Annotated in this window: 227 protein-coding genes and 3 tRNA genes (2 of these 230 only partly in view); 123 read left to right on the forward strand and 107 right to left on the reverse strand. The window is 54.0% G+C overall.

The features are described 5' to 3' along the window. From BVC71_RS03840 to BVC71_RS03855, 4 genes are all read left to right on the forward strand, one after another. Positions 1–848, forward strand: the end of a protein-coding gene (locus BVC71_RS03840; RefSeq protein WP_086450282.1) for a sarcosine oxidase subunit alpha family protein. It extends 2116 nt beyond the left edge of the window; only the last 848 of its 2964 coding nucleotides appear in the window; the start codon falls outside the window, past its left edge; it ends in the stop codon at positions 846–848. Then, positions 841–1404, forward strand: a complete 564-nt coding sequence (locus tag BVC71_RS03845) for a sarcosine oxidase subunit gamma (protein WP_086450283.1) — start codon at positions 841–843, stop codon at positions 1402–1404. Before BVC71_RS03840 ends, BVC71_RS03845 begins: the two co-directional genes overlap by 8 nt. A gap of 168 nt (positions 1405–1572) precedes the next feature. Next, positions 1573–2607: a glycosyltransferase family 2 protein gene (locus tag BVC71_RS03850; protein WP_086450284.1), complete on the forward strand. Its 1035-nt coding sequence runs from the start codon at positions 1573–1575 to the stop codon at positions 2605–2607. Between the two features lie 3 nt (positions 2608–2610). Then, entirely contained in the window at positions 2611–3627 is a 1017-nt protein-coding gene (locus BVC71_RS03855) for a glycosyltransferase family 2 protein (protein ID WP_086450285.1), read from the forward strand. On the opposite strand, the gene BVC71_RS03860 is transcribed toward BVC71_RS03855, so the two are convergent. The 3 genes from BVC71_RS03860 to BVC71_RS03870 are packed head-to-tail and all read right to left on the reverse strand — an operon-like array spanning position 3612 to position 6817. After that, on the reverse strand, positions 3612–4418 hold the full coding sequence (locus BVC71_RS03860) for a hypothetical protein (RefSeq protein WP_086450286.1): 807 nt from the start codon (positions 4416–4418) through the stop codon (positions 3612–3614). The two genes, BVC71_RS03855 and BVC71_RS03860, sit on opposite strands and share 16 nt — an antisense overlap. Then, complete coding sequence (locus tag BVC71_RS03865) at positions 4415–5410, reverse strand: glycosyltransferase family 2 protein (protein WP_086450287.1); 996 nt, start codon at positions 5408–5410, stop codon at positions 4415–4417. The genes BVC71_RS03860 and BVC71_RS03865 overlap by 4 nt, the downstream gene beginning before the upstream one ends. Positions 5411–5419: 9 nt before the next feature. Beyond that, entirely contained in the window at positions 5420–6817 is a 1398-nt protein-coding gene (locus tag BVC71_RS03870) for a glycosyltransferase family 2 protein (RefSeq protein WP_240516768.1), read from the reverse strand. Positions 6818–6988: 171 nt separating this feature from the next. Between BVC71_RS03870 and BVC71_RS03875 the strand changes: the two genes are divergently transcribed. The 3 genes from BVC71_RS03875 to rarD all read left to right on the forward strand — a co-directional run bounded on the left by BVC71_RS03875 (position 6989) and on the right by rarD (position 10516). Next, complete coding sequence (locus tag BVC71_RS03875) at positions 6989–7588, forward strand: superoxide dismutase (RefSeq protein ID WP_086450672.1); 600 nt, start codon at positions 6989–6991, stop codon at positions 7586–7588. Between the two features lie 122 nt (positions 7589–7710). Then, a complete protein-coding gene (locus tag BVC71_RS03880) occupies positions 7711–9534 on the forward strand; it encodes a methyl-accepting chemotaxis protein (RefSeq protein ID WP_086450289.1) in 1824 nt (607 codons plus the stop codon). A gap of 76 nt (positions 9535–9610) precedes the next feature. Next, positions 9611–10516: an EamA family transporter RarD gene (gene rarD / locus BVC71_RS03885; RefSeq protein WP_086450290.1), complete on the forward strand. Its 906-nt coding sequence runs from the start codon at positions 9611–9613 to the stop codon at positions 10514–10516. On the opposite strand, the gene BVC71_RS03890 is transcribed toward rarD, so the two are convergent. Continuing rightward, on the reverse strand, positions 10453–10998 hold the full coding sequence (locus tag BVC71_RS03890; protein WP_086450291.1) for an LOG family protein: 546 nt from the start codon (positions 10996–10998) through the stop codon (positions 10453–10455). The two genes, rarD and BVC71_RS03890, sit on opposite strands and share 64 nt — an antisense overlap. Positions 10999–11112: 114 nt before the next feature. Here BVC71_RS03890 and BVC71_RS03895 point away from each other — a divergent pair, with 114 nt between their 5' ends. After that, positions 11113–12495 carry a LysM peptidoglycan-binding domain-containing protein gene (locus tag BVC71_RS03895; protein ID WP_165767720.1) on the forward strand — a complete coding sequence of 461 codons (1383 nt, stop codon included), beginning with the start codon at positions 11113–11115 and terminating at the stop codon, positions 12493–12495. Positions 12496–12555: 60 nt separating this feature from the next. After that, the gene (locus tag BVC71_RS03900) at positions 12556–14376 is read left to right on the forward strand and encodes an ABCB family ABC transporter ATP-binding protein/permease (RefSeq protein ID WP_086450293.1); all 1821 of its coding nucleotides are present in this window, start codon (positions 12556–12558) and stop codon (positions 14374–14376) included. 1 nt (position 14377) lies between these two features. On the opposite strand, the gene BVC71_RS03905 is transcribed toward BVC71_RS03900, so the two are convergent. The 4 genes from BVC71_RS03905 to BVC71_RS03920 all read right to left on the reverse strand — a co-directional run bounded on the left by BVC71_RS03905 (position 14378) and on the right by BVC71_RS03920 (position 20500). After that, positions 14378–14782, reverse strand: coding sequence for a thioredoxin family protein (locus tag BVC71_RS03905; protein ID WP_240516769.1), 405 nt, complete (start codon positions 14780–14782; stop codon positions 14378–14380). Positions 14783–14797: 15 nt separating this feature from the next. Then, the gene (locus tag BVC71_RS03910; protein WP_086450294.1) at positions 14798–15508 is read right to left on the reverse strand and encodes a cytochrome c biogenesis CcdA family protein; all 711 of its coding nucleotides are present in this window, start codon (positions 15506–15508) and stop codon (positions 14798–14800) included. A gap of 124 nt (positions 15509–15632) precedes the next feature. Next, positions 15633–19277, reverse strand: a complete 3645-nt coding sequence (locus tag BVC71_RS03915) for an efflux RND transporter permease subunit (protein WP_086450295.1) — start codon at positions 19275–19277, stop codon at positions 15633–15635. Further along, positions 19274–20500, reverse strand: coding sequence for an efflux RND transporter periplasmic adaptor subunit (locus BVC71_RS03920; RefSeq protein ID WP_086450296.1), 1227 nt, complete (start codon positions 20498–20500; stop codon positions 19274–19276). The genes BVC71_RS03915 and BVC71_RS03920 overlap by 4 nt, the downstream gene beginning before the upstream one ends. A gap of 231 nt (positions 20501–20731) precedes the next feature. Between BVC71_RS03920 and BVC71_RS03925 the strand changes: the two genes are divergently transcribed. The 3 genes from BVC71_RS03925 to der are packed head-to-tail and all read left to right on the forward strand — an operon-like array spanning position 20732 to position 24221. Beyond that, complete coding sequence (locus tag BVC71_RS03925) at positions 20732–21370, forward strand: hypothetical protein (RefSeq protein WP_086450297.1); 639 nt, start codon at positions 20732–20734, stop codon at positions 21368–21370. A gap of 22 nt (positions 21371–21392) precedes the next feature. After that, positions 21393–22700 (forward strand): PQQ-like beta-propeller repeat protein, encoded by a 1308-nt coding sequence (locus BVC71_RS03930; protein ID WP_240516770.1) that lies wholly within the window; start codon positions 21393–21395, stop codon positions 22698–22700. A 48-nt stretch (positions 22701–22748) separates the two neighbouring features. After that, positions 22749–24221 carry a ribosome biogenesis GTPase Der gene (gene der, locus BVC71_RS03935; protein ID WP_086450298.1) on the forward strand — a complete coding sequence of 491 codons (1473 nt, stop codon included), beginning with the start codon at positions 22749–22751 and terminating at the stop codon, positions 24219–24221. On the opposite strand, the gene BVC71_RS03940 is transcribed toward der, so the two are convergent. Both BVC71_RS03940 and serS read right to left on the reverse strand, forming a co-directional pair. Further along, positions 24199–24900, reverse strand: coding sequence for a tryptophan-rich sensory protein (locus tag BVC71_RS03940; protein WP_086450299.1), 702 nt, complete (start codon positions 24898–24900; stop codon positions 24199–24201). The two genes, der and BVC71_RS03940, sit on opposite strands and share 23 nt — an antisense overlap. A 121-nt stretch (positions 24901–25021) precedes the next feature. Next, positions 25022–26314: a serine--tRNA ligase gene (gene serS / locus BVC71_RS03945; protein WP_086450300.1), complete on the reverse strand. Its 1293-nt coding sequence runs from the start codon at positions 26312–26314 to the stop codon at positions 25022–25024. Positions 26315–26529: 215 nt separating this feature from the next. On the opposite strand from serS, the gene BVC71_RS03950 reads away from it, so the two are divergent. Continuing rightward, entirely contained in the window at positions 26530–28407 is a 1878-nt protein-coding gene (locus tag BVC71_RS03950; RefSeq protein WP_086450301.1) for a PhoX family protein, read from the forward strand. Positions 28408–28467: 60 nt separating this feature from the next. Here BVC71_RS03950 and BVC71_RS03955 read toward each other — a convergent pair whose 3' ends face one another. Further along, positions 28468–30000, reverse strand: a complete 1533-nt coding sequence (locus tag BVC71_RS03955; protein ID WP_086450302.1) for a pentapeptide repeat-containing protein — start codon at positions 29998–30000, stop codon at positions 28468–28470. Between the two features lie 171 nt (positions 30001–30171). Between BVC71_RS03955 and yajC the strand changes: the two genes are divergently transcribed. From yajC to BVC71_RS04000, 9 genes are read left to right on the forward strand one after another with little or no spacing between them, the layout of a single operon-like run. Further along, positions 30172–30450: a preprotein translocase subunit YajC gene (gene yajC, locus BVC71_RS03960; protein WP_086450303.1), complete on the forward strand. Its 279-nt coding sequence runs from the start codon at positions 30172–30174 to the stop codon at positions 30448–30450. Positions 30451–30465: 15 nt separating this feature from the next. Beyond that, positions 30466–32127 (forward strand): protein translocase subunit SecD, encoded by a 1662-nt coding sequence (secD, locus tag BVC71_RS03965; protein WP_086450304.1) that lies wholly within the window; start codon positions 30466–30468, stop codon positions 32125–32127. A gap of 4 nt (positions 32128–32131) precedes the next feature. Then, positions 32132–33100 carry a protein translocase subunit SecF gene (gene secF / locus BVC71_RS03970; RefSeq protein ID WP_086450305.1) on the forward strand — a complete coding sequence of 323 codons (969 nt, stop codon included), beginning with the start codon at positions 32132–32134 and terminating at the stop codon, positions 33098–33100. A gap of 45 nt (positions 33101–33145) precedes the next feature. Then, positions 33146–33499, forward strand: a complete 354-nt coding sequence (locus BVC71_RS03975; protein WP_086450306.1) for an Mth938-like domain-containing protein — start codon at positions 33146–33148, stop codon at positions 33497–33499. Then, positions 33499–34113 (forward strand): heme ABC exporter ATP-binding protein CcmA, encoded by a 615-nt coding sequence (gene ccmA / locus BVC71_RS03980; protein WP_086450307.1) that lies wholly within the window; start codon positions 33499–33501, stop codon positions 34111–34113. Before BVC71_RS03975 ends, ccmA begins: the two co-directional genes overlap by 1 nt. Beyond that, on the forward strand, positions 34110–34766 hold the full coding sequence (ccmB, locus tag BVC71_RS03985; protein ID WP_086450308.1) for a heme exporter protein CcmB: 657 nt from the start codon (positions 34110–34112) through the stop codon (positions 34764–34766). The genes ccmA and ccmB overlap by 4 nt, the downstream gene beginning before the upstream one ends. A 24-nt stretch (positions 34767–34790) precedes the next feature. Further along, positions 34791–35522, forward strand: coding sequence for a heme ABC transporter permease (locus BVC71_RS03990; RefSeq protein WP_086450309.1), 732 nt, complete (start codon positions 34791–34793; stop codon positions 35520–35522). Continuing rightward, positions 35519–35665 carry a heme exporter protein CcmD gene (gene ccmD / locus BVC71_RS03995; protein ID WP_086450310.1) on the forward strand — a complete coding sequence of 49 codons (147 nt, stop codon included), beginning with the start codon at positions 35519–35521 and terminating at the stop codon, positions 35663–35665. Before BVC71_RS03990 ends, ccmD begins: the two co-directional genes overlap by 4 nt. Continuing rightward, positions 35658–36197, forward strand: a complete 540-nt coding sequence (locus tag BVC71_RS04000; RefSeq protein ID WP_086450311.1) for a DsbE family thiol:disulfide interchange protein — start codon at positions 35658–35660, stop codon at positions 36195–36197. Before ccmD ends, BVC71_RS04000 begins: the two co-directional genes overlap by 8 nt. On the opposite strand, the gene BVC71_RS04005 is transcribed toward BVC71_RS04000, so the two are convergent. After that, positions 36194–36658 carry a DUF7684 family protein gene (locus BVC71_RS04005; protein WP_086450312.1) on the reverse strand — a complete coding sequence of 155 codons (465 nt, stop codon included), beginning with the start codon at positions 36656–36658 and terminating at the stop codon, positions 36194–36196. The two genes, BVC71_RS04000 and BVC71_RS04005, sit on opposite strands and share 4 nt — an antisense overlap. A 191-nt stretch (positions 36659–36849) precedes the next feature. Between BVC71_RS04005 and BVC71_RS04010 the strand changes: the two genes are divergently transcribed. Then, entirely contained in the window at positions 36850–37938 is a 1089-nt protein-coding gene (locus tag BVC71_RS04010) for a Hint domain-containing protein (protein ID WP_086450313.1), read from the forward strand. Positions 37939–37975: 37 nt separating this feature from the next. Here the strand turns inward: BVC71_RS04010 and acnA are convergent, their stop codons facing one another. Beyond that, the gene (gene acnA / locus BVC71_RS04015) at positions 37976–40729 is read right to left on the reverse strand and encodes an aconitate hydratase AcnA (protein WP_086450314.1); all 2754 of its coding nucleotides are present in this window, start codon (positions 40727–40729) and stop codon (positions 37976–37978) included. Positions 40730–40928: 199 nt separating this feature from the next. Here acnA and BVC71_RS04020 point away from each other — a divergent pair, with 199 nt between their 5' ends. Continuing rightward, on the forward strand, positions 40929–41630 hold the full coding sequence (locus tag BVC71_RS04020; RefSeq protein WP_086450315.1) for a DUF1223 domain-containing protein: 702 nt from the start codon (positions 40929–40931) through the stop codon (positions 41628–41630). Here BVC71_RS04020 and BVC71_RS04025 read toward each other — a convergent pair. The 3 genes from BVC71_RS04025 to BVC71_RS04035 all read right to left on the reverse strand — a co-directional run bounded on the left by BVC71_RS04025 (position 41627) and on the right by BVC71_RS04035 (position 44174). Further along, positions 41627–42514, reverse strand: coding sequence for a lysophospholipid acyltransferase family protein (locus BVC71_RS04025; protein ID WP_086450316.1), 888 nt, complete (start codon positions 42512–42514; stop codon positions 41627–41629). The two genes, BVC71_RS04020 and BVC71_RS04025, sit on opposite strands and share 4 nt — an antisense overlap. Before the next feature lie 65 nt (positions 42515–42579). Continuing rightward, positions 42580–43611 (reverse strand): FliG C-terminal domain-containing protein, encoded by a 1032-nt coding sequence (locus BVC71_RS04030; RefSeq protein ID WP_086450317.1) that lies wholly within the window; start codon positions 43609–43611, stop codon positions 42580–42582. A 74-nt stretch (positions 43612–43685) separates the two neighbouring features. After that, entirely contained in the window at positions 43686–44174 is a 489-nt protein-coding gene (locus tag BVC71_RS04035; RefSeq protein WP_086450318.1) for an autoinducer binding domain-containing protein, read from the reverse strand. Positions 44175–44297: 123 nt separating this feature from the next. Between BVC71_RS04035 and BVC71_RS04040 the strand changes: the two genes are divergently transcribed. Continuing rightward, entirely contained in the window at positions 44298–44921 is a 624-nt protein-coding gene (locus BVC71_RS04040) for a helix-turn-helix transcriptional regulator (protein WP_086450675.1), read from the forward strand. 45 nt (positions 44922–44966) lie between these two features. Here BVC71_RS04040 and purB read toward each other — a convergent pair whose 3' ends face one another. Continuing rightward, entirely contained in the window at positions 44967–46271 is a 1305-nt protein-coding gene (gene purB / locus BVC71_RS04045) for an adenylosuccinate lyase (RefSeq protein ID WP_086450319.1), read from the reverse strand. Between the two features lie 90 nt (positions 46272–46361). Here purB and BVC71_RS04050 point away from each other — a divergent pair, with 90 nt between their 5' ends. After that, positions 46362–47105, forward strand: a complete 744-nt coding sequence (locus BVC71_RS04050; RefSeq protein ID WP_240516771.1) for a heme-dependent oxidative N-demethylase family protein — start codon at positions 46362–46364, stop codon at positions 47103–47105. 390 nt (positions 47106–47495) lie between these two features. On the opposite strand, the gene glnA is transcribed toward BVC71_RS04050, so the two are convergent. Beyond that, positions 47496–48914, reverse strand: coding sequence for a type I glutamate--ammonia ligase (glnA, locus tag BVC71_RS04060; protein WP_086450322.1), 1419 nt, complete (start codon positions 48912–48914; stop codon positions 47496–47498). A 38-nt stretch (positions 48915–48952) separates the two neighbouring features. Continuing rightward, positions 48953–49291: a P-II family nitrogen regulator gene (locus tag BVC71_RS04065; RefSeq protein ID WP_086450323.1), complete on the reverse strand. Its 339-nt coding sequence runs from the start codon at positions 49289–49291 to the stop codon at positions 48953–48955. A 152-nt stretch (positions 49292–49443) separates the two neighbouring features. On the opposite strand from BVC71_RS04065, the gene BVC71_RS04070 reads away from it, so the two are divergent. Further along, positions 49444–51003, forward strand: coding sequence for an NAD(P)H-hydrate dehydratase (locus BVC71_RS04070; RefSeq protein WP_240516772.1), 1560 nt, complete (start codon positions 49444–49446; stop codon positions 51001–51003). Positions 51004–51042: 39 nt separating this feature from the next. Here the strand turns inward: BVC71_RS04070 and BVC71_RS04075 are convergent, their stop codons facing one another. Further along, on the reverse strand, positions 51043–51507 hold the full coding sequence (locus BVC71_RS04075) for a Hint domain-containing protein (protein ID WP_086450324.1): 465 nt from the start codon (positions 51505–51507) through the stop codon (positions 51043–51045). A 189-nt stretch (positions 51508–51696) separates the two neighbouring features. Here BVC71_RS04075 and BVC71_RS04080 point away from each other — a divergent pair. The 5 genes from BVC71_RS04080 (at position 51697) to BVC71_RS04100 (ending at position 55690) form a co-directional block, all read left to right on the forward strand. After that, positions 51697–51781, forward strand: a tRNA-Leu gene (locus tag BVC71_RS04080). 164 nt (positions 51782–51945) lie between these two features. Continuing rightward, on the forward strand, positions 51946–52875 hold the full coding sequence (locus BVC71_RS04085; protein ID WP_086450325.1) for a pirin family protein: 930 nt from the start codon (positions 51946–51948) through the stop codon (positions 52873–52875). Positions 52876–53006: 131 nt separating this feature from the next. Further along, positions 53007–54332, forward strand: a complete 1326-nt coding sequence (gene tig / locus BVC71_RS04090; RefSeq protein WP_086450326.1) for a trigger factor — start codon at positions 53007–53009, stop codon at positions 54330–54332. A 197-nt stretch (positions 54333–54529) separates the two neighbouring features. Then, positions 54530–55003, forward strand: coding sequence for a hypothetical protein (locus BVC71_RS04095; protein WP_086450327.1), 474 nt, complete (start codon positions 54530–54532; stop codon positions 55001–55003). Between the two features lie 210 nt (positions 55004–55213). Beyond that, entirely contained in the window at positions 55214–55690 is a 477-nt protein-coding gene (locus BVC71_RS04100) for a hypothetical protein (RefSeq protein WP_240516773.1), read from the forward strand. A 62-nt stretch (positions 55691–55752) separates the two neighbouring features. On the opposite strand, the gene rplI is transcribed toward BVC71_RS04100, so the two are convergent. From rplI to rpsF, 3 genes are read right to left on the reverse strand one after another with little or no spacing between them, the layout of a single operon-like run. Beyond that, on the reverse strand, positions 55753–56331 hold the full coding sequence (rplI, locus tag BVC71_RS04105; protein ID WP_086450328.1) for a 50S ribosomal protein L9: 579 nt from the start codon (positions 56329–56331) through the stop codon (positions 55753–55755). Between the two features lie 12 nt (positions 56332–56343). After that, a complete protein-coding gene (gene rpsR / locus BVC71_RS04110; RefSeq protein ID WP_045996359.1) occupies positions 56344–56571 on the reverse strand; it encodes a 30S ribosomal protein S18 in 228 nt (75 codons plus the stop codon). A gap of 25 nt (positions 56572–56596) precedes the next feature. Beyond that, positions 56597–56950 (reverse strand): 30S ribosomal protein S6, encoded by a 354-nt coding sequence (gene rpsF, locus BVC71_RS04115; protein WP_086450329.1) that lies wholly within the window; start codon positions 56948–56950, stop codon positions 56597–56599. 270 nt (positions 56951–57220) lie between these two features. Here rpsF and BVC71_RS04120 point away from each other — a divergent pair, with 270 nt between their 5' ends. The 5 genes from BVC71_RS04120 (at position 57221) to BVC71_RS04140 (ending at position 60681) form a co-directional block, all read left to right on the forward strand. After that, complete coding sequence (locus BVC71_RS04120; RefSeq protein ID WP_133064488.1) at positions 57221–57808, forward strand: hypothetical protein; 588 nt, start codon at positions 57221–57223, stop codon at positions 57806–57808. A gap of 87 nt (positions 57809–57895) precedes the next feature. Continuing rightward, positions 57896–58834, forward strand: coding sequence for an ACP S-malonyltransferase (fabD, locus tag BVC71_RS04125; protein ID WP_086450331.1), 939 nt, complete (start codon positions 57896–57898; stop codon positions 58832–58834). Between the two features lie 15 nt (positions 58835–58849). Then, a complete protein-coding gene (gene fabG / locus BVC71_RS04130; RefSeq protein ID WP_086450332.1) occupies positions 58850–59587 on the forward strand; it encodes a 3-oxoacyl-[acyl-carrier-protein] reductase in 738 nt (245 codons plus the stop codon). Between the two features lie 111 nt (positions 59588–59698). Beyond that, the gene (locus tag BVC71_RS04135) at positions 59699–60289 is read left to right on the forward strand and encodes a TetR/AcrR family transcriptional regulator (protein WP_086450333.1); all 591 of its coding nucleotides are present in this window, start codon (positions 59699–59701) and stop codon (positions 60287–60289) included. A gap of 158 nt (positions 60290–60447) precedes the next feature. Then, positions 60448–60681 carry an acyl carrier protein gene (locus BVC71_RS04140; protein WP_086450334.1) on the forward strand — a complete coding sequence of 78 codons (234 nt, stop codon included), beginning with the start codon at positions 60448–60450 and terminating at the stop codon, positions 60679–60681. A gap of 67 nt (positions 60682–60748) precedes the next feature. Here BVC71_RS04140 and BVC71_RS15520 read toward each other — a convergent pair whose 3' ends face one another. Beyond that, positions 60749–61081: a PilZ domain-containing protein gene (locus tag BVC71_RS15520; protein ID WP_240516794.1), complete on the reverse strand. Its 333-nt coding sequence runs from the start codon at positions 61079–61081 to the stop codon at positions 60749–60751. On the opposite strand from BVC71_RS15520, the gene BVC71_RS15525 reads away from it, so the two are divergent. The 5 genes from BVC71_RS15525 (at position 60962) to BVC71_RS04160 (ending at position 65842) form a co-directional block, all read left to right on the forward strand. Beyond that, positions 60962–61270, forward strand: coding sequence for a hypothetical protein (locus tag BVC71_RS15525; RefSeq protein ID WP_240516796.1), 309 nt, complete (start codon positions 60962–60964; stop codon positions 61268–61270). The two genes, BVC71_RS15520 and BVC71_RS15525, sit on opposite strands and share 120 nt — an antisense overlap. A gap of 402 nt (positions 61271–61672) precedes the next feature. Beyond that, positions 61673–62932 (forward strand): beta-ketoacyl-ACP synthase II, encoded by a 1260-nt coding sequence (gene fabF, locus BVC71_RS04150; protein WP_086450336.1) that lies wholly within the window; start codon positions 61673–61675, stop codon positions 62930–62932. Then, the gene (gene mltG, locus BVC71_RS04155; protein WP_086450337.1) at positions 62933–64090 is read left to right on the forward strand and encodes an endolytic transglycosylase MltG; all 1158 of its coding nucleotides are present in this window, start codon (positions 62933–62935) and stop codon (positions 64088–64090) included. A gap of 140 nt (positions 64091–64230) precedes the next feature. Beyond that, a complete protein-coding gene (locus BVC71_RS15320; protein WP_133064489.1) occupies positions 64231–64560 on the forward strand; it encodes a hypothetical protein in 330 nt (109 codons plus the stop codon). Beyond that, on the forward strand, positions 64466–65842 hold the full coding sequence (locus tag BVC71_RS04160; protein WP_086450338.1) for a DNA-packaging protein: 1377 nt from the start codon (positions 64466–64468) through the stop codon (positions 65840–65842). The genes BVC71_RS15320 and BVC71_RS04160 overlap by 95 nt, the downstream gene beginning before the upstream one ends. On the opposite strand, the gene BVC71_RS04165 is transcribed toward BVC71_RS04160, so the two are convergent. Further along, entirely contained in the window at positions 65839–67323 is a 1485-nt protein-coding gene (locus tag BVC71_RS04165; RefSeq protein WP_086450339.1) for an amidohydrolase family protein, read from the reverse strand. The two genes, BVC71_RS04160 and BVC71_RS04165, sit on opposite strands and share 4 nt — an antisense overlap. Before the next feature lie 182 nt (positions 67324–67505). Here BVC71_RS04165 and BVC71_RS04170 point away from each other — a divergent pair, with 182 nt between their 5' ends. The 17 genes from BVC71_RS04170 (at position 67506) to cysE (ending at position 80712) form a co-directional block, all read left to right on the forward strand. After that, a complete protein-coding gene (locus BVC71_RS04170; RefSeq protein ID WP_086450340.1) occupies positions 67506–68684 on the forward strand; it encodes a phage portal protein in 1179 nt (392 codons plus the stop codon). Continuing rightward, entirely contained in the window at positions 68674–68868 is a 195-nt protein-coding gene (locus BVC71_RS04175; RefSeq protein ID WP_086450341.1) for a hypothetical protein, read from the forward strand. The genes BVC71_RS04170 and BVC71_RS04175 overlap by 11 nt, the downstream gene beginning before the upstream one ends. Beyond that, the gene (locus BVC71_RS04180) at positions 68865–69413 is read left to right on the forward strand and encodes an HK97 family phage prohead protease (protein WP_086450342.1); all 549 of its coding nucleotides are present in this window, start codon (positions 68865–68867) and stop codon (positions 69411–69413) included. Before BVC71_RS04175 ends, BVC71_RS04180 begins: the two co-directional genes overlap by 4 nt. Before the next feature lie 24 nt (positions 69414–69437). Next, complete coding sequence (locus tag BVC71_RS04185; protein ID WP_086450343.1) at positions 69438–70619, forward strand: phage major capsid protein; 1182 nt, start codon at positions 69438–69440, stop codon at positions 70617–70619. Between the two features lie 147 nt (positions 70620–70766). Continuing rightward, positions 70767–71357 carry a head-tail connector protein gene (locus BVC71_RS04190; protein ID WP_086450344.1) on the forward strand — a complete coding sequence of 197 codons (591 nt, stop codon included), beginning with the start codon at positions 70767–70769 and terminating at the stop codon, positions 71355–71357. Next, on the forward strand, positions 71354–71692 hold the full coding sequence (locus BVC71_RS04195; RefSeq protein WP_086450345.1) for a head-tail adaptor protein: 339 nt from the start codon (positions 71354–71356) through the stop codon (positions 71690–71692). Before BVC71_RS04190 ends, BVC71_RS04195 begins: the two co-directional genes overlap by 4 nt. Next, the gene (locus BVC71_RS04200; RefSeq protein ID WP_086450346.1) at positions 71689–72099 is read left to right on the forward strand and encodes a DUF3168 domain-containing protein; all 411 of its coding nucleotides are present in this window, start codon (positions 71689–71691) and stop codon (positions 72097–72099) included. The genes BVC71_RS04195 and BVC71_RS04200 overlap by 4 nt, the downstream gene beginning before the upstream one ends. A 24-nt stretch (positions 72100–72123) precedes the next feature. Beyond that, the gene (locus BVC71_RS04205) at positions 72124–72537 is read left to right on the forward strand and encodes a phage major tail protein, TP901-1 family (protein ID WP_086450347.1); all 414 of its coding nucleotides are present in this window, start codon (positions 72124–72126) and stop codon (positions 72535–72537) included. After that, positions 72537–72851 (forward strand): gene transfer agent family protein, encoded by a 315-nt coding sequence (locus tag BVC71_RS04210; protein ID WP_086450348.1) that lies wholly within the window; start codon positions 72537–72539, stop codon positions 72849–72851. Before BVC71_RS04205 ends, BVC71_RS04210 begins: the two co-directional genes overlap by 1 nt. 1 nt (position 72852) lies before the next feature. Next, positions 72853–73038, forward strand: a complete 186-nt coding sequence (locus BVC71_RS04215) for a phage tail assembly chaperone (RefSeq protein WP_086450349.1) — start codon at positions 72853–72855, stop codon at positions 73036–73038. Between the two features lies 1 nt (position 73039). Further along, entirely contained in the window at positions 73040–73699 is a 660-nt protein-coding gene (locus BVC71_RS04220) for a phage tail tape measure protein (RefSeq protein ID WP_086450350.1), read from the forward strand. Between the two features lie 9 nt (positions 73700–73708). After that, positions 73709–74341: a DUF2460 domain-containing protein gene (locus tag BVC71_RS04225; RefSeq protein WP_086450351.1), complete on the forward strand. Its 633-nt coding sequence runs from the start codon at positions 73709–73711 to the stop codon at positions 74339–74341. Continuing rightward, the gene (locus BVC71_RS04230) at positions 74338–75213 is read left to right on the forward strand and encodes a DUF2163 domain-containing protein (protein WP_086450352.1); all 876 of its coding nucleotides are present in this window, start codon (positions 74338–74340) and stop codon (positions 75211–75213) included. Before BVC71_RS04225 ends, BVC71_RS04230 begins: the two co-directional genes overlap by 4 nt. Beyond that, positions 75210–75644 (forward strand): NlpC/P60 family protein, encoded by a 435-nt coding sequence (locus BVC71_RS04235; RefSeq protein WP_086450353.1) that lies wholly within the window; start codon positions 75210–75212, stop codon positions 75642–75644. Before BVC71_RS04230 ends, BVC71_RS04235 begins: the two co-directional genes overlap by 4 nt. Then, positions 75644–79522 carry a baseplate multidomain protein megatron gene (locus tag BVC71_RS04240; RefSeq protein WP_086450354.1) on the forward strand — a complete coding sequence of 1293 codons (3879 nt, stop codon included), beginning with the start codon at positions 75644–75646 and terminating at the stop codon, positions 79520–79522. The genes BVC71_RS04235 and BVC71_RS04240 overlap by 1 nt, the downstream gene beginning before the upstream one ends. After that, entirely contained in the window at positions 79522–79797 is a 276-nt protein-coding gene (locus BVC71_RS15670; protein ID WP_476738574.1) for a DUF7742 family protein, read from the forward strand. Before BVC71_RS04240 ends, BVC71_RS15670 begins: the two co-directional genes overlap by 1 nt. 96 nt (positions 79798–79893) lie before the next feature. After that, a complete protein-coding gene (gene cysE, locus BVC71_RS04245) occupies positions 79894–80712 on the forward strand; it encodes a serine O-acetyltransferase (protein WP_086450355.1) in 819 nt (272 codons plus the stop codon). On the opposite strand, the gene BVC71_RS04250 is transcribed toward cysE, so the two are convergent. After that, a complete protein-coding gene (locus BVC71_RS04250; protein ID WP_086450678.1) occupies positions 80709–81050 on the reverse strand; it encodes a carboxymuconolactone decarboxylase family protein in 342 nt (113 codons plus the stop codon). The genes cysE and BVC71_RS04250 overlap by 4 nt on opposite strands. Before the next feature lie 146 nt (positions 81051–81196). Here BVC71_RS04250 and BVC71_RS04255 point away from each other — a divergent pair, with 146 nt between their 5' ends. After that, positions 81197–81703: a GNAT family N-acetyltransferase gene (locus BVC71_RS04255; protein ID WP_086450356.1), complete on the forward strand. Its 507-nt coding sequence runs from the start codon at positions 81197–81199 to the stop codon at positions 81701–81703. A 31-nt stretch (positions 81704–81734) separates the two neighbouring features. Here the strand turns inward: BVC71_RS04255 and BVC71_RS04260 are convergent, their stop codons facing one another. After that, positions 81735–82163 carry an organic hydroperoxide resistance protein gene (locus BVC71_RS04260; RefSeq protein ID WP_086450357.1) on the reverse strand — a complete coding sequence of 143 codons (429 nt, stop codon included), beginning with the start codon at positions 82161–82163 and terminating at the stop codon, positions 81735–81737. 118 nt (positions 82164–82281) lie between these two features. On the opposite strand from BVC71_RS04260, the gene BVC71_RS04265 reads away from it, so the two are divergent. Further along, entirely contained in the window at positions 82282–82704 is a 423-nt protein-coding gene (locus BVC71_RS04265; RefSeq protein ID WP_086450358.1) for a MarR family winged helix-turn-helix transcriptional regulator, read from the forward strand. A 28-nt stretch (positions 82705–82732) separates the two neighbouring features. Here BVC71_RS04265 and BVC71_RS04270 read toward each other — a convergent pair whose 3' ends face one another. Then, the gene (locus tag BVC71_RS04270) at positions 82733–83239 is read right to left on the reverse strand and encodes a DUF4405 domain-containing protein (protein ID WP_086450359.1); all 507 of its coding nucleotides are present in this window, start codon (positions 83237–83239) and stop codon (positions 82733–82735) included. A gap of 151 nt (positions 83240–83390) precedes the next feature. Between BVC71_RS04270 and BVC71_RS04275 the strand changes: the two genes are divergently transcribed. Further along, on the forward strand, positions 83391–83930 hold the full coding sequence (locus BVC71_RS04275; RefSeq protein WP_086450360.1) for a lysozyme inhibitor LprI family protein: 540 nt from the start codon (positions 83391–83393) through the stop codon (positions 83928–83930). A gap of 55 nt (positions 83931–83985) precedes the next feature. On the opposite strand, the gene BVC71_RS04280 is transcribed toward BVC71_RS04275, so the two are convergent. From BVC71_RS04280 to BVC71_RS04305, 6 genes are all read right to left on the reverse strand, one after another. After that, positions 83986–85296: a pyruvate dehydrogenase complex dihydrolipoamide acetyltransferase gene (locus BVC71_RS04280; RefSeq protein ID WP_086450361.1), complete on the reverse strand. Its 1311-nt coding sequence runs from the start codon at positions 85294–85296 to the stop codon at positions 83986–83988. 12 nt (positions 85297–85308) lie between these two features. Beyond that, positions 85309–86673 (reverse strand): pyruvate dehydrogenase complex E1 component subunit beta, encoded by a 1365-nt coding sequence (locus tag BVC71_RS04285; RefSeq protein ID WP_086450362.1) that lies wholly within the window; start codon positions 86671–86673, stop codon positions 85309–85311. Between the two features lie 17 nt (positions 86674–86690). Further along, complete coding sequence (gene pdhA / locus BVC71_RS04290; protein WP_086450363.1) at positions 86691–87698, reverse strand: pyruvate dehydrogenase (acetyl-transferring) E1 component subunit alpha; 1008 nt, start codon at positions 87696–87698, stop codon at positions 86691–86693. Between the two features lie 214 nt (positions 87699–87912). Next, a complete protein-coding gene (locus BVC71_RS04295; RefSeq protein WP_086450364.1) occupies positions 87913–88215 on the reverse strand; it encodes an FtsB family cell division protein in 303 nt (100 codons plus the stop codon). Positions 88216–88322: 107 nt separating this feature from the next. Then, the gene (locus tag BVC71_RS04300) at positions 88323–89210 is read right to left on the reverse strand and encodes a fructose bisphosphate aldolase (protein WP_086450365.1); all 888 of its coding nucleotides are present in this window, start codon (positions 89208–89210) and stop codon (positions 88323–88325) included. A 147-nt stretch (positions 89211–89357) separates the two neighbouring features. After that, positions 89358–90533 (reverse strand): phosphoglycerate kinase, encoded by a 1176-nt coding sequence (locus BVC71_RS04305; protein ID WP_086450366.1) that lies wholly within the window; start codon positions 90531–90533, stop codon positions 89358–89360. A 128-nt stretch (positions 90534–90661) separates the two neighbouring features. Here BVC71_RS04305 and BVC71_RS04310 point away from each other — a divergent pair, with 128 nt between their 5' ends. Further along, a complete protein-coding gene (locus tag BVC71_RS04310) occupies positions 90662–91171 on the forward strand; it encodes a peptidylprolyl isomerase (RefSeq protein WP_086450367.1) in 510 nt (169 codons plus the stop codon). Beyond that, positions 91164–91712: a peptidylprolyl isomerase gene (locus BVC71_RS04315; protein WP_086450368.1), complete on the forward strand. Its 549-nt coding sequence runs from the start codon at positions 91164–91166 to the stop codon at positions 91710–91712. The genes BVC71_RS04310 and BVC71_RS04315 overlap by 8 nt, the downstream gene beginning before the upstream one ends. A 76-nt stretch (positions 91713–91788) precedes the next feature. On the opposite strand, the gene BVC71_RS04320 is transcribed toward BVC71_RS04315, so the two are convergent. Genes BVC71_RS04320 through BVC71_RS04330 form a run of 3 tightly spaced genes read right to left on the reverse strand, consistent with a single transcriptional unit; the run spans position 91789 to position 94562 of the window. Then, positions 91789–93165 (reverse strand): protein adenylyltransferase SelO, encoded by a 1377-nt coding sequence (locus tag BVC71_RS04320; RefSeq protein ID WP_086450369.1) that lies wholly within the window; start codon positions 93163–93165, stop codon positions 91789–91791. A 9-nt stretch (positions 93166–93174) separates the two neighbouring features. Next, complete coding sequence (locus BVC71_RS04325; protein ID WP_086450370.1) at positions 93175–93624, reverse strand: GNAT family N-acetyltransferase; 450 nt, start codon at positions 93622–93624, stop codon at positions 93175–93177. Then, positions 93621–94562, reverse strand: a complete 942-nt coding sequence (locus tag BVC71_RS04330; RefSeq protein WP_086450371.1) for a nucleoside hydrolase — start codon at positions 94560–94562, stop codon at positions 93621–93623. The genes BVC71_RS04325 and BVC71_RS04330 overlap by 4 nt, the downstream gene beginning before the upstream one ends. A gap of 226 nt (positions 94563–94788) precedes the next feature. On the opposite strand from BVC71_RS04330, the gene BVC71_RS04335 reads away from it, so the two are divergent. The 4 genes from BVC71_RS04335 to BVC71_RS04350 are packed head-to-tail and all read left to right on the forward strand — an operon-like array spanning position 94789 to position 98634. Further along, positions 94789–95595, forward strand: coding sequence for an ABC transporter ATP-binding protein (locus BVC71_RS04335; RefSeq protein WP_086450372.1), 807 nt, complete (start codon positions 94789–94791; stop codon positions 95593–95595). Between the two features lie 3 nt (positions 95596–95598). Next, complete coding sequence (locus BVC71_RS04340) at positions 95599–96594, forward strand: FecCD family ABC transporter permease (RefSeq protein ID WP_086450373.1); 996 nt, start codon at positions 95599–95601, stop codon at positions 96592–96594. Beyond that, on the forward strand, positions 96591–97637 hold the full coding sequence (locus tag BVC71_RS04345) for a FecCD family ABC transporter permease (protein WP_086450374.1): 1047 nt from the start codon (positions 96591–96593) through the stop codon (positions 97635–97637). Before BVC71_RS04340 ends, BVC71_RS04345 begins: the two co-directional genes overlap by 4 nt. A gap of 19 nt (positions 97638–97656) precedes the next feature. Continuing rightward, a complete protein-coding gene (locus tag BVC71_RS04350; RefSeq protein ID WP_086450375.1) occupies positions 97657–98634 on the forward strand; it encodes an ABC transporter substrate-binding protein in 978 nt (325 codons plus the stop codon). 57 nt (positions 98635–98691) lie between these two features. On the opposite strand, the gene ilvN is transcribed toward BVC71_RS04350, so the two are convergent. Together ilvN and BVC71_RS04360 are read right to left on the reverse strand one after the other, a co-directional pair. After that, a complete protein-coding gene (gene ilvN / locus BVC71_RS04355) occupies positions 98692–99255 on the reverse strand; it encodes an acetolactate synthase small subunit (protein ID WP_086450376.1) in 564 nt (187 codons plus the stop codon). 12 nt (positions 99256–99267) lie between these two features. Further along, the gene (locus tag BVC71_RS04360; RefSeq protein ID WP_086450679.1) at positions 99268–101010 is read right to left on the reverse strand and encodes an acetolactate synthase 3 large subunit; all 1743 of its coding nucleotides are present in this window, start codon (positions 101008–101010) and stop codon (positions 99268–99270) included. A gap of 484 nt (positions 101011–101494) precedes the next feature. On the opposite strand from BVC71_RS04360, the gene BVC71_RS04365 reads away from it, so the two are divergent. Continuing rightward, positions 101495–103366: a calcium-binding protein gene (locus BVC71_RS04365; RefSeq protein WP_086450377.1), complete on the forward strand. Its 1872-nt coding sequence runs from the start codon at positions 101495–101497 to the stop codon at positions 103364–103366. Between the two features lie 50 nt (positions 103367–103416). On the opposite strand, the gene BVC71_RS04370 is transcribed toward BVC71_RS04365, so the two are convergent. The 3 genes from BVC71_RS04370 to BVC71_RS04380 form a co-directional block, all read right to left on the reverse strand. Further along, positions 103417–104244: an arginyltransferase gene (locus BVC71_RS04370; RefSeq protein WP_086450378.1), complete on the reverse strand. Its 828-nt coding sequence runs from the start codon at positions 104242–104244 to the stop codon at positions 103417–103419. A 78-nt stretch (positions 104245–104322) separates the two neighbouring features. Continuing rightward, positions 104323–104772 carry an RDD family protein gene (locus tag BVC71_RS04375; protein ID WP_086450379.1) on the reverse strand — a complete coding sequence of 150 codons (450 nt, stop codon included), beginning with the start codon at positions 104770–104772 and terminating at the stop codon, positions 104323–104325. A 56-nt stretch (positions 104773–104828) separates the two neighbouring features. Continuing rightward, positions 104829–105254, reverse strand: a complete 426-nt coding sequence (locus BVC71_RS04380) for a DUF2852 domain-containing protein (RefSeq protein WP_086450680.1) — start codon at positions 105252–105254, stop codon at positions 104829–104831. Between the two features lie 182 nt (positions 105255–105436). On the opposite strand from BVC71_RS04380, the gene BVC71_RS04385 reads away from it, so the two are divergent. Both BVC71_RS04385 and BVC71_RS04390 read left to right on the forward strand, forming a co-directional pair. After that, positions 105437–108214, forward strand: a complete 2778-nt coding sequence (locus BVC71_RS04385) for a [protein-PII] uridylyltransferase family protein (protein ID WP_086450681.1) — start codon at positions 105437–105439, stop codon at positions 108212–108214. After that, on the forward strand, positions 108207–108479 hold the full coding sequence (locus tag BVC71_RS04390; RefSeq protein WP_086450380.1) for a hypothetical protein: 273 nt from the start codon (positions 108207–108209) through the stop codon (positions 108477–108479). The genes BVC71_RS04385 and BVC71_RS04390 overlap by 8 nt, the downstream gene beginning before the upstream one ends. On the opposite strand, the gene BVC71_RS04395 is transcribed toward BVC71_RS04390, so the two are convergent. Genes BVC71_RS04395 through BVC71_RS04405 form a run of 3 tightly spaced genes read right to left on the reverse strand, consistent with a single transcriptional unit; the run spans position 108476 to position 110834 of the window. Continuing rightward, positions 108476–109015, reverse strand: a complete 540-nt coding sequence (locus BVC71_RS04395) for an RSP_2648 family PIN domain-containing protein (RefSeq protein ID WP_086450381.1) — start codon at positions 109013–109015, stop codon at positions 108476–108478. The genes BVC71_RS04390 and BVC71_RS04395 overlap by 4 nt on opposite strands. Further along, on the reverse strand, positions 109012–110208 hold the full coding sequence (locus tag BVC71_RS04400; RefSeq protein WP_086450682.1) for an RSP_2647 family RNA methyltransferase: 1197 nt from the start codon (positions 110206–110208) through the stop codon (positions 109012–109014). Before BVC71_RS04400 ends, BVC71_RS04395 begins: the two co-directional genes overlap by 4 nt. Positions 110209–110249: 41 nt before the next feature. Then, a complete protein-coding gene (locus BVC71_RS04405; RefSeq protein ID WP_086450382.1) occupies positions 110250–110834 on the reverse strand; it encodes a DUF6778 family protein in 585 nt (194 codons plus the stop codon). A gap of 224 nt (positions 110835–111058) precedes the next feature. Here BVC71_RS04405 and edd point away from each other — a divergent pair, with 224 nt between their 5' ends. After that, positions 111059–112864 (forward strand): phosphogluconate dehydratase, encoded by a 1806-nt coding sequence (gene edd / locus BVC71_RS04410; protein WP_086450383.1) that lies wholly within the window; start codon positions 111059–111061, stop codon positions 112862–112864. Between the two features lie 42 nt (positions 112865–112906). Next, a complete protein-coding gene (gene eda / locus BVC71_RS04415) occupies positions 112907–113548 on the forward strand; it encodes a bifunctional 4-hydroxy-2-oxoglutarate aldolase/2-dehydro-3-deoxy-phosphogluconate aldolase (RefSeq protein ID WP_086450384.1) in 642 nt (213 codons plus the stop codon). Between the two features lie 122 nt (positions 113549–113670). Here the strand turns inward: eda and BVC71_RS04420 are convergent, their stop codons facing one another. The 7 genes from BVC71_RS04420 to BVC71_RS04450 form a co-directional block, all read right to left on the reverse strand. After that, positions 113671–114351 carry a M48 family metallopeptidase gene (locus BVC71_RS04420; protein WP_086450385.1) on the reverse strand — a complete coding sequence of 227 codons (681 nt, stop codon included), beginning with the start codon at positions 114349–114351 and terminating at the stop codon, positions 113671–113673. Between the two features lie 37 nt (positions 114352–114388). Then, complete coding sequence (locus BVC71_RS04425; protein WP_086450386.1) at positions 114389–114991, reverse strand: DedA family protein; 603 nt, start codon at positions 114989–114991, stop codon at positions 114389–114391. Then, positions 114984–115319, reverse strand: a complete 336-nt coding sequence (locus tag BVC71_RS04430; protein WP_086450387.1) for a hypothetical protein — start codon at positions 115317–115319, stop codon at positions 114984–114986. The genes BVC71_RS04425 and BVC71_RS04430 overlap by 8 nt, the downstream gene beginning before the upstream one ends. Next, positions 115316–116503, reverse strand: coding sequence for a vWA domain-containing protein (locus tag BVC71_RS04435; protein ID WP_086450388.1), 1188 nt, complete (start codon positions 116501–116503; stop codon positions 115316–115318). Before BVC71_RS04435 ends, BVC71_RS04430 begins: the two co-directional genes overlap by 4 nt. 3 nt (positions 116504–116506) lie before the next feature. Beyond that, entirely contained in the window at positions 116507–116680 is a 174-nt protein-coding gene (locus tag BVC71_RS15430; protein ID WP_086450389.1) for a hypothetical protein, read from the reverse strand. Positions 116681–116692: 12 nt separating this feature from the next. Then, positions 116693–118042, reverse strand: coding sequence for a DUF2927 domain-containing protein (locus BVC71_RS04445; RefSeq protein ID WP_086450390.1), 1350 nt, complete (start codon positions 118040–118042; stop codon positions 116693–116695). Positions 118043–118421: 379 nt separating this feature from the next. Further along, the gene (locus BVC71_RS04450) at positions 118422–119261 is read right to left on the reverse strand and encodes an AAA family ATPase (protein ID WP_086450391.1); all 840 of its coding nucleotides are present in this window, start codon (positions 119259–119261) and stop codon (positions 118422–118424) included. 190 nt (positions 119262–119451) lie between these two features. Here BVC71_RS04450 and dksA point away from each other — a divergent pair, with 190 nt between their 5' ends. Beyond that, positions 119452–119874 carry an RNA polymerase-binding protein DksA gene (gene dksA, locus BVC71_RS04455; RefSeq protein ID WP_086450392.1) on the forward strand — a complete coding sequence of 141 codons (423 nt, stop codon included), beginning with the start codon at positions 119452–119454 and terminating at the stop codon, positions 119872–119874. 3 nt (positions 119875–119877) lie between these two features. After that, the gene (locus BVC71_RS04460) at positions 119878–121032 is read left to right on the forward strand and encodes an FAD-dependent monooxygenase (RefSeq protein ID WP_086450393.1); all 1155 of its coding nucleotides are present in this window, start codon (positions 119878–119880) and stop codon (positions 121030–121032) included. On the opposite strand, the gene xth is transcribed toward BVC71_RS04460, so the two are convergent. Next, a complete protein-coding gene (xth, locus tag BVC71_RS04465) occupies positions 121029–121811 on the reverse strand; it encodes an exodeoxyribonuclease III (protein ID WP_086450394.1) in 783 nt (260 codons plus the stop codon). The two genes, BVC71_RS04460 and xth, sit on opposite strands and share 4 nt — an antisense overlap. Before the next feature lie 78 nt (positions 121812–121889). Next, positions 121890–122213, reverse strand: coding sequence for a HesB/IscA family protein (locus BVC71_RS04470; protein ID WP_086450683.1), 324 nt, complete (start codon positions 122211–122213; stop codon positions 121890–121892). 77 nt (positions 122214–122290) lie between these two features. Here BVC71_RS04470 and BVC71_RS04475 point away from each other — a divergent pair, with 77 nt between their 5' ends. Both BVC71_RS04475 and BVC71_RS04480 read left to right on the forward strand, forming a co-directional pair. After that, entirely contained in the window at positions 122291–123466 is a 1176-nt protein-coding gene (locus BVC71_RS04475; RefSeq protein WP_086450395.1) for a deoxyguanosinetriphosphate triphosphohydrolase, read from the forward strand. Next, the gene (locus BVC71_RS04480; protein ID WP_086450396.1) at positions 123456–125315 is read left to right on the forward strand and encodes a cation:proton antiporter; all 1860 of its coding nucleotides are present in this window, start codon (positions 123456–123458) and stop codon (positions 125313–125315) included. The genes BVC71_RS04475 and BVC71_RS04480 overlap by 11 nt, the downstream gene beginning before the upstream one ends. Here BVC71_RS04480 and BVC71_RS04485 read toward each other — a convergent pair. Next, positions 125292–126377: a hypothetical protein gene (locus BVC71_RS04485; RefSeq protein ID WP_133064491.1), complete on the reverse strand. Its 1086-nt coding sequence runs from the start codon at positions 126375–126377 to the stop codon at positions 125292–125294. The genes BVC71_RS04480 and BVC71_RS04485 overlap by 24 nt on opposite strands. 119 nt (positions 126378–126496) lie before the next feature. Here BVC71_RS04485 and argS point away from each other — a divergent pair, with 119 nt between their 5' ends. The 6 genes from argS (at position 126497) to BVC71_RS04515 (ending at position 132006) form a co-directional block, all read left to right on the forward strand. Continuing rightward, complete coding sequence (argS, locus tag BVC71_RS04490; protein WP_086450398.1) at positions 126497–128239, forward strand: arginine--tRNA ligase; 1743 nt, start codon at positions 126497–126499, stop codon at positions 128237–128239. Positions 128240–128314: 75 nt separating this feature from the next. After that, positions 128315–129334, forward strand: a complete 1020-nt coding sequence (locus tag BVC71_RS04495; protein WP_086450399.1) for an SPOR domain-containing protein — start codon at positions 128315–128317, stop codon at positions 129332–129334. Then, positions 129335–130318: a glycoside hydrolase family 3 N-terminal domain-containing protein gene (locus BVC71_RS04500; protein ID WP_086450400.1), complete on the forward strand. Its 984-nt coding sequence runs from the start codon at positions 129335–129337 to the stop codon at positions 130316–130318. Between the two features lie 8 nt (positions 130319–130326). After that, entirely contained in the window at positions 130327–131127 is an 801-nt protein-coding gene (locus BVC71_RS04505) for a segregation and condensation protein A (protein WP_086450401.1), read from the forward strand. Continuing rightward, the gene (gene scpB, locus BVC71_RS04510; protein ID WP_086450402.1) at positions 131120–131806 is read left to right on the forward strand and encodes an SMC-Scp complex subunit ScpB; all 687 of its coding nucleotides are present in this window, start codon (positions 131120–131122) and stop codon (positions 131804–131806) included. The genes BVC71_RS04505 and scpB overlap by 8 nt, the downstream gene beginning before the upstream one ends. A 2-nt stretch (positions 131807–131808) precedes the next feature. Further along, the gene (locus BVC71_RS04515; protein WP_086450403.1) at positions 131809–132006 is read left to right on the forward strand and encodes a hypothetical protein; all 198 of its coding nucleotides are present in this window, start codon (positions 131809–131811) and stop codon (positions 132004–132006) included. Positions 132007–132062: 56 nt separating this feature from the next. Here BVC71_RS04515 and BVC71_RS04520 read toward each other — a convergent pair whose 3' ends face one another. The 8 genes from BVC71_RS04520 to BVC71_RS04555 form a co-directional block, all read right to left on the reverse strand. Continuing rightward, complete coding sequence (locus BVC71_RS04520; protein ID WP_086450404.1) at positions 132063–133139, reverse strand: 2'-deoxycytidine 5'-triphosphate deaminase; 1077 nt, start codon at positions 133137–133139, stop codon at positions 132063–132065. Between the two features lie 53 nt (positions 133140–133192). Next, positions 133193–133269, reverse strand: a tRNA-Pro gene (locus BVC71_RS04525). A 91-nt stretch (positions 133270–133360) separates the two neighbouring features. Next, complete coding sequence (locus tag BVC71_RS04530; RefSeq protein ID WP_086450405.1) at positions 133361–133951, reverse strand: MerR family transcriptional regulator; 591 nt, start codon at positions 133949–133951, stop codon at positions 133361–133363. A 4-nt stretch (positions 133952–133955) separates the two neighbouring features. Continuing rightward, entirely contained in the window at positions 133956–134258 is a 303-nt protein-coding gene (ihfA, locus tag BVC71_RS04535; RefSeq protein ID WP_086450406.1) for an integration host factor subunit alpha, read from the reverse strand. A gap of 84 nt (positions 134259–134342) precedes the next feature. Then, the gene (locus BVC71_RS04540; protein ID WP_086450407.1) at positions 134343–135314 is read right to left on the reverse strand and encodes a beta-ketoacyl-ACP synthase III; all 972 of its coding nucleotides are present in this window, start codon (positions 135312–135314) and stop codon (positions 134343–134345) included. A 14-nt stretch (positions 135315–135328) separates the two neighbouring features. Further along, positions 135329–136426, reverse strand: a complete 1098-nt coding sequence (gene plsX / locus BVC71_RS04545) for a phosphate acyltransferase PlsX (protein ID WP_086450408.1) — start codon at positions 136424–136426, stop codon at positions 135329–135331. Between the two features lie 34 nt (positions 136427–136460). After that, positions 136461–136667 (reverse strand): 50S ribosomal protein L32, encoded by a 207-nt coding sequence (gene rpmF / locus BVC71_RS04550; RefSeq protein ID WP_086450409.1) that lies wholly within the window; start codon positions 136665–136667, stop codon positions 136461–136463. 160 nt (positions 136668–136827) lie between these two features. Next, positions 136828–137385, reverse strand: a complete 558-nt coding sequence (locus BVC71_RS04555; RefSeq protein WP_086450410.1) for a YceD family protein — start codon at positions 137383–137385, stop codon at positions 136828–136830. An 81-nt stretch (positions 137386–137466) separates the two neighbouring features. Between BVC71_RS04555 and BVC71_RS04560 the strand changes: the two genes are divergently transcribed. The 3 genes from BVC71_RS04560 (at position 137467) to BVC71_RS04570 (ending at position 140609) form a co-directional block, all read left to right on the forward strand. After that, positions 137467–137940: an outer membrane protein assembly factor BamE gene (locus BVC71_RS04560; RefSeq protein WP_086450411.1), complete on the forward strand. Its 474-nt coding sequence runs from the start codon at positions 137467–137469 to the stop codon at positions 137938–137940. A 68-nt stretch (positions 137941–138008) separates the two neighbouring features. Continuing rightward, positions 138009–138761, forward strand: coding sequence for a GNAT family N-acetyltransferase (locus BVC71_RS04565; protein ID WP_086450684.1), 753 nt, complete (start codon positions 138009–138011; stop codon positions 138759–138761). A 39-nt stretch (positions 138762–138800) separates the two neighbouring features. Next, on the forward strand, positions 138801–140609 hold the full coding sequence (locus BVC71_RS04570; protein ID WP_086450412.1) for an ABC-F family ATP-binding cassette domain-containing protein: 1809 nt from the start codon (positions 138801–138803) through the stop codon (positions 140607–140609). A 50-nt stretch (positions 140610–140659) separates the two neighbouring features. Here the strand turns inward: BVC71_RS04570 and BVC71_RS15325 are convergent, their stop codons facing one another. The 3 genes from BVC71_RS15325 to mazG all read right to left on the reverse strand — a co-directional run bounded on the left by BVC71_RS15325 (position 140660) and on the right by mazG (position 142940). Continuing rightward, complete coding sequence (locus BVC71_RS15325) at positions 140660–140911, reverse strand: hypothetical protein (protein ID WP_133064492.1); 252 nt, start codon at positions 140909–140911, stop codon at positions 140660–140662. 105 nt (positions 140912–141016) lie between these two features. After that, entirely contained in the window at positions 141017–142015 is a 999-nt protein-coding gene (locus BVC71_RS04575; RefSeq protein ID WP_086450413.1) for a Fe(3+) ABC transporter substrate-binding protein, read from the reverse strand. 91 nt (positions 142016–142106) lie between these two features. Beyond that, on the reverse strand, positions 142107–142940 hold the full coding sequence (gene mazG, locus BVC71_RS04580; protein ID WP_086450414.1) for a nucleoside triphosphate pyrophosphohydrolase: 834 nt from the start codon (positions 142938–142940) through the stop codon (positions 142107–142109). 66 nt (positions 142941–143006) lie between these two features. Between mazG and BVC71_RS04585 the strand changes: the two genes are divergently transcribed. The 7 genes from BVC71_RS04585 (at position 143007) to BVC71_RS04615 (ending at position 148958) form a co-directional block, all read left to right on the forward strand. Then, positions 143007–144170, forward strand: a complete 1164-nt coding sequence (locus tag BVC71_RS04585; RefSeq protein ID WP_086450415.1) for a M20 aminoacylase family protein — start codon at positions 143007–143009, stop codon at positions 144168–144170. Positions 144171–144227: 57 nt separating this feature from the next. Continuing rightward, on the forward strand, positions 144228–145190 hold the full coding sequence (gene speB / locus BVC71_RS04590; RefSeq protein ID WP_086450685.1) for an agmatinase: 963 nt from the start codon (positions 144228–144230) through the stop codon (positions 145188–145190). After that, positions 145187–145609: a DUF1499 domain-containing protein gene (locus tag BVC71_RS04595; protein WP_086450416.1), complete on the forward strand. Its 423-nt coding sequence runs from the start codon at positions 145187–145189 to the stop codon at positions 145607–145609. The genes speB and BVC71_RS04595 overlap by 4 nt, the downstream gene beginning before the upstream one ends. 38 nt (positions 145610–145647) lie before the next feature. Further along, a complete protein-coding gene (gene prfA / locus BVC71_RS04600; RefSeq protein ID WP_086450417.1) occupies positions 145648–146703 on the forward strand; it encodes a peptide chain release factor 1 in 1056 nt (351 codons plus the stop codon). Further along, complete coding sequence (gene prmC / locus BVC71_RS04605; RefSeq protein ID WP_086450418.1) at positions 146700–147536, forward strand: peptide chain release factor N(5)-glutamine methyltransferase; 837 nt, start codon at positions 146700–146702, stop codon at positions 147534–147536. The genes prfA and prmC overlap by 4 nt, the downstream gene beginning before the upstream one ends. A 201-nt stretch (positions 147537–147737) precedes the next feature. Continuing rightward, positions 147738–148307: a DUF4167 domain-containing protein gene (locus BVC71_RS04610; RefSeq protein ID WP_086450419.1), complete on the forward strand. Its 570-nt coding sequence runs from the start codon at positions 147738–147740 to the stop codon at positions 148305–148307. 48 nt (positions 148308–148355) lie between these two features. Next, on the forward strand, positions 148356–148958 hold the full coding sequence (locus tag BVC71_RS04615; protein ID WP_205905951.1) for a DNA-3-methyladenine glycosylase I: 603 nt from the start codon (positions 148356–148358) through the stop codon (positions 148956–148958). Here BVC71_RS04615 and rsmA read toward each other — a convergent pair. From rsmA to lptF, 6 genes are read right to left on the reverse strand one after another with little or no spacing between them, the layout of a single operon-like run. Beyond that, the gene (gene rsmA, locus BVC71_RS04620; RefSeq protein WP_086450420.1) at positions 148955–149794 is read right to left on the reverse strand and encodes a 16S rRNA (adenine(1518)-N(6)/adenine(1519)-N(6))-dimethyltransferase RsmA; all 840 of its coding nucleotides are present in this window, start codon (positions 149792–149794) and stop codon (positions 148955–148957) included. The genes BVC71_RS04615 and rsmA overlap by 4 nt on opposite strands. Positions 149795–149825: 31 nt before the next feature. Further along, positions 149826–150791, reverse strand: a complete 966-nt coding sequence (gene pdxA, locus BVC71_RS04625) for a 4-hydroxythreonine-4-phosphate dehydrogenase PdxA (protein ID WP_086450421.1) — start codon at positions 150789–150791, stop codon at positions 149826–149828. Further along, positions 150788–151984, reverse strand: coding sequence for a peptidylprolyl isomerase (locus BVC71_RS04630; protein ID WP_086450422.1), 1197 nt, complete (start codon positions 151982–151984; stop codon positions 150788–150790). The genes pdxA and BVC71_RS04630 overlap by 4 nt, the downstream gene beginning before the upstream one ends. A 10-nt stretch (positions 151985–151994) precedes the next feature. Next, the gene (locus tag BVC71_RS04635) at positions 151995–154085 is read right to left on the reverse strand and encodes an LPS-assembly protein LptD (protein WP_086450423.1); all 2091 of its coding nucleotides are present in this window, start codon (positions 154083–154085) and stop codon (positions 151995–151997) included. Further along, on the reverse strand, positions 154085–155179 hold the full coding sequence (gene lptG / locus BVC71_RS04640) for an LPS export ABC transporter permease LptG (protein WP_086450424.1): 1095 nt from the start codon (positions 155177–155179) through the stop codon (positions 154085–154087). The genes BVC71_RS04635 and lptG overlap by 1 nt, the downstream gene beginning before the upstream one ends. Next, positions 155176–156303 carry an LPS export ABC transporter permease LptF gene (gene lptF, locus BVC71_RS04645; protein WP_086450425.1) on the reverse strand — a complete coding sequence of 376 codons (1128 nt, stop codon included), beginning with the start codon at positions 156301–156303 and terminating at the stop codon, positions 155176–155178. Before lptF ends, lptG begins: the two co-directional genes overlap by 4 nt. Positions 156304–156438: 135 nt before the next feature. Between lptF and BVC71_RS04650 the strand changes: the two genes are divergently transcribed. From BVC71_RS04650 to BVC71_RS15590, 3 genes are read left to right on the forward strand one after another with little or no spacing between them, the layout of a single operon-like run. Further along, entirely contained in the window at positions 156439–157905 is a 1467-nt protein-coding gene (locus tag BVC71_RS04650; protein ID WP_086450687.1) for a leucyl aminopeptidase, read from the forward strand. Positions 157906–157907: 2 nt separating this feature from the next. After that, complete coding sequence (locus BVC71_RS04655) at positions 157908–158369, forward strand: DNA polymerase III subunit chi (protein ID WP_086450426.1); 462 nt, start codon at positions 157908–157910, stop codon at positions 158367–158369. A gap of 23 nt (positions 158370–158392) precedes the next feature. Continuing rightward, a complete protein-coding gene (locus tag BVC71_RS15590; protein ID WP_133064493.1) occupies positions 158393–158848 on the forward strand; it encodes a GFA family protein in 456 nt (151 codons plus the stop codon). Here BVC71_RS15590 and BVC71_RS04665 read toward each other — a convergent pair whose 3' ends face one another. The 3 genes from BVC71_RS04665 to BVC71_RS04675 are packed head-to-tail and all read right to left on the reverse strand — an operon-like array spanning position 158849 to position 161954. Then, entirely contained in the window at positions 158849–159427 is a 579-nt protein-coding gene (locus tag BVC71_RS04665; RefSeq protein ID WP_086450428.1) for a retropepsin-like aspartic protease family protein, read from the reverse strand. Positions 159428–159443: 16 nt separating this feature from the next. Next, on the reverse strand, positions 159444–160064 hold the full coding sequence (locus BVC71_RS04670) for a MarC family protein (RefSeq protein ID WP_086450429.1): 621 nt from the start codon (positions 160062–160064) through the stop codon (positions 159444–159446). 36 nt (positions 160065–160100) lie between these two features. Next, positions 160101–161954 (reverse strand): ABC-F family ATP-binding cassette domain-containing protein, encoded by a 1854-nt coding sequence (locus BVC71_RS04675; protein ID WP_086450430.1) that lies wholly within the window; start codon positions 161952–161954, stop codon positions 160101–160103. A gap of 123 nt (positions 161955–162077) precedes the next feature. On the opposite strand from BVC71_RS04675, the gene ndk reads away from it, so the two are divergent. Then, positions 162078–162500, forward strand: a complete 423-nt coding sequence (ndk, locus tag BVC71_RS04680) for a nucleoside-diphosphate kinase (protein ID WP_086450431.1) — start codon at positions 162078–162080, stop codon at positions 162498–162500. Between the two features lie 74 nt (positions 162501–162574). Here ndk and BVC71_RS04685 read toward each other — a convergent pair whose 3' ends face one another. Together BVC71_RS04685 and BVC71_RS04690 are read right to left on the reverse strand one after the other, a co-directional pair. Further along, on the reverse strand, positions 162575–162889 hold the full coding sequence (locus BVC71_RS04685; RefSeq protein WP_086450432.1) for a TfoX/Sxy family protein: 315 nt from the start codon (positions 162887–162889) through the stop codon (positions 162575–162577). Then, positions 162886–165315, reverse strand: coding sequence for a hybrid sensor histidine kinase/response regulator (locus BVC71_RS04690; protein WP_165767721.1), 2430 nt, complete (start codon positions 165313–165315; stop codon positions 162886–162888). Before BVC71_RS04690 ends, BVC71_RS04685 begins: the two co-directional genes overlap by 4 nt. Positions 165316–166001: 686 nt before the next feature. Here BVC71_RS04690 and urtA point away from each other — a divergent pair. From urtA to urtE, 5 genes are all read left to right on the forward strand, one after another. Continuing rightward, positions 166002–167288 carry an urea ABC transporter substrate-binding protein gene (gene urtA / locus BVC71_RS04695; protein WP_086450434.1) on the forward strand — a complete coding sequence of 429 codons (1287 nt, stop codon included), beginning with the start codon at positions 166002–166004 and terminating at the stop codon, positions 167286–167288. A gap of 72 nt (positions 167289–167360) precedes the next feature. Next, positions 167361–169283 (forward strand): urea ABC transporter permease subunit UrtB, encoded by a 1923-nt coding sequence (gene urtB, locus BVC71_RS04700; RefSeq protein WP_086450435.1) that lies wholly within the window; start codon positions 167361–167363, stop codon positions 169281–169283. Between the two features lie 3 nt (positions 169284–169286). Next, positions 169287–170465, forward strand: coding sequence for an urea ABC transporter permease subunit UrtC (urtC, locus tag BVC71_RS04705; protein ID WP_086450436.1), 1179 nt, complete (start codon positions 169287–169289; stop codon positions 170463–170465). After that, complete coding sequence (gene urtD / locus BVC71_RS04710) at positions 170462–171202, forward strand: urea ABC transporter ATP-binding protein UrtD (RefSeq protein ID WP_086450437.1); 741 nt, start codon at positions 170462–170464, stop codon at positions 171200–171202. The genes urtC and urtD overlap by 4 nt, the downstream gene beginning before the upstream one ends. Positions 171203–171204: 2 nt before the next feature. Then, positions 171205–171900, forward strand: coding sequence for an urea ABC transporter ATP-binding subunit UrtE (gene urtE, locus BVC71_RS04715; RefSeq protein WP_086450438.1), 696 nt, complete (start codon positions 171205–171207; stop codon positions 171898–171900). On the opposite strand, the gene BVC71_RS04720 is transcribed toward urtE, so the two are convergent. From BVC71_RS04720 to guaA, 8 genes are all read right to left on the reverse strand, one after another. Then, positions 171897–172514, reverse strand: a complete 618-nt coding sequence (locus tag BVC71_RS04720; RefSeq protein WP_086450439.1) for a TetR/AcrR family transcriptional regulator — start codon at positions 172512–172514, stop codon at positions 171897–171899. The genes urtE and BVC71_RS04720 overlap by 4 nt on opposite strands. Further along, positions 172507–173376 (reverse strand): polyphosphate kinase 2, encoded by an 870-nt coding sequence (gene ppk2, locus BVC71_RS04725; RefSeq protein WP_086450440.1) that lies wholly within the window; start codon positions 173374–173376, stop codon positions 172507–172509. The genes BVC71_RS04720 and ppk2 overlap by 8 nt, the downstream gene beginning before the upstream one ends. Positions 173377–173421: 45 nt before the next feature. Continuing rightward, positions 173422–174375 (reverse strand): alpha/beta fold hydrolase, encoded by a 954-nt coding sequence (locus BVC71_RS04730; RefSeq protein ID WP_086450441.1) that lies wholly within the window; start codon positions 174373–174375, stop codon positions 173422–173424. Next, complete coding sequence (locus tag BVC71_RS04735) at positions 174359–175282, reverse strand: homoserine O-succinyltransferase (RefSeq protein ID WP_086450442.1); 924 nt, start codon at positions 175280–175282, stop codon at positions 174359–174361. Before BVC71_RS04735 ends, BVC71_RS04730 begins: the two co-directional genes overlap by 17 nt. Positions 175283–175326: 44 nt before the next feature. Further along, positions 175327–176190 (reverse strand): ATPase, encoded by an 864-nt coding sequence (locus BVC71_RS04740; protein WP_086450443.1) that lies wholly within the window; start codon positions 176188–176190, stop codon positions 175327–175329. 21 nt (positions 176191–176211) lie between these two features. After that, positions 176212–177126: a DMT family transporter gene (locus BVC71_RS04745; protein WP_086450444.1), complete on the reverse strand. Its 915-nt coding sequence runs from the start codon at positions 177124–177126 to the stop codon at positions 176212–176214. A gap of 89 nt (positions 177127–177215) precedes the next feature. Then, positions 177216–178292 (reverse strand): outer membrane protein transport protein, encoded by a 1077-nt coding sequence (locus BVC71_RS04750; protein ID WP_165767722.1) that lies wholly within the window; start codon positions 178290–178292, stop codon positions 177216–177218. A 249-nt stretch (positions 178293–178541) separates the two neighbouring features. Continuing rightward, complete coding sequence (gene guaA, locus BVC71_RS04755; protein ID WP_086450688.1) at positions 178542–180101, reverse strand: glutamine-hydrolyzing GMP synthase; 1560 nt, start codon at positions 180099–180101, stop codon at positions 178542–178544. 193 nt (positions 180102–180294) lie between these two features. Here guaA and BVC71_RS04760 point away from each other — a divergent pair, with 193 nt between their 5' ends. Further along, the gene (locus tag BVC71_RS04760) at positions 180295–181845 is read left to right on the forward strand and encodes a trimethylamine methyltransferase family protein (RefSeq protein WP_086450446.1); all 1551 of its coding nucleotides are present in this window, start codon (positions 180295–180297) and stop codon (positions 181843–181845) included. Positions 181846–181862: 17 nt separating this feature from the next. Here the strand turns inward: BVC71_RS04760 and BVC71_RS04765 are convergent, their stop codons facing one another. Next, positions 181863–182162 (reverse strand): DUF6477 family protein, encoded by a 300-nt coding sequence (locus BVC71_RS04765; RefSeq protein WP_086450447.1) that lies wholly within the window; start codon positions 182160–182162, stop codon positions 181863–181865. Between the two features lie 226 nt (positions 182163–182388). On the opposite strand from BVC71_RS04765, the gene BVC71_RS04770 reads away from it, so the two are divergent. Then, positions 182389–183513 (forward strand): DUF6456 domain-containing protein, encoded by a 1125-nt coding sequence (locus tag BVC71_RS04770; protein WP_086450689.1) that lies wholly within the window; start codon positions 182389–182391, stop codon positions 183511–183513. 51 nt (positions 183514–183564) lie between these two features. Here the strand turns inward: BVC71_RS04770 and BVC71_RS04775 are convergent, their stop codons facing one another. The 3 genes from BVC71_RS04775 to BVC71_RS04785 form a co-directional block, all read right to left on the reverse strand. After that, positions 183565–184113 (reverse strand): peroxiredoxin, encoded by a 549-nt coding sequence (locus BVC71_RS04775; RefSeq protein ID WP_086450448.1) that lies wholly within the window; start codon positions 184111–184113, stop codon positions 183565–183567. Between the two features lie 193 nt (positions 184114–184306). Continuing rightward, a complete protein-coding gene (locus BVC71_RS04780) occupies positions 184307–185113 on the reverse strand; it encodes an MHYT domain-containing protein (RefSeq protein ID WP_086450449.1) in 807 nt (268 codons plus the stop codon). Then, positions 185106–186293: a methyl-accepting chemotaxis protein gene (locus tag BVC71_RS04785; protein WP_086450450.1), complete on the reverse strand. Its 1188-nt coding sequence runs from the start codon at positions 186291–186293 to the stop codon at positions 185106–185108. Before BVC71_RS04785 ends, BVC71_RS04780 begins: the two co-directional genes overlap by 8 nt. A gap of 165 nt (positions 186294–186458) precedes the next feature. Between BVC71_RS04785 and lipA the strand changes: the two genes are divergently transcribed. Then, positions 186459–187412 carry a lipoyl synthase gene (lipA, locus tag BVC71_RS04790; protein WP_086450451.1) on the forward strand — a complete coding sequence of 318 codons (954 nt, stop codon included), beginning with the start codon at positions 186459–186461 and terminating at the stop codon, positions 187410–187412. An 83-nt stretch (positions 187413–187495) separates the two neighbouring features. On the opposite strand, the gene hpt is transcribed toward lipA, so the two are convergent. After that, positions 187496–188038: a hypoxanthine phosphoribosyltransferase gene (hpt, locus tag BVC71_RS04795; RefSeq protein WP_086450452.1), complete on the reverse strand. Its 543-nt coding sequence runs from the start codon at positions 188036–188038 to the stop codon at positions 187496–187498. Between the two features lie 153 nt (positions 188039–188191). Here hpt and BVC71_RS04800 point away from each other — a divergent pair, with 153 nt between their 5' ends. After that, the gene (locus tag BVC71_RS04800) at positions 188192–188635 is read left to right on the forward strand and encodes a type II toxin-antitoxin system RatA family toxin (RefSeq protein WP_086450453.1); all 444 of its coding nucleotides are present in this window, start codon (positions 188192–188194) and stop codon (positions 188633–188635) included. A gap of 52 nt (positions 188636–188687) precedes the next feature. Here BVC71_RS04800 and BVC71_RS04805 read toward each other — a convergent pair whose 3' ends face one another. From BVC71_RS04805 to BVC71_RS04820, 4 genes are all read right to left on the reverse strand, one after another. Then, positions 188688–189848 carry an ammonium transporter gene (locus BVC71_RS04805; protein WP_086450454.1) on the reverse strand — a complete coding sequence of 387 codons (1161 nt, stop codon included), beginning with the start codon at positions 189846–189848 and terminating at the stop codon, positions 188688–188690. A gap of 154 nt (positions 189849–190002) precedes the next feature. Next, positions 190003–190482 (reverse strand): CinA family protein, encoded by a 480-nt coding sequence (locus BVC71_RS04810; protein ID WP_086450455.1) that lies wholly within the window; start codon positions 190480–190482, stop codon positions 190003–190005. Next, positions 190482–190979 (reverse strand): phosphatidylglycerophosphatase A family protein, encoded by a 498-nt coding sequence (locus tag BVC71_RS04815; protein WP_086450456.1) that lies wholly within the window; start codon positions 190977–190979, stop codon positions 190482–190484. Before BVC71_RS04815 ends, BVC71_RS04810 begins: the two co-directional genes overlap by 1 nt. Next, on the reverse strand, positions 190976–192097 hold the full coding sequence (locus BVC71_RS04820; RefSeq protein WP_086450457.1) for a bifunctional 2-C-methyl-D-erythritol 4-phosphate cytidylyltransferase/2-C-methyl-D-erythritol 2,4-cyclodiphosphate synthase: 1122 nt from the start codon (positions 192095–192097) through the stop codon (positions 190976–190978). Before BVC71_RS04820 ends, BVC71_RS04815 begins: the two co-directional genes overlap by 4 nt. Positions 192098–192279: 182 nt before the next feature. Between BVC71_RS04820 and dusB the strand changes: the two genes are divergently transcribed. The 5 genes from dusB to ntrX all read left to right on the forward strand — a co-directional run bounded on the left by dusB (position 192280) and on the right by ntrX (position 199474). After that, on the forward strand, positions 192280–193287 hold the full coding sequence (gene dusB, locus BVC71_RS04825) for a tRNA dihydrouridine synthase DusB (protein WP_086450458.1): 1008 nt from the start codon (positions 192280–192282) through the stop codon (positions 193285–193287). Beyond that, positions 193284–194366 (forward strand): two-component system sensor histidine kinase NtrB, encoded by a 1083-nt coding sequence (locus BVC71_RS04830; protein WP_086450459.1) that lies wholly within the window; start codon positions 193284–193286, stop codon positions 194364–194366. The genes dusB and BVC71_RS04830 overlap by 4 nt, the downstream gene beginning before the upstream one ends. Then, positions 194366–195730, forward strand: coding sequence for a response regulator (locus tag BVC71_RS04835; protein WP_086450460.1), 1365 nt, complete (start codon positions 194366–194368; stop codon positions 195728–195730). The genes BVC71_RS04830 and BVC71_RS04835 overlap by 1 nt, the downstream gene beginning before the upstream one ends. A 92-nt stretch (positions 195731–195822) precedes the next feature. Beyond that, a complete protein-coding gene (locus BVC71_RS04840; RefSeq protein WP_240516776.1) occupies positions 195823–198069 on the forward strand; it encodes a sensor histidine kinase NtrY-like in 2247 nt (748 codons plus the stop codon). Positions 198070–198076: 7 nt separating this feature from the next. Then, positions 198077–199474, forward strand: a complete 1398-nt coding sequence (gene ntrX / locus BVC71_RS04845) for a nitrogen assimilation response regulator NtrX (RefSeq protein WP_086450461.1) — start codon at positions 198077–198079, stop codon at positions 199472–199474. Here the strand turns inward: ntrX and BVC71_RS04850 are convergent. Further along, on the reverse strand, positions 199471–200106 hold the full coding sequence (locus BVC71_RS04850; RefSeq protein ID WP_086450462.1) for a TetR/AcrR family transcriptional regulator: 636 nt from the start codon (positions 200104–200106) through the stop codon (positions 199471–199473). The genes ntrX and BVC71_RS04850 overlap by 4 nt on opposite strands. Before the next feature lie 164 nt (positions 200107–200270). Here BVC71_RS04850 and trkA point away from each other — a divergent pair, with 164 nt between their 5' ends. The 4 genes from trkA to hflX all read left to right on the forward strand — a co-directional run bounded on the left by trkA (position 200271) and on the right by hflX (position 204785). Beyond that, positions 200271–201647 carry a Trk system potassium transporter TrkA gene (gene trkA / locus BVC71_RS04855; RefSeq protein ID WP_086450463.1) on the forward strand — a complete coding sequence of 459 codons (1377 nt, stop codon included), beginning with the start codon at positions 200271–200273 and terminating at the stop codon, positions 201645–201647. After that, the gene (locus tag BVC71_RS04860; protein WP_086450464.1) at positions 201647–203167 is read left to right on the forward strand and encodes a TrkH family potassium uptake protein; all 1521 of its coding nucleotides are present in this window, start codon (positions 201647–201649) and stop codon (positions 203165–203167) included. The genes trkA and BVC71_RS04860 overlap by 1 nt, the downstream gene beginning before the upstream one ends. Positions 203168–203273: 106 nt before the next feature. Beyond that, positions 203274–203507: an RNA chaperone Hfq gene (gene hfq, locus BVC71_RS04865; RefSeq protein ID WP_086450465.1), complete on the forward strand. Its 234-nt coding sequence runs from the start codon at positions 203274–203276 to the stop codon at positions 203505–203507. Continuing rightward, the gene (gene hflX, locus BVC71_RS04870) at positions 203508–204785 is read left to right on the forward strand and encodes a GTPase HflX (RefSeq protein ID WP_240516777.1); all 1278 of its coding nucleotides are present in this window, start codon (positions 203508–203510) and stop codon (positions 204783–204785) included. It abuts the gene before it with no gap. A gap of 29 nt (positions 204786–204814) precedes the next feature. Here hflX and BVC71_RS04875 read toward each other — a convergent pair whose 3' ends face one another. Together BVC71_RS04875 and BVC71_RS04880 are read right to left on the reverse strand one after the other, a co-directional pair. Then, on the reverse strand, positions 204815–205288 hold the full coding sequence (locus BVC71_RS04875; RefSeq protein ID WP_086450467.1) for a disulfide bond formation protein B: 474 nt from the start codon (positions 205286–205288) through the stop codon (positions 204815–204817). Further along, positions 205285–205863, reverse strand: coding sequence for a YqaA family protein (locus BVC71_RS04880; RefSeq protein WP_086450468.1), 579 nt, complete (start codon positions 205861–205863; stop codon positions 205285–205287). Before BVC71_RS04880 ends, BVC71_RS04875 begins: the two co-directional genes overlap by 4 nt. Before the next feature lie 112 nt (positions 205864–205975). Here BVC71_RS04880 and BVC71_RS04885 point away from each other — a divergent pair. Then, positions 205976–206060: transfer RNA gene (locus BVC71_RS04885), tRNA-Leu, on the forward strand. 663 nt (positions 206061–206723) lie between these two features. After that, on the forward strand, positions 206724–212243 hold the full coding sequence (locus BVC71_RS15535) for an Ig-like domain-containing protein (protein ID WP_106408217.1): 5520 nt from the start codon (positions 206724–206726) through the stop codon (positions 212241–212243). Positions 212244–212280: 37 nt separating this feature from the next. On the opposite strand, the gene BVC71_RS04900 is transcribed toward BVC71_RS15535, so the two are convergent. Continuing rightward, on the reverse strand, positions 212281–212859 hold the full coding sequence (locus BVC71_RS04900; protein WP_086450471.1) for a nucleotidyltransferase family protein: 579 nt from the start codon (positions 212857–212859) through the stop codon (positions 212281–212283). A gap of 131 nt (positions 212860–212990) precedes the next feature. Here BVC71_RS04900 and BVC71_RS04905 point away from each other — a divergent pair, with 131 nt between their 5' ends. Next, positions 212991–214160, forward strand: a complete 1170-nt coding sequence (locus BVC71_RS04905) for a DUF2254 domain-containing protein (protein WP_086450472.1) — start codon at positions 212991–212993, stop codon at positions 214158–214160. Here the strand turns inward: BVC71_RS04905 and BVC71_RS04910 are convergent. Further along, the gene (locus BVC71_RS04910; RefSeq protein WP_086450473.1) at positions 214157–214711 is read right to left on the reverse strand and encodes a lipid-binding SYLF domain-containing protein; all 555 of its coding nucleotides are present in this window, start codon (positions 214709–214711) and stop codon (positions 214157–214159) included. The two genes, BVC71_RS04905 and BVC71_RS04910, sit on opposite strands and share 4 nt — an antisense overlap. Positions 214712–214806: 95 nt before the next feature. Beyond that, a complete protein-coding gene (hemB, locus tag BVC71_RS04915; RefSeq protein ID WP_086450474.1) occupies positions 214807–215805 on the reverse strand; it encodes a porphobilinogen synthase in 999 nt (332 codons plus the stop codon). Between the two features lie 115 nt (positions 215806–215920). Between hemB and BVC71_RS04920 the strand changes: the two genes are divergently transcribed. Beyond that, positions 215921–216445, forward strand: coding sequence for a component of SufBCD complex (locus BVC71_RS04920; protein ID WP_086450691.1), 525 nt, complete (start codon positions 215921–215923; stop codon positions 216443–216445). Positions 216446–216479: 34 nt separating this feature from the next. Beyond that, entirely contained in the window at positions 216480–219926 is a 3447-nt protein-coding gene (mfd, locus tag BVC71_RS04925) for a transcription-repair coupling factor (protein WP_086450475.1), read from the forward strand. Here the strand turns inward: mfd and BVC71_RS04930 are convergent, their stop codons facing one another. Then, positions 219927–221132, reverse strand: coding sequence for an MFS transporter (locus tag BVC71_RS04930; RefSeq protein WP_086450476.1), 1206 nt, complete (start codon positions 221130–221132; stop codon positions 219927–219929). It abuts the gene before it with no gap. Positions 221133–221136: 4 nt separating this feature from the next. Continuing rightward, positions 221137–221796: a DsbA family oxidoreductase gene (locus BVC71_RS04935; protein ID WP_086450477.1), complete on the reverse strand. Its 660-nt coding sequence runs from the start codon at positions 221794–221796 to the stop codon at positions 221137–221139. 117 nt (positions 221797–221913) lie between these two features. On the opposite strand from BVC71_RS04935, the gene BVC71_RS04940 reads away from it, so the two are divergent. Continuing rightward, complete coding sequence (locus BVC71_RS04940) at positions 221914–222537, forward strand: helix-turn-helix domain-containing protein (protein ID WP_086450478.1); 624 nt, start codon at positions 221914–221916, stop codon at positions 222535–222537. 26 nt (positions 222538–222563) lie between these two features. On the opposite strand, the gene BVC71_RS04945 is transcribed toward BVC71_RS04940, so the two are convergent. Then, entirely contained in the window at positions 222564–222680 is a 117-nt protein-coding gene (locus BVC71_RS04945) for an entericidin EcnA/B family protein (RefSeq protein WP_086450479.1), read from the reverse strand. Beyond that, a complete protein-coding gene (locus BVC71_RS04950) occupies positions 222670–224487 on the reverse strand; it encodes an extracellular solute-binding protein (protein ID WP_420845595.1) in 1818 nt (605 codons plus the stop codon). Before BVC71_RS04950 ends, BVC71_RS04945 begins: the two co-directional genes overlap by 11 nt. A 344-nt stretch (positions 224488–224831) precedes the next feature. Between BVC71_RS04950 and BVC71_RS04955 the strand changes: the two genes are divergently transcribed. Beyond that, entirely contained in the window at positions 224832–225605 is a 774-nt protein-coding gene (locus tag BVC71_RS04955; protein ID WP_086450480.1) for a 3-hydroxybutyrate dehydrogenase, read from the forward strand. A 111-nt stretch (positions 225606–225716) separates the two neighbouring features. Continuing rightward, the gene (locus BVC71_RS04960) at positions 225717–226751 is read left to right on the forward strand and encodes a patatin-like phospholipase family protein (RefSeq protein WP_086450481.1); all 1035 of its coding nucleotides are present in this window, start codon (positions 225717–225719) and stop codon (positions 226749–226751) included. On the opposite strand, the gene BVC71_RS04965 is transcribed toward BVC71_RS04960, so the two are convergent. The 3 genes from BVC71_RS04965 to BVC71_RS04975 form a co-directional block, all read right to left on the reverse strand. Continuing rightward, positions 226748–227482 carry a DUF502 domain-containing protein gene (locus BVC71_RS04965; protein ID WP_086450693.1) on the reverse strand — a complete coding sequence of 245 codons (735 nt, stop codon included), beginning with the start codon at positions 227480–227482 and terminating at the stop codon, positions 226748–226750. The genes BVC71_RS04960 and BVC71_RS04965 overlap by 4 nt on opposite strands. 79 nt (positions 227483–227561) lie before the next feature. Then, positions 227562–228485, reverse strand: a complete 924-nt coding sequence (locus BVC71_RS04970) for a pseudouridine-5'-phosphate glycosidase (RefSeq protein ID WP_086450482.1) — start codon at positions 228483–228485, stop codon at positions 227562–227564. Continuing rightward, on the reverse strand, positions 228482–228835 hold the 3' portion of the coding sequence (locus tag BVC71_RS04975; RefSeq protein WP_086450694.1) for a PfkB family carbohydrate kinase. It continues 540 nt past the right edge of the window; the window shows 354 of its 894 coding nt (coding positions 541–894); its start codon lies off the right edge, out of view — the gene reads right to left on this strand; it ends in the stop codon at positions 228482–228484. Before BVC71_RS04975 ends, BVC71_RS04970 begins: the two co-directional genes overlap by 4 nt.

The following is a 228835-nucleotide window of genomic DNA, read 5'->3' on the forward strand; positions in this document are numbered from 1 at the left end:
GTTTGGACGAAGACACTTGGCTATGCCACACCACCACGGGCGGTGCTGCGCATACCCACGACTGGATGGAAGACTGGCTTCAGTGCGAATGGTGGGACTGGAAAGTCTACACCGCGAACGTCACCGAACAATACGCTCAGGTCGCCATCGCGGGCCCCAAAGCACGCCAAGTGCTGGAAAAACTGGGCGGCATGGACGTGTCCAAAGACGCGATCGGGTTCATGGAGTTCAAAGACGGCACCTTGGGCGGCTTTGACGCGCGTGTGCACCGTATTTCGTTCTCTGGCGAACTATCGTTCGAGGTGGCCGTTCCTGCGTCCCAAGGCGCTGCATTCTGGGATGCTTTGCTAGAGGCGGGCGCGGAATTCGGCGTGATGCCATACGGCACCGAAGCGATGCACATCATGCGGGCCGAAAAAGGGTTCATCATGATCGGCGACGAAACCGATGGTACGATCATCCCGCAGGACCTGAACCTGCACTGGGCATTGTCCAAGAAAAAGGACGACTATCTGGGCAAACGCGCGCAGGAAAGGTCGTTCATGGCATCGCCTGACCGCTGGAAACTGGTTGGCGTTGAAACGCTGGACGGCTCCGTGATCGAAGACGGCGCCTATGTTCCTGCACCGGGCAACAACCCGAACGGTCAGCGCAATGTTCAGGGCCGTGTGACATCGACCTATTATTCGCCGACCCTGAAACGCGGTATCGCGATGGCCTTGGTCAAAAACGGGCCAGACCGCATGGGCGAAGTGATCGAGTTCAACAAAGAAGACGGCACCATGGTCAAAGCCAAGATCGTCGATCCGGTGTTCTACGACAAAGACGGAGAAAAGCAGAATGTCTAACGCTGTAAGCGCTCTGAACGGCCAAGAGGCCAAAGGCGACGTCACTGTCCGCGAACTGGGCCTAACGGGGATGATTACCCTGCGTGGCGATTTCGAAGATGAAAACTTTGGTGCGGCTCTGTCCCAGATCACTGGGGCAGGGGTGCCAGATGTGCGCCATTTCGTGCAGGCGGGTGATTTCACTGTTCTGTGGATGTCGCCTGACGAACTGCTGGTGATCCTGCCGTATGAAAAGGCAGCGGAAACGGTCGCGGCCTTTGATGCGGCGCTAAAGGGCACGCATTTTCTGGCTGTGAACGTATCGGACGCACGTGCGCTGATTTCGATTTCGGGTGATTTTGCCAACGAAGTGTTGGCAAAACTATCGCCCGTCGATATGTCCGCCGATCGGTTCACTGCTGGCATGGTGCGTCGCACCCGTTTGGCCCAAGTCGCCGCCGCGTTTTGGATGCTACCTGACGGGTCGTATAACCTGATGTGTTTCCGTTCCGTGGCGGATTACGCTTTTGGCCTTCTTTCCACATCTGCGAAAGCAGGTAAGGTCGGCGCGATCTAAAAAGTAAAGTAAAAATTCTACAAAACGCCCTGTGACATGACTGCCGCAGGGCGTTTTTGTATTTTGACTGTCAATTGATCGACACGAAAATGCGAGGTAATTCTAAACTAATAAGAAAGTTGGGACGTATCTTGCAGTGCGTACTCAGCACTGAGGTAGAGTATTACAATGCGGATCACGTCCGTCACGCCTATGAAAAACGAGGCCCCATTCCTGTTGGAGTGGGTTGCATACCATCGTTTGATTGGTGTGAACGATATTGTCGTCTTTACCAACGATTGCAGCGACGGCACCGACCGAATGTTGGAACGTCTGGATGAACTTGGCGAATTGCGCCATTTCGCGAACCCATCTTTTCTGATCAAGGGTGCGAAACACCATCTGACTGCGATCCGCTATTTCAATAAATTGATGCGTCCATCACGTTCGGATTGGGTTGTCAGCTTTGACGCCGATGAATTTATGTGCGTGAACGTGGGCGAAGGGCGCATGTCAGACCTATTCGCAGCGAAACCAGACGCTAACGTTTGGTCGTTGTCGCAGCTGAATTTTGGTCACGGCGGCATTACGGACTACAGTGATGATCTGGTCACCGATCAGTTCCGATACTGCTGGCGCGATGGAGCGCCGTATCACGCCGATGCAAACCGGCGCGGTGCCAAAACGTTGACCCATAAATCCTCTGAACCCGTTGAATGGCACAACCATTCGCCTGTGTTCCACGAAGACAAGCTTCGGTTTGCGCGTGTTCACAACGGGTCGGGCGAACGTCTGCGCCATCTGGATTTGCGCAAAGACGTCAAACATTTGGATTATCCGTACTACGGGTACGGCATGGTCCAGCTAAACCATTATGCTCTGCGATCTATTGATAGCTATTTGCTCAAGGTCAGCCGCGGCAACGCCAACCATGCCCAAGCGAACTACGGTCTTCCGTATTGGCGCCGTTATGACCGCAACGACCAATACGACGACAAAATCCTGCGCTGGACGGATCGTATTGCAGAAAAACGCGCTGAGTATCTAAGGGATCCAGAATTGCGCGACCTGCATGAAGCCGCCGTTGCAAACGCACAGGATCAAATTGCAGCAGCAAAGCAGACGCCAGAAGGGCAGGCGCTTATGAAACGCCTGACGCGTTATGTCACCAATAATCCAGGTGTGATGCTGGACGATGGTGATCACCTGCGGACCGCAGGGTAATAGATGCGCATTACGTCCGTCACCACAATGAAGGACGAAGCCCCATTTATTTTGGAATGGGTCGCTTATCACCGTCTAATTGGCCTGAACGATATTTTGGTGTTTTCGAATGATTGTTCGGATGGCACCGATGACATGTTGGATCGTTTGGACGATCTGGGGCTGATCCGCCATTACCCAAACCCGTCGATGTTTACCGGAAACCCCAAACATCATCTGCAAGTCGTGCGGTATATCAACACGTTTTCGCGGCTGCGCAGATCAGATTGGGTGACCAGTTTCGATGCGGATGAATTTATCTGCATCAACACAGGTGCGGGCAAAGTCGAAGATTTGTTCAACGACATGCCCGATACCGATGTGTGGTCGATGTCGCAGCTTAATTTTGGTCACGGTGGGGTGTCTGAATATACCGATGCACTGATGGGTGAACAGTTTCATTACTGTTGGGATTATCACTCCAATTTCTTTACCCGTCAAAACAAACGCGGCACGAAATCAATGACGCGCATGGCGGCAAAACCGGTCGAAATACGGAACCATTCATGTGTGTTTGATCCGGCAGCGCAAAACAATCTGATTATGCGAAACGGCAGCGGAGCCCACATCAAAGACGTTGATTTGTCGCGCGATGTCAAAAGCCTGCTGCACCCGGATTATGGTTTTGATCTGGTCCAGCTAAATCATTATCCGCTGCGGTCCATCGACAGTTTTTTGCTGAAACGTATGCGCGGCAATGCGAACCACGACAACGCGGACTATGGCATCAAATATTGGCGCAAGTACGATTTTAATGTTGTGCGGAACGACAGTATCGCCCGCTGGATTCCTGATGTGCGCGCAATGCGGGATGATTTGCTAAAAGATCCGGTATTGGGTCCGTTGCATCGCAGCGCGGTTGAAAATGCCCAAAACCGCATCGCAGGGCTGAAACAGAACGAACACGTTCAGGGGTTAATGGCGGCGATCAATCGGTATGTTCGCCGCAATCCAGGGATTTTGGCTCAGGCAGCGGGGTAAATTTCCGATGCGGGGCGGCATTCGTCGACCCAGTCATTATTTTCCGCGTAACCCAGCGTAATCAGCGCTTGACCGAATTCCCGAACGTAAATTTCAGCAACCTCGCGCGGCAGTTTGGTTTTCCACTGCGCTGGTTTGCCTGATTTTACGTGTTGTTTGACGTTGGCTGCGCGGTCTTCAGATTTGGCCGCACCGCCGAAAAGGCTGTGATCCCAATAATATTTGACCACACCATCAATATCGAACCCTTCGACGCCCATCTGTTCCAACGCGCCACGGAAAATCGAACAGTCGGTGTCGTTGACCACGTCTTCGAATTTCAGATCGACGACATGGCGATGTCCGTATGGCCAGACCAGCATTTCCAGTACGGTTTCACGGTGTTTATTTTCCATTTCAAACAGCATTTGATCCACCGTGGTCGGTAGGCTGTTGATATGTTCCTGATAGGTCTTGCCGCCCAGATCATCGCGTGGGACCCGCAGGAATTTTTCATTCCCCAAAGGCGCGGTCAGGTGGTAGCGCGCACCTGAAATCAAAATATCGCGCGGGTCACGGATGATGTGCAAAAACCGAGCCTGCGACGCATCAAAGAACGGAATTGGAAACAGCGAATTCCAATGAACAACCAACGCAGGTCCAGAGGCGGGCAGGGTGGACAGCTGTTTGCCGTTGTAGCCGCGCACAATGGGGATGTCGTTGTCGGACGCGTATTTGTGGAACGTGCGACGCATCCAGACGGTCCCCGTTTTGTGATGCGTGCCGACACATAAAAAACGGGGCGCGGTCATTTATCTTTCTCATTTTGTGGGAATTTTCCGGTGTCCACAAATTCACGATATTCGGGGACCTCTAGCTGGTAATTCAGGACCAGACGGGACGCATGGATACACGCGCGGTGCAACGCTGCTAGATCGGCATCTTGTAGCCAATCGTCCATGATCGCGCGAATTTGGGCGGTTTGAATGCTGGCATCTTCGTTCGCATTCAGATCGTATTTGCCCCAATAATCGGTATCGATACGATCCTTATTCTTGGAATTGGCGGTGCCACGTAGCCGTTTCAGCAGAAAATCTTCTCGGCTTTTGATCGCATAGTGATTTACTTGCGCGTAATCGTAGCCCAGCGTGTCTTTGCCAAACCGCCAGCCGCCTTTTAACACTTTGTGCGGCATGTCTTTGCCCGATGCATTGACCCATTTGATCTGGCCTTCGGGCATGTCTTCCCATTTGTGCAGCTTGGGGCGGTGGACGCCGAAATAGTCAAACTTTTGTGGACGGAATAGAGTTTTGAACCCCCAGACCAGTCCGTTTTCTGGTTCATCAAATGTTGATCCGCGCGTGAAACGTTCGGTCACTAACCGGTTGGGATCAAATTCTTTTTCGTCGCATGATCCCATCAGGCGCCAAGGGATCGAAATAGCATCCGCATCACCGCACGCGTCATGCAAAGCGGACAGAGTATGATCCCCGACTTTGACGTTCACAAATTCATCGGCATCAACGATCAGGGCCCAATCGTGTTCGCGTACCCATTCGGTACGGTTGGCACGGCTATAGGCGGACCGCTGCGGGTCCATCCGCGGGCCTTGGGGGTTATCGTGGTGTCGGATGACACCCATTTGATCCAGACGGTTCAGCATTAGATTGGTGCCGTCTGTGCAGTCATTGGAAAACAGTAGAAAACTATCGACCCCGATCGATTTATGATACGCCAGCCATTCCAGCAGGTATGGCCCTTCGTTTTTCATCGTCGAGATAAGGACGGTGCTTTGGTGTGCCATCTTTCGCTTTCAATTCTCGGGGGTAGGGGCGTCTTTTGGGGTGCTATCGTCAGACTGATCCGCTTTGGCGGCTGATGCCTTCATACGCGCTACGGATTGCTTTAGCAGCGGTACTCCTAATTGCGCGCCTTCTGGCCCTTCCATGAACGGATTGTCATCCAGCGTCATGGCTTTTTCTGTTTTTGCTTCGCGTTTTTCGGCGGTTTCGGTGTCTTCTTTCACCGGCTCGCCTGCGCCGGCTGCCTGTTTCAGGGCAGCCCGGGTTTCGCCTTTTTTCGCGGTTTGGGTCTGGGCGATCATTTTGGCGATCGTCTTGTCTGGCACGCCTTGGGCTTGCAGTTCTTTGACCTTTTCCTGCCAGACCTTTGGAAGGTGCTGAATGAACAGAACTTCATCCAGCTTGTCCAACGGAACTTCGGATGCCTTTTTCAGTTCATCGACCCATTTTTCATATTCGCCAGACGAATGCAGAACCTTTACGCGGTTGGCGTGGAATTCCAGCGCCTTGTCCTGCAATTCACGCATGATGGGATCCTCGAGGATGCGTTCCATCTTTTTCTTTACGCCGCGCAGATGCCGGTGAACGTTTGTCACCTCTAGTTCGTTGCGATCGAATAGCGCGAAATAAGCTTCGTTATATTTGTCGGGCTTGTTGTTCACGTTGCCGCGCACGCGGCGCAGTAGATACGCCTCATAGGATTTTACAGCGTAGTGGTTCAATTCAACCAATTTGTAGCCAAGTGTAGGTTTGGTCGATCGCCAGCCCGATAGCGAAAATTCATCGGGCATCCGTTCGCCCGATCCGTTCACCCAAACCTGATCGTACAGCATTTTTGCACGGTCCGGTTTTTGTTTGGCGTTTTTCACGTGGGGACGGTGAATGCCCAATTTTACATTCGGGTAAGGACGGAACAGAGTTTTCACGCCCCATCCTTTTTTGAATTTGTCTGGCGCGGCTTGGGTGTACATTTCGGACACCAATCCAGGGTTCCAATCAGTAATCCCGCTGGACCCAAAGAAACGCCATGTGATGGCCATGGCTTGAGCTTCTTCTGGGATACGTTCGACCAGATCAGAAATGCGTCCCTTGCCGCATTTGATGGACAGGAATTCATCCGCGTCCATGGTCAAAATCCATTCGCTGTCCATCACCTCTTCGTTTTGGGTGGCCAGCGCCAGCGCGTTCGGCTGGGGTTTTTTACCTTCGGGAACGTCGTTGCGGAAATGTTTGCACCAACCCAGTTCCTGTAACCGGATCAACATATCGTCGGTGCCGTCGCCGCAGTTGTTGGTGTAAACGCAAATGTTATCGAAACCGATGTGATTGTGGAACGCCACCCATTCAACCAAGGAATGGCCTTCGTCCTTCATCATCGAAAGAATTGTATATTTATGTTTCGGAGCCATAGCTGCCTGTTAATTACCTGCCTGTGTGGCGTCGTTACGCCATATGTTTACGCTGCAGCATAGCGAACACAGGCCATAAGTCTACCGGTGGCAGCAAATTGGGGTTGACGTTCGGGCTACATGCGCTTTGTTACAACACAACAAAAACAAACGAACAAAAGGAATTTTCAAATGGCTTTTGAACTCCCTGATCTGCCGTACGCACATGACGCTCTGGCTGCCAAAGGCATGTCGGCAGAGACCATGGAATACCACCATGACATCCACCACAAAGCCTACGTCGACAACGGCAACAAACTGATCGCCGGCACCGAGTGGGAAGGCAAAACGATGGAAGAGATCATCGTTGGCACCTACGACAAATCGGCAGTTGCGCAAAACGGCATCTTCAACAACATCTCTCAGCTGTGGAACCACAACCAGTTCTGGGAAATGATGGGTCCAGACGGCAACGCAATGCCAACTGAACTGGAAAAGGCGCTGGTTGAATCCTTCGGTTCGGTTGACGAATTCAAATCGCAATTCTCGGCTGCTGGTGCAGGCCAGTTCGGTTCGGGCTGGGCGTGGCTGGTCAAAGACACCGACGGCGCACTGAAAGTCACCAAAACCGAAAACGGTGTGAACCCACTGTGCTTTGGTCAAACTGCGCTGCTGGGCTGTGACGTTTGGGAACACTCGTACTACATCGACTTCCGCAACAAACGCCCTGCATACCTGACCAACTTCTTGGACAACCTGGTAAACTGGGAAAACGTTGCAGGCCGCATGTAATTTGCGCGACAGCGATTAACGTTAGGGCCGTCCGTCTGGGCGGCCCTTTTTCTTTTCACGCTAAAGTTTCGCAGGGTTTCGCCGTTGCAGGGACCGACAGTCAACATGACACAGGCGGGCCAATGCGTCGATTTTTACGTGGTATTATCCTTAACTACTCTGCTCTTGCGGTGTTTTTGTTAGTGGGCGGCGTCCCGCTAATTTTGGCGGCGGTTTATGCTGGTATGTTCGCATTGGATCGCACCAATGACCTAGAGCGTGTTCACAATTTGGGCGATGCATACGAGGTATCTTCGATCTCGGTCAATTTGATCCATGAATTGCAGGTCGAACGCGGCATGTCTGCCACCTATCTTGCCTCAGGCGGGACCGAGTTCTCATCCCGACTGGACGGACAGCGCGCCAAAGTGGACGCATTGCGCGCAGACTTTGAATTGGCGCTGTCCGCGATCCATTCTGACAGTCCATTCCGTTCCGCATTTGAACAATCGAACGACCTGATGGCCCTGCTGGACAAAGAACGGGGTATTATCTCGGAGTCATCGGCAACAGTGTCCGAGGCTGTCAGTGTTTACACGGATATCATCGAACAACTTATCCACCAGATCGACATGACTGCGGTGGATGATTTTTCCAGCCTTGTTCATGCAACCGTCGCATTTTTGCGTGCCAAAGATAGCATGGGTTTGGAACGCGCGGCTGCGGCGCGCATCGCAACGCTTGGTGAGCTGACTGACGCGGATATGCGTCGCCTTGTAACCTTGGCAACGGTGCAGGACATGTATTTTGCGGATTTCGTGCGCTATGATGATGACCTGCTTCAATCTGCATACGACCGTGTCGATAAAGCCTTTGAAACGGTGAAGGTGCTGCGACTACGCGAACGCATTTTATCGGGTGACGTCGAAAATTTGCGCCCCGTGTCTGTGTTTGCCGACTACACCAGCCGTATCAATTTGTTGCACCGGATCGAATTGGAATTGGTCGACAGCTTGCAAACTTCGGTTAGTGCAAAGCTGGTTGAAACGCGCGGGTCGTTGTTCCGTATTTTGACCCTATTTGTCGTCACTCTGATTTTCTGTGGCATCATGGTGTGGGGACTAGGCCGTATCAAAGCGGGTATTCTGTCGGAAATTGTGTCGGCATCGAAACGTATGATTGATGGTGATCTGGATGCGAAATTGCCCAAAGCTGGGCGCAACCAGCTGTCGGATGTGATCCGCACGATTGCCATTTTCCGTGATCGCACCCGCGAAGCGCAGGCCGCTATGCAGGCTGTTTTGGATAAAGAAGCCGAAGCCTTGGCATCTCTGCGGGAAGCCACCGAAAAAGGCAACGAACGGTCCGCGCGCATCGCCCAAGATCTGGAACGCACGGCACAATCCACTGAACAGTTGGCCCAATCGGTTCAAAACGCTGTCGCCAACACTGACATGGCAAATGGCTTTGCGGGTGAAATGCGCGTCAAAGCAAATGAAGGCACCAAAGTCGTCAACGACGCAATTGAGGCGATGGGCCGTATCCGCAATGCGTCTGATAAAATCACGTCGATCATCAAAATCATTGATGAAATCGCATTCCAGACAAACCTTCTGGCTTTGAACGCACGGGTCGAAGCAGCGCGTGCGGGGCACGTGGGTCGCGGCTTTGCCGTGGTCGCAACCGAAGTTCAGCAGCTGGCCGCACGTTCCGCCCGAGCCGCTGGAGATGTATCGACACTGATCGAAGAGGCCGCTCGCGAAGTGCAAACAGGTGTGAAAATTGTTGAGGCAAGCGGGGATACTTTGGCCGAGATTTCGTTCGGCGCGAACGAGATCGCGCAGCTGATTGAAACGGTCACCGACATGTCGCGGCAACAGTCCGAAGCCTTGGATGAAATAAACCAAGCGACGAACCGTCTGGACGAAGAAATGCGGACACTGTCATCAGGCAGATCCGCGGCTTGATCAAAGCGTTTATGTGGGGTTGTATGCGCCCCGCATACATGTTCTGTAATCGGTAGGTCTATTAAAGGCGCACCCAATGACAGAGCAAAGAAAAGGGCTTTTGGCTCTGGTCACGGCCACCGTGATCTGGGGCCTTTCGTCGCTTTATTACGCGCAATTCAGGCACATGCCCCCGATCGAGGTTTTGTGCTATCGGTCGTTGTGGTCGCTTCTGTTTTTCGGCGCTATTTTGTTGTTTCAGGGGCGGATCGGACAGCTGTGGCAGTCTGTGAATACGATCCCCAAACTGGGCATTGTTGCCACCGCGGCCCTGCTGATTGCCGCCAATTGGTTCGGTTTTATCTTTGCCATCAAATTCGGCTACGCCGTCGAAGCATCGCTGGGCTATTACATTTTCCCCATCGTCGCGGTTCTGTTGGGCCGCGTGTTTCTGGGCGAACGATTGTCGATTTGGCAATTATGTGCGGTCGGGCTCGCAACGGCGGCGGTTATTATCCTAACCGCTGGATTGGGCGTCCCGCCGTGGATTGCACTGGGATTGGCGGGCACGTTCGGGATTTACGGATTGATCAAGAAACGGATCACCCTTGGGCCCGTTCTATCGGTCACGGCCGAAGTGTTAGTGCTGGCACCCTTCGTGGTGTTTTATCTGGTCATCTGGGGCGCACGGGACCTGACACTATGGACCCATGTTTTGCTATTCGGGTCTGGCCCGCTGACAGGTGTGACGCTGGTGCTATTCGCCTATGGTAGCCGCCGCGTCGCGCTGTCGACGGTCGGGATCATGCAATACATCAACCCGACCTTACAATTCATCGTGGCGACCACGGTATTCCTAGAACCATTCACGGTCTGGCATCAAATCGCATTTGCGTTGATCTGGACCGGTGTTGGTATCTATTGCGTGGCCGCGATCCGTCAGGACAGATCAGCGCGCAAAGCCGCCTCAAGGGAGGCGACGTTAGGCACGGTTGTTACATAGTCCAGCACGTCTTGGTCGGCGAACCCTTCGGTCACCACATGCGATATTAATCCGACCAGTGGCTGCCAATATCCGTCAACGTCCAGCAAATAGATCGGTTTGCTGTGCAGGCCCAATTGGCGCCATGTCAGAACTTCGAAAAATTCATCTAGCGATCCGCCACCACCTGGCAATACAACAATTGCATCGGCGTTCATGAACAACACTTTTTTACGTTCATGCATCGTTTCGGTGATGACAAAACTGTCCAGATCGCGTTTTCCAACTTCGCGTTCAAACAGGTGAACAGGGATAACGCCAAAGGTTTTGCCGCCCTTAGATTGGGCCGTGCGCGCCACCGTGCCCATCAGGCCCACATCACCTGCGCCGTAAACCAGTCGCCAATCGTTTCGTGCCAACATTTCGCCGGTATCTACCGCTGACTGTTCGTATGACGGGCGCAGACCCGACCGTGACCCGCAATACACGCATACTGATTTCATACCTTCGGATGCCTTTTATCGATGAACATATCTTTGACCCTGCATAATCGCGTTGCTATGGTCCGACAACAATTGATGCTGCATAGCGGCAAAACGCTGCGAAAAGGGGACACCGTGGCGAAACTATTAGGAATGAATGCGACTGCTGTTGTCGTCGGTGCTGGCGTGGCTGGCCTGGCCGTTTTAGGTGTTTTGATCGCCAATCCACCTGCGCCAACCGAAGACGTCGTAACCGAAGACGCCGTAACCGAGGTTGCCGAAGTTGAGCAGGCCGAAGAAGCTGCAGTTCAGCAGTCAGAGCCAGAACCTGAAACGGTCGCGCCCGAAGAAACCCAGCGTCCAGCGCCGCAGTTTGACACGGTTCGTATCGAACCAGATGGCACAGCAGTGATCGCAGGGCGGTTTGAGGGCGGCGGCGAAGTCGCGATTTTGCTGGATGGCGACGTGATCGAAACGGTCACGGCTGGCCCCGATGGCGCATTCGCGGGGTTCTTTACACTGCCCGACGCCGCAGACACACGGATTTTGACATTGTTGGGCGCTCCGGATGGCGACGCGGTTAGTGCAGCTGAAACAGTGATCGTATCACCGACCGTTACGCCATCCGACGACGACACCGATGTTGCGATGGCCGAGGAAACCGATGCGCCAACCGAGGCAGAAACTGTTATTGCCCAAGTCGAAGTAGACGAACAGCCCGCCGAAATGGCCGCAATCGAACAGACCGACACTGTGCAAATTGATGTGGTCGAACAGGAACAGCCAGAACAGGCCACCGATTTGGCCGCGCAGATTACAGATGATGCTGCCGAAACCGTCGTGGAAACCGCCGAGGCCGTCGTTGACATGGTTGCGTCCGCTATGGACGAAAGCGATGAACCGGTGGTTGTTGAAACCACCCCTGCGCCAGAAGTCGAAGTCGCAGAGGAGGCGGCCGAACCGCAGCAGCCTCAGATCCTGATGGCAAATGAGGACGGCATTCGCGTCATCCAACCCGCGGACACAGCGCCAGAGGTCATGTCGGTCGTGTCGTTGGACACCATTTCCTATGATCCTGCAGGCGATGTTGCTTTGGCGGGACGCGCGACATTCCCCGGATCGGTGCAAATCTACCTGGACAACAGCCCGGTTAAATCGACCCCAATCGCCCCAACAGGCGATTGGTCGATCACTTTGCCGAATATCGAAACGGGTGTTTATACCCTGCGGGTTGATGAAATCGCCGAAGACGGCACCGTTCGTAGCCGCATTGAAACACCGTTCAAACGCGAAGAACCTGAAATTGTCGCCGAAAGCATGGAAACCGAAGTGACCGAGGAAACACGGATTACTTCGCGGACCGTCCAGCCGGGCAACACGTTGTGGGCGATTGCGCGTGAAACCTATGGCGACGGGTTCCTGTATGTCTATGTGTTCGATGCCAACCGCGACGATATTCGCGATCCGGACCTGATTTATCCGGGTCAGGTATTTGTTTTGCCGGAAATTGACGGCTGATCTCTGGTCATTGGGGCGGGCGGCGCCTAGGTTCTGATTGCTAGCCAAGAAAGAACCTGAATGCGCCCGCTACCAAAATCTGACGCCAATCTAAATGGCGACAAAATCGAAGGCATGAATGTCCTTCGCAAAGTGTTTCCCTATCTTTGGCCCGCCGATAAGGCGTGGGTGAAACGGCGCGTTGTGATCGCGCTGTCTGTTTTGGTGCTTTCCAAACTGGCTTCGGCAGGGGTGCCGCTGATCTATAAACGCATCGTCGACATCATGAGCGGCACAGCGGATGCCGCTGAAATGCTGGCGATCGGTGCGGTGGGCCTGACGGTCGCCTACGGCATGGCCCGTTTGATGAACGTAGGGTTCCAACAGTTGCGCGATGCGGTCTTTGCGCCTGTTGGTCAACGCGCGCTGCGTCAGTTGGCAATTGAAACCTTCACGCACATACATCGCCTTTCGATGCGGTATCACATCACACGCAAAACCGGCGGGCTAAGCCGGATTATCGAACGGGGTGTCAAAGGCGTGGATTTCCTGCTGCGGTTCTTGCTGTTCAGCATCGGCCCGCTTGTTCTGGAACTGTTGATGATCGCCGTCATTTTGTATTTCGCGCTGGACGCTTGGTATTTGGCGGTTGTGGTGATCACCATCGCAATTTACGTCCAGTTCACGTTCAAAGTGACCGAATGGCGCGTACGCATCCGCAAAAAAATGAACGAACAGGATACCGACGCCAACCAAAAGGCTGTCGATAGTCTACTGAATTTCGAAACCGTTAAATATTTCGGCGCAGAGGAATGGGAAGCCAACCGTTACGACCGCGCGATGGAGCAATACGAAAAGGCGGCGTTGCAGACGTCTTATTCCTTGGCATTCCTGAATTTCGGACAAAGCCTGATTATCACCAGCGGTCTGATTGCCGTGATGGTGATGGCTGCGATTGGCGTTGAAAACGGGACGCTGACGGTGGGCGATTTCGTAATGGTGAACGCCTATATGATCCAGATCACCATGCCTTTGAATTTCCTAGGCTCGGTCTATCGGGAAATTCGTCAGGCGATGATCGATATGGCGGAAATGTTCAATTTGTTAGAGCAACCGTCAGAAGTATCCGATAAATCGGGCGCAAATGTTCTAAATGTGCAGGGTGGCGCCGTGCGGTTTGATAACGTTCGTTTTGGATATGACAGTGAACGGGAAATCCTCAAGGGCGTCACATTGGATGTCCCTGCGGGGCAGACTGTGGCGATAGTCGGGTCTTCGGGGTCGGGTAAATCCACCATCGGTCGATTGCTGTTCAGGTTCTACGACGTGACGGGCGGGTCTGTTTCCATTGATGGCCAAGACGTCCGCGACGTGACCCAAGATAGCTTGCACAAATCCATCGGCGTCGTGCCGCAGGACACCGTTCTGTTCAATGACACCATTGGTTACAACATTGCCTATGGTCGCCCTGACGCATCCCGCGACGATGTGATCGCCGCCGCCAAAGCCGCCCGTATCCATGATTTCGTAAAGTCACTGCCTGATGGATACGACACCCAAGTCGGTGAACGCGGGTTGAAACTGTCGGGGGGCGAAAAACAACGGGTTGGGATCGCGCGGACCATTTTGAAAAACCCGCCGATCCTATTGCTGGACGAGGCGACCTCGGCTTTGGATACGGAAACCGAACGTAGCATTCAGGCGCAGTTGGCGGCGATGGGGCAGGGACGGACGGTGATCACGATTGCGCACCGTCTTTCTACCATTGCGGATGCCGACCGCATTGTTGTTCTAGAGAAAGGCCAGATCGTCGAAGAAGGTCGCCACGACGACCTGCTAGACCAAAACGGGCGCTATGCGCGTCTATGGGCCCAGCAAGCCGCCGAGGATAACGCAGCCTAGATTATTCTACGCCCATATCGATCAGGTCGAAAATCTGGTCGCGATCTGTGATCGCGACCAGACGGCCAATTTCCGTCCGTCCGTCGAATAGAACCAGCGTCGAACGGCGCGGGATGTTGATCGATTTGGTGAAATCATCGTTGCCATATTCATCCCAATCGACGTTCACGAATTTGATCTGTTCCATCAGCGACGGATCTTCGGTCAGGATGGCATCAATCTGGCGTTCCTGCACCTTACAGGTGCCGCACCATGTTGCCTTGAAATCTACGAAAACAGTGTCGCCTGCATCCAGCATGGCCTGAACGTCATCGGTGGACACCCATGGGCGTTCGATATTCTGGGCAAAGGCTGGTAGGGCGGTCATCGCCAAAGCAGCAGCGAATAGGGCGCGTCTAGTGAACATTGGGTTTCCTTTCGTTCAGAGTTTGACCGAAAGCGAGAGAAGCCAGTCCGGCATTATCTCGATCAGCCATATTTCGGCGTATTTGTGTGCTTGGGTCAGGATCATCAGACCCACGAGGATCGAAATGATGCCAAACACCCGCAGCGCCGTGGTTGCATTACGTTGTAGTGTGGTTTTGCGGCGGCGGATCACTTCTTGGCCGCCGTACGACAGGGCAAGGAATACGCTGCCGATGCCCAGACCGTAGGCCAGCATGATTGCTGCTGGGACCAAATAGGCATCGCCCGTTGATGCCAAGGCCACAGCCGCGCCCATTGTTGGACCAATGCAGGGGCTCCATGTGATGCCCAATGCGCCGCCAGCTGCGAAATTGGCAGTGGGTGAACCAGACAGGCGCATGGCCAATTCGTTGGCATTTCCCGCAACGCCTGACAGCATTTTAAAGGGCGAATAACGGGCGGGGATTAGGATCAGCGCGCCAAACACGATCAGGAAAATGGCACCCACATTTGCGATTTGGGTTTCATTGATGCCCAGTCGGCGACCCGCAACGGCCAATATAAACCCGACCAGCGCGGTCGATAATGCTAGACCCGCAGCCAGATACACGGGCGCGCGGCGGCTGTCTTGCATCGCCGAGGCTCCGATAATCGGTAGCAGCGGCAGAACGCATGGGTTCAGCAAAGTGAGCAGGCCCGCAACATAGCCAAGCACGATTTGTAACATGAGTCCTCCCAAACCCTTTGCTTGATACTAGGCAGCAATGAACGATCTGGGAAATCACGAATAAGAGCGGTGATTGTAGCATTTGCATGGAAAAAAGGGGCCCAGCAGGGGCCCCTTTGGATCGTTATTCCGCCGCGCGCACCGCAGTGGGCGCGTCAGGGATTGGTGCAGGTTCGGAATCTACCCATATGATTTCGGGCGATTTTACCTTTTTTGCGGCGCGTTTTAGCGCGCGGTCTTTGGCTGCGCGGCTGCCGCCCAATTGGTTCTGGATCCAATGCGCATAGGTGCCCGCCCAGACGCGCAGCGCTAACATCGCGGGGGTAAATACCAGCGTCAGAACCGTGGCGATGCCCAGCCCGAACACAACCGCCGTCGCTAACTGTTTCCACCAGAGTGCAGTTGGGCTGTCGATCGAATAGCCGCCGTTCATGAAATCAAGGCTAAGCCCAAACATCATAGGTGCAAGCCCCGCCATCGTTGTAATTGTGGTCAATAGAACTGGGCGAATGCGATCTTCGGCGGTACGAATAATAGCCTCTTTGCGGGGCATATAGGTGGTGTATTCCTGATAGGTGTCGATCAGAACAATGTTGTTGTTCACCACGATACCCGCCAGTGCGACAATGCCTGTTCCCGTCATGATGATAGAAAACGCCTGATCCATGACCAGCATGCCGATCAAAACGCCCGTGGTGGACAAAATGACCGCCAGCAGCACCAGAACCGAATTGTAAAAACTGTTGAACTGCGCCAGCAGGATGATGAACATCAACATCAAAGCAGCCGAAAACGCCTGCGCCAGAAATGCGCCGCTTTCCTCTTGGTCGGCCATGTCACCGCCCCATTCAAAACTGACGCCCGCAGGCAGGTTTCCGGGGGTGTTTAACCAGTCTTCAATCACAGCGATGCGTTCGTTGCCGTTGACGACCTCGCGTTTCAGATCACCGTTTTCAATATCGGCTAATTGGTCCTCTGTCAGGTCAGCCTCGGCGACGATGATGAAATCGTCGGTTTCAGTGTTGGTGAGTTTGACAAACCCGTCAGCAACGCCCGCTTTGACGTTAAAATACCGTTTCTGGTCGATCCGGTCGATCTGCGCCAATTGGGGAACGGGCGTGCGTGTGATGAAATTCGACAGGGGCACCAAACCTGCGGTGGTGCGGACCTTTAGGCTGTCCAACGTCGATAGAACCCGGTCTTGTTCAGGCAGGCGGACGCGGATTTCGACCTCTTCATCGGAGCTGTCGACGCGCATCGTATCCAGCAAAATGCCGCGCGTGACCAATTGAACCATCGCACCAACAGTTGCGACATCGGCGCCGTATCGGCCTGCTTTTTCGACGTCTACGTTAATTTCCCAATCAATACCGGGCAGGGGGCGGCTGTCTTCGATCGCGGTGAGCGCTGGCATCGCATCAAAATAGGCCCGCACATCCGCGGTCGCAGCCAGCAATTCGTCCCAATCTTCGCCGATCACGCGCAAGGCAACGGGTTTTGTCGCTGCGGGGCCCATGGCCAATTCTAGCGTTTCGGACCGAATACCGGGGATGGCGTTCAGGCGATTTTGTAGGTTGTTCATGACAACGTTGCCGTCCAGATCGGCAACCGACAGTCCGTTTGCGCGGGCATAGGCGGCACGATCATCCCACGGGATTAATTCGATTTGTAGCTGTCCGATGGCGTCGCGCGGGCTTTCTGCGCCAGCAGTGTTCGAATTCAACCCGCCTTCACCTGCAAAGGCGAACACCGTTTGGATGCCGGGGGTTGTCAGAGCAACAGCTTCGGCTTGCGCGACAAGGTGGTCTTTTTCCTCAAGGCTTAGGTTACCACGGGCCTGTACGTAAACAATCGACTGCTCCGGTTCGGTTTCAGTGAAAAATTCAACGCCGTTGTTGTTTGCGCCAAAATAGCTAAACGTTGAGGCGACGAAAAACAGGATCAATCCAACAGTCACCAAAGGCATAATCGGGTTGCCAGCAACAAACCAAATGACCCAGCCAAAGGGGGACCGTTGATAGCCCGCTTTGACCGATTTGGGCTTGCGGATAATTTTTGCTGCGCCGACCGTGATTGACAATGCAACAGCACCGATCAGGAACATGGCAAACCCAGGTAGAGCATCAATGGCGTTCGCGGTTTGAACATCGTTGCCAGACAGATATCCAGGGTTCAGGGCCAACATGGCGCCAGTGTAGGCGATCATGGCAGCGGGCAAGACCAGTAGCGCACGCACCACCCACGGTAATCTTGCGCGCAAGACGTCCGACGCGCCGCTAAAACTGCGGCTCGTGCGTCCCAAAACGCCGCCCATGACGGGCATGTAGATAAGTGCCACGACCAAAGATGCAGACAAAACGAATATCAGTGTGACAGGCAGCATACCCATGAACTGGCCGGGTACGCCGGGCCAGAACAGCATAGGTAAAAACGCGCATAGCGTTGTCGCGGTGGAGGAGATGACGGGCCAGAACATACGCTTTGCGGCGTCGGTATAGGCGTTCATCGGGCCTGCACCTTCGGCGATGCGTTTATCCGCATATTCAACGACAACAATCGCACCATCGACCAACATCCCAACGGCAAGGATCAGACCGAACATCACGATGTTTGAAATCGTAACGCCCATTATGCCCAGCAAAAGGAACGCCAGCAAAAACGATGTCGGGATAGAGAAACCAACCAGCAGCGCGGACCGAGTGCCAAGCGACGCAAGCACCACAATCATCACCAGCGCAATGGCCGTAAGAACCGACCCTTCTAGCTGCGACACCATAGATGCGACTGTGCGGCTTTGGTCGTTAGAGGTGCCGACATTCACGGCAACTTGCAATTCTTCGGGCCAATTGGCGGCGTTTGCTTCGACCGTGGCGCGGACCAGTGCGGCGGTGTCAATCAGGTTGTAGCCACGCGCCTTAACCACCTGCAAAGCCACGGTTTTCACGCCGTTAAAACGGGCGGTGCTTTCTCGGTCTTCAAACGTAAGGCGGATGGTTGCCAGATCGCCCAGCGTAATCACGCGGTCGCCATTGGTTTTGACGGGCAGGTCGTAGATATCCTGCACCTCGTCAAACGAGGACGGGATTTTCACCGAAAATGACCCCTGCGCGGTTTCAACCTCGCCGGCAGCGATCAGCATGTTGTTGTTGACCACCACGTTGATCAATTCGCCTGCGGTCACGTTATATGCCTCTAGCCGCAGGGGATCGATTTCAACCTCGACCATTTCGTCGCGCTGGCCTGTTAGATTGGCGGATAAAACCGCATCAATCGCCTCAAGCTCGTCCTGTAGGTCTTTGGCAACGTTGATTAATGTGCGCTCTGGCACGTCACCGGTCAGGTTGACAATGATGATCGGAAATTCAGAGAAATTGATTTCGTTGATCGAATATTGGTCTGCGCCTTCGGGAAACGATCCTTGGGCGGAATTCATGGCGTCGCGGGCATCAGCCATGATTTTTGTTTTGTCCCAACCGAATTCAAATTCCAGCGACACACCAGCGTAGCCTTCGGATGCGACCGACGTCATGGTTTTCAGACCATCCAAATCGGCCAATTCGGTTTCCATGGGTTCGACCAGCAGGCTTTCTGCGTCAGCGGCAGAGATGCCGGGGAAGGGGACGGAAATGAACAGTGCGGGGATTTCGATGTCTGGTTCGCCTTCTTTCGGAAGGCTGACATAGGCAATCGCCCCCGCCACAATGGACAGAACGATAAAGGATATGACCATACGGGCCCGATTTGCGGCCCAATCAATCATGCCTGTCATTCTGTGGCCTCCGTGTAGAAGGGCGCGACCTTGACGCCGGCGACCACATATTCTTGGCCAATTGTGATAATGTCAGCTTCGGCTGGTAGGCCCGATACCCAAACGCCGTCTACTGTGTCTCGCAACAGATCGACTGCGGCGAATTGCACAACATGATCGGCGTCAATCAAACGCAGGCCCAATTCGCCATCGTCATTCAGTGTGAGCGCAGACTGCGGCACCAAATGTGCCATGCGTCCATCCGTTCCGATAATGATTTCAGCAGTTTGTCCATCACGAATAGCTAGATCCGTGTTCGCGACCTCGACCTCTGTTTGGAAGGTGCGGGTGGTTTCGTCCGCGGCGCGGGATAGAAACGTCACCCGTCCCATGACTTCGCCGCCCGAGGCAAGACGCGCGGCAGCAGGCGCGCCAACGGTCACTTTGTTCACATCCAGTTCTGGAACAAAGGCGACCAATTTAATGGGGTCCAATTGGATCACAGTGGCGCAGTCCCCGCCCATCGATAGGAACGAGCCCAATTCGGCTGTGTCGGTTTCCAGAATCCCCGCAAATGGCGCGGTGATTGTCACGCGCGATAGTTCCCGTTCGGCAGCGGCCAAAGCAGCTTCGGCGCTGGTAACGGCGGCTTCGGCGCTTGATAGACCGCCACGTGCTGATTCCAGACCTGCTTGGGCGGCTTCATATGCTGCTTCGGCGCCGACCAATCGGGTTTCGGTGGCGTATCCGTCTTGGCGCAGGGCGCGGGCGGCGTTCAGGTTCACCTCTGCTTCGCGCAGGCTGGCTTGGGCCTGAACCAGCGCGGCGGCGGCTTGGGGTTGTCCTGCTTGGGCTTGGGTCAGGCGCGCGCGCGCTTCGGCAACGGATGCCTCGCGCGTGCCGACATCGATTTGGCATAGGGTATCGCCCGCGTTCACAAACGCACCTTTGCGCAATGGTTCGCTGGATACTTGCCCAGATGTTTCGGCGCGGACCACAACGGCGCGTGCAGCTTCTGTTCGGCCGCGCAGGATAACGGCGCTTTCGATTTCGCGTTCCTGGCTACGCTCTACAACGACACGGATCAAAGTTTCGTCAACGGCCTGATCCGTTGCATCGGCAATCGGTGCGTCAGGTGCAGGTGTGTCGCTGCCCGCCACGGCCATCAGGCGGTCACGTTCAAACACCAAGAAATATAGAAACGCCGAAACGATGATTGCTGTTGCAAGCGGCATAATGCGCATTTTGGTTGGCCTTTCGTGACGCGGTGCTACTGAAACGTGCCGCGTTCTCAGTTTAGTTATCGGCGGTAAATACACCGATTTAAGCGAATATACGTTAAACTATTTCGTTTAGATTAAAATAATGCGGCATGCCGCGCTCCTCCCGACGTCAATCGACGCCCAATTCCGTTGGCATTCTATTCATGTTTTGGGTAAGACAAAGCAAAGATTACGACAAAACCGAGAATAAACATGAGCAACAACGAAAGTTTCATCGACGAGGTGAACGACGAAGTCCGCCGCGACCAGCTGTTCGGATACATCCGTAAATATGGTTGGATTGCTGCACTGGCTGTTGTCGGTTTGGTCGGCGCAACTGCATATGTGGAATTCCGTGCCTCCCAACAGGGAGCCGCCGCAGAAGCCAAAGGCGATGCAATTTTTGCGGCGCTAGAGGAAAACGAATGGGCGCAGCGACAAGAGGCATTGGCCCAATTGCCGCAGGATGTTGTCGAATTGATGCTGACAGGCGTTGCGGCGACAGAGAACGGCGATAATGACGCCGCGATCGCCGCATATACCGCGCTGGCAGGGTTAGAGGACGCTCGCCCGATCTATCGCGAGCTGGGACGTTTCAAAGCGCTGGTTTTGCAATCGGCTGACGAATCCCCCGAAGACCGCATTGCGAATTTCGAAACGCTCGCCGTTCCGGGCGCGCCATTCGCAATGTTGGCGCGTGAACAGATCGCAGTTGCACAGGCGCAGATGGGCGACGTGGACGCAGCGATTGAAACGCTACAGGCGATTTCCGCCGACGCGACAGCCAGCCAGGGGTTGCGCAATCGCATTGGACAATTGATTGTGGCGCTTGGCGGTCAGGCCGCAGAATAATTACACGGTCGGAGTGCAGGCAGTGACATTCAAAACGATTATGGGCACCGGATGCGCTCTGGCTATGTTGGCGGCATGTGGTCAACGTGACGTGATTTTGCCAGGCGAACGTCTGGATATCCGTGACGGCATGGCGACCCAGCAGGTCGAAACCGCGAATATTGCGGCCCCGATTTCATTAGGTGCGCAGGTCGCGAACGCCGATTGGACGCATCGTGGCGGATCGGCCACCCACAACATGCCTCACCTAGCCTTATCGGAAACGCCGACCTTGGCTTTTGCTGCGAGCATCGGGCAGGGGGACAGCCGCCGTAACCGCATCACAGCCGATCCAATCGTCGTGGACGGTGTGGTCTACACGGTCGATGCGGCACTGAATCTAGCCGCTACAGCGACAAATGGCGCTGCGCTTTGGTCGGTGTCATTGATGCCAGCGGGCGAACGAACCGAGCTATCTGGCGCTGCACTGGCCTATGGTGGCGGTATGATCTTTGCGACCACCGCGTTTGGCGAACTTATCGCGCTGTCGCCTGCGAATGGCGGTGTGATCTGGCGTCAGGATCTGGGCGCATCTGGCGCATCTGCACCGACCTATCAGGGCGGTGTTGTCTATGTCGTTGGCCAAGATAACCGCGCTTGGGCGATCGACGCTGAAGATGGCACAATCCGCTACACAAAGAATAGCAATCCTGTCGCCGCTCAATACGGCTATGGGCCGGGCGTCGCGGTAACCAGCGAATATGCAATCTTTCCGTTCTCATCAGGTCAATTGGTCGGCGCATTCAAAAACGGCGGCATGACCCGTTGGACCGACAGCGTTGGCGGTGAACGTCTGGGGTATGCCCTGAACGCGTTGGATGGCATCACCGCAGGTCCTGTGGTTGATGGTTCGACCGTATATTATGGCAACTCCACCGGAATGATCGTGGCGTTGAACCTGTCGGACGGAACACGCCGCTGGTCCGCACAAGAAGGTGCCGTGAACACGGTCTATCCTGTGGGCGGTTCTGTGTTTGCAGTCAATGACATCAATGAATTGGTGCGGATCGATGCCCGCACGGGTGATGTGGTTTGGGCCGTGCAAATGCCTGACCTGATCGAACGCCGTATGGGTAAATCCCGCGCCGCGGTTGCGCACTATGGCCCCGTTGTTGCGGGTGGGCACGTGATTGTGGCGTCGTCTGATGGCGCATTGCGATTGTTTGACCCTGTGTCGGGCGCGCTGGCCCGTCAAATCGAATTGCCCTCTGGGGCGGCGTCTGCTCCTGTTGTAGCGGGCGGAGTTTTATACGTTGTGAACAAAGACGGGCAATTGTTGGCTTTTCGTTGATCAATAATTGGTGTATCGCCCCGATCTTGATCTGAAAGGGCTCTGGCCATGACATTCACACTTGCGATCGTTGGTCGCCCGAACGTGGGCAAATCAACGTTGTTTAACCGCCTTGTCGGTAAAAAACTGGCTTTGGTCGATGACCAGCCGGGCGTGACGCGCGACCTGCGCGAAGGTGACGCGCGTTTGGGCGACCTACGCTTTACCGTCATCGATTCCGCCGGTTTGGAAGAAGCGACCGATAATTCGTTGCAGGGGCGCATGCGCCGCCTGACCGAGCGCGCGGTTGAAATGGCCGATGTTTGTCTGTTCTTGGTCGACGCCCGCGCGGGTATCACACCATCAGACGAAGTGTTCGCCGATATCCTGCGAAAGAAAAACGCCAACGTCATTCTGGCCGCGAACAAGGCCGAAGGCCGCGCAGGCGAAGGCGGTGTGCTAGAGGCTTATAGCCTAGGTCTGGGCGATCCGATCCGTCTGTCCGCCGAACACGGCGAAGGTCTGGACGAATTGTATCACACGCTGATTCCGATTTCGGAACAGTTCGCCGAACGCGCCGCCCAAGATATGCCAGACGTAGATGTGGACATCGAAGACTGGGATGATTTCGAAGAAGGCGACGAACCACCCATCCCAATGCCGACCGACGCAAAACCGCTTCAGATCGCGGTAGTTGGGCGTCCGAACGCGGGTAAATCGACGCTGATCAACAAAATTATTGGCGAAGAGCGTCTGCTGACCGGCCCAGAGGCTGGCATCACTCGCGACGCGATTTCGGTGAAAACCGAATGGGACGGCGTGCCGATGCGTATCTTTGATACCGCTGGTATGCGCAAGAAAGCCAAGGTTCAGGAAAAGCTGGAAAAGCTGTCGGTCTCTGACGGTTTGCGCGCTGCGAAATTCGCCGAAGTTCTGGTGGTTTTGCTGGACGTGGAAATTCCGTTTGAACAGCAGGATCTACGCATCGCCGATTTGGCCGAACGCGAAGGCCGCGCCGTTGTTGTTGCCGTAAACAAATGGGACCTAGAGGACGAAAAGCAGGAAAAGCTAAAAGACCTGCGCGAAAAATTCGAACGACTGCTGCCTCAGTTGCGCGGGGCGCCCATGGTCACGGTTTCTGCGAAAACGGGCAAAGGTTTGGATCGTTTGAACGCGGCGATCATGAAAGCCTACGAGGTGTGGAACCGCCGCGTGTCGACATCCGCGTTGAACCGTTGGCTGGTTGGTATGCTGGAACAACACCCACCGCCCGCACCGCAGGGCAAGCGTATTAAAATGCGTTACATGACGCAGGTGAAAACCCGTCCGCCGCAGTTCGTGGTGATGACGTCCCACCCAGATAAGGTGCCTGATAGTTATAACCGCTATCTAATCAACGGCTTGCGGGCTGACTTTGATATGCCAGGGACGCCGATCCGTTTGTTCCTTCGTGATCAGGGTGAAAAGAACCCATATAAGAACAAGAAGAAAAAACAGACCGGTCGTTTGCACAAACACCTTAAGCAAAATCGCGGCGAATAATCACTGCGGCGATTGCCAGAATACCGATCACAGACAGCACTGACATCACCAGATTGTCGGTGCTGTTTTGCATTATGACCCCGACCAATGCCCAGATGACCGCCGCGCCATAGGCAATGCCCGATGGCGGCATCAGTTTGATCGCGATGGCAGCGATCATGGCGATGATCAGGAACAGGATCGATGCGGCCTGATAGGACATGATGTCATAGCCCGCGATCATGATGGCAAACGACACGCAGGACGCCGCCGTGAGCCAGCCTGCATATAGCCCGACAGGCACCTTGAGCCACCAGCGGTCTTTGAATGGGCTGCGCAATAGGGCAAGGATCGCAAGGCCCGCCATGATGACGATGATCACAGTCGCCCAGATCACGGTTGCGTTTGCAATTGCCAGCCACAGCGTGCCTAGGGCAAGGCTTAGCGCTAGTGGCCCGCGTGTGATCTGCCATGCGCCGTCATAGCGCCGCTTGATCAGGCCATAGACCGCTGACAGCACCAGCCAGCTATAGATCAGGCCCCAAATGCTGAACGCGTATCCAGCGGGTTGGATAGGGGGCTGATCCATGAACACGGGGATTTGGTCGGCCTCGTATCCTGTGAACGGCGCGGTGACCAAAGGGGCCAAAACAAAGGTCGCGGTGAATAGGGCGGTTATATAGGGTAATAGGCGTTGCATCGGAAAACTGTTTGCTAAGTTGCGTTACCGCAAAGATAGAGCAGGTTTCAGCAATTTCCCGATTTTAAAACGAAAAAAGCGGACGCATGGCGCCCGCTTTGATTTTCGTTTTTGTGCGGCCTTAGGCCAATGTGCCGTCGGCGGTCAGCGTTGTTTTGCCGCCCAGATATGGGTGCAGCGCGTCGGGCAGAGTGACCGATCCATCCGCGTTCTGACCGTTTTCCAGAACTGCGATCAGGGTACGGCCTACAGCCAGACCCGAACCGTTCAGGGTATGAACGAACTGTGGTTTGCCGCCTTCGGTCGGTTTGAAACGCGCGTTCATGCGGCGGGCCTGATAATCGCCTGCGGTCGAAACCGACGAAATCTCGCGGTATTTGTCCTGACCGGGCAACCATACCTCTAGGTCGTGGGTGCGTTTCATGCCTGCGCCCATATCGCCTGCGCATAGTTTCATGGTGCGATATGGCAGGTTCAGCGCCTCTAGGATCGCTTCGGCCTGACGGGTCATGCGGGCGTGTTCTGCCTCGGATTCGTCGGGGTGAACGATCGACACCATTTCGACCTTTTCAAACTGGTGCTGACGAAGCATGCCCGACGTATCGCGGCCTGCGGAACCTGCTTCGGAACGGAAACATTGGGTGTGCGCGGCATAGCGCATCGGCAGCGCGGATTCATCAACCACATCGCCGTTCACAAGGTTGGTCAGCGTGACCTCTGCCGTTGGGATCAGCCACCAGCCGTTGGTCGTTTGATAGCTGTCTTCGCCGAATTTCGGCAGCTGGCCTGTGCCGTACATCATGTCCTCTAGGACCATGACGGGGGTGATGGCTTCGGTCAGGCCGTGGTTGTCGACGTGGAAATCCAGCATGAATTGCGCCAGCGCACGGTGGATACGCGCAACGCCGCCTTTCAGCACAACAAAACGGCTGCCCGACAGTTTCGCGCCCGCCTCAAAGTCCATGCCGCCCTGAACGGACGCCAATTCGAAATGTTCAACAGGTTTGAAATCGAAGGTGCGCGGGGTGCCCCACTGGCCGATTTCAACGTTGTCGTCTTCGGATGCGCCTTCGGGGACGTCATCGTACAGCATGTTCGGAATGGTCAGCAAAAGGTTCGTCAGTTCGACGTCCTTTTGTTTGGCCTCTTCGTTCATGGCTGCGATTTCAGCCTTTTTTTCGGCGACCAAGGCGCGCAGACGCTGGAATTCTTCTTCGTCACCGCGGCCTTTGGCAGCGCCGACTTCTTTGGACGCTTTGTTCTGTTCGGCGGTCGCTGTTTCAGCGGCGTGGATCAGCGCGCGGCGCGCTTCGTCCAGTGCCAGAACCTCTGACGACATCGGGGACGCTCCACGACGCGACAGCGCTGCGTCAAATGCGGCTGGGTTTTCGCGGATGAATCGGATGTCATGCATGGGTTCGTCCTCTTGTTTAATGACGCTGCGCTTATGGCATGTGAAATTTCAAAACTAAAGAGCCAAGGCAACGCAGTGGCACCGTTCAATATCGGGTGTCACTTTTAATAATTTCGTTACCTAGGTTTCGCAGGACTGTCACGGAACCCGCCTATCAGCGCGGCCATGCACCACTGGGTGCACAAAATTTCCAGCTGCAATGAATAGGCCAGAAAATGACCGATATTAAAGATGTAGATCTGTCTTGGGACGATTTTGACGAACTGCGCGACCCGCGCCCTGACGCCAACGAATTTGACGCTGTTGTCGATCGCGCCATTTCGCGCCGTGGGTTTCTGGGCGGCGTTCTGGCATTCGGTTCTGGCGCTGCTGTTATGGGGTCGGTCATGGGATCGGCGACATCCGCAAACGCACAGGCGGCTGCATTCAAATTCGCGCCGATCGGCATCGCGACCGACCACGACATCCACGTGCCAGAAGGCTATCAGTGGAAAACGCTGGTCCGCTGGGGCGACGCGCTGTTTTCCGAAGCGAACGGCGCTTATGACGCAGAAAACGGCGTGTCGGCCGATATGTCGGACAAAGTGTTCGGCGAAAACACCGACGGGATGGAACTGTTTGAGGTGGACGGCAAACAGCTGATCGCTGTGAACTCTGAATACGTGAACCCAAAAATCAACCTGCCAGCCGACGCCGAAGGCACCCCGCGCTCTGCGGACGAAGTCACCCTGCTGAAAAACCTGCAAGGCGTGACCGTGATGGAAGTTGCTGATAACGGCAACGGTTACGAGGTCGTCATCGACAGCCCATACAACCGCCGCATCACCCATGACACTCCGATGACCATGGACGGCCCTGTAGCTGGCACCGATCTGGTTAAAACCAACGCTGACCCTGCGGGCATGTCGCCTGTGGGCACCATGAACAACTGTGGTTCGGGCAAAACCCTGTGGGGCACGTATCTGACCTGCGAAGAAAACTTTAACGGTTATTTCGGTGCAACAGGGGCAGAGCCCGTCGGCGCAGGCTACACCCGTTACGGTATCGGCGGCGAAGGCCGCTATGCCTACGAAAAATTCGATGCGCGTTTCGATCTGACGGCCGAACCGAACGAACCGCACCGCCACGGCTGGATCACTGAAATCGATCCTGCTGATCCGACCTCGACCCCTGTGAAACATTCGGCGCTGGGTCGTTTCAAACACGAAAATGCGGAAATGGTTCAGGCCGCTGATGGCCGCGTTGTTGTCTACATGGGCGATGATGAACGCGGCGAATTCATCTATAAATATGTGTCCAACGGCATCTACACGGACGGCGGTTCGACCGAAGGCTTGCTGTCTGACGGCCAACTGTATGTTGCGAAATTCAACGACGATCAAACGGGCGAATGGTTGGCTCTGACGCCGGAAACCACGGGCATGTCGGCAGAGGAAATTCTGGTCTTCGCACGTATGGCTGGTTCCGCTGTTGGCGCGACCACGATGGACCGTCCTGAATGGGTGGCCTGCAACCCGCTAAAGGTCGAGGCATATTGTGCCCTGACCAATAACAAAAACCGCGGCGTGAAACCTAACGCTGGCGGCGACGACACCCCAGCCGTGGGTCCAAACCCGCGCGAGACGAACAACTACGGCCAGATCGTGCGCTGGACCCCAGCGAACGAAGACCACGGGTCTACCGAATTCACTTGGGACCTGTACGTGATGGCGGGCAACCCGACCGTTTACGACAACGCCTATGCAGGGTCGGACAACGTGAACGCGGGCAACATGTTCAACTCGCCCGACGGTATGGCATTCGACAGCGAAGGCATGCTGTGGATCCAGACCGATGGTGACGATAGCAACGAAGGCGAATTCGAAGGCCAAGGCAACAACCAGATGCTGGTTGGCAACCCAGAGACCGGCGAAATCGCGCGTTTCATGACCGTTCCAAACGGGGCAGAGGTCACAGGCCTGTGCTGGTCTGCGGATCGCAAGGTTGCCTTTGTCGGCGTTCAGCACCCAGGCGGTAGCTGGCCCGACAACACCGGCAAACCGCGCAGCGCAGTTGTCGCCGTCTGGCGCAAAGACGGCGCAACCGTCGGCTAAGGCCGTAGGTCACAGAACAAACGAAGGGGCCGCACCTGCGGCCCCTTTGGTTTTTGCGGATTATTTTAAATTGCGGACGTCTTCGGGCAAATATTTGAGGACGTCCGGATGATTTTCCGCAACCCAATCGCGCCATGATCTGTTGAATTCATACACGGCGAGGATTTCTTTGGGCCAATGTTCGGGCCAAGGGGAGCAGTTATTGGTACCATCTCCAAATGCCACTTTTCGATACGAAGTGAGTTTCTGTAGCTGGCTTGGTTCCATTTTATTCATACAGGCGCCTCTAAGCGATGTGCGCCATAAGTCGGTTGTCTTGTCTATTTCGGTTCTTCTGAATGTTACTCCGTCTAAAATTGCCAACCTGAGATCGGCACCTCGCAAGTCCGAGAAGCTTAAGTTTGCCCCTTGCAACTCTGCATTTTGTAAATCAGTAAAACGAAAGTCGGCTGCAAAAAGTTCAGACCGTTTCAAGTGTGCACCTCGCAAATCAGCGCCCCGCAACCTAGCTTCTGTTAGATTTGCTTCATTGAGTTTTGCCCCTACAAGAATTGCTCCGATCAATTTTGCATCATCCAAATTGGCCTTAATTAGACTTGTCGCTGAAAGATCGGCCTCTTGCAGCGCCGCATTCGCTAGTGAAGCTCCGATTAGTTCGGATGAACTAAAGTTAACGCCCTGCATTTGAGCGTGCTCGAAATTGCCAAAGCTGAAGTCTAGGCCGCTTAAGTCCATCCCCTGTAGGTTGGCGCCGCGCAAATTTATTGCTGTTTTTCTTAGTGCTTTACCCACATGTTTTTGAATTAAACCAATTGTTTGTGTTGCTTTCTGAATATCTGATCGCTTGGGTGTCAGATTTAGCGCCCAATCCTCCAGCTCATTCGCCGACGCATTTTCGGGCGTTGGTTCGGCGGGTACATCGGGGATTTTGTCACCGACCTGAACGGTGTGTTCGCGCACATAAAGCGACAGCATCGCGGCGATGCGGCTGGCTTCCTCTGGGCGTTCTTTAATCAGACCGAATAGACGATCAATCGCGGTGGCGCGGGTTACCAGATCGGGTTCGCGGGTCGTTAGAACTTTTCGTTCGTCACCTTCGCCGATGACCTCAGTCACTTCGCGCCACGCGGCCAGGTTTTGGGACGCATCATTCAGTTTGTCGTTGAATAGGCGTTCATCTGTTAGGTCGTTTTGTTTTGCCGAATGTTGAATGCGGATCAGCGTAAATGGAAAGGCGACAACAGCACCCAATGTCGCTGCCATTGCCGCGAACGTTGTAAGGACCCCACGAAGCGCCAACTGATCTTCGTTAGTAATCGGTTTCATGTTTTGCAGTGCTTCGTAGATCGTCCACAGTAATCCGACGACCGACGCGAACAGCATCAAAGACCAAATGATCGCGCCCAACACAAAAAACGCGATTGGCAGCTTTGCCAGTCCCAATTCTTTTTGCAGAATCAGCGGATCGCGTTTCGCATCAGGCGTCGGCATGATCCGATAAATCGCAAAACTGCCCGCGATGATGGTTAGCACAACGATGGGCAGCCAGTCGGAATAGCTGACGGGCGGAAAATGGAACGTAAATTCAGGCATTCAAAAGTCTTTCACACGCAAAACGTGCGTGGACTAAAGCGGATCGCCTGCCTTTGCGCAAGGATGTGAACAGAACGCCTCTGCCTGCGGTTGCCAATCTTTCATGGGCGGAATAACGTGCCGCGACTTTGCGGGGTGGGCCCGCATAACCCATAAACGAAGGAGCGCCCGATGGAGGCCATTCAAGGTATCGTCCCCTTTATCCTGATCTTCGGGATTATGTATTTCCTGCTGATCCGTCCTCAGCAGAAAAAGGTAAAAGAACATCAGGAAATGGTGGCTGCGCTGCGCCGTGGCGATCAGGTTGTCACCCAAGGCGGCGTCATCGGTAAAGTGTCGAAAGTCAAAGACGACAACGAAGTCGAAGTCGAAATCGCGGCTGGCGTTTCGGTCCGCGTTGTGCGTTCGACCATCACTCAGGTAGTGAACAAAACCGAACCAGCAAAGTAAGGTAAGGCCCCGGATATGCTCCAGATTTCGCGATTCCGACAGGTTTTGATCCTACTGGTCCTCATGGCCGGGGTTATCTTTACACTGCCGAATTTTTTCTACGGTCGGGTTGAACAGCACAATGATGCTGTGGCCCTGATCGACAGTGGGATTTCCACTGAACAGGCTGAAGCGGATGTTGCGCTTTGGCCTTCGTTTTTGCCTAGCAACCTTGTGAATTTGGGGCTGGACCTGCGCGGCGGTGCCCATCTGCTGGCCGAGGTTCGCGTCGAAGAGGTATACGCCACCACCATCGATGCCATGTGGCCCGAGGTGCGTGACGTACTGGCCGCTGAACGCGATACCGTCGGGTTCATCACCCGTGAAGATTCCGAGCCGGGTGTTTTGCGCGTCCGTATCAGCGAAGCCGCTGGCATTGAACGTGCGGTTGAATTGGTGCGCGGTCTGTCCGAACCTGTTGTGACGCTGACCGGTGCAGGTGCATCGACGTTAAAGGTCACATCGCAAGGCAATGAAATCACAGTTGAATTGTCGGATGCGGAAAAACTGGCAAGCGATGATCGCACCGTTAAACAGGCGTTGGAAATCATTCGCCGCCGTATTGACGCCGCAGGTACACGCGAACCCAGCATTCAGCGTCAGGGCGACAGCCGCATCCTGATCCAAGTGCCCGGCGCCAAATCCGCCGAGGAACTACAGGGCTGGATCGGCACCACGGCGCAGTTGAATTTCCATCCTGTGGTTGGCCGCACAACCGATGCGACCCAAAGCCCAGGTGTGGGCAATTTCTTGGCGCCTTCTGTCGAAGAAGACGGCGTCTATTACGTGCTGGAACGCAACGCGGTTGTTTCGGGCGAAGAATTGGTTGATGCGCAGCCCAGCTTTGACCAGAACGGCCAGCCTGCTGTGTCGTTCCGTTTCAACCCTGCGGGTGCACGTAAATTCGGCACCTACACGTCCGAAAACGTGGGCGCGCCATTCGCTATCGTCCTAGATAACGAAGTCATCAGCGCCCCGACCATTCGTCAAGCGATCACGGGCGGTTCGGGTATTATCTCGGGGTCGTTCACCATCGAAGAATCCACAAATCTGGCGGTTCTGCTGCGTGCGGGCGCTTTGCCTGCGGGTCTGGATTTCCTAGAAAAACGGACCATCGGGCCAGAGCTGGGCGCGGACAGCGTTCAGGCCGGTAAAATGGCGGCGATTGTTGGTTTCGCGCTGATCATGGTGTTCATGGGGCTAACCTATGGCCTGTTCGGTTGGATCGCGAATGTCGCATTGGTGTTGAACGTCTGCCTGATCATGGGCGCACTGTCGATCCTGGGTGCGACGCTGACGCTGCCGGGTATCGCGGGTATCGTTTTGACCATGGGAATGGCGGTTGACGCTAATGTTCTGGTTTACGAACGCATCCGCGAAGAACTGAAAACTGCCAAAGGTCCAGCGCGCGCGATCGAACTGGGTTATGAACGCGCGATGTCCGCGATTGTAGATGCGAACATCACCACGATCCTAACGGCTGCGATTTTGTGGTTCGTGGGTTCCGGCCCCGTGCGCGGTTTCGCGACCACGCTGGGTATCGGCATTGTCACCTCGGTCTTTACGGCGTTGTTCGTGACCCGTCTGTTCATCGTCTGGTGGTTCCAACGCCGCCGTCCAAAATCCATCGAGGTGTGATCCAATGCGGCTACGTTTAATTCCAGACAACACCAACTTTAACTTCTTCCGCTTTGCGCCTGCTACGTTCGGTGCATCGGTCGTGTTGGTCATCGCGTCGGTGATCGCGTTCTTTTTGTTCGGACTGAATTTCGGCATCGATTTCCGCGGTGGCACAACGATCCGTACGGATTCCACCAATGAAATCGTCGTGTCGGATTACCGCGCTGCGATTGAACCATTGGGGCTGGGCGATATCGTCGTGACCGAGGTGTTCGATCCAACCTTTGACGCCGATCAGCACGTTGCGATGATCCGCATTCAGGCTCAAGAGGGCCAAGAAAGCATCGCCGAAGACACCGTTGAAAACGTTCGCGCTGCGCTGCTTGCGATTGATCCAGCGGTCACCTTTGCCTCTGTTGAATCGGTCGGCCCAAAGGTATCGGGCGAATTGATTCAGAAAGCGGTCTATGCGGTTCTGGCCGCGCTGGTCGTGATCGTTCTGTACATCTGGCTGCGTTTCGAATGGCAGTTTGCTGTGGGTGCCGTTGTGGCGCTGATCCACGACGTTGCGTTGACGATTGGTCTGTGGGCCGTGTTCCAGATCAAATTCGATCTGGCGACGATTGCAGCGCTGTTGACCATCGTGGGCTATTCGATCAACGACACCGTGGTTGTGTTCGACCGTGCGCGTGAAAACTTGATTAAATTCAAAAACACGCCGCTTGTGGACGTCCTGAATATGTCGGCCAACGAAACCCTTAGCCGTACGATCATGACCTCGGGCACCACACTGCTCGCGCTCATCGCTCTGCTGGTTCTGGGCGGCGATGTGATCCGGTCATTTGTGTTCGCTATCACGTGGGGTATCATCGTTGGTACGTATTCTTCGATCTATGTGGCGAAAAACATCGTATTGATGTTGGGTGTCAAACGTGACTGGTCCAAGGAAAAGAAACCCACTGGAAACCAGTTCATGGACATGGATACGTAATTTTCAGGGGCCGTTCGCGGCCCTTGACCATCTAGAGGATTAGCAATGCGCCTGAACGAAGTCGTCTTTACCGATGCAAAGCCTGTCGACGGCTACGGCCCCGGTTTTTTCCGTATCGGAGGAGAAGTGTTCAAAGGCCCGTTGGTTGTAACCTCGACCGGAGTGGCGTCTTGGGGTGGTTTTGACGACGCGGATGCGCTGATCGCGATGAAAGACAAAACCGACGTCGTATTCATCGGCACTGGCGAAAACATCGCGTATATCCCAGCCGAATTGCGCACCGCATTGGAAACGGCGGGCGTTGCGTTTGAAACGATGGCGTCACCGGCCGCCTGCCGTACCTTTAACGTTCTTCTGTCCGAAGGTCGCCGCGTTGCGCTGGCGATCCTGCCTATCTGATGCTGCGCGTTGATAACCTGACCTGCGCACGCGGTGGACGCCCTGTTTTGTCGAACGTGTCGTTCGATGTGCCAGACGGGCAGGCGTTGATCCTGCGCGGGGCGAACGGGATCGGCAAAACGACTTTGCTACGCACATTGGCAGGCCTGCAGCCCGCGCTATCGGGCGACATTCAGGTGGATGAAGAGGACACTGCCTATGCCAGCCATGCCGACGGGATCAAGGCGCAGTTGACCGTTGCCGAAAATCTGGCCTTTTGGGCGGATATTTACGGCACCGACGTGCCCGAAACCGTCTACACGGATTTCGATCTGGCGGACCTGCGCGAACGGTTTGCGGGCACATTATCGGCGGGCCAAAAACGCCGTTTGGGTCTGGGCCGTTTGGGCGTGATCAAACGCAAAGTGCTATTTTTGGATGAACCGACCGTGTCGCTGGATCGGTTTTCGGTGAAATTATTTGCGAACTTTATCCAGAACCGTCATTTGGCGAACGGTGGTATTGCCGTGATCGCAACCCATATCGATCTGGGCCTGACGGCGCGCGAATTGGATCTGGAACCCTATCGCGCTGCCATCGACGATCTGGGATCCAGCGACGAGGCGTTCCTGTGATCGCGCTGTTCATTCGCGACCTGCGTTTGGCCGTGCGGGCAGGGGGCGGGTTCGGGCTCGGCCTTGCGTTTTTCCTGATCGTTGTCGTTCTGGTCCCGTTTGGCGTTGGCCCTGACCGCGCCGTTCTCGAACCCATTGCGCCTGGCATTTTGTGGGTCGCGGCGTTGCTGTCGTGTCTGTTGTCGCTGGACCGTATTTTCGCGCTGGATTTCGAAGACGGATCGCTTGCGCTGCTGGCCACGTCGCCGCTGCCGTTAGAAGGCGCAGTGCTGGCCAAAACTGTGGCGCATTGGGTAACGACTGGTTTACCGCTGACACTGGCTGCGCCTGCCTTGGGTATCCTTTTGCACATGAAACCAGAGGCTTATGGCTATTTGTTCGCGTCGCTTTTGCTGGGTACACCTGCATTGTCGATGATCGGAACATTCGGCGCGGCGCTGACCGTTGGCCTGCGACGTGGTGGCCTATTGCTGTCGCTGCTTGTGCTACCTTTATATGTTCCGACGCTGATTTTCGGTGCCGAAGCCGTCCGCCGCGGCGCCGAAGCAATGGCCGTACAAACGCCGTTTGTTATGCTGGCGGGGATCACGGCGGGGGCATTCGCCCTTTTGCCTATTGCGGCCGCAGCCGCCTTGCGCGTTAACCTGCGCTAGGGCCGACCGAAGAAAGAGGAACCGATGTCGATTTGGGAATACGCAAATCCAAAGAAATTCATGGCCACGACGACTCCGATTGCGCCTTGGGCGCTGTATGGATCGTTGGCTTTGATCACTGTCGGCCTGTGCTGGGGGCTATTTCTAACGCCCGAAGCGATCAATTTTGGCCATTCGGTGAAAATCCTGTTTGTACACGTACCATCGGCCCTGATGGCGATTAACGCATGGCTGATGATGATGGTCGCATCCATCATCTGGATCGTGCGCCGCCACCACGTATCGGCATTGGCCGCGAAGTCAGCGGCGCCGATTGGCATGGTGATGACCGTGATCGCGCTGGCAACGGGGGCCATCTGGGGCCAGCCAACTTGGGGCACATGGTGGGCATGGGAGCCGCGCCTGACATCGTTTCTGATCCTGTTTTTGTTCTATCTGGGCTACATCGCGCTGTGGTCCGCGATCGAAGATAACGACACCGCTGCCGATCTGACGTCTGTTCTGTGTATCGTCGGATCGCTGTTCGCGCTGTTGTCGCGCTATGCCGTGCGGTTCTGGGGCAATGGTTTGCATCAGGATTCAACCTTTTCGGCGGACAAAGAAACGCACATTGACCCGTCGTTCTGGTGGCCTTCGGTCATTTCGATGGGGGGCTTTGTCCTGCTCTTTGTGGCCTTGGTTTTGATCCGCACAAACACTCAAATCCGCCTGCGCCGCGCAGATGCGCTCGAGGCTCGCAATCGGAGACAGTCATGATTGATTTCGGAAAACACACATTCCACGTTTGGGCCAGCTATGGCGTGACCATCACGCTGCTGGTCGGGCTAGTTGTCATTTCCCTGCGCCAAAGCACCAAAGCAAAGGCGCGACTGGCAGAGATTGAGGGTAAAAATGGCTAAGTTTCCGAAACTTGCACTGATCCCGCCGATCGCCTTTGCGGGCGTTGCTGCGTTGTTTTTGGGCGGTATGTTCTGGGGCAGTGATGACGATATGCCATCGACGATGATTGGCCGTGACGCGCCTGTTTTGCCCGCGCAATCCGTGCCGGGGACCGAATTGGCGACCGTTGAAACGCTGACAACCGGCGAAATCACCATCGTGAATTTCTGGGCCAGCTGGTGTCCGCCGTGCCGCGCCGAACACCCCGTTTTGCATGATCTGGCCGAACAGGGATACCGCATTGTCGGCGTTAATTTCCGCGATACCGAAACGGCATCCGCTGAGTACCTAGAGGAACTGGGAAACCCGTTTGTCGCGACAGGATTTGACCGTTCGGGACGGGTCGCGATTGACTGGGGCGTCACTGCGCCGCCAGAGACGTTCATTATAGATGGGGATGGCAAAGTGCTGTTCCGGTTCATTGGCCCATTGGTAGGGTCGGACTATGAACAGCGATTTTTACCCGCCTTGGAAAACGCACTGGCCGATTAACAGGCCAGTCGCGCCATCGCGCCAAATTCAGCCGCAGACCGGTACGCCATAGCCTGTAGATTGTGCTGGTAGGCGGGCGTGCCGATTTCCAGAACGATCAGCAACGATAGCTCTTCCGCTTCGGTCGTGCCCATATGCGCGGTCGCGAAATCGAATACGTCGTCGATCGGGCGCATGGATTGACAGCTGACCACGATGTCGGGGAAATATTCGGCGCGTTCTTCGGTCATGATGGCCAATGCGTTTGCTGCATTGATATCATTTTCCCAATCTTCGCTGTCTTCGCCCCAGATATTTGCCTGCACACAGGCACCAGTTGCCATGCGTTCAGCCAATCCGCGACGCCAAAAGGCCGAGGTTTCTTCGTGGGCGATGACGACCACGGCATAGGCCCGTTCGCTAGGTAATGGCGGGTAAGCGTCGTCTGCCGAAAGGCGCATATGTGCGAATTGAATATCCATACCCCAAAGTCGCTTTGGCCTGTGGATTCGGCAAACCAGATTCGGGGGGAATCCTGTGGATAGAGTCACTTAGCCTAGGCATAAGTCTGTGGATAAATTGTGCAGGAATTTTTTGCCGCTGTTTTGTCACTCTCCCTAAAAGCGATCACCGCGCTGCCGTTACACAACATAACGAGTAGTTTGGTGTAAAAATGGCAGACGTTCAAAGCTGGGGATGGTTTGATTATTCTGGCACATGGCCAGGGTTTAATATTCTATCCGGTAACAATTTGGATCATCGCGGCGACGGTTTATCCGTTGATCCGTCCGGCTATGTTGAGATCACACTTAACGACTGGAATAACGACGGTCTGATATATGACGCCGATATTGATGGTGGTCCGATCAACGGCGGAGAAACCGTTACCGGCCCGTCAATGACACTGACCCCGCACGAAGTCGCGCTCTATACCGGTTCCACCATTGTTCACAACGGCACGACCTATACGGTGAACATGGAAGTCACGCTGTTTACCAATGGTATGTACGGCGTGCGTTTGTTGGATAATGAAATCCCAGAGGGCCATTATTCAGGCGTGACCAGCATCACCTTGGGCACGTGGAACGAGGTCGAATATTCTGGCATCCATGTCTCTGCCGTTGATCAGATGTTTGTCTGTTATGTGGCTGGCACCGAAATCGAAACCACGCGCGGCTATGTGCCTGTCGAACAGATCAAGGTGGGTGATTTCGTCGAAACGCTGGACCACGGCCCCCAACAGGTGCGCTGGATCGGATCACAGTTTGCCATCGGCACCGGTAAAAACGCGCCCATCCGGATCGAAGCTGGGCTGTTTGATAACGATGTGCCGGTCTACGTGTCGCCCAATCACCGCATTTTGCTACACGGTGAAATGGTTGATATGCTGTTCGCCGCGGACGAAGTTTTCGCACCCGCCAAACATTTGGTCAACGGGACGACCATTCGGTCTGAACCGCGCGCGTTGGTGCAGTATTGCCATTTCGCGTTAGACCAACACGAAGTCATTATGGCTGATGGGATGCTTAGCGAAAGCTTGCTGCCGGGGCCGGAATCCCTGCGTTTGATACGACCTGCGGACCGTGATGCATTGTTTGATGCATTGCCGCAGTTGCATGCGGGATGGGACGCCTATGGGCCGTCCGCGCGGATGTGTTTGACCAAACGTGAATGTGAATTGCTGCGGTGGGCGAATGATCGCGAACGTCAGTTCGAAAAACTGGATAGCCCCGTAATCGGGCGCAGTTTCGAACACCAATAAAATAAAAGCCCCGCCAAATAGGCGGGGCTTTGTTGTTTTAGGCTTTTGCCAGATTGCGCAGCACGTAGTGCAGAACGCCGCCATTTTCGATGTATTCGATTTCGGGCGCTGTATCGATCCGGCACTTGATGTCGATCGTTTTGGTGGTGCCATCACCATAGGTGATATCGGCCTGAACTGTTTGCAGCGGTTTCACACTGTCCAGCCCCATGATCGTCACGGTTTCATCACCCGTCAGGTTCAGGGTTTTGCGTGTGTCGCCGCCCGTAAATTCAAACGGGATAACGCCCATGCCAACCAGATTGGATCGGTGAATACGTTCAAACGATTCCGCGATCACGGCCTTTACACCCAGCAATGCGGTGCCTTTGGCCGCCCAGTCACGAGACGATCCCGCGCCGTATTGTTCACCGCCGAATACGACCAGCGGGGTGCCTTGTTCCTGATAGGCCATCGATGCGTCAAACACCGAAGTCTGTTCGCCATCGGGGCCTTTGGTATAGCCGCCTTCGACGCCGTCCAGCATTTCGTTTTTGATCCGAATGTTGGCAAAGGTGCCGCGCATCATGATTTCGTGGTTACCGCGGCGCGATCCGTAGGAATTGAATTCGCGCGGCGCTACCTGACGTTCGATCAGATACTGACCCGCAGGCGTGGATTGCGCGAATGACCCCGCTGGCGAAATGTGGTCTGTCGTGACCATGTCGCCCAGCATCAGCAGAACCTTTGCGCCTTCGATATTTTCGATGGATCCTTTTTCTGCGGACATGCCTTGGAAATAGGGTGGGTTCTGAATGTAGGTCGAGGTCGGAGGCCAGTCATAGGTTTCGCCGCCCGAGACTTCGACCGCTTGCCATTTTTCATCGCCTTTGAAAACATCCGCGTATTTTTCAACGAACGCTTCGCGAGTGACGACCTTGTCCACCAGTTCGGCGATTTCGGCGTCGGTGGGCCAGATGTCTTTCAGGAAGACGTCTTTGCCGTCTTTGTCCTGAGCGATCGGATCATTTGACAGATCGATGTTCATGTCGCCCGCGATGGCGTAGGCCACGACCAGCGGTGGGGATGCCAGATAGTTCGCGCGCACGTCAGGGGAAATGCGACCTTCAAAGTTGCGGTTGCCCGACAGAACGGACGTTGCGATCAGATCGCCGTCCGCGATCGCCTTGGACAATTCAGGCGCGATCGGGCCAGAGTTACCGATACAGGTCGTACAGCCATAGCCAACAAGGTTGAAACCCAGCGCGTCCAGATCGTCCTGCAGGCCAGCCGCGTTCAGATATTCGGTCACAACCTGCGATCCTGGTGCCAGCGATGTTTTGACCCAAGGTTTGCGGGTCAGGCCCAGTTCGTTTGCCTTGCGCGCCACCAGACCCGCGCCGATCATCACATAGGGGTTGGATGTGTTGGTACAGGATGTGATCGACGCAATCACGACCGACCCGTCGCGCAGTTCGTAATCGGCGCCCTCGACGGGGTGCGATTTACGTGGGTCTTTTTCCTCGACTGGGGTCGGAGCGGGGGCTTCGGCCTCCATCGCTTCGGCAGCCATGGAAGTGTCGATGCCGCGATATTCGTTGACGACGTTCATAAACGCATCCGATGCGTTCGACAGTTTGACGTAATCCTGCGGACGTTTCGGACCCGAGATCGCAGGCACGATGGTGCCCATGTCCAATTCCAGGGTCGACGAATAGATCGGCGCATAGTCCGCACCGCGCCAGAAACCGTTTTCTTTTGCGTAAGCTTCGACCAACGCGATGCGATCTTTGTCGCGGCCAGTCTGTTCCATGTAGTGCAGGGTTTCAGCGTCGATAGGGAAGAAACCACAGGTCGCGCCGTATTCAGGTGCCATGTTGGCGATCGTCGCACGTTGCGCCAGTGGCAGATTGTCCAAACCATCGCCGTAGAATTCGACGAATTTGCCAACAACGCCGTGGGCGCGCAGCATTTCAACGACTTTCAGAACCAAATCGGTGCCAGAGGTGCCTTCGACCATCGCGCCAGTCAGTTTGAAACCGACGACTTCGGGGATCAGCATGGAGATCGGTTGGCCGAGCATTGCGGCCTCTGCCTCGATCCCGCCAACGCCCCAGCCCAGAACGGCCATGCCGTTGACCATGGTTGTGTGGCTGTCTGTGCCGACCAATGTATCAGGATAGGCAACCATATCGCCGTTTTGGTCCGTATCCGACCAAACGGTTTGCGCCAGATATTCAACGTTCACCTGGTGACAAATGCCTGTGCCCGGCGGCACAACGCGGAAATTCTGGAACGCGGTCTGTCCCCACTTCAGGAACTGATAGCGTTCCATGTTGCGTTCGTATTCGCGGTCCACGTTCATCTGGAACGCACGTGGGTTGCCGAATTCGTCGATCATGACCGAATGGTCAATCACCAGATCAACGGGCACCAGCGGGTTAATTTTTTCTGGATTGCCGCCCAAGGCTTTGATCCCGTCGCGCATCGCGGCAAGGTCAACAACAGCAGGCACGCCAGTGAAATCCTGCATCAACACGCGGGCAGGGCGGTACGCGATTTCGCGCGGGTTATTACCACCGTTTTTCGCCCAATCGCCGAAGGCGCGGATGTCGTCCACCGACACCGAAAAACCGTCGTCTTCGAACCGCAAAAGGTTTTCCAAAACAACCTTTAGCGATGCAGGTAACTTAGTGAAATCACCCAAGCCAGCCTCTTGGGCAGCGGGAATGGAATAATAGGCAATTGATTTGTCGCCAACCGTCAATGTGCGGCGGGTTTTGGCGGTATCTTGGCCAACCTGAATAGGCATTTGATACGTCCTTTTGTTTTTGGCAAATAGCTATGACTAAAAACTAGTGTGGATACAGGCCATTACAATAGCTTAATTATGCAATGTATGCGATTGTATACCGTAATTTTGCAGTTTCATGTCAAACACTCGCAATTCGTTGATTGGAGTGTGCGCAAGGTTTCGTCTAGTGTTCATAAAGCAACTTTAGGTGGGATAAATGATGCGGAACCTTGTATCGGCAATGTTGATGACAGCGGCTGTAGCGACGCCAGCCATAGCCCAAGACACATCGCCGGTAGTGGTTGAATTATTTACCTCTCAGGGATGTTCGTCCTGTCCACCCGCCGATGAAATTCTGGCTGATTTGGCAGAACGTGATGATGTGATCGCGTTGGCATTACACGTCGATTATTGGGATTACATCGGTTGGAAAGACGAATTCGCCGACCCAATGTTCACGGAAAGGCAGAAAGCATACGCGATACAGGCGGGTGCGCGGTCTATCTACACACCTCAGTTTGTCGTGGGCGGTGTGAACCACGTCGTCGGGGCAGAGGCGATGCAGCTGGCCGATCAGATCCGCGACACTGCTAACATGCAAGGCGGTGCAGAGCTAACGATCAGCCGTTCTGGCGACACGCTACGGGTCCAAGCCGTATCCGCGCAAAGCTTTGCCAAGGCGCTGGATGTTGTTGTGGTGTCCTATGTGGCAAATGCCAATGTCGACATCGAAAGCGGTGAAAACGCAGGTAAAACAGTCGAATACCACAACATCGTACAAAGCTGGGACGATGTTGCGGATTGGTCAGCCCAATCGCCTTTGGACATTTCGATGACCGTTGATACGGACAACCCGATTGTCGTCTTGCTGCAGGAACAAGGGCCCGGCGTGATCGTTGCAGCGGCGCAAGCGGATTAGGAAAAGTCTTTCCATCGGCGATGGACCCAGAACCATTGTTCGGGGTTGTCAGATATCCGTTTTTCCAATCGCCGCGTGAGCTCGGTCATCATGGTTTCGGGATCGCTATGTTCAATGGGCGTTTCAACCACAACCTTGAACGATAGGCCGTCTGTTTGCCTAATTCCGAAATAGGGTACCAACAAGGCCTTTGATCGCAGTGCGATGCTGGCCGCAGAAGTGGCTGTGCGTGCAGGTTTGCCTAGAAAATCAATCATAACGCCATCGCGTACAGCGACATCAAACAGCAATGTGCCCATGCCGCCGGATCGTAAATGACGGGCGAAACCGCCTGTGCCGCGGCGCCCTTGGGCGAAGACGGGCCCAGACATTTCAGTCATTGTTTTCGCATAGTGTTCGTTGAAATAGGCGTTTTTCATCGGGCGATATAGTCCGCCGATAGAGTAGCCCATTTTCGTCAACACTTGGCGTGGCGCTTCGTGGTTACCGAAGTGACCAGTTACGAACAGGACGGGCCGATTTTCAGCATGTGCCTGTTTTACAGCGTCTAAACCATCACCGATAATTTCGGCATCAGACAGATGATCGCCAAATTGCGCGCCCGAATAATTTTCAATGAGCGTTCGGCCTGTGTTGTTTAAAACACCCGCTGCGATCGCCCGTTTGGTATTCATATCCAAAGACGGATCAATCATGGACAGGTTCTGCAAAACCCGTTTTCTGTAACCCGCGATCGGTCCGATGAAATGTTGGGTCAGCGCGCCCATTAGGCGAACGCGGCGCGCGTATGGCAGCAAAGACAACCCAGCGATGATCCCCCGCAACACTCTGTCGGTGATCCAATCAGCCGGAGAACGGCGGCCTTTGTTCTTTTTCTTCGCCATGCGCGATCCTGTTGTTTGGCATTCAGATAATCGGCTGCGCGCCAAAGGACAAGTTTTTGAACAGATTACGCGCCGTCTGTTGCTGCTGCGCGGATAAGGGCAATGTCGCCGTTTGATGCCAGATCGCTGACCATGGAAATGAATTTCGCTTGTGCCTGCTCTCCCTCTGTGGCGGATGGGGCAGGGGCGGCCTCAATGTCCTCTTTCATCTGTTCGGACAAACGTTTTGACAGGTTGGATAATAAATAAGCAGCGGCATCGGTTGTTGGTCCGGCGATTGATAAGGCGCACGCAAGGGCGGGAATTGTAATGTCGCGTGGCACGTCCCGCATGATTGTTGGCACATCTGGCGGGGCGATGCGGCTGGGAATATCTGCAAACGTGAATATGGACTGACGAACCTCTTGCGTGAATGCAGGGTCGTCTTTGTGTAAGTCATCTAACAAACTTTCACGCAGCTGGCTTTGTGATGCTGTTAGAATAGCGCCTAGGCGTTTGGGTGGCGTGTCGCCAAACACAGGATCAGATGTGCGTTGGTATGATTCGTTTATGGTTGTCCCAATTATTCCTAGAACCGGTGCCGATACGGCATTTGTGCGGGACATCGCATAGGTGATCCGTCGAGCATGTTCACCTGGTATTTGGCCTAAAATTTCTGCCGCCTTATCAACTGGTAGCTGACTCAGGATAATGGACGCGACTTCGATCCCTTCGGTCTGCAAGATCTGTCGCAATGTCGCTGTTGGCAGCGCGCGCACTGCACCCCACGGGTCGGTTCCTGAAATTTCATCCTTTAGCTTTGCCTGAACTTTTTCAGACAATGTTCCGCTGATTTGTGCAAAGGCGTCCGATAACCCGTCGGGTCCGGACATACCTGTTTGTTCAACGGCGTCCAAAAATTCGCGGATCACGCAATCAATGGTCATCGTGTCGATCTGACCAATCAATCCCATTTCGCGCGTTAAAGCGATTTGCGCATCGTCCGACAACTCTGCCAGATCAGGACTGATCCCGTTGTCATGCAAAAACTGAAGTATCACCGCCGCTTTTTGTCTACGGGGCAATGGTTTAGGGGTCAGAGTTTGTCCGTCGGCCATCACAGGTCATCATTTGTCAGTACCGTTAAAGGATACAAACCTGTGGTAAACTAAATCCTAATTTTGCTGCCCCATTAGGGTGTCGTCAGCATCACCGACAGTGATTTTAAATCGGATCGGATGTCGATGCTGAGCGGTTTGGACGGATCGGTCAAGTCATGCATCTTTTGTGTACATGCCAACAAGGTTTCGATTTCGTCGTCCGTAAATTCGCGGTCATCCCGGGCGAAAAAACCCATCGACTGGACGTCTTTTGGCTGAATGCTGGTGACGCACCCATAGGCCAAACCATATTCAGCTGCCTGAGGCATCACGTTCTGAGGGTCGGGAAGGTCCATCTCAGACCAACGCGCCGCGCCGCGGTTTTGGAATGCCCAATGAACAGTCGGATCAGAGACAACCATGCCTTTTTCGACATATTTGGCTGTCCAATCTGTCCTGTAGGTTTGCAGCATGATCGAAGGTGCGGTATACACAACATGCAACCCCAAGGCGAACCCTGACGTACATAGCGATTTCGCTGTAGTGAGGGTCGATTTGATCTGGGATTTGGTCGTCGTCATGAGGCTGTGTGTGGTGAAATGGTTCTTTAGTTCTTATCGGCGTACATCTGAGTACGGTTCTCTATGACCTATTCTACGTTCGTCTGCAAACAAAGTACTGAAAAGTCTGTAAAGGGCGGCGCTATGAGTTTTGTTTTCGCATCTACCGGCGACTATGCACAAGAAATTAATAAAGTCGCGCCGCTGGGTCACCATATTGCGTTGCGTGTAGGTTTCGCTTTCCCGTTAGAGGAAATCAACGCCTTGCCGCGCAAATGGCTGCAGCACTACGCAGCGAACCGCATGGTCGTGCAGGATCCTGTCTTTCGGTGGGCTTACGCAAAAACAGGCACAGTGCGTTGGTCTGAGTTGGAACAGTTCGATCCATTTGGTGTGATCGCACAGGCCAAAGATTTCGGGTTGAATTATGGTGTGTCGGTTGCCTGCATTGATGAGGGCGGGCAGGGCGTGCGGTCGTTTGGATCGTTCTTGCGCGGTGATCGCGAATTTACAGATGATGAAATGGCGATGCTGCTGGACCGTGTTCAGCGTCTACACCGTCGCTGTATGCCGCCCAGCAATATCACCTTTGCCGAAACCGAAGCCTTGTCCATGATTGGCGAAGGCATGCGGCTGAAGCAGATTGCGCATGAATTGGGCGTGACCGAAGGTGCGGTCAAACAGCGGCTAAAGAATGCGAAATCGAAATTGGGCGCTAATACATCAGCCCAAGCTGCATCGCTCGCGCGGGCGTATGGCCTGATCTAAACGTTTCCAGATATGAAAAAGGGGCCCGAAGGCCCCTGTTCCGAATTATTCGCCAAACACACGTTTGAAGATCGTGTCGACGTGTTTGGTGTGGTATTCCATGTCGAATTTTTCGTTGATGCCGTCTTCGCCCAGTGCGGCGACAACTTCGGCGTCAGCCAGTAGAAGTTCGCGGAAATCAACGCGGTCTTCCCAAACTTTCAGCGCGTTACGCTGCACCATGGAATAAGCGTCTTCGCGCGATACGCCTGCTTGGGTCAGGGCCAGTAGAACGCGCTGCGACATAACCAGACCTGGGAATTTGTTCATGTTGTCCAGCATGTTCTGTGGGAACACCAACATCTTGTCGATAACGCCGGTCAAACGGTTCAGAGCAAAGTCCAAAGTGATGGTCGCATCTGGGCCAATGCCGCGTTCAACGGACGAATGTGAAATATCACGTTCATGCCACAGGGCAACGTTTTCCATCGCTGGGATCACGGTCATACGCACCAGACGAGCCAGACCGGTCAGGTTTTCGGTCAGAACTGGGTTCTTTTTGTGCGGCATCGCGGACGAGCCTTTTTGACCCATCGAGAAGAACTCAGCGCCTTCCAGAACTTCGGTACGCTGCATGTGGCGGATTTCGATAGCAACGTTTTCGATCGACGATGCGATCACGCCCAGCACGGCAAAGAACATCGCGTGACGGTCGCGCGGGATAACCTGAGTCGAAATCGGCTCTGGTTTCAGACCCAGCTGTTCGCAAACGTGTTCTTCGACCGCTGGATCAATGTTCGCGAATGTACCAACCGCGCCCGAAATTGCGCCAGTTGCGATTTCTTCACGTGCATGTTTCAGGCGAGCCAAGTTGCGGTCCATTTCCGCGTAGAAACGCGCAAAGGTGAGGCCCATGGTGGTTGGCTCTGCGTGGATGCCGTGGGAACGACCAACGCGAACAGTGTTTTTGTGTTCTACCGCACGCTTTTTCAGCGCGGCCAGCAGGGCTTCCATGTCCTTGATCAGGATGTCGGATGCGCGGACCAGCTGAACGTTCAGGCAGGTGTCCAGAACGTCGGAGGATGTCATGCCTTGGTGAACGAACCGAGCCTCTTCGGAACCAACGTGTTCAGCAAGGTGCGTCAAGAACGCGATAACGTCGTGTTTTGTGACGGCTTCGATTTCGTCGATGCGTGCAACGTCGAATTCTACGTCTTTGGCTTTCCAAACTGCGTCAGCGTTTTCTTGTGGGATCACGCCCAGCTTGGCTTGTGCGTCACAGGCGTGCGCCTCGATTTCGTACCAGATTTTGAATTTGGTAGCAGGTTCCCAAATGGCAACCATGTCGGGGCGGGCATAACGGGGGATCATTGGCAGCGACCTTTATGTCTGGAATGGTTGGGTGGGTATTACTGCGCATGACCCTTGGTCACAAGACCATGACTGGTCAAAGCCCGCTGATTGACCCAACAATATGACATGATTCTGCAATCTATGATCCCCGTCGACCAAAGAGAGGCCGCAACAGCCCGCTTGCCCGCCATGAAACCTGTTCAGGGATCGTGGATCACGATTGATGACGCCTATTCCGCGCAAATGGCCGAAAAAGCCAGATTGATGACCCAGAACCGTCAGGCCGTGTGCCGAATGACGGTAGGAGCAGAGCCAGCCGTTGGAGAATTGCTGGATTATGTTCTAGAGGAAATAGCTGGGTTATCCGGGTTTGAACGCGATGGAGATCGAATAACCCGACCTGACGGGATGCAAATCGACATTCTTCGCGATGATCCGTTTTTGTCGCTAAGCCAGTTGGTCACCGAAGATCTGTGTGTTTTGGAAAAACGCGGCGACGAACATGTACTGACCGCAGCGCTGTTGTGTTTTCCAGCGGCTTGGACGCTTGCTGAAAAAATTGGACGGCCTCTGACACGTATCCATGTGCCTGTAGCGCCATATAACGAAAATATTGCGCGCCGTGTGCAGCGTTTATTTGATGGTATCCAGCCAAATAAGCCGATTTGGCGTGCCAATCTGCATACTTATGAAGAGCCGGATCTTTTCCACGTGCGCGGCGAAAATGATCCAAGGCCGTATAAGAACATAGATGCGCATTACGAACGGAGCGAACGGCAGACTGTATTGCGCCTGCCCAATTCGGGTGCCGTTCTATTTGCGATACACACCTGTGTTGTCGCGTTACCCTAGTTTGGCGACAGTAGCGAATTGATACGTGAAAGCGCGGAGCTAAGGCGTTTGTTGTCCTTTTCGCATGATTGGGGCTGTGCAAGCTCCAAACGAGTCAAATCTGCAGGCTTTTGACGCGCCGATACCGGTCTGTGATCTGTGTCGGGTTTGGCGAACGACTTGAAATTTTCAAACATAACGATGTCCTGCTAACTGGTTACATTTTCTCGGTTACGGAACGAATGAGGCTGAAATTAGGCGTAAATCGTTTGAAAACAGGCGACTGTAAGAAAGGTGACAGTTGCGGTGTCGCCGATTTTACCCATCGTATTTCTATGTCGGCAATTTGAATGTCCCCAAAATGCAAAAGGGCGCCAAGATGGCGCCCTTTCGTTTGATATTCGTTGGGAATTAGCAGCTGTAGTACAGCTTGTATTCCACTGGGTGAGGAGTGTGCTCGTACGAGTAAACTTCTTCCCATTTCAGGTCCATGTAGCCTTCCAGCTGACCTTTGGTGAACACGCCACCTTCCAGCAAGAAGTCCATGTCTGCTTCCAAAGCTTCCAGAGCTTCGCGCAGCGAACCACAAACGGTTGGGATCTCTGCCAGTTCTTCTGGTGGCAGATCGTACAGGTCTTTGTCCGACGATGCGCCTGGATCGATCTTGTTTTTGATGCCGTCTAGGCCAGCCATCATCAGTGCAGCGAAGCACAGGTATGGGTTTGCCGATGGATCCGGGAAACGAGCTTCGACGCGTTTTGCCTTTGGCGATTCAGCCCAAGGAATACGTACACAACCCGAACGGTTACGTGCCGAGTAAGCGCGCAGAACTGGAGCTTCGAAGCCTGGGATCAGACGCTTGTACGAGTTGGTCGATGGGTTGGTGATCGCGTTCAGCGCTTTCGCGTGCTTCAGGATACCACCGATGAAGTACAGAGCTTCTTGGGACAGGTCAGCGTATTTGTCGCCTGCGAACAGAGGCTTGCCGTCTTTCCAGATCGACATGTTCACGTGCATACCGGTGCCGTTGTCGCCTGCGATTGGCTTTGGCATGAAGGTAGCCGACTTGCCGTAGGACTGTGCAACGTTGTGGATGACGTATTTGTATTTCTGGATTTCGTCAGCCTGGTGGGTCAGGGTGCCGAAAATCAGGCCCAGTTCGTGCTGGCACGAAGCAACTTCGTGGTGGTGCTTGTCAACTTTCATGCCCATACGAGCCATGGTCGACAGCATTTCGCCACGCATGTCTTGTGCGTCGTCGATTGGGTTTACTGGGAAGTAACCACCTTTGACACCTGGGCGGTGACCGGTGTTGCCGATGCCGTCCGACGAACGGAAATCGGTGTCGGTGTTCCAAGCGCCGTCGATTGCGTCAACTTGGTACGATACTTTATTCATCGAAACCGAGTAACGAACGTCGTCGAAGATGAAGAATTCAGCTTCTGGACCGAAGTATGCTGCGTCACCGATACCCGACGATTTCAGGTATGCTTCAGCGCGGTTTGCGGTCTGACGTGGGCAGCGGTCGTACGACTCGCCGGTGTCTGGCTCTACAACGTCACAGTGTACGCACAGAGTTTTCTCTGCGTAGAATGGGTCGATGTATGCGGACGACGCATCAGGGATCAGTTTCATGTCGGACTGATCGATCGATTTCCAGCCAGCGATCGACGAGCCGTCGAACATGAAGCCTTCTTCGAAGAAATCTTCGTCTACTTCGGTGTGACGCAGGGTCACGTGCTGCAGTTTACCGCGCGGGTCGGTGAAGCGAACGTCGACGTACTGAACGTCTTCGTCAGCCATTAGCTTAAGAACTTCTTGAATGTTCATCCTTGATTTCCTCTTGGACTTTTGAAGTGTGCCGGAGATTACAGTGCGTCGTCGTCGCGTTCGCCGGTACGGATGCGGATCGCTTGTTCAACAGGCGAAACGAAAATTTTGCCGTCGCCGATTTTATCGGTCTTGGCAGCGCCGATGATCGCTTCAATTGCGCCATCGACCTGATCATCAGCCAAAACGACCGTGATCATGACTTTAGGAAGGAAGTCCACAACGTATTCTGCACCGCGATACAGTTCGGTGTGGCCTTTTTGACGGCCAAAGCCTTTGACTTCGATGACCGACAGGCCCTGAACGCCAGCTTCTTGCAAAGCCTCTTTGACTTCGTCGAGCTTGAACGGCTTGATGATCGCTTCGATCTTTTTCATGGGCGCGACTCCCTCCGCATTAGTGTGTCTGGGGCGTCAGACCATGTCTGCAAAGCAACCACAATCGGGTAGTCTGACGAATGACGTTTGTTACAGTGTGATTCCATATTCGCTGATTAAAAAATGTGCAACATGTCTATTAGGTGGGCGATTTGAAAACTTTTTATGCAAATTGCGGGGATGAAATTTTAACCGCTGCACAAATGCGCGCCGCAGAGCAGCATGAGATCACCGCGGGCCGTCAATCAGGTGCCGATTTGATGGAACGTGCGGGGCGGGGCGTTGTCGATGAAATTTTCAAAAAATGGCCAAAACTTGCGTTATCTAGTGGTACTGCAATTGTCGTTTGCGGTCCTGGGAACAACGGTGGTGATGGGCTCGTCATCGCGCGTCTTTTGCACGATCGCGGCTGGGACGTCACGGTGTTTTTTTATGGGGATTCGGGTCGGTTGCCGCCCGATGCCCGCTTAAATTATGATCGCTGGCTGAAATACGGCAACGTGCGTCCCTTTGCTGAATTAAAGGACTTTCTGACAACAATCGGTGATCACAATCATCCCGATTTGTGGATTGACGCTGTTTTTGGCACGGGGCTAACGCGACCAATCGGTGGTGAGTTGGCTGTGGGGTTATCTGCGCTGTCGAATTGGTCCAGTGATCTTGTGTCATCCCATGGTGGCTATGTCGTTGCCGTGGAGATGCCAAGCGGTCTGAATTCGGACACTGGCGACATGATGATCGACAGGTCATCAGGTGATGACGGCTCTGGTTGGTACTGCGATTTGGCAGTCACGTTTCATGCTCCAAAACGGTGTCATTTTGTTGGCCAAGGGCCGGATCTGATCGACGATTTGGCGGTTGTGGATTTGGGCATTCGTACCAACGATTTTGATGCAGTCAGGCTTGTCAGGCCACGGGCCAAAACAAACATGACAACAGCAGGTCACAAATATACGCGTGGACATGTACTGGTTCTAGGCGGACCACGTCATAGCACGGGTGCGGCGCGTCTGGCGGCGCGGGCGGCTTTGCGGTCGGGCGCTGGTTTGGTGACCATAGCGGCGCCGCGTGATGCGCTTGATATTTACGCTTGCCATGAAACTGAGGTCATGTTGCGCCCAATGGATTCCGCGCAGGAATTGCAGGACATGTTGCAAGATGCCAGATTTGATTGTCTTTGTTTGGGGCCAGCCTTGGGCGTTGAAACAGCGGTGGCGTTAATGCCGACCGTTTTGGATGCTGATCGTTACACTGTGATCGATGCGGATGCGATCACGGCGCTATCGCGATCTACCGATCTCATTGGGCAGCTGCATGCGAAATGCGTGCTGACACCGCATAGTGGTGAATTTGCACGTCTGTGCCCTGACCTTGTTTCTGAGCCAAAGATTGATGCCGCAGAGGCCGCAGCGCAGCGGTTTGGTTGCACGGTTCTATTAAAAGGACGAGATACGGTCATCGCGGATCCGCATTTTGGCACGCAGCTTTGCGCAAGCGTCTATGAGGATGCAGCGCCATGGCTGGGCACGGCTGGGGCAGGCGATGTGCTGGCAGGTATGATCGCTGGCATGCGTGACCCCGCGCAGGCCGCTTGGGTTCATGCGCAGGCCGCACGAAATTTCGGTGTTGGGCTCATCGCTTCTGATTTGCCAGATACCATTCCTGCGGTGCTACAGTCGTTGTGGGCTGAAACCGAAACGCCGCCCCGATAGGGACGGCGTTTCATAAAACAGTCGCGCTCTGCGCGGCGATTAAACAGCAGCGGTCGCGATTTCCAAACCGTCGGCGTAAACGATGTGCTGCTTGTCAAAGATCAGTTCGAACATGACACGTTCTACTTCGTTCAGTTCGGCGATGTATTCGCCGTCTGCCAGACGGTGTGCTGGGACCAGCGCGGTGTCGACGCCATAGATAGCTTGTGCACGCCAGTCGCGGATGTGGATCAGCGCGTCACGGGCAACGATGGTATCGCAGTCTGGGCGCGTGTTGCCTAGTGTACCTGCTTTCACACGGTAGGCAGGGGCGCTTACCGTATACGCTTTGATTTCGCGTAGGACCGCCATACCAGCGTCACGCGTAATCACACGGTCGCCCTCGGCCATGGTTTCCACGGGCAATTGACCATCCATTGTCAGGATCGTTGTGCCAGCCAACAGGCCAGATAGGGGGCGCGCGCCGACGGAATCCGCCGGGCGAAGTAATGTCTCTAGGTGCATGGCGGTTTCCGCTCTTTGCTATGTATTCTGCCTCAATACGGGCAGTTTAAGCATTAAGTTGCGGTTTGCACCCGAAAATCTACGGGGGCTGCCTGAAAGAGCTGGAAACCTAGACTTTTGGACACAGTCGAAAAAAGTTGATTTTTGCTCTCGCACTTCCTGAAAAGCTTCGTTATATCGACCGCCAATGCGGGTGTGGCGAAATTGGTAGACGCACCAGATTTAGGTTCTGGCGCCGCGAGGCGTGGGGGTTCAAGTCCCTCCACCCGCACCACAAATACCAGTGTTACCAACTGGTTATTGCGAAACGGGCGTGACTTTGGTCGCGCCCGTTTGCGTTTGAAGCCCTTTAATTTAAGGCGTTTGCACAGCCTATGTGCGTTGATTTTCGTCCGTCTGATGTCAGTTTACCAATCAAAGACACCAGAAAGGCTGAACATGAGCTGGAATCCCGCAGTTGCACACGACGCAGGTTTGATTGCACCAGAATCAATTGAAACTGTGATTGTTCCACGGTCCCGCGATATCGGGGGATTCGAAGTTCGACGCGCGTTGCCTGTGATCGGTCGCCGCACCGTTGGGCCTTTTGTGTTTTTCGATCAGGCGGGACCAGCAGAGTTCGTTACAGGCGAAGGTATCGATGTGCGCCCGCATCCTCACATCGGATTGGGAACGGTCACATATCTATATCGCGGCGAGTTTCAGCACCGCGACAGTCTGGGCAGCGATCAATTGATCCTACCCGGTGAAGTGAATTGGATGGTGTCAGGTCGCGCTGTGACCCATTCAGAGCGGACCAGCGAGGAAACCCGCAAAAACCCGCATTCATTGTTAGGCATTCAAACTTGGGTCGCTTTGCCCAAGGGGGCAGAGGATTCGGCAGCCAGTTTTGAACACCACGGCAAAGATGCGTTGCCCGTCCTAAATGCCGAAGGAATTACAGCGCGAGTGATCATGGGGCGTGCTTGGGGCCAAGTGTCACCCGTTTCCACATTTACGGACATGTTCTACGTCGATGCGGCGGTGGCGCCTCACCATCAGATGCCATTGCCCGACGATCACGAAGACCGCGGTATCTACATATTAGAAGGATCGATCGATGTGGCGGGTGAAACCTATGATGCCGGCCGCATGTTGGTATTCCGCCCTGGCGATCGGATCAGTGTCAGGGCAGGGGTGTCTGGTGCGCGTCTTTTGCTGCTGGGCGGTGCGACTCTGGATGAGCCGCGCCACATGTGGTGGAATTTCGTGTCTTCATCCAAAGAAAAGATCGAAGAAGCCAAAGAACATTGGCGGGCCGAACGGTGGGGCGAAGGCATTTTTGACCTGCCCACTGGGGACGAAAATGAATGGATTCCGCTTCCTTAGGCAAAATGACCCCGTATAGCGGTAAAACTAGCCCTTTTTCGCCTTGCCACGAAAGGCCGCCCCACATAGAAGTGCGTCTGATTTATAGGCCGCCGCGCGCGGTCCAACGACACAAATAAAGGACGCATAGGATGCAGGTCACCGAGACTCTGAACGAAGGCCTAAAGCGCGGCTACACCATCACTGTAACCGCAGCAGAGCTGGACGAGAAAGTAAACCAGAAGCTGGTCGAAGCGCAGCCCGACATCGAGATGAAGGGTTTCCGCAAAGGCAAAGTGCCAATGGCGATGCTGAAGAAACAGTTCGGCCCACGCGTTCTGGGTGAATCGATGCAAGAAGCCATCGACGGCGCAATGAACGACCACCTGAAAGAATCGGGTGACCGTCCTGCTGCGCAGCCTGAAATGAAAATGACCAACGAAGACTGGAAAGAAGGCGACGACGTTGTTGTCGAAGTTTCCTACGAACGTCTTCCTGATGTTCCAGAAGTCGATTTCAAAGACATCAAACTAGAGCGTCTGGTTGTCAAAGCTGACGACGCATCGGTTACCGAAGCACTGGAAAACCTGGCAAAAACCGCTCAGTCGTTCGAAGACAAAGACGGCGCTGCAGAAAACGGCGACCAAGTTGTCATGGACTTCGTTGGTAAAGTTGACGGCGAAGCATTCGAAGGTGGCACCGCTGCTGACTACCCACTGGTTCTGGGCTCGAACTCGTTCATCCCAGGTTTCGAAGACGGTCTGGTTGGCGTGAAAGCCGGCGAAGAAAAAGACGTCGACGTGAAATTCCCAGAGGAATACGGCGCAGAGAACCTGGCTGGTAAAGACGCTGTTTTCACCTGCACCATCAAAGCGGTCAAAGCACCTGCTGACGCTGCAATCGATGATGAGCTGGCGAAAAAATTCGGCGCAGAAGATCTGGAAGGTCTGAAAGGCCAAATCGCAGAGCGTCTGCAAGAAGAATACAAAGGCGCAGCACGCGCAGTTGCAAAACGCAGCCTGCTGGACGCGCTGGACGGCAAAGTTGAATTCGACCTGCCAGAATCGCTGGTCGCTCAGGAAGCTTCGCAAATCGCGCACCAGCTGTGGCACGAAGAGAACCCAGACGTTCAAGACCACAACCACGGCGAAATCGAAGCAACCGACGAGCACAAAGCTCTGGCTGCACGCCGCGTAAAACTGGGCCTGTTCCTGGCTGACATCGGTCAAAAAGCTGAAGTTTCGGTTTCCGACGCAGAGCTGACCCAGGCTGTTATGAACCAAGCACGCCAGTACCCAGGTCAAGAGCGTCAGTTCTTTGAATTCGTTCAGCAGAACGCGCAGTTCCGCCAGCAGCTGCAGGCGCCGATCTTTGAAGACAAAGTTGTCGATCACATCTTTGACGTTGCAGACGTGACCGAAAAAGAAGTGTCCAAAGACGAGCTGACCGCAGCTGTTGAGGCACTGGAAGACGAATAAGTTAGATTCGTTTCCAATCGTTTGAAAGGCGTCCCTTAGGGGGCGCCTTTTTCATTTTGGAAAACCTATTGGGTTAACTAGTTGACTGATGGGTCAAAAACTAAGGTTTGTTCTAGGTCAAACCGTCATGTTTTTCTTTAGATTATCATCCTGAGAAATTACCCTGTGGTCAGGGACGGAGATTTTTGGAGAAAGATATGAAGTATTTGATTAGCGCAGCCTTTGGTTTGTTCGCGTTGGGTACAGCGGCGCAGGCCTGTCCAGACTATTCGCAATGGGGTGACAGCTATAGTTTAACTGGTTCGCAGATGCGTAAGGGTGTTTACCTGAACGTGGTTGCAGGCGGTGAAAACTACATCGGGAATTGTCGTAATGTGACGCCGCAGACCGATATCGGTGCGGGATACTTTACGACAGCTCCTGATTTCACGCTGGAAATTTCTGGAATGTCTGGACTAGCGTTGGAAGTTGCGGTGGTCAGCGATTGTGATAGCGCCCTGTTGATCAATACGGCGTCGGGTACGTGGTACTACGACGATGATGATAACGGAAACTACGATCCTCGTATCGTTCTGACACGTCCGGCTGATGGTTATCTGGATGTTTGGATCGGTACCTATGACGGCGATTATTGCGACGCACAGTTGCAGTTGGAAACTTTCCGCCGCTAGTTTTCATTTTACGTCTAGAAAAGCCCCGCGAATGCGGGGTTTTTTTGTTTGTTACACCTCAGTTGCTTGGCCGCCCGACCGTCGTTTGTTTCCTGAATTGGCAACTATCACCCGAAAACACCGTAAATACTAGAGCAAGTGGTCGTCGCGATCTTCCCCGCGATCGACATACCTGCCTTTGCACAATGAATATTAGTAGGGGAATTAAAGGTGAAAAACGTATTTGCGGTGGTTGGAGTTGTTTGGTTGATGGGAACGGCGGCGCAAGCCTGTCCCGATTACAATTTGTCTCCGGGGGAGAGCTATCGTGCGTCGGGGGCCGACCTTTATCAGCAGCGTTTCTTTGATGTGATTGCTGGAGGTCAAAACTATATCTGGAATTGTCCGAACGTACGCCCAGGCACAGACACCGGTGCTGGTTTTTTTCCGTCGGCGCCTGACTTTTCGTTCGATTTGGCGAAAATGGGTCGATACGAGCTAGTGATTTCCGTGGTGTCAGAGTGTGACGCGGCTTTGTTGATCAATACCGCATCTGCGAATTGGTACTATGATGACGACGACAACGGAAATTTGGATCCGCGGATCGTGCTAACCCGACCTAATGATGGCCGCATTGATATGTGGATCGGCACCTATGACGGTGAATATTGCAACGCGCGTTTAGAGTTAGAAACGTTTGATCGTTAAGCCCGCCAACAAAAAAAGCCCCGCAAATGCGGGGCTTTTCTAATTCCGAAAGAGGGTAACGATTATTCGTCGCCGTCTTCGTCCGCAGCTGCGCCGACTTCGTCGAACAGTTCTGCGATTTCGTTTTCAGCTTCAGCTTCTGCTTCAGCAGCCAGTTCCTGGATCGATTTACCCGACGCTTGCAGTTCTGCCTCTTCGGTCGAACGTGCAACGTTGATGGTGATCGAAACGGTGACTTCTGGGTGCAGAACAACGTTTACGTCGTGCAGACCCAGGTCTTTAATTGGGCCGTTCAGCACAACCTGTTTCTTGTCGACCGAGAAACCGCCTTCGGATGCTACGTCAGCGATGTCACGAGGAGTGACGGAGCCGTACAGAGCGCCCGAATCCGAAGCGGAACGAATCACGATGAACTGTTCGCCGTTCAGACGATCGCCCAGTGCTTCTGCTTCTTTTTTGGTTTCCAGGTTGCGAGCTTCCAGTTGAGCTTTGTCAGCGTCGAACTTTGCTTTGTTAGCTTCGTTCGCGCGTAGAGCTTTGCCCTGAGGCAGAAGGAAGTTACGTGCGTAGCCGTCTTTAACAGCAACGATGTCGCCCATTTGGCCCAGTTTGGCCACGCGTTCCAGCAGGATTACGTCCATTGGATTTGCTCCTTACTTAACAGCGTATGGCAGCAGAGCCAGGAAACGAGCGCGTTTGATGGCTTGAGCCAGTTTGCGCTGGTTTTTGGCGCCTACAGCAGTGATGCGGGCAGGTACGATTTTGCCGCGCTCAGAGATGTAGCGCTGCAGAAGACGTGTGTCTTTGTAGTCGATTTTCGGAGCGTTTTCGCCCTCGAATGGGTCCGACTTACGACGACGGAAAAATGGTTTGGTAGCCATGACTTAGTGTCCTTTCAAGATCGGATTAGCGGCGTTCACGGCGACCTTCACGGTCGTCACGTTTCTGCATCTGAACCGATGGGCCTTCTTGGTGTTCGTCGACTTTGATGGTCAGAACACGCATGACGTCGTCATGCAGGCGCATCAGGCGTTCCATTTCCTGAACAGCCGACGAAGGTGCGTCGGTGCGCAAGAAAGCGTAGTGGCCTTTGCGGTTCTTGTTGATCTTGTAGGCCATAGTCTTGACGCCCCAGTATTCGCTCTCAACGACTTTGCCGCCGTTGTCAGCCAATACGGTGCCGAAGTGTTCGACTAGGCTTTCTGCCTGCGCGTTGGACAAGTCCTGACGCGAGATAAAGACATGCTCGTATAGTGGCATGTGCACTCCTGTTTTTCAGCGCATTTCATAGGGCGGGTTTTCTTTCCGCTCCCACCCACGAGAGACTGCGCAGTTCATACGATCTGCGGAAAGATGGGGCCTTATACGCGGTTAAGCGTCAAACACAAGACTCTGTTTGGGCTGGCCTATGGTATCTGAGAAATGGTTACCGCAAAGGTTGCGCGCAAATGCCCGAACTTCGTCTGGCGTGTGCCTGTTTTCTGCCATTTTTACCGATTTACCTATGGTTGCAGGACAGAGGTGGATAACATGACCGCAGCCTATTCAAGTGATCATTTTTCAATCGACGCTGACTTTATCAGTCGGTTCAGCCGTTTAGAGGGGACAAACGTGCGCGAAACGCATTGGGGATACGTGATTAAAGGAACCGAAGCCGAACATTTGCGTGTCCGGCTGGCTCAGGTTGCTTCGTGTTTTTTGGGCGGCGCCTTTCTGATTTCGGCAGTGGCGCTGTGGATGTTTCCGTCCCGCGCTCTGTCGGCAGGTTTCGAACTGCATTTGGCGCTGACTTGTGTGTTTCTGGCGATTGGTTTCTTCCTAGTTCGCTACGGCACACGCGGAACCATGGTCGAAATCGAGGTCGACCTGAACGCAAAAGAATTGCGCGAAGTCGTTCGCAACCGCGCAGGGCGGCCGTCGTTATTAGGTAAATGGGCCTTTGATAGTTTTGGCGGGTTGTTCATTGATCGCAGCAAATTGTCATCGGGCGAGGCGGCGTTGATGTTGCGCTATCGCGACACAGCAACTGTGGTCGAGGTCGCAAGTGGCCCCTTAGCGCGGATCGAAAATCTGCGTGACCGTTTGGGCCGCGATGTTTTTGCGTCGCAACTACGGTGATCCAAACCGCCCAATGCCCCGTGTTCCTTGTGATTGACGCCCAGTCACGCTAATGCAGGTCCAAACAGGACCAAAGGGGCATTCTAGATGCGTGCATTCGTTTTTCCGGGGCAGGGCGCTCAGACCATCGGTATGGGCAAGGCGCTGGCAGAGGCATATCCAGCCGCTCAGGCTATTTTCGATGAAGTTGACGACGCGTTGGGCGAAAAGCTGTCTGCGCTGATCTGGGAAGGCGACATCGAAACGCTGACCCTTACCGCAAACGCGCAGCCTGCGCTGATGGCGACGTCGCTGGCGGCTATGCGCGCGCTAGAGGCTGAAGGCGTTGCAATTACCGCAGCCGATTTCGTAGCGGGCCATTCGCTAGGTGAATATTCGGCACTGGCTGCGGCTGGTGCCTTGTCTGTTGCGGATACCGCACGTCTGCTCCGCATTCGTGGCAATGCAATGCAATCGGCCGTGCCTGTCGGTGTTGGTGCAATGGCCGCTTTGTTGGGGCTGGATTTCGAAACCGCCAAAGCTGTTGCTGATGAGGCTGCCCAAGGCCAGATCTGTCAGGCGGCGAACGACAATGACCCAAGCCAGGTTGTGGTATCCGGTCACAAAGAAGCCGTAGAGCGCGCGCTGACCATCGCCAAAGAAAAAGGCGCAAAGCGCGCGCTGTTGCTGCCGGTATCCGCACCATTCCATTGCGCATTGATGCAGCCCGCCGCAGACGCAATGGCCGAAGCTTTGGATGACGTGACCATCAACGAACCAGCCGTTCCAGTTGTTGCAAACGTCCGCGCGTCGGCTGTGACTGATCCTGCGTTGATCCGTTCGCTGCTGGTTGAACAGGTCACCGGTTCTGTCCGTTGGCGCGAAAGCGTTCTGTGGATGGGTGAGCAGGGCGTGACCGAAGCGTGGGAAATCGGTGCAGGCAAAGCGCTGTCTGGCATGATCAAACGCATCAACAAAGCAATCGCGCCAACCGCTGTTGGCACCCCTTATGATGTCGCCGCCGCTGTTGCCGCGCTGAACAACTAAGAAATAGGTATTAATATGTTTGATCTAACTGGAAAGAACGCTCTTGTTACTGGCGCGTCCGGCGGCATCGGTGCGGAAATCGCCAAAGCGTTGCACGCGGCTGGCGCGACCGTTGGTCTGTCGGGCACTCGCGTTGAGCCGCTAGAGGCGCTGGCTGCTGAACTGGGCGAACGCGCGCATGTTCTGCCATGTAACCTAAGCGACGCTGCGGCCGTTGACGCGCTGCCAAAACAAGCAGCAGAAGCGATGGGTTCGGTTGATATTCTGATCAACAACGCTGGCATCACCCGCGACCAAATTTTCATGCGCATGTCGGATGATGAATGGGCTTCGGTTCTAGAGGTTAACCTGACCTCGACCATGCGTCTGTGCAAAGGCGTCATTCGCGGCATGATGAAATCCCGTTGGGGCCGTATCGTGAACATTTCGTCCATCGTTGGTGCAACAGGTAACCCGGGTCAGGCAAACTATGCCGCGTCCAAAGCGGGCATGATCGGCATGTCGAAATCCATCGCATACGAGGTCGCCAGCCGCGGTATCACCGTGAACTGCGTGGCACCTGGTTTCATTGCGACCGCGATGACTGACAAACTGAACGACGATCAAAAAGAAACCATCAACAAACAGATCCCTGCTGCACGCATGGGTACGCCAGCGGAAATCGCAGCTGCTGTATTGTACCTGGCAAGCCAAGAGGCTGGTTACACCACAGGCGCGACGATCCACGTCAATGGCGGGATGGCGATGCTGTAAGGCACGGATTATCCGTTCGGATAGTTTTTTTATGCGAATTTGCTCTTAGGGGTGGCTTTTGGCCGCCCCTTTTTATTAGAATAAAATCAATAAAAATAGACGGGGCATCTTATGGGGCGTAAGGCAGGATTTACGGACGAACAGGTGTTTGTGTGGCTGGCAGATCATCTGGCACAGGCACCGGGCGTGACCGTACAACAAGTATCTAAAGGCACAGGCGTTTCGGTCGGGTCGCTATATCACCGCTATGGTTCGATGGAGGGACTGCTGGCGGAAAGCTGGTTGTGGGCACACGGAAAATATCGCGAACTTATTGACGGCGCATTCGAACATACTGGCGTGCGGGGTGCGGTGCGGGCATCGTTGCGTGGTTTGGTGTTGGCGGGGGAATGCCGTTCGGCTGCAAACCTGTTGTTTGCAGTGCCTGAACGTTATTTGGTTCGCGGCGGAATCGAACAGGCGATTTCTACCCGAATCCAAAAAGAAAAAACGGCCTTCAACAATTTGATTTCCGCTTTTGCCAAGCGTGAAGAGTTTGATGCAGAAACGATTGAATTGGCGGTCATTCAGATGCCAAAGGCGATTTTGCAGAAATATCTACCCTTTGAGGAAATTCCCGAGGCGGTTTCGTTCTATATTAAAAAGACCTGCCGCATGATCGTGACGAACCCGATTAACGTTACAGAGCCAGAGCCTGCGTGAAAGCGTTTGCCTTGGCGTCAATCTCTGCTATAGGCGCATGGAGTTTTCCGGATGACCCCTTATATAGGGTCGGTCGGAATTGTCCCCACGGGGGCAGTTAAACCGCCCTCCGGGGCAATTAAAGTAGGGCAAAAGCCCATTGAACGTGAGGACTTGAAATGAGCGACGTTGCAGATCGTGTTCGCAAAATCGTAGTTGAGCACCTGGGTGTTGAAGAAGAAAAAGTAACCGAGAACGCTTCGTTCATCGATGACCTGGGCGCAGACAGCCTGGACACCGTTGAGCTGGTAATGGCGTTCGAAGAAGAATTCGGCATCGAAATCCCAGACGACGCTGCTGAAACCATCCAGACTTTCGGCGACGCTGTAAAATTCATCTCCGAAGCTCAGTAATTTTACTGACGCATCGTAGAGAGGCGGGCGGCATCCTTTTGGGTGCCGCTTTTCTTTTGGTTGGCGCCTAGTTGAAAAACGCAGGCACCAAAGTGGCCAGATCAGATTTTGACAAAGGCCTGCCGAATTTCAGACCGCAATAATGTGCATTGGCCCACATTTTTTGGGCAGAGATGGCGCCAGTTTCCAGATGAACGGACATCGGGCGGTCTATCGCATTCGGGCCAGAATGAAATTTCACCTTTGCCCCTTCGCGGCTGATGTCGAAAAGGGTCGCGTCATGCTTGTCATCATCGATTTGGACAATTGTTTTGATATGGCAGGCATAGCGCTGCGCACGCCTTGTTTTGCGCGTGGCAAAAAACGCAAATATCGAAATGCCGAAAGTAGCGGCGAATATGGCGCCGATGATGCTGGTTATAATTTGGACCGGTTGAATAGATGCGGGCGTTTGTTGATTTTCGGGGGTTGCCGGCGGCGTCGTAAGGCATGGTTCGCCCAAAATACGCAAGATCGAGGTCGCCCTAGTCAGAATTGGCTCGGCTCGCGCCGCACGGGTCTGCGCGCCGATAGTATTGCCTATTCGTAGATCAAAAATGCTGTTTTTGGTTTCCGCTGCCGCGTGGATGATTGTGCTTAGTTGATCGGCAGTAGAGTAGGACCGCAACGCGTTGTGAACGGTCGCGCTATCTAGTTTGATATGGGTTGTCCGCAGAAAAAATACCGCCTCGATCGGTGGTGGGCTGGTTTCTGAAATCTGGATGTGAGCGCCAAATACCCGATCCAAATCTGCTACTAGATTGCAATCAATCGCGGCAAACGTGCGAAAAGGCAGAAAAAAGAGGAAAACATAGCTGAAAATACGCGACATATTGTGGATGTAGCCTATGAATCCCAATGGATAGTAAACGGTCTGCCGTGGTTTGACTTGCCCATTAGGGGGCGAACAGGCTATTGGGGGCCAAGAGAATTCAAGAGCTGAGGGCAGAAAATGCGCCGTGTCGTAGTAACAGGATTGGGTCTAGTCACACCATTGGCTGACGGGGTCGAAGAAACTTGGACCCGTCTGCTGGACGGACAATCGGGCGCAGGGCCCATCACGCAGTTTGATCCAGAGGGTCTGGCAACCACTTATGCGTGCGAAGTAAAGCGCGGTGATGGTACTAACGGCACCTTTGATGCCGCAAAATACATGGCACCAAAAGAACAGCGCAAAGTGGATGATTTCATTTTGTTCGGTGTCGCAGCTGCACAGCAAGCGGTTGAAGATTCCGGCTGGGTTCCTGAAACCGAAGAGCAGAAAAACCGCACTGGTGTTCTGATTGGTTCGGGTATCGGTGGTCTTAAATCCATCGCTGATACTGCCGTGATGATCGAAGAAAAAGGCCCGCGCCGCGTATCGCCATTCTTTATTCCCGGTGCGCTGATCAACCTGATCTCTGGTCAGGTTTCGATTAAATATGATTTCAAAGGTCCGAACCATTCGGTCGTGACCGCATGTTCAACCGGTGCGCACGCGATTGGTGATGCGGCCCGTCTGATCAAATACGGCGCAGCAGACGTTATGGTTGCTGGTGGCGCAGAGGCAGCGATTTGTAAAATCGGTATCGCTGGTTTTAACGCGTGTAAGGCGCTGTCCACCAAAGGCGCAGAAGATCCGAAATCGGCATCGCGTCCGTATGATGCGGACCGTGATGGGTTCGTTATGGGCGAAGGCGCTGGTATCGTAGTTCTGGAAGATTACGAACACGCCAGAGCGCGCGGTGCGAAAATCTACGCCGAGGTTCTGGGTTACGGTATGTCGGGCGATGCATATCACATCACCGCACCTTCCGAGGACGGCGAAGGCGCAGGCCGCTGCATGGAAGCAGCCCTGAAAGACGCAGGTATCGAACCATCGGCGATTGATTACATCAACGCGCATGGCACATCGACCATGGCCGATACCATCGAACTGGGCGCGGTTGAACGTTTGCTGGGCGACAGCGCAAGCAAGGTGACAATGTCGTCGACTAAATCGATGACTGGTCACCTATTGGGTGCTGCTGGTGCAATCGAGGGTATCTTTGCGATCCTAGCGATCCGCGATCAGGTTGCGCCTCCGACCATCAACTTGGACAACCCAGCGGTTGAAACCAAAGTTGATTTGGCACCGAACAAAAAAGTCGAACGTGAAATCAATGTCGCTTTGTCGAACTCGTTCGGTTTCGGCGGCACCAACGCAAGCGTGATTTTCGGGAAAGTCAGCTAAATGTGGAAGGCCATCGCGTCGAATGCACTGACGCTGTTTATCGTGATCTTGTTCCTACTGGGTGGTGTCATCCTGTGGGGCAAGGATCAGTATGTCGCCGAAGGTCCGTTAGAGCAGGGTGTCTGTTTCAAGGTTGAAAGCGGCACAGTGTTTCGGCGCGTGGCCCCGCAGTTAGAAGAAATCGACGCCATTGCGAACCTGACGGTGTTCAATATCGGTGTGAAATATTCGGGTCTGGAAAGCCAGCTGAAGGCGGGCAGTTTCCTGCTAACGCCTGGTATGTCGATGGATGAAATTGCGCACGAATTGACCCGTTCGGGCCAAAGCTCTTGCGGATCGGAAATTGTGTACCGTGTTGGCGTTAATGCGGCGACAGCCGAATTGCGCGCTACAAATCCAGAAACGGGCGCATACGAAGAACTGGCTCAGTTCGATCTGGGCGCTGCCGATGTGCCATCTGTTTTTGTGGATGCTGCTGCGGATGATGACACGGAATTCCGCGTGGTGATCGCAGAAGGTGTCACCAGCTGGCAGGTTCTAAACAGCCTGTCGTCGATTGGCGTGCTGGAACATGATGTCGACACTGTCCCCGCCGAAGGGAGCCTTGCGCCGAATAGCTATTATTTCGCACCGGGCGATAGTGTTAGCGAATTGATCAATGAAATGGTCACAGCGCAGGCAGCGATTTTGGCCGAGGCATGGGAAGGTCGTGACGATGACCTGCCATTTGATACGCCTGAAGAAGCGCTAATCCTTGCGTCCATTGTTGAAAAGGAAACTGGCATCGCGGGTGAACGTCCGCAGGTTGCCAGCGTTTTTGTCAATCGTTTGCGTCAAGGTATGCGCCTGCAAACAGACCCCACAGTGATCTATGGCATCACCAACGGTGAAGGTGTGTTAGGGCGCGGCATTCGCCGCAGCGAATTGGATCGTGCGACGCCATACAACACCTATCAAATCGACGGCTTGCCACCGACCCCGATCGCGAACCCAGGGCGCGATGCGATCTTTGCCGCCGTTAATCCAGACGAAACGGATTACATTTTCTTTGTGGCGAAAACGCTGAATGCCTCTGACGGTCACGCTTTTGCTGTGACATTGGCCGAACACAATCGAAACGTGGCGAATTTGCGCGCGTTAGAGGCCGCGGCGCAATAACGCGCGGTGCGTTAAGGCGATAATGATCAAGACAGGCGTAGGGTGATCCTACGCTAGAGACGCGAAAGGCGGTCCATAGCGGGCCGCCTTTTTCGTTGCTCACCCATGTGGCGGAGATACCCAAAACAGGCATCAGAACCATGACGGGACAAAACACACAGCAACATACCGCAGCCCAAGCCAAAGTAGATGATTTGAGGCAGGTCTATCAAAGCGCGGGCAGGGTGTTGCACGGACTGATTATTCGCGCCGAAGAGGGCGACGCGGATTCAGCAAAGAAACTGACCAACCAAATTGGAGTGCTGACAGAGCTGTTCGCGCGATTGCGCAAAGCCGAGGACGCATTCGAGGATAAATTCGGAGAAGGAACTCGGGATGGAGACATCGATTTCGACGCCGTTCGACTGTCGATCGGGCGCAGACTTGATCGCATCCGGCACAGCCGAACAACAGGCGGCATTTTTGGATGAACTGTCAGACGATGAAATCTATGCGCTGCCATATTTGTTCGATTTTTGGGCGATGGATCATCAGTTGCCGCCCAAGGGTGATTGGCGCACGTGGGTGATTATGGGAGGGCGCGGCGCGGGGAAAACCCGCGCTGGTGCCGAATGGGTTAGGTCAATGGTCGAAGGTGCGCGCCCTCGTGACAAGGGGCGCGCGAACCGAGTGGCGATTGTTGGCGAAACCTTTGATCAGGCACGCGAAGTGATGGTGTTTGGCGATAGTGGGATTATGGCCTGTTCACCGCCCGATCGGCGACCGACATGGGTATCGGGGCGAAAAATGTTGGTCTGGCCGAATGGTGCGACCGCGCAGGTTTTTTCTGCATTCGATCCCGAATCCTTGCGCGGCCCACAGTTTGACGCGGTGTGGGCAGATGAAATCGCGAAATGGAAACGCGGCGCCGAAACGTGGGATATGATCCAATTCGGGCTAAGGCTGGGTGATGATCCGCGTGCTTGCGTGACAACAACGCCGCGCAATGCGGATGTGCTGAAATCCCTGTTAGAGCGAGAAAGCACGGTGATGACCCATGCGCCTACTCACGCCAATCGCGCAAATCTGGCGGCTGGTTTCCTAGAGGAAGTCGAGCGTCGATACGCGGGCACGCGGCTAGGGCGGCAAGAGTTGGACGGAGTTCTGTTGACCGACGTCGAAGGTGCGTTGTGGCGGTCGGTCGATCTGCAATCGGCTCAGGTGGATCAGCTGCCGTCGTTGGATCGCATCGTTGTCGCAGTTGATCCGCCCGTGACGGGCCACAAAGGGTCGGATGACTGCGGGATTATCGTGGCTGGTGTGAAAATGGACGGGCCGCCGCAAAATTGGACTGCCTATGTGATCGAAGATGCAACCGTTTCTGCCGCCAAACCATCTGACTGGGCCAAGGCGGCGGTGGATGCCATGAAACGTCACGGCGCTGATCGGCTGATTGCAGAGGTCAATCAGGGCGGCGCTTTGGTTGAAACGGTTGTCCGTCAGGTCGATCCGTTGGTGGCCTATCGCGCCGTTCGTGCATCCAAAGGCAAGGTCGCCCGGGCAGAGCCAATTGCCGCGCTGTACGAACAGGGGCGCGTGCGGCATGTGCGCGGCTTGTCCGACCTAGAGGACCAGATGTGCATGATGACTCTGCGCGGTTTTGATGGGGCAGGATCACCCGACCGTGTTGATGCGTTGGTTTGGGCGCTACACGATCTGGTCATTGTTCCGTCCGCCCAATACCGCGCGCCACGGATGCGTGGGCTATATTAAATTAACCCATCGCGTTCCATTTTGCGGAACCATGGAATGTTAGACAGTGGCAGGTTTATTTGCCCAAAGAATTTCTCAAGCCGGCCCAATGTGGCCGGTTTGTTGAGTCCTAGGAACTTTATCGCGTTATGGCCCATGATATCCTGTTTTGATCTGGGCAGGATACCTTCCATGCTATGCGCATAATCTTTGGCGAGGCCTGAAGGCATGTGCCAGTCACTGCCGTAAATCATGCGATCCGCGATCTTTGGATTCGTTTTGATAAAATCAGCGATGGCTGTCTTTAACTGCTCTGCTTCTTCGGTATCTTCGAATAATTCAGCATGGGCTGATGTATCTAACCAGATATTACAAGGATCGCCCGCAGTCAGTCGTTCAAGGATGTATTGGGTGGTGCAGCTGAACCATGGATGTTCACGCAGAGTGCCCTGTTCAAATTCAAATCCGCCAGACAAGTGCCCCAAACACACACGGAAATTGGGATGGGTCTGTTCCAGACGTTCCATGAGTTGGATCCAGTGATGCGTTGAATTGGTCCAGTCATCTGGATTGTCACCGCGCAACTGACATGTTGGATTTGCCAAAATGCCCGTGCCGTGGTGGGTCAGTAATGGCACGTCTAATTCGTGGCATAGGTCATATAGTAGGTCCATTTGCTTTTGGATGTAGGGGCCATCTTGTTCGCCCCAAACGCCGTCTAATTCATCAGGTGACGATGTGTTTCGGCATCCGAAGTTTGTATTATCCAGTGGGTCAATGCCGACCGAAGGGTGAATTTTCACTCCAAGAAATCCGTGCTCTAAGATTGCAGATCGGACAAAATCGATCGTGTAGTCATCGTTATAAGTTTGTTCAGCGGCCCGTTCGGGTTGGAATGATACAAACGGTAGGATCCGCCCTTTGGTTGCTAATGCGAGTTTCGAATAAAAGAGGCGCTGTTTGTGCGGATCATAAAAATCGACCTCTCCGTGTACTTCGTACATGTCGACCATCGATGTAATGAACAAATCGATTTGCGGCGCGCTTGCTATCAATAGCGCGGCATTGCGCATACGATTGCGCATAAATCCCAGTGGTTCATCCTCGGCCGGTCTGGTTTGAAAATTTGGCAAAGAGGTTTTTTGACGATCCGAGGCCGTCGCGCAAAAGCCTGCGATGTCCATGTTCGCATCGATAACAGCCTCTAGGTCATTGATTTCGCTGTTAAGGGGCCGTGTGTAAGGCGCAAGCATGAATCTAATCGTATCGGTGTTAAAGGGGATATCCGCGTTTAATTCTTCGCGGCGACGCAAGAATTCCATCGCGTCCCCGTCGCGCAGGTTCATGATGTGATTATGCATATCGACCCGCAACATTCCGTCAGGATGCGGCGTTGTCGCGCAAAGCGTTGTCGTGCGGTTGATTTCGTATTCGGGAAGTGGGGCGCACGCAGACAGGCCTAAGGCCGCCGTTGCGCCGGACATAAAACGGCGTCGCAACATAACAGTACCTGAAATATCTAAAAGCAATGTTCGCAGCTTAGCACATTTTCTGGTTGGTCCAAAGCAGGCGTTGCGCGGCCTTGCGAACGCTGGGGTGAGGTGATGTGAACCTATTTAAGTCAAATTCTGTTTCATCAGATCGAACAGCGGCCCCAAGCGCCGCATAGATCAAGGAGAAATGGATGTTTGACTTTTTAAAACGTGGTGCTGCCGAGGATGGCGCGACCGAAGTAAAAGCTTCGGCCACGGGAAAGGTTTTGGGACTGGGTGCAGGGCGGGCCATTTGGTCATCGCGCGATACGGCTTCGCTGACCAAGGGGGGCTTTACCCGCAATCCGGTTGGATTTCGTGCGGTCAAACTGATTGCAGAAGCCGCTGCAGCTCTTCCTCTGATCCTGCAAGACGCTGAACGCCGCTACGAAGATCACCCCGTGAATAAACTGCTATTGCGCCCAAATGGTTCACAGGGTCGCGCGGAGCTGTTCGAGGCGCTGTACGGGTATCTGTTATTGTCGGGTGACGCCTATATCGAGGCGGTCGGTGACGGTTCTTTGCCACTTGAAATGCATGCTTTGCGTCCTGAACGGATGCAGGTGGTTCCAGGTGCTGATGGTTGGCCAATTGCCTACGACTATGTTGTTGGCGGACGCAAACATCGGTTCAACGTGGGCGAGGCTGCCAATCCGATTTGTCATATCAAATCCTTTCATCCCCAAGACGACCATTATGGGTTTTCTCCCTTAGAAGCGGCTGCTTCGGCTGTGGATGTGCATAACGCGGCATCGAACTGGTCCAAGGCATTGTTGGACAATGCGGCGCGTCCGTCTGGGGCGATTGTCTACAAAGGCGTGGATGGACAGGGCAGTTTGTCCGCTGATCAATACGATCGTTTGCTGCATGAAATGGAATCCATGCATCAAGGTGCGCGTAATGCCGGCCGGCCCATGTTGCTAGAGGGTGGTTTGGATTGGAAGCCAATGGGGTTCAGCCCATCCGATATGGAATTCCAAAAAACCAAAGAGGCCGCCGCGCGCGAAATCGCGATCGCATTTGGCGTACCGCCGATGTTGTTGGGCATTCCAGGCGACGCGACCTATGCCAATTATCAAGAGGCCAATCGCGCATTCTATCGTCTGACCGTTCTGCCATTGGCAACGCGGGTGACAAACGTGGTTGCGCATTGGTTGGCTGAATTTACGGGTGAACCGTTTGTTTTGCGCCCAGACCTGGATCAGATCCCAGCGCTATCCGCAGAACGTGATGCCACATGGCGCCGTATCAGCGAGGCATCTTTTCTAAGTGCAGCCGAGAAACGCGCGCTGTTGGGGCTTCCGCCGACCGAGGTGGGTGATGACCGCTAAGGTTTTGGATTTCACAGCCAAGCGTCCGGGGAATGATTTCTGGAATGCACAATTAGAGATGCGATTGGGCCGGATCGAGTCTGTCGTTTCGCGTGTGCGTCTACAGATTTGGATTTTGATCGGTAGCTGCGCAGCGATGACTGTGATGGATGGTTTGCGAATAATGTATGAAGGTTCGATATGAATTTAGAACATAAGTTCAGTAAGTTGGGTGGCGATGTGAAAGTCACCAATGGCCACGAAATTGAAGGCTACGCGTCCTATTTCGGTGCAGTTGATCAAGGTAACGATGTGGTCGAACGCGGTGCATATGCGACATCCTTGTCAAAGCTGAATGACAAGGGCGACAAGGTGAAAATGCTATGGCAGCATGATCCGTCGCAGCCCATCGGCATATGGGATGAGGTCCGCGAAACAGAGCGCGGTTTGTGGGTCAAAGGGCGCATTTTAGCAGACGTAGAAAAGGGACGCGAAGCCATCGCCCTGATCGAAGCGGGCGCAATTGACGGCCTGTCGATTGGCTACCGCACTGTCAAATCCACGAAAAACGCCCAAGGCCAACGGATCCTGGCGGAGTTGGAGCTGTGGGAGGTTTCCCTTGTCACGTTTCCTATGCTGCCTCAGGCGCGGGTTGGTGCGAAAAGCGACACATCAATCGATGCAGAACTGCGCGAATTGGCTGCGGTGCTGAAGGACGCAACCAGTCTGATAGCGTCCGCTAAAGCTTAACCTTCATTCACAAAGGAAAATCAAATGGATGCACCTCAGGCGCTGTCTGGGGCCGGAGAAGATCTGTCTTCGGTCAATGATCTGAAATCAGCGGTTGCTGATTTTGTAAGCGAATTCAAACACTTTTCAAACGGCATTGATGCCAAATTCAAAAAACAGGAAAACCGTATGACCCTAATGGACCGTAAATCGATGACTACTGCTCGCCCCGTTTTGGCTGGGGCAGCGGCGAGCGATGTTCCTCATCAAAAAGCGTTTGGCGCATATCTGCGTTCGGGTGACGACGATGGTTTGCGTGATTTGCCGCTAGAAGGAAAAGCGATGTCCGCAGCAGTTGCGGCGGACGGCGGATATCTGGTTGATCCTCAGACCTCCGATACCATTAAATCCGCACTGAATTCCATGGCATCGATCCGTGCAATTGCATCTGTCGTAACGGTCGAAGCGACGTCGTTTGACGTACTGGTCGATCACACCGAAATGGGTTCGGGCTGGGCGAATGAAACCTCGGCGTTGACCGAAACAGACTCGCCGCAAATTGATCGCATTACGATCCCAGTGAACGAACTGTCTGCGATGCCAAAAATTTCGCAGCGCCTGCTAGACGATAGCGCGTTTGATATCGAAGGTTGGTTGGCTGGCCGTATCTCGGATAAATTTGCACGTTCCGAGGCTGCTGCATTCATCAACGGCGACGGCGCTGACAAGCCGACAGGTTTTTTGACATATCCAACTGTCGATAACGACGTTTGGACCTGGGGCAACCTAGGCTACGTGGTGACAGGTAATGACGGTGCGATTGATGACGGCGATTCAATCATTGAATTGGTCTATTCCTTGGGTGCTGAATACCGCGCGAATGCGACGTTTGTCATGAATTCGAAAACTGCTGGTGCTGTGCGCAAGCTCAAAGATGCCGATGGTCGTTTCCTATGGGCAGATGGTCTGGCCGCTGGCGAACCTGCACGTCTGATGGGCTATCCAGTTCTGATCGCTGAAGATATGCCAGACATCAGTTCGAACGCGACCGCAGTTGCATTCGGTGATTTTGCCAATGGTTACACCATTGCAGAACGCCCTGATGTGCGCGTCCTCCGCGATCCATTCTCGGCCAAGCCGCATGTTCTATTTTACGCGACCAAACGTGTTGGCGGCGCGGTGAGCGATTTCAAAGCAATCAAACTGCTGAAATTCGGCACTGCCTAAGGGCTGTCGTTAGGGGCGGCGTTAGCCGCCCTGTATCGGACGCGCACGGGGCACCTGTTGCTATCTAGTATTTTCCCTCCGCCCGAGCGGCAACAGGGTGCGCGTCCGGTTTTAGGCGGGGATATGGCCGGAAATCGGAGAAATTTGATGATGTTAATCGAGGAAACCACGGTGCCACAGTCGGCGCTACCGGTGGCGGAGCTGAAGGATCACCTGCGACTGGGGTCCGGTTTCGCCGATGACGGTTTGCAAGACGGAATACTAGAAACCTGTTTGCGTGCGGCGATGGCCGCGATTGAGGCACGTACCGGCAAAATCTTGATCGAGCGCGAATTTAGCTGGACGGTTCGCTCTTGGCGACAGGGTGACGAACAATCGCTGCCAGTCGCGCCGGTTAACGTGGTCTCAGCAATTAACCTTATCGATCACCACGGAAATGCGCGCGCAATCAACGAGGGCTGGACCTTTGTGCCTTCGCTACAGCGTCCGGTTATCGTGGCAACAGGATCGATGCTGCCACAAATCGCAGTTCATGGATCTGCAAAGGTGCATTTTCTGGCTGGGTTTGGACCTGAATGGTCAGATGTTCCTGCAGATTTAGGCCAGGCCACAATGATGCTGGCAGCGCATTTTTATGATTTTCGGCATGGCGAGGCATCCGGCACGGACATGATGCCGCCTTCGGTTGCGGTAACCCTAGAACGTCATCGCATGGTGCGGATCGGAGGCGGTCTATGAAAGCCCCGATATTGAACCGCGCGTTGATTTTGGAAACTCCTGATCGCATTCCAGACGGGGCCGGCGGTTTTAAAACGATATGGACAGCACTTGGGCTGCATTGGGCGCATGTGGATGCGCGATCAGCGGGCCAGATTACCGGTGCGGCTAGTGCTGTGTCGCGGGTGAAGATGCGAATTACTGTTCGCGCGGCCCCGATGGGAGCGGCGTCGCGACCTAAACCAGAACAACGGTTCCGTGAAGGTAGCCGTATTTTTCAGATCGAAGCTGTCAGTGATGCTGACAGTGATGGGCGCTACCTGATTTGCTATGTATCCGAAGAGGTGTCGGTATGAGCTATGCAATGAGTTCTGCGCTTCAAGCCTCTGTTTACAATGCGTTAATATCGGATGTGGGTGTGAATGACTTGGTTGCCGGCGCGATTTACGATGCCCTGCCAACAGGTGTTTTACCGTCGCTGTATTTAACGTTGGGGCCGGAAAAAGTCGTCGATTTGTCAGATCAAACAGGTCACGGCGCCCGTCACGAATTCACCATTTCCATAGTCAGCCAAAGCGCAGGATTCGCCTCTGCCAAAAACGTGGCGGGGGCGGTTTGTGATGCTTTGGTTGATGCTGATCTGCCGTTATCGCGCGGTCGTTTGATCGCATTGAATTTTCGAAGTGCGAAAGCGGCGCGAATTGATAGCGGGTCGGCGCGACAGATCATTTTGACCTTTCGCGCATTCGTCGAAGACAACTGATTACCCTGAATAAGGAGCAAACCCATGGCTGCCCAAAACGGCAAAGACCTTTTGATTAAAATGGATATGACCGGCGATGGCCTGTTTGAAACGGTTGCTGGACTGCGTGCTACACGGATCAGTTTTAATGCTGAAACCGTAGATGTCACCAGCATGGAAAGCGCCGGTGGATGGCGTGAACTACTTGGCGGATCGGGCGTGAAATCGGCTTCGATCTCTGGCTCTGGCGTTTTCAAAGATGACGCAACTGATGAACGCGCGCGGCAGATTTTCTTTGACGGGATCACGCCTGAGTTTCAGGTAATCATTCCCGATTTTGGCACTGTCCAAGGCGCGTTTCAGATCACCTCAATCGAATACGCAGGCAGCCACAATGGTGAAGCGACGTATGAAATGTCATTGGCTTCGGCTGGTGCCCTGACATTCGTGGCTGCGTAATGACGAACCCTTATGCCGGAGAGGTTTGTCTAACGGTCGATGGGCAGCCGATGGTTTGCAAATTGACCTTGGGCGCATTGGCGGAATTGGAACAGAACCTGAAAGTTGGGTCCTTGATGGACCTTATCAAAAGGTTCGAAGCGGCTGAGTTTACATCTTCGGATGTCCTAGCGTTATGCGTTGCTGGACTGCGCGGTGGTGGCTGGCGCGGAACGGTTGATGACCTGTTCTGCGCAGAGATCGAAGATGGCCCCGTAGGTGCAGCGCGCGCCGCTGCTGAAATGTTGGCCCGCGCTTTTTCTCCGCCTGAATAGCATGGATTGGGCGGGGCTGATGAGGGCGGGATTTCGTGGGCTTGGCTTAAAACCAGCCGAGTTTTGGAACCTGACCCCAGTGGAATTGATGCTGATGTTGGGCGTCGACGCCGCCACCCCGTCAATGGGCAGAGCCCGTCTGATGGAATTGGCAGCACGTTTTCCTGACACAACAAACAGAGGATAGCATGGCGGATATTGAACAATTGGATGACCTGGAAAACGGTCTGGATGCCATCGAAAAAAGCCTGTCAGATACGACATCAATGGCATCCGCTTTTGAAGCGCAATTGCGTCTGACGCGGTCGACTTTGTCCGATACGGCGCGCGATTTGGGCAAGCTGGAAACGGGGTTTTCGTCGGGCTTACGCAAGGCATTTGATGGTTTGGCATTCAATGGGATGAAGCTGTCGGATGCTTTGACGTCGCTTGCTCAGTCGATGTCGAACACAGTTTATAACGCCGCTATGAAGCCTGTGACGGACCAGTTGGGCACGCTGATGGCGGATGGTCTGAACGCGCTCGTATCTGGGTCCGTGCCGTTCGCTAATGGTGGTGCCTTTTCCCAAGGGCGCGTCATGCCATTCGCCAAGGGCGGTGTTGTGTCTAGCCCCGTGACGTTTCCCATGCGCGGTGCAACGGGCCTGATGGGCGAAGCAGGTCCAGAGGCCATCATGCCACTAACGCGCGGCAGTGACGGCCGCCTAGGTGTTGCCGCCCAAGGTGGCGGAAACGTCAATGTCACGATGAATATTTCGACCCCGAACGTCGAAGGTTTCCAAAAAAGCCAAACCCAGATTGCAGCGCAGCTGTCGCGCGCAATGGGCCGCGCCAATCGCAATCGATAAGAGGTAAATATGAGCTTTCATGAGGTACGCTTTCCGGCGGCTTTGTCGTTCGGTTCTGTTGGTGGTCCCGAACGTCGAACTGAAATTGTCACCCTGTCGAACGGTTTCGAAGAACGAAATAGCCCATGGGCGCATTCGCGTCGTCGGTATGACGCGGGGATCGGGCTGCGATCCTTGGACGACGTGGAGCAGATGATCGCGTTTTTCGAGGCGCGTCAGGGGCAGCTGCATGGGTTCCGATGGAAAGACTGGGCAGACTATAAATCGTGCTTGCCGTCCGCTGACATCACGGGAATGGATCAGTTCATTGGAACTGGGGACGAGGTCACAACTGATTTTCAGTTGGTAAAGGCGTACACCTCTGGCGATGCGGTCTATTCGCGACCAATCCGCAAACCTGTGCGTGGTCGTGTTCAGGTAACGATATCTGGTGATGATGTTCAGGAAAGTGTAGATTATTCAGTGGATTACTCGACAGGTTTGATTCAGTTTTTCCATGCGCCAGACATTGGTTCTGAAATCCGCGCGGGGTTTGAATTTGATGTGCCGGTTCGGTTTGACACAGACGTCATCCAGACCTCGGTTGCCAACTTTAACGCAGGCGAAGTCCCAGACGTGCCCGTGATCGAGGTGCGCCTATGACTTTGGCCGATCATCTGAAAACGGGCGCAACGACTGTGTGTCGCTGTTGGGCCGTGACACGCAACGACGGTGTTGAATTGGGTTTCACCGATCATGACACCGATATCGAATTTGATACGATCCAGTTTCGCGCAGATAGCGGGATGACGGCAAAGGAGGTCGAACAATCGGCTGGTTTGTCTGTCGATAACTCTGAGGCTATCGGAGTGCTGTCGCATAACGCTATTTCCGAAACCGATATCGACCAAGGCCTGTTTGACGGGGCGATCGTGCGATATTGGCTGGTCAATTGGTCAAATGTCACAGAACGAGAATTACGTTTCCGTGGTGAGATCGGGGAAATTCGCAGAACCAGCGGCGCGTTTACTGCAGAGCTACGCGGTTTGGCCGAAGCGCTGAATAAACCAAATGGACGTGTTTTTCAGCGCGGTTGCCGTGCCGTTTTGGGCGATGCCGAATGCCAATTCGATACGTCGTTGGCCGAATTTTGTTTCGTTGGCGTGCCGCTTTTCACTACGGATAACCGTATATTTGAATTTGATGATCTCGCTGGCTATTCCGCCGGTTGGTTTACCAAGGGCACGCTATCAATTGATGGCGCCGCGATCGGTGTGAAACCAGCGCTGATCAAAAATCACCATGTTTTGGAAAACGGTCATCACGAGGTCGAGTTGTGGCAGCCGCTAAAACCTGAACCGTCCGAGGGCGTTCAGTTAAAGCTGGTTGCTGGCTGCGATAAAAGAATGAAAACCTGCCTACAAAAATTCGACAATCTTCTGAATTTTCGCGGTTTTCCAGACATTCCAGGTGAAGACTGGCTGGTTTCAACACCAATTCGTTCGTCTCAAAATGATGGGGGGAGCTTGCGATGATGCCAATCGTTCATGCTGCGCGCCGCTGGATTGGTACCCCTTATCGACATCAATCATCCTGTCTTGGTGCGGGGTGCGACTGTCTAGGTTTGATCTTAGGCGTCTGGACCGAAGTCGTCGGCGATATTCCTGAAACGTTACCAGCCTACAGTCCAGATTGGTCAGAACCCCAAAACAGCGAAACCCTGTTTGATGCGGCGCTCCGACATTTCGAAATCAAACCGGTTGCAAATGCAGAGGCCGGCGATCTTTTGCTGTTCCGGATGCGCGATGGGGCGGTTGCGAAACATTTGGGCATTCAGTCCCGAATTGGCTCAAACGCCAGTTTTATTCACTCATATTCGGGTCACGGCGTTGTCGAAAGCCGCCTGACCGATCCGTGGGCGCGCCGAATTGTTGCGCGTTTCAAATTCCCAATAAAGGTAACCTAATGGCAACTATCGTATTATCAGCTGTAGGTATGGCAATCGGCGGATCGATCGGCGGCACGGTTTTGGGAATTTCCTCTGCGGTGATTGGCCGAGCTGCTGGTGCGATGATTGGCCAAGCCATCGATCAACGCATCATGGGGTCGGGCAGCGGTACTGTTTCGACAGGCCAAATCGACCGGTTCCGTTTGACCACTGCGTCTGAAGGCGACACCGTTTCAACTGTTTATGGTCGTTATCGCGTCGGCGGCCATATGATCTGGGCAACCCGATTTATCGAAGATACCACCACAACCAGCGGGGGCAAAGGCGGCGGTGCGTCAGTCACCGAATATGCGTATCGCGTGTCTTTGGCGTTGGCGCTGTGCGATGGCGAAATCACAAGTGTCGGGCGCATTTGGGCGGACGGCACGGAAGTGCCCAAATCAGATTTGAACATGCGGATCTACAAAGGGACAGAAACCCAGTTACCTGATCCGAAAATGGAGGCCGTCGAAGGTTATGGCATGGTGCCTGCCTATCGCGGCATTTCCTATGTCGTGATCGAAGATTTGGATCTATCCGTTTTTGGCAATCGCATTCCGCAATTCAGCTTTGAGGTTACGCGGCCAGCGCCAGTCTCTGCCAGCGTTCAGGATATCGCCACAAAAATCCAAGGCGTCGCCCTTATCCCTGGTACGGGTGAATACGCATTGGCGACGACGCCGTTGACCGTCTCTGACGGGCTAGGGGCGTATCGTTCGCTGAATATCAATTCGCCAGCCGCGCAGGCTGATATCAATGTGTCCTTGGATGCATTGGTGGATGAGGTGCCAAATGCACGGACAGCGTCGCTGATCGTGTCGTGGTTTGGCAATGATTTGCGCTGCGGCGAATGTCGGATCGGCCCGCGTGTCGAACAGGCCGATTATGACCCCAAACAGATGCCATGGACCGTCAGCGGTGCCACGCGTTCGGACGTGGGTATCGTGCCGTTAGATGCGGATGGCCGTGCGCTGTATGGCGGAACCCCAACCGACCAATCCGTGGTCGAAGCGATCCAAGCCATGCGCGATCGTGGCATTTCGCCTGTGTTTTATCCATTTATTCTGATGGAGCAGCTGACTGGTAACGGGTTGCCCGATCCGTGGGGCGCCGAGGAACAGCCTGCCATGCCTTGGCGCGGGCGCATAACGACTGCGTTGGCGCCATATTTGGACGGTACATCCGATAAAACAGCTGCGGCTAAATCCGAGGTCGACGCGTTCTTTGGAACTGCGACTGTTGCGGATTTCGCGATTGATGGAACGCGTGTTGTATATACGGGGCCAGATGAATGGAGCTATCGCCGCTTCATTCTGCATTATGCACATCTGTGTGCAGCAGCGGGCGGGGTCGATGCGTTCTGCATTGGGTCCGAATTGCGGTCGCTTACCCAAATTCGAGACGATCAAGGATTTCCAGCGGTCGATCATCTGTGCCGACTTGCTGCCGAGGTCCGGTCAATTCTGGGTACCGATTGTAAAATTGGCTACGCGGCTGATTGGTCTGAATATCATGGCTATCAGCCCGTTGGCACGGCCGATAAATATTTCCACCTTGATCCGTTGTGGGCAGATGAAAATATCGACTTTATCGGTGTCGATAATTACGTCCCGCTGTCGGACTGGCGTGACGGTAACGATCATCTGGATGCAGATTGGGGTGATATTCGCAACATCGAGTACCTAAAGTCGAACATCGAAGGCGGCGAATACTACGATTGGTATTATCATTCTACCGAAGCCCGGGACGCTCAAATCAGAACGGCGATTTCAGACGGCGACGGAGAGCCTTGGGTTTGGCGGGCGAAAGATATGCGGGGCTGGTGGTCAAATTACCATCATAACCGTGTGGACGGCCAACGCCAGGAAACCCCAACCGCGTGGCAACCGAAAAGTAAACCGATTTGGTTTACGGAATACGGCTGTGCGGCGATCGACAAAGGCACAAACCAGCCGAATAAATTCTTAGATCCGAAATCCTCTGAATCGCAGATGCCGCACTATTCAAACGGTGCGCGGGATGATGCGTTACAGGCGCAGTATATTTTGGCAATGACTGAATATTACGCGGAGCGTCAAAACAATCCGGTGTCCGCTGTGTATGGGGGCGATATGGTTGACATGTCTCGCGCTTTGGCTTGGGCGTGGGACACGCGTCCGTACCCGTTTTTCCCGCAGAATATCGATTTGTGGTCAGATGGAGAAAACTATGGGTTGGGGCATTGGTTGAATGGTCGTGTGTCGTCTCGTTCTTTGGCCAGTGTGGTCACCGAAATCTGCCATCAGGCTGGGATGACAAACATTGATACCAGCGCGCTGTATGGGACAGTCCGCGGTTATGTTGTGGATCAGACCGATACCGCGCGGGCCGCATTACAGCCGTTGATGTTGGCATATGGATTTGATGCCGTGGATCAGGACGGTTTGATCGTGTTCAAATCGCGAAACGATCGGGCAGGTGCAGAACTGGATACGGCTTTATTCGCTGTCAATTCGTCTGATGCCAGCACGTTGGAACGTATCCGCGCATCAGAGGCAGAAATGGCTGGAACGGTGCGTCTGACCTATGTCGAAGCTGACGGTGATTATCAAACACGGTTGTTCCAAACGGTTCAGGCCGATGACGATACAAATTCAACATCACATACAGAATTGCCGCTGGTCCTCACCTCGGGCGAAGCGGAGAAAATTACTGAACGTTGGTTGGTTGAGGCAGGCATTGCGCGCGAATCGGTGACCTTTGCGTTGCCGCCGTCCGCGTCGAACGTTGCCGCTGGTGATAGTATCCGTCTGGATGGCCGTGATTACCGTGTCACGCGCAAAACGTCCGGTCAGTCGGCAACAATAGAGGCGCAGCAATATGAACCAAGCCTGTACAAACTGACACCCACGACCGAAGAGCCGTCGTCGGTCACGACCTTTGTTCCGCCTGTTCCGGTCGATGGGCTATTTCTAGATCTACCAATTTTGACCGGAGAAGAGGCCGAACACGCGCCGTATTTTGCCGCCGTTGGTGCGCCTTGGCCCGGGCCGGTGGCACTGTACCATTCGAACCAGGACGCAAATTACAAAATTGAAAAGACCGTCGATCTCTGCGCTATCGTTGGCATAACTGAAACCGATTTAGCGCCCGCAGGGGCAGGGCGCTGGGATCGTGGTGCGGCCCTGCGGGTTAAATTGGTGCATGGCGCGCTGTCGTCTGCTTCGGCTGAAAATATTCTGTCTGGGGCAAACGTTGCCTTTGTCGGCGATGGGACGCCCGATGGGTGGGAGGCTATTCAGTTCGTCGGCGCAAAATTGGTTGGGCCACAAACCTATGATATTTCAATGCGTTTGCGCGGGCAATTGGGGACAGATCACAAATCACAAACGGCATTGCAAGCGGGTGCCTATTTCGTGCTGCTGAATGATGCTGTTTCCCAAATCGACTACGCGGCGAAATTGCGAGGGGTGGAAAGGTTCTATCGATTTGGGCCCGCATCCAGACCGATGACTGATACCTCTTATCAAACCGTCCAGCATGCATTTGCAGGTGTCGGGCTGCGTCCTTATCCCGTGTGCCACATGCGCAAGTCAGAAGGCGCGGATCAATCAAAGCGGTTTTCTTGGATCCGCCGAACACGGATTGACGGCGACAGTTGGGACGGGCCGGATGTACCGTTGGGCGAAGAAACAGAAAGCTACCGTATCCGCATTTTCCGCGACGGTGAACCTGTTCGGGAATTAGTTACCGCGACCCCGTCGTTTGACTATGACGCCGGGTCGCAGGCAGCAGATTCAGGCGCTGACACAATCGGCGTGGCTCAGCTCTCTGCGCGTTTTGGCCCAGGTCCTGAAACCTATTTGTATTTCGGCTGATGCGACAGTTATCGATAGTCGACATGGATCAGGCGGTCAGCGTTTTGCTGGCCGCCGATCCAAGTAGGTGGAGTGAGCTAAGCCGGCAGATAATTTGGCAGGCAAAATGGGCGGACAAATATCGAAAACGCACGGGCAAACGTCATCCTGAATGGGGTAATGGAACCGTTCATGATGTCTGTATCCGGTATCCAAGGTATCGGTCCAACTACCCAACCCCAGACCCATATTTTCGGGCTATGTCCCAGTTTTTGCAAACTTATGTTGATGCATGACATCAAAAGTATTGAAATGTTTCATTACGCCTTTGTTCTTGGCCTTGGGGCGCTATTTGCGGTACAGAGGAGCAAATAACCCCGCAGGAGCCGGTCATGGCAAAGTTTAAAGCATCCATCGCGCAAATCGATCCCGTCTGGGATCGCATCTGTTCCGAAGCCGAAAACGCCATCAAAGATGAACCATTGATGGGTAGTTTGCTGCATCAATGCATCCTGCATCATGCCCGTTTCGAAGACGCATTGGCCTATCGTTTGTCGATGAAACTCGCTTCGGCAGAAATGTCGGAACAGCTGCTGCGCGAAATCGCGGACAGCGCCTATGAAGCAGAGCCCGAATTGGTCAATTCGGCCCGCGCGGATTTGGTCGCAACGTTCGAACGCGATCCCGCGTGCCATCGGTTTCTGCATCCTTTGCTATATTTCAAAGGCTTTCAGGCGGTTCAAGCCTACCGTTTGGGGCATTATCTGTGGGAACAGGGCCGCCGTGATATGGCGTATTTCCTACAAATGCGTATTTCCGAAAGCTTTGGCGTCGATATTCACCCAGCCGCTAAGATCGGTAAGGGTATCATGATCGACCACGCCCATTCGATCGTTATCGGCGAAACCGCTGTGGTGGGCGATAATGTGTCGATCCTTCATACCGTGACGCTGGGCGGCACAGGAAAAGAGGATGAAGACCGTCACCCGAAAATCGGCAATGGTGTTTTGATTGGCGCGGGTGCATCTGTGCTGGGCAATATCAAAATCGGTGACCGCAGCCGCATCGCTGCTGGTTCGGTTGTTTTGGGTGACATCCCGCCATGCAAAACTGTGGCTGGTGTGCCTGCCAAAATTGTTGGCGAGGCAGGCTGTGACCAGCCATCCGTTTCGATGGATCAGCTGCTGAAAAAATGTATGGGAGAGGGTTAACCTTCTCCGATCAGTTGATCATAGGCCTCTAGCGCCTTCATTCCGTACATATACGCAGGCCCGCCGCCCATCAAAATGCAGGTCGAAACGGTCTCTTCGATCTCTGCGCGGGTTGCGCCTGCTTTGACGGCTGCTTGCAGATGGAACCCGATGCAATCGGCGCAATGGGTCACGATACCAATCACGATGCATTGCAATTCCTTTTGCTTTGTCGATAACGCGCCATCAGCCAAAGCGGCGTTATGCATTTGCGTAAACGCTTTGCCAACGTCGGGCTGCGCTTTGCGGAAATCACGTGTGAGCCGCGTTGTATTGCCCAGATAATCTTTCCAATCCATATCCGTTCCTTTGTCTTTATGAAGACTTGGTAACATTGCTCTGGGCAAATTCTTTGCGTTAGATCAAGGAATTGAAATGTTTTGGCGGCTTGCGGTTTGGTAAAAATAGCGATTGTCTAAAGGCGCAATTTCAAAGGCTCTCAATCATGATTATTCGCAGCGCAACATCCGATGATGCGGCCATTCTGACACAAATTTATAACCACGAAGTGGAGACGGGCACAGCGCTGTGGAACGTGCAAGCGATTGATCTGGAAAACAGATTAGAATTCTTGTCGAACCAAAAAGCAAAAGGTAACCCCGTTTTGGTGGCCGAGGTCGATGGCGAAATGGCGGGCTATGCAACCTATGCCGCTTTTCGTCCGCAAGACGGATTTCACCTTACGGCGGAACATTCCATTTACGTGCGCCCCGGTTTTCAGGGGCAGGGGATTGGTCCGAAATTACTATCTGCGTTGATAGATAAAGCCCGAGATAACGGACAGCATGTTCTGGTCGCAGCGATCGACGGCGCAAACGAAGGGTCCATCGCGCTGCATCGAAAATTAGGCTTTGCCGAGGTTGGCCGAATGCCCCAAGCGGGCATGAAATTCGGCCGATGGTTGGATCTGGTTCTATTGCAGTTGCAGTTGGATGACCGCAGCGCCCCATGAAAAAAGCCCCCGAAATCTCGGGGGCTTTTGATTAAACGCGGGTTGGTGTGATTTCCAAAGAGCCCCGTGTTGCGTCCGAATATGGGCAAACATGGTGGGCGCCTGCGATCAGATCATCCGCGACGTCATCTTCTACGCCGGGCAATGAAACCTCAATTTGCACTTGGATACCAAATCCGTTGTCATCGCGTGGGCCAATGCCAACCGTTGCTGTCACTGTCGCATCTTCGGGTACTTTTATCTTTTTACCCGCGGCATAGGCCTTCATCGCGCCCAAGAAACAGGCGGAATAGCCAGCCGCAAATAGTTGCTCTGGGTTAACGCCTTCGCCGCCAGCGCCGCCCAGCTCTTTTGGGGTGACTAAATTCAGGTCCAGCGCACCATCGTGGGTTTTCGTGGTGCCGGTACGTCCACCGGTCGCGGTGGCTTTGGTCGAATACAAGATTTTAGATGCAGGCATGTTTGTTCCTTTCTTTATTTGTCGCAATATTAATTATCGCAATAAGTAAATTTATCAACCTTGCGATTATATCGCGCACGATTTATTTATTCACTGTAACAATCTGGATGCTGAAACGATGTCTGATCCGTTAAACGAAATGATCTGTTTCGATGTTTATGCTGCAAACCTTGCGGTGGGGCGTCTGTATAAACCGCTGCTTGATGAACTTGGTCTGACATACCCACAGTATTTGGCGTTGATGATCTTGTGGGAAAAAGACGGGCGCGCGATCGGCGAAATTAGCGGTATTCTGGGCCTAGAAAGCAGCACGTTGACACCATTAATCAAACGGATGGAGGCAACTGGACTAGTTACTCGACGTCGAGATGACAAAGATGAACGCCGTGTTCATGTGTTTCTAACTGACGCTGGTCGTAAAATCGAAACAGAGCGTCTGCGCCTGACGCAATGCGTGGCGGATGCAACTGGACTCAGCTTTGACGAATTTGTGCAGCTGCAGGGGTTGCTACGAAAGATGCGCAAAGCGATTCAGAAATAGCCCCGCTTTTGCGCAGGGCCATTTGAGATCAAATCGACAATAGAAATTGCTGGGCGTCATTTTCGGTTTTGCCAGATGCCGCTGCAATATCTGTCAGCGTTTCATCTGATGACGTCACTGTGTACCCGCCGTCCGATAGCGCAGCGGTAAAATCATCCGTAGACATATCGAAAATCGGTGCGACCTCTGCAATTGGTTGCGACAGGATCAAGGCGGCGATTTCAAATTGCGCAGGGCGTCCACCGCCGTTGGGGCCGCCTTCGGGCGTCGGCTGAAGCAGGAAAAACGATGCAGAAACCGCTGCAATCGCAAGGCTGATCATCATGGGCGCATGTTTGAAATAGTTCTTAACGGGGCGCCAGTTGCGCCATAGGTGCAGGACAAAGGGCACAACTAGGACCAAACCCAGAATTTCATGCATCGAATGGAATGACCGTGGCCCAAGGTCAAAATACATAGCCACGCCGGTGATTACGGAAATCAGGAAAAAACCGAAAATGAGCGGGGTCGCATAGCGCATAAATAACTGTTTCATGGGGTAGCTCGTTAAATCTGGCTGAAAGATACCCTTTGAACGGACTAACCTGCGTTTTCCGTCGAAAATAACGAGGCCGCTTAAAATCGACATAAGGACGTCACTTGTTCGCCTTATAGTTGTTGTTTGGTGCAGCTATAAGGAGATTTCAATGGTAAATTTTAAAGCAGCCGTATTGGTGTCGTTGTTTGGCAGCGTAGGCACAGGTGTCAGTGCTATGACCGAAGCTCAAGCCAAAACAGCTCTAGATCGCGTCGATGCGTTTTCTTGCTTCAATGGACCGAGCGACGAATATGCAGAGTGTGTAAACGAGCGGATTGATCAATGCGAAGTGGAATTGTCGGAATACATTTTCCACCAGCGCGCATGTTCGAACTTTGTATTTGAGCAAACTGACGAAGTTTTAAATCAACGCTATCAGTACTTTATCGAAGATATGAAACGTCACGATGCATATCGTGCGGCAAGCAATTTCGCCCGTGAAGATAAAACGTTAGAGGATTTTCTAAGGGAAGGACAGCGCGCTTGGATCGTTGTTCGTGACACGACCTGCCATCTTGGACCGACCTACGATCTCATTAGTTCGGGATATTATATTGGTTTTTATGAATGTGCGGCTGAAATGACCGCGCGCCGATTGCAAATGCTAGTCGATCAGATTGACCGGCCATCGGTTTACGGTGAGTTCTAAGTTGTAAAAAAGCCCCCAAAGATTGGGGGCTTTTTGTTTCCACTTCGAAAACGCCTTAGGCCAACATTGCCATTGGGTTTTCCAAGTTCTCTTTGATCGCTTTCAGCAGATCCGCACCCAAGGCACCGTCAATCACGCGGTGATCGACCGATAGGGTCACGGACATGACGGTTGCGACTTTGATCTGGTCATCCGCGCCAACCACAGGTTTTTTCACGCCTGCGCCGACTGCCAGAATGGCAGAGTGCGGTGGGTTGATGATGGCGTCAAAGTTGTCGATGCCGAACATGCCCAGGTTGGAAATCGCAAAGGATCCGCCCTGATATTCGTGCGGCGCCAGTTTGCGGTCACGTGCGCGTTTGGCCAGATCTTTCATCTCGGTCGACAGGGCAGATAGCGATTTGCTGTCCGAGTTTTTCAGAACTGGGGTGAACAGGCCGCCTTCGATTGCGACGGCAACTGCAACGTCCGAATTGGTGAATTTCAGCACGCGATCACCTGCCCAGACAGCGTTCGCCTCTGGGATTTGTTGCAGGGCAACGGCGCAGGCTTTGATGATGAAATCGTTGACCGACAGTTTCACACCGCGATCGGCCAATTTGGCGTTGATCTGAGCGCGGAAGGCCAGCAATTCGTCCAGTTCAATGTCGCGGCGCAGGTAGAAATGCGGAACGGATTGTTTCGCTTCGGTCAGGCGGGCAGCGATGGTTTTGCGCATGCCGTCCAGTTTGACCTCTTCGAAATCGGTGCCTTCGTACATTTTCAGAACTGCATCGGTCGATGGACCGGTTGCAACAGATGCCGCAGTTGGAGCAGCTGCTGGCGCGTCGGCTTTCGGTGCTTCGGCCTTTGGCGTTGCAGTCGCGTTTTCGACGTCCGACTTCACGATGCGGCCTTTGGGGCCGGAACCAGTGATTGCGGACAGGTCCAGACCTTTTTGCGCAGCAATGCGGCGGGCCAGAGGCGACGCAAAGATGCGATTGCCGTCTTTGACAGGCGCAGCTGGGGCAGGGGTTGCGGGCGCCTCAGCGGCCGCTGGCGCGGCCTCTTCGTTGCCCGCGGCGGCGGCAGGTGCCGCCTTTGGCTCTGCCGACCCAGCGGTGTCGATGTCGTCCGCGCTTTCGCCATCTTCCAATAGCACAGCGATCAAAGTGTTCACTTTGACGCCTTCGGTGCCTTCGGCGATGACGATTTTGCCAACGACGCCTTCGTCCACGGCTTCGAATTCCATGGTCGCTTTGTCGGTTTCAATTTCGGCAATGATGTCACCGCTGGATACGGTGTCGCCTTCTTTGACCAGCCATTTGGCCAACGTGCCTTCCTCCATTGTGGGGGACAGGGCGGGCATCAGGATTTCTGTGGGCATCGCTTGTCCTCCTTAGCGGTAGGTGACTTGTTTCACGGCGTCGATCACTTCGGCTGTGGTGACCAGCGCGAGCTTTTCGAGGTTCGCCGCATAAGGCATTGGTACGTCTTTGCCGGTGCAGTTCAGAACCGGAGCGTCCAGATAATCGAACGCGTGAGTCATGACGTAAGCCGACAGGTGGTTGCCGATCGAACCGACTGGCCAGCCTTCTTCGACAGTGACCATGCGGTTGGTTTTCTTAACCGAAGCCAGCACGGTGTCGTAGTCGATTGGGCGCACGGTACGCAGGTCGATCACCTCGGCGTCGATACCTTCGGCAGCCAGCTTTTCAGCGGCTTCCAATGCGTAGGTCATGCCGATGCCAAAAGACACGATGGTCACGTCGTTACCGGAGCGTGCAATTCGGGCTTTGCCGAATGGAATGGTGAAATCATCCAGAACAGGCACTTCGAACGATTTGCCGTATAGGATTTCGTTTTCCAAGAAGATCACAGGGTTCGGATCGCGGATCGCCTGTTTCATCAGACCTTTGTAGTCGGCAGCGGTGTAAGGCATGACAACCTTTAGACCTGGGATCTGCGCGTACCATGCGGCGTAATCCTGGCTGTGCTGCGCGCCAACGCGGGCTGCTGCGCCGTTCGGACCACGGAACACCATCGGTGCGCCCATCTGACCGCCGGACATATACAGCGTCTTTGCGGCAGAGTTGATCAGGTGGTCGATCGCCTGCATCGCAAAGTTGAAGGTCATGAATTCAACGATCGGTTTCAGACCGCCGAATGCCGCACCAGTCGCGATACCTGCAAAGCCGTGTTCGGTGATCGGGGTGTCGATCACGCGTTTCGAGCCAAACTCATCCAGCATGCCTTGCGAGATTTTGTAAGCACCTTGGTATTCACCGACTTCTTCGCCCATCAGGAAGACGTTTTCGTCACGGCGCATTTCTTCGGCCATCGCGTCGCGCAATGCTTCGCGGACGGTCTGGGTTTTCATTTCGGTGCCTTCTGGCCAATCAGGGGTCTGTTCAACCTTTGGCGCAGCTGGGGCCGCCGCTGCTGGTGCAGGCGCTGGCGCAGCTTCTGGTGCTGCTGCGGCTGCTGGCGCGGAGTTGCCAACCTCAGCAGGCACCTCTTCGCCTTCTTCGACCAGAATGGCGATTGGCGTGTTCACTTTGACGGCTTCGGTGCCTTCTTCGATCAGGATTTTACCCATCACGCCTTCGTCGACCGCTTCGAACTCCATCGTTGCCTTATCGGTTTCGATTTCTGCGATGATGTCGCCTGCGGTAATGGTGTCGCCCTCTTTTTTAAGCCATTTGGCCAGAGTGCCTTCCTCCATGGTGGGGGACAGGGCGGGCATTAGAATTTCAGTAGCCATAGTCGTCGTCTCCTCCCTTAAGCCTGCGGAATTTCGTCTGCGTAGATGTCTGTCCATAGTTCGGACACATCAGGCTCTGGGCTTGTTTTTGCGAACTCTGCCGATTCATTGACGATGGCTTTAATGTCCTTGTCGATGGCCTTTAGGTCATCTTCGGTCGCATGGTTGCCAGTCAGCAGAATGGAACGGATTTGTTCGATTGGGTCACGCTCTTCGCGCATTTTCTGCACTTCTTCGCGGGTGCGGTATTTCGCAGGGTCCGACATAGAGTGACCGCGGTAACGGTAGGTTTTCACCTCTAGAATGTATGGGCCTTTGCCTGCGCGACAGTGTGCAACAGCGCGTTCACCTGCCTCTTTTACGGCCAGAACGTCCATACCGTCGACTTCTTCGCCTTCGATGCCGTAGGCGGCGCCGCGTTCCCACAGGGTTTTCGATTTCGTCGAACGCTGAACCGATGTGCCCATGGCGTACTGGTTGTTTTCGATCACGAAAATCACCGGCAGGTCCCACAGTTCGGCCATGTTGTAGGTTTCATAAACCTGGCCTTGGTTCGCTGCGCCGTCGCCGAAATACGCAAAGGTTACGTTGTCGTTGCCTTTGTATTTGTCCGAAAATGCCAGACCCGCGCCCAGCGGAACCTGCGCACCAACGATACCGTGGCCGCCATAGAAATGTTTCTCTTTCGAGAACATGTGCATGGAGCCGCCTTTACCTTTGGAATAGCCACCTTCGCGGCCGGTCAATTCGGCCATCACGCCGTTGGCTTCCATGCCGCAGGCCAACATGTGGCCGTGGTCGCGGTAGGATGTGACGCGTTTGTCGCCTTCTTTGGTTGCGGCTTCTAGGCCGACAACTACGGCTTCTTGGCCGATGTAAAGGTGACAGAAACCGCCGATCAGGCCCATGCCATACAATTGGCCTGCCTTTTCTTCAAAACGACGGATAAGCAACATGTCTTTATAGTAGGATAGTAATTCCTCTTTCGACACGTTTGGCTGTTTGGCTGGTTTTCTCGCGGCCATAGGTCCTCCGTCCTTAACTGGCGAAATAGTTTAGTGTTAAACAATCTCATACAGGATGGTTTGCGGAAAAGCGAGAGTCAATGTTTTTAGGCAGCGGGTAGGTGCCATGCGTCCGCTGCAAACCAGCGGGCAGCCAAGACAAATGGCGCAGCTACACGTTTCACGTGGTACGCAATCAACACTAAGTCTCGGCATTTAATCGATTGAAGGCGGTTTATCGCGTGATGACGATTTCGTCTGCGCGCACCATACCCAGAACGTCCCGTGCGCGTTCGTCCAGCAGGTCCAGATCTAGATAGTTATCGCTAAGGCGGCGGGTGAGGTTTTCCATCCGGGCGACCTCGATCTGCAATTCGTCCAGATCTGCCTGCAAATCCCGCGCATGCGCGTCGATTTCAGCGCGACGGAATAAACCGTACTCACCTTGCACGGCAGCAAAGGTAAAATACAGGCCAAACAAAATGGCGCCTGAAAAATATAGGACTGCTCCCATCGCGGGACGAGATGTGCGGTTCATATCTGCCTCATGTCACCTCTAACGGGTGTTAAAGCAAGAATCGCACATCTGATTCTTTTTGTGAATCCCCTAATTCGTATATGTTGGGGATTTATGCGTTTTTTTGCTTAACCTGCGACAGATGCCGCATGAATACCGTCAACTGCACCGGTCAGTAGGTTGTCAAAATCGGTTTCGCTTTGCTTCGCGTTCAGGCCTTCGGTCAAACCACGGCTGAAGGAGGCGATCATGCCAGACTGTTTCGACAGTAATGTGTTGGCTTCGTCACGGCTGTAACCGCCGGACAGCGCAACAACTTTCATGACGCGTGGGTGGTCGACCAAAGGTTTGTAAAAGTTTTCGACGGTCGGTAGCGATACTTTCAGCATCACCTGACCTTCGGTGATAGCGTCCAGACCTTTTAGCAGCTCATCCCGCAGGATCGCTTCGGCCTCGGCTTTGTCCGCGATGGTGATATTCACCTCAGGCTCTAGGATCGGCATGAGGCCCTTGGCAGATACCTGACGGCCAATTTCAAACTGCTGTTCAACAATCGCTTTGATGCCGGCTTCATTGGCCGCGTTAATGACCGAACGTTCTTTGGTGCCAAAGATGTTCTTTGCAACAGCGCGGTCCAGCAGGGCATCCAGTTCTGGCATTGGCTTCATCAGCTGAACACCGTTTTCTTCTGCTTCCAATCCTTTGTCGATCTTCAGGAATGGGACGACCGATTTTTGGTTCCACAGATAGTCAGCGGTGGGGATGCCGTCGATGTCGCGATCCATGGTCATTTCGAACAGGATTGCACCGACAACTTTGTCACCAGTGAAAGCCGGCGATTTGATGATACGGCTGCGCATCTGGTGGATCATATCGAACATTTCGGCGTCGCCGTTATATTCGTTTTCTTCGATGCCGTATTGGCGCAACGCCTTGGGGGTCGATCCGCCGCTTTGATCCAGTGCTGCGATGAAACCTTTGCCGGTTAGGATTTTTTCGGCCATTTGTGCGTTCATTAGTCAACCCTCTTTAAATATTAGGTTTTCGCCGCCTTAAAACGGCTTTCGCCTCGCTCTTAGAAAAGCGAGGCGAAACGCGCAAATGTGTTATCGCTAGCGAAAGTGATGTTTTCGCTAACGAACATTTTATTGTTTCATTTTGCGTCAACCGAGCGCGGAAACACCTGGCAATTCCTTACCTTCCATCCATTCAAGGAACGCGCCGCCCGCGGTGGAGATGTAGGTGAAATCCTTTGCAGCGTCCGCTTTGTTCAATGCAGCAACGGTATCACCGCCACCTGCGACCGAAATCAATTTGCCCACTTTGGTCAGTTCTGCAGCCTTTTTCGCGGCTGCGTTCGTTGCTGCGTCAAAAGGTTCGATTTCGAACGCACCGAGCGGGCCATTCCAGATCAGCGTTTCGGCGCGGGTCAGAACATCAGAGATGTAAGCAACCGTTTCTGGGCCAGCGTCCAAGATCATCGCGTCGTCAGGCACGGATTCTGGAACAACGGTTTCGTTTTCTGCGTTAGCAGCAAATTCGCGGGCAACAACAACGTCGCGTGGCAGGATGATTTCGCAACCCGCGTCATGCGCTTTGGCCAGAATGTCGCGTGCGGTATCGGCTAGATCGTGTTCGCACAGCGACTTGCCGACGTTTACGCCTTGGGCCGCTAGGAACGTGTTCGCCATGCCGCCGCCAATCACGAGATGATCGACTTTGCCAACTAGATTGCCCAGTAGGTCCAGTTTGGTCGAAACCTTTGCGCCGCCAACAACCGCGACGACAGGACGAGCAGGGGTGCCTAGCGCCTTTTCTAGCGCAGACAGTTCTTCGGCCATCAGGCGGCCAGCTGCGGATGGCAGCAGACGCGCAACACCTTCGGTCGAGGCATGCGCGCGGTGCGCGGCGGAAAATGCGTCATTTACATAGACATCGCCCAAGGTCGCCAAGAATTCAGCCATTTTGGGATCGTTCTTTTCTTCCATGTCGGAAAAACGGGTGTTTTCGATCAGAACGATCGCATCAGCGGGCAACGCGTCAATTTCTTCGCGCGATGGGCGTTCGATAAAAGTTACAGATGTTTCGAGCGCTTGTTCTAGCGCGGGCAGGGTGACGCGTAGGGACATGTCTGGGTTTGGCTGGCCTTTTGGGCGACCAAAGTGCGCCAGCATGATTGGGCACCCGCCAGCTGCAACGATATCTTTTATAGTCGGCACAATGCGTTCAATGCGGGTGGCATCGGTGACTTTGCCGTCTTCAACTGGAACGTTAATATCAACGCGGACCAATACGCGTTTTCCAGCCAGATCCATATCATCAAGTGTTTTCCAGGCCACGAGCGCCTCCCATAAATAAAGTTTCTCTTACTCGATATCGCCTTTGTGGCGCGGGTCAAGGCAGATACCTTGGCAAGCGGCTGTATCAGGCATATGTCTAGCTAAATTTTTGAACAAAGGAGAGCCACGTGGCCGAGATCAAAGATCCTGAGAACACTGTCATCGTCGAATTGAAAGACGGCAATGTTGTTATCGAACTGCTGCCAGACGTTGCACCAAAGCATACCGAGCGTATGAAAGAACTGGCTCGCGCTGGTAAATACGACGGCGTTGTATTCCACCGCGTGATCGACGGTTTCATGGCGCAGACCGGTGACGTTGAATATGGCAATTCGACCTCGGATTCGTTCAACATGGGCCGCGTTGGCACCGGTGGTTCCGATCTAGAGGACGTACCTGCAGAATTTTCGCGCCTGCCACACGCTCGCGGCACACTGGGCGCTGCACGTTCGATGAACCCAAATTCGGCAAACAGCCAGTTCTTCATCAACTTCAAAGACAACGATTTCCTGAACGGTCAGTACACCGTTTATGGCCGCGTTATCGAAGGCATGGAGCATGTTGATGCGATTGTCCGTGGCGAGCCACCTGCGAACCCAGACAAAATGATTTCCGTGAAAGTGGCCGCAGATGCGTAATCTGGCCGCGGCTCTGGTTTTATTGGCAGGCCCTGCGGCCGCCAGCGGGCTGGATATCACCATTGCGGGCGAAGCGAACGGCACAATCCACATCGACCTGTTCGAAGATGTAGCGCCGCTGCACGTAGAACAGATCACCAAGATTGCCAATGATGGCGATTATAATGGTGTTGTGTTCCACCGCGTGATTGATGGTTTTATGGCGCAAACGGGCGACGTGAAAAATGGCCTGCTGGATGGCGGCAACATGGCGATGGCCGGAACGGGCGGTTCGGACTACGGCAATATCGTAGCTGAATTTTCGGACCTGCCGTTTGAGCGCGGTGTTGTTGGTATGGCGCGATCGGGTCATCCTGATTCCGCAAACAGCCAGTTTTTCATCATGTTCGCGCCGGGGTATTTCCTGAATGGTCAGTACACCGTTGTTGGTGAAGTGACCGAAGGTATGGATGTGGTGGACGCGATCAAGCGCGGCATGGGGCCAAACGGGTCCGTGATCGGTCAGCCTGACGTTATGGAAACCGTTGTTGTAACCGAATAATCGGTCACAGCTGGTATCAAACGGTGCGGGCGGCCAAGGGGCCGCCCGCGTTGTTTTTGCCTCGCGCCGTTGGCGCTCAGGTGCCGCAAAATGTGGCTGTTACGCGTTCTTCTGGTGCGGGTGCGCGGCTGTATAGATCGTGATTTTCAAACGGTTTTGTCACCGCAGCCAACATGGCGTCGAATGGTTTTCGATCATTTGCAACAGCAGATTGAATGACAGCTTCGATGTGATGAAGGCGCGGTATAACGATCGGATTGGACTGCGCCGCAATCGACATGTCAGGCGCTAAATTTTGCCAGTCACTGCGCCAATCTGCGTAATCTTTATGGGTGAGTGGAGCATCAATGTCGGCGAAAGTTTGCGTGAAATCTGCGCCTGTTTCGGCCATTATTGTTAAAAAACGGCGCGCGATGCCTGTCGCGTCTTTTGTTGGGGATAGGCCGAATTTCGGACAGAAATGCCGCGCCCAAGCGGCCTGCCATTTATCCTGAAACGTGCCCATCATTGCATTCAGTGTTTCAACTGCTGCGTCCTGATCGTCGGCCAGTGGCACAAGGCTGGACGCAAACTGCGCAATGTTCCACGCCGCGATCGACGGTTGATTGCCATAGGCATAGCGGCCTTGGCGGTCGATCGAGGACAGCACGGTTGAGGGGTGGTAGGTGTCCATAAACGTGCAGGGGCCATAGTCGATGGTTTCGCCTGACACCGTCATATTATCGGTGTTCATGACGCCATGGATAAAACCTAATGACATCCATCGCGCGACCAGATCGCATTGACGATCGATCATCTGGGCGGTGACTTCGAAAATATTAGAGGCGTTTGGGAAATGCCGTGCAACAGTGTGGTCATAGAGCGCGCGCAACGCATCGGTGTCGCCGCGAAAGGCCTGTAATTGGAACGTGCCGACTCGAATATGGCTCGAGGCGATGCGGGTGAGGATCGCACCAGGAACGGGGCCTTCGCGTAGGATATTTTCGCCAGTTGTGACCGCGGCCAATGCGCGGGTCGTTGGAACGCCCAGCGCGGCCATGGCTTCGGAGATCAGATATTCGCGTATAACTGGACCGATCCACGCCCGGCCATCGCCTGCGCGAGAATAAGACGTGCGGCCAGAGCCCTTTAATTGCATATCAAAGCGGCCATTTGCGGTGACGATTTCACCGATTAATAGCGCGCGCCCATCGCCCAAACCGGGGTTCCATTGCCCGAATTGGTGCCCACCATAGGCCTGAGCAAGCGGTGTTGCACCTTTGGGGACCGCGTTACCTGCAAGGCAGCTGACGCCGAACTCCGTGCGGAAATCATCGGGGTCACCGCCAAGGGATCGCACCAATTCGTCATTCAGGGCGAATAGCTGTGGGTCCGCAACGGGCTGCGCGTGTTGCTGTGAGTGCAGCGCTGCGGGAAGTGTTGCATAGCTATTTTCGAAATCGAACAGGTGCATATCGGGGCCTTACAAAACGTCGGTCAGGACAAGGGTATTGTTCCGCCGACGAAAGCCAACCTTTTCGCAGAACACAATCAGACCAGCGTCGGGGTTGTCCAATCGCATGTGGAGGGCCTTCACACCGCCTTGGCCTAGTGCAACAGCGACCGAATGCAGGACTTCGGTTCCGATACCGCGGCGGCGAACCGACGGGCGGATGAATGCCTCGTCAACCCAGCCTTCCATGCCGCCGATGGATACGGACCAGCCAAAGGTGACTAAAACATAGCCCAGCGGCGCGCGCTGCGGCCCGATAAGCCAGATCGCACCCATTGGGCTGCCGTTCACCAATGGTTCAATCGCGCGTTTCCGCGTTACCTCGTCCGACAGGATGCCGCATTCTTCGTGGTAGCGTTCAACCAGCGATAAAACACGGTCTAATGCCTCTGGTCCGGCAAGAGTGATAGAGGTTGTCACAGAGTTCCAATCCGTTCTGCCATCATGGCGAAAAAGGCGTCAGCGTCGACATCACCCATGAACATTGCGTTCGGCGCGCGATCTGTGACGCGCCACCAATCCGAGACCGTCATACCCAAGGTAAGGTCGGATTTCGTTTCGATCTCTACATTGATGTGACGGCCTTTGAAAAGGTCAGGTTGGATCAAATAGGCGATTGTACACGGATCATGCAGCGGCGCGCCGTCGCTGCCGTATTTTTCTTTGTCGAACCGTTCAAAGAAATCGGTCCATTCAATGATCATCTTGCCAATCAGATTGCCCATGTCGGCAAAGGGTTGCATCCGGGATTTGGTCGTCAGTGCCTTGTGTGTGACGTCCAGCGGCATGACCGTAATCGGAACGCCTGATTTGAACACAAAATCAGCGGCTTCTGGGTCGACGTAAATGTTGAATTCGGCGGCGGGTGTAATGTTGCCGACCTCGAAATAAGCCCCGCCCATCAAAACGATTTCCTGAATGCGGTTCACGATGTCTGGCGCTTTTTGCATGGCTGTTGCGACGTTGGTCAGCGGTCCAATCGGGCAAATGGTAACCGTCCCAGCAGGTTCATTGCGCAGGGTGTCGATGATAAAATCAACTGCGTGCTGTTCTTGTAGTGGCATTGTGGGATCAGGCAATTGCGGCCCGTCTAAACCTGTTTTGCCATGAACATGTTCGGCAGTGACCAAGGGTCGCGATAGCGGTGCTTCGCAGCCTGCAAACACTTTGACATCTGTGCGGCCAGCCAATTCGCAAATGATGCGCGCGTTCTTTTGGGTCAGTGGTAGTGGCACGTTGCCAGCAACGGCGGTGATGCCCAAAAGGTCGATTTCATCAGGGCTTGCCAAAGCCAGCAAAATTGCGACGGCGTCGTCCTGACCGGGGTCCGTGTCGATGATGATTTTACGAGGTGTCATAATGGGCGCCTTTAATAAAAATTTGCCCAACTGTGAAATGGGATTGATACGGGCGCAAGGGCAAAGCCGACCAAGAGGCTGTAATCCCATATATGCCGTTTGGTCTAATTCCTGACTATTTTTGTTGAAAGGTCGTTTGCACTGGTTGTGCTGGCGCAAAAAAGATGGCAACGGATGATTAGTTTATCAAAATAGTAGGACTTTATTCGTTTTGAAAGTTGCCCCCATGTCCAATGATGCCGATATTTCGGTGTCCGATGCGGTCATTTCTTATGGCCGCAAGCGGATCGTTCATGGCGTGTCGCTTACGGCGCGGGCTGGCGATCTGACCGTCTTGGTCGGGCCGAATGGCTGTGGGAAATCGACCTTGCTAAAGGGTATGGCGCGGGTCGTGCCGCTGACCCAAGGTGAAATACGATTAGGCGACCAAGATGTGCATCGTGCGTCGACGCGGTCGATTGCCCGAAAATTAGCTTTGCTGCCTCAAGGCCCAATCGCGCCAGAGGGACTAACCGTTCGAGAATTGGTCGCCCAAGGACGATTTCCGCATCAGACTTTGCTGCGTCAGTGGTCAAAACAAGATACTGAAGCTGTTGATACGGCAATGGAACAGGCCGATGTCGCGCAATTTGCGGATCAACCGCTAAACGATTTATCAGGCGGGCAAAGGCAACGGTGCTGGATTGCGATGATCCTAGCCCAAGATACGCCAGTCATGTTACTGGATGAACCGACCACGTTTCTGGATTTAAAAGTGCAGATCGATTTGCTGCAGCTATTGGCGTCGATTGCCCACGGCAAAGCCCGCGCCGTCGTTGTTGTGCTGCATGATTTGAATGTCGCGGCAGCTTTTGCAGATCGTATGATCATGATGCGCGATGGCAAAATTTGCGCAGATGGCCCTGTCTCTGAGGTGTTCACACGCGAAAATTTACAAACTGTATTTGGACTGTCGGCTGATGTCATGCGCGCGCCCATGTCCAACCGTTTGGTTTGCATTCCTGCCGCACAAATCCGTTTGGCTGCTGAATAAATCATGGCGGTATCTACTCAACAGTCCTTTGGCCGCGTCGCGGTGGCTTTGGCGGCACTATCGGCTTTTGCGGTGATGCATCTGGCTCTGGGCAGCAAATTGGTCCCGCCGTCTGACGTGCTATCGGCATTTTATGATTTCGACCGCGCGAATTTCGATCACATCGTGGTCCGCGAAATGCGATTGCCGCGCATGTTCGCCGCTATGGCAATCGGGGCGTCATTGTCCGTCGCTGGGGCGATCATGCAGGGCGTGACGCGCAACCCGTTGGCAGACCCTGGGTTGCTGGGGTTGATGAGCGGCGCATCGTTTGGTGTTGTCATAGGGGCAGGGTGGTTTGGTCTGGGATCGGACGCATGGCTGCCATTCTGGGCTGCAATTGGATCGCTGGGCGCGGCGATTGTTGTTTTGGCGATCTGCGCGATGATCCCTCAGGGGCGATCCCCTGCGGTTTTGCTGCTCACAGGGGCGGCAGTATCTGTGTTTCTGAATTCGATTGTGGCTGGCGTTAACCTGCTGAACGAAGAAAGCTTTTCGATCTTTAGGGTGTGGCTATCGGGGGCGATCACAAACTCTGCCGCGACCAAGCTGGGCTGGGTTTGGCCGTGGATGGTGGCGGGGTTGGGTGTCGCACTGGTTTTGGCTCGTCAGGTCACGACCCTATCCATGGGCCACGAAGCTGCGACTGGTTTGGGCGTTGACGTCAAACGGCTTAGCATTGCGCTGTTGCTGTGCGTGGTGGTTCTGACGGCATCGGCGGTGGCATTGGCGGGGCCAATTGCGTTTGTCGGCCTCGTGGTTCCGCATGCATCGCGGTTATTCGTCGGGTCGGATTATCGGCGCGTCATCCCGTTTGCGGCGGTGTTCGGGGCAGGCTTTATGATCGTGGTCGATCTGGTGGCGCGGTCGGTCTTTTCGCCGGCAGAGATTGCGACGGGCATCGTCACATCCTTTTGCGGTGCGCCATTGTTCCTGTATCTGGTGCGGAAACGGCTATGACCGATTTCGCTGTTTCATATTTTGGCGGGCGTGTATCGCTGCGGTTTGCAAAGGGTGTGCCTTTTGCCATCGCCGCCTTGGTCATTGCGGTCATTGTGGTAGGGATCACCAGTTTATTGGCTGGTTCCTATGATCTGGCTGTTTGGGATATTCCCGCGCTTTTGTCAGGGCAGGGCGATAAAACGGCGTTGACCGTTCTATGGGATCTGCGCATGCCGCGTTTTGTTGCGGCGTGTTTGGTTGGCGGCCTGCTGGCTGTCTCTGGGGCGTTATTGCAAGGCGCAACGCGCAATCCGCTGGCTGATCCATCGTTGGTCGGGGTGAGCCAAGGCGCAAGCTTTGCCGTTGTGTCTTTGATCGTTCTTTGGCCAAATGTGTCGATCTGGGCGCGCCCCATCGCGGCTTTCGCGGGCGGGGTCTGTGCTGCGATGCTGATCCAATGGCTGTCCGCAGGTAAACGGGGCGAAAATTCACTGCGTTTCATTTTGGTTGGGATCGGCGTGGCCGCGATCATCAGCGCGGGTACATCGGCCCTGTTAACCTATGGGCAAATCAACCGCGCAAGCAGCGCATTAGGTTGGATGGCAGGGAGCGTTCATACGGCATCTTGGGGGCCATGTGCCGTGTTGGCGATATGTGCCGCGCTATGTCTTCCCGCCTTGATATGGGTTGTGCGTCCGCTGACCGCGCTACGGTTTGGGTCCGAACTGGCGATCGGTTTTGGCTTGCCTGTAGGCCGCGCAAAGTTCGGTGTGATTACTTTGGCTGTTGCGATGGCGGCCTTTGCCGTTGCGGCCGCGGGACCCATAGGGTTCGTGGGATTGCTTGCGCCGCAAATGGCGCAGCGCCTGACACGTGCTGGCGTTGGTGCCCATCTGATCCTTAGCGCCCTTGGGGGTGCCGTTCTTGTGTCCGCCGCTGATCTATTGGGGCGTACCATCGCGGCACCGATCCAGTTTCCCGCAGGTCTCGTTTCGGCGGTGGTGGGCGTGCCTATCTTTGTTCTTCTCATTCTAAAGCGAGCCAATTCTAGCCAGCTTTGACACTCTATCCGGAGTTACCATGAAAACTTTCCTCCTGAGTTTTGTAGTTGCTGTTTTCGGACTGTCTGCCGCCGCGCAGGATACCCGAACCTATGTCGATGGCGCGGGCCATAGCGTCGAAATTCCTGTTCAGGCACAGCGCATCGTTGCGCTGCGCGGTGAACAGTTCGTTGCGCCATTGACCGAACTGGGCGCGCCTATTGTCGGTTCCAGCGCCAACCTGATCGAAGGCGTGAATAACGGCGAACCTGTGATCCGTGGGGCCTATGACTTGTTCCACACCACCTTTGCTGACAGCGGCATTACGTTTGTCGGATCACACAATCAGCCCGATGTTGAAACCATCGCGACCTTGGATGCAGATTTGATCCTGCTGCCTGATTTCAACGCGGAACTTTATGATCAATTGTCGGCAGTTGCGCCGACTGTGGTGATCAATATCTGGTCGGACACCGCGCGCGATCGTTATCGTAATATCGCCGACGCAGTTGGACGTTTGGACGAATTCGAACAGCTACAATCGGTCTATGATTTCCGCCTGAACGAAGCCCGCGCCCTAACCGAACAAATGATCGGCGACCCATCCGAGGTCAGCGTTGTCATCGCCGAAGTCACAGGCGACCGTTTCCGCGTTTACAAAAACTACGGCGCGATGAGCAGCGTTCTGCAAGAATTGGGTTTCAACACGCCAGAGATTATTAAAACCATTGATGGCGACCGTCTGGACCTCAGCCCTGAGCAGGTTCAACTGATTGATGCCGATTTCATGGTGACATCTTACGCCGAACATTTCCGCGCGCCGCCCGCTAATATTCGCGCCAATTGGGATGCGCTGATCCCAGGCTGGGATCAGGTGCTGCATGCGCCGCGCAACAACCAGCATATCCTGATTGCCCGCGAACCGATGCGCGCGCTGAGTTTCCGTTCGATGGAGGAAATGCTGGCCATCTATCTGTCCAACATCGTGACGCGTTCGTTTGTGCCGCTAGAGGACTAAAACAAAAGGGCCGCGTTAATTACAACGCGGCCCTTTTTCTAAATTGTGTGACGCGATTTACTCTGCGCCGCGCGCTAGGGCGGCGACGCCAGTACGGGCAACCTCGACCAGACCCAGTGGGCGCATCAGATCGGCAAATGCGTCAATCTTTTCTGGCGTGCCAGTCAGTTCAAAAACAAAGCTTTCCAGCGTGGTGTCCACGACCGCAGCGCGGAAAATATCCGCCAGACGTAGCGCTTCTACGCGCTGTTCGCCTTTGCCTGCGACTTTGAACAAACCCAGTTCGCGTTCAACGCTAGGGCCTTCGGCGGTCAGATCGTGGACGTCCAGAACAGGCACGATGCGGCTTAGCTGGGTTTTGATCTGTTCGATGACCTGAGGTGTACCTGCGGTCACGATGGTGATCCGCGAACGGTGGCCTTCGTGGTCAACTTCGGCCACCGTCAGGCTTTCGATGTTGTACCCACGGCCCGAAAACAGGCCGATCACGCGGGCCAGAACGCCCGGTTCGTTCATCACGGTCACGGCCAGCGTGTGGCGTTCCACATCGTCGCCATAGGACGAACGCAGGTTATATGCCGAATGCGAAGAGGACCCTTTTTTGATACGTAGAGCAGACATTGGGTATCCTCCTTAAACTAGGTTAGCGCCAGCGGCGAATGCCTCGGCGTCGGCAGACAGCAGCATTTCGTTGTGCGCTTTGCCCGATGGGATCATTGGGAAACAGTTTTCGTGCTTTTCAACCAAGCAATCGAAAATCACAGGGCCGTCGTAGTTGATCATTTCCATGATCGCATCGTCCAGATCTTTTGGATCGGAACAGATGATCCCCTTAGCGCCAAATGCTTCGGCCAGTTTCACGAAATCAGGCAGGGATTCAGACCACGACGCGCTATAGCGTTCGCCGTGCAGCAGTTCCTGCCACTGACGGACCATGCCCAGACGTTCGTTGTTCAGGATGAACTGTTTCACAGGCAGGCCGTACTGCATCGCGGTGCCCATTTCCTGCATGTTCATCAGCCACGACGCTTCGCCTGCGACGTTGATAACCAACGATTCAGGGTGCGCCATCTGGATGCCGATGGTGGCAGGGAAACCATAACCCATGGTGCCCAGACCGCCCGAAGTCATCCAGCGGTTAGGATCTTCGAAGCCTAGATATTGCGCGGCCCACATCTGGTGCTGACCAACTTCGGTCGCAACATAGCGGTCCATGCCTTTGGTCAGTTCCTCAAGGCGCTGCAACGCGTACTGAGGTTTGATGGTGCTTTCCGAATTGGTGTAGGCCAGACAGTTGATTTTCTTCCAATCGTTGATCTGTTTCCACCATTTTTCCAGACCCTCTTTGTTGGTAACGCGGCCGCGCGATTTCCAAACTTTCAGCAGGTCTTCCAAAACGTGGCCAACGTCGCCGATGATCGGAATATCAACGTGGATGATTTTGTTGATCGACGACGCGTCAATGTCGATGTGCGCCTTTTTTGATTTTGGCGAAAATGCATCGGTGCGGCCGGTGATGCGGTCGTCGAAACGCGCGCCAACGCAGATCATTAGGTCACAGTCGTGCATCGCCATGTTGGCCTCGTACAGGCCGTGCATGCCCAGCATACCCAGCCAGCCGTCACCCGACGCAGGGTAGGCGCCCAGACCCATCAGGGTCGAGGTGATTGGGAAACCAGTTGCGTCAACCAATTCGCGCAGCAGCTGCGACGCTGCAGGGCCAGAGTTGATGACGCCGCCGCCGGTGTAGAACACTGGGCGTTTCGCTTTTTCCATCGCGGCAACCAGATCGGTGATGCCTTCGATCGATCCTTTAACCGCTGGCTGGTAATGCGAACGCATTTTGTTTTTGTCGGTGTAGGTGTCGGTTGCGAACTGAACATCTTTAGGGATGTCGATCAGCACAGGACCCGGACGGCCCGAACGTGCGATGTGGAACGCTTCGTGGATGCGGCCCGACAGTTCAGAGGTATCTTTGACCAGCCAGTTGTGTTTGGTGCATGGGCGGGTGATGCCAACGGTGTCCGCTTCTTGGAACGCGTCCGAACCAATCATAAAGGTCGGAACCTGCCCCGAGAAAACAACGATCGGGATCGAATCCATCAGCGCGTCGGTCAAACCTGTCACCGCGTTGGTCGCTCCTGGGCCCGAGGTTACCAGCGCAACGCCAACCTTGCCGGTCGAACGGGCGTAACCTTCGGCTGCGTGGATCGCGGCCTGTTCGTGACGGACCAGAACGTGTTTGATCGTGTTCTGTTGGAAAATCTCATCATAGATCGGTAGGACGGCGCCGCCGGGATAGCCGAATACCGTGTCCACACCCTGATCGATCAGAGCTTGAACCACCATCTTTGCGCCGGTCATCTGACGTGACATTGTCATCTTCCTTATCTTGCGTCGCCGTTAAGTCGTTTGATCGTTTTGATACAAAAAAGCCCCCGAGATTTTCGGGGGCGCATGGGGAACCGTTATGGTCTACCGTTACCGGTCCATGCGCCTATTCACCACCACTAGCACTAGATCATTCATCTCTTGGCCTTCTCATATCGTGGCGAAACCTTATGCACGCATAAAAAACAGCGTCAACCGTCGGAATCGAAAAAATGTCGTTTCGGCGGCGTTTTTCGCAACTTTGTTTCAAAGACTGGTTTTTTTGATTCGGCTAGATTGTCGTCAGACGTGCTATCCGAATGGGTTATGCGACTAAACTAACGTATTAATGTTTCTATATCGCACTTAATGGGCTTTTGTGGGTTCGATTACACCCAATTTTGGCATTAATCCTTTGTTTACCTTTGCGTCTTTGCCACATTTTCGCCATCAATGAGCAAAGTTTTAAGCGTTCAAGGGGGTGAGTGACGTGGCAACTGTAGAAGAAGTCCTGAGTGCATTAGAAGCGGGTGGCCGAACAATCGAGGCGACCTACACAATATCAGGCGCATCTGCGTTTACTTATGTGTTCTTTGTCGAACCTTATGTTACGTCAAGCGATCCTGCGACGACCCTTTATGACCTGAGCGTCATCGTGGCGGATGCAGACGGAAATGCGATTGAGCAAATCATTGGCACCTTCGACGTGGGACTGGGGCCTGGCTCCACCTCTGCCGATTTTGAATTCTTTGCGATTAATGGCGGTATCGCGGCGCAGTCTATGCCGGACGGCGAGCCTGGAAAAATCGAAGTTACATTTGATGACGACGGTTTGGTCTATGACATTGCCGTCAACGAAGGTGACGAACAGATTGCTTCGGATCCAAATGCCGAAGTCGTTGAAACAGAAGATCCAGTTGCTGAAGCAAGTTGGATTGAAGGTACCGATGTTGCCGACGAACTGCGCGGTACGGCCGAAGATGACATTATCGAAGGGTTCGGCGGTCATGACCTTATTCGCGGCGAAGGCGGCGATGACGAGATTTACGGCGGCGGCGGTGGCGACACCATTTATGGTGGCGGCAATGACGATCTGATTTTTGGTGATCGTGGTGATGACGTTATTCGCGGTGACTCTGGCGATGATGTTATCATTGGCGCAATGGGTAATGACTCGATCAACGGTGGGTTCGGCAGTGACTTCATTGAAGGCGGTGCAAACAACGACATTCTAAAAGGTGCGCGCGGCGAAGATGTTATCTACGGCGGCCGGGGCAATGACGAAGTCGTTGGCGGGAATGGTGGCGATTGGTTAGCTGGCGGCGCGGGCGATGATTTCGTTTACGGCGGTCAAGGCAACGACGACATGACTGGCGGTCAGGGCGATGACTATCTACAGGCTGGCCGCGGCAAAGATCACGTAACCGGCGGCCAAGGTGATGATACCATCTACGGCAATGCAGATGCTGACATGCTGTATGGCGGCAAAGGCAATGACTGGATTTCCGGCGGTTGGGGCAACGACTATATCGATGGCGCAACGGGTGACGATACCGCGCACGGTAATGACGGCAATGATACCATCATAACGGGCGACGGTTCCGATGATGTCGCAGGTGGTGATGGCAATGATTACATTGATACCTCGGGCAACATTGACGGTTTGTTTGGGATCAGCGGCACACCTGATCGCGGATACCCCGATTTATTCGATGCCGATGATGATCCAGAAGACGACATGGATTTCGTACGCGGCGGAGCAGGGGATGACACCATCCTGACTGGTGATGATGCCGACGTTGCCTATGGCGGCGATGGTGACGACACCATCGATGGCGGCTTTGACGACGATTTGCTGTATGGCAACGATGGTAACGACACCATCTTTGCTGGCGAAGGTGCGGACTATGTGCGCGGCGGTGAAGGCGACGACGTTATCTATGGCGGTCTAAACCCAGAATTCCCAGATGAGCTGAATGTTGATGATGCCGAAGATTTGGAAACGTCGAACGGCGACGACATCCTACAGGGCAACGGCGGCAACGACATCATCTATGGCGCGGACGATAACGATTTCATCTACGGCGGCACAGGCGATGACTGGCTTCAGGGCGGGATCGACGATGACGTCCTGCACGGCGGTGAAGGCAAAGATACGTTTGATTTCGCCGATGGCGACGGTTCGGATGTTGTGTCGGATTTCACCAAAGGTGACGATACGATCCAAATTGCAGGCGCATCGTTTGAGGACCTGTTCCTAAGTCAAGACGAAAGCGCAGCCATCATCGAATATGGCGATTTGCAAATTCGTTTGGAAAATACGAACGCCGAAGATCTAGAAGAAACAGATTTCCTGTTCTGATATCGAAAAAGGGCGGCATGGTATCAACCTGCCGCCCTTTTTGTATCTCGCTATCGGATTGTTTTGCTGTCTGGCAATTGTATCCGCGACACCTGTTCCGAAATCGGTTCGACCTTTAACGGGTGTGTCGCGTTGTCGTAGCCGTTCACATCACCGATGGGATGCCAATGCTGTCCTTCGAAAATCTCTAACCCGCTGAATTTTGCTTTGTACCCCATTTTAGGGCTGCCCGGGACCCAGTACCCCAAATAGACGTAGGGTAGGTCCATTTCTGCGGCGATGCGGATGTGATCCAAAATCAGGAATGTGCCCAGCGACTGACGATCTTTGGTTGGGTCAAAGAACGAATAGACCATCGACAAACCGTCATCCAATACATCGGTCAGGCACACGGCGGTTAAATCCGGCTCTTGTCCTTCAAACGGGGTTTGGTATTCGATCAGGCGCGATTTGATTGGGGTTTCTTCGACCATCGCGGCGAATTCAAACAGGTCCATATCGGCCATGCCGCCGTCCGAATGGCGGCTATCCAGATATTGACGGAACAACGCATATTGTTCTTCGGTCGCCCATGGGCTGGTTACGCGACGGGCCAAATGCTTGTTGCGCTTGATCACACGTTTCTGGCTTTTGGACGGAACAAAGTCCGCAACACGGATGCGCGCCGACATGCAGGCTTTGCAATCTGAACAGGCTGGGCGGTACAGCACATTTTGCGACCGGCGGAATCCTTGTTTCGATAGCGCATCATTCAGTCGTTCCGCATTGTCACCTTGCAATGCGGTAAATAGTTTCCGTTCCATCCGGCCCTCTAGGTAAGGGCAGGTTTGTGGAGCCGTCACATAAAACTGGGGCGCTAAAGGTAACGTGTGGCGCATAACTCTGATCACATAAATAGACAGCGCGAGGTTAGCAACCTCGCGCGCAAAGTCTATGGTTTTGGTCAATTACGGGTCTTATAGGCGACGATTTAGCGCTGCAGTCCCGATCAAATGGTCAGTCAGACCCTGCTTTCGTTCGGTCATCAGCATCATGGCGACCGAAATCAGCTGCAATGGGAACACGGCGAAAGACACCGAATACCCCAACGTATGCATAAAAGCAGAGGCACCATTCATTGGTGACCCGTCCATTTGGCGTAGTTCAACACCCGCGATGCGCATGCCCCAAGTGGACGATCCGCGCGCGATTGTGACCCAGCGGTAAATGAACCCTACAAACACCATAAAGGCGGGTAAGAAAAACACTGCTGTGAACGCAGTGAATGGCACCAGCAGCATTGCGACAATAAAAATAAGGGCAACGTCCAAAACCCAGGCAATCCCGCGTTTTAAAACCACGCCATCGTAAAAATCACCCCGAACATTGGGGTCTGGTAAACCTAATACATCAACACGAGCGGTCATAATTGTGATCCTAGTTGGTGGAGGAAGGCCCCCAAATCATCGGGGGCCGTTCGGTGTTATGCGTCTTCGTGGTCTTCACGCGGGGCGCGGGCCGCTTTGGCGCGTTCGTCCATAAATTCGTCGAACTCTGCTTTGTCCTTTGCGTCTCGCAGGCGTTGTAGGAACGCCTCGAAATCGGATTGTTCTTGTTCCAGACGGCGCAGGGTATCGTTGCGGTATGCGTCGAATGCCGAATTTCCGCTGCTACGGGTCATATGTACGCCACTATAACGGGCTTTGCGGCAAGATTTTCCACTAAACATGCGTTTGCTCCAGATCATATAGGCCAAAAGGGCAAGGCCGACAGGCCAGAAGAAGATAAAGCCAAACACCATTGCCGCGATCCACGCGCCTTTGCCGCGTTCGTCCAGCCAATGTTCGGCGCGAGTCAGCCAACCAGCGCGTTCAGCTGGGGCGGTCGTCGGGTCATAAGTATGGGTCATTTTCGGCTCCATCATGGAATGTAAATGCTTTTCACATTAAATCATATCGGTATGCCAAAGCCCTACAACAAGGGGTGATGTTAAAGTTTTTTACATTGTTTCACTACAGCGCTGAAAAGCAGCGGTTTTTTCGTAGTGTGTGGAACGTTGACGATGCGCTGTCGCGGCATCAAACTGTGTTTATGACATTCGAATCCCGTATTTCCCGCGCCCCAAGAGCTTATGATACTGACCGCGCTGACGAATTGGCGGCAGCCTTTCGCGATTTGCCCCCGGCAACTGTCAACGTAATCCACGGCGCGGCGGGGTGTAGCCCGTATTTAGCGACCCTTTTGACCAAAGAGGCCGATTGGATACGCGCCGCATTGGATGACCCCGAAAAAGCATTAGCCGATGAAATTGATCGAGCGCGCGCAGTGAGCCGCGAGGATCTGAGCATCGAGCTGCGCCGCGCGAAGCGGCGTGTTGCGTTGATCACGGGGCTTGCCGATGTGGCCGGTGTTTGGCCGCTAGAAACAGTGACTGCAGCCTTATCTGATTTCGCCGATGCCAGCGTAGATGATTGTTTGCGTCAGTTGGTTGGGCATGAAATTGCGCGTGGCAAAATCCCTGGCCTGACCGAACAGGACGCAGAAACGGCTGCTGGTATGTTCGCATTGTCGATGGGCAAAGGCGGCGCCGGCGAACTGAACTATTCCTCTGATATCGACCTAATCGTTTTGTTCGACAGTGATCGATTTGACGCCTCTAACTATGACGATGCGCGCGCTGCGTTTATCCGCGCAACGCGGAAAATGGCGACCACCATGTCCGATGTTACCGATCAGGGCTATGTGTTCCGAACCGATCTACGACTGCGTCCAGACGCAAGTGTAACCCCAGTCTGTTTGTCGACTGACGCCGCAGAACATTATTACGAAAGCGTCGGGCGGACGTGGGAACGCGCCGCCTATATCAAAGCGCGGGCAGGTGCGGGAGATGTCAAAGCGGGCGAGCGTTTTTTAAAAACCATGCAGCCCTTTGTTTGGCGGAAACATCTGGATTTTGCATCCATACAAGACGCCCATGATATGCGGTTAAAAATACGCGATCACAAAGGTTTGGCAGGAGATCTTAAGTTAGACGGCCACAATATAAAATTGGGTCGCGGCGGTATCCGTGAGATCGAATTTTTCACGCAAACACGCCAACTGATCGCGGGCGGGCGCGATCCAGATTTGCGTGTTCGCGATACAAAAACAGGATTGGAACGGCTGGCTGCGGCTGGCTGGGTGCCTGTGGATGATGCGAAAACCTTGTATGATCATTACAGATACCACCGTGAAATCGAACACCGATTGCAGATGGTTGCGGACCAGCAAACCCATTCTTTGCCAACATCGGATGCTGGTTGGGAACGTCTGGCGGCATTCGTGGATATGGATGTTGCGGCGTTACGTGCTGAACTATCGGACCGTAGTGAACAGGTTCATGCACTGACCGAAGGCTTTTTTGCGCCAGATGCCGCGCCAGTCGAACCCGTTGATGACTTTGGCGCGGATTTTGTAGCGCGTTGGCACAGCTATCCTGCTTTGCGATCCGAACGGGCGGTGGAAATATTCAAACGCCTACGACCAGAGATTTTCGCTCGTTTAAAAGAGGCCGCCAAACCAGAAGAAGCCTTGCTGCAATTCGATGGTTTTCTGCGTGGCCTTCCTGCGGGTGTGCAGCTGTTTTCTCTGTTTGATGCGAACCCCCAACTGACCAAATTAATCGTCGATATTTGTGCGACGGCACCTGCATTGGCCAAATATTTGTCGCGCAATTCAGACGTTTTTGACATGGTTATTGGAGGTGATTTTTTCGCGCCTTGGCCAGGAACGGATGCATTAACCCAAATGTTGTCCGAAGATTTGGATCGTGCCGGCGATTATGAGGACGCATTAAATGCTGCCCGTCGTTTCATGAAGGAATGGCATTTCCGCATCGGTGTCCACCACTTGCAGGGGCTGATTTCGGGTTCGGAAAGTGGCACTCAATACAGTGACTTAGCCAGCTCTGTTATTGCGGGGTTGTGGCCTGTTGTGGTGGATGAATTTGCCCGAAAACATGGTCCGATGCCGGGGGCTGGCGCGGTTGTTTTGGGGATGGGGTCGCTGGGGGCTGCGCGTTTGAATGCGGGGTCTGATCTGGATTTGATTATGATCTACGATCCGCAAGATGCGACGGAATCCGACGGACGGCGCCCGCTTGCGGTGCGCCCGTATTATGCACGTCTGACCCAAGCGCTCATCACTGCCGTGACGGCTCCTATGGCGGATGGCCAACTGTATGAGGTTGATATGCGTTTGCGTCCGTCAGGGCGTCAGGGTCCGGTTGCAACGTCGTTGTCTTCGTTCGACACCTATCAACATACCGAAGCGTGGACGTGGGAACATTTGGCGCTGACACGTGCGCGGCCCATCGCAGGTAGTAAAGAATTGGCCGACCGCGTAGAAACATTGCGTCGCGCGATTTTGCAGGAAAAGTCCAACGGCGAAACCATTCTAGCCGATGTCGCCGAAATGCGCCGCCGCCTGTCCGTAGCCAAAGCGCCAGACGGCGTTTGGGACGCAAAAAACGGCGCGGGTCGGTTGATGGACGTTGAACTATGCTCGCAAACGGCGGCGTTGCGGGCAGGGGCGCCTGTGCGCGGCGTGGCAGAACAAATCAATGCGGGTGTCGTCTCTGGCTGGTTTGATGCCGCGGATGAAGCGGCGCTATGCCGGTCCGCCAGTCTATTTTGGTCGTTGCAGGCGGCCGCGCGTTTGTTGACGGGGGGGACACTCGACCCTGAAAAACTGGGCGAAGGCGGTTTGCGGTTTATCTTGCGTGAAACGGGGTTTGATGATGTTGCGTCGCTTACACAGGAAATGGAGCGGGTCGCAGCGGAGGCGAACACGGTCATCAGTCAGCTATTGGGAGAGGTTGAACATGGCTAAGGACGCATTGGACCCCACAGGGGTCATCGCGGAATCCTTTAAGATCGAAGGGATCGGACCAGAGGATTGTCGCGGCATTTTTCTGGACTGGGCGCTGAAAATGCCTGTGGACGCGGATAATGCGGCGCTGATCGGTCAGCTACTGGCCCGTCACGCGAATGAACCGCAAGATCATCCGATGATCGCTGTGTTAAAGGATGCGCTGCAACCGATGGACCGTCCGCGGCGCCGTGGTGGATACCGCAGTCGTCCGCGCGAAAATTAACCCAGCGCTTTGCCAAGGCGCGGTAATCGCGCCTTTTTCAACAGGTTCCGCATCGTCCAATCGCCGTCGGATAGGCGGCGGGCCTCGGCCAGAACCGCATTGGCGGCGGTTTCGACCTGTTCGGGGTGATCGAGCCACAGGCCATATAGAAACCCGTCGGGGTCAAAACGATCTACGCCTTCTTCGGCCAGATATTGTTTGGGGAAGTCTTTCATATTCACGGTCATGATCGCATCGCAGGATCCCGCGACCGCGCTGGCCAGAACGTGAATATCGTTTTCATCCGGCAGCCACAGCCGCTGTTCAATATGCGGCGCCGCGGGGACGATTGCGCGGGGGAAACGCACGGCTAGGGCGGCGATTTCACCGCGGGCGATGACCTCGGCCCCGTCGCCCAATTTGATCGTGCCGCGCGCCCATTCCTCTAGGATGCGATCAGACCAACGTGGTTCAAACAGACCTTGGTCTGCGACCCCTAAGATGATTTCGCGCATCACTGTTGGAAACAGCACGCAGGCGTCGATCAGGACCCTCACAGGCGGAAGAACACGGATTTTAGGTATCCGCTTTCTGCCAGTTGCGGCATCAGCGGGTGGTCTGCGCCAGCGTATCCAGTGTGAATGATCTGTGCGCTGCGGCCCGCACGGCCGATCCCGCGAACGGATGCGTTGCGGAATTTTGTGATTTCAGCGGCGTGCGAACACGAACACAGCACCAAATAGCCGCCTTCGCGGACCAAAGGTGCGGCCAAACGGGCTACGCGTTCGTAGGCACGTAGGCCAGGCTCTAGCGCCTTTTTCGATGGGGCGAATGCGGGCGGGTCGCAGACGACGACATCGAATGTTTCGCCTTCGGACCCTAGGGCCGAAAGCACGTCGAATGCGTCGCCTTGGCGGGTGCTGAATTTATCCGCCATGCCCATAGCCGCCGCACCATCCGTGGCCAGAGACAGAGCAGGGGCCGATCCATCAACAGCAAGTGCCGAGGATGCGCCGCCAGCCAAAGCCGCTAAGGAAAAGCCGCCGACGTGGGAAAACACGTCCAACACTCGCGCGTCTTTGGACAGCGACGCAGCAAAAGCGTGGTTCGGGCGTTGGTCAAAGAATAGGCCGGTTTTCTGGCCGCCCATGACGTCCGCCATATAAATCGCGCCGTTCATGGGCACAGGGATCGGCGCGTCTGGCGCAGTGCCTGCGGTGATGGACATGGTTTCTTCCAGCCCCTCCAGTGCGCGTGCACGGCCCGAACCGTTCATGATAACGGTTTTCACGCCGACCATGTCCTGCAACGCGGCAGTAATTTCAGGCATCAGTTTATCGGCCCAAGCGGCATTCGGCTGCACAACGGCCAAATCGCCAAAACGATCGATGATGACGCCGGGCATACCGTCGGCTTCGGCGTGGATCAGGCGATAGAACGGGTCGGCAAACAGACGGTCACGATGCGCAAGCGCACGGGCCAGTTTCGCGGCGATCCAGTTCTGATCGATAACCGCATCTGGATTACGGTCCAACATGCGCACGATGATGCGCGAATTTGGGTTCACGGCTACAACGCCCATGTCCTGACGTTCGGCATCTTGTAGGGTCGCGATCGCGCCCGGTTCGATGTTTTTAGTCCGGCGGTCGACAACCAGATCGTTGGAATAAACCCATGGATAGCCGAACCGAATGGAGCGGGCATCAGCTTTGGGCATGAGGCGGACAATAGGCAAAGGGGACGTGTTCATAACGTCCCCTTTAAATTGTTTCATCTGCGCCGAAAAGCGGTTTAGTGCGTTAAAGTCGATGACAGCAGCGGCACCAAGTAGTCTTTGACGTACTGACGTTCTGTATAACCGCTTGCATCCATATAAATCGCCGCTTCTGGAGTGGAGACCAAGGACACTTCGATTTCGGTTGGACCTTCAATGACGGCGTCCGTCACAGCATCGCGTACAACATATGTATAGTGGATGTCGTAATCGCCTTTGTAGGCGTAACGCGAATGTTGGGTCATGCCGTGGAATTTGGTGACGGTCAGGTCTACGACGACGTCCACATCGCCCTGCATCAGTTCGGCGCCTTCTGCTGCGGCTTCTTCGAACAAAACGCGCAGTTGTTCGTGACGGTCAAAGCCCAGATCGCCGCGCCAAACAATGTCGGCACGTGGTTTGATCGAATTCGCTTCGGACACGGACAGGTTCAGCGGAACCGAAATACGAACGTCTTTGACCGTATATGTCGGCAAATATTGATCGGATACGTCAGCCAACGGCAGCTGAACCGTTGCGTTACGCGTCACATCGTCGCCCATTGTACAGCCCGCAACAAAAGCGGCCAATAAACATGCGCAAGCGGCTTTGATCAGTTGCATCGTCTCGTCCTTTCAGCACACCCCAATTTTTCTGGGGTTTTTTAGTCGGAAACAAAGGTGTTTCTCGAAAGTTTGATTAAATATCCTTTCGAATAGTGACGGAACTAAGGCGCGGTTCGTGCGATTTAATGGTATCTTGCTGTTCGCAATGAGATATTTTGAGATATTGTTAGCGGTAACAATACGTGATAGTGGAGAGCCAAGCAAAGCCAAAGGAGATTCCCATGGCCCTCAACGCCAAAATCGTTGAAGTCACAGATCGTATTCGGAAACGCAGTGAACAATCGCGTTCGGCTTATTTGGACCATATGTCCGCCGCTGCTGCCGAAGGTCCACGTCGCGCTCATTTGACATGTGGTAACCAAGCGCACGCATATGCCGCCATGGGCGATGACAAAGCGGCGTTGGTTGATGAACGCGCACCGAATATTGGCATCATTACTGCGTATAATGATATGTTGTCGGCGCACCAGCCGTATGAAAAGTTCCCTGATATCATCCGCAATGTGGCCCGTTCGGTCGGTGCCACCGCCCAAGTCGCGGGCGGTGTTCCCGCAATGTGTGACGGCGTGACCCAAGGCCAAACAGGCATGGAATTGTCGCTGTTTTCGCGTGACGTCATTGCCTTGGCCGCGGGTGTTGGTCTGTCGCACAATGTGTTCGACAGTTCACTATACTTGGGCGTTTGCGACAAAATCGTGCCCGGTCTGGTGATGGCAGCGGCGACTTTCGGTTATATCCCAGCGGTTTTCGTACCGGCAGGCCCAATGACCAGCGGTTTGCCCAACGATCAAAAGGCAAAGGTCCGTCAGCAATTCGCCACAGGCGAGGTTGGCCGTGACAAATTGATGGAAGCCGAGATGGCCTCCTACCACGGGCCAGGCACCTGCACATTCTACGGCACTGCGAACACGAACCAGATGCTGATGGAGTTCATGGGGCTGCATCTTCCAGGATCGTCCTTTGTGAACCCTAACACGCCAATGCGCGACGCGCTGACCTATGCGGCAGTTGAACGCGCGGCGCAGATCACATCGCTGGGCAATGAATTTACGCCCGCTTGTGACGTGTTGGACGAACGTGCGTTTGTTAATGGTCTGGTTGGTCTGATGGCCACTGGTGGTTCGACGAACCTTGTTCTGCACTTGCCAGCCATGGCGCGCGCCGCAGGTATCCAACTGGATCTAGAGGATTTTTCGGACCTGTCCGAAGTCGTGCCGCTACTTGCCAAGGTCTATCCAAACGGTCTGGCGGACGTTAACCATTTCCACGCAGCTGGTGGTTTGCAGTTCATGATTTCCGAACTGCTGAACGCGGGCCTGTTGCATGATGATGTGACCACCGTCGCTGGCAAAGGCATGGATCGGTATACTCAGGAACCTAAACTGGACGGCGCCACCGTGAAATACGAGGCTGGCCCAACCGAGACGCTGAACGACAAAATTCTGCGACCTGTATCCGAACCGTTCAGCGCCCATGGCGGCCTGACGCAGCTATCGGGCAATCTGGGCCGCGGCGTGATCAAAGTGTCGGCCGTTGCCGAAGAGCGCCGCATTGTCGAAGCCCCATGCCGCATTTTCCACGATCAAGCCGACGTGAAAAAAGCGTTCCAGAACGGTGAATTCACCAGCGACACAATCGTTGTTGTGCGCTTCCAAGGCCCATCAGCAAACGGTATGCCAGAGCTTCATTCTCTGACGCCAACCCTGTCGGTTTTGCAGGATCGCGGGCTAAAGGTCGCGCTGGTCACTGATGGCCGTATGTCGGGCGCATCGGGCAAAGTACCCGCCGCGATTCATGTGAGCCCAGAAGCAAAGAACGGTGGCCCATTGGCCTATCTGCAAGACGGTGATGTTGTTCGTCTGGATGCGATCGCTGGCACGCTAGAGGTGGTTGGCGTAGATCTATCGACGCGTGATGCGGCTGTTGCTGATTTGACTGCCAACGGCAACGGCGTTGGCCGCGAATTGTTCGAAGTGTTCCGCCGTAATGTGGGGCTTGCCTCCGAAGGTGCTGGCGTCGTCGTTTAAGACGCCAACACTGTTACCAAATAAATTCAAAAGGAAATTCAGATGACACCTGAAGTCGCCTCTGTCGAAGCCCGCAAAATCTGTAAACTTGCGCCTGTTGTCCCTGTGTTGGTCGTCGAAGACGCAAGCACCGCCGCCGATCTGGCGCGTGCATTGGTTGCCGGTGGTTTGCCTGCACTAGAGGTCACGCTGCGCACGGCCTCTGCGCTGGACGTGATCCGTGAGATGTCGCAAGTCGAAGGCGGCGTTGTCGGCGCGGGCACATTGCTGACGGCAGAAGATGTGGAGAAAGCAAAAGAAGCCGGTGCGAAATTCGGCGTTGCCCCTGGCGCGACCGATAAGCTGCTGGACGCTTGCGAAGCGAACGACCTGCCACTGTTGCCAGGTGCATCGACCGCGTCCGAAGTGATGCGTTTGCTAGAGCGTGGCTATACCGTTCAAAAGTTTTTTCCCGCCGAAGCAAACGGCGGCGCACCCGCGTTGAAAGCCATTGGCGCGCCGTTGCCACAGGTTAATTTCTGCCCAACTGGCGGTATTTCGATGAAAAACGTTGGTGACTACCTATCGCTGTCCAACGTCCTGTGCTGTGGCGGATCGTGGGTCGCACCAAAAGATCTGGTCAACGCGGGCGATTGGGCTGGGATCGAAGCGCTGGCAAAAGAGGCCGCCGCACTGCCACGCTAAGGTCGAGACTGTTTTAAAAAGGGCAAAGCCCGAAGCGTTGCTTCGGGCTTTGTTCGTTCTGGTGGCGCCTGCGGCGGGCAGGGGGCAAAGCCCCCAAATGGACCTGCGGCCATTTTCCCCCACTATGTCCAGTTCCCAGCGTTTTTGCGGATGGCCGCGATACGTTCGGGTGATTTGGGGTGGCTTAGTAGCCACGCAGGGGTGCCATTCGCGCGGCCACCCGTAAGGCGATCCAGTTTTTGGAATAAAGTGACCTGAGGCTCTGCGCCGATACCCGATTTCATAAGCAACGCGGTGGCGTAGGCGTCGGCTTCGAATTCATCTTTGCGCGAAAGGCGTGCTGCCAGCAAGGCAATGACAGCGTTGGCGATCCATGGGCCGACGATGGGAATGAAACGCCCAATAACTGTCATCAGGATTACGCGCAGGGCGTTTTGACTGCTGAAATCGATCATGCGCCTGCGGGAATGCCCCAACGCGACGTGGCCCATTTCATGGGCGATGACTGAGGCGAGTTCTGATGCAGTCACTTCGTCGGATTGAAGTTTGCGCAGGAAGCCCCGGGTAATAAAAATGCGACCATCTGGCGCCGCGAGCCCGTTAATTTGATCGACTTCGTAAACGAAAACGCGGATGCGGGGTAAATCTAAAGCTTGCGCAAGTTGGCGAAGCACTGGCTGAAGTTTGGGTTCGACCAATTCCGTTGACCGTTCATTCAGTTCCTTTTTCAGTCGCCACGCCGAAAAATGCCACATGGCAAGGCCGTAAAGAAGGATCAGAACAAAGGGCAGAAATTTGATCATGGTGCAGATATGGGGCCGAGGACAGTGGCAGGCAAGATTACAGGCCCAGTTTCGTTTCTGATAGCCTTTTTCGCAGCCATAGGCCCAGAACCAGCGCAACGCCGCCCGCTGCCAAAAGCCCCGATATGTCAGCGGCATAGCCTGCAACCGTTGCGAGCTGATCTGAAAATATGAACCCCAGGCTAAGGTACAATGTCACCCAGACGATTTCACCAGCTGACCCCCAAGTCGTAAATTTACCGCGATGCATTTCAACAGCGCCCCCCGCAAAATTGGCGTAGGGGCCCAAAGGGCTAAGGGCCCAGCGGGTCAAAAAAACGCCGATGCCGCCGTGACGGTCGGTCAAGTCTTGGGCCTGATGAAACAGTTTAGACCTTTTGGGATCGTTATGGATTACATTTTGCAACCTGCGCCTACCATGTTTACCGATCATGAAACCTGCCTGATCGCCCAGCACCGCCCCTGTAAAGGCGGCAGGCCAAACATAGGCGAACATGAGATCACCCGTCGCAATGAACGCGCCTGCCGTCATCATGACCAGCGACGCAGGGATCGGCACCGCGATACAGGACAGGAAATTCACCACGAATATTAATGGTGCGCCCCACACAGCCATTTGCAACAAAAGCCAATCAGTCATTGCGATGGCTTTGTAATGCTAGGAAACCGATCACCTCGGTCAGGACGGTTTCGACGGGCACGCCGCGCATTTTGGCGATGTCATCAAAGGTCGGGCGACCTTTGGGCCTATCGGTAAGGCCGACAGCCATGGCAACGTCGGTTGCATCAACATGCCAGCTGTTGGCGATGTAATTGGGCGTCATCCAAGGGGCAGGGGTTGCAAAGCGGTCTTTGGGTGGTCCGATAAACAGAAGGTTGATGAGCAACCACAAAAACACCGTAGCCGCGATGCAGAAAATCGCGGAAATAACAGGATGCGCACGGATAACCGTGAATAACCGTTTCATCTGCCTAACGCTTTCATGCCGCGATCAATCCCGTCCAAAGTCATAGGCACCATTTTATCGGGCCCAAATATCTGTTGGATCATGGAAATGGACTGCGTAAATTTCCAGAGCCGTTCTGGCACAGGGTTGATCCATAAATGGTTGGGCCATTGATCACGAGCGCGCTCTAGCCAGATTTGTCCGGCCTCTTCGTTCCAATGTTCATTGGCACCGCCGCGATAGGCGATTTCGTAGGGTGACATAGAGGCGTCACCGACAAAGATACATTTATAATCAGACCCGTAGCTGCGCAGGATATCCCATGTCGGGGTCTGATCATTCCAGCGTCGTTTGTTGTCGCGCCATACGCCTTCGTAGAGGCAATTATGGAAATAGAAATGTTCCAGATATTTAAATTCGGCGCGGGCTGCTGAAAATAGTTCTTCGACAACTTTGATATGGGGATCCATCGAACCGCCGATATCCAGAAACAGCAACACTTTGACGGCATTGCGCCGTTCTGGACGTGTTTTCACATCCAGATAGCCGTGTTCGGCTGTCGACCGAATGGTGCCATCTAGATCAAGTTCGTCTGCCGCCCCATCACGCGCCCATCGTCGCAACCGTTTCAGAGCGACTTTGATGTTGCGGGTGCCGAGTTCGACGCTGTCATCCAGATTGCGAAACTCGCGTTTGTCCCACACTTTGGCGGCGCGTTGGTGGCGGCTTTCTTTTTGGCCGATACGGACGCCTTCGGGGTTGTAACCATAGGCGCCAAAAGGCGATGTGCCGCCCGTTCCGATCCATTTCGATCCGCCCTGATGGCGACCTTTTTGTTCTTCAAGACGTTTTTTCAACGTCTTCATCAACTTTTCGAAACCACCCAGGGCTTCTATTTCCTGCTTTTCTTCATCCGTAAGCAGTTTTTCCGACATCTTGCGCAGCCAGTCGGCAGGCAGGTCGACGGCTTCGATCACCTGATCGACCGAAATATTTTCCAGCCCCGAAAACGTCGCCGAAAAGGCGCGGTCGAATTTATCTAGATTGCGTTCATCTTTGACCATCGACACGCGGGCCAGATAGTAAAACCCGTCGATGTCATAGGTTACCAGCCCCGCGCGCATTCCGTCCAGAAATGACAGGTATTCGCGCAAGGAAACAGGCACGCCCGATTTCCGAAGGTTTTCGAAAAACGGCAAAAACATCTGTTATGGACGATAGCTGCGGTCGATGCCGATCATGATGAACAGGCTGATCGCGCCCAAAATCAACGCCCAAACAGCCGCCCATTGTAGAATGTCCAGCGTGTTGCCGCCTTTGCGTTTGGCCATGAATGCCCCGAAAATAGCGCCAATTAGGATGCCAAGTACGGGAATGATCATGTCGCTTTCTCCTTAGCGGGGATCGAGCGCAGCTACCTCTTGCAGTCTGGCCCGAACGTTTTGTTCCGAACCAAATCCATATCGCGCCCACGCCAAACTGTCCATGCGCACAGACTGCGCTTCTTCGGCGCGGCCCAGATGGTCTAATGCTTCTGCTTTGAACATCAGCAGGGTTGCCAGCAATGCCGCATTTTCGTGGGCGGCCGCGATTGGGATAGCCTCATCGGCGCGGGCAAGCGTTTCGATGTAATTTCCCGACGATAGCGAAAACGCAGCGAGTTGCAGCGCCACATGCGCGGTTTGCAAACGGGTTTCATTGCTCGCGCGATAGGCGCGGTCTGCGGCGGTAAAGGCGGCGCGGGCCAGTTCGTCATCGCGTCCGACTTGCAAGCGACCAAACACAAAATTGGCAAAGCCGTGCCGCGCGTCATTCCAACGGTGGGAAATTGATAGGTTCAACGCATTTTCAGCGGCATTGCGGCGCTGTCCCGCGTTGTTTTGCGAACGTAGCGCGGTTTCGATCTGTTCAATCCAATCGCGCGTCGTAGCGTTTAGTGGCCGCCCGGTCATGCGTTCGCCAGCCGGATTGAGCCGTGCCAAAATAGCGGGCAGGCGGGCGGCGACTTCGCCTCGGGTCATCCCGTTTCGTAATTCTGGTGCGTAATAGGTGCGCAGCATCAGCATATCGAAACTGGTCAGGACAGAATGCATGTTGTCGTCGTTAAACACAGAGTCTGGCAGGCGATATAGATCGTTCAGAGGGCCCAACGCCTGAGCCAGCTCTTCGTGTAGGCAGTCCCGAATTTCTTGGGGGGCGACATCGGCAGGAACGAAAATCGCGGCTTTGTCGCGGCGTTCTAGCGTGGTCCAGTCCGTTTGCGGGGTGCGGCGGTTTGCTTTGTATTCTGCCCAGTTACTGATGCGCGGAACTACGAAACAGGCAACGTTTCGGGCTGTGCTTTGTAATTCGGCTTGTGGGATGGCCTCGATCGTAATGGATGCGTTTGGCGCGCCCGTTAGATAGATGTCTAACCCTGCCTCGGACTGTAGCCGCGATATTAAGGCCCGCAGGTCAGAGACTAATAACGAATTTGGTGATCCAGTTAGGCGGACGCTGATGGGGCCTTCGAAACGGGTAAAGAGAGGGACGTTTCGACCGCTTTCCAGTCGAAAGGTCAGATCCAGAAAATCATTCAACAATTCGCTGTTTGGCCGCGTTGGCAACGATACGTTGTTGCTGGCAAAGGTACGCATCGGCGGAAGGTTATTTTCCATGCTGATGGCGCGGCTAGGTTCATGATGTTGTGGAACGGGCGTACAGGCCGTGATGGCCGTGACGGCACATAATTTCAAAACGCGCATTAACAGATTACCCCATTGAAAACATGGGCATCCAAATCCGCGGCCGCACCAATTAGCGATGCGCTATGTACTTCGGTCAATCGTCCAAAATCGCCCGCACGATCGTGCGGGGCGGGACATGGACGGCACTGGACCGGCATTTTTGCCTTGGTCAACTCGCTCTCCTTGGTTACCCGACTCCAACCTGCCAAGGGAGTGGGGCCGCGTTTGGGTGGAACTGGGGTATTCCCAAGGCACCTTGCACGCGACATGCCAAGTTAAGGGCGTAAAGTTTTCACAAATCACCTGTTTTTACGCCAAATGCGGCGAAAAGCGGGGCAACCGTGACCAGTTTACCCCACCGAGTTGTGCTGCGACCGGTGGGTGCACCTAAATATAGCTATCGGTCCCGACGCGCCATAAAGGCCAATCGTTCAAAAAGATGAACATCCTGTTCGTTTTTCAGCAGCGCACCATGCAGTTTCGGCAAAGCATTGGCGCCGTCTTTGCGCAAATCTTCGGCGCTTAGGTCTTCGGCCAATAGCAATTTCAGCCAATCTAGAACTTCGGATGTCGACGGTTTCTTTTTCAGGCCCGGCGTTTCGCGGATTTCATAGAATCGGGTCAGCGCCGTGGTCAGTAGTTCGGGTTTGATTCCCTTGTGATGGACTTCGACGATTTGCCGCAGCGTGTCGGCATCGGGGAAATTGATGTAGTGGAAAAAACAGCGGCGCAAAAACGCGTCGGGCAGTTCTTTTTCGTTGTTCGATGTGATGATGACGATGGGGCGCTGTTCGGCGCGGATGGTCTGCCCGGTCTCGTAGACGTGGAATTCCATCTTGTCCAATTCCTGTAGCAGGTCGTTGGGGAATTCGATGTCAGCTTTGTCGATTTCATCAATCAAAAGAACCAGTCGTTCGTCCGATTCAAACGCCTGCCAAAGTTTGCCTTTTTTTATGTAATTTGAAACGTCGTTGACCTTTTCGTCGCCTAATTGGCTGTCCCGCAAACGACTTACGGCGTCGTATTCATACAATCCTTGCTGAGCTTTGGTTGTTGATTTGATGTTCCATTCAATCATTCGCAAACCCAAAGAATTCGCGACCTGACGCGCCAATTCGGTCTTGCCTGTGCCTGGTTCGCCTTTGACCAAAAGGGGTCTTTGCAGCGTGACCGCCGCATTCACGGCTACCTTTAGATCATCGCTCGCGACATAGGTGTCTGTGCCTGTAAATTGCATGTCTTCACTTTGTGCTTGTGTCGTTAATTCACCATACCACGACCATAAAGCCCTGCAAATATTGATCGATTGGCGAAATTCGCGCGTGACACGCGCGGAATGAGAGAGTAAAGGATGCCTCGAGGAAAGGGAGTGGCTGATGGCCGAACAACCCAAATTGACGGCCAGAAGTTCGACTAAAGGTAACGAGATGAAGGCCGAGATTTTTCTACCGGATGACTACCGTCCCGCCGAGGACGAACCGTTCATGAATGACCAGCAGCTGGAATATTTCCGCCGCAAGCTGATCGCATGGAAAGCTGAAATTGTCGAAGAAAGCCGCGACACGATTGAGGGCATGAAGGAAAGCACTCGCAATATCCCTGATATTGCTGACCGTGCGTCCGAAGAGACCGATCGCGCCTTGGAACTGCGTACGCGCGACCGTGAACGCAAACTGGTGTCCAAAATCGAAGCAGCCCTGCGCCGCATCGAAAACGGCGAATACGGTTATTGCGAAATGACTGGTGAGCCAATCAGCCTGAAACGTCTGGATGCGCGTCCGATCGCGACCATGACGCTAGAAGCGCAAGAGCGTCACGAACGCCGCGAAAAAGTTCACCGCGACGACTAAAAAATGTTGACCACCGGCGCCAATTCCAGCCGGAGGGTCGCGATTATCGGGGGCGGTATCGCGGGTCTCGCGGCCGCCCTTTCGTTTGCCCGCACGGGTGCAGACGTTCAGGTGTTTGAACAAGCACCCCAAATTACCGAGGTTGGCGCGGGTCTCCAGATCACGCCAAATGGCGCATCGGTATTAGCTGCGCTGGGGCTAGATGGCGCTGATCACAGTATCATGGCCCAAGCGCTGTGGCCGATGGACGGACTGTCGGGGCGTGTGCTGGGTCGTTTCGACCTGCAAGTCGGGCAGGGACATCCCTATCGTTTCTATCACCGCGCTGACCTATTGGATTTGATCCATCAGGCATGTCTGGACGCGGGTTTGGCGGTTCACACGGGTCATAAAGCCACGCATTTCAGCGAAAATTCGGTCACTTTTCAAAATGGTCACACGGTTGAGGCTGACTTGATCATCGGGGCCGATGGATTGCATTCTGTCGTCGGTCCTTTGCTGAACGGCACAGATCAACCGTTTTTCACAGGCCAAGTTGCATGGCGCGCGATTGTGCCCGCACAAGATGCCGAACCTGTCGCGCGCATATGGATGGCACCCAAAAAACACGTCGTGACCTATCCGTTAAAAGGTGGGCGGCTCAATATCGTGGCGGTGCGTGAACAATCGGAATGGGCGGCCGAAGGTTGGCACCATGCCGACACGCCTCATTCTCTGCGGTCTGCTTTTGCCGATTGCGCGCCTGAGTTGCGCGATATTTTAGCCCGTGTTGATGACGTTCGTCTGTGGGGGCTGTTCCGGCATCCTGTTGCCACTGTCTGGCACAAAGGGGCGATGGCGATCTTGGGCGATGCAGCCCATCCGACGCTGCCGTTTTTGGCACAAGGCGCTAATTTGGCGTTAGAGGATGCCTATGCCTTGGCCAAATTCACCAACGGAACCGATGATTTGAACGCGGCCCTGTCAGCCTATCAGAAGGCACGTCAGCCGCGGGTCAGCCGCGCGATCAACGCGGCCAATGCAAATGCCGTGAACTATCATTTGGACGGCATCAAACGGATTGCTGGTCAAACCGCCATTCAGGCAATTGCACGTACAGCGCCGCAATTATTCTTGCGGCGCTTTGATTGGCTTTATCGTTATGATGTGGGGGGTTAGAGGTCGATCTCTAACCACACTGGAACGTGGTCGGATGGTTTTTCTTTGGCCCGTTCATCGCGCTGGATATAGCAATCCAGCATCAGATCGGCGCATTGCGGCGACAATAGAAAATGGTCAATGCGGATGCCGTCATCGCGGTTCCATGCGCCTGCCTGATAATCCCAGAATGAATAATGGCCCGGCCCTTGGGTGCGGGCGCGGAATGCTTCGGTAAAGCCAAGGTTTAGGATTTTGCGGAACGCTTCGCGGCTTTCTGGGCGGAACAGAGCGTCCTCGCGCCATGCATCGGGGCGTTTGGCGTCTTCGGCTTGAGGTATGATGTTGTAATCGCCGGCCATCAGCGCGGGCATTTCATCGGCCAGCAAATCCTGTGCGCGTTTGTGCAGGCGTTCCATCCACGCCAGTTTGTAATCGTATTTCGGACCGGGGGCAGGGTTGCCGTTTGGCAGATACAAACCACAAACGCGCACAGCACCTTTGTCGCCGATCACGGATGCTTCGATCCAGCGGGCTTGTTCGTCGCTATCGTCACCGGGCAGTCCGCGAGTGACATCCTCTAGGGGCAGTTTCGACAGGATCGCGACCCCGTTAAAGCTTTTCTGGCCATGGGTTTCGACGCGATAGCCCAAATCTTCGAAATGTTCGCGCGGGAAATTTTCGTCGACCGATTTGATTTCCTGCAGCAGTGCAACGTCGGGCTGGCTGTCTTGCAACCATTCGGTCAGGCGTTCAAATCGCGCTTTGATACCGTTGATGTTGAACGTTGCGATTTTCATGGGGCGCCTCCGGTTTGTTGCCCCTGTTTTGCCGCGTGGGCGGCGTCAGGACAACCCGAAACTAAAGGCGCCGCCAGATCACATAGAAAACGACGTGCCGCAGCCGCAGGACGATGCCGCATTCGGGTTTTCGATGGCGAAACGTGCGCCGATAAGTTCTTCGGTGAAATCGATGGTCGCGCCTGCCAAAAACGGCATAGACGTCGGGTCGATGATCACCTTTTCGCCCGCACCTTCAAAGATCACATCATCGTCAGCAGGGGTGTCTAGGTCGATGTTATACTGAAAACCCGAACATCCACCGCCCTCAACCGCGATCCGCAGCGCTTTGCCTTGGGCGGCAGCACCGATTTCAGACAGGCGTTCAAACGCCCGATTGGTCACATTTGGTGGTAAATTCAGCATTTTAAGGCCTATGAGTTGATCCTTGCATTCACTATAATACCATTAGGCAAACACAACAAGGCAAGGCAGGTAACATGGGCGCGCCATTTGCGACCGATCCATCGCGGTCCCGCGGTAGATTATACCCCGAAGAAGAAAGCCATTTTCGTTCCCCATTTCAACGGGATCGTGATCGTATTATCCACGCAAGCAGCTTTCGTCGTTTAAAACATAAAACCCAAGTTTTCATTGAACACGAAGGCGATTATTTCCGCACGCGCCTGACCCATTCGATCGAGGTCGCTCAGGTCGCGCGAACGTTGGCCAACACCATCGGTTTGAACCAAGAATTGGCCGAAGCGATCGCGCTGGCCCACGATCTGGGGCACCCTCCGTTCGGTCACACGGGCGAAGACGCGCTGCATGAGTTGATGGAGCCATACGGCGGCTTTGACCACAACGCGCAGGCCATTCGGATCGTGACCAATCTGGAACGCCACTACGCCGATTTTGACGGTCTAAACCTGACGTGGGAAACGTTAGAGGGCATCGCAAAACACAATGGCCCAGTGACGGGCGATATTCCATGGGCACTGCAAGATTATGTCGCCAAACACGATCTGGAACTGCACACCCACGCCAGCGCCGAAGCGCAGGTCGCGGCCTTGGCAGATGACATCGCATATAATAACCATGACCTGCATGACGGTCTGCGCGCCGAATTGTTCAGCACGGATGAATTGGCGGACCTGCCGATCCTGCACGACTGCTGGGCCGAGGTGGATAAGAAATACCCCGGTCTGAATTACTACCGCCGCCGCCACGAGGCATTGCGCCGGTTCTTTGGCATTTTGGTCGAAGATGTCATCGCGGTTACAACAGAAAATCTGCGCGAATTGGACCCGAAATCAGTCGAGGATGTCCGCGAGGCTGGCCGTATGATGGTACAGTTCTCTCCGGCGCTGTGGGCTGATTTAAAAGTGATCCGTAAGTTCTTGTTTACACGCATGTATCGCCACCCCAGTGTGGTTGAGATGCGCAAGCATGTGACAGGCGCGGTCAAGGATCTGTTCCCGATTTTCATGGCTGATCCCAGCCATCTGCCGAAACAATGGCGCAAGGATTTGGCAGAGGTTAAGACCGAAGTCGACCTTGCCCGAATTGTTTGTGACTACATATCCGGAATGACCGACAGGTTCGCAATTCAAGAACACGCGCGCCTGACAGGATCTGATATTATTGAACGGACAAGGGTTACAAATGTCGGTTGAAGCAGCTTCAGGCGCATTGTCGCCAGTTATGGCGTTTGCGCTGGTGGGCGCATTGGGTGTGGGATCACAATGGCTTGCTTGGCGTTTGCGGATGCCTGCGATCGTATTGATGCTATTGGCGGGCATTATCGTGGGGCCCGTTTTGGGCGTTTTTGATCCGCAACGGGATATTGGCAATCTGTTATCGCCCATGATCGCGATCGCCGTGGCCATCATTCTGTTCGAAGGCGGCCTGACCCTGAATTTCCATTCGCTGTCCGATGCGGCGGCTGGCGTGCGGCGGTTGGTGTTTATCGGCGCGCCGCTAGGATGGTTGGCGTCAACTTTGGCACTGCATTATGGTGCTGGCATTGGATGGGAAACGGCCGCTGTGTTCGGCGGTATTATGATTGTGACGGGTCCAACCGTGATCGCGCCGCTGCTACGTCAGGCGCGATTGGCAAAACGCCCCGCCAATTTGTTGCAGTGGGAAGCCATCCTGAACGACCCAATTGGTGCTTTGGCCGCTGTTTTGGCGTTCGAAGTCGTCATGGTCCGAAATACGGCAACAGACGCTGGCACAGCCACGATGGATTTCGTTGTTGGTATCGGTCTGGCGACAGTGTTGGGCGTCGTTGCGGGATACGGTATCGCTCGCGCGTTCAAACGTGCCTATGTTCCTGAATATATGAAGGTTCCAGTGCTGTTTACGGTGCTTTTGCTGACCTTTGCATTGGCGGACACTGTTCTACACGAAAGCGGCCTGCTGGCTGTAACGATCATGGGTATTTGGATCGCTAATGCAAATTTGCCCAGCTACACCGAACTGCGCCGTTTCAAAGAACACGCGACCGTGCTGCTGGTGTCGGGTGTGTTCATCCTATTGGCTGCAAATCTAGAATTCGAAGCCTTGGCGCGACTAGATTGGCACGCGGCCCTGTTCGTCGCTCTGGTGATTTTGGTCGCGCGTCCTGCGACTGTTCTGATTTCGTTGATCGGTGTCGATATCCCGTTCAAAGAAAAGCTGTTGGTCGCCATTACTGGCCCGCGCGGTGTTGTTCTGGTGGCTGTTGCAGGTTTGTTTGGTGAACGACTGGCCGCGATCGGTGTTGAGGATGGCGCTTTGGTTGGTCCATTGGCCTTTGTTCTGGTCGCCGCGACGGTTGTTCTGCACGGCTTCACGCTTGCGCCTGTTGCGCGCTGGCTGGGGCTGACAGGGGCAGGGGTTCCCGGCGTGATTATCGTAGGTGGGTCGACCTGGTCCACAGCATTGGCCGAAGCGTTGAAAAAGGCGTCTGTTCCTGTAGTCGTCACCGATCCTAACCATGCCAAATTGCGCACAGCGCGGTCAGCAGGTGTGCCAACATTCACCGGCGATATTCTGTCCGAAGCGGCAGAGGACCGATTGGAATTCGTGAGCTATGGTACTGTCGTCGCGGCAACGGACAACGATGCCTATAACACATTGGTCGCGACCGACCTTGCCCCTGAATTTGGGCGGGATCGCGTGTATCAATTGGTGCGCGAAAAATCTGACAGCGCGCGGCATAGTTTGCCCGCCACGTTGGGCGGCAAACATTTCGGCGATGAAAAAACGCTGCATGAATTGCGTGATTTGATGCGTAAGGGCTGGTTGTTCCGTGTCACGCGTTTGACCGAAGAATTCACATTCGACGATTGGCGTCAAAAACGTCCGAATGCTGTGATCTATGCCTTTGTGAATGCGGCGGGTGATATTCGGTTCGTCCGAAAGGACGATCAGGTCAAACCTGGGCCGGATGTGCAGATCATATCCATGCTGCCCCCCGGAAGTCTGGAAAGCGAAGCTGCGAAAGTCACGCCAAACTTACCCGACGATTTGACCCCGTAGTTTGCGGTACTTGGGCAGAAATATGCCTGCCGCAATCAAGACAATCAACGAATAGGCGCCCAAGGTGGAAAGGTAGTTCAGGTCTGAATATGTCGCTGCCGTATCTAGATCGAACCGCATTCCGCCTTTGCGTCCGATGATCATCAGTGGCACATAGGTCAAAGAAAACGCGAGCGCGATTGCTGCTGCGTGCAGCCATTCAAGTCCGCGATCAAAGGTCTGGTTTTGCCATTCCGACCATGCGCTGAAAAACGCGAAAACCATCAGACCATGCTGCGCCAAATGTTTGTTGGCGATGTAGAAATAGCTGTCGGTTTGCAGCTGTTCGTCAGTCATGGTGGATAGCAGGTCAAAGGCAAGGCTTGCCACCAAGACAACACTGACACCTATCGTAAGGTAGGGTTGATCGACGCGGTTGGGATCTACCAAAACGATCGCAAGGATCGCCAACAAAACGACCTCTGGCATGATATACAGTGACAGTCCGATGTCAGAATGCGTTTTAAGAAAGAAAAACGCATAAAGCGCGAACGTGCATAGCGTAAGTGCCATCATCAGTGCAGAGCCGATCCTGTAGGCGGACGATATGCACAAGGTCGATGCGCAGGCCAATAACGTCAGAGTCAGCGCAGTGACCTGCATGAATTCTTCGCCCAGTATGATCTGGTACCACGTTTGCGGCGCATCCGTGTGGTGGTGATGTACGATAAGGCTGATTTCTGGAACGAAGTTTGGTGCAACGCCGTGTCCAAACGCCCAGATGGCGATCAGAATTTGCAAAGCTCCCAGCCCAACGGCGATACCGCCCCACACATGGGCAGCGCGCGCATCTTTACTACGGGCAACGAACGCCAGAAACGATGCCACAAAGAAAAACAGGGCTGTGCCTAGCCCACCATGCAAATGCACAAATGATTCATACAGGGCTTGGGGGTCGTCACCGCCGAGTGCGGATAATACGGGCGACAAGGCAGGATTACTCAGTTCGCTTCGTATCAAAAGCGACAATAGGCCCATCACACAGCCCATCGTAAAAATGACGACTATATTCAACTTTACCATGTTCTGACCTTTACCGTTTCACTCGAATAACACAACCTACCTGAAAGCATGGCGCAGCTGGCCGTTGACCTTTGAATTGGCCGTGTTAAACCCAGCGCGAACCCGAGAAAGACGATGAAATGAACCTGTTTTCCGATATCCGCGCTTTGGTCATTGACTGCCTGACCGCTATGACAGCCGAAGGCCAGCTGCCTGAGGGCCTAGATTTTTCCAACGTAGCGGTAGAGCCTCCTCGTGATGCATTGCACGGCGATATGGCTACCAACGCTGCGATGGTATTGGCCAAACCTGCAAAGTCCAAGCCACGTGACATTGCAGACGCCTTGGCTGCGCGGTTGATCGCCGATGAGCGTGTGGCCTCTGCCGATGTTGCAGGGCCTGGTTTCTTGAACATGCGTTTGGCTGCAAATGTTTGGCCGCTGATCGTTAAGACCGCGTTGACCGATGACACCTATGGCCGTTCGGTTATGGGCGAGGGAATTAAGGTTAACGTCGAATATGTTTCTGCGAACCCAACCGGCCCTATGCATGTCGGTCACACCCGCGGTGCTGTCTTTGGCGACGCGCTGGCGTCGCTGCTGGATTATGCGGGTTATGACGTGACGCGCGAATACTACATCAATGATGCAGGTGCACAGGTTGACGTGTTGGCGCGTTCCGCGTTCGAACGCTACCGCGAAGCCAACGGTCTGGAACCTGTCATCGCCGAAGGTCTGTACCCAGGTGATTACCTGATCCCAGTTGGTGAAGCGCTCAAGGAAAAATACGGCGACAGCCTGATCGACCAGCCAGAATCGGAATGGCTAGCGGATATCCGCGAATTCGCCACCGCCGCGATGATGGATATGATCCGTGACGATCTGGCGCTGCTAGGCGTGAAAATGGATGTGTTCAGCAGCGAAAAGGCGCTGTACGGCACGGGCCAAATTGAAAACGCCATCGAACGTTTGCAGGCTCAGGGCTTGATTTACGAAGGCGTGCTAGAACCACCCAAAGGCAAAGTGCCAGAGGATTGGGAACCACGCGAACAGACTTTGTTCAAATCGACCGAATACGGTGACGATGTTGACCGCCCTGTGAAAAAATCGGACGGCGCATGGACCTATTTCGCGCCTGACGTTGCCTATCACTATGACAAAGTGGATCGCGGTTTCGACCAGCTGATCGACATTTTCGGTGCTGACCACGGTGGTTACGTCAAACGGATGAAGGCCGCCGTTTCCGCGCTGTCGAACAACAAGGTGCCTTTGGACATCAAACTGATCCAGCTGGTGAAACTGTTCAAAAATGGCGAACCGTTCAAAATGTCAAAACGTGCGGGCACCTTTGTGACCTTGCGCGATGTCGTTGAACAGGCGGGCGCGGACGTGACCCGTTTCCACATGCTGACCCGTAAAAACGATGCGCCTTTGGATTTCGATTTCGACAAAGTGTTGGAACAGTCCAAAGACAACCCTGTGTTCTACGTGCAATATGCATCGGCCCGTGTGCATTCCGTTCTGCGCAAAGCAGCAGAGCAGGGGATCGACGTATCGGATGCAGCGCTGCAAGCCGCTGACCTGACCAAAGCGGCGTCGGATGCCGAAATCGCTGTCGTCAAAAAACTGGCTGAATGGCCACGTCTGGTTGAAATCGCCGCCAAAGGCCACGAACCGCACCGCATTTCGTTCTACCTGTACGAATTGGCGTCGGAATTGCATGGACTGTGGAATAAAGGGAATGACGACATGTCGCTTCGTTTCATCCAAGAGGGTGATGTTGCAACAAGTCAGTCGAAAATCGCTTTGATCAAGGCCGTGGCGGTTGTCATATCGCACGGTTTGGGTATCTTGGGCGTGAAACCGGCAACAGAGATGCGCTAAAGCATCCATTTCGCCGGGCTCGAGCAGGCAACGAATTGAGGGACGCGGGCGCGCAAGCCCCGCGGCATAGGCGAAATGGCAGCGTATTCTGATGTGCGCGCTCCGCATCAAGCAGAGCGTAAGCTGAACACCGGTAAACTGGTCAATGTTGTAGGGGCCTGTGTGTCCTTGGCCGTCGTGGCAAGCGTCGGCGTATGGGGTTATAAATTGGTCATGCGCGATGTGACGGGCGTGCCCGTCGTTCGCGCAATGGAAGGCGCAATGCGCCAAGCGCCAAGCAATCCCGGCGGCGAAATCGCACCAAATCTGGGCCTATCCGTAAATGATGTCGCCGCACTGGGCGGAGCAACGGCACCTGAAGAGGCCGAAGCGGTTTTGCTTGCACCGCAAACGGCAGCGTTGCCAGCCGAAGATTTGGCCGTAATGCCAACCGCCGAAGCAGGAGAGGTGGTGGCCCAAGGCGTAGCCGAAGCTTTGGAAAAAGCCGCAGAGCCAGAAGCCGAAGCAGTTGCGACCCCGGTCGCCGCTTCGTCAGAGCCAATGACGGTCGAAGATATTTTGAAAATGGCCGATAACATCGCCGCCGGCGTTGATCCGTTGTCGACCGTTGCAGCTGATGATGTGCCGCCTGTGCAAACGTCGATCAACGGCGTTTCCACCGATTTCATCGCAGACATCATTCCCGCATCCGTTCCGGGCGTCTCTGAATCGCCGCGTCCAACTGTTCGCCCTGCAAATCTGGTCGTTGCTAGTGCCACCACCAGTGTTGCGGTGCCTGCGGCCGCTCCCGTTGCAACAGGCCGCACATTTGATCAGGCACTGGCCGCGTCCGAAGCATTGGCTTTGGGAACCAACTTAGTTCAGATCGGGGCGTATGACAGCGCCGAAGTCGCCCAAACCGAATGGGCTCGTTTTAACGCGCAGTTCCCTGATTATATGTCAGGCAAAACTCACGTCATTCAACGCGCTGAACGCGGCGGTCGGGTTTTCTATCGTCTACGCGCTGTGAATTTTGACGATCTGTCCGACACACGGCGGTTCTGTGCGGCCCTACTGGCCGAAGGTGTCGATTGCGTCCCTGTGGTGCTGCAATAAATGGCGGGTGCCTATATCCTTGCGCCTTTAGGGGCGCAGGTTTCAACTTGGGAACGGTCGTTTTTTCGGGATGCGGATCCATATGGGTTCATCCTATTCGCGCGAAACGTTGAAAGCCCCGATCAATTGCGGGCGCTCTGTCGTGATTTGCGCGACACCGTTGGGCGCGACGTGCCAATACTGATCGATCAAGAAGGCGGGCGCGTTCAACGCCTAACCGCGCCGCATTGGCGTCAGTGGATGCCGCCACTGGAGCTAGCCCGTTTGGCCAAGGATCCAGAACGCGCGTTTTATCTGCGCTATCGCATCATTGCAGATGAATTGCGGTCAGTCGGGATTGACGTGAACTGTGCGCCGACCTGTGACATCGCGCAGTCTGACACGCATCCATTTCTAAAAAACCGATGCATGGGCGAAACGCCGACCGAGGTCGCTGCAAACGCGCGCGCATCCATCCATGGTCATTTGGACGGTGGCGTCTTGCCTGTGATCAAACACATGCCCGGTCATGGGCGTGGCAAGGTTGATAGCCATCTGGGTCTACCTGTCGCCGATGTTGCGTTAGATGTTGCGCAGGATTGGGATTTCGCGCCGTTTCGTGCGGTAAATGATGCGCCAATGGGGATGAGCGCTCATATCGTTTATCCTGAGGCCGGAACCGCTCCAGCGACCCAGAACGCGGATATGATTGACCTGATCCGCCGCGATATTGGGTTCAACGGTCTGCTGATGACCGATGATATTTCGATGGAGGCGTTAGACGGCCCCGTAGAACATCGCGCAAAACTGTCTATTGATGCAGGCTGTGACGTTGTTTTGCATTGCAACGGCAAGGCGGATGAAATGCAGGCCATCGCGGCGACCTGCGGCGCGATGACAAAAGATGCGGCTATTCGGGGCGAAATGGCGCTGAAATGCCGCCAGACGCCCGAAACCATTGACATAAAGGCATTAGAGGCCGAATTTGGGACGCTGATAGCGTAAGGACCTGAATGGCCGAACAAACACAACTATTCAACGATCAGAAAATGAGCGTTTCAGAGCGGGTCGCCGCCGAAGCGTTGGTCGTTGACGTCGGTTCGTTTGAAGGCCCTTTGGACCTGCTGCTGTCGCTGGCACGCACGCAAAAGGTCGACCTTTTGCAGATTTCCATGGTTGCCTTAGCCGAACAATATTTAGCGTTCGTCGAAAAAGCCAAACAATTGCGGTTGGAATTGGCAGCGGATTATCTGGTGATGGCGGCGTGGCTTGCGTTTTTGAAATCGCGCCTTTTGCTGCCACCCGATCCGACCGAAGATGGACCATCGGGTGAAGAATTGGCCGCGCACCTTGCGTTTCAGCTAGAGCGGCTAGAGGCGATGCGCAATGCTGCGGCGAACCTGATGGCGCGGGATCAAAAGGGCCGTGATTTTTTCGTTCGCGGCGTGCCCGAAGATTTCGAACGCGTCCGCAAGGTACGGTATACGGCAACCCTGCTGGATTTGATGCAAGGCTATGCGCGTATTCGAACCAAGGATGAGTTTCGTCCATTCGTGATGGACCGCGAACATGTCGACACGATGGAACGTGCACTAGAGCGAATGCGACCATTGATCGGCTTTGCGCGAGAATGGACAGATTTGGTGATGTATATGCCAGATGGTTGGCAGGGCGACGCTATGCGGACCCGTTCTGCGACCGCTGCAACCTTTGCCGCGTCGCTAGAATTGGTGAAAGAGGGCAAGATTGAATTGCGTCAGGGGGAAACCTTTGCACCCATTCAAATCAGGCGAAAGGCTGTGAAAGATGACTGACGAAACCGAAGCCACAGACCTCACGCCAGATGAAAACGAACAGGAAGATAGCCTGTTTGATGCGCCGCACATGGCCGAACAGGAACGCATGGTCGAAGCGATCTTATTTGCCAGTACAGAACCGGTGACGATCCGCGAATTGGAAAAACGGATGCCGCACGGCTGTAATCCAGCGCAAGCGGTCGCCATGCTGGCCCGTCGGTACGAAGGACGCGGCGTGCGATTGAACAAAATCGGGGACGCTTGGGCACTGCGCACAGCGCCAGACCTAAGTTATCTGATGCAAAAGGAAACCGTCGAGGTTCGTAAACTGTCCCGTGCCGCGATCGAAACACTGGCGATCATTGCCTATCATCAGCCGATTACCCGCGCTGAAATCGAAGAAATCCGCGGCGTTTCCGTGTCGCGCGGTACGATTGACCAGTTGATTGAAATGGAATGGATCCGTTTTGGTCGGCGTAAGATGACTCCGGGTCGGCCTGTGACTTTTGTCGTGACACAAGAGTTCTTGGATCACTTTGGTCTAGAAAGCGCCCGTGACCTACCGGGGCTAAAAGAATTGCGTTCGGCTGGTCTACTGGATAACCGGCCACCGCCCGGTGCGGGGCAGATCGATGATCGGGATCCAGATGATGACGATGATGATGACGAACAGGCAGACCTGTTCATTGAGGAATAACCATGAATACCGAACGAATTATTCGATTGCTGATCCGTACATTGGGCAAACGCGGTGTGCGCCGTGCGATCCAAGATCGAGTGACAGGCAACAAAACAGACACGCCTGAGCAGCGCCGAAAAGCACAGCAGGTAAATCACAACATGATGCGGGCATCGCGCGCATTTCGCACGATCCGCCGTATGATGAAGATGCGCTAGTCAATTGCGCGGGGCTGGTCGCCCCGCATTCCATTTCAGCGCGCCCAGTTAAAGCGTCAGGCGGAGCGGAAATGTTTGGAAAGCTTGAGCCCTTGACCCTGATAGTTTGATTTGATTTCGCGGCCATAAAGTTGATCTGGAAGCGTTTCCATTTGTTCGTACACAAGGCGTCCGACGACCTGACCGTGTTCCAAAACAAACGGCGCTTCGTGGCAGCGTACTTCCAGCACACCGCGTGATCCCTGACCGCCAGCCTCTGCATGGCCGAAACCGGGGTCAAAGAAACCAGCATAGTGGACGCGAAATTCGCCAACCATGGCCAAATAGGGCGCCATTTCGGCTGCTTGCATGGGCGGAATGGTGACAGCTTCGCGGCTCACAAGGATATAAAACGCACCAGGGTCCAGAATGATCTGGCGGTCTTTGGTGTGTATCTCTTCCCAATATTCGGCAGGATCGTAATGGTTCAGATTGTCCAGATCGATCACGCCTGTGTGCGGTTTCGCGCGATAGCCCACCAGAGTCCCGTTTTCAGGGGCAAGATCGACGGAAAACCCTAAGCCTTCGTCAATAACGGGCGTGCCAGTGACCAAAGGGGTTTCGGTATGTAGCGCGCGCAATTCGTCGTCTGTCAAAACAGCGTGGCCTGACCGGAAACGGATCTGGTTCAACCGCATCCCGGGACGGACCAGAACAGAGAAGGACCGCGGACAAATTTCAGCGTAAAGAGGGCCCGTATATCCAGGTGCGATGCGATCAAATTCGACACCGCCATCGGTGATGGTACGGGTCAGCAGGTCCAAACGACCGGTTGAGGATTTCGCGTTGGCGACCGCTTGGATACCTGTTGGCAGTGCCAAGGATTCCATCAGCGGCACCACGTAAACGCAGCCCTTTTCCAGAACAGCGCCGTTTGTCAGGTCGACGCGGTGCATTTCAAATTCTTCTAGACGGTCGGCAACGGTCCGACCTTCGCCCGACAGGAACGATGCACGCACACGGTACGCAACCGTTCCTAATCGCAGGTCCAAGCTGGCAGGTTGAATTTGGCCTGTGACATATGGATCGGTCGCGGAAATGGCGCCGTCGTCAATCAGCTGTTTAATTCGTTGGCTGGGTAGAACGCCGGTCATCAATCCCTCCGATACAAAAACGCCCGCCCATTTTGCGGGCGGGCGGTTGTTAGTGGTCGGGCTAGCAGGACTCGAACCTGCGACCTTCCGTCCCCCAGACGGACGCGCTACCAGGCTGCGCTATAGCCCGACGTGGTGGCCTAAATACCCGATTTGCGCACAAGGGCAAGAGGGCAAAGCATCGAAAACGATAGGTTTTCCGAAATAGACCGATTACGTGATTAGTCGCGCAACATGCGCCCGTGCAGCTCCGCCAGTTTGGCTGCAAGGGGTGCGATTTTTGCTGCGCGTGCGGCGAGTTTTTCGACCGGTGCTGCGGCCAAAGATCCAAGAACCATGGCGCGGTCAGCGGTCGGTGCTGGTTTTGCGGTTGGCAGTTGAACAACGTTCGTTTCAGGTTCAAACCCAAACAAATCGCCCATAGCCGCGGGTTCGTCATCGACGGGTGTGTTCGCCGCCGGTCGTTTCATGACTGTTTCGATCACAGTGTCGTCGTTTTTCACGGGCAATTTTTCCACCGGTTCGGGGGCAGGGGCCGTGAGTGATGGCCCAAGAGCGGCGACATGTTTTGCGCCCTGTTCTTTGATCAGGCTTTGAACGGCTTTGATGCTCATCCCGTCTGAATGGAGCAATTGTTTAATACCGCCCAACAGTTCCATGTCTTGTGGTCGGTAATACCGGCGTCCCCCCGCACGTTTCACCGGTTTGATCTGGGAAAATTTGGTTTCCCAAAACCGTAAAACATGTGCGGGCGTGTCCAGCCAATCGGACACCTCGCTAATTGTGCGAAAGGCGTCACGGGATTTCTTCATCAGGTCAGCCTTTGTTGCCTGCCGCGACGCGGTCTTTCATCAGGTGGCTTGGGCGGAAGGTCAGCACCCGACGTGGAGAGATCGGAACCTCTTCACCTGTTTTTGGGTTGCGGCCAACGCGAGCTGCCTTTTCGCGGACGGAAAAGGTGCCAAAAGAGCTGATCTTGACGGTTTCGCCATCGACCAGCGCGTCCGAGATATGTTCCAACACGCTTTCGACCAAATCGGCGCTGTCGTTACGGGAAAGACCGACTTCGGCGTGAACAGCTTCGGCTAGGTCCATACGGGTTAAAGTTTTTTCAGACATCTCATCCCCCTGAGCTACTTACCAAAGCTTAGCCAGAGCCGAATTTCAGAGTCAATAACAAGGACTTGGCAGGTGTTAATTACCTTACCACCGAAGCAGCACAGAACCCCAAGCCAGGCCGCCGCCAATGGCTTCGGTGACGATTAGATCGCCTTGTTTAATGCGGCCTTCGAATGCGCCGACAGACAACGCAAGCGGGATTGACGCCGCCGATGTATTGCCGTGATCTTGAACCGTGACGATCACCTTATCCATTCCAACGCCCAGTTTTTTGGCGGTGGATTGGATGATGCGGATATTGGCCTGATGCGGGACAACCCAATCGACGTCGTCGGACGAAAGTCCGGCTGTTTCCAAAGACTTATGGGCCGTTTGTGCCAGTTTTTCGACCGCGTGACGGAACACTTCTTTGCCTTCCATGCGCAGAACGCCGGTTGTCTGAGTGGATACGCCGCCATCAACATACAGCAGGTCACGATAGGACCCGTCAGAGTTTAGATCGGTCGCTAGGATGCCGCGATCATCGCTGGTTCCGGATGCTTCTTCAGCCTCTAGAATAACCGCGCCTGCGCCGTCACCGAACAAGACGCAAGTGGCGCGATCTTCCCAATCCAGAATTCTGCTAAATGTTTCGGCACCAATGACAATTACACGTTTGGCAGAGCCCGCCTGAATCAGTGCGTTGGCGTTTGTCAGGGCAAAAACGAATCCCGCGCAGACGGCCTGAAGGTCGAAAGCAAAGGCTTTGGTCGCGCCGATATTGTGCTGAACCATGGTTGCGGCCGACGGGAATGTCAGGTCCGCGGTCGATGTCGCCAATACAATTGCGTCGATGTCGGCAGCATCAATACCTGCGTTTTCCAGCGCGGATTTGGCGGCTTGCGTGGCAAGATCGGATGTTGTTTGGCCTTCGGCAGCAAAATGACGGCGTTCAATACCGGATCGCGATACAATCCATTCGTTGGATGTTTCGATCTTGTCCTCGAACCAGCTGTTAGGAACCACGCGCTCTGGCAGGTAGTGGCCTACGCCTTTGACAACAGCTCTGATAGTCATGAAATATGCTCGCCTTAATTGTCGGCTTCAGCTTTGCTTTCACCGTCTTGGTGGTAATCTTGCGCTAAAGATGCCGCAGAGGCAACCCGAGCCGCCAGTTTGTCTGAAAACCCTTGTTGCCCAAGGCGATAGGCGAGTTTTAACGCAGCGTAAACCCCCATAGCGTCCGCGCCGCCATGGCTTTTGATCACTGTGCCATTGAGGCCAAGGAAAACACCACCGTTCACGCGGCGTGGATCAATCCGCTTTTTCAGACGGCGCAGGGATGTCATTGCGAATAGCGCGGCGATTTTGGAAAAAATCGTGGCGTTGAACGCATCCCGCAACGCGTCAGAGATCAACGTGGCTGTTCCTTCGCCGGTTTTAAGCGCAACGTTGCCGGTAAAGCCGTCGGTCACGATCACATCAACGCGGTCAGATGGCAGGTCGCCACCTTCGACAAAGCCGATGTATTCGAAATCACCAGCAGGTGCGGCCTTGGCGATCATTTCATGCGCGACTTTTAGTTCGGCGCGGCCTTTGTGTTCTTCGACGCCGACATTCAGCAACCCGACGCGCGGGCGGGGCAGGTCCATACCATTACGCGCATACGACGCGCCCATCAGCGCATAGGTCAGCAAATCGTCTTGATCGGCGCGAATATCTGCGCCCGCATCCAGCATGACGTTGAAACCGCTGGGGTTACGCGATGGCCACATGCAAGCAATTGCAGGGCGGTTCACGCCGTCTGCCTTGCGTAGTCGAAGCATCGACAGCGCCATCAATGCACCCGTGTTGCCACAGGATACACATGCGTGGGCTTCGCCATCGCGAACGGAATTGATCGCCGACAACATCGACGTGCCTTTGGAATGGCGCAAAACCTGCGATGGTTTGTCGGTCATTTTAACGACTGTGTCCGCGTGACGAATGTCTACGCGGTCGGTCAAACGTTTCCGTTCGACCAAAGGTTTCAGGGTGTCCTGATCCCCATGCAGCACGATACGGGCGTTCGGTTCCTTTTTCAGGAAAAGCGAAAGACCCGCGACAATTGCCGCAGGTCCTTTGTCGCCGCCCATAGCGTCGACTGATAGCACTACGGGCGCTCCGCTAGCCGCGTTGGACGTATCCATCCCGTCAGCTCCCACCCTAAAGTCCTAGATCAGCTTACGCTGCGTCTTCGTCCAGATCGACGTCGTTTGCTTGTGCAACAACTTCACGGTTGTCGTACTGACCGCACGAAGGGCACACGTGGTGTGGGCGCTTCAGCTCACCGCACGAGGTGCACTCGTTTGGGTTTGCTGCAACCAGAGCGTCGTGAGCACGGCGCATGTTGCGGCGCGATTTGGAGACTTTGTTCTGCTGAACTGCCATGTCTCTACCTATCCATTCGGGGGCACATGGCCCGGTGTTTCGTTGTTCAAAAGAAGATCGCGGGCGTCATAGGATAAAAGACGCAGCCTGTCGAGCCTCTTTGGAAAGAGCCGCGAACATACTGCGATTCAGTAATAACGCAACCCTATTTCTGCGGCGGTTAATCGTTTGTTTTGTCGCCTTTGTCCAGCGCATTTTTCAATGATGCCAGACCCGCAAAGGGGCGGGCGTCTTCGTCGGTCATCGGTTTTACGCCTGGTTCAGTATAAACAGCCTGTCCCAATTCGACGCCATCGGCCCGTGGAAAGTCTGGAATATGAAGCGATAGCGATTCTTCCATGATCACGGACAGGTCGATTGTGGTGGGCAAAGGTTCGATGGTTTCATCCTCGAACATCTCGGTTTCGCCCATTTGTGGTTCTTCGACGAAATCAGCCATGTAGTTACGGATCACTTTTTCGTCGATCCGTGTTGTGACTGGTTCCAGCGTGACAACGCAGTCTTGAACCACAGTTGCGCCCAATTCCGCTACCAATTGCCAATCTTTTTGACCAATAGGCACCAATTTGCCAGTAAACCTCAGTTTGCGCAGTGCATTAATACCCAGTGCATCGCGGATTTTCGCGCGGGTTTCTGCATCAGGCTCTATGGCAAAGCTGGTATCGGCACGGTTCTGCAGATCCGGTAGACGTAGGATTGTCTTGTCTGTGCTGGCCATGATGCTTCCTTTCTTGAATTATAGGGCATACCTAATGTAAGCCGATTAAAAGGCTCGGGCAGGCGATACAAGAGGGCAGCTATGTTCAAATTCCAACCAAACAACCGTTCCAAAGCGTTTTTGGCAGCGGTATGTGCGTCTGCATTTCTGGTATCGGGCTGTGTGGAACGGATTGACCGCCACGGATACACACCAGAAGTTTCGCAAATCGAAACCGTTAATCTGGGCAGCGACCGCCGTGATGATGTGATCGCAAAACTGGGCCAGCCGACGACTGGTGGTGTGTTAGATCAGGGCGGTCTGTACTATATTTCTTACGGAATGCGTCACTATGGTGCGCTGGCACCTAAAGAATTGGATCGCAAAGTTGTCGCGGTGACCTTTGACGGCAATGGCGTTGCACGTAACGTGGAAACATTCGGCGTTGAACAGGGCCGCGTTGTTTCGTTGTCGCGCCGTGTGACCGATGACAATCTGCGCGATACAACGCTGCTACGTCAGTTGCTGTCGTCGATCGGCAACTTCGATCCGACGAGCGTCTTTGGGGACGGGTAATTCGCCTAACACAGGTGTTACAAATCACCTGTACTGCTGCCCGTGATGGTATTGTGAATGGGCTGACGATGAATGTGATGTTACGCAAAGGCCTTTATGACGCGCATTTGGCGACCACGGACGCCGAATTACGTATGGCGCAAAAGCTACGTTACATGTGTTTCATTCGTGGCGGTGCAGCGGAACGGCCGGATCCAATCGATGCTGATTCCTTTGATGATCGTTGTCAGCATATGTTGGTGACGGATCGCCGTTCGGGCCAATTGGTTTGTTGTTTTCGCCTGATGTATCTGACCGCCGATCAGATCGGCGATAGTTATTCCGCGCAGTATTATGAACTGTCATCTTTGCGTGCCTATCACGGCCCAATGGTAGAAATGGGCCGGTTCTGCATTCATCCCGATGTGATTGATCCTGACATTTTGCGCGTCGCGTGGGGCGCTATGACAAAATTTGTGGACGACCACGGTGTTGAGCTGTTGTTCGGGTGTTCATCGTTCATTGGCACCGACCAAGAGGCCTATTTAGACGCATTTGATATGTTGGCGGAACGTCATCTGGCCCCCGCGCCTTGGTTGCCGAAAACCAAAGCCCCGAATGTCTTTCGCTTTGCCGCCGACCGTTTGTGCAGGCCACTGGACCGCAAAGCCGCGATGCGGCGTATGCCGCCGCTATTGAAAACCTATCTCATGATGGGCGGTTGGGTCAGTGATCATGCTGTGGTGGATACGGATTTAAACACGCTGCATGTGTTTACCGGACTGGAAATCAAATCAATCCCGCCTGCGCGGGCACGGGCACTGCGGGCCGTTGCAGGATAGGGCTTGCGCAAATTCGGGCGCGGCATTAGCTGCTGCGCTATGGCACGTGCACCTTTACTTCAGATTAGCGATATTTCCCTGACTTTTGGCGGGGATCCTGTGTTTTCCGATCTTTCGGCTGTGATCCAGTCGGGGGACCGAGTCGCCCTAGTTGGCCGCAATGGTTCGGGTAAATCCACCTTGATGAAAGTCATGGCTGGGTTGATCGAGGCGGACACGGGCGACCGCGTTGTCCCGCCGGGCGTGACCGTCGGCTATATGGAACAGGACCCCACGATGGAAGGGTTCGAAACTTTGGGCGATTATGCATCCAGCGAACTGCCCGAAGGCGAAGCCTACCGCGTTGAAATGGTGGCCGAAGGTTTGAAATTCGACCCCAATCGCCCCGTTGCAACGGCATCAGGCGGTGAACGTCGCCGCGCGGCATTGGCCAAACTAATGGCCGAAGCGCCCGAACTGATGCTGCTGGACGAACCGACCAACCATTTGGACATCGAAGCGGTGCAGTGGTTGGAAAACGAACTGAAAACCACCAAAGCGGCCTATGTCCTGATTTCCCACGACCGCGCATTCCTGCGTGCGTTGACCCGCGCAACCCTATGGATCGACCGCGGCGCCGTGCGTCGCCAAGAAACCGGTTTCGAAGGGTTCGAAGCGTGGCGCGATAAAATTTGGGAAGAAGAAGAGATGATGATCCACAAGATGGATCGCAAAATCAAAGCCGAAGCCCGCTGGGCGGTCGAAGGCATCTCTGCCCGTCGTAAACGGAATCAGGGCCGTGTTCGTGCGCTGCAGGATCTGCGCGCTGAACGCGCGTCCATGATCAAACGTCAGGGCACCGCCGCGCTGAACATCGAATCTGGTCCGACCTCGGGTAAAAAGGTGGTCGAGGTCGAAGGGTTGCAGAAATCCTTTGGTGACAAACAGATCATTTCGAATTTCGACATCACCATTCAACGTGGTGACCGCGTGGCTTTTGTTGGCCCGAACGGCGTTGGTAAAACATCGCTGATCAAAATGATACTGGGGCAGGTCGAACCTGACGCGGGCAAGGTCAAACTAGGCACCAACCTAGAAATCGCCGTGTTCGATCAGACCCGCGCGCAGTTGGACCCCGAAATGACATTGTGGGACAGCCTGACAGGTGATCCCGATATGCGTGTCGGCGGCCGTGCCGATCAGGTGATGGTGCGCGGCGTGCCGAAACACGTTGTCGCCTATCTCAAGGATTATCTGTTCGACGAACGTCAGGCCCGCGCGCCCGTTAAATCTCTGTCCGGCGGCGAAAAGGCGCGTTTGCTGCTGGCTAAACTGATGGCGAAACCGTCGAATATGCTGGTACTGGACGAACCGACCAACGATCTCGATATCGAAACGCTGGATCTGCTGCAGGAAATTCTGGACGACTATGATGGTACCGTCATCTTGGTTAGCCACGACCGCGATTTTCTGGACCGCGTTGCGACGACAACTGTCGCGATGGAAGGCAACGGCAAAGCCACCGTCTATGCAGGCGGCTGGACCGACTATATGGCACAGCGCAAAGAAACCATCGAGACGGTCGCGAAATCCGCACCCAAAGATAAACCAGCGGACAAACCCAAAACGGATCAGAAAAAATCCGGCCTGACGTTTACCGAAAAACACCGGCTAGAGGCGCTGCCCGCCGAGATCGACAAACTGAATGCCGAGATCGCAAAGCTAGAGGAATTGATGGCCGATCCAGAGCTGTTCACAAAACAGCCCGTCAAATTCCAAAAGGCGACCGAAGCCTTGGTTCAGCGCCAAAACGCTGTCGCCGCCGCCGAAGAGGAATGGCTAGAGCTGATGGAAAAAGACGGCGCCTGAACCGGTGGCGCAAAGATTGAAAAGGGGGCCGCTGGCCCCCCTTTGTCGTTCTATCCGCGCGAGATACGGATCAGGATAATGAACATCGCTGGGACCATCGCCAGATATGGAATGATTAACGCGGGATAGCCCCAATGCAGGATCGCGACGATCCAGACGGTCAGGACTGTGACCAATGCGTAATAGATGTTGTCTTTCGATCCAAATACCACGTCACGCGCCATCCATCCGATTAACGGCATGGCGTAGAATAGACGCGAAAGGAACGGAGTTTGCGGCGGGAGGGGTGTTAAGATACTCATATGTCGCATTTGGCATGTATGTATTGGTTTCGCTTTGCGGCAGGCTGACGCAATAAAACCGGAGCTTTTGGCCCCGGTTTTATAAAATTCATAACTGACAGGCGATTAGCCGTCGAAGTTGACTTCTTCCATCACGCGCAGGGCTTCGGCGCGGTGACCTGCCAGATCGGTCAGGCTCACGGTGTCGGCGTCGAATGTGCCCCAGCCTGCAACCAGTTCGGACAGCTCTGCGCTTTCCAGTACTGGGTATTCAAAGTTTTCTTCGGCATAGATCGCCTGAGCCGCTGGCGAAACCAGGAATTCCATCAGCTGCAGCGCTTCTTCTTTGTTTGGCGCAGCTTTGGTCATCGCGATGCCGGACACGTTGATGTGGGTGCCTGCGCCTTCGAATACTGGGAATTCGATGCGGACAGAGTTTGCCCATTCGGTCTGTTCTTCGTCGGACAGCATTTTGCCCATGTAGTAGGTGTTGCCCAGCGAAATGTCACATTCGCCAGCCCAGATTGCACGAACCTGCGCGCGGTCGTTGCCTTCTGGTTTGCGGGCTAGGTTTGCGCGAACGGCTTCTGCCCATTCTTTTGCGTATTCAACACCGTGGTGTTCGATGATGCCCGAAACCAGCGCCAAGTTATAGTTGTGAACGCCCGAACGGGTGCAGATACGGCCTTCCCATTTTGGGTCTGCCAGATCTTCGTAGGTGGTGACTTCGCCTTCGGCAACGCGGTCACGCGATGCGTATACGATACGAGCGCGGGTGGTCAGCGCGAACCACAGGTTTTCAGGGCTGCGCAGTTCAGCAGGAACAGCCGCTGCCAGAACTTCGCTATCTACTGGTTGGATCACGTCCGCATCAACGATCTGCTGCAGGTTCGCGATATCAACGGTCATGACCAGATCCGCGGGCGAACGGGAACCTTCGGCCTTCAGGCGCTCTGGCAGACCATCGGATACGAATGCCAGATTAACAGCGATTCCGGTTTCAGCGGTGAACGCGTCGATCACAGGCTGGATCAGTTCTGGCTGACGAGTGGTGTAAATGTTCACATCAGCGAATGCCGGAGCGGCCGAAATGGTAGCAGCGGTAAGTAGAAGCGAGCGAAGCATCGTATTTATTCCTTTGGTTTAGGTTGGGCGCCTTAAACCTGACTAAATTAATCGGGTCAATACCTGAATCTAATGGTCGGAATATATTTTCTTATCTTGGTTCGGCCTTCTCTGCCTGTTTGGCGGCATCCCACAGGGCGTCCATTTCCTCTAGGTTGCTGTGTTCGGGTGATGACCCTTTGGCGTTTAGGGCGTCCTCTACCGCATTGAAGCGGCGTATGAATTTTGCGTTGGTGCGGCGTAGGGCGGCCTCTGGGTCGACGTTCATGTGCCGTGCAAGGTTCGCCATGACGAACAGCAGATCGCCCATTTCCTCTTCGACCTCGTCTTGGGTCAGAGTGTCGCGGGCTTCGACCAATTCTTTGGATTCTTCGATGATTTTGTCGATGACTTCATCGGTGGATGGCCAATCGAATCCGACCCGCGCGGCGCGTTTTTGCAATTTCATCGCGCGCAGTAGGGCGGGCAATCCGGGGGCGACGCCGTCCAATACGCGGGTTTCGGATTTGGCGGCGCGCTCTGCGGCCTTTACGGCCTCCCATCTGTCGACCTGATCGTCGGCGGAAAAATCATTGCCTTCGCTACCGAACACATGGGGGTGGCGGGATACCATTTTATCACTGATCGATTTGATCACGTCGTTGATGTCGAAATACCCAGCCTCATCCGCCATTTGGGCGTGGAACACCGATTGAAACAGCAGATCGCCCAATTCGCCGCGCAGTTCGTCCCATGCGTTGCGTTCGATAGCATCGGCGACCTCATAGGCCTCTTCGATCGTGTAGGGCGCGATGGACGCGAAATTCTGTTCCACGTCCCATGGGCAGCCGCCTTTGGGGTCGCGCAGGCGGCGCATGATTTCGATCAGACGCTCCATCCCGCCGTTTGGATCATGCACGATTGCGTCAGATTGGGATTGGTTCATTGCGGCCCACCGAAAATTAGAGTTTGGTCAGCCCAAAGGTATTCACACAATCCCAAGAGTCCACCCATGCCCGTATTGAACCGCATCGCTGATTTCGCCGCCGACATGGCCGAATGGCGTCAGCATCTGCACAAACATCCCGAACTGGGGTTCGATTGCCATAATACGGCGGCCTTTGTTGTAGATCGTCTGCGCGAATTTGGCATCACGGACATTCACACAGGCATCGCGACCAGCGGCGTTGTCGCGATTATCGAAGGGCAGGGTGATGGAGCCACGATTGGCCTGCGCGCGGATATGGATGCGTTGCCGATTATCGAAGATACGGGGGTGGAATACGAATCCGTCCACCACGGAAAAATGCACGCTTGCGGGCACGATGGGCACACGGCGATGTTGCTGGGCGCCGCGAAATATCTGGCAGAGACGCGCAATTTTGCGGGCCGCGTTGCCTTGATTTTCCAACCAGCCGAAGAGGCTGGCGGCGGCGCAGGCGTCATGGTGAAAGAGGGCGTGTTGGATCGTTTCAACATTTCCCGCATCTTTGCCTTGCACACACGGCCCGGCGTGGCGTTGGGGGAATTCTATACGACCCCCGGACCGATTATGGCCGCGGTGGATGCATTCGATATTCATGTCAAAGGTGTCGGCGGTCACGTCGCCCACCACGAAGCTGCTCGCGATCCGATCGTTGCAGCCTGCGCCATCACAACAGCCATTCAGACGATTGTCAGCCGCAGCCGCGCGGCAGAGGATGATTTGGTCGTTTCTGTCTCTCAAATCCACACAGGTTCGGCCGACAATATCATCCCTGACACGGCCTATATTAATGGCACTGTCCGCACCTTTGGCCGTGATGTGCAGGGCATGGTCAAACGCCGTTTGGCGGAAATCGTTGCAGGCACCGCAGCCGCCTATGGGGTCGAGGCAGAGCTGGATTATCTGGATGACTATCCGCCCACCATCAATGACGAGGCCGAAACTGAATTTGCTACCTGCGTTGCGCGGTCGATTGTTGGCGATGATAAAGTCGACGACAAAGGCCACAAAGAAATGGGCGCCGAGGATTTTTCCTTCTTCCTAGAAAACCGTCCTGGGGCTTATCTGTTCCTAGGCAATGGGGATACAGCACAGGTGCATCACCCGAAATTCAACTTTGATGACCGCTCTGCACCGTATGGAGCCAGCTATTTCGCGCGGTTGGTCGAAATGGCCCAACCTAGGGGTTGACCCGTGGCTGTGAAATCGGCCAATTGGATTTGATCAAATTTTTAGATGGGGGCCGTCATGGCGCTGGAAGACGCAAAAAAACAGATCGATTTGGCATTTACGCGCAAAGATCGCAAAGGGTTGGCCTATGAAAACGCCTTTGGCGGGGCGACGTCGTTTTTGCGCCGCGAATATTCCAAAGATCTGACTGGCGTTGATATCGCGGTCACGGGCGTTCCGTTCGATCAGGCGGTGACGAACCGCACAGGCACCCGTTTTGGCCCCCGCGCAATCCGCGAAGCATCGACCCTACAGCCCTATGATCCGCCCATTGGATGGGGATTTGATCCGCTGGGCGATTTTTCGATCATCGACTATGGCGATTTGGCGTTTGATTACGCACATACGCCCAGTTTTCCGCCGCTGCTGACGGATCATATCAGCACGATTTTGTCGGCAGGCGCGGCTTCGGTAACGCTGGGCGGCGATCATTCGATCACTTTGCCGATCCTAAAGGCCTACGCTGAAAAATACGGGCCAATGTCCGTGATCCAGTTCGATGCACATTCCGACCTATGGGCCGACGATGATTTCGACCGGATCGACCACGGCACGTTTATGTATAAGGCCGTGAAACTAGGCTATGTAGATCCCAAACGGTCTGTTCAGATTGGTATCCGCACCGAATGCGACGATTACCTGGGGATGCACTATATCGACGCGCGGTCGGTGCATGAAATGGGTCTGCCTTGGGTCATTGAACGGGCGAAATCCATCGTAGGGCAAAACCCGACCTATGTGACCTTTGACATCGACGCGCTGGATCCAGCGTTTGCGCCTGGTACGGGAACGCCCGTTTGGGGCGGATTGGCCAGTTGGCAGGCAGCAGCGTTGTTGCGCGATCTGGCGGGGATCAACATGGTCGGCGGCGATGTGGTTGAGGTGTCGCCCCCATTTGATCACGGTAACATCACAGCCGTCGCAGGCGCCCATGTCGCGATGGAGCTGTGCTGTCTGAACCTATGGAATAAACGTAAATGAAAATTGTTGCTTTGATTGTCGCGCTGTTTTTGGGGTTTGCCGCCTATGTTCGGTTGGCCCCATTAGACGCGCAGCGATTTTTCAAACGAAACGATGCCGCAGATACGGGCGGGATCGGTGAATATCCTTTAGACGGCGGGTACGCGATCGTGCGTGAAAACACGACAGACGCGTTGGAACGGATCAAGGCCGCAGCACTCGCCACAGATCGGACAGGGTTGTTTGCAGGGTCGGTGCAAGATGGGCATATGCTGTTTGTAACTCGCAGTGCGCTCTGGGGATTTCCTGATTACACGAACGTCTATATCAACGATGAAGGTCTGTTGGTTGTGTCTGGCCATTTACGGTTTGGCCGTAGCGATCTGGGCGTAAATCAGCGGCGCGTGACCGAATGGCTGACCGTTGCGGGGCTAAGCTGACTTGACGCCGCGCGGGGCCTGCGCCATTGCAGTGAACCATGATACCTAGTGATAAACTCGACCAGATTATTTCACGCTTTCAGTTTCTAGAGGCGAAACTGAACGGCGGTGTTGACCCATCCGAAATCGCGGCCCTGTCGCGCGAATATTCGGAATTGGAACCTGTGGTGAAAACCGTTCAGGGCTACCGTCAGATTGTCGCCGACATCGCCGAGGCCGAAGAAATGATGTCGGACCCCGACATGCGCGCCTTGGCCGAAGAAGAACTGCCAGAGCTGCGCACCGCGTTGGAAACGGCGGAACATGATGTTCAGCTGGCTCTGCTGCCCAAAGATGCCGCCGATGGCCGCCCTGCGATTATGGAAATCCGCCCGGGGACAGGCGGGGATGAAGCATCGCTGTTCGCTGGTGATCTGTTGCGCATGTATCAGCGCTATTCCGAAGATCAGGGTTGGAAATTCGAAATCCTAGAACAGTCGGAAACCGAATTAGGCGGTATCAAAGAGGTCGTCGCGCGTATCGCAGGTGATGGCGTTTTCGCCCGCATGAAATACGAATCCGGCGTCCACCGCGTTCAGCGCGTTCCGGAAACAGAAAGCGGCGGGCGTATCCATACCTCGGCCGCGACGGTCGCTGTGTTGCCAGAGGCAGAGGACGTGGACATTCAGATCAACGCCAATGACATTCGCATTGATACCATGCGGTCATCGGGCGCGGGTGGTCAGCACGTGAACACCACCGATTCCGCGGTACGGATCACGCACATCCCGTCGGGCATTGTTGTGACCAGTTCGGAAAAATCGCAGCACCGTAACCGCGAAATTGCGATGCAGGTTCTGAAAACGCGCCTGTTCGATCTGGAACGCCAAAAGGCACATGACGAACGGTCCGAAAGCCGCAAAAGTCAGGTGGGATCGGGCGATCGTTCTGAACGCATCCGTACCTATAATTTCCCGCAGGGCCGTATGACGGATCACCGCATTAACCTGACGCTGTATTCGCTGGATAAGGTCATGCAGGGCGATCTGGAAGAAACCATTGATGCGCTGATCGCTGATGCTCAAGCCACCATGTTGGCAGAGTTGAACGGATGACCACGGGTTCGGTACTGCTAGCCAAAGGCGTGCGCCAGCTAACGGATGCGGGCGTGCCAAATGCGCCGCGCGATGCGCGCCGTTTGTTGGCTCATGCCACGGGCGTTGACGCGGGGCGTTTGACACTGATCTTACCAGAGGAAGTCACCGAAGCCGCAGAGGCGCGTTTCGCCGCCGTTCTACAACGCCGCGCCGCGCGTGAACCCGTGTCGCACATTCTGGGCTATCGCGAATTTTACGGCCGTAAATTCAAGGTGAACCGCCACGTACTAGACCCGCGCCCCGAAACCGAAATCTTGATCGAGGTTGCGTTGCAACAGCCCTATGGCGGTGTCATCGATCTGGGCACTGGGTCGGGCTGTATTTTGCTGACGTTGCTGGCCGAAACAGAAGGTGCCCAAGGCATCGGCATTGATCTGTCTGAAGACGCTTGTTTGATCGCAGAACAAAACGCGATTGCGCTGGGGTTGGAGCATCGCGCAGCCGTGCTGCGGTCATCGTGGTTTGACGGGTTGCAAGGCCAAGTCGATCTGATTGTGTCGAACCCGCCCTATATTGCGCCTGTTGAGATGTCCGATCTATCGCCTGAAGTGCATGATTTTGAACCGCATATGGCGCTGACGGATGGTGTAGATGGGCTAAGTGCCTATCGTGAAATCGTAGCGCGTGCGCCTGATTATCTGGTGGCCGAGGGCCGTATTATTTTCGAAATCGGACCAACGCAGGGGGCTCCTGTATCGCAATTGCTAACGGCGGCTGGGTTTGGACAAGTTCAGGTCATTCAAGACCTTGATGGGCGCGACCGTGTCGTTTGTGCCGTAAAACCGTCTTAAAAGAATATAAAACATCCAAAAAAGGTGATTTTAGGTAATTAAGGCTTGTCATTCCTGACCAGCTTTGTTTACTCAGACACATCGCACGGTTGGTGGCCTTGGCCCCCCGACGATATTAGCCAGAACATCGCACGGCATTTTGTTCCCCGCTGGGGGAAACGCCAGAGCGCAACGCATATTACGCTGCACGAAAGCACGTTCATGAGATCATCGAAATCCCGGTCGCGCGGTAAGAACCGCAATAATCGTCCTTCGGGCGGTAACATTATCAACCGCGTCTTTGACAGCTCTGGTCCGGACGGCAAAGTTCGCGGCACGCCGCAGCAAATCATTGATAAATATAACCAGTTACACCGTGACGCCCAATTGTCGGGCGACCGTGTTGCTGCTGAAAACTTTGCCCAGCACGCAGAACACTATCTGCGTCTTTTGGCCGAAGCCCAGCGTGAAGTTGAAAAAGCACGCGAAGAGCAAGAAGAAGCAAATCGTCAGCGTCAGGCCGAACGTGACCGCGAACGCGCAGAGCGTTTGAAAGCCCAAGAAGAGGCCGCAAACGGTTCGGGCGAACAACCCGATGTTGTCGAAGCGCAAGCCTCTGAAAACACTGACAGCGGTTTGGTGGAGACGCCAGAAAGCGCCGATAAACCAGCGGCACCAGCCGAGGAAAAGAAAAAACCAGCACGTAAGCCACGTGCCCGCAAACCGCGACCAAAACCAGAGGCTGACGCCCCTGCAAAACCTGCGGATGATAGCGCGGCGGCAGCAGAATAAACAAAAACCCGGTCAGTTTTGATCGGGTTTTTTTATGGGGGGAAGGTTTTGGACACTCAGGTCACATCAGATGGTCATGCGCGATGCGCGTGGTGCACCGCAACGGACGGCTACATCTCATATCATGATGATGATTGGGGCTGGCCTGTATCGGATGATCAGAAATTATTCGAAAAACTGACGCTGGAATCGTTTCAATCTGGGCTAAGTTGGCGGACCATCTTGGAAAAACGCGACGGGTTCAAAACGTGTTTTACCAACTTTGATTTCCATAAGATTGCACAGTTTGATGATCGTGATGTGGAACGGTTGGTGTTGGACGCATCGATTGTCCGGCATCGCGGCAAAATTACGGCCACCATCAATAACGCTAATTTGGCGATCGCCGCGCAGCAAGATTATGGATCACTGGCGCGTTATCTATGGTCATTTGCCGATCCAAATGATTTGGGGTCGGGGACCGAACAACGCAGCACGTCACCTGCAGCCCAAGCGATGTCCAAACAGATGAAAAAAGACGGCTGGAAATTTTTTGGCCCCACAACAGCCTATGCGTTTATGCAGGCCGCTGGAATGGTAAATGATCATGCGGTTGGGTGCGTAAACCGCGATGCAGCAACCAAAGCACAGGCGGAGTTTGATCGCCCTTAACCTTTGATCGATCGAGCCAATGCGCAGAACTGTTCCAATCCGATCTGTTCGGCGCGGTCTGTGGGTTTTATGCCAGCAGCGATTAAATGATCTTCGATGTCTGGCGCTGCGCCTTTCAGCGATGCGCGTAACATTTTTCGGCGTTGGTTAAACGCAGCGGCGACCACGCGCGACAAGGTTGTGGCATCCGCAGGATAGCGCGGTTCTGGCAATGCTTTTAGATGCACCACGGCCGAAGAAACCTTGGGCGGTGGGGTAAAGGCCTGTGGTGGTAGGTCGATCACAATTCGCGCATCAGTGCGCCACTGGGCAAGGATCGCCAGACGGCCATAGGCTTTGCTACCTGGTTCGGCGACGATGCGCTGCGCGACCTCTTTTTGGAACATCAGGGTCAGGCTGTCCCAAAATGGTGGCCAAACGTCAGGGGTCAGCCAACGCACCAACAATTCAGTGCCCACGTTATAAGGCAAGTTCGCAGCGATTTTAATAGGCGGCGTTAGATGTTCGAGTGGATTGATTTCCAACGCGTCGCCATTGATGACCTGCAAGCGTCCGTCGTAGGCGTCCGAAATTTCCTGCAACGCAGGTAAACAGCGGGCATCCTTTTCGATGGCCAAAACGCGGCGCGCGCCTTCGGCCAAAAGGCCTCGGGTCAAACCGCCGGGGCCGGGGCCGATCTCTAACACATCGGCATTGGTCAAATCACCTGCCTGACGTGCAATCTTTGCGGTCAGATTAAGATCCAGCAAAAAGTTTTGCCCCAGCGATTTCTTTGCAGAAAGCTGGTGGGTTGCGATCACGTCGCGAAGGGGCGGTAGATTATCGATACGGGCCATAGATGCCTTGTCTGCGGTTTTATCAGCGCGGTCAAGCGCCGCGCTGCGTTCCCATTTTATGGGCCATTTTCAGGGCAGCAATCATCGACGATGGGTTTGCAATCCCTTTGCCTGCGATATCAAAGGCGGTCCCATGATCGGGCGATGTCCGCACAAAGGGTAGGCCCAAGGTCACATTCACACCGTTATCGAAATCAATTGTCTTGATCGGGATAAGGGCCTGATCGTGATAGCCGCAAATCGCTGCGTCATAGGTTTGTCGCGCCCTTGCATGAAACATTGTGTCGGCGGGTAGGGGACCGCGAATATCGATGCCCTGCGCGGCTAAGGCTTCGACGGTTGGGATCATCCAATCCAATTCCTGCATCCCCATTTTCCCGCCTTCGCCTGCATGTGGATTCAGCCCCGCAACGACAATGCGCGGGTTTGGGATGCCAAAATCGCGGCGCAAAGCTGCGTGGGTGATCAAAACCGTGTCGGTCAGAACAGTCGCGGTAAAGGCGTTCGGGACATCCTCTAGCGCGATATGAATTGTTGCTGGTACAACACGCATGGCGTCGCTGGCCAACATCATCACGACCTGATCCACACCTGCTAAAGCCGCCAGAAATTCGGTATGGCCGGGGTAAGTGAAACCTGCGCCGTCGGCCAATGCCTTTTTATGGATCGGGGCGGTACAGATCGCGCTACATTGGTCAGACCCGACCAAATTAACCCCTGTTTCGATTGAATCGATGACGCCCGCCGCATGAACGGGGGTCGCTGTCCCATGGGTTAATGGCGCACCGAAATCTTTGGGCAGAACCGGTAGATATTCGTGCGATAGCGATGCCGCTTGTTCAGGGTTTTCAACGGCTTTCCACGGCGTCCCAGCAGGTAAATGGGTCGGGTCACCGATCCATAACATCGGAAAATCGGACTTTAGCGCGGCCCATGCTTTGGCAGCGATTTCGGGTCCGATACCGGCGGGTTCTCCGCAACTGATAGCAACGGTCATTTGTAAACAATCACCGCATTGTCGCGTAATTCAGCTAACAACGTGTCAGCATAGCCATTTAGGATCTGGCTACGGACATTTGCAGTGATCGCTTCGCGGTCGACAGTACCCGCCGAGCGGTCACAGACCATCACCACAACCGCGGTTTGATTGTTGTTACGGGTAAGGTCTGTGGATATTTCCGACACATCCAAACGGGCAATTTCCAATGCCAAATCGTTAGCAATCTGAGACGGCGCAGCGGTGATGCGTTCCACAGATGCGCCTGTAAAATCATTTGCTACGGTATACAAATCATCGCAGCGATCGACCTTTTGCGGAATTGCGGTGATCTGTTGGCGGAGCTCTGCTTTGTTCGGCAGCGACAGCATTGCATATTCGATTTGCGTTGGCGCGATAAACGCCCCCGAAGCTTCGCGGATCGACCGCATCTGCAAAATGGCGATCGCGCCATCCAGTTGCAGCGGCGGTGTTGCCTCGCCCGGTTTCAGGTTGGACAGCAGATTTTGCAAACCTTCGGGAAATTCAGTGATCGAACGCCAAGGCAAACGACCGCCATCTTCGCGGGTCCGGACAGCGGAATATTCGGCGGCTGCGGCGGAAAATTCGCTGGTGGACCGAATTTGGCTAATGCGTTCGGCTAATGCCATCGCTTCGGCCATTTGGTCTTCGGGCGCTGGAATGATGATTTCAGACAGCAGAACACTCAGGCTGCTGGTCGACCCTAGGGTATTCGCAACTTCGGCATCGATGTCTGAATCGGAAACAGTCACGTTAGATGCATAGGTGCGGCGGACGTAATCACGCCACACGCTGTTTGCTTTTACGTAATCGCGCAGGGTTTCGTAGGCGACACCTTCGGATGCCAATGCCGCCGTAAGTTCGGCTACGTTACGGCCCGTACGTCCTGCGAACTCTTCGATCGCGCTATTTAATGCTTCGTCGGTGATTGTCAGACCGCGCGTGGTAACAAAATCCAACCGAAGGCGATCATCAATCAACTGTTCGCGCGCGATGGTCGCAATGTCACCATTCGTGCCGAACAGGTCCAATAGGCGGGTGCGCTGATCCAATTCATAAGCGGTGATCGCGCTATCGTTCACGATAATCGCAGGGGAAAACAATCCTTGTGCCTGAACCGTGAAAGGCAGTCCAAGGGTTGCGGCAATAGCAAGCGATTTCAGCAATTTCATTTTCGCCTCGTTAATTTCGACAGGCCTGACGGGATTGAACCGACGTTGCGCCCGTCCCGAAACCTGCCAGCCCGATAGTCAGACTGTAATCTGTGGTCGGAGCCACAGTAGTCGAAGATGTATAACTGCGCGAGGCCGAAAGCTCGACTTCGACACATTCATTACGCCAGCCAACGGATAGCCCTGCTTTGACCGGATCATTAGCCGCTACATCGTAGCGACCGGATGCACCGACAGACCAAATGTCGTTTATCTGATAATCAGCGGCAATCGCCCACTGCGAAAAATCATCATCGCGGCCTTCGTCGGTGTCCAATGGCAGCCAAACATAGGATGCCGATAGGTCCAGATAATCGCCATCGGTTCCGATTAGGATTTCAGATTTTTGTGCGCTTAGATCGGTATCAAATACTGCACGCCCCAGAACATACAGTCCGTCATTTATCGCAAACTGACCCGCAGCCAGAATGTCAGAGGAACGGCCTGTCAGCCCCGAGGATGACGAATAATCCGCAACTGTCTCCCGCATAATCTGGCCGATCACAACATGAGCAGTCCAATCATTGCCAGATGTCCGATGCCATGATCCACCATAGGCGATCTGTGCCCCGTTTTCGATACGGTCATCGCCTGGAAAACGCGACAGTTTGAATAAGTTAGTTTCGGTTAATTCGGCTGACAGGCTATCCTCGTTAGGGACGGTCGCGCCGAAATCGCCGGTCCATCCAATCATAATGATTGGTTCCAGTAGATCCTGACCACCAGAGACGGTTTCACGCATCATGGGATATCGCAATGTTATCGCCGCCGAGGGGCTGATGCGCGTCCCGCCTTGATCTGGGTCGTTTTCAATGACCCATCTGTCAATCTGAAGCCCGACATCAGATTCCACCACCAATCCATTAGGCAGCACCCAGTTTCGGTTCCAATCTGCGGCGGTGCCGATGCGCAAAACATCGGCTGCATTACCGTTGTCGTCAGTTCCAAATCGAAAATGCAGATCACTGTCGGCAGATAAGGTCAAATTACCGCCAATTAATTCCTGCTGTTTTTCGGTGGCAAATGACATAACGAACGGTGGCAAACTGCTAGAGTTTTCACCGGCAATGGTGGACTGATAGAGGGCTATTTCGCCAAAAGTAAAACCTGCGTCAGTATAGCGGTCGATCGTAACGAATGACTTCAGGCGGTCTTGGTCCGAATAGTCATATTGTTTGAGGTAGCTGATATCGGACACGCCTGTTGCGCCGAAACGCAATTCATACCCGCGGGCCAGATCAAAACGACCGTCAAGTTCGATATATCCGCGCTGGGTGTCTGGGATGATCGTGTCACGGCTGGTCGCCGCTTTGATAGTAATGTCGCCGTTTGTAAAAGCTTGGCGATATCGCGCCTCTAACGTTTTGGTTTCGGCGCTGATGTAGGGTGTTAGCGTGAGGTCGCGGTAGTCCCCAAGGCGGATGAAGTAAGGCATCTTAATGCCCGTCCCTAGAAGGTCATTCGAGGAGTAGCTTGGCACTAAAAATCCAGTGGCGCGTTCCAGCGATGGATCTGGTAACCGCATATACGGCAGCCAAAAGATCGGGACGCCGCGCACGCGCATCACCGCGTTTTCCAAATATAGCTGCTGTTCGTTTTCATCGTGAATAATGCGATTTGCGCGAATTTCCCACAGAGGCGGGCGGTCGTTGCAAATATTGCACGATGTCGCAGCGACGCGCGAAAATTGGGTCAGGTCACCCTGAGTGCGATCAATGCGGCCTGCGGTCAGTTGCAGTTGATTGTCCAAAACCATCCGCGCACTTAGCAATAGGCCCGTTTCCAATGTCGGGCTTAGCTGTGCTTGATCGGCTGTAAAGACGTCACCGTTCGGCGCGCTGATCAAAATGGGTCCGGTGATGTCTAGCTTGTCGGTCGATTGTGAATAGGTGATCGCCGCAGCTTGCATGTGGGTGCCTTCAAACATGACCTCTACGTTGCCACTGGCGGTTAATTTTCCGTCAGGGGTCACGGTCACGCTGTCTGCCAGCAACGTTGCCGCCATCTGCGCATGAACTGGCAGCGGAAGCGATAGAAGGATTGCGGTGATTAGGCGGCGCATTATCCGTCCTCCAAATGCAAAAGCACGCCTAATGCGATGCCGATTGCGCCAAACGGCGGCGCCCAAGCTGACAACAACACCGGAATTTGTCCATTTTCGCCCAAGATAAGCGCAAAGTTTCGCAGGAAATACAACGTAAAGCTCAGCAAGATTGCGTACATCACCATTAAACCAGTGCGCCCCCCGCGTTGTGGACGCATGGTAAACGCGGCACCGATCATTACCATGGCAATAAGGAAAAGTGGCTGTGCCAGTTCCGATTGCAGCCAAACTTGATGGCGCCTTGCGCTAAATCCAGCAGTTTGAAGTCGGTTGATGAAACCCGGCAGGTCCCAGATCGGGATCGACGATGGTGTTCCAAAACTGTCGCGAATTTGGTCGGCGGTCAAAGTTGACGGAATGGTATATATTTCGAAAAATTCTGCAGCGGTTTCGGGGTTGTCGACACCTTGCAACGGCCAAACTTTTGCATTTGTGATCGCCCATTCACCGTTTACAAGTTCCGCATTTTCAGCATCGATACGGCGTATAGGGCCGCTACCGATGCTGAACGTCAGGAAGGTGACGTTGGATAGCGCGGTGCCGTCCAAACTGCTGCTGCCCGCGCGAATGACGGTTTGCGTTTCTTGCGACCCCTGACGCATCCACAACCCATCAGCGGCCAACGAAAACGATGTGTCGGTGCCTTTCAATGCGGCCTCTCGAACTTCGTATTCGCGGGTCGTGGCGGCGACGATCGGGTTTAGAATGCCGATGACAGCAAGGCCCAACACAAAGGCCAGCAGACATGGTGCAATCAATGCCCGCAATGCGGACCGACCTGCCGAACGTGTCACAACCAATTCGGATGTACGCGCAAGGCCCAGAAACAGCCAAATGGTGGCAAGGATAATCAGCAGCGGGATGATGCGGTAAATCCCGACAGGCAGATTTAACAGCGCCATGCCTAGGATTTGAGTAAAGGTCGCGTCGACATTCTGAAATTCGCGCAAACGGTCAACGATTTCGACAAAGATCAAAATCAACCCAAAGATCGCAAAAACGGATCCCAAAGTGATCATGAAACGCCAGGCAAAATAACGATGCAAAATCATGATAGCACCTGTCTTTTGCTGCGTTTGAACATGGTTGGATTTGCTACAAGGACGAGCAGCCCGAATGAAACCGCCAGACCGAAAACGATTGGGATGTAGGGCAATAACCAGTTTTCTGGCTGGGTCCGCGCGGCGTTCGCGGCCATTGATTCAGTGAATTTCACAGCAATCACCAAAAAGATTGCCAAGACGACCTGTTTCCAAACGCCAAACCGGCTGAACCCGCCAACCAGCAACGATGCCGCCCCCAAGACAGCCCCAACCAATGCTAGCAATGCACCTGCGTTTCGGCTGTGTGCCTCCATCGCCAAAACGCCTGCGGTTCTTCCTGTGTCCTCTAGCACTTGGTCAGAGGGGAACCACAAATCGATAGAGTTGTAATGCGATATGCGGCGCGTCGTGTTCGTTGATGTCGTGATCAGATCACCTAAATCATACGCAAAATCATCAAAGGTTGTGACCATCAATCGATTGGTTGCGTAATCCAGCGTTTGGGCCTGACCTTCGACCATAACCAGCTGGGGGCCATTTTCGTTTCGGATCAGATAGGCTTTGGTCGCTGTGTAAATCACCTCTTGGGTTTCAGATCGGGTGTCAGACAGAAATAGATCGACCAATTCGCCGTTGCGGGTAACTTCGCGAATGTAGACGGTCAAATCATCTGTGGGGGTCTGAAATTGACCCTCGACCAAAAGGCGGGCAGTGATGTTTTGGCTGATTTCGGCGTTGCGGACCCGCATCGTATATGCCGCTTCGGGAACCAGAAAATGAGTCACGACCATCGTCAATAGTGTGATGATGATCCCAAAGAACAGTGCTGGGCGCACCATGCGGAATGGCGAAAAGCCTGTGCCTTGCATCACGACCAATTCACTGTCTGATGTTAGGCGGTTTGTGACATAGACCGCCGCCGCAAAGGCCGCTAGAGGTAGAACAATCTGGATAACACTGGGCAAAGACAGTGCGGTTAGCTCCAACACTACGCGCGCCGATTGCCCATCCGAAATCAGGCGATCAAACAGCGTCACCGCCGCGCGGATCCAGTAAACCATCACCAGCACGAGAGAGAAAAAGCCGAACACGGTCAGTAATTGCGACAGCAAATATCTGTCGAAACGTGGCACTGCATTCCCCCAAATGTGTAATAGGTCTTAATTGGCTGGACGCTAGCCGATTTGAACGAGGGATTGAACCGCATTCTGGTCATTCTAGCTGTCGCAGGCTACCAATTGCCTAAACGATCCAACAAGGAGCACCAAATGACCACGCCTGTAACAATCGAATTTGCCAATTTTTCGCTGGAAAACATCGCGGAAACCGCAGGTAGACTGGTTATTTTTGTCACCGAAGATGGAAAACTGGACCAATCGGCGCGCAAGGTGAACAGTCTGACTAAAAAAGCAGTCGAACGGTTGGTTGATTCTGACGGATTTGAAAAAATGAGCGTGGGTGATGTGACCACATTGGCCTATCCGGCTGGGGTCGCGGCAGATGCTGTCCTGGTGGTCAAATTGCCGCGCCGTCCATCACAATCAGAGGCCCGCAAAGCAGGCGCTGCAATTGCCAAGGCGATGGGGTCGGGCAATGTGACCCTATTGGCGGGACAGGTTTTCAAAGCCGAAGAGGTTGCATTCGGCATCGCCATGCGCGCCTACGCCTACACAGAATGCAAAACCAGCGATGCGCCTGAATACGGCACCATTTCGGTCATGGTCAAAGACGTGGATGCGGCGAAAGAAGCCTACGCGCCGCTATCCGCAGTCGTCGAAGGTGTGTTCTTTACCCGCGATCTAACCAGCGCACCCGCGAACGTCCTGACGACCACCACCTTTGCAGAAAAACTGAAATATCTCAGTGGTTTGGGGGTCGAGGTTGAAGTGTTGGAGGAGGCCCAGTTGGAAGAGCTGGGCATGGGATCTCTTTTATGTGTCGGTCAGGGTTCGGACAGCCCGTCAAAGGTTGTCGTTATGAAATGGAACGGCGGCGGCGATGAGGCGCCATTTGCATTCGTAGGTAAAGGAGTGGTGTTTGACACGGGCGGCATCAGCCTGAAACCAGCTGCTGGCATGGAAGACATGACCATGGATATGGGCGGCGCTGGTGTTGTTTCGGGCGTTATGAAAACGCTTGCTTTGCGCAAGGCCAAGGCAAATGTCGTTGGTCTGGTTGGGCTGGTTGAAAACATGCCATCGGGCAATGCAACCCGCCCAGGCGATATCGTGAAATCGATGAAAGGTGACACGATCGAAGTTATCAACACAGATGCCGAAGGCCGTTTGGTTCTGGCGGATGTTCTTTGGTACACGCAGGAACGGTTTAACCCGTCTGGCATCGTAAATTTGGCGACTCTAACCGGTGCGATCATTATCGCGCTGGGGAATGAAAACGCTGGCGTCTTTTCAAATGATGACACCTTGGCAGCAAATGTGGTTGGGTCGGCTGCGGCCGAAGGCGAAGGCGCATGGCGTATGCCGATGGGCCCAGCCTATGACAAGCTGATCAAATCGAACAAAGCTGACATGAAAAACACAGGCGGCCGTGCAGGCGGGTCGATCACAGCGGCGCAATTCCTGAAACGCTTTATCAAAGATGACATGCCTTGGGCGCATATTGATATCGCTGGTACGGCTGACACGAAAACAGAAACCGCGCTGGCACCCAAAGGCGCGACCGGCTGGGGCGTGATGGCGTTGAACCGATTGATCGCTGACAAATACGAAGCGTAAAAATGGGCGCCGCGTATTTTTATCATTTAACCGAAGACAGCCTTGAACATGCTTTGCCCATTTTGTTGGGAAAAGCGTTAGAGGCAGGTTGGCGTGTTGAGGTGCGCGGCACCGACCCAGATCGGCTGGCTCGATTGGATGTTGAGTTGTGGAAAGGTGCAGGGCCTTCGTTTCTGCCTCACGGGATTGCGGGCGGGCCGCACGATGCAGATCAGCCCATATTGCTGACCACTGCGGTCAATAACACGAACAATGCTAGCTGCATTGTGTCGGTCCATGGCGCTGTCTTGTCATCGGAAGAGGTGAAGACAGCGGATCGTGCGATGGTTGTGTTTGACGGGCACGACGGAACATCCGTTCAAATTGCACGTGACGCATGGAAACAGTTGACCGGGGCAGGAACCACAGCGCAATATTGGGCCCAAGAGGGGGGACGTTGGGTGAAAAAGGCGGAAACGGCTTAACTCTGTCTTGAAAGGGAAATCAATTGGAAGGTTATCATGCTGGCGGGTGCCAGTGCGGTCGGGTGCGCTATCGCATTTCTAATATGATGGATAACGGGCACGCGTGTCATTGCCGCATGTGCCAAAAGGCGTCGGGATCATTGGTTATGTTTTGGGTGTCTTGCCCAGTCAGCAACCTGACTTGGACACGTAACATGCCCGAAGTTTTTAGTAGTTCTGATATAGCGGAGCGGTCTTTTTGTCGTGATTGCGGCACAACACTGACGTTTCGCCGCATCGGCCGGCCGCATGTGTCGATCAGTATCGCGTCTTTGGATAAACCGCAGGACGTGCCGTTGAAATTCGTTTGGGGTGTTGAGGCACGCACCGATCATTTCGACATGTTGGATACTGTGCCCAGCCACAAGAGTGATATGGATTTTATCACAACCGAACAGGCTGTTTTGACGTCGCACCAACATCCAGATCACGAAACCTGATTAGCGTGTAAGAACCAATCGGTTTTGGCTGATTTCTATTTTTTCAAATCGGTTCAGATAGGACATACCTAAAAGCGATCCGTTCATTTCACCGCCGTTGACGACAGCGCGGATGTTTTTGTCTGTCACATCATCGACCTGCAATGATTGGATCGTAACGGGTGCAGTGCGGACAATGCCGTTCGCGGTAGAGGCTGATCCGATATAGCGCAAAGTTGATACATCAATGCCCGCGCGTTTTGCATCCGCTTGGGTCAAAACGATATGGCTGGCGCCTGTATCAACGACAAATTCGATAGGTGCGCCGTTAACATTTGCGGTCAGGTAGTAATGGCCATCGCGCTGCATGGTCAGTTCGATCCTGCCGTCATCCAGTACGGTTTGGTTTTGACTGGTGAAAATGAGGTCACCCTGCAATGTCGCTATGCCAAAACTTACGCCAGAAAAAATAACAACCCATAGGCCGGCTTGTCGCAAAAGATGCCCAATGCGGCCACCAGAACGCATCAATAGCGATCCCAGAATGACAGCGATTAAAAGCCCAAGGTACAAAAGGCGCATTTTGTCGTAACTATCCATGCGCTATAGATAGGTCTCACGGTGCCAAACCAAAAGACCGCAGGCCGTCCAATATAAATTGAATAGCTAGCGCAGCCAGCAACATGCCCAAAATCCGCGTTACAACGTTCACACCAACGCGGCCCAATAAACGCTCTAACGGGATCGCGATCAGGAACATCAAGAACACCAAAAGCAAGACCGCGGACAAGACACCGAACACCGACGCGTAATCAAGCACGCTTGCTGCTTCTTCGGTCAAAAGGATGATCGTCGCAATTGCACCCGGGCCTGCGATTAACGGAATGGCGATAGGAAAGACGGATGGGTCGTCGATGTGGTCTTCGGCGGCATCGTCTGTGTGACCCTGACGCCGCGTTTGGCGTTTTTGAAACAGCATTTCCAGCGCGGTAAGAAACAACAAAATACCGCCCGCGATACGGAATGCCGGCATCGAAATGCCAACAAATTCCAGCAAAGATTCACCGACAAACGCGAAGACGACCAAAATTGCCAGCGCGATCAAACAGGCGCGAATAGCGATTCCGCGGCGTTGCGCTGCGGACTGGCCTTGGGTTAGGGCCACAAACAATGGCGCAAGGCCGATGGGGTCGATAATCACGAACAGGGTCGTGAAGGCGGTAATCAATTCAGTCATGGCGATGTGCTAGCGGATATTTGACCATCTGGCAAACTATCCGTTTTCGGCCTGTTCCAATTTATCCAGCGCTTCCATCCACAATTCTTCGGCGCGTTCGGTGGCGTCGACGGCTTCGGCGTATTTGCGGTTCAATTTTTCCAATTTGTCGGCGCTTGCGTCTTCGTACAGGGCAGGGTCCGCCAATTCAGAGGCGACGCGATCGCGGATTTCATTGATCTTTTCAATCCGGTCTTCGCATTTGCGGACCTCGGCCCGTAGGGCAAGGATCGTGTTGCGGTCTGCCTTTTGCGGTTTCGGCTTTTCCGCTTTCGGTTTGTCGGCGGGTTTGTCTGATTGCAGCAGCAAGGCGCGATAGGCCGCCAGATCGTCGTCATATGGCGCGACGCGGCCGTCTTTGACCAGCCACAAACGGTCCGCGACCATCGACAATAGGTGCATGTCGTGGCTGACAAGGATCACAGCGCCTGAATATTCGGTCAGCGCTTCGACCAAAGCCTCGCGGCTTTCGATGTCTAGGTGGTTGGTCGGTTCGTCCAAGATCAATAGATGTGGCGAATCCAATGTTGCCAACAGCAACGACAAACGCGCCTTTTGACCGCCCGACAAACGTCCCACTTCGGTTTCGGCTTGGGCTGCCATCAGGCCAAAGCCTGCGAGTTTCGCCCGCAGTTTCGATTGATGCAATTCGGGCAATTCGCGCTGAAGGTGCTGTAATGGCGTTTCTTCGACGCGCAGTTCGTCCACCTGATGCTGGGCAAAGAACCCGATGCGCAGTTTCGAACTGCTGTGTTTGTCGCCTTCGATCAGGTCCAATCGATCGGACAGCAGTTTCGACAGCGTCGATTTGCCTTCGCCATTGCGCCCAAGCAAGGCGATGCGGTCGTCCTGATCGATGCGCAGGTTCAGATGGCGCAGGATCGGTTTGCCATCATAGCCAACACTGCCGCCTTCGACGCGGATGATGGGGGGCGACAAAGGTTCAGGCGATGGAAAGGTGAAAACGGTGCGTGCGGCGTCTTCGGGGACGCGGATCGTTTCCATTTTTTCCAACATCTTAACGCGGGACTGCGCCTGTTTTGCCTTGGTCGCTTTGGCTTTGAATCGGTCGACAAAGGATTGCAGGTGGGCGCGGCGGGCCTCTTGTTTTTTGGCGGCTTGCATCAGAACGGCGCGTTGTTCGGCGCGCTGTTTGGCAAAGCTGTCATAGGGGCCAGTGTAATAGGTCAGCGACTGGTTTTCCAAATGCAGGATACCGGTAACGGACCGGTTCAGCAGTTCGCGGTCGTGGCTGACGATCAGCACGGTGTGCGGGTATTTCGTCAGATAGTTTTCCAGCCATAGCGCGCCTTCGAGGTCGAGATAGTTGGTCGGTTCGTCCAGCAGCAGCAGATCGGGTTCGGAAAACAGAACTGCGGCCAATGCCACGCGCATCCGCCAACCGCCCGAAAAGGCCGAGCAGGGCATTTGCTGTTCTTCGTCGGTAAATCCCAGACCCTTTAGGATCGTGCTGGCGCGGCCTTCTGCGCTCCATGCGTCGATATCAGCAAGGCGAGTTTGAATATCGGCAATACGGGCGGGGTCGGTCGCGGTCTGCGATTCTGCCATTAACGCGGCGCGTTCGGTGTCAGCGGCCAAAACGGTGTCGATCAATGACACTTCGTTTCCTGGCACCTCTTGGCTGACGCCGCCGATTTTCCAACCGTTGGGTAGGGTGATGTCGCCCGTATCCAGATGCAGGTCGCCCCGTATCAGTTTGAAAAGAGTGGTTTTTCCCGTACCATTATTGCCCACAAGGCCGACCTTGTGGCCGGTGGGAATTACAGCAGAGGCGTGGTCGATCAGAACACGGCCCTCGATCGAATAACTGATGTCATCAAGGCGTAGCATAGATGCGTCATTGCCTGATGACGCTGCTTGCGTCAATCGCGGCTTTTCTTATGCGCTAACACGTGCTAGGGCAGCGCCAAATTCAATCCGCCCCAATGGGGCCGCTGTTAAAAAGAGGCTAAGATGGCTGTAGAACGCACTCTGTCGATCATCAAACCAGACGCAACCGAACGTAACCTGACCGGTGCTATCGTTGCTAAATTCGAAGAATCTGGCCTGCGCGTTGTCGCATCCAAGCGTATCCACCTGACCCCAGCACAAGCTGGTCAGTTCTACGCTGTTCACGCTGAGCGCCCATTCTACGGCGAACTGTGCGAATTCATGGCATCCGCACCAGTTGTTGTTCAGGTTCTGGAAGGCGAAGGCGCAATCGCGAAAAACCGCGAAGTTATGGGCGCAACCAACCCAGCAGACGCAGCACCAGGCACCATCCGCGCAGAATTCGCGAAATCGGTTGGCGAAAACTCGGTTCACGGTTCGGACGCTCCAGAAACCGCAGCAGAAGAAATCGCGTTCTTCTTCTCGGGTCTGGAACTGGTTGGCTAATCGGCCATTTCGGTTATTCAACGGTAAAGCCCGCGCAGTTGCGCGGGCTTTGCTGTTTTTAAAGGCTGCGGTGATTATGCGAGCCCCATGTCTGAGAGGAATTTTTGCAACTCCGACCCTGGGCGGGAGGTATCCGATGCGACCAGTACGTCAAACCGTTTGCGAAAATCGTCTTTTTCTTTGCCTTTGCAGTCGTTCCAAGGTCGTCCCTGCAACGCCATATGCAGTGCGTAATAGCCTATGAAATGGGGCCGCGTTCCGGCTGCGATCATTCGCTTGTAGGCTTCGTCGGCGCCTAGGTTACGCAATTCATCCGCCGATTTGATCCCTGCACGTTCCAGTTCTGCAGCGACGGCTGGGCCGATCCCTTTGATAGATTGTAGTGTCATTGGGCTGCGCGATGATCGGCTGACGATGCGGTGTTTTGGGTGTCCGATTGGTGGCTTTCCAGAAATTTCATAAGAGCATTTGTGTCTAGTGGTTTGGACATGATGGTCGATGCACCAGCCAATTCAAAGCGCCGCATATCATCACCGACCACCGCCGCCGTTAGGCCCACAATAGGGCGTTCAAAGCCCTGACTGCGTAGGGTTTGCGTGAGTTCGTCACCGGACATCTCAGGCATAAAGAGGTCTGTGATCACCAAATCTGGTGGGTCTTTTTCGATAAGGTCCAATGCGGCACGGCCTGAAGTCGCTACTTCGACGCGGCCCATGAGTTTGCGCAGGCGCGCACTGGTGACTTCGGCAACCAATGGATTGTCTTCGGCCAGAACGACGTAAAGCGCGCTGAAATCAACATCGGCAACGTGGATTTGCTTGTGAGCCTGAATTTGTTGCTGGGACGCAAGAGGTTCGGGCAGGCGAACATGATAACCTGCGCCGCCTTCGGGGGCAGGGAAGTACCGGACATCACCGCCCAATAGCTGGATAGAGGTGCGTACGATGTAAAGGCCCAGACCCGACCCGTCAGGGCGATTGCGTGCGTCGCTACCACCGCGTTGGAATGGTTGAAACAGGCGTTCGACTTCGTCATCGGGGATGCCAATACCGTCGTCAGTGACGGCCCACATGCCCATTCGTTGCCCCTGTTCGCCGTCTAGACCTGCGCGGTAACTTAGTGTGATGGTGGAGCAGCGCGAATGAATAATCGCGTTTTTGATGAGATTTCCCAGCACTTGTTTAATGCGAACATTGTCGCCCAAGACGGTTTCTTCTGCGCCATCGCCCAGACGCAATTGAATTTGTACCTTTGCGGACTGCGCTTGCATTTCGAATGTATTGCGAATGGATTCCGCAACGTCGGTCGGCCTGAACGGTTGAATATTGACCGGCAGATTTTTTTCCGGGTTTACAGCCTGACGCATGTCGGTCAAAACGCCAAGCAATTGGTCGGTTGCCTCGCGAAGGCGATGGTGGCTATGCGCGATGTCTGCATTTTCGTCGTCTAGATCATCGATCAACATGGAAATGACCGACGCAGGTGTGCGCAGTTCGTGGCTGATAATCGAAAACATCTGTTTCTGCTGGTCCTGACGGATCGACAGTTCAGCCAGTGTTTCTTTCAGCGCACGTTCCTGTAGGTGTTCGCCAGTCACATCGACGACCAATCCATAGACAACTGGCGAATGTTCCACAGACCGTTCGTACCACAGGAACAACCTGATAACGCGGCTGTTGTTCGATTTGGGGACTTCGCGCAAACGTGCAAGCAGTGTGGTTGTTTCACCGGGGCGATAAAACATAAGGCGCCGCAGTTCTTTTTGTTCGCGTGGGCCGAATTTGCGCATCATGGTCGCGACGTCAAACTGGCTGGGAACGCCAAGCATACGTTGGGTTACCGGATCAACGCTGACCAAACGATTGCGGATATCGACCGAAAAAATACCTACGCCTGCATAGTTTCGGACAGTGTTCAGACGACGGATCGAATTGGTCTGGCGGTTTTCATTGTGCAAAAGGTGGCTACGCATAGCCAAAATCGCGACAATTACGGCCAACCCAATAATGCAGTAGGTTTCGATGATTTGATCAAGTTCAGAGGCAAAAGGCCCGACCGATACAAATGTGCCTGATAGGACAATATAGACCAATATTCCCGACATGAGTGTCGGCACGACCAAGCGCAAAGGCAAAACAACGGCTAAAAATGCCGAAAGAGCGATTGGATCCAGCATTTCGTGAATCCCAAAACCCAACTCTTGCACTGTGTTCAGCACCGCAAAGAGCAACGTAAATGGCATTGCCCAAACAAGGTCCAACGGTCGCGGAAATTGAATGACACCCAACAGAAATACCGACATCACGACCCCACCGTAGGCGCAGCGTATTAAAGCGGTGTGCAGATAGGTTTCATTGATACCTAAAGCGGTCGACGAATTGGGGAATATGTTCGTCGTCAAAGTATAAAAGACCAAGACCATTGCGACGGCGACAAAGGTAAATAGCAGGCCGCTGATTGTTGAAACGATGAGGTCTAAGTTATGCGCGTCCGTCGTGCTGGCGTAGCGGCTAAGAAAAAAGCGGCCAATGCCACCAGTAATTAGGCCGATTAGCAGATTGCTGACTAACGCAATCAAATAGATCGACGGCGCATAGGGGCCTTCGATCGTCGCGGCGATTGATAGGGTGGGTATGATCGCTTGCAACAGGAAGATCGCTGTGAAGGCTAGCGTCGGGACGAGAAGCAGTTTCGTCGGATAGATCAATGTCCCCATGGCAATCATAAACAGGCCGACATGCGGCATATAGGCCAATGCCAACTCGCTTGGGTTATTTGTGCCTGTGCTGGCCGTCAGGATAAGAACCCAAACCAAACCAGTGGCCAGATAAATGAGCGTATGCCTGTATGGAAAATTCTCGATGTTTTTCCGAAGGGCATAGATTTGCGACCCTTCTAAATCCTGAAATAAAACAGCGTCTCTGTTCGCGTCAGATTGGCTAGGGCCTGTTATTTGTCTTGTTCGTGCTGGTGACATCAAAGGCGACCCTGTAACCTACCATTTGCCTTGGCGACTTCGCTTAACCTAAATCAACTCTAGCGCAACGAAAACGCGCCGTTGGGGTATACGTATTACCCTATTGGATAGTTTCGAGCCTTTTGCGTCCATCGGTCAATGAAAATCTAAATCGGTCGTATGGCGGATGACGGTCACAACCCCCAAGGTGTTTTCTTGATGGAAAATCTTATCATTTGGGAAACTTTTGAAAAAATCCGTTAAGCCAGTGGTGAAAAAGTAAGCGGAAAAATTGTCGCTGAGTAATTTTTAAGCTTTTCGGCCTGGCGTTTTGAAAAATCCTGCCGATTTCTTGCGCATTTGGGAACGTTTGCAGCAGTGTTTGGTCGAGCGGTAAACGCCGCTTTAACCGCCGCACGAGGGGCCATCCTGGCAGATCATCCCCCCGCGCGACAACAGCAACAAGCTGAGACATCGTTATAACCCGATAACGGGAAAAGGCCAAAGGCCAAGATGCACGGTGTCTCATACAGGGGACGTATTTTATGTTTAAGAAAACTTTGCTGCCTGCACTTTCGACCGCAGCTGTCATTGCAGGCGCTAGCACTGCTTTCGCTCAAGATTGCACCATCAAAGTTGGTGTTCTGCACTCGCTGTCCGGCACCATGGCAATTTCGGAAACCACTCTGAAAGACACCATGCTGATGCTGGTCGAAGGCCAGAACGCTGCCGGCGGCCTGTTGGGCTGTGAATTGGAAGCTGTCGTTGTTGACCCAGCATCCGACTGGCCTCTGTTCGCGGAAAAAGCACGCGAGCTGATCTCGGTTCACGAAGTAGACGTTATTTTCGGTAACTGGACATCGGTTTCGCGTAAATCGGTTCTGCCAGTTCTGGAAGAGCTGAACGGTCTGCTGTTCTACCCAGTTCAGTACGAAGGCGAAGAATCGTCGCGCAACGTATTCTACACTGGTGCGGCTCCTAACCAGCAGGCGATCCCTGCGGTTGATTACTTCCTAGAAGAACTGGGCGTCGAAAAATTCGCGCTGCTGGGTACTGACTATGTTTACCCACGTACCACCAACAACATTCTAGAAGCTTACCTGATGGACAACGGCATCGCTGCCGAAGACATCTTTGTAAACTACACCCCATTCGGTCATTCGGACTGGGCAACCATCGTGTCTGACGTCGTTGCACTGGGTGCAGACGGCAAGCAGGTTGGCGTTGTGTCCACCATCAACGGTGACGCAAACATCGGTTTCTACAAAGAACTGGCAGCTCAGGGCGTATCGGCTGAAGATATCCCAGTAGTCGCATTCTCGGTTGGCGAAGAGGAACTGTCGGGTCTGGACACCACCAACCTTGTCGGTCACTTGGCTGCTTGGAACTACTTCATGTCGGCAGACACCGAAGCAAACGCTGAATTCATCGCTGCATGGCACGAATTCATCGGCGACGATGCGCGCGTAACCAACGACCCAATGGAAGCTCACTATATCGGCTTCAACATGTGGGTGAACGCGGTTGAAGAAACCGGCACAACCGATATCGACACCGTTATCGCAGCTCTACCAGGTCAAGAGTTCCCGAACCTAACCGGCGGTACCGCAGTTATGCTGCCAAACCACCATCTGGCGAAACCAGTTCTGATCGGTGAAATTCTGGAAGACGGTCAATTCGACATCATCAGCCAAACCACCGAAGTTCCTGGCGATGCATGGACCGACTACCTGCCTGAATCGGCTGTTCTGGTCTCCGACTGGGTTGAACTGGAATGCGGTATGTACAACACCGAAACTGAATCCTGCGTTCAGCTGACGTCGAACTACTAATCGTTTGATATCCGGGCCGGGGGACTATCCTCCGGCCCATTTTCTTTGACTACCCCCATAAGGATCGCGCCCATGCTTCGCGCTTTGGTGATGGCTGTGTCCATCGTTGTGCTGGCGGCTGCCGCTGCTGCCCAAGATCTGCAATCCGTTCTGCGAACCCACTCTGAAGAAATTGCCAAACCGTCACGCCGTTCGGTGCAGGTGGCCATCGATGACCTGATCGCACTAGGTCAGCCCGAGGTCCCTATGTTCCTAGAACGCTGGCAGGGCAAAGAGGTCTATCAGTGGGACACAGACGGTCAGTTTTACTATGTTGATGGTGCTGATCCTTTTGATCTGATTGATATTTCCACTGGCGAAGTCGTTGGCCAAGCGCCCAAAGGCGAGCTGAGCCAGATCAAGCCAAACGCGGGTGTGCGCGGTGTGATCGGAACTGCGCTGGTTCAATTCCAGTTGCAAGATCCTGATCCTGAACGCCGTATCGCCGCGCTGGACGCAATTGCCCGTGATGGATCGGCTGACCAACTGGAACCATTGGCCGCGTCCATTGATGCAGAGCCTGATGCGGCCATTCGGGCCCGCAAGGAAAGCCTGCTGCAAATGCTGACCGCTCGGTTCGGCGACGCAACCGAAGACCGCGTTGCTGCGATTGAGGCGTTAAGCACTGAAGTCAGCGTGGACGCCCGCGCGGTCATGAACCAAATCCTGACGTCGCAAAACGGCGTTGCGACCGAATTGCCCGACGCGAATATCGCGGAAATTCGGGAACCTGAATTTGCCGACGCCTACGCCGAATTGGTTGCCGCCGATCTGGCGGAACCTGCGTTGAGCGCTGACGAAATAAAATCGGTTTTGGCTGCGAACATTGTAGAAGGGCGCGTTGGCGGCATTCCCGTTTCCACGCTGTCCGATCCTGATGCACGGATCGCTGCGTATCAGGCCTTGGCCGATGCAGGAACTGTAGCGCCATTGATGACGCAATCCGATATGCAGGCCGCAATTGATGCGCATGTGTTCTATTCAGTTTACGACGAACCTATTGCGGCAGTCACGGATGCAGCCGTCGCCGCGCTGAAACACATGGAATTGAAGGTCGGCGCAATGCAAACCGCCGACCTTGCAATGGACGCTATTTCGCTAGCGTCGATCTATTTCCTAGCGGCCATCGGTTTGGCTGTGACATTCGGCGTTATGGGCGTGATCAACATGGCCCACGGCGAATTCATCATGATGGGCGCCTACACCGGCTACGTGATCCAACAGATCATTCCTGATTACACCGTGTCGATCATTGTGGCGTTGCCTGTTGCCTTTGCCGTGACTTTCGCGGCGGGTGTCGCGATGGAACGTCTAGTGATCCGTCACCTGTATAAACGTCCGCTGGAAACTTTGCTGGCGACATTTGGTATCTCAATCGCGCTGCAACAAATCGCGAAAAACATCTTTGGTACGCAGGCGCGTCCGCTGACATCTCCCGCGTGGTTGGATGGAGCGTTGGTTTTCAACGACGTCGTTGCAATCAGCTACATCCGTATCGCGATTTTCGTGCTTGCGGTTCTGTTCCTGTGTCTGATCCTGTTCATCCTGAAAAAGACCCGTCTGGGCCTAGAGGTTCGCGCAGTCACCCAAAACCCTGGCATGGCGGCATCGATGGGTATCAACCCTGACCGCATCAACATGCTGACCTTTGGTCTGGGGTCGGGCATCGCGGGCATCGCGGGCGTGGCGATTGGTTTGTATGCCAAGGTGACATCCGAAATGGGCGCGGATTACATCGTGCAGTCGTTCATGACGGTGGTTGTTGGCGGCGTTGGAAACGTCTGGGGCACGCTGGCTGGCGCGTCGCTGATCGGGTTCCTGCAAAAGGGCATCGAATGGATGAACCCGTCGAATACCTTGGCGGCGCAGACCTACATGATCCTGTTCATCATCATTTTTATCCAATTCCGACCCAAAGGCATCGTTGCCCTCAAGGGCCGCGCGGCGGGGAACTAAGTCATGAAAAATTCGTTCCTAGTAACAAATCGATCTGTTCTGGTTTTCCTGCTGTGTTTGGCACTGTTCACGCTAGGCGTGACAGTCTTGGCCGAGGCGACAGGGGCAGGGGTTATTTCGACCTCTTTCGTGAAAACCTTGGGTAAAACGCTGTGCCTTTGTCTGATCGCCATCGCGATGGACGTGGTCTGGGGGTATTGCGGTATCCTTAGCCTTGGCCACTTTGCGTTCTTTGGGATCGGCGGCTATGCGATTGGCATGTGGCTGATGTATGCACGCACCCACGACATCGTGGTTGGGTCGTTGTCGAATGACGTGATCCCTGCGACGTCGGCTGAAATCTCTGATGCGATTGGCACCCAGATTTTCGGTGTGGTCGGCAGCAGCGAATTCCCACTGATCTGGGCCTTTGCGCATTCGTTGCCGTTGCAGTTGGCCGCGGTCGTGATTGTGCCGGGGCTACTGGCTCTGGTTTTTGGCTGGCTTGCGTTCCGCAGCCGCGTCACGGGCGTTTACCTGTCGATCCTGACCCAAGCGATGACGTTGGCGTTGTCGCTATACCTGTTCCAGAACGACAGCGGCCTGCGCGGTAACAACGGCCTTTCGGGTCTGCAAAACATGCCGGGATCGGATCTGGGCCAAGACGTCCTGTCGATCCGTTTCTTTTGGGCGTCGGCAGTTGCGCTGGGGCTGGGGTATGTGCTGTTCGCCTTTGTTATATCGGGCAAAATGGGCAGCGTTATTCGTGCCATCCGCGATGACGAAGCGCGCGTTAGGTTCTTAGGTTACCACGTTGAATCCTATAAACTATTCGTTTTCACCATCACCGCTATGGTCGCGGGCATTGCGGGCGCGCTGTACTATCCGCAGGCAGGCATCATTAACCCTGCCGAAATCGCGCCAATCGCGTCGATCTATCTGGCGGTTTGGGTCGCGATTGGTGGCCGTGGGCGCCTGTATGGCGCGGTGATCGGTGCGACGTTCGTGTCGCTGCTGTCGTCGTGGTTCACGGGCGGCGGCGCGCCGAACATCGATCTGGGCTTTTACGAAATTGTCTGGACCGATTGGTGGCTGGTGCTGCTGGGCCTGTCCTTTGTTTTGGTCACGCTGCTGTTCCCGAAAGGTATCGGCGGGCTGTTCGACTACATCACAATCAACCGTGAAAAAGGGCCAAAAGCATGAGCGCACTATTAGAAGTCTCGGGCGTGTCGGTCACTTTTGACGGGTTCCGAGCGATCAACAATTTGTCCCTGTCGATCAACGAACCCGAACTGCGGGCGGTGATCGGGCCAAATGGTGCGGGTAAAACAACGTTTATGGACATCATCACGGGCAAAACAAAACCCGATACCGGCCACGTTTTGTGGGGCGAACAATCCCGTAATCTGCTGGGCATGTCAGAAAGCGCGATCGCCCGCGAAGGCATCGGTCGAAAGTTCCAAAAACCCACGGTGTTTGAGGCGCAGACGGTTCGCGAAAACCTCGCCATGGCGCTGAAAAATAAACGCGGGCCGTTTGATGTTCTGTTCTACCGCAAGTCGGCCGAAGGAGCCACGCGGATCGAAGAACTAGCTGCCGAGGTTGGTTTGACCGAACAACTGCCCCGCACCGCTGGCGAACTGTCCCACGGGCAAAAACAGTGGTTGGAAATCGGTATGCTATTGGCCCAAGATCCGCGCTTGTTGTTGGTCGATGAACCTGCGGCGGGTATGACCCCAGCAGAACGCGAACACACCACCGATTTGCTAGTGCGTGCCGCAAAAACGCGGGCCGTGATTGTTGTGGAACACGACATGGAATTCGTCCGCCGTCTAAATTGCAAAGTGACGGTCCTGCATGAAGGATCTGTTTTGGCCGAAGGGTCGTTGGACCACGTCACCGCAAACCCGCAAGTTATCGAAGTCTATCTGGGGCGTTAATCATGTTGGAAATTGAAAACCTGACGCTCAAATACGGGCAAAGCCAGATTTTGAACGGTATCAACCTGACCGCCAAACCGGGGCAGGTGACGGCTGTTATGGGCACCAATGGCGTGGGTAAAACATCGCTGCTCAAGGCGATTGCGGGGCGTCATCCCTATGATCAGGGCGAAATCCGTCTGGACGGCAAAAAGCTGGACCATTTGTCGGCATTCGGCGCGGCGCGGGCAGGGATCGCCTATGTTCCGCAGGGGCGCGAGGTCTTTCCCCTGATGACCGTTCAGGAAAACCTAGAAAGCGGGTTCGCCTGTTTGGATCGAGCCGAACGCGGGGTTCCTGAAAAGATTTTCGAACTTTTCCCGATCCTCAAGGAATTCCTGGGTCGCCGTGGGGGGGATTTATCGGGCGGGCAACAGCAACAATTGGCAATCGCGCGGGCGCTGATCACGCGGCCGCGTGTGTTGCTGCTAGACGAACCGACCGAAGGCATCCAGCCGAACATCATCCAGCAAATCGGCCGCGTCATTTCGCAGCTGCGGGATGAAGGCGAAATCGCGGTTGTTCTGGTCGAACAGTATTTCGATTTTGCGTTCGATCTGGCGGATGATTTCTATGCCGTGAACCGTGGTGAAATCGTCATGCATGAACCAAAACAGACGATCCAACGCGCGACATTGTTGGAACGGGTGTCGATCTAAGCGTCAGGCGGGATCAGACCCAGACCACGTAGGTAAACGCCGATACCTGTTTCCAACAAATCTTCGGGTGGGAAAGGTGATTTCGTACCCGGAGAACCCCGCGCAAACAATTCGACGACACCGTGACTTAGCGCCCATATATGGGCGCTAAACATCTGCGGCGGTGGGCGGCGGTCGGCAGGTATATGTTGGCTAAGGTCTGTCGCAGCTTTTTCCATCACGCCTAACGCACGGCTGGATGCGGTGTTTAGCTCGGGCGAGCTTTGGATTGAAATCCCGCTTTCGAACATAGCGATGTAGTGGCCGGGGAATTTGCGGGCAAAGGCCAAATAGGCGCGGCCCGTGGATTCAAAGGCAGTCAATGCCGTTGGTTTTCCGCCAGCATAGGCATGTTCCATCAGGTCGCCGAAAATTTCATACCCCTGACGTGCGGCTTCGGCGATCAGGTTTTCGCGACCATCAAAATGGCGATAGACGGCGGCGGGCGTAACGCCAGCCTCGCGCGCGGCTTCGGACAGGGTGAAACCTGTCGGGCCTTTTTCTTCGATCAGGCGCAGGCAGGCGTCTACCAATTCCTGACGAAGGTTCCCGTGGTGGTATCCGCGTTTAGCCATTCCAGATTTCGTGTCCGCCCGCGATTTTTGGATCAATGTCGCCGATATTTTTCGGGTCTTTGCGTTTGTATTCCAGTTGGGTCAGGATCGATCGGATCGCATTCAGCCGCGCCCGTTTTTTGTCGTCCGATCTGACAACGATCCACGGCGCATGATCACTGTGGGTTTTGTTTAGCGTTTCGTCGATTGCATCGGTGTAGGCGTCCCAACGTTTCAAACCTTCGACATCGATCCAGCTAAGTTTCCATTGTTTCAAAGGATTATTTTCGCGGTCCAAAAACCGTTGCAACTGGGCTGCGCGGCCAACGTTGAGCCAGACCTTGAACAGTTTGATACCTTCGTCGACCAGCATTTGTTCAAATGGGACAACCTGATCAAACCATTTGTCCCGCTGTTCGTCGGTACAGAAATCGAACACCTTTTCAACGACGCCGCGATTGTACCAGCTGCGATCAAAGCAGACGATTTCGCCAGCGGTCGGCAGTTGTTCAACGTATCGCTGGAAATACCATTGACCTGCTTCAACCTCGGTCGGTTTGGACAATGCCACAACTCTTGCGCCGCGTGGGTTTAGGTTTTCACGGAACCGTTTGATCGTGCCGCCTTTGCCTGCTGCATCGCGCCCTTCGAACACGATTGCCACGCGATCACCGGTTTCCTTGACGTGCGATTGAAGTCGGACAAGTTCGATCTGCAGGGCGTCGATTTCGGCCTGATATTCCTTTTTGTCCATCTCTTTGTCGTAGGGATAGTCAGGATCATGGATGTCTTTTTTGCCTGCGGTTTCGATCGCTTTGCGAACGTCTTTGGGCGCATCGTTTTCAAAAAAATCGCTGATTGCGCCGTCAAAGGGCAGATCCATAACGCTCTCCTAGTTCTTTGATATTATTATGGGCAGAGCGGTCGGTTAGTTCAATCCGGCAATGCGATCTATCGCGGCGATGATCTGTGCCTTGTGGGTGTGATGTGGCATATGACCCGCCCCAGTCAGAACCGTTAGGTTTGCATTTGGCACTTGTTCGGCCATCGCTTCGGCGTGAATGGGTAGGTAGACTGTTGTGTCTGCGTCACCGTGCAACACCTCGACCGGGATCGTAATGTCGGGATAGCCTACATGCTGCTGTTTGAGCGCATCATCAAGGTGTGATACCTGAAGCGCATTTGCCAGCAAAGACCACGGACGTGCCACCAGAATACCAGCGACGTTGTCGGCATAGCCTTCGGGTGGGGCTCCTGGTTCAAAGATATCTTCGACAGAGGTTTGTACGTAACTGCGCGGCACCCAAGCAGCGCCAAGGTACGGGATCAATCTTGCGCCAATTTTGGTCGATAGGGCCTGATACAGGCCTGAAACAGAGCCGCCCCATGGATGAGTGGCGCCCGACACATCAACGAAACCAGCGATATTTTCTGGATGGTACACCGCCCATGCCGCACCGACCGCGCCGCCGTATGAATGACCCAGAACGATGGGGCGATCTGCGCCCAACTGCGCGGCGGCGGCCTGTAGCAAGGCGGCTTGTTCGCGGGGCGTGCCTGCATCAGTGCCTGTGCCTATCCGCGGGGTGTATCCTAAACCCGGGCGATCAAAAATGATAAGGCGATAACGGTCGGCGAGTTCCCCGAGCGCAATTTCCATATCGCGGGTGTTGCCACTGGCCCCGTGGATCAGGACCAGATCGGGGCCTTGGCCCCTTACGACGGTATGCACCGGATGCCCGTCAACCATAACGAAGTGGCCGTATGGCGGGTATTCACGTTCCCAACCAGCGACACGAACTCGCATTTTTACGTAGGTAATGACCGCAACGACGGCCAGAAAAGTCAGAAAATATGCGATGATTTTAAAGGCCAATGTCATTTAGGTTATACGGAGTGCTCTGGTAAATTTCATTTATCCAGTTTCCATATAGAAGGTGCGCGTGACTTCTCCACCTGTTTTGGGGTGGGTTCGCGGGATTGTCATCGGGATAGTAATTTACCGGCACGTTAATCGGCTTACCTTCGGCCACGTCGCGGTCGTATTCCTCTTTCAAGGTGCCGCTGTCGTATTCAAAGTGGTTAAAGATATAAAGCGCGCGGTTTTCATTGTCTTGAACCAATGCGGGGCCTGTTTCGGTGCTATCCAGCAGGATTTCCAACGAACCGTTGGTTTCAATGCCAGCGCGGTCCATTTCCGTCCATCGGCTGACGGGCATGACCAAATCATCCGAAAATCCGCGCAAGTACGGAGAGGACGCAGCACAATTTGTGTGGCGAATGCAGCCGAACGCTTTGTTTTCTAGCAGATGTTTTTTGACGCCATGCAGGTAGTAAATCATGGCCATGCCGCCCCAGCAGACGCCAAAGGTGGAATGGACATGTGTTTTGGTCCATTCAAAAACCTGCTGTAGCTCATCCCAATAGGTCACCTGATCAAAATCAAGATGCTCAATCGGGGCGCCCGTAATAATCAGCCCGTCGAATTTTTCGCCCGTTGCAACTACATCGGCAAATGGACGGTAAAATTCAGCCATATGTTCAGCGGCCGTATTTTTTGTTTCGTGTTCCGTCATGCGGATCAACGACAATTCAATTTGCAGCGGGGTTGCCCCCAACAGTCGTGCAAATTGGTTTTCGGTCTGAATCTTTTTCGGCATCAGGTTTAGCAGGCCAAACCGCAATGGGCGGATGTCCTGACGCGCGGCCCGTTCGTCCGACATCACCATCACGCCTTCGTTCGATAGAACGTTATAGGCGGGTAGGTTTTCGGGCAGTTTGATTGGCATATGCGTTTATCCTGATGTGTCGTAGGGTGCCGTATGTAGGGCGATTAAGCCCGGGCCTCAAGGGTGCGGGCGATCAGATCATCAAAGTCCTGAGCCGTTTTAACGGCATAGATGTCTTCGGCCTTTACCGTGATGCCCCATTTTTCGGCCATTGCGCGGTAACGTGGCTGACGATGGTCCAATGCACGGCGATAAGTCCATCGGATGAAATCGTCTGGATCAACCTTGTCTTGGGCCACGCCTTTTTCGGCCAGATATTCATCCCAAGCGCGGGACAAGAATGCAGGCTGATAGGACATTGGTTTGGGCGCTTTGTCGAAACGGCGGCACAATTCATCGATATGATCATCAGACCCTTCGATCCAAATGCACAGACATTCGGCCGAAAGGGCGGTCATGATGGGGTCTTTGTCATCTGTGGGATCAACCCATTCGCAGATGGACCCGCCAGTGTCACAGATGAAATTCGAATAGCCATACAGCGCCTTGGCACGACGAATGAAATATCCAGTGTCGAGCAGAGCGTCATGTTCCGCGCGTTGGAATTGGTCCTGACGGCGGCGGTATTCATCGATCAGAATGCCGCCTTTGTCCGGATCGCCAGGTTTACCCAAATAGGTAGAAACGGGCGTCAGGTTTTCGAATGAAATGTTCGATCCGATATAGATCGAATCCGTCATGAGCAGTTCACGTAAAAACGGGTTCTTCATCGCCTCTGCCTTGGCGTTATCGGCGATGTATTCGCCCATGTAGCGCGTGCCGATACGGTAATCGATCGAATAATGGAACCAGTCGCCTTGGGCGCGCAGCAGGTTGGACACATAGGTTTTGCCCAATCCGGACATGCCGAACAAAAGGATGTGTTTGTTGGACGCATCGCGCCATTCAGATGCAGAATTATACAGCATGTCCCACCGAAGGTTTGGTTGTCACAAACGGGTTTTGCCTATGGGCAGCCGTCCGTCAAGCACCGCAAGGCCAAATGCCAGCACAATAAACCCTAAATACGCATTCCATTCCAATGCTTCGCCAAAAAACAGGGCGCCGAGGATAATCGCAAATGGTGTCACGAGGAGGGTCACGAGGCTCAGGTTGCCTGCGCCAGCTGTGTTCAAGACTTTGAAAAACAGGATATAGGCAAAGGCGCTGGAGAGAATTGCCAAATATGCAACGGAAATAATGGCTTGGGTGTTAAAGGTCATGTTGCTGATGTCTTCGGTGGTGAGTGCAAGAATGCCCATAATCACACCTGCACCTGATAGCATTCCAGCCGAGGCCACCTCGGGCGATAAACCTTTGAGCGTTTTACGAGATAGGATCGCTGACACCGCATAGGATAGCGTAGCGGCCAATATCGCCCATTCACCCAATGCGGTCGGCCCTGATCCTAAGGCGGTGATATCTTCGACACCAATCACGATTACCACGCCCAGAAAGCCGATGATGACACCGATCAAGCGGTTCAATGATAGTCTTTCATCGGCGAAAAACAGGCTCGCAAGGATCACCGTGAACAAAGCCGTCGTTGCATTCAGGATGCTGGCCAGTCCGCTGTCGATATACTGCTGGCCCCACACGATCAGAGAGAACGGCAGCGCGTTGTTCAGTAATCCGTGCAAAAAGAAGATCGGGATGTATTTCCATTCCCGAGGAATTGACTGACGGCGTAGCGCAACCCAGACCCACAACACGAATGCCCCGCCCGTTACGCGAATGGCCACCGTGGTGTAGACACCAACCGTTTCTAGCGCGCCGCGATTTGCCGTGAAAGATCCAGCCCAGACCAAGGCCAAGATCAAAATCATCACCCAGCCGCGTGGTGTAAGCCGTAGTTGTTCAGTCATGCGAAGTCACCCGTTTCCATTCGGGGCATATTGACCGAAAAAAGCCCCGCAGCAAGGCGGGGCTTTATCAATTGATCAAATTTTTGATCTTAGTAGTTGTAAGCCAGTTTCAGGCCGTAACCGATCGCATAGTTGTCTTCGAAACGACCACCTGGGAAACCTGCAGCTGCGATTGCTTCAGAATCCGCATCGCCGATGTTGACGTAACGAACGCCGCCCGAAATCTCCATTCCGTTGTCCAGCGTGTAAGCGCCGCCCAGCGACAGGCTTAGGTAACCGTCAGTTGGGGATAGCTGGCCAGTGGTGTCGCCAGTTGCTTTTTCATAACCAACCGACACAAGGCCCGAGAAGTTATCGGTGAAACGGCGACCAATACCGACCGAATAAGTCATGGTGTCAGCGTTGCCAAAGTCGGTCAGGTTACCCGCGACAGCATCGTCGATGGTTGCTTCGGACCAGTCAGCCCAGCGAACCGAAACCATTGCCAGCGTGTCAGCCGCAATACCGGTTTGGAATTCTAGGTTTACCGACTGCGGCATCGTCGCGGACAGATCGCCTGCGCCGCCAGCGCCGTCGCCGTCCAGTTCAAATTCGGTCTGCGACGAATAGGTCAGGGACCCGCGCAGCGCGATTTCTGGAATTTCGTAGGCTGCACCAATGACGTAGCCAACATCTGTGCCTTTTTCGTAGTTGGACACATAACCGCCCAAAGCGGTCGGGCCGCGATACTGACCGTCAGCCGACACGATGCGAGGACCTGCGTAAACGCTCACGTTTTCGTTGATCTGGTACTGGCCCAAAATGGTCAGGCCGCGGGTGTTCACTTCTGCGCCTGCGCCAACCAGTGGGTAGGTCGCAGCATCATAGGACACGTCAGCGCCGAATGGTTCGTCGGAAATGAATGCCAGCGAAACCTGATCATTCACGTCCATTTTGAACGCTAGACCGAATGTGGTGTAATCTGGTGCGATGTCGCCGGTTTCCGCTGCGGTGACACCGATCATATGGCCGGTGATTTCAGGCGCTGCCGAACCAAAGCTGATTTCGGCGTAGGTGCCTTCTTCGAACAGGACGGCAATCGACTGACCGCTGCGATCGATCCCGCCTGCGAATGCTGCCGAAGTTGTCAGCATCAGCGCTGCGCCGGCGCTTAGATATTTCTTCATGATATCTTCCCTCATGTATACCGCCCGTTTAGGCGGCCTCCTTCTCCCATGACCAAAAGGTTAGATTGTTGTTTTCCTTCGGGTCAATCTGTTACGCCGCGTAAGAGCGCAGTTCACCTATAGATTACGTAAAGGCGGATCGGGTTTAAACGTTAGATTGAATTCTTATGAGGTGGAAAAGAACAAGGGCGCGATGCAAATGTGCAACGCGCCCCTAAGACTTTAAAACTTTTTCTATCCTAACGGATATTATTCCAACTCGATGGTGCCCGGCGGTTTCGATGTCAGGTCGTAGAATACGCGGTTCACGCCTTTCACTTCGTTGATGATGCGGGTCATCGTCTCGCCGAGGAATTCCTGCGTGAACGGGTAGGTGTCAGCCGTCATACCGTCGACCGAGGTCACAGCGCGGATCGCCACGGCGTAATCATAGGTCCGGCCATCGCCCATAACGCCCACGGTGCGCATCGGTAGGATCGCGGCGAAGGCTTGCCAAATTTCATCGTACAGACCGTGTTTACGGATCTGGTCGATGTAAACGGCGTCAGCTTGGCGTAGGATGTCCAGCTTTTCGCGGGTGATTTCGCCAGGGCAACGGATCGCAAGGCCAGGGCCAGGGAACGGGTGGCGACCGATAAAGCTGTCCGGCAGACCCAGTTCGCGGCCCAAGGCGCGAACCTCGTCTTTGAACAACTCACGCAGCGGCTCGACCAGTTTCAGACCCATTTTTTCAGGCAGACCGCCCACGTTGTGGTGCGATTTAATGGTCACCGATGGACCGCCCGAGAAGGACACCGATTCAATCACGTCAGGGTACAATGTGCCCTGCGCCAAGAATTCTGCGCCTTCGATCTGGTCAGCGTATTTCTGGAATACGTCGATGAACAGTTTGCCGATGGTTTTGCGTTTGACCTCTGGATCGGACACGCCTTCCAATTCGCCAAGGAACAAATCGGATTCATCTGCGTGGATCAGGTTTAGGTTGTAGTTATTCCTAAACATATCAACGACTTCTTGCGCTTCGTTCAAGCGAAGTAGGCCGTGATCCACGAACACACATGTCAGCTGATCGCCGATCGCTTCGTGCAGCAGAATGCCGGTCACGGAACTATCAACGCCGCCCGACAGCGCACAAATGACTTTTTTGTCGCCAACCTGTTCGCGGATCTTTTCGATCATTTCCTGACGGTAGGATGCCATGGTCCAGTCGCCGGTAAAGCCTGCCATGCGGACAAAATTTTCCAGCATGGTTTTGCCGTTTGGCGTGTGGTGAACCTCTGGGTGGAACTGAACCGCATAGAATTTGCGATCTTCGTCCGCGATCATGGCAAATGGTGCGTTCGGCGACGTTGCGACGACTTCGAAACCAGGAGCCAATTTGGTGACGCGGTCACCGTGGGACATCCACACCTGTTCTTTGCCTTCGGTAAACAGACCGGCAAAGATACCGTCCAGTTTGTGACCTTCGGCAGGGGATACAAATGCACGGCCATATTCGGCGTGGTGGCCGCCTTCGACGGCGCCGCCCAGCTGTTCCATCATGACCTGTTGGCCATAGCAGATGCCGAAAATTGGTAGGCCCATATCAAACAGGGCTTGTGGCGCGCGAGGGCTACCTTCGCGAGTCACGCTATCAGGACCACCCGACAGGATCACGGCTTTAGGGTCCATCTCGCGGATGGTCTGTTCGGTGACCGACTGGTAGGGGTGGATTTCGCAGTAAACACTCAGCTCACGTAGGCGGCGCGCAATCAGCTGCGTCACCTGCGAACCGAAATCGATGATGAGGAGGCGTTGATGCTGTGTCATGTGCGGGGCATAGGGCGGTTGCCCCATTCGCGCAAGCGTCAAATGCACAAAACAGTGATCAGCCCGCGCCAGCCGACAAAAAACATCGTTCCAACGGTGGTATATGTCGTTTTCGCACCGCATAGGACGCATACCATCCACCGCGCGATTCCGCAGTGGTTAAGAAGGTATAAAATTTAGCGGAGGGATCAGTATGTCTGAAGTTGCAGAAACCCGTGGTCGTCGGGGGCGTGGTGGCGGTGGTGCTGCACGTCGTGCCGCACGTTCAGCCGTCAGCGTCGAGACAGCAAAATACATCGAACGCAACATCCCGAACCTAGAGGTTCTGAACGACGAAGCGCTGGATATCATCGAAAAAAATGCCGAGACCATTTTGGAAGAGGTCGGTGTTAATTTCGTCGATAATCCCGAAGCGTTAGAGCTGTGGAAAGCCGCTGGCGCAAATGTCGATGGCGAACGCGTTCGCATCCCGCGTGGTTTGGCCCGCGAATTGTGCAAAACCGCGCCGTCGAAATTCATCCAGCACGCACGCAACCCTGAACGCTCTGTCGAAATCGGCGGCAATAATCTGGTTCTCGCACCCGTTTACGGCCCTCCATTCGTGCGCGACGCCCAAGGCGGTCGCCGTTACGCGACCATGGCCGACTTCGAAAAGTTCGTGAAACTGGGCTACATGTCCAAATGGCTGCACCATTCAGGCGGCACCGTCTGTGAACCTACCGATGTGGCCGTGAACAAACGTCACTTGGACATGCTGCTGGCGCATATGACGCTGAGCGATAAGCCGTTCATGGGATCTGTTACCGAACCCAGCCGCGCGCAAGACAGCGTTGAAATGTGTGAAATCCTGTTCGGCAAAGAATTCGTTCAGGAAAACACCGTGATGACGTCGCTGATCAACATCAACTCTCCGTTGACGTTCGACAGCATCATGATGGGTGCGCTAGAGGTTTACGCAAAAAACAATCAGGCCTGCATCATTTCGCCGTTCATCGTTGGCGGCGCTATGGCACCTGTATCTGTTGCGGGCACATTGACCCAGGTTATGGCCGAGGTTTTGGCAGGCGTGGCGTACAGCCAGCTTCTGCGCAAAGGCGCACCGGTGATTTTCGGTGCGTTTGTTACCTCGATCGACATGGGGTCGGGTGCGCCGACCTTTGGTACGCCAGAGGCCGCGATGATCACCTATGGCGCTGGTCAGTTGGCCCGCCGCATGAACCTGCCGTATCGTTCGGCTGGATCGTTCTGCGGATCGAAATTGCCAGACGCGCAGGCGGCCTATGAAACCGCGAACTCGCTGAACATGGGTCTGCTGGCTGGCGTGAACTTTATGCTTCATTCCTGTGGCTGGCTAGAAGGCGGTCTGGTTGCCGATTTCGAAAAATTCGTGATGGACGCGGACCAGTTGGGCGCGCTGCATGGTTTGGCCAAAGGTATTGATATGTCCGAAAACGGTCAGGCAATGGATGCAATCCGTGAAGTCGGCCCTGGCGGTCACTATTTGGGCTGCGCACACACCCAAGCGAACTTCAAAACAGCCTTCTGGCGGTCTGACCTGCTTGACTACAAACCGTTTGAAACATGGGACGAAGAAGGCGCACGCGACACCCGCACATTAGCCGGGAACCGCGTTGAAAAGCTTTTGAACGATTACCAGCAGCCAGTTCTGGACCCATCCATCGAATCCGCGCTGCGTGAATACGTTGCCAACAAAAAAGCGTCGATGCCTGACAGCTTTACCTAAGCACACCGCCCCTTGGGTCAGTGAACCCGAGGGGCATTTCCCGCCCGTAGCAGTCGGGTTTCCCCCATAATAGCGATTAAAATATCAATGTGACGCGCGAATGAATATTCTGCGTGATCAGCAACGCGTTGATCGTTTAATTCGCGTTCAATATCCATCAAACGCAGCAACGCATCGCCTTTTTTGACCGGCGCGTTGGTGGCTAATAGACGTGGCAGGTGAACGTCGCGGCGGTAGTCATCCAACCCATATCGCGCTGTGCGAACCAACAGTCCTGGACGGTTCAAGGCAGCGACCATTCCCAAAATATCAAACATTGTTTTTCCCCGAGTGGCAGGTTTCGTGATTACAAAACCATCTCACAAACTTTGGGGTGTTGCGCCGCTGCGTGATGCTGCGTTCGGTCGGGTTAGGGTTATTTATCTTTTGGTTACAATGATGAACGCTGTGTTGGTTTTCTTAACGCTTGGGTAACCGGCGTTCACATAGGTTGCTAAAGTGTTAACGGAATTCGCCATGTAGCTAATGAAACTTGGGGGCAAAATGACTGCAGTGATCGAAAGACAAACGGTTGATCTGTCGTTTCCCGATTGGGTTCCAGATGCTGCGCGAAATTATCTGGTACATACCGAAATGGGTTTATCCATTCGGGCAGTGGCAAGAGCCGCAGATTGTCATGCATCGACGATCTTGCGACAGGTTCGGCGTTTTGAAAACCGGCGTGATGACCCTTTGGTGGATGATGCGTTGCGGCAGTTGTCGCGATACGTGTCCCGCCGCAGACAAGGCCCGAAAAAGGATCAGCCTGCCATGGACCAAGATAGTTCAAAACAATCTGACAGTCAGACAACAAATTTAGACGCTGCGCGCATTGAAAAAGAAGGCATGCGTATCATGCGCCGTTTAATCGAACCGACCGCGGTGCTGGCGGTGGCGCGCGATATGGAAATGGCCGTGGTCGTGCGGGATGACGGGCAGGGCGGAACGACCCGTACTGCGGTTACGGAAAATGCGATAGCACGCGCTATGGCATTGCGCGAATGGATTAGCTGTTCCGATCCCGAAGCGCGCATTGTTCGCTATCAAATCACATCTTTGGGTCGTGCTGCGCTCAAACAATTGATGGCGAATGCGGAAAACAAAGCGCAAGGGTTCGCCGAAGCGCAAACAGGGTTCACCCACGCGCCGCAGAATTACACCGATATTGATTTTCCAGATGTCCCAGCGCGCGCGACCCGAAACACACTGTCTGAAAGCCCGCTTTACGGGTTAGCCCGCCGTCGCGATAAAGATGGACAGCCATTTTTGTCCCGCGATTTGGTATCGGTTGGTGAACGTCTGCGCGAAGATTTCGAATTGGCCAACATTGGCCGCGAAGACAAGGTAGATTGGGAACGCTACATCATCATGCCAGCGCGTATTCGTGCCAATAAGGAACAAGAGATTTCGCAAAGCGCCCAAGAAAGGGTTGCGGCTGCCTTGTCTGATTTAGGTCCCGGTTTGGGGGATGTCGCCCTGCGGTGCTGTTGTTACCTAGAGGGGTTGGAAACCACCGAAAAGGATCTGAATTGGGCCGCGCGGTCTGGCAAAATCGTCTTACGGATCGCGCTACAGCGATTGAAACGCCACTATGACGAACAGGGCCAATTTGCACCCAAGATCGGATAAAACGAAAAAGGCCCGCCAATATTGGCGGGCCTTTGACATTATGGTCGAACCTTACGCTGCCGAAGTGGCTTTGTTTTCGGTCAGCCATTCTTTGACGGTTTCTGGCGACGATACACCATATGGGTCTTCGCCGTGGTTGTCGCACAGGCCTGGCTCTTCAAACCATGCTTCGACAACGCCGTCGTTTACGACTGCCGCGTAACGCCACGAACGCAGACCAAAGCCCAAGTTGTCTTTGCGAACCAGCATACCAACACGGCGGGTGAATTCGCCCGAACCGTCAGGGATGACTTTGACGTTTTTCAGGCCCTGATCCAGCGCCCATTTGTTCATGACAAAGCTGTCGTTGACCGACATGCAGTAGATTTCGTCGATGCCCAGATCTGCGAAATCAGAGTGGCCATTTTCAAAACCAGGCAGCTGATATGTCGAACAGGTCGGAGTGAAAGCGCCAGGCAGCGAGAATAGGATGACACGCTTGCCTTTGAAATAATCAGCCGTTGTCTTGTCTTCCCAACGGAATGGGTTTGGGCCTTCGATGGATTCATCACGTACGCGGGTGTGGAACGTCACTTCGGGAAGTTTGTAGCCTACTTGCATAAGAAAAACTCGCTCTGCTTATAGTGTGAAGGGCCATTCGGAGCGGCCCAATAGGATGGGATCGAAACGCTAGTTTAGAACCATTCGATTCTTTGCGGTTTTACCTGATCCGGAAATTGGGAAAAAGTAAGTTTGCTGCGTTGCGGCTAATTGCAACGCAGCATTTCGTTCAGTGCATAGAAATGCGGCTGAATTAAGCGGTTTTTGTCGCGCGTGCTTTGGGCGATATTTCAGCGACAACGACGACCATCAACCCCAGCAGGATGGAAACGATCGGCATTCCCAGCGACAAAACGATAGATGAATCGTCGGATAGCTGAACCCAATCGGCACATGTTTCATCCGCATAGTACAACGTCGCTTTCATCGCGATGAAATGCATGGATGCAATTGCACCGCCCATCAAAACCGCACCTAAAAAGATAGGTAACATTCCGCTTTGTTTGCCCAAAACGGCGTCAATAATCTGGCGCGATGACAGGGCGATGGTTGCCAAAATGACGACGATCAGCACTGAAAGTAAAACGATCTCGACGCGGAAATACATGTACGCATTCGTCAACATCCCAGCCATGCCCACGTAATGCATGACGCCGATACCGGCGCCGAACAAAACACCACCAGACAAAGTCGTGATAACGCTTTGGTTCTTGCTTGATATGATACCAATCGCCAGACGGCTGGCTAAAATAACCGGCGCAAGAGACAACAGCGTAACCCATGGATTGTAGTAAATGGGTTCAGGCAATTTGAATGCATTCATACCGACGAAATGCATGGACCATGCGCCAACTCCCAATGCGACAGCGCCAGTCCAAAGCCACTTTGAACGTTCATCAAAACGTTCGGATTTCCTCAGCTTGTAAGCGATTTCCAAGGCCACATAGGACCCAACTATCGACAACATCAAAGACAGCGGAACCAGATTTAAATTGTATTGCCCCTCCATCGTAGATGACAGGGTCTGACCGGGCAGTAGAATGCGAATGTGCTCAAGCATAGCGAGCGCCTTTCGTGTCGTTTGCGGAGGATTTGAATTGCTCTAGGCGCGAACGGACATCTTGGCTTTGTTCTTTCAATCGGTTGGCTGCCTTGCTGATTTGGTCTGTACGTTCCAGATCGTTCATTGCCGTTCCAGAAATCAGGTTGGACGTATCGTTTGCCACGTCCACAGCGCTTTTCTGTTCATTGATAACCGAGTCGATCCGTTTGATGTCGCGGTCAGCTGCCGCAACATGTTCGACGATCTTGCCAAAGGCATCGCGTGTAGTTGTTGCGGCGGTGCGGCCCAATTCTGCACGATCCAATGATTGTGCAATCAAATCGGCGCTTCGGCTTGCTGCATCAGCAGAACGGCGCGCCAAATCACCGACCTCATTGGCAACGACAGCGAAACCTTTTCCGTGAACGCCGGCGCGCGCTGCTTCGACATTGGCATTCAAGGCAAGGATTTTGGTTTGGAACGCGATATCGTTAATCACTTCCATAATCTTTGCCAAATCTTGGGCGGTTTCGGAAATTTCCGACATGGCGGTGACCATCATGTCGACCTCTTTTTCGCCGTCTATTGCGGATTGCCGCGCTTGCTTAACGGATGCGCCCACCATCTGCGCCGCATCAACAGCGGCTGCCGCTTGGCTAGCGGTTTCCGTCAACATGGCAGATAGCTGATCGACTGACGATGATCGTGTGTGTGAATCTCGTGCCAATTCCACAGATGCATCCGCCAAAGAATTGGACATCACTTCCATCTGTTTTGCGCCATGAGCCGTGCTGGTTACAAAATCTTCGAACACAGTCAGCATTTGGTTAGATGCCGAGGCGGATTTCCCGACTTCGCATTCACCATTCACGGGCACGCGGTATGACAGATCTTTGTCCTGAGCGACTTTGGACAGTTGTTGATACAGGGTTGTTAGGGGGCCCACCATTTTTCGTATGATCAGTGTGGTTGCGAACAAAACGGCCAAGGACGTAAATTGCGCGATCGATGCAAAATTAGCGATCGCATCGTGGCGGATCTGCGTGGCCACTTCTGCGTTGATCGCGCCCGAGGCCACAAGCGTATCGACCCAACCTTTGACGGCGGCATAATTTAAAACGGCGGTAACCGTTGCGCTCGTGATCGTGAGGCAAAACAAAAGGATGGGCAATTTCAGCGCAATGCGGGCGTTTTTCATAGCTTCCTGCTCAAATCGGATATCACGTGCAGGAACGGTTCAATTTTGGAGTTTGTTAGAAAATATCTGAAATTTGCTGTCGCGCGTGGTGCATAACTGCCATTCGTTGCTATCTGAGGTAAAACGGCGTAGATTTCCGCCGAAATTGCGCCGGAGGAGCCATACATGCGCGACCTAAAGATACCTCAGCAACGCCATCCGGAAAAGGCACACCGCCCGGATAACGCGCAGCCAAAAAAACCTGACTGGATCCGCGTCAAGGCCCCAACCTCTGCTGGTTACAAAGAAACACGCGATATTATGCGTGAAAATAAACTGGTGACCGTCTGCGAAGAGGCTGGATGCCCGAACGTCGGCGAATGCTGGAGCCAAGGCCACGCCACCATGATGATCATGGGGGAGGTATGTACGCGCGCCTGTTCGTTCTGCAACATCGCGACCGGCAAACCGCCAGAGGCACTGGATGTGTTTGAACCTGGCCGCGTTGCGGATGCCGTTCAAAAACTGGGGCTCAATCACGTTGTCATCACGTCCGTTGACCGCGATGATATCGAAGACGGCGGCGCTGAACATTTCGCCCAAACTATCCGGGCTGTTCGCCATCGCTCTCCAAACACAACGATTGAAATCCTTACGCCCGATTTCCTTAAATGCGATCCAAGTGTTCTGGAAACGGTCGTTGCGGCGAAACCGGATGTGTTTAACCACAACCTAGAAACCGTTCCTGGCCTTTATCCAGAGGTCCGCGCAGGGGCCCGTTACTTCCATTCGCTTCGCTTGCTTCAGCGGGTCAAAGAAATCGACCCTTCGATGTTCACCAAATCGGGCATAATGGTCGGTCTGGGCGAAGATCGTCAGGCCGTGTTGCAGGTTATGGACGATATGCGGGCTGCCGACATCGATTTCCTGACCATTGGCCAGTATCTACAGCCAACGCCGAAACACCACGCGGTTGACCGTTTTGTCACGCCCGAGGAATTCGCCTCCTATGAAAAAGCGGCCTATGGCAAAGGCTTCCTAATGGTTTCTGCCACACCTTTGACACGGTCGTCCTATCACGCCGGTGATGATTTCGCGCGCCTGCGCGACGCCCGTAATAAAAAACTGGGATTGGCTTAACGCCAGACCGCCGCGCCGACAGGCGCGGCCACCCCCAACCCGTGACAAGGGCGCAGCCCGACGGAACGGGGCGGGAGCCTCCCTTAATCTTGGATGAACTTTACAGCCCCGATAAAGGGCAGGTTGCGATTGCGCTGCGCAAAATCGATACCGTAGCCAACGACGAATTCGTCTGGGATTTCAAAACCGATCCAATCCGCTTGAAACGGAACTTCGCGGCGGATCGGTTTATCCAGCAGGGCGATCGTTTTCAGGCGGGCAGGGCTGCGCGTTTTTAAATAGTCGGTCACCCGAGACAGGGTGTAGCCGCTGTCGACAATATCTTCGACAATCAGGACATCGCGCCCTTCGATTTGGCCGCGCAGGTCTTTTAGGATACGGACCTCGCGGGTGGTTTCCATTCCATCGCCGTAGGATGAGGCTTCTAGAAAGTCGACCTCGATCGGCAAATCGATTTCCCGCACCAAATCTGCAATGAACACAAACGACCCACGCAGCAAACCCACTACAACCAATTTGTCGGTATCTGAAAATTCAGCTTCGATTTCTTTAGCCAAATCTTCGATGCGTGCAGCAATCGCTTTGGCAGAGATCAGAACATCAATGACATAAGGTCTGTCTGGCATGGATGGCTCCTTCGTTGCTGCGCTAGATTGGGCTGGCCGGTTCAATTTTGTCAAAGGTAATTGGTCAATTGCACCAAATCGCCGTATTGCGGCCCCTTGCGTCCATAGTGTCAGCACGTAAATAAAGCAGCGCAAACGACAAAAGAGCTACCCATGCCTCAACACGCTGAGACGAAATTTTTACCATATACCCCTGAACAAATGTACGATTTGGTCGGGGATGTTGCGAACTATCCCAAATTCCTTCCTTGGACGGCGGGCGCGCGCATCCGATCAGTCACCGACCGCGGTGATCACAGCGAAATGTTTGCTGATCTAGTGGTGTCGTTCAAAGTCTTCCGCGAAAGTTTTGGCAGCCGTGTTTTGCTATGGCCGGACTGCAAAAAAATCGAAACGGCCTACATTGATGGGCCGTTCAAATATCTGAACTCGGTCTGGAAATTCGATCAGGCCGAAGGCGGCTGCCAAGTGTCGTTTAGTGTGGATTTTGAATTCAAATCCAAACTGCTTCAGGGCGCGGCTGGAATGTTCTTTAACGAAGCTATGTCGCGGATCGTGGTGGCCTTCGAAAATCGCGCCAAAGAACTCTACGGTTAAACGAAAAACGGCCCCGCAAATTGCGAGGCCGTTTTCAATTTCTATCACTCGATTACGAATTCAGTTCGTAACCGCGTTCACCATGTACGGCCAAATCCAGACCGTTGGTTTCGGTTTCTTCATCAACGCGCAGGCCAAAGATCGCTTTGACAACGTAGATGATGATCAGCGTACCAACGATGGTAAAGACACCCACAACAGCCAGACCAGTCAGCTGAGCGGCCCAAGTTGCGCCACCAAAAACAGCGATCATGATCGTGCCGAAGATACCGCCAACGCCGTGAACCGCGAACACATCCAGCGAGTCGTCGATTTTCAGTTTGTCGCGGATTAGGACCACAGCTTCTTGGCATAGGATACCCGCCACACCGCCGATGATCAGGGCTTCAACAGGACCGACCGAACCGGCTGCTGGGGTGATCGAAGCCAGACCAGCGATCGAACCGGTAACAATCGAAACCAGCGATGCACGACCAAATTTGATGCGTTCCCACAGCGCCCAAGTCAGCGAGGCAGTCGCAGCCGACAGATGGGTTACAGTGATTGCCATCGCGGCCGATCCGTCAGCAGCCAGCGCCGAACCACCGTTAAAGCCGAACCAACCAACCCACAGCATGCCTGCGCCAACAAAGACCAGACCTGGGTTGTGCGGAGGTGTATGTTTGGTTTTGCGTGGGCCCAGAACCAGCGCCAGCAGGATTGCAGCCAAACCAGCTGTTTCGTGAACAACGATGCCGCCCGCGAAATCAACGACGCCCATTTCAGCCAAGAAACCGCCGCCCCAAATCCAGTGCACAACTGGTGCGTAGATCAGCAGCATCCATGCAGCCGAAAACGCCAGAACAAAGCCAAAGCCGATACGTTCAACATATGCACCTACGATCAGTGCAGGGGTGATAACAGCGAATGTCATCTGGAACGCAAAGAACAGGATTTCAGGGATCGTACCAGACAGGCTGTCTGCATCGACGCCAGTTAGGAACAATTTGGACAGGCCGCCCCAATATGCACCTTCGCCACCAAAGGCGATTGTATATCCTGCGATCATCCACAGAACGCTCATCAAACATGCGATTGCGAAACAGTGCATGAAAACACTCAGTACGTTACGAGCGCGCACAAGGCCCCCGTAAAATAGCGCAAGGCCGGGCAGTGTCATGAACAACACCAAGGCCGTTGCAACAAGAATCCAGGCGGTATCCGCTCCGTTCATTGTCCCACTCCTATAGGTTTTCCCATTCTTCGTGGGCCAAAAGGCGGATTCCCTACGCTTAGGAAAGTGGCAATGTGATTTTGCTGTGCATATTTTTGCAGCAGTTTGTATAATGATTAAAATTTAATCAATAAAATAGGTCTATGAACGCTTTTTAATCGTTTAGGTGATCGATTTCAGTAATGAGCATCTGTAATGCGTGGTTCTTGGCCGCCCCGCGGACGTTCAACCTTCCGATTGCACCAAATTCGATGGTTTCTACTTTGACGTTCTGCTTAATTGTTACGCCAAAGCAGACTCGGCCTTCGGGCTTATAGTCTGATCCACCGGGGCCAGCGATGCCGGTAATGGATACAGCAACTGTTGCATTGGAGTTGGCAATAGCGCCCAGCGCCATTTCGCGTGCGACCTCTTCGCTTACTGCGCCGTGGTCGGACAACGTCTGGGCATTAACGCCCAACATCTCGATCTTTGCTTCGTTGGTATAGGTGACAAAACCGCGATCCAAAATGGCAGAGCTGCCCGCGATGTCGGTGATTGCTGCCGAAACCATACCCCCAGTGCAGCTTTCGGCTGTGGCAATCACGACACCTTTGGCTTTGGCGATGGTCAGTAAGGTTTCGGCTAAGGTCATTACATCAACACCAGATGTGAAAACGCTGCCAATGCGCTGGACGCGATCGCAGCAAAAACACCTGCGATGACATCATCCAGCATGACGCCAGTTGCGTCGCCGCGTTTGTCAGCAGTGCCGACAGGGCCTGGTTTCCAGATGTCGAACAGGCGGAACAAGACAAAGGCGGCGATCCAACCTGGCCAAAGGCGTGTGATATCCGCACCCATCATGGTGGCGCCGAAAACAACAGGCAGCAGGGCGATCCATTGACCGACAACTTCGTCAATAACGACCTCGGATGGATCGTGGTCGGCTTTGCCTGCGGTATAAATGGCGGTTGCTTTAATCCCAATAACGTAAGCCACGATAATCATTGCAGCGAACAGGACGGCGCCACCAATTTGATACAGCACCCAGGCCAGCGGTAGGGCTGCCAGCGAGCCCCAAGTGCCAGGGGCAGGGCGCATGAGCCCGACATAAGCGACGGTTGCGACAGGTTTGGCCCAAGCGGTCATAGTTTCACCAATGTTGCTGTTGCGATGGATGCGATGCCTTCTTCACGGCCTGTGAACCCAAGCCGTTCGGATGTCGTGGCTTTGACGCTGACACGATCTGGGTTTAGGCCCATGATGCGCGCCATTTCGGCCTTCATCGATGGTCCGTGGGGTCCGATCTTCGGGCGCTCGCAAATTAATGTGCAATCGACATGTGTAATCGTGAAGCCGCGTTCGCGGGCCAGCGCGCAAGCGTGTTCCAGAAAAATGTGACTGGCTGCGCCTTTCCATTGCGGATCGGTCGGCGGGAAATGCTGGCCAATGTCACCATCGCCCAGCGCGCCGTAAATCGCGTCTGTCACAGCGTGCATCCCAACGTCGGCGTCCGAATGCCCCTTTAGTTTCTTAGTGTGGGGTATTTTGACGCCGCACAGCCAGACGTGATCGCCGTCTTCAAATGCATGTACGTCGTATCCGTTGCCTGTTCGGATATCCATATTGGTCCTTAATATCATCTCGGCCCGAGCAAAATCGTTGGGCGTGGTTATTTTCATATTGGCTTCATCGCCTTGCGTGATGCAAACATCAATGCCTGCAAGGCGTGCAATTTCTACATCGTCGGCTGCGTCCGCCGTTGCAGTCTCATGTGCGTTCAAAATCGCAGTGTAAATGAAACCTTGGGGTGTTTGCGCGCGATAAAGGCCAGATCGGTCTTGAGTGTCCGTGACAACACTATCAACGCCGCGCCATAGCGCATCAGTCACCGCCATTGCTGGTGCGGCACCATCGTGAATATCCAACGCTGAAATCACGTCGTTTATGACGTGTTTAGGCGTCAAAGGGCGCGCGGCATCGTGGATAAGCACCTTGTGCGGCGCAAGTTCACGCAATGCGTTCAACCCTGCCAAAGCAGACTCTGATCGTGTCGCCCCGCCTGCGACCAAGATGCAGTTAGAAAATTCTGCTGCACGATCAAAATCGTCGGGATGTAAAACCAGCACACAATGATCGCATTGGTTAAAACGCTCGACGGTGTGGGATAGTATCGTACGCCCACCCAGCATTTGCCATTGTTTTGGGATTGGCCCGCCCGCGCGGGTACCGCGGCCAGCGGCAACAATGATCGCGGCTATGGTCATCTTGGCCCCTTTATATTCTGCATCTGATGTTTAAGCCGTCCGTGGGGGACAGGCAAATCCTGATAGCAAGACGGGCTATTTGATTAATATTTGTGCAATTGCATCTAAATGATTAAAAAAATCGCCCGCTTTCGTTGTGGCAGTTGCTGCAATTGTCTAGATCACTATCGAACGCACAACAAATGAGCAATTTCTTGCGAATTCGTGATTCCTTACATATCGGCGATGTCGCTTTGTCGCCGGTTGTCGCCTTGGCCCCTTTGGCGGGTATTACCGATTTGCCGTTTCGGCAGCTTGTCGGTCGTTTTGGCGCGGGATGGGTTGTGTCTGAAATGGTCGCAAGCCAAGAGATGATACAAGCAAAACCGGGTGTCCGCGAACGTGCCGAGTTGGGGTATGATCAAGCGAACACAGCGGTGCAGATTGCAGGTCGTGATGCCTATTGGATGTCCGAAGCCGCGAAAATGATCGAAGCAAACGGTGCGCGCCTGATTGACATCAACATGGGTTGCCCCGCGAAAAAGGTGACGAACGGTTATTCGGGTTCGGCATTGCTAAAAGATTTGGATCACGCGCTGACCTTGATCGAAGCGGTGGTTGATGCGGTCGATATTCCTGTGACGTTGAAAACGCGCCTTGGTTGGGACGACAACCTATTGAACGCGCCTACGCTTGCGGAACGGGCGGAAAACGCGGGGATCAAATTGATTACGATCCACGGGCGCACGCGTTGCCAATTTTACAAAGGCGCCGCCGATTGGGCCGCGATTGCGAATGTACGTAAAGCTGTATCCATTCCCGTAGTGGCCAATGGCGATATTGTTGATGCGAAAACTGCCCAGAAAGCGTTGGATCAATCGGGCGCGGACGGCGTGATGATCGGACGCGGTGCGCAAGGGCGACCATGGCTGTTGGCGCAAGTCGCTGCAGAATTGTCGGGTGAGACACCACCCGAAACACCAAGCGTTGAAGAAATTATAGATTTGGTATCAGAGCATTACGAAGCAATGCTCGATTTTTATGGAATAGAATTAGGCACTCGCGTCGCGCGTAAACATTTAGGGTGGTATATGGATGACGCCAATCCGTCCGCAGATTTGCGCCGTTCGGTTTTGACCGAAAAAAATCCGGCAAAGGTATTGTCCTTACTGCCTGACGCGTTGACCCCGAACACTCAGGTTGCGGCATGATTAACGACCAGAATTTATGGAATTCTTTGCCCGTCCCAGCGCTGTTGCTGGGCGGAGATGACACGATTTTAGAAAGTAACCCTTCGGCGGAAAGTTTTCTAAACATGTCGTCGCGGTCATTGGTTGGGTCCAACGTCTGGGAAAAGGTCATGGTCGACGCCCCGATCGAAGAGGCCTTTGAGCGCGCCCGTGTCAATCGATCATCGTTGTTCGTAAACGACATCGATGTGGGGTCCGGCGAACGTGCGCCATTGCAGTGCAACATTCAGTTTGCACCGCTTCAGGGATCGAATGACGGAATGCTCATGATGATTTCGCCGCGTGAAATCGCCAGCCGCATGACCGTGAACACATCATCGAACAAGGCGGCTAAATCGGCCATCGGCATGGCCGAGATGTTAGCTCATGAAATCAAAAACCCTTTGGCTGGTATCACAGGCGCCGCACAGTTGTTGTCGATGAACCTAGATAGCGACGATCAGGAAATGACTGACCTAATCGTGGATGAATGCCGGCGCATCGTGAAATTGCTGGAACAGGTTGAACAGTTCGGCAACCTGCGTCCGCCGCTGTTGAAACCCGTTAATATTCACGACGTTCTTGATCGTGCACGCCAATCAGCTTCGGTTGGGTTTGGCGCCCATATGCTGTTCGTCGAAGACTACGATCCTTCGCTGCCTTTGACGATGGCGGATGCGGATCAGCTGCTACAGGTATTTTTGAACCTGCTGAAGAACGCGTCCGAGGCAGGCGGCGCAGGCGGGTCTGTTCGGCTGCACACGTTCTATGACGCGTCTTTGCGTGTTCGTAAAAATGATGGGACCCATGCGCGTTTGCCGCTTCAGGTCGAAATTATCGATGATGGCCCGGGTTTGCCGCCTGAAATCGCAGCAGATGTTTTTGAACCTTTTGTTTCGGGGCGTGAAAATGGCACCGGCCTTGGGCTGGCTTTGGTTTCGAAACTGATCGGGGATGTTGGCGGCTGGATTTCGGTCGACTCGGTTCCCGGCAAAACAAAATTCCGCATCTCTTTGCCAGTTGCACCAAATGATATTCAATTAAGTGATGGAGACCACTAATGGACGGCACAGTACTAGTCGCCGACGACGACCGCACGATCCGCACGGTTCTAACCCAAGCGTTGACCCGTGCAGGCTGTAAGGTACATGCGACATCGTCTTTGGTCACATTGATGCGCTGGGTCGAAGAGGGCAAAGGCGATTTGGTTATTTCCGATGTGGTCATGCCCGACGGGAACGGCCTAGAGCAGTTGCCAAAAATCGCCGAGGCACGCCCTGGTTTGCCAGTGATCGTGATTTCCGCGCAGAACACCATCATGACAGCGATCCAAGCGGCAGAAGCAGACGCGTACGATTATCTGCCAAAGCCATTCGACCTGCCTGACCTAATGAAACGCGCAGCCCGCGCGCTAGAGGTCAAACGCCGCGCACCAACCGCGCGAACCGAAGGCGAAGATCGCACCAGCGACCTGCCGTTGGTCGGACGCACCAGCGGGATGCAAGAGCTATATCGCCTTGTTGCGCGGGTCATGAACACGCAGCTGACCGTTCTAATCACAGGCGAAAGCGGTACTGGTAAATCCCTTATTGCGCGTTCGATCCATGATTTGTCGGATCGTCGTAGCTTGCCTTTTGTTGTTGTCGCGCCGGGTGATTTGCAGGGGATGGATGGCCCATCCGCCGTCCTGTCCCGCGCCAAAGGTGGATCGATCCTTTTCGACGAAGTCGGCGATATGGATCACGACAGTCAGGCCCGTATCGTTCGGATGCTGGACACTTTGGGTGATAATGCGCCGCGCATCATGGCGACATCGCAGGCTGACCTGATGTCGCGGATGGAGGCGGGCGAATTCCGCGAGGATCTATTCTATCGACTTTCGGGCGTGACAATTAACGTACCGTCGCTGCGGGAACGCGTTGACGACATTGCCTTGCTGGCAGACCATTTCTTGACCCGTGCGGAACGTGACGGCATGCCTGTTCGCCATCTGTCGCAATCGGCACTGGATCTGGCCCGCGCATACAGCTGGCCCGGTAACGTTCGTCAGTTGGAAAATGCCATTCGCCGGCTGGTTGTCACTGCCGCCGAAGAGGAAATTACCCGTCCGGAAATGGAATCGATCCTCAACAGCCAACCCGCGATGGAGCCTTTGCGCAGTGGCGATGCTGGCGACAAACTGTCAGCGTCCGTTGCAAAACACCTGCGCCGTTATTTCGATCTACATGGCGGCGTGTTGCCTCCTCCTGGTTTGCACCAGCGCATTTTGAAAGAGGTGGAAACCCCGCTGATCGAAATCGCATTGGATGCGACAGGCGGAAATCAGGCTAAATGTGCCGATTTGCTGGGGATCAACCGCAATACTTTGCGCAAAAAGATCACAGAGCTAGATATCCGCGTGACACGGCGCCGTAAGTTGATGTAAATTCGCCACACAACAGTTGCGAAAGAGTCGCACGGCTTTTCGCGATATAAAGGCGGTATCGGGCAAAGACCCGAAAAGTACAGGACGAACGAGTGTACCATTCCCTGCTGGGATCATGGGCTGCGCGGTTCAACCGTTGGCGGCGAAAGCGCATCGTCCAGAACGCGGCGACTTTGGGTCTTGTGATCCTAGGGCCAGTTCTGGTTGCGCTGACGTTTGTTGTTTTGGGGCCATTAGATCAGGGCGCAAGCGATAATGTCCTGCGCCTGACTTTGTTGGCCGATTTTATTTACATTACCGTTGTCGCTGCGCTGGTCATGCAGCGCGTTGCAAAGATGGTATCCGCGCGGCGTGCGCGTTCGGCTGGCTCTAGGCTCCACCTGCGTTTGACGGGCGTATTTGCCTTACTTGCGCTGATTCCGACGGTTTTGGTCGCGGTTTTTGCTGTGCTGTCTATCAACATGGGCCTAGAGGGATGGTTTTCGCAACGTGTGGGCACGGTTCTAAACAGTTCGTTGGCAGCTGCGCAGGCCTATAAAGACGAACACCGCCGTGAATTGACCCGCGATGGTATGGCGCTGGCCGCCTATATTAACCTAGAGCGGCAAAAAACGCCCTTTATGACCGATGGCGAAGTCCGCGAGGCATTGGCCGCAGTTCAGGCAACCATCGACAGATCGCTTACCGAAGCGTTTGTGATTGATAGTGCAGGGGATTACCGCGCCCGCGCCGTTGGATCATATGAGTTCGATCTAGAACGCCTAACACCTGATCAGATCGCATTGGCCGATGAGTACGGCGTGTTGATTATCGAAGACTGGGATAACAACGAATTTCGGATCGTTATTCCGTTAGAGAGTTTTTTAGATCGTTATCTTTACGTCAGCCGCGCGGTTGATGGTGATGTGTTGAACCTGCTGGATGAAACGGAACAGACGGTCACGCTGTATAACCAGCTAGAGAGCGAGCGCGGTCGATTACTGTTTGAATTCGGCCTGCTGTATTTGGGATTTGCTGTGATCCTTATCCTTGCGGCGATCTGGCTGGGTCTATGGTTCGCTGAACGATTGGCGCGTCCTGTCGGGCGGTTGGTGACTGCGGCGCACCGCGTCGGCGAAGGTGATTTGAACGTGCGTGTTCCTGAGATCACGGGTGACGATGAAATCGCCATTTTGGGACGTGATTTCAACAAGATGACGTCCCAACTTAAAGCGCAGCGCGATACATTGTTGGAAAACACGCATCAAATTGAAGAACGCCGCCGTTTGTTCGATTCCGTGCTTACCTCGATCACGTCTGGCGTTGTTGGTTTGGACCCAGAAGGTCACATCACGTTCGTGAACAGATCCGCCCAACGATTGCTGGATATGCATAGTGGGCAGCAAAACGTCGCTCTGTCTGTGGCTGTGCCCGAATTTTCTGACCTTTTGACATTGCTGCGCGACGAAAGCCGCGAAGTGGTTCAGGATCAGGTCAATCTGATCCGGTCAGGTAAACAAGAAACGTTGCTTGTACGTATGGGCACGCGTCGCAACAGCGACGGTTTGTTAGAAGGCTATGTTGTTGCATTCGACGACGTAACTGATTTGGTGACTGCGCAGCGGACAGCGGCGTGGGGAGACGTGGCCCGCCGTATCGCACACGAGATCAAGAATCCTTTGACGCCAATCCAATTGTCCGCCGAACGGATCAAACGAAAGTTCGCGCCAAAGCTAGGCGATGACTCGGAAGTCTTAGAACAAATGACCGAAGTTATTGTGCGTCAAACCAATGACTTGCGGCGCATCGTTGATGAATTTTCGAAATTTGCGCGTATGCCTGAACCACAAAAGGTCATTCATGATCTGGGTGTGATTTTGCGCGATATTGTTACGTTGCAAGAGGCAGGTCAGCCCGGTGTTATCATTCGTAGCCACATGGGCGACGGTCCATTTGCAGCTGATGTTGATGCGGCCATGATCGGGCAGGCGTTGACCAATTTGGTGAAAAACGCCGGCGAAGCGATCGAGACGCGAAAAGAAAGACAAAACTCGAATTTTTCCCCTGAAATTCGTGTCAGCATGACGCGTATGGATGATCGGGCAATGATTACGATTTCTGACAATGGCATCGGCCTACCCGAAGATCGGACGCGGCTGTTCGAACCCTATGTGACCACCCGTGAAAAGGGCACAGGACTAGGGCTGCCTATCGTTAAGAAAATCCTAGAAGAACATGGCGGAACGCTCCACCTAGAAGACGCAGACCCATTTGATGACGCGTCTCATGTTGGGGCCAAAGCCGTCATAACAATTCCTGTAACGCCTGTAGATCAGGCCGCACAGATAGTACCAGCATGAGGGCCTTATGACTGATATCCTGATCACAGATGACGAACGCGATATCCGCGAACTGATTTCGGACATTCTGAAAGACGAAGGTTACACCACGCGCTTGGCCGCAAATGCAGACGAATGCATGGGCGAAATTGCCAAAGAAAAACCCGCGCTGATGATTTTGGACATTTGGCTCAAAGACAGCCACATGGATGGGATCGACATTTTGACGAAGGTCAAAAAGGAACATCCCGAAATCCCAATCGTGATCATTTCAGGCCACGGTAATATTGAAATCGCTGTCGCTGCCATCAAACAAGGCGCGTATGATTTCATTGAAAAGCCGTTCAATATCGACCAGCTGTTAGTCGTCATTAAACGCGCCATGGAAACATCGCGTTTGCGTCGCGAAAATCAGGAACTACGCCGTGCGGATGGTCCGGTTGGTGAAATGCTGGGTGATAGCGCCGCGTTTCGCATCATGAAATCCAATCTGGACAAGGTCACAAAATCGAATGGCCGCGTCATGCTGACGGGCGGTCCTGGCGTCGGCAAAGAGGTCGCCGCCCGCTATATCCACGCCAATTCGAACCGCGCCACCGCGCCTTTCGTTGTTGTGACCTCTGCATCGATTGACCCTGATAATATGGAACAGGTGCTGTTTGGCCGCGAAAGCGCAGAAAACGGCGTAGAGCTTGGTCTATTGGAACAGGCCAATGGCGGCGTCATCTATTTCGATGAGATCGCTGATATGCCTCTCGGGACGCAGTCGAAAATCCTACGGGTGCTGGTCGATCAGAAATTCAACCGCGTCGGCGGGACCGAACAGATCGAGGTCGACCTCAGAGTCATCAGTTCGACAAATTGCGATCTAGAGGCGGAAATCGACGCGGGTAATTTCCGTCAGGAACTGTATCACCGTTTGAATGTGGTTCCGATTGATATTCCAGCGCTCGAAGAACGCCGCGAAGACATCCCGATGTTGGCCGAACATTTCATCGCAATGTTTAACCAAACCCAAGGTCTGCCCTTGCGTGAATTGGCCGAGGATGCCCGCGCAATGTTGGAAACCATGGTTTGGCCCGGCAACGTTCGTCAGCTGAAAAACGTGGTCGAACGCGTTTTGATTTTGGGCGATAGCGACGAACCAATCAGCGCCAAAGAGCTACCCAGCTCTGAAGAAGCCCCTAGCGAAGAGGGACGCGTTGTCCTGTCTGGTGCTTTGGCGACCTTGCCACTTCGCGAAGCACGGGAATTGTTCGAACGGGAATACCTGCTGACGCAGATTAACCGTTTCGGAGGCAACATTAGCCGAACGGCCGCGTTTGTCGGGATGGAACGTTCCGCGCTGCACCGTAAACTGAAATCGTTAGGTGTTGTGACCACGAATAAATCAGGAAACCGCGTTGCGGAATTAGGTAAGGCCTAAATTTCCATCGCTTCGATCAGCAAACCCAGCGCTTTGGCGCTGGTTTGCGCGGCCTGTTCGTGGCTGTGATTACAAGCGTCGCGTAGCGTCAGGTAGGCCTCTGGCCCACAGGCACAGGCCAAGGTGCAGCACAGATCCTTGTACGCACCACCAAACCGTCCGCGCAGACGGGAAACAGCCTGTTCAATGATCGCCATGCGATAGGCCGATATGGGCGATGACACTTGCGTCGGGTTCTCGTTAATCGCGGCTTGTTCTTGCCCTTTGGCCAAACACAACCGGTAGCCCGTTTCATTTTCGCGGACGAAATCAATCATGATTTGGTGCGCCAAAAGCAAACGATCTTTAACTGTCATCGCGGGCGATACCCGTTTTTCAAATATTTCCAGCAAATTTTGCTTATCGTCGATGTCGTGAAACATAACTGCTTCTAACTTCATCGTTTCTGGGTCTGGAAAATACCGATACGCCGTCGCGGTTGAAATATTCGCGTGATTGGCGACGCGGGACACTGAGATAGATTCACCTTTCGCCATTAATTCGCGCGTTGCGGCCAATAATTGGGTGCGGGTACGCATTTTTTGGCCAATACGGCCAGTGGACAATACATTTGCACGAAAACTTTCCGACATGGTTCACCTAAAAATTTTTACTAAATAAAGAATTGTCGTACTTCTTGCACGTATAACGCGAACATCATGCGGCGACTTCTGGTTTAATGTCAATAAGCTGCGATTGACGCTTTGTCGCCGTTCTGCCACTTGTTAGCTGATTGTTACGAACCGGCAGGATTAAGATGAAAGTCATTATTTGCGGCGCGGGTCAGGTTGGTTGGCAAATTGCGCGCCACCTGTCTTCGGAACGGAACGACGTGACAGTTGTCGACAACAACCCTGAATTGGTGCGCCGCGCGACCGAAACGCTGGACGTGAATGGTGTGTCTGGTCACGCGTCTTATCCGGATGTGCTGGATCGGGCAGGGGCGCGTGATGCCGATATGATCATCGCCGCAACCCATTCGGATGAGGTCAATATGGTGACCTGTCAGGTAGCCCACTCTGTTTTTGCCGTTCAACGTAAAATTGCACGCCTTCGTGCGCAAAGTTACCTGACCGCGCTGTATTCAGACTTGTACCGCCGCGATCACATGCCAATTGATGTTGTGATCAGCCCAGAACGCGAAGTCGCAGAGGCCGCGTTACAGCGGCTTGCCTCGCCCGCTGCGTTTGATACGGAAAATTTCTTTGACGGTCGTGCCCAGATGTTGGGGATTACGATTGGTGATGATTGTCCGGTTATCAACACGCCGCTTCGCCAATTGACCGACCTGTTTTCCACACTTCAAGCCATCGTTGTCGGTATTCGCCGCGAAGGCACGTTGTTTGCGCCGTCACCTGCCGACCAGATATTCCCTGGTGATGATGTCTATGTCTTTTCGCGTCTCGAAGATGTGAACCGTACGCTAGAGGTCTTTGGTAAGAACAACAAAAAGCAAGAGCGGGTCATTGTGATCGGCGGCGGCAACGTTGGTTTGGCTGTTGCCAAAGAACTCGAAAGCCGCACAGACCGCGTCCGCGTAAAAGTTATCGAGAAAAACCGCGAACAGGCTGAAATCGCTGCGGATGCCTTGGAACGGACCATCGTGTTGCACGGTGACGGTCTGAATTCCGGCCTGTTAGAAGAGGCAAACGTTGGCAGCGCCGACGCTATTTTGGCAGTGACAGACGATGATAAAACCAACATGCTGGTTGGTGTGCGCGCTAAATCATTGGGCGCGAAAATGTCGATCTGTTTAACCAACGACCCGACTTTGGTGCCATTGATGGGTCCATTGGATATTGATGCCTACATCAACCCGCGGGCAACCACCGTATCTTCGATCTTGCGCCACATTCGCCATGGTCGAGTGCGCGCTGTATATTCCATCGGTGATGCCGAAGCCGAATTGATCGAAGCCCACGTTCTAGGCACATCGCCTATTTCCGGCGAACGCATCCGCGACATTGGGTTCCCCGAAGGCGTATTGATCGGCGGTATCTATCGCGAACGGAAATACCTGAAACCCAAAGGTGATCTGCGGATCGAAGAGGGCGATATCGTCGCGATTTTCGCAATGGCCAAAGAAGTACCAGCCGTTGAACAATTGCTTCAGGTTGCGATCGACTATTTCTAATGATCAAGCGGATTACATCACTGCCATTTTTCGTGCTTTTGATGGGCATTTCCGGCTTGGCCATGATTGGTCCTGCGGCTCATGCGCTTGGGAACCAAGAGTTTCACATCGCGCGGACCTTTTTCTATGGCGCAATACTGACACTGATATTGTGTTCGCTTATCGCGATGTCGACGTTGGATAGATCTCCGCGCCGCGTTGCGCGTAGCCACTTTATCACGCTGATATTTTCATTCGCATTATTGCCGGTTCTTTTGGCGATCCCTTTCCACGAAGCGCACGGTCGAACGTCGTTCTTCGATGCGTGGTTTGAAATGGTGTCCGATTTTACGACGACAGGATCGACGTTGTATGACAGCCCTTGGCGTGTGAATGCGTCGCTGCATTTGTGGCGATCCATCGTTGGGTGGCTGGGTGGTTTGTTCGTGTGGATCGCCGCCATTGCGATCCTCGCGCCAATGAACCTTGGCGGGTTCGAGGTTCGCAGCGCGGGCAACCGCAGCCGCATTATCCAAAGCTTTGTCCAAATCGCGCGCGTCGCGGATACATCTGAACGGCTGAGCAAATATGCTGTGAAATTCACCCCGATCTATGTCGGTTTGACCTTCACTCTGTGGCTCGGGTTGATGATCGCAGGCGATACGCCGTTTGTTGCGCTTTGCCACGCGATGGCGACCCTGTCCACGTCGGGTATTTCGCCTGTTGGCGGGCTATATTGGGCAGAAAGCGGGATTTGGGGCGAGGTTCTGATTTTTTGCTTTATGTTCTTTGCTGTGTCGCGCCTGACATTCAGTCAGGACACCGTTGATCAGCAAAAAGGTAAAATCTGGCGTGACCCAGAATTGCAAATGGCGCTTATCCTCATCATCTTGGTGCCGACAGTATTATATCTGCGCCATTTTGCCGGTGTCGTGGAAGAGGAAACAACAACGGGGATGATGGACGGGATGCGCGCTTTGTGGGGCGGGCTGTTCACCACATTGTCTTTCCTGACCACCACTGGTTTTGAGTCCAAAGCATGGGGCGCCGTCACCGATTGGTCGAACCTATCAACGCCTGGTTTGATGTTGGTTGGTCTGTCTTTGATTGGCGGTGGTATTGCGACGACGGCTGGCGGGGTGAAACTGCTACGCGTTTACGCGTTATTCCGTCATTCCGAACGCGAACTGGAAAAACTGGTTCATCCGTCTTCCGTCGGTGGTTCCGGCCAAGAGGCACGCCGCATTCGTCGTCAGGGCGCGCAAATCTCCTGGGTTTTTTTCATGCTGTTTGCGCTGTCGATTATTGCGGTGATCGTTGCGCTATCGTTGACGGGTGTTCAGTTTGAAAATGCCATGGTTCTGGCCGTCGCGGTTTTGTCGAATACTGGCCCATTGGTTGAAACCGCTGCCGAGGCCCCGATTTCGATTTCGGGCGTGCCGCCTATGGCGAAAACGATCCTTGCCGTGGGCATGATCGTAGGCCGGCTCGAGGCTTTGGCGATCATTGCTCTGTTCAATCCGGACTTCTGGCGCAAATAAGCACAGCAAATCTCTGATTTTTGGGCTGGAAACTCTGGATTACGTTGGACATAGTGGGCGTATCGATAGGGCCGGTCCGCGGCCACAAGAATAAAGGATAACGATAATGGCGGCCGACAAGCAGAACCTTCAGGATGCCTTTCTGAACCATGTGCGCAAAGCAAAGGTATCTGTGACAATCTTTCTGGTGAACGGTGTCAAACTTCAGGGTGACATTACCTGGTTCGATAGCTTTTGCGTACTTCTGCGCCGCGATGGAAAATCGCAGCTGGTTTACAAAAGCGCTATTTCGACCATCATGCCGGCTGCTCCGATCAGCCTATACGATGGCGAAGAATAATTGACTCTCGAAACTGAACGGCCCGCGACGCGGGCTTGGGTGCTGCATCCCGATATTCGCAGTGACCGTGATCGCCGTGCCGCTGGCCCAGCGTTAGAAGAAGCTATTTCACTAGCGGCTGCTTTGCCCGCGTTGACGATCATAGGATCAGACATTGTTCCACTGCCCAAAGTGCAGCCGGGCATGTTGTTTGGCTCCGGCAAAATCGAAGAGCTGAGGCTGAAGTTCAAATTTGAAGAACTTGAACTGGTTCTGGTCGATAGCCACCTAAGCCCCGTCCAGCAGCGGAACCTTGAAAAAGAGTGGGGTGTTAAGATTTTGGATCGGACGGGTCTGATCCTTGAAATCTTTTCTGATCGCGCACGTACCCGCGAAGGCGTTTTGCAAGTCGAAATGGCAGCGTTGTCTTACCAGCGGACGCGATTGGTACGGGCGTGGACCCACCTTGAACGACAGCGTGGTGGTTTGGGTTTCGTCGGTGGTCCCGGTGAAACACAGATCGAGGCTGACCGTCGAGCGATTGATGAACAACTCGTGCGCCTGCGCCGTCAGTTGGATAAAGTTGTCAAAACCCGCGAACTGCACCGCAAGTCTCGGGCCAAAGTGCCGTTTCCGATTGTTGCACTGGTTGGCTATACGAACGCCGGTAAATCGACTCTGTTTAACCGTCTGACTGGGGCAGAGGTTTTTGCCAAAGACATGCTCTTTGCGACGTTGGACCCGACGATGCGGCGTGTACAACTGCCTAGCGGCGAAGAGGTAATCTTGTCTGACACGGTGGGGTTCATTTCGGACCTGCCGACAGAACTGGTTGCTGCGTTCCGCGCAACCCTTGAAGAGGTGCTGGACGCCGACCTGATCGTGCATGTGCGCGACATCAGTCACGAACAGACCGAAGAACAAGCCGAAGACGTCCATGCGATTTTGAACAGCCTCGGTATCGGAGAAGAATCCCCGATGATCGAAGTCTGGAACAAGATTGATGTGCTAGACACCGAGGAGGCCGACGCCGTTCAAGCGCAGGCCGACCGCCGCGATGATTTGTTTGCGGTCTCTGCCATCGAAGGCACTGGATTGGATCGACTGCTTGCCGCGATTTCAATCAAACTGCGCCCGAACCACACGACAGAGGTTATTGATCTGCCGTTTAGCGCGGGCAAGAAACGCGCGTGGTTGTTCGGTCAGGGGATCGTTGATGATGAAACCCAGACAGAGGATGGGTATCGTTTGACGGTTACGTGGTCTGAAATTCAGAAAAACAAATTCGCGCAACAATAAAAAAGGCCCGCATTAAGCGGGCCTTTTGTTTAACTCGCGCGGATCGCTTTGATCCAGAAATATACCAGTATGATCGATACGATGGCGTTCCAGCCGGGCATCGAAATACCGAATAGTTCCCAGCTGATTTGATCGCACATGATTAATTTAGGGCCGCTATCGACAGACAGTAGATCCGCTGTCGACATTCCAGAAATGCCGCTACCGCCGCTTGTGCAGGATGATGGGCCTTCCCAATAGTCGTGTTCGACCCCAAAGTGATACAAGCCGATCCCAGCAGTCACCGCCGCAGAGATCGCACCCAACGCAGGGAAAATCCAACCGCGGGTTAGATAGGCCAGCACGCCCAATCCGATGGCAATCGCATGGGGCCAGCGTTGCCAAATGCACATAGCGCAGGGCGGCAAATCCAAAAACCTTTGGAATATAACCATTGCCCCGAACAGGGTTAGAGCCGAGCCGCCTGCTGCGATTAGAATGTAGTGTTTGCGTGTCAGTGTCATAGGAACTTTAGTAGGTAAAAGCCGCCAATCAAAAGCACGCAGAACGCCACAAAGACAAGACCAAGACGGCGTTCAATGAAATCACGAATAGGTGTGCCAAATTTCCACAGTAGGCCAGCCACGATAAAGAAACGCAGCGCACGCGCGATCATGGCCGACACGATGAATGGAACCAACGCAAAGCCCAGAACGCCCGAGGCAATTGTAATAACCTTGAACGGGAAGGGGGTCACACCGGCAACCAGAACCGCCCATATGCCGTAGCTGTCGAATTTGTGTTGGAATTCTAGGAAATAGTCAGCTTTGCCGTAGAACTCAAGGATCGGCAGACCGACCGATTCATACAGGCCATAGCCGATGTAATAGCCCAGCAAAGCGCCAAGCACCGAAGAGATGGTCGCGACAGCTGCAATCAGAAATGCGCGGTTTGGGCGCGCAACAATCATCGGAATCATCAACACATCTGGTGGAATCGGAAAAACCGAAGATTCGATAAATGAGACAAAAGCCAAAGCCCAAAGTGCATTTCGGGATTCAGCGAGCGAAAAAGTCCAATCATAAAGTTTTCGTAGCATCAAACCTGCCTTTAAATATTGGGTTCCGTTAGGCCACGAACAAACAACATAGGTCAAGCGTCGCTTTGGCCGTTGACGCCACCTAAAACCGTGTGTAGATCACACGCCACTGGCCGGTGTGGCGGAATGGTAGACGCAGGGGATTCAAAATCCCCCGATCCTGGATCGTGAGAGTTCGAGTCTCTCCACCGGCACCAGTAAATCCCTCAAATGTAGAATTTGTGCAATTTTGATTCTCGTTCGGGTTTCAAGTGTTGCGCAGATTGCGTGCAATTTTTCCGATCAATTTTTCCATAAACGCCCGAATGTTCCGCTCTTGGAAACAGTGTACGGTTACGCACATTTTTTAGCCGCATTTATATTACGCAAGGTAACCTGTCTGCGGTTTTTCATTTCTCGACCGAAATGTAGGGTGGGATTACAACTCTGGAATGTTGCAATGCAGCGAAAAATCCAAGTAATCATTGGATTTTTCTGCAAATAATCGAATTTTAACTACAAATGCAGTGCACGGAAAACGGTAGCGGCATAAACTGAATATATATCCGTTAGTGGTAGCCCATTTACCCAAATGACAAATTTCGGTCATTTTTCCCTTTTTCCAGAATATTCCTTCGGATACATAGGTACTGCCCAAACTGGGGGGCAAATGGCCGAATGGGGCGGTCATGATCGTTGCTGCTATGACGATCAAATATTTGGTGTCTGCGAAAGGGTGTTTCCTTTTTGCTGAAATGAACAACTGCGGTTGGGCGGGGGCCTGATCGCATTAGGTTCGGCTGAGTATGCCTCATTGGCACTCATCCGGGTCTTAACGCTGCATGGTCTGCGGACCACAGTGGGCAAATGGAGAGTTAAAGATGACCTGGTTTACGCTTGATTGGGCGACCTGCCAGTGGGGTGGCACAAACACTTACCAAGGCGATTGGGGCACGATGGACTGCAAGACGTCCTCGACCCACACAACGTCCACACACAGCTACAACGGTGAAAACTGCGTTGATTTGGGGTCGTATGGCTCTAACACGATCAGCGTCGATTTTGACTGCAATGTGGATAATGTGTCGTTCAATCTGTACGGCGTGAACCTGTCCGACTGCGGTTCCAAAATTGATGTCATCTTTAAAGATGCATATGGCGACGTCATCGATGCGAAATATGAATGGATTAACGGTTGCGTCAAAGTAACCTGCGACCAGCCCGTTAGCTCGTTCGATGTTTGCGGATATGACAATTGCAGCGATGTAAAAGTCGGTGAAGTACAATGTGCACCTCTGCCCACGGGTGACGGCATTGTCGAAGGCACCGCAGGCGATGACATCATTGACGCAACATACATCGGTGATCCGGACGGCGATTTGGTGGATAACCTAGATGCGCTTTTGTCCGGTGAATTCGGTGATGACGATATCATCATTGCTGGCAGTGGCGACGATATTGCGATTGCGGGCGCAGGCAACGATGAAGTCTACGGTGGCGGCGGCTCTGACGATTTGTCGGGCGGCGCCGGCAACGACGTACTGATCGGCGACGCGATCAATGGCGCCTACGGTTCGCCAGAAGGCAGCACCGAAACTGTTCGCGAAAGCTTTAACTGGACGGATGCCCCTGACACCGATGGCCCTGGCACTGTTGATGGCGGCGAAATCCTGGGCACCTTTACCCAAGACACAGGCAGCACAACTGTAACCTATAACACCACCGTAAACCACGGTGGCGCGGTGGTGACCTTTGAATCGAACGAACAAAAGGTTCATTCGGTCGACAGCGGCACGGAACAGTTGGACGCCCACAGCTCTTTGGGGTCGAAACTGAGTGATAATGGCGATTACGCCGTGCATACGTTGGATTTCGCCGACGAAGTGTCGAACATTTCCTTCCGTATTAACGATGTCGACAACGGCTCGGCGGTGCAAGTTTTTGCCTACGACGCTGATGGAAACAAAGTTGCGGTCGATCTATCGGCTGGCGGCGGCGTGTCGGTCGTGGACTATGATGGTCAGAATGGCGACGCTGAAACGGCTTATTCGAACGGCGGCAATGGCGAAGACTGGGATCCACATTATTCGGTTCTGGTCAACGTAGCGGGTCCAATCACCAAATTGGAAATCGTTCACGTACAGATCAACGATCACGACAGCGCGATTAACATCACAGACGTTTATTTCGATGTTGATGCAGTTGTGGCTGGCGACACGTTGCCTGGCGATGACACCATCGACGGTGGCGCTGGCGACGACTGGATCGAAGGCAACGAAGGCAACGATTTGCTGATCGGCGGCGCAAACAACGACGTTGTTCTGGGCGGCGACGGCAACGACACCATTATCGGTGACGGCGATAGCAACGGTAACATTATCCATCAAGACGCAGTTCTGGATTGGACCGATTATACTGCTGGCGGCACTGTTCCAAACGGCGCTACCCAAGATATCGGCGGTGTTACTGCGACCTTTAACTTTGCTGGCCAAGGCAACAACGCCACCGCAGAGGTCGTGACCCAAACCCAGTACACCGAAGTCGGCGAAGCCTTTGATACCGGCACCGCACTGCGTCTGTACGGCGGTGGTGACGGCGGTTCGGCATCGAACGTCACAAACACATCGACCACGACCATGGATTTTGCTGCAAACACTGCTGGCTACTCGGACGAAGTCGAAAATGTAACCTTCCGCATCAACGATCTGGATTTAGGTCCAGAGCACGATACGCACAACGATATCGTCACCATCCGCGCATATGACGCCGATGGAAACGAAGTGCCTGTCACCTTTGATGTTGGCGGAAATCAGGTTGTTTCGGGCAACACTGTTTCTGGCGCTGACATTGATACAGGCAACGTATCGGCGGCAACGCAAACTGGTTCCGTTTTGGTATCCATCGCCGGTCCAGTTGCGACGATTGTGATTGATTACGACAACGGCGGTGCAACCGACCAAGCGGTTACTCTGACCGACTTTAACATGGAAACCGTTTTGGTGTCCGACGTTGCTGGCAATGACTATCTAGATGGCGGCATCGGCGACGATATCATCGAAGGGAACGAAGGCGACGACCGCCTGATCGGCGGCGAAGGCAACGACACCATGTATGGTGGCGAAGGCAACGATACGTTCGACGATGTTGAAGGCACCTCTGACGATGGCATTGGCATCGATGTTGTTTACGGCGGCGCGGGTGATGATGTTGCCTGGACTGGTCTGGACGACGACTACATTGATGGCGGCGCTGGCAACGACCATTTGAACGGCGAAGCTGGCAATGACCGCATTATTGGCGGTGACGGCGACGACGTCATGTCGGGTGGTGACGGCGATGATATCATCGATGATGTCCGCGGCACATCCGAAGACGGTAACGGAAATGATGTTGCCTATGGCGGCGCTGGCAACGACCAAATCTGGTTGGGCAACGATAACGATGCGCTGTTCGGCGGCGAAGGCGACGATATTCTAGGCGGCGAAGCTGGCGACGACTACCTTGATGGTGGCGCGGGAGCCGACATCATTAAAGGCGGCGCTGACGCGGACTACATCATCGGTGGCGCAGGTGATACTGTATATGGCGGTGCTGCTGGCAACGATTACGACACACTGGATCTGACCGGCAAAGGCCCATTCTATCTGGATAACGTCACGCCAGACAGCAACGGCAACGGTATCGACGGTACGGTTGTTTTTGTCGACGCAAACGGCGTGCCGACAGGTGAAACCATCACCTTCACCGAGATCGAAAATATCATTGGCGAAGAGGTCAATCAGGCTCCAATCGCGGCTGATGACACCGCGACCACCGATGAGGACACACCTGTCACCATCGATGTTCTGGGCAACGACGTGGATCCAGAGGGCGAGCCTCTGACCGTGACCGATGCGACCTCGCCGAACGGCACCGTCGATGTGAACCCAGATGGCACCATCACCTTCACCCCGGACGAGAACTTTAACGGTGACACCACGATCACCTACACAGTGACCGATCCAGCGGGCAACACCGACACCGCGACCGTGACTGTTTCGGTTACTCCGGTTGACGATGCGCCAATCGCTGCGGACGATGCGGCCACCACCGATGAGGACACACCTGTCACCATCGATGTTCTGGGCAACGACGTGGATCCAGAGGGCGAGCCTCTGACCGTGACCGATGCGACTTCGCCGAACGGCTCTGTCGATGTGAACCCAGATGGCACCATCACCTTCACGCCGGACGAGAACTTTAACGGTGACACGACGATCACCTACACAGTGACCGATCCAGCGGGCAACACCGACACCGCGACCGTGACTGTTTCGGTTGCGCCAGTTAATGACGCCCCTGAAGCCGTTGATGATGTTGCAGAAACTGAATTCGAAACGCCCGTAACCATCGAAGTACTGGCGAACGATTTCGATGTTGATGGTGACGACCTAACAGTGACTGACGCGTCGTCCGCAGATGGTTCGGTCGACATTAACAGTGATGGCACGATTACCTTTACGCCGAATGCAGGTTTCGAAGGTGAAGCGACCATTACCTACACCATCACCGACGAAGAAGGTCTGACAGACACCGCAACAGTGAAAGTTGCAGTCGCCGAAGATCCTCGTGACGGTACGGTCGAAGGGACCGCTGGGAACGATATCATCGACAGCACCTACATCGGTGACCCAGAAGGTGACATGGTCGACAACAACGATGCGATCCTGCCGGGTGATGTTGGTGATGACGACCTGATCTACGGTTTCGAAGGCGACGATACGATCATTGCAGGCGCTGGCGATGACGAAGTTTACGGCGGCATCGGCGACGACTCTGTCATTGGTAATGGCGGCAACGATACGATCTTTGGTGAAGATGGCAATGACACCCTGCGCGGTGGTTATGACGCTGACACCATTTACGGTGGTGACGGCGCTGACGTCATGGACGGTATGTCCGGCGATGACACTCTGATCGGCGGCTTGGGCGATGACAGCATCGTCGGCGGCGGCGGTGATGATTACATCGAAGGCAACGAAGGCAACGACACCATTCAGGGCGGTAATAACGTCGACCTTATCTATGGTGGTGACGACAACGACACCATCTTGGGCGGCGAAAGCGATGATGTCATTTATGGTGATGCTGGCGACGATACGATCCTAGGCGAAGCCGGTAACGATACGATCAAAGCTGGCGACGGCAATGACGACGTTTCGGGTGGCGAAGGTGACGATTACATCATCGGTAACGGTGGTAACGACACCATTTCCGGCGACGACGGCAACGATACGCTGTTGGGCGGCTATGATGCTGATATCATCTATGGCGGCACTGGTGCGGACACGATCGATGGCATGTCAGGCGATGATACCATCCTTGGTGGTCTGGGCGACGATAGCATCGTTGGCGGTGGCGGCGATGATTACATCGAAGGCAACGAAGGCAACGACACCATTCAGGGCGGCAATAATATCGACCTGATCTATGGCGGTGATGACAATGACACCGTCATGGGCGGCGCCAGCAACGACGTTCTGTACGGCGACGCAGGTGACGACGTGATTTCGGGCGACGAAGGTGATGATACCATCGTTGGCGGCGAAGGCGCGGACGATCTGTCGGGCGGATTTGGCGATGATACCTTCTTGGGTGGTCAAGGCGGTGACAACGTTGTCGGCGGCGAAGATGTCGATGGCAATGATGTAGACGTTCTGGATCTGACCGGATCGAACGTCGATTTCATCACCTACACCAGCGACGACAAAGAGGACGGTACCGTTACCTTCCTTGATGGGTCGACCATGACATTCTCGGAAATCGAAAATGTCGTTCCATGCTTTACCCCTGGTACCATGATCGCAACGATCCGCGGCGAAGTCCCAGTCGAAGACCTGTGTGTCGGCGATCGCGTCATCACCCGCGACAACGGCATTCAGGAAATCGCGTGGTTGGGTCACAAAGACATGTCCGGCAAACAGCTGGTCAACAACCCACACCTGAAACCTGTGCTGATCAAGGCAGGCGCATTGGGGCAGGGACTGCCTGAACGTGACATGCTGGTATCGCCGAACCACCGTGTGCTGGTTTCGTCCGACCTGACGCAGCTGTATTTCGAAGAACGCGAAGTGCTGGCGGCAGCAAAACATTTGGTCGGAAGCCAAGGTATCCATCGCGTCGACGTTATGCAGACGACCTACATCCATTTTATGTTTGAACGCCACGAAGTGGTTCTGTCGAACGGTTCCTGGACTGAAAGCTTCCAGCCAGGTGACTACAGCCTGAAAGGTATCGGAAATGGTCAGCGCAACGAAATTCTGGAACTGTTCCCAGAGCTGAAGCTGAAGAATGGTCTAGAGAACTATCAATCAGCTCGTAAGGCGCTGAAACGTCACGAAGCAAAGCTTTTGATCCGCTAAGCTGAGAGCAAAAGTTTCGAATAGCAAAAGCCGGCGGTTATCGCCGGCTTTTTTCATATCTGAGCCAATCGTCCATGGTATCTAAATCCCGCAGATATCGTTCGTCGTCTTGGTCAATAACACACATCTGTTCCTTGTGTGCTTGCACTATCTCTGCGGCACCGTGGTCGCCGCTCAGCTGGCGAAACAACCGTAATAAAGCTGATGAAAATAGGATTGGATGCCCCAATCGGCCGTCACATCCATAGCGCCAAATCAGGTAATCAGGATTTGTATCGCGGATCTGGATTAAGCGTGTGAAATCGGCGGCTCGGATATCTGGCATATCAGGTAGGCAGATCATCAAGTCTCTGTTTGGCATTGCCGCCACCGCCATCCTTAGGGTGTCAGACAACCCCGCTTTGCTGCCTAAAACGCAGTTAGCCCCCGAACCTTTTAATAGCTGCGCGCGTGGATGGTCCATTGATGGAACCGCAACATAAACCGAACACCCCGTTTCTAATCCACGCTGAACTTGTCGTAGCAAAATCGGAACGCCGTCAATTTCACGGGTCAATTTATCTTGCCCACCCATCCGCGACGACAGACCAGAGGCAGGAAATAGGATTGCGGTCATAGGATTTCCTTTTCGCCATTGGCAACACGGATGGTCGTTCTATCATCAGTGTAATTCAATTAGGTGCAATTTTGATTTTATCGATATTACAACGGCTTCGTCTATTATTTCAGCAACTCGCATGGAGAGTCATGCTGGTCGGTGGATTGGCAGTAATCGCCGTGCCGACGGCAAAATTATTCGGGGGGGTTATACCCGATGGTGTCAGCGAAAAAATCGGGGCCGAGGCTGTTGATGCCCTGCTAACGATCATCGCGTCGTCCATGTTGGCGGTTACGACATTTTCGTTGTCGGTCATGGTGTCCGTCTATCGTTCTGTTGCATCGCAATGGACGCCGCGCGCGCACCGTGTTCAGTTGAAAGACACACGCACACAGACCGTTTTAGCGACCTTTGTCGGGGCGTATATTTACGCGCTACTGTCGATCATTTTGCTGCACACGCCATTTTTTTCCGAAGGTGAAATCGTCGTTCTATTCGCAATGACGATTGTCGTGATTGTGATGATCGTGGCCACAATCCTGCGGTGGGTTTTGCATCTGCAAACCTTTGGCAGTTTGGAACAAACGGCAAATACTATTCGCGACGACACACAGCGCGCCATGCACGAGTGTGTGAAACATCCTGCGCTGTCGGCAAATCCCCTAACGCCTGATGTGATTATTCCCGCAGACGCCATTACCGTACGGTCAGAGCGTTCGGGATATATCGTTCGCATTTTGACACATGCCTTGCAAACAGCCGCGACCGATTGTCAGGGATATATTTGGCTAACCGTCAAACCTGGCGATTACGTGAACCAAGGCGAAGTGATCGGGCATATCTCTGGCGACATTGATACGATCAAGAACGCGATCAAACGTTTTGTCGATATCGGACTACACCGCGATATCCCCCAAGATCCTGAAATCGGAATGGTGATGCTGGCAGAGATCGGGGTGAAAGCCATGTCTCCGGGGGTAAATGATCCGGGCACCGCAATCTGGATGATGGACCGAATTATGTCGGTGATTTACGAAACGCCTGACCAAGTCAGTCCAACCTGCGACCGCGTTTGGATGCCCGTTTTTGAACTGCATCGCGCGTTCTACACGTCAGTTGATCTGCTTGCGCGTTATTGTGGCGGGGCAGTTGAAGTTCAACAAGCGTTGTTCAAGCGTTTGGGTGGTGTTGCGCATTGTGACAATCCTGCGCTTGCTGCCTCAGCACGCGAGTTGGGCGCCCGACTATATGCACGAGGACAACAATGCCTGCCCACCGATGTGGACAAGCAAGATATTTATAAACCAGATTGGATTTAGGGCAGGACGCGTGTGTATTTCGTACCTTCAAGCGTCGCACCAACGCGGAACCCAGCCTGACCAAACACGACCGCGATCACAGGGGCCAGCGACGTTGTTGTTTCTGCACGGATGTTTTCGCCCTGATCGTTCAGTGCATATTCCATATCTGCACCAGCGGCCCAGCCAGACGATTGGCGGAAATCCATCAATGCTTCTTCTGTCATGAAAAACAGAACGTGGCTGTATTGCTGACCTCCGAGCTGCAAGCCGGCACTAGCGCTGGCGGCGGAATAGTAATCAACCGTTGTTTGCCCAATCCGCAGGGCACCGCGGCCGTATGCGCCACCAAAGCCCAAACCAACTTCGGTTATCAGTGGCATAACCAACATACCGGCGGATTTCAGCATCAGATCACGGGTGCCAGGGTACCGGCTATACATATAGGACAACGTGGAATCGACGCGGGCGTCGATCGTTGCCGCACCATTTGTTCCGATCCCGTTTGAACAGGCCGATAGCGTAGCCGCAGCCGCGCCCAGCCCGAAATTACGACGAGTGATAAGGGTCATTGCTCTTGCCTCTTGTATGGCGGATTTTTCCGCTCTGCCCGCGCAACTATACGCTGCTGCGCGGTTTCTGTCATCCACAACCTGTATGTCGGCGGTTAACCGTTCAGTATACGGGCGGCTTCGGGGGCGAAATACGTCAAGATACCGTCACAGCCCGCGCGTTTAAAACACATCAGGCTTTCCAGCATGACCTTTTCGCCGTCCAGCCAGCCGTTTTGAACGGCCGCTTGGATCATCGCGTATTCACCCGACACCTGATAGGCAAAGGTTGGCACGCCGAAGGTAGATTTCACGCGTTGGCAAATATCCAGATAGGGCATACCCGGTTTGACCATGATCATGTCAGCGCCTTCCATAAGGTCGCGTTCGACAAGGCGCATCGCCTCTTCGGAATTGGCAGGATCCATTTGATAGGTCTTTTTATCGCCTTTCAATGCACCCGACGCGCCGACCGCGTCGCGGAACGGCCCATAAAATCCGCTGGCGTATTTCGCAGTATAAGAAAGGATCGCAACATTCTGATGTCCTTCGCTTTCTAGCGCAGAACGGATCGCGCCGATACGGCCATCCATCATGTCGGATGGGCCAAGGATGTCGGCTCCAGCCTCGGCCTGCGCCAATGCCATTTTTACCAGCGCATCAACCGTTTCATCGTTCAGGATTTCACCGTTGTCGACGTAACCATCGTGACCGTTGATGTTGTAGGGGTCCAGCGCGATGTCCGTCATCACCGTCATTTCAGGAACTTCGTCTTTGATCGCGCGGATCGCCTGATTTGTCAGATTGTCGGGCGACCATGCCATTGCGCAATCTTCAGTCCGATGCTCCATCGCGGTGTATGGAAACAGGCACATAGCAGGGATGCCCAGATCCGATGCCATCGCAGCCGATTTGACAACGCGATCAATCGTTTGGCGCCGCACACCTGGCATAGATGGGATCGGAGTCTCGTCGTCTTCGCCATCCATCAAAAACACAGGCCAGATAAAATCATCCGGCGTAAGGGTGTTCTCGCGCACCATGGCGCGGATGCTGGGGGATTTGCGCAAACGGCGCAGACGAGACGTAGGATACGGAGCGACGGTTGGTTTCATAACGGGCCTTTCATGTCACAAATCATGGGTGCCACGGATTTTTGACGGGAACAAGTCTGGGCTTTGGTGATTTGGGTCGATAGTGTCCGACACAAACAATGAACGGACGCTATACGTGAACCTGACGCAAACGATTTTCGAAGTCATCGACCTGCGGTCATTTTCAAACCTGTGGTACTGGATCGCGCTGGCCGTTATGTGGTCGACCGCATCGCATTACGTCCTAGGCGTTCCGTTTGACCTGATCCAACGTGCAGCGCGTGAAGGCGGCGAAGCGTTTGACGATCTGCAATCCATCGTCCGCGTCAACGTAAACCGTTTGCTATTTATCGCACGTGGGTCTGGTTTATGGCTAACGGGATTTGTGACCTTTGTTTTGACTGGGCTATTCATACTAGCCGCATTTTATCACATCGAATTCGCACAAGCGGTGATTTTAATGGCCTTTCCTATGACATTGGTGGGCCTGTTGTCGATTTTCACCGCCTACGCGATAGAGGCTGAAGGGTTAGACAAAACCACATTGTTCGGTCGATTGCGAAGGCATAGGACTTACACGCAATTTATTGGAATGGCGTCGATTTTTGTGACTGCCATTTTTGGTATGTACCAAAACTTAGGCGGAGCCTACGGCTTCTGATTGACTTCGCTGACGGGCAAGATAGGTCTCGCGCATGGCTCAGAACTCTCACATCACGGTCTGCGGCGCGCCAGAAGGTTTTGACGCCCAGCTTATCCTGAATGAAATTGAAAAATCGAATGCTCCTGTTCTGCATGTCGCACGCGACGACAGGCGGCTGACCGAAATACAGGCTGCGATTTCGTTCTTTGCGCCTGACATGCCTGTCGTGGTTTTTCCCGCGTGGGACTGTCTGCCATATGATCGCGTATCGCCGAATGCCGACGTGTCTGCTGCACGGATGGCAACCTTGGCGGCGCTGTGTCATGGGATGCCAGCTAAGTTTGTTGTTCTGACCACACTAAATGCTGCAACCCAGAAAATTCCAGCGCGCGATGTTTTGAAATCCGCGTCCTTTACCGCTCGTGTAAATCATCGGATGGATGAAGAAGGGTTGCGTAAGTATTTGGTTCGGATGGGATTTACTCAATCTCCGACCGTGATGGAACCAGGTGATTATGCGGTCCGCGGCGGTATTATTGATATTTTCCCACCAGGGGAAAGCGGCCCCGTTCGCCTAGATCTGTTCGGTGATGTATTGGACAGCGCCCGCAGGTTTGACCCTGCTACGCAGCGAACCATCGAAAAGCTGGATATAATCGAATTGGCGCCAGTGTCCGAGGTTATTCTGGACGATGCAGCCATCACGCGTTTCCGCCAGAATTATCGCATAGAATTTGGGGCAGCGGGTACTGATGATCCATTGTACGAAGCCATCAGCGCAGGCCGTAAACATTCAGGCGCGGAACATTGGCTTGGCTTCTTTCATGACCGTTTGGAAACCCTGTTTGATTACGTACCTAAAGCAACGATTACCTTTGATGATCAAATAGATGCGGCGCGCGATGCACGCTGGACGATGATCGACGATGCCTACGAGACACGCAAGATTGCGATGTCCCAAAAGGGGCGCATCGATAGCGTTTACAAACCTGCGCCGCCGCGAACGATGTATCTGGATGATGCGGCTTGGACGGATGCCGTTTCTGGGCGGCGCATTTTGGATTTCAAACCTCTCAAACAATCGACGGGTTTGGGCGTTATTGACGCAGGTGGACGAATTGGCCGCGATTTTGCACCTGAGCGCCAACAAGAAAACATCAGCCTTTTCGGTGCCTTGGCCGATCATGTTAAGAAACGTCTGGCCGAAGGCCCAGTTGTTATTGCGTCTTATTCAGAAGGTGCCCGCGAACGCCTAACCGGTCTGTTAGAGGACGAAGGGCTGGGCGAGGTTATCCCCGTCAAAAATTACGCTCGCGTTGGGAAATCTGGCATCCACTTGGCCATTTGGCCTTTGGAAAAAGGTTTTGAAACCAACAACCTGACGGTCATATCTGAACAAGACGTGTTGGGCGACCGTCTGATCCGTCAGTCGAAAAAGAAACGCAAAGCGGAAAATTTCCTGACCGAAACCCAAAGCCTCACGCCGGGCGATTTGGTTGTTCACGTCGATCACGGCGTTGGCCGGTATATGGGGCTGGAAGTCGTCAAAGCGTTGGGCGCAGCGCACGAATGTATCCTGCTGGAATATGCCGAAGGATCAAAGCTCTATCTGCCTGTCGAAAACATTGAGCTACTGTCGCGCTATGGCCATGAAACAGGGCTACTGGACAAACTAGGCGGCGGTGCGTGGCAGGCCAAAAAGGCGCGGATGAAAGAACGCATTCGCCAGATGGCCGAACGTTTGATCCGCGTGGCTGCCGAACGGGAATTGCGCAAGGCACCCGTTTTGACGCCGCCCGATGGCATGTGGGATCAATTCCTTGCCCGTTTTCCATACGCTGAAACCGATGATCAGCTACAGGCGATTTCAGACGTTCTGGACGATCTGGATTCTGGCCGCCCGATGGACCGGTTGATTTGCGGTGACGTCGGGTTTGGTAAGACCGAGGTCGCGATCCGCGCGGCTTTTGTCGCCGCGATGTCCGGCGTACAGGTGGCGATTGTCGCGCCTACCACATTGCTAGCCCGCCAACACTACAAAGGCTTTGCCGAACGATTCCGCGGTTTCCCGATCAACGTCGCGCCGTTGTCCCGCTTTGTGTCCACCAAAGAAGCGAACAAAACCCGTGAAGGCATTGCAAACGGGCAGGTTGATATCGTCGTCGGCACCCATGCGCTGCTGTCCAAAACGGTGAATTTCAAAAACCTCGGCCTGTTGATCATCGACGAAGAACAGCATTTCGGCGTTCAGCATAAAGAGCGTTTGAAACAAATGCGTTCGGATATTCACGTTCTGACCCTGACCGCGACGCCGATTCCGCGAACGCTGCAACTGTCGTTGTCCGGTGTGCGCGAATTGTCGGTCATCGGCACGCCGCCAATCGACCGTTTGGCGATCCGCACCTATGTCAGCGAATGGGACACGATCACCATCCGCGAGGCGCTGTTGCGCGAACATTATCGTGGTGGTCAGTCCTTCTTGGTCGTGCCGCGCGTTTCCGATCTGGCCGAGATGGAGGATTGGATCAAACGCGAGGTGCCAGAGGTGACCTATGTCGTCGCCAATGGACAAATGGCGGCGGGCGAATTGGACGACCGGATGAACGCGTTTTATGACGGCAAATACGATGTGTTGATCGCCACGACGATCGTTGAAAGCGGATTGGATATTCCCACGGCGAACACGATGATCGTTCATCGCGCCGATATGTTCGGCCTGTCGCAGTTGTACCAGATCCGTGGCCGTGTCGGGCGTTCGAAAACGCGCGCTTATGCGTACCTCACGACCAAACCTCGGGCGAAACTGACGCCGCAGGCTGAAAAAAGGCTACGGGTCTTGGGTAGTTTGGATACCTTGGGCGCTGGTTTCACGCTGGCATCGCAGGATCTGGATATTCGCGGGGCCGGTAACCTGCTGGGCGAAGAACAATCAGGCCACATCAACGAGGTCGGGTTCGAACTGTACCAGCAGATGTTGGAAGACGAGATCGCCAAGATTAAATCGGGCAATGTTACGTTGTCAGACAACGACGGCCAGTGGGCGCCTCAGATCAATTTGGGTGTATCGGTGCTGATCCCCGAAGATTACGTTCCCGACCTAGATGTCCGTCTGGGTCTATATCGTCGCCTGTCCAGCTTGACGAAAAAGGTCGAGTTGGAAGGCTTTGCTGCTGAACTGATCGACCGCTTTGGCAAACTGCCCAAAGAGGTAAACACCCTCATGCTGATCGTGCGCATCAAAGCGATGTGTAAACGGGCAGGGATCAGTCACCTGGATGGCGGACCCAAAGGCGCGACTATTCGGTTCCATAACGATAAATTCGCATCCCCCGAAGGATTGGTCGAATTCATCACCGCACAAAAAGGTCTGGCAAAAGTCAAAGACAACAAAATTGTCATTCGCCGCGATTGGAAATCTGACGCAGACAAGATCAAGGGCGCATTTGCTATTGCCCGTGATCTTGCTGAAAAATTGGCCGAGGCCAAGAAAAAGGTCTGATTACCGTTTTATGACGAACATTAGTCCAAGGCTGATTGCAGCGAGCGGAAACAACATTGCGGCCAATGTCGTAATCGAAACGCCAACGATTTGACCGATAATGATCGCCAAAACTGAAGATGCGATGGTCGCAATAGCCAAAATGACTGATGCTGCAACACCTGCGATGTGACCCAGCGGCTCCATCGCGATGGCGGTTAGGTTGCCCAGCGTAAAGCCGTTCTGGAAAAAGATACCAATTGTCCAGATCAGGTAGATCGGAAACGCGACCGATATTGGCAGATCCAACATCATGACCGCAGCAACAATCAGCGTTACAGCGGATTGAACGGACAGCGCGGCGATCAGAATTTTCCGCATACCCAATCGTGGCACAAGACGAGCGTTAATAGGCGATGCCGCCATTGCAGTAATCGCGATCACGGCGAACCACATCGGAAATTGCGCGCCTTTGTCAAAAACGGTTTCAAAAATCGGCTGGGTTGTTGACAGAACAGTAAACAACATCGCCGAAACCAACGTTTGAATGATCGTCGCAATCATCACGATTGGGTTCGAAACGATTTCTTTGATCGCGACGATAATCGGCCGCGCTGCCAGTTCACGGCGGTTTTGGGCAGCTAGGGTTTCAGGCAATCGGCCAAAGGCCCAAATCGCCCCTACGGCGGCAAAGACCACAAAAGCAACAAAGGAAAACCGCCACCCGCCCCACGCGATCAAACCAGCGCCAACTGTAGGGCCAATAGCGGGCACGACGCCGAAAATCATCATGATGAACGACATGACCGACGCCATTTCACGGCCCGAGAAACGGTCGCGTACGACCGCAACGACCATGATGCGCGGACCAGCCGACCCGATGCCCATTATCAATCGCGCCACCAACAGCACAGTCATGGAATTCGCGAAATACCCCAAAACGGCGCCGCCGATGTATAAAACCGCGCCACCAATCATGACAGGACGCCGCCCAAACCGATCCGAGATCGGACCAACCAATAACGTCCCAATACCAAGGCCCAGCAAAAAGATCGTCACGATTAACTGCGCCAGCTGCGGCGCATCTGGTGATAATTCATCCGCAATAATTTGCTGTGCGGGCAGCATGGAATCGATGCTGAATGCGACCATCGCTGTCAGCGTTGCCATCAAAGCGATGAATTCGACGCTGGCTTTGCCATTGGCGTCGATTGTAATTTTATTCAATTTATCAATCCTGTGCGGGTTGCTCTTTTAGCAGTTTTTGAATGTCAGAAATAACGTTCATCCATAGCTCGGTATTCTGGGCACCCGGTACGGCGTGTTGACCTGCCACGATATATGTCGGGACAGATTTCACGCCCATTTCGCGGCTATGCGCATCGCGCCGCTGAATGCTTTCAATGTCAGAGTCTGTTTTTAAAAGTCGCGCAATAACAGAGGCATCCAGCCCAACACTATCACCAACGTCGCATAAAACTTCGTGGTCAGAGATATCGCGACCATCGCGCCAATAGGCCTGCATTAACGCGGTCATCGTTGGGGTCTGTTTGGATTCCAGACCGGCCCAATACACCAATCGATGGGCGTCCAACGTATTCGGCGACCGTTTGATTTTTTCGAAATCAAAAGAAATTCCAGCCTTTGCTGCATGATCCATCAATTCTACATGCGCTTCGACGGCTTTTTCTTTGGAACCAAACACAATTTCCAGATAAACAGCCCGATCCATACCTTCGGCTGGCATATCTGGATTTAACACAAAGGGGTGCCATTCGACAACGAACGGATGGTCTCCCGATTTTTCCAATGCGCGATCCAAATAGGCTTTGCCCACGTAACACCAAGGGCAGGCTGGATCAGCGAAAATATCGAGTTTTACCATAATCATCTTCCAATTTTGTCAGCTAATGCCTGTGCGGTCTGCTGTGTTGTAACGGGCCTATTTGATCGCCGCAAATGGTAGTATAGGAATAGCCGGTATTCGCGGAGATAGGTTGAACACAAAATGACAAATACCGACAATGGGAGCCTGATCCGACTTGCGCGTGCCTCTGGTGATGCAGATACGGCTGCGCCACTGGATTTGGGGGCGCGCGTGCGCGAACTGCGTAAAGAACGCGATTGGACGTTGGAACAAGCTGCCCAGCATGCGGGCCTTGCGCGTTCGACATTGTCAAAGATTGAAAATGGCCAGATGTCACCCACCTATGAGGCGCTAAAGAAACTGGCAGTTGGATTGGAAATTTCCGTACCGCAGCTATTCACGCCGCCCAGCAAAGATCAGGTAAATGGCCGTATGGTGTCGACCAAATCGGGCGAAGGCAATCGACAGATCACGACGACCTATGAGCATGAATTGCTGGCGGATCAGCTGACCAAAAAATCCATGCTGCCGTATCGGGCCCGTATCCGCGCCCGTGACATGGATGATTTTGATGGTTGGGTCCGCCACGACGGCGAAGAGTTTTTGTACGTTCTAACGGGCACAATCAAACTCTATACCGAATTTTACGAACCCATCGATATGAAACGCGGGGACAGCGCGTATTACGATGCATCAATGGGGCACAACGTCATTTCGACCAGCACCGAAGATGCGACAATTCTGTGGGTCACGTCGATCACGTAAAATAAAAGGCCCCGAGGGGCCTAATATCAGAACCAGGTTTGAACGGTTCGCGCGGTTTCGGATATATCGTCACCGACGCCTGCGACCGTGTTGCAACCAGCCAAAAATGCCAGCGCTGCGATCAGCGCGACCTTACTCTTCATACCACCAGACATCCGGCTGCCAGCCGGGCCAGTCGCCAAAGATTGGGATGTTTTCGGGGTGATGCAGGTTTTGGTCATATGCAATCCGACTGATATTCCATTGGTAGAACGGGATAACATATCGCCCAGCTGTCAGGGTGCGGTCAAGAGCCCGCGCAGCCGCGATAAAGTCAGATTGGCTTTCCGATGTTAAAAGATGCGTGATCATCGCATCAATCGCGGGGCTATTAGCGCCCATCAGGTTCCGACCACCTTGTGTGTCAGAATATTCGGTACCGAAATAGGCGTATTGTTCATTCCCTGGCGATAACGATAGCCCCCGGCGATAATAGATCATATCGAAATCATAAGCGTCCGACCGTTGCACATATTGTGCGCTGTCTACATTGGTTAAACGCGCGTCGATCCCTAACCGCGACAAGGTCTGGATATACATATCCGCGATAGATTCTGTTTCGCTGGACCCTGTTTTCATCAGGATTTCAAATTCCAGCGCGTCACCCGCACCGTTGCGTAATGTTCCGCTGTCATCAGGGGTCCATCCAGCCTCGGCAAACAATGCTAGCGCTGCACGCAGGCTACGGCGGTCATTTTCAGACCCATCGGTCTGTGGCAATGCGTAGCCTTCGATCGTGCCCGGAAGTAACTGATCGGCGTAGGGTTCCAAAAACTCTAACACACGTCCTGTCGCTGGGCCGTCCTGCATCCCCAAAGGCGAGTTTGAGAAGTAGGATGTGATGCGCGGCTGTTGGCCGCCAGTGATCGTTTCGTTGATGAATTCGAAATTGAACGCAGTAATCAACGCCTCGCGGATGCGCCAATCATCAAATGGCGCGCGGCGGGTGTTCATCGCAAAGCCTGTCATACCGGATGGACGTTGATGGGTCAGGATTTCCTTAACCACTTCGCCCGATTGGACGCGCGGGAAATTATATTGGCTTTCCCAACGGCTTTCGCTGAATTCACGTGTGAAATGAACGTCGCCGGTTTTGAACGCTTCGAATGCAGGGGTTTCATCGCCAAAAAATTCCAAACGCAATGTGTCTAGGTTGGCGATCCCCTGACGGAACGGAACATCAGCGCCCCAATAGTCAGGGTTACGGGTCAGTTCGACATATTGGCCCAGTTCATAGTCTGTGATGGTGTAAGGCGCCGACGTGATCGGGATCATGTCTGGTCCTTCGTTGGCGAAATCAACACCTTCGAATTGAGCTTTTTGCAAGATCGGACGCATACCTGCGATCAATGCCAGCTCGCGGTTGTCGGTGTTGAACGTGATACGAACACTGCGTTCGCCGGTTGCCTCAATCGTTTCGACTTGGGACCAGAAACTGCGATAACGCCCGTGGCCTTGGGTGCCTAGAATTTCATAGGACCAGATCACATCGTCAACGGTCACTGGTGTGCCGTCTGAAAATGCGGCCTCTGGGCGCAAAGTGAATTCAACCCATTTGCGGTCTTCATCGGTTTCGACGCTTTCGGCCAATAGACCGTACAGCGAAAACGGTTCATCCAGCGAACGACCCATCAGGCTTTCACCGATCAGATATGACAATTGCCACGGCACGCGGCCGCTATCGACATATGGGTTAAGACTATCAAAGCCGCCAACCTCGGCGGTGACCATTGTGCCGCCTTTGGGTGCATCTGGGTTTGCATAGGGCAAAGAGACAAATCCATCGGGCAGGGCGGGTTCGCCATACATCGCAATGCCGTGCATTGGTTCGGCACTTGCAATCCCTACGGACGCCATGAACGCCAATGCGGCGCCAGTTTGCCGAAGAACGGATAAAGTCATTGATCTCATTTTGTTAACAATCCCTGTAGTGCCAGCGGCTTTTAGCTCAGCGTATCTGGGCGCTTTAGGCAGTTCAAACTTTTATCCTTGGATATCGGCGTGGAATTGCTTATAAAGATGTCACTGCTCGATAGGTTTCTTGCCTGTATGAAACCTGCCTCAATGACTTAGCGCCGGCCTTGTGCCGGCGTTTTTTTATTGGGTTTTCTGCATATTTCGGTGTCATCAAAACTGCGTGGAATCGGTCACGGAATCGGCGATTCTTTGTGCTGTTTTTACGCCGAGTCATTGAATTATTTTGCAGTCGCAGCATTATCAAAGACAGGTTTTCGTACATACAGAGGACGAAAGACATGTCTCTTTCAGGTAAAACAGCCGTCATTACAGGATCAAATTCCGGTATCGGGCTGGGCGTCGCGCGCGAATTGGCCAAAGCAGGCGCCGATATTGTTCTAAATTCATTTACAGACAACGACGACGATCACAAATTGGCGTCTGACATGGCCGAAGAATTTGGCGTTACTGTCCGCTACATTCAGGCTGATATGTCCAAAGCGGATCAATGCCGCGCTCTGATAGAAAAAGCAGGCAAATGCGATATCCTGGTCAACAACGCCGGCATCCAGCATGTTGCGCCGATTGATGAATTTCCGACTGAAAAATGGGATGCGATCATCGCGATCAATATGAATTCTGCCTTTCATACAACCGCAGCTGCGCTGCCGTTAATGCGCAAAGGTGGCTGGGGTCGAATCGTCAATATCGCATCAGCCCATGGTTTGACCGCGTCACCCTATAAATCCGCCTACGTCACGGCCAAACATGGTGTTGTGGGCATGACCAAAGTGGTCGCGCTGGAAACAGCGAAAGAGGACATTACAGCCAATGCGATTTGTCCGGGCTATGTTCACACGCCGCTGGTGGAAAAACAGATCCCCGACACCGCAAAGAAATACGACATGACCGAAGAAGAAGCGATCGAGAAGGTCATTCTGGAACGTCAGCCGTCCAAGCAATTCGCGACCGTTGAACAAATCGGCGGTACGGCTGTGTTCCTGTGTTCGTCTGCTGCCGAACAAATCACAGGTACAACGATCAGCGTCGATGGTGGCTGGACAGCGCTGTAAAAGATAAAGGCAGGTATTTTCATACCTGCCTTACCTTCGGGAACAATTCACTGACTACACTATTACCCTCAATTTTTACTCTTTTTCACTTTTTACGAAAGTAGGGAAAACATGACGTTTCGTATCAATCTTGCACTGCAAGGTGGGGGTGCTCATGGAGCCTACACTTGGGGTGCCTTAGACAGATTATTGGATGAGGAAGATGTTGAGGTTGCTGCAATTTCAGGGACGTCGGCAGGTGCATTAAACGGGGCGGCGTTCAAGGCGGGGTTGGTAAACGGCGGCCGCGAAGGTGCGCGTGAAAACTTGAATTGGGTTTGGCGGCGCGTCGGCGCGATTACGGATCCTACGGTCAATAAATGGATGGAACCATTTGCGCCCGCGACCGAATTATATGCGAACGCGCTAACCTATTCGCCGGTTTATATGTGGTGGGAAACCGCCATACGCATGATGTCGCCCTATAATTTTGGGCCAGCGATTTCGAATCCGCTGGAACGGATCATCAAAGAATTCGAATGGGATGCGATCTGTGCTGACGATGGTCCTGAATTACACGTTTGCGCGACAAACGTTAGAACCGGAAAAATACGTGTTTTCAAAGACGAAGAGGTCACAACGCAAGCCATTCTTGCCTCTGCTTGCCTACCCACATTGTTCGAAGCCGTAGAGATACATGATCAAGCGACCGGCAAAACAGAAGCCTATTGGGATGGTGGCTATACGGGTAACCCTGCGCTGTTTCCGCTGTTTCCCCAGCATTTGCCAGACGATATCGTGATCGTGAACATCAATCCGTTGTACCGCGAAGAAATTCCCACCGACGGCCAATCCATTCAAAACCGGATCAACGAGATCAGCTTTAACACGTCGCTTTTGCGCGAACTGCGTGCGATCAGTTTTGTGAAACGGCTCATTGCCGATGGTTCGATCAAAAAGGGCGCGATGAAAGACGTGAACGTGCATTTGGTCGAAGACGAAGCATTGATGACCGAATTGGGTCTGGCCACAAAAATGATCGCGCTGCCTGTTGTCCTTTCGCGGCTAAAAGAGGCGGGCCGCAATTCCATGGACCGTTTTCTAAAGAACCACAAAAAAGATTTGGGAAAACGCGGCAGCGTCGATCTGCACGAAATGTTTGATTAGCGTTTCGGCAAAGCCTCGGGATCGACTTTCGGCGTTTTGGTGTTTGGATAAACCAGGCCCGCCGAAATCACCAATTTTGCCGCGTCTTCAACCGACATATCCAGCATCGTCAGGTCGCTGCGCGGGATGAACAACAAAAATCCCGATGTTGGGTTTGGCGTTGTCGGCAAAAAGACCGTCATGATGTCACCGTCAGCTGGCACCTTTTCCGCCATTTCGCCTTTGGCTTTGGTGGAAATGAAACCAATGGCCCATACACCTTTGCGTGGATATTCGATCAAACAAGCTTCGTCGAAACTGGTTTCTGATTGTGCGAATACAGTTTCCGCCAGTTGTTTCGCGCCGTTATAGATCGACCGGACGACAGGCATCCGACCAACAAGGCTTTCGCCCCAAATCAAAAAACGGCGGCCAATGATGCCTTTGGCGATCCACCCAACCGCGATGGTGACGACCAAAAATAGGATTACGCCCAGACCGCGTACATTGACCTGAATGTAGTCGGGGCTCATTGGGCTATCGTTGCCCAAAATACGGTTCACGATTTGGGTAGGGTGATAATAGTCGGGGACCAAAGGCCAGACGAACCCGTCAACCCATCCAACAACCGACCAAATCAGCCAAATCGTTAGGCCAATCGGCGCGATAACAACAATGCCCGCCAGAAAATTATTGCGCAGTCCTGAAATAAGACCAGAGCGACGTTTGGGCGGTTCAGGAGGAGTTTGGATATTCACAATCAAGCCAAAATAAATGTGTTTGGCTTAATGTAGGCGCGACCATCCGCGCCTACAATGGATGTTATCGACCTTAGTCGGATTTCGACGTCAGCTTGTGCAGCGACGCTGCAATTTTCGCCGCCAATTCCGCATTATTCAGCACGAGCACGATATTTGCGGTCAGGCTGCGGCCTTCGGTTTTTTCGTACATCGCGTTCAGCAAGAACGGGGTGACGTCTTTGGCAGCAATCTTTGCGGCTTCTGCTTCGGCCAATGCTGCCTCGATCACGGGTGCCAATTCTTCGGCGGCGATTTCGGCATCGACGGGAATCGGGTTTGCAACCAATTGACCACCTGGCAAATCCAGCAATCCGCGCATCTGGTGTGATTTTGCGATCTCGTCGGCGGTATCCATGCGCAATGGGGCAGGGATGCCCGATGACCGCGACCAGAACGCTGGCACTTCGTCCTGTCCGAATGCGATGACAGGCACGCCATAGGTTTCCAGCACTTCGAATGTTTTGGGCAGGTCCAAAATGGCTTTGGCGCCCGCGGCTACAACCGTCACCGGCGTCTGTGCCAGTTCAGGCAAGTCAGCCGAAATATCAAAGGTCTGGTCGGCACCGCGATGAACGCCGCCAATTCCGCCAGTTGCGAAAACGCTGATCCCTGCGTGATGGGCACCGATCATGGTCGCGGCAACGGTCGTCGCCCCTGTACCGCCAGATGCCAGACAGGCGGCGATATCTGCACGGCTAAGTTTTGCGACCCCTTTGGCTTGACCAAACATTTCTAACTGTTCGTCATCCAAACCGATGCACAGCACGCCTTCGATGATTGCGATGGTGGCAGGGACCGCGCCATTATCGCGGACCTTTTGTTCAACCAAACGCGCCGTTTCTACGTTTTGCGGATAGGGCATGCCGTGGCTAATGATAGTGCTTTCCAACGCGACCAAAGGTTGGTCGTTTTTCATCGCCTCTGCGACTTCGGCAGAAAAGGACATTGGGATCATCTTGGGTGTTCTCCTGAAACGTAGGTCGCTGCGGCGTTCAGTGCTGTTTCCAGCGCGTCATCACGCGTTTCGCCGCGGCGTTCGGCAGCAATATGCGCGGCCATAAATGTATCACCTGCACCCGTCACGCGCGTGACCAGTACAGATGGAGGTTGTTTTGTAATAACGCGGTCAGCGGTGGCATCGGATGCGGATTTGCCGCCATCTGTGACCAACACACGTTTCGCGCCACGTTCAATCAGCGCCAATGCGGCCTGTTCCGAACTGGTACAGTCGCGGCGGGTTAATAGGTTTGCCTCTTCTAAATTGACATAGAGCGTTGCAACAGGATGCCCCAGCAAGGCCAGCAG

This window comes from Marivivens niveibacter (assembly GCF_002150005.2).
Classification (GTDB): Bacteria; Pseudomonadota; Alphaproteobacteria; order Rhodobacterales; family Rhodobacteraceae; genus Marivivens; species Marivivens niveibacter.

What these genes read in the sequence shown, in the direction of transcription:
- BVC71_RS03845 (WP_086450283.1), top strand. Translation starts at nt 841, where the DNA reads ATGTCTAACGCTGTAAGCGCTCTGAACGGCCAAGAGGCCAAAGGCGAC.
- BVC71_RS03850 (WP_086450284.1), top strand. Translation starts at nt 1,573, where the DNA reads ATGCGGATCACGTCCGTCACGCCTATGAAAAACGAGGCCCCATTCCTG.
- BVC71_RS03855 (WP_086450285.1), top strand. Translation starts at nt 2,611, where the DNA reads ATGCGCATTACGTCCGTCACCACAATGAAGGACGAAGCCCCATTTATT.
- BVC71_RS03860 (WP_086450286.1), bottom strand. Translation starts at nt 4,418, where the DNA reads ATGACCGCGCCCCGTTTTTTATGTGTCGGCACGCATCACAAAACGGGG.
- BVC71_RS03865 (WP_086450287.1), bottom strand. Translation starts at nt 5,410, where the DNA reads ATGGCACACCAAAGCACCGTCCTTATCTCGACGATGAAAAACGAAGGG.
- BVC71_RS03870 (WP_240516768.1), bottom strand. Translation starts at nt 6,817, where the DNA reads ATGGCTCCGAAACATAAATATACAATTCTTTCGATGATGAAGGACGAA.
- BVC71_RS03875 (WP_086450672.1), top strand. Translation starts at nt 6,989, where the DNA reads ATGGCTTTTGAACTCCCTGATCTGCCGTACGCACATGACGCTCTGGCT.
- BVC71_RS03880 (WP_086450289.1), top strand. Translation starts at nt 7,711, where the DNA reads ATGCGTCGATTTTTACGTGGTATTATCCTTAACTACTCTGCTCTTGCG.
- rarD (WP_086450290.1), top strand. Translation starts at nt 9,611, where the DNA reads ATGACAGAGCAAAGAAAAGGGCTTTTGGCTCTGGTCACGGCCACCGTG.
- BVC71_RS03890 (WP_086450291.1), bottom strand. Translation starts at nt 10,998, where the DNA reads ATGAAATCAGTATGCGTGTATTGCGGGTCACGGTCGGGTCTGCGCCCG.
- BVC71_RS03900 (WP_086450293.1), top strand. Translation starts at nt 12,556, where the DNA reads ATGCGCCCGCTACCAAAATCTGACGCCAATCTAAATGGCGACAAAATC.
- BVC71_RS03905 (WP_240516769.1), bottom strand. Translation starts at nt 14,782, where the DNA reads ATGTTCACTAGACGCGCCCTATTCGCTGCTGCTTTGGCGATGACCGCC.
- BVC71_RS03910 (WP_086450294.1), bottom strand. Translation starts at nt 15,508, where the DNA reads ATGTTACAAATCGTGCTTGGCTATGTTGCGGGCCTGCTCACTTTGCTG.
- BVC71_RS03915 (WP_086450295.1), bottom strand. Translation starts at nt 19,277, where the DNA reads ATGACAGGCATGATTGATTGGGCCGCAAATCGGGCCCGTATGGTCATA.
- BVC71_RS03920 (WP_086450296.1), bottom strand. Translation starts at nt 20,500, where the DNA reads ATGCGCATTATGCCGCTTGCAACAGCAATCATCGTTTCGGCGTTTCTA.
- BVC71_RS03925 (WP_086450297.1), top strand. Translation starts at nt 20,732, where the DNA reads ATGAGCAACAACGAAAGTTTCATCGACGAGGTGAACGACGAAGTCCGC.
- der (WP_086450298.1), top strand. Translation starts at nt 22,749, where the DNA reads ATGACATTCACACTTGCGATCGTTGGTCGCCCGAACGTGGGCAAATCA.
- BVC71_RS03940 (WP_086450299.1), bottom strand. Translation starts at nt 24,900, where the DNA reads ATGCAACGCCTATTACCCTATATAACCGCCCTATTCACCGCGACCTTT.
- serS (WP_086450300.1), bottom strand. Translation starts at nt 26,314, where the DNA reads ATGCATGACATCCGATTCATCCGCGAAAACCCAGCCGCATTTGACGCA.
- BVC71_RS03950 (WP_086450301.1), top strand. Translation starts at nt 26,530, where the DNA reads ATGACCGATATTAAAGATGTAGATCTGTCTTGGGACGATTTTGACGAA.
- BVC71_RS03955 (WP_086450302.1), bottom strand. Translation starts at nt 30,000, where the DNA reads ATGCCTGAATTTACGTTCCATTTTCCGCCCGTCAGCTATTCCGACTGG.
- yajC (WP_086450303.1), top strand. Translation starts at nt 30,172, where the DNA reads ATGGAGGCCATTCAAGGTATCGTCCCCTTTATCCTGATCTTCGGGATT.
- secD (WP_086450304.1), top strand. Translation starts at nt 30,466, where the DNA reads ATGCTCCAGATTTCGCGATTCCGACAGGTTTTGATCCTACTGGTCCTC.
- secF (WP_086450305.1), top strand. Translation starts at nt 32,132, where the DNA reads ATGCGGCTACGTTTAATTCCAGACAACACCAACTTTAACTTCTTCCGC.
- BVC71_RS03975 (WP_086450306.1), top strand. Translation starts at nt 33,146, where the DNA reads ATGCGCCTGAACGAAGTCGTCTTTACCGATGCAAAGCCTGTCGACGGC.
- ccmA (WP_086450307.1), top strand. Translation starts at nt 33,499, where the DNA reads ATGCTGCGCGTTGATAACCTGACCTGCGCACGCGGTGGACGCCCTGTT.
- BVC71_RS03990 (WP_086450309.1), top strand. Translation starts at nt 34,791, where the DNA reads ATGTCGATTTGGGAATACGCAAATCCAAAGAAATTCATGGCCACGACG.
- ccmD (WP_086450310.1), top strand. Translation starts at nt 35,519, where the DNA reads ATGATTGATTTCGGAAAACACACATTCCACGTTTGGGCCAGCTATGGC.
- BVC71_RS04000 (WP_086450311.1), top strand. Translation starts at nt 35,658, where the DNA reads ATGGCTAAGTTTCCGAAACTTGCACTGATCCCGCCGATCGCCTTTGCG.
- BVC71_RS04005 (WP_086450312.1), bottom strand. Translation starts at nt 36,658, where the DNA reads ATGGATATTCAATTCGCACATATGCGCCTTTCGGCAGACGACGCTTAC.
- BVC71_RS04010 (WP_086450313.1), top strand. Translation starts at nt 36,850, where the DNA reads ATGGCAGACGTTCAAAGCTGGGGATGGTTTGATTATTCTGGCACATGG.
- acnA (WP_086450314.1), bottom strand. Translation starts at nt 40,729, where the DNA reads ATGCCTATTCAGGTTGGCCAAGATACCGCCAAAACCCGCCGCACATTG.
- BVC71_RS04020 (WP_086450315.1), top strand. Translation starts at nt 40,929, where the DNA reads ATGATGCGGAACCTTGTATCGGCAATGTTGATGACAGCGGCTGTAGCG.
- BVC71_RS04025 (WP_086450316.1), bottom strand. Translation starts at nt 42,514, where the DNA reads ATGGCGAAGAAAAAGAACAAAGGCCGCCGTTCTCCGGCTGATTGGATC.
- BVC71_RS04030 (WP_086450317.1), bottom strand. Translation starts at nt 43,611, where the DNA reads ATGGCCGACGGACAAACTCTGACCCCTAAACCATTGCCCCGTAGACAA.
- BVC71_RS04035 (WP_086450318.1), bottom strand. Translation starts at nt 44,174, where the DNA reads ATGACGACGACCAAATCCCAGATCAAATCGACCCTCACTACAGCGAAA.
- BVC71_RS04040 (WP_086450675.1), top strand. Translation starts at nt 44,298, where the DNA reads ATGAGTTTTGTTTTCGCATCTACCGGCGACTATGCACAAGAAATTAAT.
- purB (WP_086450319.1), bottom strand. Translation starts at nt 46,271, where the DNA reads ATGATCCCCCGTTATGCCCGCCCCGACATGGTTGCCATTTGGGAACCT.
- glnA (WP_086450322.1), bottom strand. Translation starts at nt 48,914, where the DNA reads ATGAACATTCAAGAAGTTCTTAAGCTAATGGCTGACGAAGACGTTCAG.
- BVC71_RS04065 (WP_086450323.1), bottom strand. Translation starts at nt 49,291, where the DNA reads ATGAAAAAGATCGAAGCGATCATCAAGCCGTTCAAGCTCGACGAAGTC.
- BVC71_RS04075 (WP_086450324.1), bottom strand. Translation starts at nt 51,507, where the DNA reads ATGCACCTAGAGACATTACTTCGCCCGGCGGATTCCGTCGGCGCGCGC.
- BVC71_RS04085 (WP_086450325.1), top strand. Translation starts at nt 51,946, where the DNA reads ATGAGCTGGAATCCCGCAGTTGCACACGACGCAGGTTTGATTGCACCA.
- tig (WP_086450326.1), top strand. Translation starts at nt 53,007, where the DNA reads ATGCAGGTCACCGAGACTCTGAACGAAGGCCTAAAGCGCGGCTACACC.
- BVC71_RS04095 (WP_086450327.1), top strand. Translation starts at nt 54,530, where the DNA reads ATGAAGTATTTGATTAGCGCAGCCTTTGGTTTGTTCGCGTTGGGTACA.
- rplI (WP_086450328.1), bottom strand. Translation starts at nt 56,331, where the DNA reads ATGGACGTAATCCTGCTGGAACGCGTGGCCAAACTGGGCCAAATGGGC.
- rpsR (WP_045996359.1), bottom strand. Translation starts at nt 56,571, where the DNA reads ATGGCTACCAAACCATTTTTCCGTCGTCGTAAGTCGGACCCATTCGAG.
- rpsF (WP_086450329.1), bottom strand. Translation starts at nt 56,950, where the DNA reads ATGCCACTATACGAGCATGTCTTTATCTCGCGTCAGGACTTGTCCAAC.
- BVC71_RS04120 (WP_133064488.1), top strand. Translation starts at nt 57,221, where the DNA reads ATGACCGCAGCCTATTCAAGTGATCATTTTTCAATCGACGCTGACTTT.
- fabD (WP_086450331.1), top strand. Translation starts at nt 57,896, where the DNA reads ATGCGTGCATTCGTTTTTCCGGGGCAGGGCGCTCAGACCATCGGTATG.
- fabG (WP_086450332.1), top strand. Translation starts at nt 58,850, where the DNA reads ATGTTTGATCTAACTGGAAAGAACGCTCTTGTTACTGGCGCGTCCGGC.
- BVC71_RS04135 (WP_086450333.1), top strand. Translation starts at nt 59,699, where the DNA reads ATGGGGCGTAAGGCAGGATTTACGGACGAACAGGTGTTTGTGTGGCTG.
- BVC71_RS04140 (WP_086450334.1), top strand. Translation starts at nt 60,448, where the DNA reads ATGAGCGACGTTGCAGATCGTGTTCGCAAAATCGTAGTTGAGCACCTG.
- BVC71_RS15525 (WP_240516796.1), top strand. Translation starts at nt 60,962, where the DNA reads ATGCTTGTCATCATCGATTTGGACAATTGTTTTGATATGGCAGGCATA.
- fabF (WP_086450336.1), top strand. Translation starts at nt 61,673, where the DNA reads ATGCGCCGTGTCGTAGTAACAGGATTGGGTCTAGTCACACCATTGGCT.
- mltG (WP_086450337.1), top strand. Translation starts at nt 62,933, where the DNA reads ATGTGGAAGGCCATCGCGTCGAATGCACTGACGCTGTTTATCGTGATC.
- BVC71_RS15320 (WP_133064489.1), top strand. Translation starts at nt 64,231, where the DNA reads ATGACGGGACAAAACACACAGCAACATACCGCAGCCCAAGCCAAAGTA.
- BVC71_RS04160 (WP_086450338.1), top strand. Translation starts at nt 64,466, where the DNA reads ATGGAGACATCGATTTCGACGCCGTTCGACTGTCGATCGGGCGCAGAC.
- BVC71_RS04165 (WP_086450339.1), bottom strand. Translation starts at nt 67,323, where the DNA reads ATGTTGCGACGCCGTTTTATGTCCGGCGCAACGGCGGCCTTAGGCCTG.
- BVC71_RS04170 (WP_086450340.1), top strand. Translation starts at nt 67,506, where the DNA reads ATGTTTGACTTTTTAAAACGTGGTGCTGCCGAGGATGGCGCGACCGAA.
- BVC71_RS04175 (WP_086450341.1), top strand. Translation starts at nt 68,674, where the DNA reads ATGACCGCTAAGGTTTTGGATTTCACAGCCAAGCGTCCGGGGAATGAT.
- BVC71_RS04180 (WP_086450342.1), top strand. Translation starts at nt 68,865, where the DNA reads ATGAATTTAGAACATAAGTTCAGTAAGTTGGGTGGCGATGTGAAAGTC.
- BVC71_RS04185 (WP_086450343.1), top strand. Translation starts at nt 69,438, where the DNA reads ATGGATGCACCTCAGGCGCTGTCTGGGGCCGGAGAAGATCTGTCTTCG.
- BVC71_RS04190 (WP_086450344.1), top strand. Translation starts at nt 70,767, where the DNA reads ATGATGTTAATCGAGGAAACCACGGTGCCACAGTCGGCGCTACCGGTG.
- BVC71_RS04195 (WP_086450345.1), top strand. Translation starts at nt 71,354, where the DNA reads ATGAAAGCCCCGATATTGAACCGCGCGTTGATTTTGGAAACTCCTGAT.
- BVC71_RS04200 (WP_086450346.1), top strand. Translation starts at nt 71,689, where the DNA reads ATGAGCTATGCAATGAGTTCTGCGCTTCAAGCCTCTGTTTACAATGCG.
- BVC71_RS04205 (WP_086450347.1), top strand. Translation starts at nt 72,124, where the DNA reads ATGGCTGCCCAAAACGGCAAAGACCTTTTGATTAAAATGGATATGACC.
- BVC71_RS04210 (WP_086450348.1), top strand. Translation starts at nt 72,537, where the DNA reads ATGACGAACCCTTATGCCGGAGAGGTTTGTCTAACGGTCGATGGGCAG.
- BVC71_RS04215 (WP_086450349.1), top strand. Translation starts at nt 72,853, where the DNA reads ATGGATTGGGCGGGGCTGATGAGGGCGGGATTTCGTGGGCTTGGCTTA.
- BVC71_RS04220 (WP_086450350.1), top strand. Translation starts at nt 73,040, where the DNA reads ATGGCGGATATTGAACAATTGGATGACCTGGAAAACGGTCTGGATGCC.
- BVC71_RS04225 (WP_086450351.1), top strand. Translation starts at nt 73,709, where the DNA reads ATGAGCTTTCATGAGGTACGCTTTCCGGCGGCTTTGTCGTTCGGTTCT.
- BVC71_RS04230 (WP_086450352.1), top strand. Translation starts at nt 74,338, where the DNA reads ATGACTTTGGCCGATCATCTGAAAACGGGCGCAACGACTGTGTGTCGC.
- BVC71_RS04235 (WP_086450353.1), top strand. Translation starts at nt 75,210, where the DNA reads ATGATGCCAATCGTTCATGCTGCGCGCCGCTGGATTGGTACCCCTTAT.
- BVC71_RS04240 (WP_086450354.1), top strand. Translation starts at nt 75,644, where the DNA reads ATGGCAACTATCGTATTATCAGCTGTAGGTATGGCAATCGGCGGATCG.
- BVC71_RS15670 (WP_476738574.1), top strand. Translation starts at nt 79,522, where the DNA reads ATGCGACAGTTATCGATAGTCGACATGGATCAGGCGGTCAGCGTTTTG.
- cysE (WP_086450355.1), top strand. Translation starts at nt 79,894, where the DNA reads ATGGCAAAGTTTAAAGCATCCATCGCGCAAATCGATCCCGTCTGGGAT.
- BVC71_RS04250 (WP_086450678.1), bottom strand. Translation starts at nt 81,050, where the DNA reads ATGGATTGGAAAGATTATCTGGGCAATACAACGCGGCTCACACGTGAT.
- BVC71_RS04255 (WP_086450356.1), top strand. Translation starts at nt 81,197, where the DNA reads ATGATTATTCGCAGCGCAACATCCGATGATGCGGCCATTCTGACACAA.
- BVC71_RS04260 (WP_086450357.1), bottom strand. Translation starts at nt 82,163, where the DNA reads ATGCCTGCATCTAAAATCTTGTATTCGACCAAAGCCACCGCGACCGGT.
- BVC71_RS04265 (WP_086450358.1), top strand. Translation starts at nt 82,282, where the DNA reads ATGTCTGATCCGTTAAACGAAATGATCTGTTTCGATGTTTATGCTGCA.
- BVC71_RS04270 (WP_086450359.1), bottom strand. Translation starts at nt 83,239, where the DNA reads ATGAAACAGTTATTTATGCGCTATGCGACCCCGCTCATTTTCGGTTTT.
- BVC71_RS04275 (WP_086450360.1), top strand. Translation starts at nt 83,391, where the DNA reads ATGGTAAATTTTAAAGCAGCCGTATTGGTGTCGTTGTTTGGCAGCGTA.
- BVC71_RS04280 (WP_086450361.1), bottom strand. Translation starts at nt 85,296, where the DNA reads ATGCCCACAGAAATCCTGATGCCCGCCCTGTCCCCCACAATGGAGGAA.
- BVC71_RS04285 (WP_086450362.1), bottom strand. Translation starts at nt 86,673, where the DNA reads ATGGCTACTGAAATTCTAATGCCCGCCCTGTCCCCCACCATGGAGGAA.
- pdhA (WP_086450363.1), bottom strand. Translation starts at nt 87,698, where the DNA reads ATGGCCGCGAGAAAACCAGCCAAACAGCCAAACGTGTCGAAAGAGGAA.
- BVC71_RS04295 (WP_086450364.1), bottom strand. Translation starts at nt 88,215, where the DNA reads ATGAACCGCACATCTCGTCCCGCGATGGGAGCAGTCCTATATTTTTCA.
- BVC71_RS04300 (WP_086450365.1), bottom strand. Translation starts at nt 89,210, where the DNA reads ATGAACGCACAAATGGCCGAAAAAATCCTAACCGGCAAAGGTTTCATC.
- BVC71_RS04315 (WP_086450368.1), top strand. Translation starts at nt 91,164, where the DNA reads ATGCGTAATCTGGCCGCGGCTCTGGTTTTATTGGCAGGCCCTGCGGCC.
- BVC71_RS04320 (WP_086450369.1), bottom strand. Translation starts at nt 93,165, where the DNA reads ATGCACCTGTTCGATTTCGAAAATAGCTATGCAACACTTCCCGCAGCG.
- BVC71_RS04330 (WP_086450371.1), bottom strand. Translation starts at nt 94,562, where the DNA reads ATGACACCTCGTAAAATCATCATCGACACGGACCCCGGTCAGGACGAC.
- BVC71_RS04335 (WP_086450372.1), top strand. Translation starts at nt 94,789, where the DNA reads ATGTCCAATGATGCCGATATTTCGGTGTCCGATGCGGTCATTTCTTAT.
- BVC71_RS04340 (WP_086450373.1), top strand. Translation starts at nt 95,599, where the DNA reads ATGGCGGTATCTACTCAACAGTCCTTTGGCCGCGTCGCGGTGGCTTTG.
- BVC71_RS04345 (WP_086450374.1), top strand. Translation starts at nt 96,591, where the DNA reads ATGACCGATTTCGCTGTTTCATATTTTGGCGGGCGTGTATCGCTGCGG.
- BVC71_RS04350 (WP_086450375.1), top strand. Translation starts at nt 97,657, where the DNA reads ATGAAAACTTTCCTCCTGAGTTTTGTAGTTGCTGTTTTCGGACTGTCT.
- ilvN (WP_086450376.1), bottom strand. Translation starts at nt 99,255, where the DNA reads ATGTCTGCTCTACGTATCAAAAAAGGGTCCTCTTCGCATTCGGCATAT.
- BVC71_RS04360 (WP_086450679.1), bottom strand. Translation starts at nt 101,010, where the DNA reads ATGTCACGTCAGATGACCGGCGCAAAGATGGTGGTTCAAGCTCTGATC.
- BVC71_RS04370 (WP_086450378.1), bottom strand. Translation starts at nt 104,244, where the DNA reads ATGCGCCACACGTTACCTTTAGCGCCCCAGTTTTATGTGACGGCTCCA.
- BVC71_RS04375 (WP_086450379.1), bottom strand. Translation starts at nt 104,772, where the DNA reads ATGACCGCTCGTGTTGATGTATTAGGTTTACCAGACCCCAATGTTCGG.
- BVC71_RS04380 (WP_086450680.1), bottom strand. Translation starts at nt 105,254, where the DNA reads ATGACCCATACTTATGACCCGACGACCGCCCCAGCTGAACGCGCTGGT.
- BVC71_RS04385 (WP_086450681.1), top strand. Translation starts at nt 105,437, where the DNA reads ATGACATTCGAATCCCGTATTTCCCGCGCCCCAAGAGCTTATGATACT.
- BVC71_RS04390 (WP_086450380.1), top strand. Translation starts at nt 108,207, where the DNA reads ATGGCTAAGGACGCATTGGACCCCACAGGGGTCATCGCGGAATCCTTT.
- BVC71_RS04400 (WP_086450682.1), bottom strand. Translation starts at nt 110,208, where the DNA reads ATGAACACGTCCCCTTTGCCTATTGTCCGCCTCATGCCCAAAGCTGAT.
- BVC71_RS04405 (WP_086450382.1), bottom strand. Translation starts at nt 110,834, where the DNA reads ATGCAACTGATCAAAGCCGCTTGCGCATGTTTATTGGCCGCTTTTGTT.
- edd (WP_086450383.1), top strand. Translation starts at nt 111,059, where the DNA reads ATGGCCCTCAACGCCAAAATCGTTGAAGTCACAGATCGTATTCGGAAA.
- eda (WP_086450384.1), top strand. Translation starts at nt 112,907, where the DNA reads ATGACACCTGAAGTCGCCTCTGTCGAAGCCCGCAAAATCTGTAAACTT.
- BVC71_RS04420 (WP_086450385.1), bottom strand. Translation starts at nt 114,351, where the DNA reads ATGATCAAATTTCTGCCCTTTGTTCTGATCCTTCTTTACGGCCTTGCC.
- BVC71_RS04425 (WP_086450386.1), bottom strand. Translation starts at nt 114,991, where the DNA reads ATGACTGATTGGCTTTTGTTGCAAATGGCTGTGTGGGGCGCACCATTA.
- BVC71_RS04430 (WP_086450387.1), bottom strand. Translation starts at nt 115,319, where the DNA reads ATGAAACGGTTATTCACGGTTATCCGTGCGCATCCTGTTATTTCCGCG.
- BVC71_RS04435 (WP_086450388.1), bottom strand. Translation starts at nt 116,503, where the DNA reads ATGTTTTTGCCGTTTTTCGAAAACCTTCGGAAATCGGGCGTGCCTGTT.
- BVC71_RS15430 (WP_086450389.1), bottom strand. Translation starts at nt 116,680, where the DNA reads ATGATCATTCCCGTACTTGGCATCCTAATTGGCGCTATTTTCGGGGCA.
- BVC71_RS04445 (WP_086450390.1), bottom strand. Translation starts at nt 118,042, where the DNA reads ATGCGCGTTTTGAAATTATGTGCCGTCACGGCCATCACGGCCTGTACG.
- BVC71_RS04450 (WP_086450391.1), bottom strand. Translation starts at nt 119,261, where the DNA reads ATGCAATTTACAGGCACAGACACCTATGTCGCGAGCGATGATCTAAAG.
- dksA (WP_086450392.1), top strand. Translation starts at nt 119,452, where the DNA reads ATGAAGGCCGAGATTTTTCTACCGGATGACTACCGTCCCGCCGAGGAC.
- BVC71_RS04460 (WP_086450393.1), top strand. Translation starts at nt 119,878, where the DNA reads ATGTTGACCACCGGCGCCAATTCCAGCCGGAGGGTCGCGATTATCGGG.
- xth (WP_086450394.1), bottom strand. Translation starts at nt 121,811, where the DNA reads ATGAAAATCGCAACGTTCAACATCAACGGTATCAAAGCGCGATTTGAA.
- BVC71_RS04475 (WP_086450395.1), top strand. Translation starts at nt 122,291, where the DNA reads ATGGGCGCGCCATTTGCGACCGATCCATCGCGGTCCCGCGGTAGATTA.
- BVC71_RS04480 (WP_086450396.1), top strand. Translation starts at nt 123,456, where the DNA reads ATGTCGGTTGAAGCAGCTTCAGGCGCATTGTCGCCAGTTATGGCGTTT.
- BVC71_RS04485 (WP_133064491.1), bottom strand. Translation starts at nt 126,377, where the DNA reads ATGGTAAAGTTGAATATAGTCGTCATTTTTACGATGGGCTGTGTGATG.
- argS (WP_086450398.1), top strand. Translation starts at nt 126,497, where the DNA reads ATGAACCTGTTTTCCGATATCCGCGCTTTGGTCATTGACTGCCTGACC.
- BVC71_RS04495 (WP_086450399.1), top strand. Translation starts at nt 128,315, where the DNA reads ATGGCAGCGTATTCTGATGTGCGCGCTCCGCATCAAGCAGAGCGTAAG.
- BVC71_RS04500 (WP_086450400.1), top strand. Translation starts at nt 129,335, where the DNA reads ATGGCGGGTGCCTATATCCTTGCGCCTTTAGGGGCGCAGGTTTCAACT.
- BVC71_RS04505 (WP_086450401.1), top strand. Translation starts at nt 130,327, where the DNA reads ATGGCCGAACAAACACAACTATTCAACGATCAGAAAATGAGCGTTTCA.
- scpB (WP_086450402.1), top strand. Translation starts at nt 131,120, where the DNA reads ATGACTGACGAAACCGAAGCCACAGACCTCACGCCAGATGAAAACGAA.
- BVC71_RS04515 (WP_086450403.1), top strand. Translation starts at nt 131,809, where the DNA reads ATGAATACCGAACGAATTATTCGATTGCTGATCCGTACATTGGGCAAA.
- BVC71_RS04520 (WP_086450404.1), bottom strand. Translation starts at nt 133,139, where the DNA reads ATGACCGGCGTTCTACCCAGCCAACGAATTAAACAGCTGATTGACGAC.
- BVC71_RS04530 (WP_086450405.1), bottom strand. Translation starts at nt 133,951, where the DNA reads ATGAAGAAATCCCGTGACGCCTTTCGCACAATTAGCGAGGTGTCCGAT.
- ihfA (WP_086450406.1), bottom strand. Translation starts at nt 134,258, where the DNA reads ATGTCTGAAAAAACTTTAACCCGTATGGACCTAGCCGAAGCTGTTCAC.
- BVC71_RS04540 (WP_086450407.1), bottom strand. Translation starts at nt 135,314, where the DNA reads ATGACTATCAGAGCTGTTGTCAAAGGCGTAGGCCACTACCTGCCAGAG.
- plsX (WP_086450408.1), bottom strand. Translation starts at nt 136,426, where the DNA reads ATGGATACGTCCAACGCGGCTAGCGGAGCGCCCGTAGTGCTATCAGTC.
- rpmF (WP_086450409.1), bottom strand. Translation starts at nt 136,667, where the DNA reads ATGGCAGTTCAGCAGAACAAAGTCTCCAAATCGCGCCGCAACATGCGC.
- BVC71_RS04555 (WP_086450410.1), bottom strand. Translation starts at nt 137,385, where the DNA reads ATGGCCAGCACAGACAAGACAATCCTACGTCTACCGGATCTGCAGAAC.
- BVC71_RS04560 (WP_086450411.1), top strand. Translation starts at nt 137,467, where the DNA reads ATGTTCAAATTCCAACCAAACAACCGTTCCAAAGCGTTTTTGGCAGCG.
- BVC71_RS04565 (WP_086450684.1), top strand. Translation starts at nt 138,009, where the DNA reads ATGAATGTGATGTTACGCAAAGGCCTTTATGACGCGCATTTGGCGACC.
- BVC71_RS04570 (WP_086450412.1), top strand. Translation starts at nt 138,801, where the DNA reads ATGGCACGTGCACCTTTACTTCAGATTAGCGATATTTCCCTGACTTTT.
- BVC71_RS15325 (WP_133064492.1), bottom strand. Translation starts at nt 140,911, where the DNA reads ATGAGTATCTTAACACCCCTCCCGCCGCAAACTCCGTTCCTTTCGCGT.
- BVC71_RS04575 (WP_086450413.1), bottom strand. Translation starts at nt 142,015, where the DNA reads ATGCTTCGCTCGCTTCTACTTACCGCTGCTACCATTTCGGCCGCTCCG.
- mazG (WP_086450414.1), bottom strand. Translation starts at nt 142,940, where the DNA reads ATGAACCAATCCCAATCTGACGCAATCGTGCATGATCCAAACGGCGGG.
- BVC71_RS04585 (WP_086450415.1), top strand. Translation starts at nt 143,007, where the DNA reads ATGCCCGTATTGAACCGCATCGCTGATTTCGCCGCCGACATGGCCGAA.
- speB (WP_086450685.1), top strand. Translation starts at nt 144,228, where the DNA reads ATGGCGCTGGAAGACGCAAAAAAACAGATCGATTTGGCATTTACGCGC.
- BVC71_RS04595 (WP_086450416.1), top strand. Translation starts at nt 145,187, where the DNA reads ATGAAAATTGTTGCTTTGATTGTCGCGCTGTTTTTGGGGTTTGCCGCC.
- prfA (WP_086450417.1), top strand. Translation starts at nt 145,648, where the DNA reads ATGATACCTAGTGATAAACTCGACCAGATTATTTCACGCTTTCAGTTT.
- prmC (WP_086450418.1), top strand. Translation starts at nt 146,700, where the DNA reads ATGACCACGGGTTCGGTACTGCTAGCCAAAGGCGTGCGCCAGCTAACG.
- BVC71_RS04610 (WP_086450419.1), top strand. Translation starts at nt 147,738, where the DNA reads ATGAGATCATCGAAATCCCGGTCGCGCGGTAAGAACCGCAATAATCGT.
- rsmA (WP_086450420.1), bottom strand. Translation starts at nt 149,794, where the DNA reads ATGGCCCGTATCGATAATCTACCGCCCCTTCGCGACGTGATCGCAACC.
- pdxA (WP_086450421.1), bottom strand. Translation starts at nt 150,791, where the DNA reads ATGACCGTTGCTATCAGTTGCGGAGAACCCGCCGGTATCGGACCCGAA.
- BVC71_RS04630 (WP_086450422.1), bottom strand. Translation starts at nt 151,984, where the DNA reads ATGAAATTGCTGAAATCGCTTGCTATTGCCGCAACCCTTGGACTGCCT.
- BVC71_RS04635 (WP_086450423.1), bottom strand. Translation starts at nt 154,085, where the DNA reads ATGCGCCGCCTAATCACCGCAATCCTTCTATCGCTTCCGCTGCCAGTT.
- lptG (WP_086450424.1), bottom strand. Translation starts at nt 155,179, where the DNA reads ATGATTTTGCATCGTTATTTTGCCTGGCGTTTCATGATCACTTTGGGA.
- BVC71_RS04650 (WP_086450687.1), top strand. Translation starts at nt 156,439, where the DNA reads ATGACCACGCCTGTAACAATCGAATTTGCCAATTTTTCGCTGGAAAAC.
- BVC71_RS04655 (WP_086450426.1), top strand. Translation starts at nt 157,908, where the DNA reads ATGGGCGCCGCGTATTTTTATCATTTAACCGAAGACAGCCTTGAACAT.
- BVC71_RS04665 (WP_086450428.1), bottom strand. Translation starts at nt 159,427, where the DNA reads ATGGATAGTTACGACAAAATGCGCCTTTTGTACCTTGGGCTTTTAATC.
- BVC71_RS04670 (WP_086450429.1), bottom strand. Translation starts at nt 160,064, where the DNA reads ATGACTGAATTGATTACCGCCTTCACGACCCTGTTCGTGATTATCGAC.
- BVC71_RS04675 (WP_086450430.1), bottom strand. Translation starts at nt 161,954, where the DNA reads ATGCTACGCCTTGATGACATCAGTTATTCGATCGAGGGCCGTGTTCTG.
- ndk (WP_086450431.1), top strand. Translation starts at nt 162,078, where the DNA reads ATGGCTGTAGAACGCACTCTGTCGATCATCAAACCAGACGCAACCGAA.
- BVC71_RS04685 (WP_086450432.1), bottom strand. Translation starts at nt 162,889, where the DNA reads ATGACACTACAATCTATCAAAGGGATCGGCCCAGCCGTCGCTGCAGAA.
- urtA (WP_086450434.1), top strand. Translation starts at nt 166,002, where the DNA reads ATGTTTAAGAAAACTTTGCTGCCTGCACTTTCGACCGCAGCTGTCATT.
- urtB (WP_086450435.1), top strand. Translation starts at nt 167,361, where the DNA reads ATGCTTCGCGCTTTGGTGATGGCTGTGTCCATCGTTGTGCTGGCGGCT.
- urtC (WP_086450436.1), top strand. Translation starts at nt 169,287, where the DNA reads ATGAAAAATTCGTTCCTAGTAACAAATCGATCTGTTCTGGTTTTCCTG.
- urtD (WP_086450437.1), top strand. Translation starts at nt 170,462, where the DNA reads ATGAGCGCACTATTAGAAGTCTCGGGCGTGTCGGTCACTTTTGACGGG.
- urtE (WP_086450438.1), top strand. Translation starts at nt 171,205, where the DNA reads ATGTTGGAAATTGAAAACCTGACGCTCAAATACGGGCAAAGCCAGATT.
- BVC71_RS04720 (WP_086450439.1), bottom strand. Translation starts at nt 172,514, where the DNA reads ATGGCTAAACGCGGATACCACCACGGGAACCTTCGTCAGGAATTGGTA.
- ppk2 (WP_086450440.1), bottom strand. Translation starts at nt 173,376, where the DNA reads ATGGATCTGCCCTTTGACGGCGCAATCAGCGATTTTTTTGAAAACGAT.
- BVC71_RS04730 (WP_086450441.1), bottom strand. Translation starts at nt 174,375, where the DNA reads ATGACATTGGCCTTTAAAATCATCGCATATTTTCTGACTTTTCTGGCC.
- BVC71_RS04735 (WP_086450442.1), bottom strand. Translation starts at nt 175,282, where the DNA reads ATGCCAATCAAACTGCCCGAAAACCTACCCGCCTATAACGTTCTATCG.
- BVC71_RS04740 (WP_086450443.1), bottom strand. Translation starts at nt 176,190, where the DNA reads ATGCTGTATAATTCTGCATCTGAATGGCGCGATGCGTCCAACAAACAC.
- BVC71_RS04745 (WP_086450444.1), bottom strand. Translation starts at nt 177,126, where the DNA reads ATGACTGAACAACTACGGCTTACACCACGCGGCTGGGTGATGATTTTG.
- BVC71_RS04750 (WP_165767722.1), bottom strand. Translation starts at nt 178,292, where the DNA reads ATGAAGAAATATCTAAGCGCCGGCGCAGCGCTGATGCTGACAACTTCG.
- guaA (WP_086450688.1), bottom strand. Translation starts at nt 180,101, where the DNA reads ATGACACAGCATCAACGCCTCCTCATCATCGATTTCGGTTCGCAGGTG.
- BVC71_RS04760 (WP_086450446.1), top strand. Translation starts at nt 180,295, where the DNA reads ATGTCTGAAGTTGCAGAAACCCGTGGTCGTCGGGGGCGTGGTGGCGGT.
- BVC71_RS04765 (WP_086450447.1), bottom strand. Translation starts at nt 182,162, where the DNA reads ATGTTTGATATTTTGGGAATGGTCGCTGCCTTGAACCGTCCAGGACTG.
- BVC71_RS04770 (WP_086450689.1), top strand. Translation starts at nt 182,389, where the DNA reads ATGACTGCAGTGATCGAAAGACAAACGGTTGATCTGTCGTTTCCCGAT.
- BVC71_RS04775 (WP_086450448.1), bottom strand. Translation starts at nt 184,113, where the DNA reads ATGCAAGTAGGCTACAAACTTCCCGAAGTGACGTTCCACACCCGCGTA.
- BVC71_RS04780 (WP_086450449.1), bottom strand. Translation starts at nt 185,113, where the DNA reads ATGCTTGAGCACATTCGCATTCTACTGCCCGGTCAGACCCTGTCATCT.
- BVC71_RS04785 (WP_086450450.1), bottom strand. Translation starts at nt 186,293, where the DNA reads ATGAAAAACGCCCGCATTGCGCTGAAATTGCCCATCCTTTTGTTTTGC.
- lipA (WP_086450451.1), top strand. Translation starts at nt 186,459, where the DNA reads ATGCGCGACCTAAAGATACCTCAGCAACGCCATCCGGAAAAGGCACAC.
- hpt (WP_086450452.1), bottom strand. Translation starts at nt 188,038, where the DNA reads ATGCCAGACAGACCTTATGTCATTGATGTTCTGATCTCTGCCAAAGCG.
- BVC71_RS04800 (WP_086450453.1), top strand. Translation starts at nt 188,192, where the DNA reads ATGCCTCAACACGCTGAGACGAAATTTTTACCATATACCCCTGAACAA.
- BVC71_RS04805 (WP_086450454.1), bottom strand. Translation starts at nt 189,848, where the DNA reads ATGAACGGAGCGGATACCGCCTGGATTCTTGTTGCAACGGCCTTGGTG.
- BVC71_RS04810 (WP_086450455.1), bottom strand. Translation starts at nt 190,482, where the DNA reads ATGACCTTAGCCGAAACCTTACTGACCATCGCCAAAGCCAAAGGTGTC.
- BVC71_RS04815 (WP_086450456.1), bottom strand. Translation starts at nt 190,979, where the DNA reads ATGACCGCTTGGGCCAAACCTGTCGCAACCGTCGCTTATGTCGGGCTC.
- BVC71_RS04820 (WP_086450457.1), bottom strand. Translation starts at nt 192,097, where the DNA reads ATGACCATAGCCGCGATCATTGTTGCCGCTGGCCGCGGTACCCGCGCG.
- dusB (WP_086450458.1), top strand. Translation starts at nt 192,280, where the DNA reads ATGAGCAATTTCTTGCGAATTCGTGATTCCTTACATATCGGCGATGTC.
- BVC71_RS04830 (WP_086450459.1), top strand. Translation starts at nt 193,284, where the DNA reads ATGATTAACGACCAGAATTTATGGAATTCTTTGCCCGTCCCAGCGCTG.
- BVC71_RS04835 (WP_086450460.1), top strand. Translation starts at nt 194,366, where the DNA reads ATGGACGGCACAGTACTAGTCGCCGACGACGACCGCACGATCCGCACG.
- ntrX (WP_086450461.1), top strand. Translation starts at nt 198,077, where the DNA reads ATGACTGATATCCTGATCACAGATGACGAACGCGATATCCGCGAACTG.
- BVC71_RS04850 (WP_086450462.1), bottom strand. Translation starts at nt 200,106, where the DNA reads ATGTCGGAAAGTTTTCGTGCAAATGTATTGTCCACTGGCCGTATTGGC.
- trkA (WP_086450463.1), top strand. Translation starts at nt 200,271, where the DNA reads ATGAAAGTCATTATTTGCGGCGCGGGTCAGGTTGGTTGGCAAATTGCG.
- BVC71_RS04860 (WP_086450464.1), top strand. Translation starts at nt 201,647, where the DNA reads ATGATCAAGCGGATTACATCACTGCCATTTTTCGTGCTTTTGATGGGC.
- hfq (WP_086450465.1), top strand. Translation starts at nt 203,274, where the DNA reads ATGGCGGCCGACAAGCAGAACCTTCAGGATGCCTTTCTGAACCATGTG.
- BVC71_RS04875 (WP_086450467.1), bottom strand. Translation starts at nt 205,288, where the DNA reads ATGACACTGACACGCAAACACTACATTCTAATCGCAGCAGGCGGCTCG.
- BVC71_RS04880 (WP_086450468.1), bottom strand. Translation starts at nt 205,863, where the DNA reads ATGCTACGAAAACTTTATGATTGGACTTTTTCGCTCGCTGAATCCCGA.
- BVC71_RS15535 (WP_106408217.1), top strand. Translation starts at nt 206,724, where the DNA reads ATGACCTGGTTTACGCTTGATTGGGCGACCTGCCAGTGGGGTGGCACA.
- BVC71_RS04900 (WP_086450471.1), bottom strand. Translation starts at nt 212,859, where the DNA reads ATGACCGCAATCCTATTTCCTGCCTCTGGTCTGTCGTCGCGGATGGGT.
- BVC71_RS04905 (WP_086450472.1), top strand. Translation starts at nt 212,991, where the DNA reads ATGCTGGTCGGTGGATTGGCAGTAATCGCCGTGCCGACGGCAAAATTA.
- BVC71_RS04910 (WP_086450473.1), bottom strand. Translation starts at nt 214,711, where the DNA reads ATGACCCTTATCACTCGTCGTAATTTCGGGCTGGGCGCGGCTGCGGCT.
- hemB (WP_086450474.1), bottom strand. Translation starts at nt 215,805, where the DNA reads ATGAAACCAACCGTCGCTCCGTATCCTACGTCTCGTCTGCGCCGTTTG.
- mfd (WP_086450475.1), top strand. Translation starts at nt 216,480, where the DNA reads ATGGCTCAGAACTCTCACATCACGGTCTGCGGCGCGCCAGAAGGTTTT.
- BVC71_RS04935 (WP_086450477.1), bottom strand. Translation starts at nt 221,796, where the DNA reads ATGATTATGGTAAAACTCGATATTTTCGCTGATCCAGCCTGCCCTTGG.
- BVC71_RS04940 (WP_086450478.1), top strand. Translation starts at nt 221,914, where the DNA reads ATGACAAATACCGACAATGGGAGCCTGATCCGACTTGCGCGTGCCTCT.
- BVC71_RS04945 (WP_086450479.1), bottom strand. Translation starts at nt 222,680, where the DNA reads ATGAAGAGTAAGGTCGCGCTGATCGCAGCGCTGGCATTTTTGGCTGGT.
- BVC71_RS04950 (WP_420845595.1), bottom strand. Translation starts at nt 224,487, where the DNA reads ATGAGATCAATGACTTTATCCGTTCTTCGGCAAACTGGCGCCGCATTG.
- BVC71_RS04955 (WP_086450480.1), top strand. Translation starts at nt 224,832, where the DNA reads ATGTCTCTTTCAGGTAAAACAGCCGTCATTACAGGATCAAATTCCGGT.
- BVC71_RS04960 (WP_086450481.1), top strand. Translation starts at nt 225,717, where the DNA reads ATGACGTTTCGTATCAATCTTGCACTGCAAGGTGGGGGTGCTCATGGA.
- BVC71_RS04970 (WP_086450482.1), bottom strand. Translation starts at nt 228,485, where the DNA reads ATGATCCCAATGTCCTTTTCTGCCGAAGTCGCAGAGGCGATGAAAAAC.